Source organism: Streptomyces sp. NPDC005962 (assembly GCF_040629205.1).
Classification (GTDB): domain Bacteria; phylum Actinomycetota; class Actinomycetes; order Streptomycetales; family Streptomycetaceae; genus Streptomyces.
On record NZ_JBEXVE010000008.1, the window covers coordinates 1 to 228,528 of the forward strand.

General features: G+C 71.1%; 195 protein-coding genes and 6 pseudogenes (1 of these 201 only partly in view). 81 read left to right on the top strand and 120 right to left on the bottom strand.

Translation table 11 applies throughout. The features are described 5' to 3' along the window. The 4 genes from ABZ370_RS15390 to ABZ370_RS15405 form a co-directional block, all read left to right on the top strand. Positions 1-3,126, top strand: a 3,126-nt coding sequence (locus ABZ370_RS15390) for a thiopeptide-type bacteriocin biosynthesis protein (RefSeq protein ID WP_358620396.1), incomplete at its 5' end; no start/stop codon positions are given. Next, on the top strand, positions 3,123-4,274 hold the full coding sequence (locus ABZ370_RS15395) for a lanthionine synthetase C family protein (RefSeq protein ID WP_358620398.1): 1,152 nt from the start codon (positions 3,123-3,125) through the stop codon (positions 4,272-4,274). The genes ABZ370_RS15390 and ABZ370_RS15395, both read left to right, overlap by 4 nt. Positions 4,275-4,287: 13 nt before the next feature. Continuing rightward, on the top strand, positions 4,288-5,487 hold the full coding sequence (fxlM, locus tag ABZ370_RS15400) for a methyltransferase, FxLD system (protein ID WP_358620399.1): 1,200 nt from the start codon (positions 4,288-4,290) through the stop codon (positions 5,485-5,487). Between the two features lie 165 nt (positions 5,488-5,652). Beyond that, on the top strand, positions 5,653-6,753 hold the full coding sequence (locus tag ABZ370_RS15405) for a lytic polysaccharide monooxygenase (protein ID WP_358620401.1): 1,101 nt from the start codon (positions 5,653-5,655) through the stop codon (positions 6,751-6,753). Between the two features lie 113 nt (positions 6,754-6,866). Here the strand turns inward: ABZ370_RS15405 and ABZ370_RS15410 are convergent, their stop codons facing one another. Beyond that, a complete protein-coding gene (locus ABZ370_RS15410) occupies positions 6,867-7,976 on the bottom strand; it encodes an FAD-dependent monooxygenase (protein WP_358620403.1) in 1,110 nt (369 codons plus the stop codon). Positions 7,977-8,135: 159 nt separating this feature from the next. Between ABZ370_RS15410 and ABZ370_RS15415 the strand changes: the two genes are divergently transcribed. Beyond that, entirely contained in the window at positions 8,136-9,155 is a 1,020-nt protein-coding gene (locus ABZ370_RS15415) for a TetR/AcrR family transcriptional regulator C-terminal domain-containing protein (RefSeq protein WP_358620404.1), read from the top strand. Between the two features lie 40 nt (positions 9,156-9,195). On the opposite strand, the gene ABZ370_RS15420 is transcribed toward ABZ370_RS15415, so the two are convergent. Continuing rightward, a complete protein-coding gene (locus ABZ370_RS15420) occupies positions 9,196-10,092 on the bottom strand; it encodes a LysR family transcriptional regulator (RefSeq protein ID WP_358620405.1) in 897 nt (298 codons plus the stop codon). An 87-nt stretch (positions 10,093-10,179) separates the two neighbouring features. Between ABZ370_RS15420 and ABZ370_RS15425 the strand changes: the two genes are divergently transcribed. The 3 genes from ABZ370_RS15425 (at position 10,180) to treZ (ending at position 14,649) form a co-directional block, all read left to right on the top strand. Continuing rightward, positions 10,180-11,670, top strand: coding sequence for a dihydrolipoyl dehydrogenase (locus ABZ370_RS15425; protein WP_358620406.1), 1,491 nt, complete (start codon positions 10,180-10,182; stop codon positions 11,668-11,670). 186 nt (positions 11,671-11,856) lie between these two features. Further along, positions 11,857-12,765, top strand: a complete 909-nt coding sequence (locus tag ABZ370_RS15430; protein WP_358620407.1) for a GNAT family N-acetyltransferase — start codon at positions 11,857-11,859, stop codon at positions 12,763-12,765. 90 nt (positions 12,766-12,855) lie between these two features. Beyond that, positions 12,856-14,649, top strand: a complete 1,794-nt coding sequence (gene treZ / locus ABZ370_RS15435; RefSeq protein ID WP_358620408.1) for a malto-oligosyltrehalose trehalohydrolase — start codon at positions 12,856-12,858, stop codon at positions 14,647-14,649. On the opposite strand, the gene msrB is transcribed toward treZ, so the two are convergent. The 4 genes from msrB to ABZ370_RS15455 all read right to left on the bottom strand — a co-directional run bounded on the left by msrB (position 14,630) and on the right by ABZ370_RS15455 (position 18,069). Continuing rightward, a complete protein-coding gene (gene msrB, locus ABZ370_RS15440; protein ID WP_358620410.1) occupies positions 14,630-15,037 on the bottom strand; it encodes a peptide-methionine (R)-S-oxide reductase MsrB in 408 nt (135 codons plus the stop codon). The genes treZ and msrB overlap by 20 nt on opposite strands. A gap of 13 nt (positions 15,038-15,050) precedes the next feature. Then, positions 15,051-16,523 carry a UDP-N-acetylmuramate--L-alanine ligase gene (murC, locus tag ABZ370_RS15445; RefSeq protein WP_358620411.1) on the bottom strand — a complete coding sequence of 491 codons (1,473 nt, stop codon included), beginning with the start codon at positions 16,521-16,523 and terminating at the stop codon, positions 15,051-15,053. A 156-nt stretch (positions 16,524-16,679) separates the two neighbouring features. Next, the gene (locus ABZ370_RS15450) at positions 16,680-17,198 is read right to left on the bottom strand and encodes an indole-3-glycerol phosphate synthase (RefSeq protein WP_358620412.1); all 519 of its coding nucleotides are present in this window, start codon (positions 17,196-17,198) and stop codon (positions 16,680-16,682) included. Between the two features lie 70 nt (positions 17,199-17,268). Continuing rightward, positions 17,269-18,069: a pyrimidine reductase family protein gene (locus ABZ370_RS15455; RefSeq protein ID WP_358620414.1), complete on the bottom strand. Its 801-nt coding sequence runs from the start codon at positions 18,067-18,069 to the stop codon at positions 17,269-17,271. A gap of 66 nt (positions 18,070-18,135) precedes the next feature. Between ABZ370_RS15455 and zapE the strand changes: the two genes are divergently transcribed. Beyond that, the gene (zapE, locus tag ABZ370_RS15460) at positions 18,136-19,239 is read left to right on the top strand and encodes a cell division protein ZapE (RefSeq protein ID WP_358620415.1); all 1,104 of its coding nucleotides are present in this window, start codon (positions 18,136-18,138) and stop codon (positions 19,237-19,239) included. Positions 19,240-19,345: 106 nt separating this feature from the next. Further along, a complete protein-coding gene (locus ABZ370_RS15465; RefSeq protein WP_358620417.1) occupies positions 19,346-20,770 on the top strand; it encodes an alkaline phosphatase PhoX in 1,425 nt (474 codons plus the stop codon). Positions 20,771-20,816: 46 nt separating this feature from the next. Here the strand turns inward: ABZ370_RS15465 and ABZ370_RS15470 are convergent, their stop codons facing one another. Both ABZ370_RS15470 and ABZ370_RS15475 read right to left on the bottom strand, forming a co-directional pair. Then, positions 20,817-21,485, bottom strand: coding sequence for an ABC transporter (locus ABZ370_RS15470; protein ID WP_358620418.1), 669 nt, complete (start codon positions 21,483-21,485; stop codon positions 20,817-20,819). Continuing rightward, a complete protein-coding gene (locus ABZ370_RS15475) occupies positions 21,482-22,606 on the bottom strand; it encodes an ATP-binding cassette domain-containing protein (RefSeq protein ID WP_358620419.1) in 1,125 nt (374 codons plus the stop codon). The genes ABZ370_RS15470 and ABZ370_RS15475 overlap by 4 nt, the downstream gene beginning before the upstream one ends. 70 nt (positions 22,607-22,676) lie before the next feature. Here ABZ370_RS15475 and ABZ370_RS15480 point away from each other — a divergent pair, with 70 nt between their 5' ends. Then, positions 22,677-23,465, top strand: coding sequence for a peptidyl-tRNA hydrolase (locus tag ABZ370_RS15480; RefSeq protein WP_358620421.1), 789 nt, complete (start codon positions 22,677-22,679; stop codon positions 23,463-23,465). On the opposite strand, the gene ABZ370_RS15485 is transcribed toward ABZ370_RS15480, so the two are convergent. Continuing rightward, positions 23,458-23,622 (bottom strand): hypothetical protein, encoded by a 165-nt coding sequence (locus tag ABZ370_RS15485; protein WP_358620423.1) that lies wholly within the window; start codon positions 23,620-23,622, stop codon positions 23,458-23,460. The two genes, ABZ370_RS15480 and ABZ370_RS15485, sit on opposite strands and share 8 nt — an antisense overlap. 19 nt (positions 23,623-23,641) lie before the next feature. Between ABZ370_RS15485 and ABZ370_RS15490 the strand changes: the two genes are divergently transcribed. Next, entirely contained in the window at positions 23,642-24,793 is a 1,152-nt protein-coding gene (locus tag ABZ370_RS15490; RefSeq protein WP_358620424.1) for a serine hydrolase domain-containing protein, read from the top strand. A gap of 535 nt (positions 24,794-25,328) precedes the next feature. On the opposite strand, the gene ABZ370_RS15495 is transcribed toward ABZ370_RS15490, so the two are convergent. Further along, positions 25,329-26,246 (bottom strand): class I SAM-dependent methyltransferase, encoded by a 918-nt coding sequence (locus tag ABZ370_RS15495; protein ID WP_358620426.1) that lies wholly within the window; start codon positions 26,244-26,246, stop codon positions 25,329-25,331. A 236-nt stretch (positions 26,247-26,482) separates the two neighbouring features. Between ABZ370_RS15495 and ABZ370_RS15500 the strand changes: the two genes are divergently transcribed. Next, a complete protein-coding gene (locus tag ABZ370_RS15500) occupies positions 26,483-27,565 on the top strand; it encodes an NAD-dependent epimerase/dehydratase family protein (protein ID WP_358620428.1) in 1,083 nt (360 codons plus the stop codon). Between the two features lie 7 nt (positions 27,566-27,572). Here ABZ370_RS15500 and ABZ370_RS15505 read toward each other — a convergent pair whose 3' ends face one another. Both ABZ370_RS15505 and ABZ370_RS15510 read right to left on the bottom strand, forming a co-directional pair. Further along, the gene (locus ABZ370_RS15505) at positions 27,573-28,685 is read right to left on the bottom strand and encodes a HAMP domain-containing sensor histidine kinase (protein WP_358620429.1); all 1,113 of its coding nucleotides are present in this window, start codon (positions 28,683-28,685) and stop codon (positions 27,573-27,575) included. Beyond that, complete coding sequence (locus tag ABZ370_RS15510) at positions 28,678-29,451, bottom strand: response regulator transcription factor (RefSeq protein ID WP_358620431.1); 774 nt, start codon at positions 29,449-29,451, stop codon at positions 28,678-28,680. Before ABZ370_RS15510 ends, ABZ370_RS15505 begins: the two co-directional genes overlap by 8 nt. Before the next feature lie 115 nt (positions 29,452-29,566). On the opposite strand from ABZ370_RS15510, the gene ABZ370_RS15515 reads away from it, so the two are divergent. From ABZ370_RS15515 to ABZ370_RS15525, 3 genes are all read left to right on the top strand, one after another. Further along, a complete protein-coding gene (locus tag ABZ370_RS15515; protein WP_358620433.1) occupies positions 29,567-30,298 on the top strand; it encodes a glycosyltransferase family 2 protein in 732 nt (243 codons plus the stop codon). A 161-nt stretch (positions 30,299-30,459) separates the two neighbouring features. Continuing rightward, on the top strand, positions 30,460-31,116 hold the full coding sequence (locus ABZ370_RS15520; protein WP_358620918.1) for a DUF2064 domain-containing protein: 657 nt from the start codon (positions 30,460-30,462) through the stop codon (positions 31,114-31,116). Further along, on the top strand, positions 31,113-31,877 hold the full coding sequence (locus tag ABZ370_RS15525; RefSeq protein WP_358620434.1) for a methyltransferase domain-containing protein: 765 nt from the start codon (positions 31,113-31,115) through the stop codon (positions 31,875-31,877). Before ABZ370_RS15520 ends, ABZ370_RS15525 begins: the two co-directional genes overlap by 4 nt. Here the strand turns inward: ABZ370_RS15525 and ABZ370_RS15530 are convergent. Both ABZ370_RS15530 and ABZ370_RS15535 read right to left on the bottom strand, forming a co-directional pair. Then, a complete protein-coding gene (locus ABZ370_RS15530) occupies positions 31,792-32,304 on the bottom strand; it encodes a hypothetical protein (protein WP_358620435.1) in 513 nt (170 codons plus the stop codon). The two genes, ABZ370_RS15525 and ABZ370_RS15530, sit on opposite strands and share 86 nt — an antisense overlap. A gap of 14 nt (positions 32,305-32,318) precedes the next feature. Then, a complete protein-coding gene (locus ABZ370_RS15535; protein WP_358620437.1) occupies positions 32,319-33,611 on the bottom strand; it encodes a molybdopterin-dependent oxidoreductase in 1,293 nt (430 codons plus the stop codon). Between the two features lie 163 nt (positions 33,612-33,774). Between ABZ370_RS15535 and ABZ370_RS15540 the strand changes: the two genes are divergently transcribed. After that, entirely contained in the window at positions 33,775-35,202 is a 1,428-nt protein-coding gene (locus ABZ370_RS15540; protein ID WP_358620439.1) for a hypothetical protein, read from the top strand. Positions 35,203-35,363: 161 nt separating this feature from the next. Continuing rightward, positions 35,364-36,614, top strand: coding sequence for a hypothetical protein (locus tag ABZ370_RS15545; RefSeq protein WP_358620441.1), 1,251 nt, complete (start codon positions 35,364-35,366; stop codon positions 36,612-36,614). 78 nt (positions 36,615-36,692) lie between these two features. Here the strand turns inward: ABZ370_RS15545 and ABZ370_RS15550 are convergent, their stop codons facing one another. After that, entirely contained in the window at positions 36,693-38,666 is a 1,974-nt protein-coding gene (locus ABZ370_RS15550; protein ID WP_358620920.1) for a transglycosylase domain-containing protein, read from the bottom strand. Between the two features lie 425 nt (positions 38,667-39,091). On the opposite strand from ABZ370_RS15550, the gene ABZ370_RS15555 reads away from it, so the two are divergent. The 4 genes from ABZ370_RS15555 (at position 39,092) to ABZ370_RS15570 (ending at position 44,200) form a co-directional block, all read left to right on the top strand. After that, positions 39,092-40,405, top strand: a complete 1,314-nt coding sequence (locus ABZ370_RS15555) for a DUF692 domain-containing protein (protein ID WP_358620443.1) — start codon at positions 39,092-39,094, stop codon at positions 40,403-40,405. Between the two features lie 5 nt (positions 40,406-40,410). Then, the gene (locus ABZ370_RS15560; RefSeq protein ID WP_358620444.1) at positions 40,411-41,430 is read left to right on the top strand and encodes a TIGR04222 domain-containing membrane protein; all 1,020 of its coding nucleotides are present in this window, start codon (positions 40,411-40,413) and stop codon (positions 41,428-41,430) included. An 81-nt stretch (positions 41,431-41,511) separates the two neighbouring features. Then, a complete protein-coding gene (locus ABZ370_RS15565; RefSeq protein WP_358620446.1) occupies positions 41,512-42,324 on the top strand; it encodes a TIGR04222 domain-containing membrane protein in 813 nt (270 codons plus the stop codon). Between the two features lie 85 nt (positions 42,325-42,409). Next, positions 42,410-44,200, top strand: a complete 1,791-nt coding sequence (locus tag ABZ370_RS15570; protein ID WP_358620447.1) for an alpha/beta hydrolase — start codon at positions 42,410-42,412, stop codon at positions 44,198-44,200. Positions 44,201-44,263: 63 nt separating this feature from the next. On the opposite strand, the gene hemQ is transcribed toward ABZ370_RS15570, so the two are convergent. From hemQ to ABZ370_RS15585, 3 genes are read right to left on the bottom strand one after another with little or no spacing between them, the layout of a single operon-like run. After that, the gene (gene hemQ / locus ABZ370_RS15575) at positions 44,264-45,025 is read right to left on the bottom strand and encodes a hydrogen peroxide-dependent heme synthase (RefSeq protein WP_358620448.1); all 762 of its coding nucleotides are present in this window, start codon (positions 45,023-45,025) and stop codon (positions 44,264-44,266) included. 11 nt (positions 45,026-45,036) lie between these two features. After that, positions 45,037-46,488 carry a protoporphyrinogen oxidase gene (hemG, locus tag ABZ370_RS15580; RefSeq protein WP_358620450.1) on the bottom strand — a complete coding sequence of 484 codons (1,452 nt, stop codon included), beginning with the start codon at positions 46,486-46,488 and terminating at the stop codon, positions 45,037-45,039. Beyond that, on the bottom strand, positions 46,485-48,236 hold the full coding sequence (locus tag ABZ370_RS15585; RefSeq protein WP_358620451.1) for an IclR family transcriptional regulator C-terminal domain-containing protein: 1,752 nt from the start codon (positions 48,234-48,236) through the stop codon (positions 46,485-46,487). Before ABZ370_RS15585 ends, hemG begins: the two co-directional genes overlap by 4 nt. A gap of 91 nt (positions 48,237-48,327) precedes the next feature. On the opposite strand from ABZ370_RS15585, the gene ABZ370_RS15590 reads away from it, so the two are divergent. From ABZ370_RS15590 to ABZ370_RS15605, 4 genes are all read left to right on the top strand, one after another. Then, positions 48,328-49,515, top strand: a complete 1,188-nt coding sequence (locus ABZ370_RS15590; RefSeq protein ID WP_358620452.1) for a 4-hydroxybenzoate 3-monooxygenase — start codon at positions 48,328-48,330, stop codon at positions 49,513-49,515. Continuing rightward, positions 49,512-50,369, top strand: coding sequence for an IclR family transcriptional regulator (locus tag ABZ370_RS15595; RefSeq protein WP_358620454.1), 858 nt, complete (start codon positions 49,512-49,514; stop codon positions 50,367-50,369). The genes ABZ370_RS15590 and ABZ370_RS15595 overlap by 4 nt, the downstream gene beginning before the upstream one ends. A 144-nt stretch (positions 50,370-50,513) precedes the next feature. Next, positions 50,514-51,959, top strand: a complete 1,446-nt coding sequence (locus ABZ370_RS15600) for an MFS transporter (RefSeq protein WP_358620456.1) — start codon at positions 50,514-50,516, stop codon at positions 51,957-51,959. Between the two features lie 48 nt (positions 51,960-52,007). Further along, positions 52,008-53,399, top strand: a complete 1,392-nt coding sequence (locus ABZ370_RS15605) for an FAD-dependent oxidoreductase (protein WP_358620457.1) — start codon at positions 52,008-52,010, stop codon at positions 53,397-53,399. Positions 53,400-53,659: 260 nt separating this feature from the next. Here ABZ370_RS15605 and hemE read toward each other — a convergent pair whose 3' ends face one another. Continuing rightward, positions 53,660-54,745, bottom strand: coding sequence for a uroporphyrinogen decarboxylase (hemE, locus tag ABZ370_RS15610; protein WP_358620458.1), 1,086 nt, complete (start codon positions 54,743-54,745; stop codon positions 53,660-53,662). A 91-nt stretch (positions 54,746-54,836) separates the two neighbouring features. On the opposite strand from hemE, the gene ABZ370_RS15615 reads away from it, so the two are divergent. The 5 genes from ABZ370_RS15615 to ABZ370_RS15635 all read left to right on the top strand — a co-directional run bounded on the left by ABZ370_RS15615 (position 54,837) and on the right by ABZ370_RS15635 (position 61,355). Beyond that, a complete protein-coding gene (locus ABZ370_RS15615; RefSeq protein ID WP_358620460.1) occupies positions 54,837-55,550 on the top strand; it encodes a DUF3000 domain-containing protein in 714 nt (237 codons plus the stop codon). 200 nt (positions 55,551-55,750) lie between these two features. Then, entirely contained in the window at positions 55,751-56,413 is a 663-nt protein-coding gene (locus ABZ370_RS15620; RefSeq protein ID WP_358620461.1) for a response regulator transcription factor, read from the top strand. Positions 56,414-56,518: 105 nt separating this feature from the next. Next, entirely contained in the window at positions 56,519-57,796 is a 1,278-nt protein-coding gene (locus ABZ370_RS15625; RefSeq protein WP_358620462.1) for a ribonuclease D, read from the top strand. A 215-nt stretch (positions 57,797-58,011) separates the two neighbouring features. Beyond that, a complete protein-coding gene (locus ABZ370_RS15630) occupies positions 58,012-59,229 on the top strand; it encodes an acetyl-CoA C-acyltransferase (protein ID WP_358620463.1) in 1,218 nt (405 codons plus the stop codon). Further along, positions 59,226-61,355: a 3-hydroxyacyl-CoA dehydrogenase NAD-binding domain-containing protein gene (locus tag ABZ370_RS15635; protein WP_358620464.1), complete on the top strand. Its 2,130-nt coding sequence runs from the start codon at positions 59,226-59,228 to the stop codon at positions 61,353-61,355. Before ABZ370_RS15630 ends, ABZ370_RS15635 begins: the two co-directional genes overlap by 4 nt. A 118-nt stretch (positions 61,356-61,473) precedes the next feature. Here ABZ370_RS15635 and ABZ370_RS15640 read toward each other — a convergent pair whose 3' ends face one another. Continuing rightward, positions 61,474-62,520: a hypothetical protein gene (locus ABZ370_RS15640; RefSeq protein ID WP_358620465.1), complete on the bottom strand. Its 1,047-nt coding sequence runs from the start codon at positions 62,518-62,520 to the stop codon at positions 61,474-61,476. A gap of 67 nt (positions 62,521-62,587) precedes the next feature. Here ABZ370_RS15640 and ABZ370_RS15645 point away from each other — a divergent pair, with 67 nt between their 5' ends. After that, a complete protein-coding gene (locus ABZ370_RS15645; protein WP_358620466.1) occupies positions 62,588-62,992 on the top strand; it encodes an NTP pyrophosphohydrolase in 405 nt (134 codons plus the stop codon). A 41-nt stretch (positions 62,993-63,033) separates the two neighbouring features. On the opposite strand, the gene ABZ370_RS15650 is transcribed toward ABZ370_RS15645, so the two are convergent. The 9 genes from ABZ370_RS15650 to ngcE form a co-directional block, all read right to left on the bottom strand. Next, on the bottom strand, positions 63,034-64,503 hold the full coding sequence (locus tag ABZ370_RS15650) for an amino acid permease (RefSeq protein WP_358620922.1): 1,470 nt from the start codon (positions 64,501-64,503) through the stop codon (positions 63,034-63,036). 269 nt (positions 64,504-64,772) lie between these two features. Beyond that, positions 64,773-66,746, bottom strand: coding sequence for a 1-deoxy-D-xylulose-5-phosphate synthase (gene dxs / locus ABZ370_RS15655; RefSeq protein WP_358620467.1), 1,974 nt, complete (start codon positions 66,744-66,746; stop codon positions 64,773-64,775). 127 nt (positions 66,747-66,873) lie between these two features. Then, positions 66,874-68,223, bottom strand: coding sequence for a sugar ABC transporter permease (locus tag ABZ370_RS15660; RefSeq protein WP_358620468.1), 1,350 nt, complete (start codon positions 68,221-68,223; stop codon positions 66,874-66,876). Further along, positions 68,220-69,008: an ATP-binding cassette domain-containing protein gene (locus ABZ370_RS15665; RefSeq protein ID WP_358620469.1), complete on the bottom strand. Its 789-nt coding sequence runs from the start codon at positions 69,006-69,008 to the stop codon at positions 68,220-68,222. The genes ABZ370_RS15660 and ABZ370_RS15665 overlap by 4 nt, the downstream gene beginning before the upstream one ends. Before the next feature lie 161 nt (positions 69,009-69,169). Then, positions 69,170-70,267: a substrate-binding domain-containing protein gene (locus ABZ370_RS15670; RefSeq protein WP_358620470.1), complete on the bottom strand. Its 1,098-nt coding sequence runs from the start codon at positions 70,265-70,267 to the stop codon at positions 69,170-69,172. Between the two features lie 292 nt (positions 70,268-70,559). After that, positions 70,560-71,759, bottom strand: a complete 1,200-nt coding sequence (locus tag ABZ370_RS15675; protein ID WP_358620471.1) for an ROK family transcriptional regulator — start codon at positions 71,757-71,759, stop codon at positions 70,560-70,562. A gap of 121 nt (positions 71,760-71,880) precedes the next feature. Further along, the gene (locus ABZ370_RS15680; RefSeq protein ID WP_358620472.1) at positions 71,881-72,825 is read right to left on the bottom strand and encodes a carbohydrate ABC transporter permease; all 945 of its coding nucleotides are present in this window, start codon (positions 72,823-72,825) and stop codon (positions 71,881-71,883) included. A 61-nt stretch (positions 72,826-72,886) separates the two neighbouring features. Further along, positions 72,887-73,804 (bottom strand): sugar ABC transporter permease, encoded by a 918-nt coding sequence (locus ABZ370_RS15685; RefSeq protein WP_358620473.1) that lies wholly within the window; start codon positions 73,802-73,804, stop codon positions 72,887-72,889. 73 nt (positions 73,805-73,877) lie between these two features. Further along, a complete protein-coding gene (gene ngcE / locus ABZ370_RS15690) occupies positions 73,878-75,314 on the bottom strand; it encodes an N-acetylglucosamine/diacetylchitobiose ABC transporter substrate-binding protein (RefSeq protein WP_358620474.1) in 1,437 nt (478 codons plus the stop codon). Between the two features lie 341 nt (positions 75,315-75,655). Between ngcE and ABZ370_RS15695 the strand changes: the two genes are divergently transcribed. Further along, a complete protein-coding gene (locus tag ABZ370_RS15695; protein ID WP_358620476.1) occupies positions 75,656-76,177 on the top strand; it encodes a PT domain-containing protein in 522 nt (173 codons plus the stop codon). Positions 76,178-76,418: 241 nt separating this feature from the next. Further along, positions 76,419-80,285, top strand: coding sequence for a GH92 family glycosyl hydrolase (locus tag ABZ370_RS15700; protein ID WP_358620477.1), 3,867 nt, complete (start codon positions 76,419-76,421; stop codon positions 80,283-80,285). A gap of 46 nt (positions 80,286-80,331) precedes the next feature. On the opposite strand, the gene ABZ370_RS15705 is transcribed toward ABZ370_RS15700, so the two are convergent. Both ABZ370_RS15705 and ABZ370_RS15710 read right to left on the bottom strand, forming a co-directional pair. Then, a complete protein-coding gene (locus ABZ370_RS15705; RefSeq protein ID WP_358620479.1) occupies positions 80,332-80,595 on the bottom strand; it encodes a hypothetical protein in 264 nt (87 codons plus the stop codon). Between the two features lie 346 nt (positions 80,596-80,941). After that, a complete protein-coding gene (locus tag ABZ370_RS15710; RefSeq protein WP_358620481.1) occupies positions 80,942-81,247 on the bottom strand; it encodes a hypothetical protein in 306 nt (101 codons plus the stop codon). Between the two features lie 143 nt (positions 81,248-81,390). Between ABZ370_RS15710 and ABZ370_RS15715 the strand changes: the two genes are divergently transcribed. Together ABZ370_RS15715 and ABZ370_RS15720 are read left to right on the top strand one after the other, a co-directional pair. Next, positions 81,391-82,242: a helix-turn-helix transcriptional regulator gene (locus tag ABZ370_RS15715; RefSeq protein WP_358620482.1), complete on the top strand. Its 852-nt coding sequence runs from the start codon at positions 81,391-81,393 to the stop codon at positions 82,240-82,242. A 72-nt stretch (positions 82,243-82,314) separates the two neighbouring features. After that, on the top strand, positions 82,315-82,524 hold the full coding sequence (locus tag ABZ370_RS15720; RefSeq protein ID WP_358620484.1) for a DUF397 domain-containing protein: 210 nt from the start codon (positions 82,315-82,317) through the stop codon (positions 82,522-82,524). Between the two features lie 9 nt (positions 82,525-82,533). Here ABZ370_RS15720 and ABZ370_RS15725 read toward each other — a convergent pair whose 3' ends face one another. Beyond that, a complete protein-coding gene (locus ABZ370_RS15725; protein WP_358620486.1) occupies positions 82,534-84,072 on the bottom strand; it encodes an FAD-dependent monooxygenase in 1,539 nt (512 codons plus the stop codon). Positions 84,073-84,442: 370 nt separating this feature from the next. Between ABZ370_RS15725 and ABZ370_RS15730 the strand changes: the two genes are divergently transcribed. Both ABZ370_RS15730 and ABZ370_RS15735 read left to right on the top strand, forming a co-directional pair. Then, the gene (locus tag ABZ370_RS15730) at positions 84,443-85,213 is read left to right on the top strand and encodes a PIG-L family deacetylase (protein ID WP_358620487.1); all 771 of its coding nucleotides are present in this window, start codon (positions 84,443-84,445) and stop codon (positions 85,211-85,213) included. A gap of 217 nt (positions 85,214-85,430) precedes the next feature. After that, the gene (locus ABZ370_RS15735; RefSeq protein WP_358620924.1) at positions 85,431-86,048 is read left to right on the top strand and encodes an SUKH-4 family immunity protein; all 618 of its coding nucleotides are present in this window, start codon (positions 85,431-85,433) and stop codon (positions 86,046-86,048) included. 129 nt (positions 86,049-86,177) lie between these two features. Here ABZ370_RS15735 and ABZ370_RS15740 read toward each other — a convergent pair. The 4 genes and pseudogenes from ABZ370_RS15740 to ABZ370_RS15755 form a co-directional block, all read right to left on the bottom strand. Continuing rightward, a pseudogene (locus ABZ370_RS15740) lies at positions 86,178-86,456 on the bottom strand (transposase); the annotation flags it as partial. A gap of 24 nt (positions 86,457-86,480) precedes the next feature. Beyond that, positions 86,481-86,702 carry a hypothetical protein gene (locus ABZ370_RS15745; RefSeq protein ID WP_358620489.1) on the bottom strand — a complete coding sequence of 74 codons (222 nt, stop codon included), beginning with the start codon at positions 86,700-86,702 and terminating at the stop codon, positions 86,481-86,483. Continuing rightward, positions 86,702-87,574, bottom strand: coding sequence for a hypothetical protein (locus ABZ370_RS15750; protein WP_358620490.1), 873 nt, complete (start codon positions 87,572-87,574; stop codon positions 86,702-86,704). The genes ABZ370_RS15745 and ABZ370_RS15750 overlap by 1 nt, the downstream gene beginning before the upstream one ends. An 88-nt stretch (positions 87,575-87,662) precedes the next feature. Continuing rightward, the gene (locus ABZ370_RS15755) at positions 87,663-88,655 is read right to left on the bottom strand and encodes an NAD-dependent epimerase/dehydratase family protein (RefSeq protein ID WP_358620491.1); all 993 of its coding nucleotides are present in this window, start codon (positions 88,653-88,655) and stop codon (positions 87,663-87,665) included. Between the two features lie 78 nt (positions 88,656-88,733). On the opposite strand from ABZ370_RS15755, the gene ABZ370_RS15760 reads away from it, so the two are divergent. Next, positions 88,734-89,621, top strand: a complete 888-nt coding sequence (locus ABZ370_RS15760; RefSeq protein ID WP_358620493.1) for a GNAT family N-acetyltransferase — start codon at positions 88,734-88,736, stop codon at positions 89,619-89,621. A 646-nt stretch (positions 89,622-90,267) separates the two neighbouring features. Here the strand turns inward: ABZ370_RS15760 and ABZ370_RS15765 are convergent. Together ABZ370_RS15765 and ABZ370_RS15770 are read right to left on the bottom strand one after the other, a co-directional pair. After that, positions 90,268-90,456, bottom strand: coding sequence for a hypothetical protein (locus tag ABZ370_RS15765; protein WP_358620495.1), 189 nt, complete (start codon positions 90,454-90,456; stop codon positions 90,268-90,270). 74 nt (positions 90,457-90,530) lie between these two features. Continuing rightward, positions 90,531-90,866, bottom strand: coding sequence for a helix-turn-helix domain-containing protein (locus ABZ370_RS15770; RefSeq protein ID WP_358620496.1), 336 nt, complete (start codon positions 90,864-90,866; stop codon positions 90,531-90,533). A gap of 63 nt (positions 90,867-90,929) precedes the next feature. Between ABZ370_RS15770 and ABZ370_RS15775 the strand changes: the two genes are divergently transcribed. Then, positions 90,930-91,448: an ester cyclase gene (locus tag ABZ370_RS15775; RefSeq protein WP_358620498.1), complete on the top strand. Its 519-nt coding sequence runs from the start codon at positions 90,930-90,932 to the stop codon at positions 91,446-91,448. 100 nt (positions 91,449-91,548) lie between these two features. Here the strand turns inward: ABZ370_RS15775 and ABZ370_RS15780 are convergent. From ABZ370_RS15780 to ABZ370_RS15795, 4 genes and pseudogenes are all read right to left on the bottom strand, one after another. Then, positions 91,549-91,800, bottom strand: a pseudogene (locus ABZ370_RS15780) (transcriptional regulator); the annotation flags it as partial. 246 nt (positions 91,801-92,046) lie between these two features. Next, positions 92,047-92,769, bottom strand: a complete 723-nt coding sequence (locus tag ABZ370_RS15785) for a response regulator transcription factor (RefSeq protein WP_358620499.1) — start codon at positions 92,767-92,769, stop codon at positions 92,047-92,049. Then, complete coding sequence (locus tag ABZ370_RS15790; RefSeq protein ID WP_358620500.1) at positions 92,766-93,893, bottom strand: histidine kinase; 1,128 nt, start codon at positions 93,891-93,893, stop codon at positions 92,766-92,768. Before ABZ370_RS15790 ends, ABZ370_RS15785 begins: the two co-directional genes overlap by 4 nt. Before the next feature lie 213 nt (positions 93,894-94,106). Beyond that, on the bottom strand, positions 94,107-94,622 hold the full coding sequence (locus ABZ370_RS15795) for a hypothetical protein (RefSeq protein ID WP_358620501.1): 516 nt from the start codon (positions 94,620-94,622) through the stop codon (positions 94,107-94,109). Between the two features lie 335 nt (positions 94,623-94,957). Between ABZ370_RS15795 and ABZ370_RS15800 the strand changes: the two genes are divergently transcribed. After that, positions 94,958-95,458 carry an NAD(P)H-dependent oxidoreductase gene (locus tag ABZ370_RS15800; protein ID WP_358620926.1) on the top strand — a complete coding sequence of 167 codons (501 nt, stop codon included), beginning with the start codon at positions 94,958-94,960 and terminating at the stop codon, positions 95,456-95,458. Positions 95,459-95,523: 65 nt separating this feature from the next. On the opposite strand, the gene ABZ370_RS15805 is transcribed toward ABZ370_RS15800, so the two are convergent. Next, positions 95,524-96,141 (bottom strand): helix-turn-helix domain-containing protein, encoded by a 618-nt coding sequence (locus ABZ370_RS15805; RefSeq protein ID WP_358620502.1) that lies wholly within the window; start codon positions 96,139-96,141, stop codon positions 95,524-95,526. Positions 96,142-96,214: 73 nt separating this feature from the next. Between ABZ370_RS15805 and ABZ370_RS15810 the strand changes: the two genes are divergently transcribed. After that, positions 96,215-97,171: an NADP-dependent oxidoreductase gene (locus tag ABZ370_RS15810; protein WP_358620504.1), complete on the top strand. Its 957-nt coding sequence runs from the start codon at positions 96,215-96,217 to the stop codon at positions 97,169-97,171. Positions 97,172-97,185: 14 nt separating this feature from the next. On the opposite strand, the pseudogene ABZ370_RS15815 reads toward ABZ370_RS15810, so the two are convergent. After that, positions 97,186-97,737, bottom strand: a pseudogene (locus ABZ370_RS15815) (ISAzo13 family transposase); the annotation flags it as partial. A gap of 100 nt (positions 97,738-97,837) precedes the next feature. Between ABZ370_RS15815 and ABZ370_RS15820 the strand changes: the two are divergent. From ABZ370_RS15820 to ABZ370_RS15830, 3 genes are read left to right on the top strand one after another with little or no spacing between them, the layout of a single operon-like run. Further along, the gene (locus tag ABZ370_RS15820; RefSeq protein WP_358620505.1) at positions 97,838-98,248 is read left to right on the top strand and encodes a cation:proton antiporter; all 411 of its coding nucleotides are present in this window, start codon (positions 97,838-97,840) and stop codon (positions 98,246-98,248) included. Beyond that, the gene (locus tag ABZ370_RS15825; protein ID WP_358620506.1) at positions 98,212-98,421 is read left to right on the top strand and encodes a cation:proton antiporter; all 210 of its coding nucleotides are present in this window, start codon (positions 98,212-98,214) and stop codon (positions 98,419-98,421) included. The genes ABZ370_RS15820 and ABZ370_RS15825 overlap by 37 nt, the downstream gene beginning before the upstream one ends. Next, positions 98,418-99,017, top strand: a complete 600-nt coding sequence (locus ABZ370_RS15830; RefSeq protein ID WP_358620507.1) for a cation:proton antiporter — start codon at positions 98,418-98,420, stop codon at positions 99,015-99,017. Before ABZ370_RS15825 ends, ABZ370_RS15830 begins: the two co-directional genes overlap by 4 nt. 215 nt (positions 99,018-99,232) lie before the next feature. On the opposite strand, the pseudogene ABZ370_RS15835 reads toward ABZ370_RS15830, so the two are convergent. The 3 genes and pseudogenes from ABZ370_RS15835 to ABZ370_RS15845 all read right to left on the bottom strand — a co-directional run. Continuing rightward, a pseudogene (locus ABZ370_RS15835) lies at positions 99,233-99,778 on the bottom strand (PQQ-dependent sugar dehydrogenase); the annotation flags it as partial. Between the two features lie 3 nt (positions 99,779-99,781). Beyond that, positions 99,782-100,669 (bottom strand): SDR family NAD(P)-dependent oxidoreductase, encoded by an 888-nt coding sequence (locus ABZ370_RS15840; protein WP_358620509.1) that lies wholly within the window; start codon positions 100,667-100,669, stop codon positions 99,782-99,784. Between the two features lie 10 nt (positions 100,670-100,679). Next, positions 100,680-101,417, bottom strand: coding sequence for an SDR family oxidoreductase (locus tag ABZ370_RS15845; protein ID WP_358620510.1), 738 nt, complete (start codon positions 101,415-101,417; stop codon positions 100,680-100,682). A gap of 90 nt (positions 101,418-101,507) precedes the next feature. On the opposite strand from ABZ370_RS15845, the gene ABZ370_RS15850 reads away from it, so the two are divergent. Both ABZ370_RS15850 and ABZ370_RS15855 read left to right on the top strand, forming a co-directional pair. Further along, positions 101,508-102,113, top strand: coding sequence for a TetR/AcrR family transcriptional regulator C-terminal ligand-binding domain-containing protein (locus ABZ370_RS15850; protein WP_358620511.1), 606 nt, complete (start codon positions 101,508-101,510; stop codon positions 102,111-102,113). A gap of 235 nt (positions 102,114-102,348) precedes the next feature. Then, positions 102,349-102,822, top strand: a pseudogene (locus tag ABZ370_RS15855) (IS5 family transposase); the annotation flags it as partial. A gap of 85 nt (positions 102,823-102,907) precedes the next feature. Here ABZ370_RS15855 and ABZ370_RS15860 read toward each other — a convergent pair. Beyond that, positions 102,908-104,842, bottom strand: a complete 1,935-nt coding sequence (locus ABZ370_RS15860) for an FHA domain-containing protein (RefSeq protein WP_358620512.1) — start codon at positions 104,840-104,842, stop codon at positions 102,908-102,910. Positions 104,843-105,018: 176 nt separating this feature from the next. Then, on the bottom strand, positions 105,019-106,893 hold the full coding sequence (locus ABZ370_RS15865) for a protein kinase (RefSeq protein ID WP_358620513.1): 1,875 nt from the start codon (positions 106,891-106,893) through the stop codon (positions 105,019-105,021). Positions 106,894-107,223: 330 nt separating this feature from the next. Here ABZ370_RS15865 and ABZ370_RS15870 point away from each other — a divergent pair, with 330 nt between their 5' ends. Next, a complete protein-coding gene (locus ABZ370_RS15870; RefSeq protein ID WP_358620515.1) occupies positions 107,224-107,808 on the top strand; it encodes a hypothetical protein in 585 nt (194 codons plus the stop codon). Between the two features lie 1,033 nt (positions 107,809-108,841). On the opposite strand, the gene acnA is transcribed toward ABZ370_RS15870, so the two are convergent. After that, entirely contained in the window at positions 108,842-111,559 is a 2,718-nt protein-coding gene (acnA, locus tag ABZ370_RS15875; RefSeq protein ID WP_358620516.1) for an aconitate hydratase AcnA, read from the bottom strand. Between the two features lie 260 nt (positions 111,560-111,819). On the opposite strand from acnA, the gene ABZ370_RS15880 reads away from it, so the two are divergent. Continuing rightward, positions 111,820-112,746: a LysR family transcriptional regulator gene (locus tag ABZ370_RS15880; protein ID WP_358620518.1), complete on the top strand. Its 927-nt coding sequence runs from the start codon at positions 111,820-111,822 to the stop codon at positions 112,744-112,746. Positions 112,747-112,786: 40 nt separating this feature from the next. On the opposite strand, the gene ABZ370_RS15885 is transcribed toward ABZ370_RS15880, so the two are convergent. Then, positions 112,787-113,146 carry a GntR family transcriptional regulator gene (locus ABZ370_RS15885; RefSeq protein WP_358620519.1) on the bottom strand — a complete coding sequence of 120 codons (360 nt, stop codon included), beginning with the start codon at positions 113,144-113,146 and terminating at the stop codon, positions 112,787-112,789. 2 nt (positions 113,147-113,148) lie between these two features. After that, positions 113,149-114,117 (bottom strand): DUF1648 domain-containing protein, encoded by a 969-nt coding sequence (locus ABZ370_RS15890; RefSeq protein ID WP_358620520.1) that lies wholly within the window; start codon positions 114,115-114,117, stop codon positions 113,149-113,151. A 111-nt stretch (positions 114,118-114,228) separates the two neighbouring features. Between ABZ370_RS15890 and ABZ370_RS15895 the strand changes: the two genes are divergently transcribed. After that, complete coding sequence (locus ABZ370_RS15895; protein ID WP_358620521.1) at positions 114,229-115,758, top strand: UDP-N-acetylglucosamine 1-carboxyvinyltransferase; 1,530 nt, start codon at positions 114,229-114,231, stop codon at positions 115,756-115,758. 67 nt (positions 115,759-115,825) lie between these two features. Here the strand turns inward: ABZ370_RS15895 and ABZ370_RS15900 are convergent, their stop codons facing one another. Beyond that, on the bottom strand, positions 115,826-116,185 hold the full coding sequence (locus tag ABZ370_RS15900) for a nuclear transport factor 2 family protein (RefSeq protein ID WP_358620522.1): 360 nt from the start codon (positions 116,183-116,185) through the stop codon (positions 115,826-115,828). Positions 116,186-116,210: 25 nt separating this feature from the next. Beyond that, positions 116,211-116,996: an SDR family oxidoreductase gene (locus tag ABZ370_RS15905; RefSeq protein ID WP_358620523.1), complete on the bottom strand. Its 786-nt coding sequence runs from the start codon at positions 116,994-116,996 to the stop codon at positions 116,211-116,213. Between the two features lie 99 nt (positions 116,997-117,095). Here ABZ370_RS15905 and ABZ370_RS15910 point away from each other — a divergent pair, with 99 nt between their 5' ends. Further along, positions 117,096-117,614 (top strand): helix-turn-helix domain-containing protein, encoded by a 519-nt coding sequence (locus ABZ370_RS15910; RefSeq protein ID WP_358620525.1) that lies wholly within the window; start codon positions 117,096-117,098, stop codon positions 117,612-117,614. Between the two features lie 31 nt (positions 117,615-117,645). Here ABZ370_RS15910 and ABZ370_RS15915 read toward each other — a convergent pair whose 3' ends face one another. Further along, complete coding sequence (locus ABZ370_RS15915) at positions 117,646-120,222, bottom strand: FtsX-like permease family protein (RefSeq protein ID WP_358620526.1); 2,577 nt, start codon at positions 120,220-120,222, stop codon at positions 117,646-117,648. Positions 120,223-120,264: 42 nt separating this feature from the next. Continuing rightward, positions 120,265-120,480, bottom strand: coding sequence for a hypothetical protein (locus ABZ370_RS15920; protein WP_358620527.1), 216 nt, complete (start codon positions 120,478-120,480; stop codon positions 120,265-120,267). 194 nt (positions 120,481-120,674) lie between these two features. Between ABZ370_RS15920 and ABZ370_RS15925 the strand changes: the two genes are divergently transcribed. Then, positions 120,675-121,349, top strand: coding sequence for a response regulator transcription factor (locus ABZ370_RS15925; protein ID WP_358620528.1), 675 nt, complete (start codon positions 120,675-120,677; stop codon positions 121,347-121,349). Next, on the top strand, positions 121,346-122,596 hold the full coding sequence (locus tag ABZ370_RS15930) for a HAMP domain-containing sensor histidine kinase (RefSeq protein ID WP_358620530.1): 1,251 nt from the start codon (positions 121,346-121,348) through the stop codon (positions 122,594-122,596). Before ABZ370_RS15925 ends, ABZ370_RS15930 begins: the two co-directional genes overlap by 4 nt. A gap of 306 nt (positions 122,597-122,902) precedes the next feature. On the opposite strand, the gene ABZ370_RS15935 is transcribed toward ABZ370_RS15930, so the two are convergent. Further along, positions 122,903-124,399, bottom strand: a complete 1,497-nt coding sequence (locus ABZ370_RS15935; RefSeq protein ID WP_358620531.1) for an ATP-binding protein — start codon at positions 124,397-124,399, stop codon at positions 122,903-122,905. Then, positions 124,400-125,077, bottom strand: coding sequence for a response regulator transcription factor (locus tag ABZ370_RS15940; protein ID WP_358620533.1), 678 nt, complete (start codon positions 125,075-125,077; stop codon positions 124,400-124,402). Between the two features lie 237 nt (positions 125,078-125,314). On the opposite strand from ABZ370_RS15940, the gene ABZ370_RS15945 reads away from it, so the two are divergent. Both ABZ370_RS15945 and ABZ370_RS15950 read left to right on the top strand, forming a co-directional pair. Next, positions 125,315-126,529 carry an AbrB family transcriptional regulator gene (locus ABZ370_RS15945; RefSeq protein ID WP_358620534.1) on the top strand — a complete coding sequence of 405 codons (1,215 nt, stop codon included), beginning with the start codon at positions 125,315-125,317 and terminating at the stop codon, positions 126,527-126,529. Positions 126,530-126,682: 153 nt separating this feature from the next. Beyond that, complete coding sequence (locus ABZ370_RS15950) at positions 126,683-127,048, top strand: hypothetical protein (protein ID WP_358620536.1); 366 nt, start codon at positions 126,683-126,685, stop codon at positions 127,046-127,048. Positions 127,049-127,315: 267 nt separating this feature from the next. Here ABZ370_RS15950 and ABZ370_RS15955 read toward each other — a convergent pair whose 3' ends face one another. The 4 genes from ABZ370_RS15955 to ABZ370_RS15970 are packed head-to-tail and all read right to left on the bottom strand — an operon-like array spanning position 127,316 to position 136,034. Next, positions 127,316-130,087, bottom strand: a complete 2,772-nt coding sequence (locus ABZ370_RS15955) for a DUF3962 domain-containing protein (protein ID WP_358620538.1) — start codon at positions 130,085-130,087, stop codon at positions 127,316-127,318. 10 nt (positions 130,088-130,097) lie between these two features. Further along, the gene (locus ABZ370_RS15960) at positions 130,098-133,625 is read right to left on the bottom strand and encodes a hypothetical protein (protein WP_358620541.1); all 3,528 of its coding nucleotides are present in this window, start codon (positions 133,623-133,625) and stop codon (positions 130,098-130,100) included. Next, on the bottom strand, positions 133,618-134,850 hold the full coding sequence (locus tag ABZ370_RS15965; RefSeq protein WP_358620544.1) for a hypothetical protein: 1,233 nt from the start codon (positions 134,848-134,850) through the stop codon (positions 133,618-133,620). Before ABZ370_RS15965 ends, ABZ370_RS15960 begins: the two co-directional genes overlap by 8 nt. Beyond that, a complete protein-coding gene (locus ABZ370_RS15970) occupies positions 134,814-136,034 on the bottom strand; it encodes a PD-(D/E)XK nuclease family protein (protein ID WP_358620547.1) in 1,221 nt (406 codons plus the stop codon). The genes ABZ370_RS15965 and ABZ370_RS15970 overlap by 37 nt, the downstream gene beginning before the upstream one ends. 416 nt (positions 136,035-136,450) lie before the next feature. Between ABZ370_RS15970 and ABZ370_RS15975 the strand changes: the two genes are divergently transcribed. Continuing rightward, positions 136,451-137,353, top strand: a complete 903-nt coding sequence (locus tag ABZ370_RS15975; protein WP_358620550.1) for a serine/threonine-protein kinase — start codon at positions 136,451-136,453, stop codon at positions 137,351-137,353. A gap of 25 nt (positions 137,354-137,378) precedes the next feature. Here ABZ370_RS15975 and ABZ370_RS15980 read toward each other — a convergent pair whose 3' ends face one another. Further along, on the bottom strand, positions 137,379-140,123 hold the full coding sequence (locus ABZ370_RS15980; protein ID WP_358620552.1) for a tetratricopeptide repeat protein: 2,745 nt from the start codon (positions 140,121-140,123) through the stop codon (positions 137,379-137,381). A gap of 238 nt (positions 140,124-140,361) precedes the next feature. Between ABZ370_RS15980 and ABZ370_RS15985 the strand changes: the two genes are divergently transcribed. From ABZ370_RS15985 to ABZ370_RS15995, 3 genes are all read left to right on the top strand, one after another. Beyond that, a complete protein-coding gene (locus ABZ370_RS15985) occupies positions 140,362-140,520 on the top strand; it encodes a hypothetical protein (RefSeq protein WP_358620554.1) in 159 nt (52 codons plus the stop codon). A gap of 311 nt (positions 140,521-140,831) precedes the next feature. After that, positions 140,832-141,599, top strand: a complete 768-nt coding sequence (locus ABZ370_RS15990; RefSeq protein WP_358620556.1) for a hypothetical protein — start codon at positions 140,832-140,834, stop codon at positions 141,597-141,599. Positions 141,600-141,634: 35 nt separating this feature from the next. Beyond that, positions 141,635-141,871, top strand: coding sequence for a helix-turn-helix domain-containing protein (locus ABZ370_RS15995; RefSeq protein WP_358620559.1), 237 nt, complete (start codon positions 141,635-141,637; stop codon positions 141,869-141,871). Positions 141,872-142,043: 172 nt separating this feature from the next. Here ABZ370_RS15995 and ABZ370_RS16000 read toward each other — a convergent pair whose 3' ends face one another. Genes ABZ370_RS16000 through ABZ370_RS16020 form a run of 5 tightly spaced genes read right to left on the bottom strand, consistent with a single transcriptional unit; the run spans position 142,044 to position 146,124 of the window. Next, positions 142,044-142,859, bottom strand: a complete 816-nt coding sequence (locus ABZ370_RS16000) for an SDR family oxidoreductase (RefSeq protein WP_358620561.1) — start codon at positions 142,857-142,859, stop codon at positions 142,044-142,046. Between the two features lie 45 nt (positions 142,860-142,904). Further along, entirely contained in the window at positions 142,905-143,999 is a 1,095-nt protein-coding gene (locus ABZ370_RS16005) for a serine hydrolase domain-containing protein (protein WP_358620564.1), read from the bottom strand. Positions 144,000-144,035: 36 nt separating this feature from the next. Then, positions 144,036-144,551 (bottom strand): winged helix-turn-helix domain-containing protein, encoded by a 516-nt coding sequence (locus ABZ370_RS16010; RefSeq protein WP_358620567.1) that lies wholly within the window; start codon positions 144,549-144,551, stop codon positions 144,036-144,038. Positions 144,552-144,598: 47 nt separating this feature from the next. Further along, entirely contained in the window at positions 144,599-145,003 is a 405-nt protein-coding gene (locus ABZ370_RS16015; RefSeq protein WP_358620570.1) for a RidA family protein, read from the bottom strand. Beyond that, a complete protein-coding gene (locus ABZ370_RS16020) occupies positions 145,000-146,124 on the bottom strand; it encodes an acyl-CoA dehydrogenase (RefSeq protein WP_358620573.1) in 1,125 nt (374 codons plus the stop codon). The genes ABZ370_RS16015 and ABZ370_RS16020 overlap by 4 nt, the downstream gene beginning before the upstream one ends. 135 nt (positions 146,125-146,259) lie before the next feature. On the opposite strand from ABZ370_RS16020, the gene ABZ370_RS16025 reads away from it, so the two are divergent. The 5 genes from ABZ370_RS16025 (at position 146,260) to ABZ370_RS16045 (ending at position 151,038) form a co-directional block, all read left to right on the top strand. Next, positions 146,260-147,921, top strand: a complete 1,662-nt coding sequence (locus ABZ370_RS16025; RefSeq protein ID WP_358620575.1) for an AMP-binding protein — start codon at positions 146,260-146,262, stop codon at positions 147,919-147,921. Between the two features lie 18 nt (positions 147,922-147,939). After that, positions 147,940-148,779, top strand: a complete 840-nt coding sequence (locus ABZ370_RS16030) for a PaaX family transcriptional regulator C-terminal domain-containing protein (protein WP_358620578.1) — start codon at positions 147,940-147,942, stop codon at positions 148,777-148,779. 85 nt (positions 148,780-148,864) lie between these two features. Then, a complete protein-coding gene (locus ABZ370_RS16035; protein WP_358620580.1) occupies positions 148,865-150,079 on the top strand; it encodes a cytochrome P450 in 1,215 nt (404 codons plus the stop codon). Between the two features lie 20 nt (positions 150,080-150,099). Then, positions 150,100-150,294, top strand: a complete 195-nt coding sequence (locus ABZ370_RS16040; RefSeq protein WP_358620583.1) for a ferredoxin — start codon at positions 150,100-150,102, stop codon at positions 150,292-150,294. 135 nt (positions 150,295-150,429) lie between these two features. Continuing rightward, the gene (locus ABZ370_RS16045; protein WP_358620586.1) at positions 150,430-151,038 is read left to right on the top strand and encodes a helix-turn-helix domain-containing protein; all 609 of its coding nucleotides are present in this window, start codon (positions 150,430-150,432) and stop codon (positions 151,036-151,038) included. 13 nt (positions 151,039-151,051) lie between these two features. Here ABZ370_RS16045 and ABZ370_RS16050 read toward each other — a convergent pair whose 3' ends face one another. Together ABZ370_RS16050 and ABZ370_RS16055 are read right to left on the bottom strand one after the other, a co-directional pair. After that, positions 151,052-153,502 (bottom strand): bifunctional salicylyl-CoA 5-hydroxylase/oxidoreductase, encoded by a 2,451-nt coding sequence (locus ABZ370_RS16050; RefSeq protein ID WP_358620589.1) that lies wholly within the window; start codon positions 153,500-153,502, stop codon positions 151,052-151,054. Continuing rightward, positions 153,499-154,326, bottom strand: a complete 828-nt coding sequence (locus ABZ370_RS16055; protein WP_358620591.1) for an enoyl-CoA hydratase family protein — start codon at positions 154,324-154,326, stop codon at positions 153,499-153,501. The genes ABZ370_RS16050 and ABZ370_RS16055 overlap by 4 nt, the downstream gene beginning before the upstream one ends. 269 nt (positions 154,327-154,595) lie before the next feature. Between ABZ370_RS16055 and ABZ370_RS16060 the strand changes: the two genes are divergently transcribed. Continuing rightward, positions 154,596-155,168 carry an ATP-binding protein gene (locus ABZ370_RS16060; RefSeq protein ID WP_358620594.1) on the top strand — a complete coding sequence of 191 codons (573 nt, stop codon included), beginning with the start codon at positions 154,596-154,598 and terminating at the stop codon, positions 155,166-155,168. Between the two features lie 3 nt (positions 155,169-155,171). Here the strand turns inward: ABZ370_RS16060 and argF are convergent, their stop codons facing one another. The 12 genes from argF to ABZ370_RS16120 form a co-directional block, all read right to left on the bottom strand. Continuing rightward, the gene (argF, locus tag ABZ370_RS16065) at positions 155,172-156,176 is read right to left on the bottom strand and encodes an ornithine carbamoyltransferase (protein WP_358620597.1); all 1,005 of its coding nucleotides are present in this window, start codon (positions 156,174-156,176) and stop codon (positions 155,172-155,174) included. Positions 156,177-156,311: 135 nt separating this feature from the next. Next, positions 156,312-157,538 carry an arginine deiminase gene (locus tag ABZ370_RS16070; protein ID WP_358620600.1) on the bottom strand — a complete coding sequence of 409 codons (1,227 nt, stop codon included), beginning with the start codon at positions 157,536-157,538 and terminating at the stop codon, positions 156,312-156,314. 111 nt (positions 157,539-157,649) lie between these two features. Further along, positions 157,650-158,420, bottom strand: coding sequence for a hypothetical protein (locus ABZ370_RS16075; protein WP_358620603.1), 771 nt, complete (start codon positions 158,418-158,420; stop codon positions 157,650-157,652). A 14-nt stretch (positions 158,421-158,434) separates the two neighbouring features. Further along, on the bottom strand, positions 158,435-161,188 hold the full coding sequence (locus tag ABZ370_RS16080) for a hypothetical protein (RefSeq protein WP_358620605.1): 2,754 nt from the start codon (positions 161,186-161,188) through the stop codon (positions 158,435-158,437). Between the two features lie 263 nt (positions 161,189-161,451). After that, positions 161,452-162,171 (bottom strand): Crp/Fnr family transcriptional regulator, encoded by a 720-nt coding sequence (locus ABZ370_RS16085; protein WP_358620607.1) that lies wholly within the window; start codon positions 162,169-162,171, stop codon positions 161,452-161,454. Between the two features lie 416 nt (positions 162,172-162,587). Further along, on the bottom strand, positions 162,588-165,191 hold the full coding sequence (locus ABZ370_RS16090; protein ID WP_358620928.1) for a polynucleotide kinase-phosphatase: 2,604 nt from the start codon (positions 165,189-165,191) through the stop codon (positions 162,588-162,590). An 8-nt stretch (positions 165,192-165,199) separates the two neighbouring features. Next, positions 165,200-166,816, bottom strand: coding sequence for a 3' terminal RNA ribose 2'-O-methyltransferase Hen1 (locus ABZ370_RS16095; protein WP_358620610.1), 1,617 nt, complete (start codon positions 166,814-166,816; stop codon positions 165,200-165,202). Between the two features lie 54 nt (positions 166,817-166,870). Beyond that, a complete protein-coding gene (gene mmuM, locus ABZ370_RS16100) occupies positions 166,871-167,788 on the bottom strand; it encodes a homocysteine S-methyltransferase (RefSeq protein ID WP_358620613.1) in 918 nt (305 codons plus the stop codon). 40 nt (positions 167,789-167,828) lie between these two features. Continuing rightward, the gene (locus ABZ370_RS16105; RefSeq protein WP_358620616.1) at positions 167,829-168,752 is read right to left on the bottom strand and encodes an LLM class F420-dependent oxidoreductase; all 924 of its coding nucleotides are present in this window, start codon (positions 168,750-168,752) and stop codon (positions 167,829-167,831) included. A gap of 18 nt (positions 168,753-168,770) precedes the next feature. After that, the gene (locus ABZ370_RS16110; protein WP_358620618.1) at positions 168,771-169,256 is read right to left on the bottom strand and encodes a DUF6099 family protein; all 486 of its coding nucleotides are present in this window, start codon (positions 169,254-169,256) and stop codon (positions 168,771-168,773) included. A 132-nt stretch (positions 169,257-169,388) separates the two neighbouring features. Next, positions 169,389-169,763, bottom strand: coding sequence for a nucleotide pyrophosphohydrolase (locus ABZ370_RS16115; protein ID WP_358620621.1), 375 nt, complete (start codon positions 169,761-169,763; stop codon positions 169,389-169,391). Positions 169,764-169,860: 97 nt separating this feature from the next. After that, positions 169,861-170,997, bottom strand: a complete 1,137-nt coding sequence (locus ABZ370_RS16120) for an ATP-binding protein (protein ID WP_358620624.1) — start codon at positions 170,995-170,997, stop codon at positions 169,861-169,863. 145 nt (positions 170,998-171,142) lie between these two features. Between ABZ370_RS16120 and ABZ370_RS16125 the strand changes: the two genes are divergently transcribed. Further along, positions 171,143-171,667: a hypothetical protein gene (locus tag ABZ370_RS16125; protein WP_358620626.1), complete on the top strand. Its 525-nt coding sequence runs from the start codon at positions 171,143-171,145 to the stop codon at positions 171,665-171,667. A 512-nt stretch (positions 171,668-172,179) separates the two neighbouring features. Here ABZ370_RS16125 and ABZ370_RS16130 read toward each other — a convergent pair. Next, the gene (locus ABZ370_RS16130; RefSeq protein WP_238577488.1) at positions 172,180-172,440 is read right to left on the bottom strand and encodes a hypothetical protein; all 261 of its coding nucleotides are present in this window, start codon (positions 172,438-172,440) and stop codon (positions 172,180-172,182) included. Between the two features lie 319 nt (positions 172,441-172,759). Here ABZ370_RS16130 and ABZ370_RS16135 point away from each other — a divergent pair, with 319 nt between their 5' ends. Beyond that, positions 172,760-173,062, top strand: coding sequence for a hypothetical protein (locus ABZ370_RS16135; RefSeq protein WP_358620628.1), 303 nt, complete (start codon positions 172,760-172,762; stop codon positions 173,060-173,062). Between the two features lie 5 nt (positions 173,063-173,067). Further along, positions 173,068-173,205 (top strand): hypothetical protein, encoded by a 138-nt coding sequence (locus ABZ370_RS16140; protein ID WP_358620630.1) that lies wholly within the window; start codon positions 173,068-173,070, stop codon positions 173,203-173,205. Between the two features lie 159 nt (positions 173,206-173,364). Here ABZ370_RS16140 and ABZ370_RS16145 read toward each other — a convergent pair whose 3' ends face one another. The 3 genes and pseudogenes from ABZ370_RS16145 to ABZ370_RS16155 all read right to left on the bottom strand — a co-directional run bounded on the left by ABZ370_RS16145 (position 173,365) and on the right by ABZ370_RS16155 (position 177,131). Then, the gene (locus ABZ370_RS16145) at positions 173,365-173,550 is read right to left on the bottom strand and encodes a DUF397 domain-containing protein (RefSeq protein ID WP_358620633.1); all 186 of its coding nucleotides are present in this window, start codon (positions 173,548-173,550) and stop codon (positions 173,365-173,367) included. After that, positions 173,547-174,272: pseudogene (locus ABZ370_RS16150) on the bottom strand (DUF5753 domain-containing protein); the annotation flags it as partial. The gene ABZ370_RS16145 and the pseudogene ABZ370_RS16150, both read right to left, overlap by 4 nt. 57 nt (positions 174,273-174,329) lie before the next feature. Further along, positions 174,330-177,131 carry a BTAD domain-containing putative transcriptional regulator gene (locus tag ABZ370_RS16155; RefSeq protein ID WP_358620636.1) on the bottom strand — a complete coding sequence of 934 codons (2,802 nt, stop codon included), beginning with the start codon at positions 177,129-177,131 and terminating at the stop codon, positions 174,330-174,332. Positions 177,132-177,314: 183 nt separating this feature from the next. Between ABZ370_RS16155 and ABZ370_RS16160 the strand changes: the two genes are divergently transcribed. From ABZ370_RS16160 to ABZ370_RS16170, 3 genes are all read left to right on the top strand, one after another. Beyond that, complete coding sequence (locus ABZ370_RS16160) at positions 177,315-177,872, top strand: hypothetical protein (RefSeq protein ID WP_358620638.1); 558 nt, start codon at positions 177,315-177,317, stop codon at positions 177,870-177,872. A gap of 260 nt (positions 177,873-178,132) precedes the next feature. Further along, complete coding sequence (locus tag ABZ370_RS16165) at positions 178,133-178,297, top strand: hypothetical protein (protein ID WP_358620641.1); 165 nt, start codon at positions 178,133-178,135, stop codon at positions 178,295-178,297. A 262-nt stretch (positions 178,298-178,559) separates the two neighbouring features. Continuing rightward, positions 178,560-178,967: a hypothetical protein gene (locus tag ABZ370_RS16170; RefSeq protein WP_358620644.1), complete on the top strand. Its 408-nt coding sequence runs from the start codon at positions 178,560-178,562 to the stop codon at positions 178,965-178,967. Positions 178,968-178,978: 11 nt separating this feature from the next. On the opposite strand, the gene ABZ370_RS16175 is transcribed toward ABZ370_RS16170, so the two are convergent. Then, a complete protein-coding gene (locus ABZ370_RS16175; RefSeq protein WP_358620646.1) occupies positions 178,979-180,454 on the bottom strand; it encodes an ATP-binding protein in 1,476 nt (491 codons plus the stop codon). Positions 180,455-180,601: 147 nt separating this feature from the next. Between ABZ370_RS16175 and ABZ370_RS16180 the strand changes: the two genes are divergently transcribed. Further along, positions 180,602-183,892, top strand: a complete 3,291-nt coding sequence (locus tag ABZ370_RS16180; protein WP_358620648.1) for an AAA domain-containing protein — start codon at positions 180,602-180,604, stop codon at positions 183,890-183,892. A 39-nt stretch (positions 183,893-183,931) separates the two neighbouring features. Here ABZ370_RS16180 and ABZ370_RS16185 read toward each other — a convergent pair whose 3' ends face one another. The 8 genes from ABZ370_RS16185 to ABZ370_RS16220 all read right to left on the bottom strand — a co-directional run bounded on the left by ABZ370_RS16185 (position 183,932) and on the right by ABZ370_RS16220 (position 193,071). Then, the gene (locus tag ABZ370_RS16185; RefSeq protein WP_358620650.1) at positions 183,932-185,272 is read right to left on the bottom strand and encodes a TRAM domain-containing protein; all 1,341 of its coding nucleotides are present in this window, start codon (positions 185,270-185,272) and stop codon (positions 183,932-183,934) included. A 94-nt stretch (positions 185,273-185,366) separates the two neighbouring features. Next, positions 185,367-187,448, bottom strand: a complete 2,082-nt coding sequence (locus ABZ370_RS16190) for an APC family permease (protein ID WP_358620652.1) — start codon at positions 187,446-187,448, stop codon at positions 185,367-185,369. A gap of 88 nt (positions 187,449-187,536) precedes the next feature. Continuing rightward, a complete protein-coding gene (locus ABZ370_RS16195) occupies positions 187,537-188,652 on the bottom strand; it encodes a cytochrome P450 (RefSeq protein ID WP_358620655.1) in 1,116 nt (371 codons plus the stop codon). Beyond that, positions 188,634-190,016 (bottom strand): cytochrome P450, encoded by a 1,383-nt coding sequence (locus ABZ370_RS16200; protein WP_358620931.1) that lies wholly within the window; start codon positions 190,014-190,016, stop codon positions 188,634-188,636. Before ABZ370_RS16200 ends, ABZ370_RS16195 begins: the two co-directional genes overlap by 19 nt. A 110-nt stretch (positions 190,017-190,126) precedes the next feature. Continuing rightward, on the bottom strand, positions 190,127-190,744 hold the full coding sequence (locus ABZ370_RS16205) for an ATP/GTP-binding protein (protein ID WP_358620657.1): 618 nt from the start codon (positions 190,742-190,744) through the stop codon (positions 190,127-190,129). Beyond that, positions 190,722-191,078 carry a DUF742 domain-containing protein gene (locus ABZ370_RS16210; protein WP_358620659.1) on the bottom strand — a complete coding sequence of 119 codons (357 nt, stop codon included), beginning with the start codon at positions 191,076-191,078 and terminating at the stop codon, positions 190,722-190,724. The genes ABZ370_RS16205 and ABZ370_RS16210 overlap by 23 nt, the downstream gene beginning before the upstream one ends. After that, a complete protein-coding gene (locus ABZ370_RS16215) occupies positions 191,075-191,503 on the bottom strand; it encodes a roadblock/LC7 domain-containing protein (RefSeq protein ID WP_358620662.1) in 429 nt (142 codons plus the stop codon). The genes ABZ370_RS16210 and ABZ370_RS16215 overlap by 4 nt, the downstream gene beginning before the upstream one ends. Then, positions 191,500-193,071 (bottom strand): ATP-binding protein, encoded by a 1,572-nt coding sequence (locus ABZ370_RS16220; RefSeq protein WP_358620665.1) that lies wholly within the window; start codon positions 193,069-193,071, stop codon positions 191,500-191,502. The genes ABZ370_RS16215 and ABZ370_RS16220 overlap by 4 nt, the downstream gene beginning before the upstream one ends. A gap of 481 nt (positions 193,072-193,552) precedes the next feature. Here ABZ370_RS16220 and ABZ370_RS16225 point away from each other — a divergent pair, with 481 nt between their 5' ends. Beyond that, positions 193,553-194,224 (top strand): TrkA family potassium uptake protein, encoded by a 672-nt coding sequence (locus tag ABZ370_RS16225; protein ID WP_358620667.1) that lies wholly within the window; start codon positions 193,553-193,555, stop codon positions 194,222-194,224. Continuing rightward, positions 194,221-194,898 carry a TrkA family potassium uptake protein gene (locus tag ABZ370_RS16230; RefSeq protein WP_358620669.1) on the top strand — a complete coding sequence of 226 codons (678 nt, stop codon included), beginning with the start codon at positions 194,221-194,223 and terminating at the stop codon, positions 194,896-194,898. Before ABZ370_RS16225 ends, ABZ370_RS16230 begins: the two co-directional genes overlap by 4 nt. A 117-nt stretch (positions 194,899-195,015) precedes the next feature. Here ABZ370_RS16230 and ABZ370_RS16235 read toward each other — a convergent pair whose 3' ends face one another. The 12 genes from ABZ370_RS16235 to ABZ370_RS16290 all read right to left on the bottom strand — a co-directional run bounded on the left by ABZ370_RS16235 (position 195,016) and on the right by ABZ370_RS16290 (position 207,603). Further along, complete coding sequence (locus ABZ370_RS16235; protein ID WP_358620672.1) at positions 195,016-195,870, bottom strand: DUF3159 domain-containing protein; 855 nt, start codon at positions 195,868-195,870, stop codon at positions 195,016-195,018. A gap of 3 nt (positions 195,871-195,873) precedes the next feature. Next, on the bottom strand, positions 195,874-196,284 hold the full coding sequence (locus tag ABZ370_RS16240; protein WP_358620675.1) for an OB-fold nucleic acid binding domain-containing protein: 411 nt from the start codon (positions 196,282-196,284) through the stop codon (positions 195,874-195,876). Positions 196,285-196,399: 115 nt separating this feature from the next. Next, positions 196,400-197,083, bottom strand: coding sequence for a response regulator (locus ABZ370_RS16245; RefSeq protein WP_358620677.1), 684 nt, complete (start codon positions 197,081-197,083; stop codon positions 196,400-196,402). Continuing rightward, on the bottom strand, positions 197,080-199,686 hold the full coding sequence (locus ABZ370_RS16250; RefSeq protein WP_358620679.1) for a sensor histidine kinase KdpD: 2,607 nt from the start codon (positions 199,684-199,686) through the stop codon (positions 197,080-197,082). Before ABZ370_RS16250 ends, ABZ370_RS16245 begins: the two co-directional genes overlap by 4 nt. A gap of 103 nt (positions 199,687-199,789) precedes the next feature. Beyond that, positions 199,790-200,446 (bottom strand): potassium-transporting ATPase subunit KdpC, encoded by a 657-nt coding sequence (gene kdpC / locus ABZ370_RS16255; protein WP_358620681.1) that lies wholly within the window; start codon positions 200,444-200,446, stop codon positions 199,790-199,792. Between the two features lie 10 nt (positions 200,447-200,456). Further along, positions 200,457-202,565 (bottom strand): potassium-transporting ATPase subunit KdpB, encoded by a 2,109-nt coding sequence (gene kdpB, locus ABZ370_RS16260; protein WP_358620683.1) that lies wholly within the window; start codon positions 202,563-202,565, stop codon positions 200,457-200,459. After that, positions 202,562-204,247 (bottom strand): potassium-transporting ATPase subunit KdpA, encoded by a 1,686-nt coding sequence (gene kdpA / locus ABZ370_RS16265; protein ID WP_358620685.1) that lies wholly within the window; start codon positions 204,245-204,247, stop codon positions 202,562-202,564. Before kdpA ends, kdpB begins: the two co-directional genes overlap by 4 nt. A 7-nt stretch (positions 204,248-204,254) precedes the next feature. Then, positions 204,255-204,344 (bottom strand): K(+)-transporting ATPase subunit F, encoded by a 90-nt coding sequence (gene kdpF, locus ABZ370_RS16270; protein ID WP_037817630.1) that lies wholly within the window; start codon positions 204,342-204,344, stop codon positions 204,255-204,257. A gap of 320 nt (positions 204,345-204,664) precedes the next feature. Then, entirely contained in the window at positions 204,665-205,546 is an 882-nt protein-coding gene (locus ABZ370_RS16275; protein WP_358620688.1) for a hypothetical protein, read from the bottom strand. Between the two features lie 170 nt (positions 205,547-205,716). Then, complete coding sequence (locus tag ABZ370_RS16280) at positions 205,717-206,508, bottom strand: DUF3710 domain-containing protein (RefSeq protein ID WP_358620690.1); 792 nt, start codon at positions 206,506-206,508, stop codon at positions 205,717-205,719. A gap of 1 nt (position 206,509) precedes the next feature. Next, positions 206,510-207,025 carry a dUTP diphosphatase gene (dut, locus tag ABZ370_RS16285; RefSeq protein ID WP_009714533.1) on the bottom strand — a complete coding sequence of 172 codons (516 nt, stop codon included), beginning with the start codon at positions 207,023-207,025 and terminating at the stop codon, positions 206,510-206,512. Next, a complete protein-coding gene (locus tag ABZ370_RS16290) occupies positions 207,022-207,603 on the bottom strand; it encodes a PaaI family thioesterase (RefSeq protein WP_358620692.1) in 582 nt (193 codons plus the stop codon). The genes dut and ABZ370_RS16290 overlap by 4 nt, the downstream gene beginning before the upstream one ends. A gap of 59 nt (positions 207,604-207,662) precedes the next feature. Between ABZ370_RS16290 and ABZ370_RS16295 the strand changes: the two genes are divergently transcribed. Beyond that, positions 207,663-208,106, top strand: coding sequence for a DUF3093 domain-containing protein (locus ABZ370_RS16295; RefSeq protein ID WP_358620694.1), 444 nt, complete (start codon positions 207,663-207,665; stop codon positions 208,104-208,106). Here ABZ370_RS16295 and ABZ370_RS16300 read toward each other — a convergent pair. From ABZ370_RS16300 to ABZ370_RS16315, 4 genes are all read right to left on the bottom strand, one after another. Then, the gene (locus ABZ370_RS16300; protein WP_358620934.1) at positions 208,103-208,741 is read right to left on the bottom strand and encodes a hypothetical protein; all 639 of its coding nucleotides are present in this window, start codon (positions 208,739-208,741) and stop codon (positions 208,103-208,105) included. The two genes, ABZ370_RS16295 and ABZ370_RS16300, sit on opposite strands and share 4 nt — an antisense overlap. 170 nt (positions 208,742-208,911) lie before the next feature. Further along, positions 208,912-209,214: a DUF4193 domain-containing protein gene (locus ABZ370_RS16305; protein WP_123101731.1), complete on the bottom strand. Its 303-nt coding sequence runs from the start codon at positions 209,212-209,214 to the stop codon at positions 208,912-208,914. Positions 209,215-209,619: 405 nt separating this feature from the next. Beyond that, positions 209,620-210,855: a HAMP domain-containing sensor histidine kinase gene (locus ABZ370_RS16310; RefSeq protein WP_358620696.1), complete on the bottom strand. Its 1,236-nt coding sequence runs from the start codon at positions 210,853-210,855 to the stop codon at positions 209,620-209,622. 6 nt (positions 210,856-210,861) lie between these two features. Beyond that, a complete protein-coding gene (locus ABZ370_RS16315) occupies positions 210,862-211,515 on the bottom strand; it encodes a response regulator transcription factor (RefSeq protein WP_358620699.1) in 654 nt (217 codons plus the stop codon). Between the two features lie 414 nt (positions 211,516-211,929). On the opposite strand from ABZ370_RS16315, the gene ABZ370_RS16320 reads away from it, so the two are divergent. Continuing rightward, on the top strand, positions 211,930-212,097 hold the full coding sequence (locus ABZ370_RS16320; RefSeq protein ID WP_358620701.1) for a hypothetical protein: 168 nt from the start codon (positions 211,930-211,932) through the stop codon (positions 212,095-212,097). 192 nt (positions 212,098-212,289) lie between these two features. Here the strand turns inward: ABZ370_RS16320 and ABZ370_RS16325 are convergent, their stop codons facing one another. Together ABZ370_RS16325 and ABZ370_RS16330 are read right to left on the bottom strand one after the other, a co-directional pair. Next, complete coding sequence (locus ABZ370_RS16325; protein ID WP_358620703.1) at positions 212,290-213,090, bottom strand: inositol monophosphatase family protein; 801 nt, start codon at positions 213,088-213,090, stop codon at positions 212,290-212,292. Positions 213,091-213,196: 106 nt separating this feature from the next. Beyond that, positions 213,197-214,339 carry a ferrochelatase gene (locus ABZ370_RS16330; RefSeq protein ID WP_358620705.1) on the bottom strand — a complete coding sequence of 381 codons (1,143 nt, stop codon included), beginning with the start codon at positions 214,337-214,339 and terminating at the stop codon, positions 213,197-213,199. A gap of 183 nt (positions 214,340-214,522) precedes the next feature. Here ABZ370_RS16330 and ABZ370_RS16335 point away from each other — a divergent pair, with 183 nt between their 5' ends. From ABZ370_RS16335 to sepH, 3 genes are all read left to right on the top strand, one after another. Next, positions 214,523-215,779, top strand: coding sequence for an MFS transporter (locus tag ABZ370_RS16335; RefSeq protein WP_358620707.1), 1,257 nt, complete (start codon positions 214,523-214,525; stop codon positions 215,777-215,779). After that, positions 215,733-217,058, top strand: a complete 1,326-nt coding sequence (locus ABZ370_RS16340; protein ID WP_358620710.1) for a D-arabinono-1,4-lactone oxidase — start codon at positions 215,733-215,735, stop codon at positions 217,056-217,058. The genes ABZ370_RS16335 and ABZ370_RS16340 overlap by 47 nt, the downstream gene beginning before the upstream one ends. A gap of 429 nt (positions 217,059-217,487) precedes the next feature. Beyond that, positions 217,488-218,558, top strand: coding sequence for a septation protein SepH (sepH, locus tag ABZ370_RS16345; RefSeq protein ID WP_358620711.1), 1,071 nt, complete (start codon positions 217,488-217,490; stop codon positions 218,556-218,558). 87 nt (positions 218,559-218,645) lie between these two features. Here sepH and ABZ370_RS16350 read toward each other — a convergent pair whose 3' ends face one another. Then, positions 218,646-219,482, bottom strand: coding sequence for a sulfurtransferase (locus ABZ370_RS16350; protein WP_358620713.1), 837 nt, complete (start codon positions 219,480-219,482; stop codon positions 218,646-218,648). 287 nt (positions 219,483-219,769) lie between these two features. Between ABZ370_RS16350 and ABZ370_RS16355 the strand changes: the two genes are divergently transcribed. Next, positions 219,770-220,555 (top strand): VOC family protein, encoded by a 786-nt coding sequence (locus ABZ370_RS16355; protein WP_358620715.1) that lies wholly within the window; start codon positions 219,770-219,772, stop codon positions 220,553-220,555. A 12-nt stretch (positions 220,556-220,567) separates the two neighbouring features. On the opposite strand, the gene ABZ370_RS16360 is transcribed toward ABZ370_RS16355, so the two are convergent. The 4 genes from ABZ370_RS16360 to ABZ370_RS16375 form a co-directional block, all read right to left on the bottom strand. Beyond that, on the bottom strand, positions 220,568-221,242 hold the full coding sequence (locus tag ABZ370_RS16360) for a thymidine kinase (RefSeq protein WP_358620717.1): 675 nt from the start codon (positions 221,240-221,242) through the stop codon (positions 220,568-220,570). 67 nt (positions 221,243-221,309) lie between these two features. Next, positions 221,310-222,539: a nucleotide pyrophosphatase/phosphodiesterase family protein gene (locus ABZ370_RS16365; protein WP_358620720.1), complete on the bottom strand. Its 1,230-nt coding sequence runs from the start codon at positions 222,537-222,539 to the stop codon at positions 221,310-221,312. Next, positions 222,539-223,135, bottom strand: a complete 597-nt coding sequence (locus ABZ370_RS16370) for a DUF5998 family protein (protein ID WP_063735875.1) — start codon at positions 223,133-223,135, stop codon at positions 222,539-222,541. Before ABZ370_RS16370 ends, ABZ370_RS16365 begins: the two co-directional genes overlap by 1 nt. Before the next feature lie 61 nt (positions 223,136-223,196). Further along, positions 223,197-226,214 (bottom strand): GNAT family N-acetyltransferase, encoded by a 3,018-nt coding sequence (locus tag ABZ370_RS16375; RefSeq protein WP_358620723.1) that lies wholly within the window; start codon positions 226,212-226,214, stop codon positions 223,197-223,199. Between the two features lie 199 nt (positions 226,215-226,413). On the opposite strand from ABZ370_RS16375, the gene ABZ370_RS16380 reads away from it, so the two are divergent. Beyond that, complete coding sequence (locus ABZ370_RS16380) at positions 226,414-226,695, top strand: HPr family phosphocarrier protein (protein ID WP_358620725.1); 282 nt, start codon at positions 226,414-226,416, stop codon at positions 226,693-226,695. 113 nt (positions 226,696-226,808) lie between these two features. Here the strand turns inward: ABZ370_RS16380 and ABZ370_RS16385 are convergent, their stop codons facing one another. Beyond that, a complete protein-coding gene (locus tag ABZ370_RS16385; RefSeq protein ID WP_358620728.1) occupies positions 226,809-227,624 on the bottom strand; it encodes a GntR family transcriptional regulator in 816 nt (271 codons plus the stop codon). Positions 227,625-227,825: 201 nt separating this feature from the next. Beyond that, positions 227,826-228,528, bottom strand: the 3' portion of a protein-coding gene (locus ABZ370_RS16390) for a M23 family metallopeptidase (protein ID WP_358620730.1). Its footprint extends 92 nt past the window's final position; 703 of the gene's 795 nt are visible here — the last part of the coding sequence; the start codon falls outside the window, past its right edge; the stop codon is at positions 227,826-227,828.

A 228,528-nucleotide genomic window follows, 5' to 3' on the forward strand; every position in this document is an offset into this window, starting at 1 on the left:
GGGCTGTCCCGCAGCAGCCGCAACAACAACGTCGGCATCGCGGTCCTGCTGATCCCACTGATCAGCGCCGTGGTGTACGCGATCAGCTTTCTGCTACCCCCAGCCAAGACGGGACGAATGATGACGCGGACCAGAGCTCTCCAGCGCGGCAACGTGCTCCTCCTGCGCGCCGCCGTCGCTCCTTTCCATGTGCAGCACACGCGGTGGCCCTCGCCAGACGACCCGGCCGAATGCCGACGGTGGCTGGCCGAGGTGTGGGCCGACCCGGGCTTCGCCACGGCGGTGCGGGCCGCGACGCCGCGCCTTGTCGGCGCAGTGGAGCAGGCCGTGAACGATCCGACGGTGTCAGCGAGGAAGGTCCGCAGGGCGGCCACCGCCACAGCCCGCTATCTGCTGCGCGCCACCGGACGCCCGACTCCGTTCGGGCTCTTCGCCGGGGTGGCCACCGCCTACTGTGGCCCCGCCATGGTCCGCTTCGGCGTGGAGCACCGTCCGGTGGCCCGCCCGGACACCCTCTGGCTCGACCATGTCCGTCGCGACATCCAAGGCCGTCCCGATGTCCTGCCCCACCTGATCGTGGCAGCGGATGACCTGACGGTACGACGGGGAGACACGCTCGAACGGCCACTGCCCGGCGGCCGTACCGCGACCGTCCGCCTCACCCGGCCGCTGGCAACCATCCTGGAGATGACCGCCGAGCCGATGCCATACCAGCACGTCATGGAACGGCTCATCGCGATGGGCGGCTCCACCGCGCAGGCGTCCCGTCTCCTGACCGCAGCAGTCCGCACGGGATTGCTCACCACTCAGCTCCACGCCCCGATTACGGATACAGACCCACTCGGCCACCTCCTTCGCGAGCTGGAGCCGGTAACAGCGCACCTGGAGCCCGAGACTGCTGACGTTCTACAGGAACTGAACGACGTACACCGACTGCTGGACAGCCACCACACGACCTCGGACCAGTCAACGGCGCAGGAGATCCGGGACACGGCTGAGCGCAGGATGACCGCGATCAACGACGCCGGTCGCGTACGGCTGAGCGTGGACCTTCGCCTCGATGCCACCGTGCAGATCCCCGCTCCCGTCTTGAACGAGGCCGAAGCCGCGGCCCATGCCATGCTCCGACTCACCCGCCACCAGGGCGAGCGGCCCGCCTGGGCCTCGTACCACAGCGTGTTCTGGGACCGGTACGGCGCAGGCACTCTCGTTCCCGTACGCGAGGCCGCCGACCTCGCCGCCGGAGTGGGACTTCCCGCCGGATTCCCCACATCGCTCTGGCCCGAGCCACCGACCAAGGCGCTGCCGCGGGACGAGCTGCTGATGCGCCGGGCGTGGCAGGCGGCAGTGACCGGAGAGCGGGAGATCCGCCTCACGGACGCCGACATCGAGGAACTGAGCCCCGCGTCGAAGAGCAGCTCTGAGGAAGCGGCGGTCGCCCCGCACGTCGAAATGGGGGTACGGGTGTACGCCAAGAGCCAGCAGGCCCTCGATCGCGGAGACTTCACTGTGTCCGTCCGTCCTGCGTGGAGCACCGGTAACCTCACCGGCCGTTTCGCGTCCACCCTGCCCGACAGCGGATTGCGCGAGGCGTACGGGAAGCTGCCCACCCTCGTGGACGGGGCTCTCGCCGCCCAGCTGTCCTTCACTCCGGTCTACCCGCACGCCGAGAATGTCGCGCGCACTCCGGCGTTCCTCCCGTACGTGATCCCGCTGGGCGAGCACCGCTCGCCCGCCGCCGACCTCATCCCGCTGGACGATCTCGCCGTGCTGTCCACCGGCAAGCGACTGCACCTGGTCAGCCTCTCCCGCCGCCGAGTCGTCGAACCGGTCGTACTTCACCCGCTGGCTCTGGAGAAACAGGCACCACCGCTCGCCCGGTTCCTCGCCCAGCTCGGGCGGGGCTTCGCCACCGCGTGGACCCAGTTCGACTGGGGCCCGCTCGCCACCGGGATGCCGTTCCTGCCCCGCGTCCGCTACCGCAAGGCCCTGCTCACCCCGGCCCACTGGAAGCTCACCGCGAGCGGCCTTCCGGCCAGGCCCTTCGACCGCACCTGGCACGAGGCCCTGACCGACTGGGCACGGACCTGGAAATGCCCCAACTCTGTGGAACTGCGGGAAAACGACCGCACCCTGCGCCTGAACCTGCGCGAGTCCTTGCACGCGCGGCTGCTGTTCGACCACCTACGGCGGCACGACACCGCAGACCTGCACGAAGCTGCCAAAGAGGAGGACCTGGGCTGGATCGGGCACGCGCACGAGATCGTCCTGCCGCTCACATCCACCCGGGCCCCACTGCCCGCCCCGGACATCCAGGACGCGCCCGTGGTCACGAACCGGACGCTGTCCGACCCTGGCGGCGACCAGCCGTGGGTGCAAGCGAAGCTGTTCACCGCCCCCGCCGCCATGGACCAGATCCTCGCCCGCACGCTCCCCGGAGCTCTGGAAAGGCTCGACGTCTGGTTCGTCCGCTACCGCTCACTGCTGGAGGAGAACCACCTGCGGCTCCGTTTCGCCGCGCCCGACCCCGCTGCCCACACCACGATCACCCAGACCATCGTGAGGTGGGCCCGACAGCTCCAAGACGACGCTCTTGCCTCGCGTCTCGCCTTCGACGGCTACCGGCCCGAAACAGGCCGGTACGGCATCGGCGCCGCGATGTCGGCCGCCGAGGAGGTCTTCATCGCCGACAGCAGTACCGTCCGCTACGCCCTGGCCGATCTGCCGAGCACAGACCGGCGCATGCTGTGCGCCCTCGGGATGATCGACATAGCCCTCTGCCTCCTCGGCGAGGACGACGGCACCCACTGGATGGCCACGAACCCCGCCCCCGGAATTGGCCTGCCAGCCGTCTCCCGGGCCGTCGCACAGCAGACGAGCACCGGCCTCCGGACACGACCGTCCGGCTGGACGCCACGGCTCGACACGGCGAGCGCCATCCGGCGCAGCGCCTTACACCACTACCGCAAGCACCTAGCCGACGGGCAGGTCACCACCGTGCTGGAGTCCCTTCTGCACATGCACCACAACCGGTTCATCGGACCGGATCGCGCGTCCGAGGCCGCCTGCCGTCACGCCGCCCGTCAGGCGTGCCGCACTGTGTGGGTACGGAGGGCCGATCAATGAACGATCACGCCCATGAACTGGGCGCAGGGCTGGCCGGGACGCTCCTTCGCCGAGCCGTGCTGGCCCACAGCGACAGCGCGTGGGAGGCAGTACACCGCATCGCCCGCGACATCTCCGCCCAGCCCGCCACCGTCCGCCCCGACCACGCGAGCCTGTACCGAGGAGCACCCGCCCTCGCCTACGCCCTGCACACCGCCGGACACCCGGCCTACCACTCCGCGCTGGATACCCTGGACGAGACAGTCGCCGGGCTCGTCCGCGCGAAGCTCGCGACGGCACGCGAGCGGATGGCAGCCGGTCAGCCGCCGCGGATGCGGGAGTACGACCTGATCAGCGGCCTCACCGGGCTCGGTGCCTGGCTCCTGCACCGGCGGACGCGCCTGGAGTTGCTGGAGTACGTGCTGCGCTACGTGGTCCGGCTGCTCCTCCAGCCCGTCACGGTTGACGGCCGCGCGACCCCGGGCTGGTGGACCTCGGACTGCCCCAATGGGACGCCCGATCCGGCATGGCCGTACGGCCACGGAAACTTCGGTCTCGCGCACGGCGTCGCGGGCCCCGTCGCCCTCCTCGCGCTGTGCGCCCGCGCCGGGTTCTCGGTGCCCCGCCAGCAGCAAGCATTGGTGCACTCCTGCCGACTGCTGGAGCAGTGGTCGATAGGCGTCCCGACCGGCGGTACGGCCTGGCCCGAGACCGTCACCGCTGACCGGTGGCGACAGGGGCCGCCCTCCTCCGCTGCTCCAGGCAGGCCCTCGTGGTGCTACGGCACCCCAGGCATCGCCCGCGCCCTGCAACTGGCCGCCCTCGCCTGCAACCGCGCCTCCAGCCAACGCCACGCCGAACACACTCTGGCCGCCTGCCTCACTGACCCAGCACAACTCGATTCGCTCACCGACGCGACGGTCTGCCACGGCTGGGCAGGGCTCGCTCTGAGCACCGCCGCGGCGGCGGCCGACACCGCTCCCGGCAGCCCACTCCCAGGACAAGCGCCCCTCCTGCGCGACCGGCTGGCCGCACACCTCGACCAGCATCCGAGGCCGGACACACCCGGTCTACTCACCGGCTCGGACGGCATCCTCCTCACCCTGCACACCCTCACCCCAACCCGGCGCGTTGCCCCGGCGTGGGAGACCTGCCTCCTCCTCAACTGATAAGGATTCCAGCGTGAACAACACCCCGACCGTCGATGACCTCCGCAACGAACTCGTTGACCAGATCGTGGCCAAGAGGCCCCTGCCTCCCCGCGTCGAGCGTGCCCTGCGCACCGTTCACCGGGAGGTTCACCTTCCCGGACTCGACCCGGCCGTGGCCTACAGCAACAAGGCCGTCACCATCAAGGACAACCCCGAAGGCCCGCTCGCCCTCTCCTGCGCCTCCGTGCCCTCCACCGTGGCGATGATGCTCGGCCAGCTCGACGCGCAGCCCGGCGACCACGTCCTGGAAATCGGCGCGGGCACCGGCTACAACGCCGCCCTCCTCTCCGAGATCGTCGGCGTCGACGGCGAGGTCACCACCATCGACATCGACGCCGACGTCACACTGCACGCCCGCGACGCCCTCAACAAGGCCGGATACCAGCACGTACGGGTCATGGAACGCGACGGGCTGAAGGGCGCACCCGAGTACGGCCCCTACACCCGCATGATCGGCACCGTGGGCTTCTGGGACATCCCCGCCGCACTGAGCGCCCAGCTCGCCGACGGCGGCCGGTTCGTCCTCCCCCTGCGGTGGCGTGGGCAGACCCGCTCCGTCGTCCTCACCCGCCAGGGCGAGGCGCTGGTCAGCAGCAACATGGAGCTGTGCGGCTTCGTCCCCATCGTCGGCCAGGACGGCGAGCACACCGTCGAGCTGGCCAACGGCACCGTCCGCATCCACCACGACCAGGACCAGGACGTGGACCCCGCCGCGCTGATCGATGCCCTCACTCAGTCCGCCGCTGAGACATGGTCGGACGTCCGGATCGGCGGCGAGGAGTCCTTTGACGGGATCTGGCTGCGGACGACCGCGTTCGAGGACACCATCTGCCGACTCGAAGCCACCCGCGCCGCCGTGGAAAACGGCCTGCGCCGCCCCGTAATCGTCGGCCGGAGCCCTGTGCTGGTTTCCGGGGGCTCGCTGGCGTACCTCATCTCCAAGCGCGACGACGCGGACCCCGAACGGCCTTCACTCCTCGGAGCCGCCCACCTCGGCCCCGATGGCGCCAACCTGGCCAAGCGCCTCGTCACGCACATCACGGCCTGGGGAGCCGACCGCGCCGCCGCGCCCAACCTGGCCATCTTCCCGTCGGGCACACCGGACAACGACCTCCCCGCAGGCCACGTCATCGAAAAGGCCGACTCCCGCGTCGTCCTCTCGTTCGCGTAGAGCCGCCAGCAAGGCAGCCTGCAGTGGCCCCGCTCTCGGGGCCACGCAAGGAGCTGCTGAAGCATTTACAGTCACACCCCCGCGCGCTACGTTCACAAAGCAACTTGGGAGCGCTCCCATAACGACGGTTCCTGACCCGATCACGTCGAAGGGAAGACCAGCGCGATGGCTCGACGATTACTGGCCCCCGCACGCCCCCCACGCCCGCCGGGCAGTTCCCGTGCCCGTAGATACGCCTTGCTGGTACTGCTCTCCGTACTACCCGCCCTCGGCTTGGTGTTCACCAGCGGAGGCAGCGCCTCCGCGCATGGCGCGCCGATGGCGCCGGGGAGCCGTACCTATCTGTGCTGGAAGTACAGCCTGTCCAGCACCGGTGAGGTCAAGCCGACCAACCCGGCCTGCAAGGCCGCGTTCGACAAGAGTGGCGCGACCCCGTTCTACAACTGGTTCGCGGTGCTCCGCTCGGACGGCGCGGGCCGGACCAAGGGGTTCATCCCGGACGGCAAGCTGTGCAGCGGCGCGGCCACCGTCTATGACTTCTCCGGCTTCGACCTGGGCAGCAAGGACTGGCCGGTGACCCATCTGACCTCCGGCAAGTCGATGCAGTTCTCGTACAACACCTGGGCCGCGCACCCGGGTTCGTTCCGCAGCTACGTCACCAAGAACCCGATCGACCCGACGAAGCCGCTCACCTGGAACGACCTGGAGGACCAGCCGTTCGACACGGTCACCAACCCGCCCCAGTCGGGCCCGGTCGGCACGGTCGACGGCAAGTACACGTGGAACGCCACCCTGCCCTCGGGCAAGAGCGGGCGCCACATCATCTACACCGTGTGGACCCGTTCGGACAGCCAGGAGACCTTCTACAGCTGCTCCGACGTGGTCTTCGACGGCGGCAACGGCGAGGTGACGGTCCCGGGCGCCAGCTCCGGCGGCGGCAGCGACCCCACCGACCCGCCGACCTCCAAGTGCACCGCGACCCAGAAGACCACCAGCACCTGGAACGGCGGCTACCAGGCCGAGGTGACGGTGGCCAACACCGGCGCCACGCCCATCTCCTCATGGATGGTCGACTGGACCGTGCCGTCCGGCCAGCGGGTGGACAGCGCCTGGAACGGCAAGCTGACCACCAGCGGTACGGCGGCCTCGGTCACCAACGCCGACTGGAACGGCTCCCTGTCCGCCGGGGCGTCGACCACCTTCGGCTACGTCGCCAGCGGCGGCTCCCCGGACACGGCGGCCGCACCGATCTGCATGGTGCACTGATCCGCTCACCGAACTGTCAGCGCACCTCACCCCGCCGGTCTGCCGCCCCGTCCCCTCCGGACGGCAGACCGGCCCCGTGGGTCCGTCGACCTCGGCATCCCCGCGCTCAGGGTTCAGGCGTCCAGCGAGAACGCGTTCTTGGCATGCGTGAGGGATGCCTCGGAGGCGGGTCCGCCGGGATTCTCGGTGGCCAGGGCCTGGTTGAGGGTGACGAAGGGACGCATCCGCCGCTCATAGCGAGCGTACGCGGCACGGTGATCGCCGTGCGCCCGGGCGAGACAGTCGGCCAGCACATGGGCGCCCACCAGGGCCAGGCTGGTGCCTTGCCCCGAGAGTGGGGAAGGGCAGTAGCCGGCGTCTCCGAGCAGGGCCACCCTGCCGCGTGACCAGCAGTCCATCTGAATCCGGGCCATGGCATCGCAGTAGAAATCGGGCGCCTCCCGGGCGGCCTTCGCCAGACGGGACCCTTCCCATCTCAGGGAAGCGAGCTTGTCGACGACGAGTTGCCGAAGGGCGCCGCCGCCCCGGAGACCGCTGGCAAGGGGCGCGGACTGGAAGCCGAAGGCAACCCTGAGTTCGGTGTTGTCGCTCACGGACATGATGCCGAAGCCCGCGTCGCCATCCCGAAGCCACACCTGCCAGTCGTCCAACGCGAGAAAGTTCTCCGCGCTGAACACGGAGAGGTAGCTGCCCAGGTGATGGGCGAATCGGCCCTCGGGACCGAAGGCCAGGCGCCGTACGGTCGAATGCAGGCCGTCCGCCCCGATCACGAGGTCGAAGCTGCGGGAGGCCCCGTGGGCGAAGTCGACGCGCACGCCAGTCTCGTTCTCGTCAAGCGCGGTGACGCTGTCGCCGAAGAGGTACTCGACTTCCGTGCGCGTGTGTTCGTACACCATCCGCACCAGGTCCTCACGCAGCAGCTCGATGTCGTCGCTGTCGAGGCGGCCGCTGCTGAAGGCCACCTCGGTGGAGCGATCGATCTCGCGACCTTCGGGGTCGAGGATCGACATGCCACGCATCCGGGTGCGCACGCGTCGCGCCTGCTCCAGCAGGTTCATCCGCTCGACGACATCGAGCGCGACACCGCGGACGTCCACGGCCTGGCCGCCAGGGCGCGGATGCGGGGCGCGTTCGACGACGGTGACCTTGAAGCCGTGTCGGTGAAGCCAGTAGGCGAGCACGGGCCCGGCGATTCCGCCGCCGGAGATGAGAACAGTCTGCATGGGAATCTCCTCCAGTACGCTGTACGCGCACTGAACGTACGACGTACGCATACCCCCTTCAACTGGCCAAACGATCTTTCTGTACTAGGGCAGTCGACCTCCGTTCGGCGTCGCCGCTGCTACCCTCTGCACTAGTACAGACCGGGAAGGCGGCAGGACGTGACGAAGCCCACAGGCGCATCCGTGCCGCCCTATCTGCGCATCGTCGCCGGGATCCGTCGGCGCATCGTCGACGGTGAACTAGGCCCCGGGGACGCGGTTCCCTCAACCCGTCAGATCGCCAGGGAATGGGGCGTCGCGCTCGCCACCGCCACCAAGGCCCTGACCACCCTGCGTCTTGAGGGCCTGGTCGAGACCCGCCCCCGGGCGGGCACCGTCGTCGCCGGAGCCGTTCCCGTCACACCGCCGCGCAGGCACTCGCCACCCGCCCCGCCCTCCGAGCAGGAGCTGACCCTCGACCGGGTCGTCCGCACAGCCATCGACATCGCCGATACCGAAGGGCTGTCAGCGCTCTCCATGCGCGGCGTCGCGGCCCGGCTCGGTGTCGCCGCCATGTCTCCCTACCGGTACGTCCCCAGCAAGGACGATCTCGTCCTGCTCATGGCCGACGCCGCATTCGGCGAGGAGACCTACCCCGCCGACGCGCCCGAAGGCTGGCGCTCCCGCATCGAGCTGGGCGCCCGGACCCTCTGGACCCTGTACCGCAGGCACCCGTGGCTGGCTCAGCTCGGATCTCTCACCCGCCCGTTGCTCGTGCCCAATCTGATGGCCCACGGCGAATGGATGCTGAGCGCCCTCGACGGCCACGGCCTCGATCCCACCACCCTGTTCGACCTCCACGTACTGATCTACAGCCACGTCCAGGGCCTGGCAGTGCACCTGGAATGGGAAGCGCACGCCGAAGCCTCCACGGGCCAATCGGAAGACCAGTGGATGGACAGCCGGACTCCCGCCCTCCGGGCACTGGTGGAATCCGGGCGCTTCCCCACCTTCACCAAGGTGGTCGGAGCCTTCGACGATGGCTATGACCTGCGTCTCGACGCGCTCTTCGAATCCGGCTTCAAGGCACTCCTCGACGGCCTGGCTCCCATCGTCGAAGGCCAGGCGACCGGATGCGTCGGCGGTCGCCACCGGGCCAGCGGCGAGCACGCTCACGATCAGTGCCGGCCGCCAAGTTGAGCCGTTGGCCTGGCCCTCGGGCCAGGGTCGCGACAGGGCCCTACGCCCCCGTCTCGGCATTTACGGACGGCAGACCGGCCTCGGCGAGCAGGTCCGCGAAGGCGGCGGTCGCGCCGGTGAGGCGGACGCGGGAGAAGGCCGTCACCTCGCGGCGCCACGGTGGGTCCAGGGGGAGGGTCACGCAGTTCTGACGGGCCGCCACGTGGGCGGGGGTGACGAGGATGCCCAGACCGGCGGCGGCCATGGCCACGGCGGTCGAGCTGTGTTCGGTGTCCACGGCGGTGCGGGGCGTGAACCCGGCCCGTTCGCAGGCCAGGTCCAGGAAGCGGCGTCCGTCGACCACCGGTTCCAGCGCGCAGCGCACCCAGTCGCGGTCCGCCAGGCCCGTGAGGCGTACGGCCGCCCGCGAGGCCAGCGGGTCGTCCGGGGGTACGACGACCACCACCTCCTCCTCGCCCAGGGACACCACGGGCCCGTCCCATCCCTTCGGCCGGTGGCCGACCGCGAGGTCCGCCACGCCGTGCTCCATGGCGTCGCGCAGTTCCTCGCCGGTGGCGTACTCGTGCACCACCAGGCGCATGCCCGGACGTTCGCGCCGCCAGCGGGCGAAGAGCCCGGGCAGGACGCCGACGGCGAGGGCGTGGAGGGTCGCGAGGTGGAGTTCGCCGCCCTCCGCCCCGGCGGCGGCGTGCGCGGCGCGCCAGGCGCGTCCGGCGCTGCGCACCGCCAGTTCGGCGTGCGGGAGGAAGGCGCGGCCCATGGGGGTGAGCCGTACGCCGCGCGGCAGCCGCTCCAGCAGCGGGCCGCCCGCTTCCCGTTCCAGGGCCTTGATCTGGTGGGAGAGCGCGGACTGGGTGACGCCCAGCAGATCGGCGGCGCGAGTGAAGGACGCCTCCTCGACGACGGTCACCAGGTATTCCATCTGACGCAGGCTCATACGTCCCTCTTGGTATGAAGGTTGTTCATGGATCTGAGAGAGACAATGCCTTGGACTCATGAGGGGCTCAAGGCGGAGTCTTGCGGCATGCATGAGCAAGAGACGGACGTCATCGTCATCGGGGGCGGCACCGGCGGTTACAGCACCGCGCTGCGCGCCGCCGCGCTGGGCCTCCGGGTCGTCCTCGCCGAGCGGGATCTGATCGGCGGGACCTGTCTGCACCGCGGCTGCGTCCCCAGCAAGGCGATGCTGCACGCGGCCGAGCTGGTGGACGGAATCGCGGAGGCACGGGAGCGCTGGGGGGTGAAGGCGACCCTGGACGCGGTGGACTGGCCCGCGCTGACCGCGACCCGCGACGACATCGTGGCCCGCAACCACCGTGGGGTGGAGGGGCATCTCGCCCACGCGGGCGTCGAAGTGGTCCGGGGAAGCGCCGCCTTCACCGGCCCCCGTACGGTGCGGATCGCGCCGGACGAGAAGCCGCACGGGGAGCCTTACGGGAAGCCGTACGGGGAGTGGACCGCGCGCCGGGGCGTCGTCGTGGCCACCGGCTCCCGGCCCCGTACGCTGCCGGGCCTCGCGCCGGACGGGCGGCGGGTCGTCACCAGCGACGACGCGCTGTTCGCGCCCGGCCTCCCGGCCTCCGTCCTGGTACTGGGCGGGGGCGCCATCGGCGTCGAGTACGCCTCGCTGCACCGCTCCATGGGCGCGCGAGTGGTCCTGGTCGAGGCGGCGGACCGGCTGCTGCCGCTGGAGGACGCCGATGTCAGCCGTCATCTGACGCGCGGGCTGAAGAAACGCGGCGTGGAGGTGCTGACCGGGGCCCGGCTGGAGGTGCTGACCGGGGCCCGGCTGGAGGGGGCCGAGCCTCACGAGGACGGGGTGCGCGCCACCGTCCGTACGGGGCGCGGAGACGTACACGAGCTGGACGTGGAGCGGCTGCTGGTCGCCGTCGGGCGCGCCCCGGTGACGGACGGGCTGGAGCTGGCCGCCGCCGGACTCGCCACCGACGCGCGCGGGTTCCTCGCGCCCGCCGACTGGGCACGGCTGGAGACGGCGGTGCCGGGCATCCACGCCGTGGGGGACGTACTGCCGCCGCCGTCCCTCGGGCTGGCGCACGCGTCGTTCGCGGAGGGGCTGTTGGTGGCCGAGACGCTGGCGGGCGGCTCGCCCCGGCCGGTGGACTACAACGCGGTGCCGCGCGTCACCTATGCGAGCCCGCAGACGGCCTCGGTGGGGCTCTCGGAGGCCGAGGCGCGGGACCGCGCGGGTGGTGATGTCACGGTCGGCACGATGCCGCTGACGGCCGTCGCCAAGGGCATGGTGCACGGGCAGGGCGGGATGGTGAAGGTGGTCGCCGAGAGGGGCGACGGCGGGAAAGGGGCCGGTCGTGTCCTCGGGGTCCATCTGGTGGGGCCGCACGTGTCGGAGATGATCGCCGAGAGCCAGCTCGTCGTCGGCTGGGACGCCGAACCGGCCGATGTGGCCCAGCACATCCATCCGCATCCCACCCTCTCGGAGGCGGTCGGCGAGGTGTATCTGACGCTGGCCGGGCGGGGGCTGCATCAGCAGTCATGAAAAAGGCTTGGACGGGGGGCCGTTGACCCCCATAGGGTGCGCGTCAACGCCCGTACAGACGAGGAAGGAGGCGCCGAGCCATGAACACCATCGCCATTCCGCGCTCCCGCCCCCTCTCCCTCGGGCGTACCCCCGTCTGATCACGCGATCCGACCGGGAGCGCACCGCGTACCCGGAAGGAAACCCATGACCGGACTGGTCATCCGCGTGCTCACCGAGAGCGACGCGCATCTGTTTCACACCCTGCCCGACCCCGCACTCGTCGGCCGGGGCCGCTTCGGCCACACCTACGCCACCGTCGGCCGGGGCGGCGAGTACCGCCCCGAGTGGACCTGGGTGGCGCTGCGCGGGGAGCGGGTGGTGGCCCGCGCCGCGTGGTGGGGCGGGCCGGACGACACCGCGCCCGTCGCCCTCGACTGGTTCGACTTCGCCGAGGGCGAGGACGGTGCCGCCGCGGAGCTGCTGCGCACCGCGTCCCCGCACACCGAGTACGCCCTGCTCGCGCCGCCCGGCTGGCGCGACCGGCCGGACGAGAGCGCTGCGGTGCGGGCCCGGGTCGACGCGGCCGTGGCGAGCGGGCTCACCCCCCTGGTCGAGCGCTACCGGTACGAGTGGACCCCCGCCGCCGGGCTGCCCGAGCGGCCGGGGCGGCTGGAGTTCCGGCCGGAGCCCGACGACGCGGTGATCGCCGACGTCATGCGCCGCGTCCACCAGGGCACGCTGGACGCCCACGACCGGCGGACCATCGCCGAGAGCGGTATCGAGGCCGCGGTCGAGGAGAACTTGCGGCTGTTCCACTGGTTCCCGTCGCCCCGCGACTGGTGGCGGCTGGCGTGGACGCCGGGCGGGGAGATCGTCGGCATCCAGGTGCCCGCGCACAACCCGGCCGGGCCGTGCGTCGGCTTCATCGGGGTCGTGGCCGGGCAGCGCGGCCACGGCTACGCGTACGACCTGCTGGTGGAGTGCACCCACGACCTGGTGGAGCGGGGCGCGACGAAGATCGCCGCCGCGACCGACCAGGGCAACCGGCCGATGGCCGCGCACTTCGCGAAGGCGGGCTACCCCATCACGCAGGAGCGCATCGACCTCGTGTGAGCGTGGCCGGTGTCGTCCTGCTGCGCGCCCGGTGCTCCGTCCCACAGCATGGTTCCGGACCCGTCCGCGCGACGATGTGAGGAGACGTCAGTGCTGTTCGAGGTGTGGGCGCCGCATGCCGGACAGGTGGGGCTTCATGTGGCGGACCGTACGCATCGCATGGAGCGCGATCCCGTCCGGGACGGCTGGTGGTGGGCCGAGGCCGAGGCGGGGCACGGGACGGCTTACGGCTTCGCGCTCGACGGCGGCCCCCCGCTGCCCGATCCGCGCTCCCGGCGCCAGCCGGACGGCCCTGAGGGGCTGAGCGCGGTCGTGGACCACTCCCGCTTCCCCCGGGAACGGGAGTGGTTCGGGCGGCCGCTGCCGGGCGCGGTGCTGTACGAACTGCACATCGGGACGTTCACCCCGGAGGGCACCTTCGACGCGGCCGCGATGCGGCTTCCGCATCTGGCCGGGCTGGGCGTCACCCACGTCGAGCTGATGCCGGTGTGCCCGTTCCCGGGGAGGCACGGCTGGGGTTACGACGGGGTCGCGCCGTGGGCCGTGCACGAGCCGTACGGCGGTCCCGAGGGGCTGACCCGGTTCGTGGACGCCGCACACCGGCACGGCCTCGGCGTCGTCCTGGACGTGGTGCACAACCACCTCGGACCGTCCGGCAACCGTCTGCCGGAGTTCGGGCCGTACTTCACCGACACCCACCACACCCCGTGGGGCGCGGCGGTCAACCTGGACGCGCCCGGCTCCGACGAGGTCCGCGCGTACTTCATCGGCAGCGCGCTCGCCTGGCTGCGCGACTACCGGCTGGACGGGCTGCGGCTGGACGCCGTGCACGCGCTGCACGACACCCGGGCCCGGCACTTCCTCGCCGAGCTGTCCGCCGCGGTGGACGCGCTGGCGGCCCAGCTGGGCCGTCCGCTGTTCCTGATCGGCGAGTCGGACCTGAACGACCCGCGCACCACCACCCCGCGCGAAGCGGGCGGCCATGGGCTGCACGCCCAGTGGAACGACGACTTCCACCACGCCCTGCACACGTTCCTCACCGGCGAACGGCAGGGCTACTACGCCGACTTCGCCGCCGAGGGGCCCGCCGCCCTGGCCAAGACACTCCAACAGGGCTTCTTCCACGACGGCGGCTATTCGGCCTTCCGGGGCCGCCGCCACGGCAGCCCGCTGCGCCCGCTCACCACCCCGGCGCACCGGCTCCTCGGCTACGCCCAGACGCACGACCAGATCGGCAACCGGGCCACCGGCGACCGGCTGTCGGCCCGGCTCTCCCCCGGGCTGCTGGCCTGCGCGGCGGCCGTCGTTCTGTGCGCGCCGTTCACCCCGATGCTCTTCATGGGCGAGGAGTGGGGCGCGGGGACGCCCTGGCAGTACTTCACCGATCACCAGGACCCGGAGCTGGCGGAGGCGGTACGGCGCGGCCGCCGCCGGGAGTTCGCCGCCCACGGCTGGGCGGAGGCGGACATCCCGGACCCGCAGGACCCGGCCACCCGGCTGCGGTCCTGCCTGGACTGGACCGAGCCGGGCCGGGAGCCGCACCGCGCGCTGCTGGACTGGCACCGGCGGCTGATCGCGCTGCGCCGCGCCGAACCCGCCCTGACGGACCCCGGCTGGTCCCGCACAGAGATGACAACCGGTCCGGACGGCCTGAACGGCTGCTTCGGCTTCCGACGCGGCCCGCTGCGTATCGTCGTCAACCCGCACGACCACCCGGCGGACGCCCGGCTGGAGCCACGCTCCGCCGGGGCCGCCGAGGCCACCGCCGGGGTCGCCGAGGTGGTCGCCGCCTGGCGGCCGGTCGAGCCGCCGGGCCCGGACGGCACGCTGCGGCTGCCGCCGGAGACGGCCGTCGTGCTGCGGGTCAGCCCTCCTCGGGGGTGAGCCGCAGCGAGATGGAGTTGATGCAGTACCGCTGGTCGGTCGGGGTCGGATAGCCCTCGCCCGCGAAGACATGGCCGAGGTGCGAGCCGCAGCGGGCGCACCGCACCTCGGTGCGGACCATGCCGAGCGTGCGGTCCTCGATCAGCTCGACGGCGGACGAGTCCGCCGGGTCGTAGAAGGACGGCCAGCCGCAGTGGCTCTCGAACTTCGTATCGGAGCGGAACAGCTCCGCCTCGCACGCCCGGCAGGAGTAGACGCCGGTCGTCTTGGTGTCGGTGTATTCACCGATGAAAGGTCGCTCGGTGCCCGCCTCCCGCAGGACCTGGTACTCCTGCGGGGTCAGCTCCGCGCGCCACTCTTCCTCCGGCTTGTCGATCTCGTACGCCATGGACGGACCCTCCTCAGCTCTCCCGGTTGCCCGGGCTCCTCAGGGCGCTCCGGGCCCGCCGCGTCTGCAGACGGGCGAGGATCTCCGGACCGAGGTCGGTGACGTCGCCCGCGCCCATGGTGAGAACAAGGTCACCGGGCTTGGCCATTCCGGCGATCAGTCCGGGAATCGCGGACCGGTCATGCTCGGCGGTCACATCCGCGCCGTGGCGGCGCGCGGCGTCGATCACCAGGTCGCTGGTGATGCCCGGGACCGGGTCCTCGCGGGCCGGGTAGATGTCGAGGACGACGGAGGCGTCGGCCAGGCCCAGGGCCTCGCCCATCTCGGCGCCCAGCTCCTGGGTACGGCTGAACAGATGCGGCTGGAAGACCACCAGGACCCGGCCGTCCCCGGCGCCGCCGCGGATGGCCTCCAGGTCGGCGGCGATCTCGGTGGGGTGGTGGGCGTAGGAGTCGATGACCTGCACCCCGGCCGCGGTGCCCTTGAGCTGGAGGCGCCGCTTGACGCCGGTGTACGAGGCGATCGCGGGAGCCAGATCGCGGGCGGGCACGTCCAGGGCAGCGCCCGCGGCGAGCGCGGCGACGGCGTTGTGCGCGTAGTGGCGGCCGGGCACGGAGACGGTGAAGGTGATCTCGCCACTCTCCGGGCCGCCGCCACCCAGCGCCTCCGCGATCCGGACGGTGACCTCGCTGGTCAGCCCGTGCGGGACGACGTCCAGGACCCGTACGTCCGCGTCGGCGGCCTCGCCGTAGGTGAGCACCCGCAAGCCCTCGCGGCCCGCCATCCGGGCGGTCAGTTCGCGGGCCCCGGGGTGGTCGGCGGAGATCACCAGGGTGCCGCCGGGCCGGACCCGCTCCACGAAGGTCCGGAACGAGTCGTAGATCTCGTCCATGGAGGCGTAGTTGGCGTGGTGGTCCAGCTCCACGTTGAGGATGATCGCGACCTCGGGCGTGTACTTGTGGAAGCTGCGGTCGCTTTCATCCGCCTCCGCCACGAAGATCTCGCCGCCGCCGTGCTCGGCGCTGGAGCCGGGCACGTCCAGGTCGCCGCCGATCACGTACGACGGGGCGAGGCCGAGGGTGCTCAGCGAGACGGCCAGCATCGAGGTGGTGGTCGTCTTGCCGTGGGTACCGGCGACCGCGATCGCGCGGTGGCCGTCCATCAGGGCGGCCAGCGCGTCGGAACGGTGCACGACGGGGATGCCGCGCTCGCGCGCCGTGACCAGTTCGAGGTTGTCGGCGCGGATGGCGCTGGAGATGACGACGCTGGTGGCGTCGGGCGCGACGTTCCCGGCGGCGTGCCCGATGTGCACGGTCGCGCCCAGCTCGCGCAGCGCGGCCACGATCGGGGAGTCCTTGGAGTCACTGCCCGCGACCCGTGCGCCGCGCTGGACGAGGACCTTCGCGACGCCGGACATACCGGCGCCGCCGATGCCGATGAAATGCGGACGGTCCAGCGCGTCGGGGGCAATGCCGGCCGGTGCCATGTACGGGTCTCCCCTGGGTGAGCGGATTCTCGGTCTGTCGGCCCGATTCTCGCACCCCGCCGGACTCCTCCGTACGCCGTCCGTACGGTCTCGCGCACACCGCCCGCACGGTGCTCAGCCGCTTCCCCGCGGTGCTCAGCCGCTTCCCCGCGGTGCTCAGCCGCCCGTGGTCGTCCGCCCCTCGTACCCCTCGTCGACCTCGTCGTCGCCATCGGTGTGCGCGAAGAGCTTCAGCACCGGGACGCCGACCTTGTGGCGCGCCCGGGAGGCCCAGTCGCGGTGGAAGAACTCCTCCACGAAGTGCGGCGCGGTGAGGACGATCACCTCGTCGGCGCCGGTCTCCTCCACCACCCCGCGCAGGATGTCCAGGGGGCGCCGCTGCACGACGTGGCCGCGGGCCTCGCTGCCCGCCGCGCGCAGGGCCGCCACCGAGTGGTTCAGGGCGCGCTCGGCGGGCTCCAGCGCCTCGCTGCCCTCCGGCTCCTCGCCTTCCTGGGTGGCCTGCTCCAGCTCGCCGAGGGCGATGTCGTCGATGGCGCGGAGCAGCCGGTCCTTGCTGCCGCGGGGCTGCATCATCACGACGAAGGAGACCGGGTCATCGCCGTGCAGGGTGGTGACGAACTCCACGTCGGCAGCGGTAAGCGGCTTTTCGATCATCAAAATGCTCGTGAACACGACGTGCGCCCTTCTCGTTCTTCGAGGAAGCGGTAGGAATGCGGTCTGTCGCAGTCTGTTTAGCGCAAAACTATGGGTAAATCCGACGGTAGCGGGTGAAAAGGAAACCGGCGTCCTCCAGTACGGAAGCGAGAGCGAACCGTTCCGGTTCGGCGGCCAGGGGACCGTTCGCGATCCGTGCCGCGTCGCCCGCGACCAGCACCGGGGCCACCGCGAGGCACAGCTCGTCCAGCACCCCGGCGGTCACGAACTGCGCCAGCAGCCGGGGGCCGCCCTCGGTCAGCAGCCGGGTGTAGCCCAGCTCGGCCAGGACCGCCGGGACCGTCCCCAGGTCGACCCGCCCCGAGGGGCCGGACCCCGCGCGCACCACCCGGGCCCCGGCCGCGTTCGCCGCCTCGACCCGGTCCTCCGCGGCCTGCCCGCCGGTGATCACCACGGTCGGCACCAGCGGCTCGGTGAACAGCGGCCGCGAGAAGTCCAGCTCCAGGCTCGCGCTGACCACGGCGATCGCGGGCGCCGGGGGCTGGCCGAGCGCCGCCCGGCGCTCGGCGAACGCCTCCCGGGCGCGGGCGGGCCGGTAGCCCTCCTGGCGTACGGTCTCGGCGCCCACCACGACCGCGTCGGCCAGCCCGCGCAGCACCCCGAAGATCCGCATGTCGGTGTCGGACGACAGCGGCCGCGACCGGCCGTCGTGGTGCGCGGCGCCGTCCAGCGAGGACACCATGTTGGCCCGCAGATACGCCCCCGAGGCGCTCTGCGGACGCTCCGGATAGGCGTATGCGTCGGCCAGCTCGTCGAGCCCCCACGGCTCGGTGGACGAACCGGTGGACGGATCGGACGGTTCGGTGGGCACGGGGAACAGGCGTCGCATGGCCGCAGTGTGACATGGCTCCCTCCGGGACGGTCCTCTCGGGAAAAGGGACTACCGTGGACACCCGTGTCCGCACCAATCACCACGTCCGGCTCGGCAGGCTCCATAGCCGCCGAAGCCCCAGTAGCCCTCACCGCCCGCGCTCCGCAGGTGCCTGCCGAACGCCTGGTGGCCGAGATGGTGCCGCCTCCCCGGTTCGCCACGGTGAGCTTCGACAACTACATCCCGGACCGCGGCCAGCCCAGCCAGGCCGAGGCCGTCACGGTGCTGCGCGGCTTCGCCGAGCGGCTCGGCGGCGGCGCGGACAAGGACCGGGGCGGCCGCAGACACTGGTTCCGCCGGGCGGCCAGGCCCGCCGCCCCCAGCGGCCCGCGCGGGGTGTACCTCGACGGCGGCTACGGCGTCGGCAAGACCCATCTGCTGGCCTCCCTGTGGCACGCCACCCCGGCCCCGCCCGAGAAGAAGGCGTTCGGCACCTTCGTCGAGCTGACGAACCTGGTCGGCGCGCTCGGCTTCCAGCAGACCGTGAAGACCCTGAGCGGGCACCGGCTGCTGTGCATCGACGAATTCGAGCTGGACGACCCGGGCGACACCGTCCTGGTGTCGACCCTGCTGGGCAAGCTGGTCGAGGCGGGCGTGGCGCTCGCCGCGACGTCCAACACCCTCCCCGGCAAGCTCGGCGAGGGCCGGTTCGCCTCCGCCGACTTCCTGCGCGAGATCCAGGGACTGTCCGCCCACTTCCAGCCGGTGCGCATCGACGGCCAGGACTACCGCCACCGCGGGCTGCCGGAAGCCCCTGCCCCGCACTCCGACGACCTCGTAACCCGCGCGGCCGGGCGCGCCCCCGGCGTCTCCCTGGACACCTTCCCCGCCCTGCTGGAGCATCTGTCCAAGGTGCATCCGAGCCGTTACGGCGCGATGTGCGACGGCCTCCAGGCGGTGTGCCTGACCGGAGTCGGCCCCGTGCCCGACCAGTCGACCGCGCTGCGGCTGGTGGTCCTGGCGGACCGGCTCTACGACCGCGAGGTGCCGGTGCTGGCCTCCGGGGTGCCGTTCGACCAGCTGTTCAGCGAGGAGATGCTGAACGGCGGCTACCGCAAGAAGTACTTCCGGGCGATCTCCCGGCTGACCGCGCTCGCCCGCGACGCGCGAGAGCTGGCCGAGGCGTAGGGCGGGTTCCGGCGCGCGCCGTATCGATCAGGTGGTTCCGGCGTACCCGGGGCGCGTGATACACACGTGCGGTCATCTTTCCTGTCCGCCAGCAGGGAGTTACCGCATGTCAGCGACACGACGTCAGATCCTGGGCCGTACCGGTGCGCTGGGCGCCTCCATCGCCTTCACCGGCAGCGTCCAGGAACTCTTCGCCGGTACGGCCGCGGCCGACACACCGGACGCACCGGACCCGGCCGCCCCGGACGCCGCCGCCGGGCACGGCGGGCGCGGCGGGTACGGGCCGCTCGTGCCCGATCCGGACGGCCTGCTCGACCTCCCCGAGGGCTTCCGCTACCGCGTACTCTCCCGCGAGGGCGACGCGCTGCGCTCCGGCGAGGGCAAGGTCCCCAGCCACTGCGACGGCATGGCCGCCTTCCCGGGCCGGGCGAGCGGCAGAGAGGGCGTTACGCATCTGGTCCGCAACCATGAGAACCGCAAGGACGCCGCGATCCGCGTCCCCGCCGTCAAGGGCCTCACCTACGACCCGATGGGCATGGGCGGCTGCACCGCCCTCGCGCTCGACTCCGCCGGCCGGGTGCTGTCGGAACGGGTCGCCATCGCCGGTACGGCCGTCAACTGCGCGGGCGGACCCACGCCCTGGCACACGTGGCTGACCTGCGAGGAGACCGAGGACAAGGCCGGTACGAACGGCTACACCAAGGACCACGGGTTCATCTTCGAGGTCGACCCGTACGATCCGCGCCGCACCGGCGCCGTACCGCTCACGGCCATGGGCCGCTTCCAGCACGAGGCGATCGCCGTCGACCCGCGCAGCGGGGTCGTCTACGAGACCGAGGACGCCTTCGATCGGCCCTTCGGCCTCTTCTACCGCTTTCTGCCCCGTAAACCCCTCGGCGGGACCGGGTCGCTGCGCGCGGGCGGCAAGCTCCAGGCCCTGCGGGTGCCGGGGGTGGCCGACCTGTCGACCATCCAGGAGCCGGGGACGTCATTCGGCAACATCGAGTGGGTGACCGTCCCCGATCCGCTCGCACGGGAAACCCCCATCCGCTTCCAGGACTTCGGCGCGGGCGGCATCACCCACGCCCAGAAGCTGGAGGGCTGCTACTGGGGCGGGACCTCGGTCTACTTCGTCTCCAGCTTCGCCAAGAGCGCGGACGGCTCGGCCGCCGACCACTACGGGCAGATCTGGCGCTACGAACCGCAGCGGCACCGGCTCACCCTGGTGATCGTCTTCGGGCCGGACACGGACGTGCAGCTGCCCGGCGAGTCACCCGACAACATCACGCTCGCGCCCAGCGGCGGGCTGATGGTCTGCGAGGACGGCGAGGGCGCGCAGCACGTCTACGGGCTGACCCGGCGCGGAGAGGTCTATCCGATGGCGCGGGGGCGCCAGAACATCGGCACCGAGGACAAGCCCGAGTGGGGTGAGTTCGCGGGCGTCACCTTCGCGCCGGACCGCCGCACGATGTACGTGAACTGCTACACCCCGGGCACCACCTTCGCCATCACCGGCCCCTGGCGGCACTGACCGGCTCCGTGTGCCTCCTGCCCCGCGCGGACGGGGCAGGAGGCGTTCACTCTCGGCGCGAACTGAGCGCACAGGCGATCGCGGTCGCCCCGGCGGCGAGCACGGCGGTCAGGGCGAGCGGCAGCAGCGGCATGGTCACGGTGCCGCTGCGCGAGCCGTTGACCAGGCCCGCTACGGCCGCGTTCGCGGGCGAGGCGCCGACCACGGACACCAGCAGCGCGGCGAGCACGGTCGACAGGACGGCCCAGCCGGGGCGGCGCAGCAGCGGCCGGTTGCACAGCGCGCCGACAGCCGCGCCCAGCAGCGCGCAGGCGAGCGCGGCCAGCAGCCCGGCGACGGCCGCCGCGGCCACGGGAACCCCGACCCGGCCGTCCGCGCTGCGCGGATCGCCGACCAGCGCGACGTACAGCGTCCCGGCGACCCCGAGGACGACCGCCGCGCCCAGCCCGGTCAGCACCCCGGCCAGATGCACCCGGCCGGGCCCCCGCGCGGCGGCCGCGCAGGAACGCGCCGCGGCGGGCTCGTTGGTGACGCACACCCGCACCATCCAGGCGGCGACGGGCAGCACCGCGGCGGCGGCGAACCCGAAGGAGTCGAGGATCGGCTGCCCGGCCTGCACCCCGATGCCCATGAAGGCGGCGTAGAGGATGAACGGCGGCAACCAGCGCTGCGAACGGGCCAGCAGCGCCGCCTGGTAGCGCAACAGGGCGATCATGCGGCCTCCGGATCGGCGGGAATCTCGGTCACCGCGCGGATGTGCCAGGGCGGGCTGGCGGTGAGCAGAACCCGAAGCAACGCATCGGAGTCCCCGCCCCCGACGATCAGCCGCACGGGCCCCGGGTCGCCGCCGGGGGCACCCCACCCACCCGACCCGGCCTCGTCACGGGCCCCCGACGCGCCCTGCACGGCACGGTCGTGCTCTACCGCAGGCCGGACCGTGTCGCCGGGACCCGGCGCGGCCTGCCCGACCCGCGCGGCCTCGCCGCCGGGGTTCGGCGGGGGCGGGATGGGCTCGTGCAGGGGCGTGCCGGGGAGGTTTGGGGGGAGGGTGGCGCCCGGTGAGGGCTCGGCCTCGATGCGGACCCGCCGTCCGGCGGTGACCGGGGGCTCGCCGGGGTCCGGCAGCGGCCCGGTCGCCGGGACCGGCGCGGGTACCGGGGCCGAGGCAGAGGCAGGGGTTGGAGCCGAGGCAGAGGCCGAGGCAGAGGCCGGGACCGGCACCGAAACCGGCGTCGGCTCCAGGCGGGTTTCCGTGACGCGGAACACGGCGTCCGGTGATCCGGCCAGGCGGCGTGGGTCGTGGTCGACGAAGACGACCGCGGCGCCGTCGGCGATGCGCTCGGCGACCGCCTCGTCCAGGACGCCGCGGGCAGCGCGGTCGAGGCCGGTCCAGGCCTCGTCGAGGACGAGCAGGGCGGGCGCGGCCAGCAGCGCCTGGGCCACGGCGACCTTCTGGCTGGTGCCCTTGGACAGCTCGGCGAGCGGGGTGGCCGCGTACTCGGCGGCCCCGAACCGCTCCAGCCACTCCCCCGCCCCGCGCACCGCCTCGGCCCGGCCCAGGCCGTGAATCCGGCCCAGGTGAGTGAGGTAGCCGAGGACGGAGAAGGGCAGCTCGGCCGGGAACCGCTCGGGGACGTACGCGGTGCGCGGGCGGTCGGTGATCCGGCCCGAGGTGGGGGCGTCGATCCCGGCGAGCAGCCGCAGCAGGGTGGATTTGCCGCTGCCGTTCGTCCCCTCGACCCGGGTCAGCGAGCCCGGCGGCACGTCGAGATCGACGCCACGCAGCACCCACGGTCCGGCCAGACCATAGCGGCGGCCGACTCCTCGCAGTCTCATGCCGGTTGAGCATAGGCACTCGGGCGACGGCCCGCCCCCGCTGTCGGCAGGTGCTGGCAGACTGGAGCGCGTGACCAGCTCAGACGCCATCCCCGCCGACCCGCCCGCCACGCCCCTCGGCAGTCCGTTCCGGCATGCGGAGACGGACCGGGACGCGGCGCCGCAGTTCGTGCTGCCGCTGGTGGTGCGGATCGAGAAGGCCGCGCCCCCGACCCGTACGGACGCCCTGGAGACGGCGGCGCGGGCGGTGCTGGTGCTGCTGTCGGACGAGCGGTCGACGGCGGAGGACGGCGAGTGGGCCGAGGCCGTGCGGGACTGGCAGGACGCCCGCATCCGCAAGGTCGTGCGGCGGGCGCGGGGCGCCGAGTGGCGGCGGGCCCAGACGCTGCCGGGCATCACGCTCACGGGCCGGGCGGCGGCGGCGAGCGGCGACGACGACCCGGCGGCCGAGGTGCGGGTGTTCCCGCCGGTGCCGCTGGACGGCTGGCCCAAGGAGCTGGCCAAGCTCCAGGTCTCCGGCACCGAGCTGGACGACCCCGCGCCACCGCCCGCACCGGACCCGGCCGGGCCGGTGCTGTGGCTGAACCCGGACGTCACGATGTCGGCGGGCAAGACGATGGCACAGGCCGGGCACGGTGCGCAGCTTGCGTGGTGGGAGCTGGACGACGCGCGGCGGGCGGCGTGGCGCGAGGCCGGTTTCCCGCTGGCGGTGCGGACGGCGTCGGCCGAGCGGTGGAGCGCGCTCACCGGAAGCGGTCTGCCGGTCGTACGGGACGCGGGCTTCACCGAGATCGCCCCCGGGGAAACCGTCGCCGTCGAGGGCGGCAGCCGCTTCTGCCCGCTCCCCCGCGTCAGGTGACGACGGTGGCGACGGGGTCGAGGCCGTAGGTACGGGCGTAGCCGTTCTCGGTGCCGACGGAGCCCACCACTGGCTGCGCGACGCCGTCCGCCGGACTCTGCGGCGCTAATTCGTTCGTGCGGAGGCCGCACACCGCCGTACCGTGACGCGCGGTCACACGACGGAGGGTGGGAGCGGTGGAGCAGCACGACGGACACGGATGGGCCGACGAAGGGTTCGGGGCCGTAGCCGACACGTTCGCGCGGAACTTCGCCGAGTTTCCCGAACTCGGCTCGGCCGTCACGGTGTTCGTCGGCGGACGCAAGGTCGTGGAGCTGTGGGGCGGGATCGCGGACGAGCGCACCGGCCGGGCGTGGCAGCGGGACACGGCCGTACCGGTCTTCTCGTGCGCCAAGGGCATGGTGAGCCTGTGCGCCCATCTCCTCGCCCAGGAGGGGCGGCTCGACCTCGACGCCCCGGTGAGCCGGTACTGGCCCGCGTTCGCGCGGCACGGCAAGGACGCCGTCACCTGCCGCATGGTCCTCGGTCACCGGGCGGGCGTTCCCGCCCTCGACGCGGTGCTCGGCTTCGAGGAGATCGCCGCCTGGACACCGGTCATCCGCGCCATCGAGGAGCAGCCGCCGCTGTGGGAGCCGGACACGGCGTACGAGTACCACGGCCATGTCTTCGGCTTCCTCATCGGTGAGGTCATCCGGCAGATCACCGGGCTCACCCCGGGCGCGTACTTCCGCGAGGCCATGGGCGACCCGCTGGGGCTGCGCGCCTGGATCGGCCTGCCCGCCCGGGAGATGGACGCCCGCGCCCGCCTCGTCGAGGCCGAGGGGCGGCCCGCGATGCCGGGGCCCGAGCATCTGCTGACCCGCATCGTGACGATGAACGGCGCGCTGGTCTTCCCCGGCGTCGACGAGCCGCACGGCTGGAACGACCCGGCACTCCTCGGCATGGAGCTGCCCGGCGCGGGCGCCACCGCGTCGGCGAGCGGCCTCGCCGGGATGTACGCGGCGGCCGTGAGCGGCATCGGGGGCCACGAGCGGCTGCTCACCCCAAAGACGGTGACGGACGCGGTCCGCGAGGTGTCGTCCGGCAAGGGCTGGCTGGGCTTCGACGCCGGGGCGCGCTGGGGCTCGGGCTTCCTGCTCGACTCGGCGGCCTTCCGTCCGATGCTGGGCGAACGCAGCTTCGGCAACGACGGGGCGGGCGGCCAGTTCGGCTTCGGCGACGACGAGTACGGCGTGGGCTTCGCGTACGTCGCCAACCGCATGATCGGCCACGGCGACGCCCGCGCCACCCGCCTGATCGAGGCGGTACGCGACTGCCTGACCGGCTGACGCCGGTCCACCGACGCCCCACGGCCGCGCCCGTCACGACGGGCCCAGGCGCGACCAGCCCCCGGCGCGACCGCCGCCGGGAGCGGCGCCGAGCCGCACACGCGGCCGGGCAAGGCGCGGCGGCGCTCGCGGATCGCGCGCGTCACCACCGGCGGCAGCACATCGGCAGCCAGCCGCCGGAGCGACGGCCGCCCGGACGCGGGGCCGGGCAAGGCCCGGGCCCGATCAGGCCTGGAGCCCACAGGCCCGGGGCGCGGTCGGACGCGGCGGCTTGCGGATCGCGCGCGTCACCACTGGCGGTCAGCCGCCCGACCACGCCAGCGTGGCGCCGTGAGCACGCCGACGCCCGGAGCGACGGCCAGCCGAGCGCGCGGCCGGACCGAGGCAGGCCCAGGGGCCGCCGGGTCAGGCCCGGAGCCCGGCCAAGCGCAGGGTCCGGCCCGGGGCCCGATCAGGCCGGGGGCCGGGGCCCGGGCAGGGCCCAGCCAGGCCAGGGGCCGGGTCAGGCCCGGGGCCCCACGCCCGGGGAGGCCAGTCAGGCGCGGCGGCGCTTGCGGATCGCGCGCGTCACCACCGGCGGCAGCACATCGGCGGCCAGGCGCCGGACCTGGCTGGGGCGGCGGGGGGCGGAGGCCGAGGCCGGGGCGGCGGGGGTCCGGCCCGGGGCGGGGGCGGCGGCGGGCGCCTCGTCGGCGTAGCGGGACCGCGGCGCCGCCGGGTTCTTCGGCTTCCCCGAGAACCGCAGCACGCGGCTGCCCGCGATCTCCTGGCGGCTGGTGTGCATCCCGCGGCGCCACTCCTCGTCCGCGAGCATCTCCTCCTGGATGGGGCCGGGGTCGCCCCACATGCCGTAGAGCTTCTGGGTGGTCAGGCAGATGGGCCGCAGTCCGCGGTTGAAGACGGCCTCCCACGCGGCGGCGGCCACGCCGGGGGTGTGCTCGGAGCGGAAGTCGTCGAGGACGACGATGCCGCCGGGCAGCAGAACGTCACGCGCGGCGCCGATGTCGCCCTCGACGTGCTCGTACAGGTGCGAGGCATCGACGTGGACGAAACGGCAGGTGTCGTCGTCCACCAGGCTGGGCACGACGGAGGTCGTGCCCTGGATGACGTCGGGCAGCTCGTCGTGGAACGCCAGGTAGTTCTGCTCGAAGGCGGTGCGGGTGAGGGTGGAGTACGACTTCCGGGCCTCCGCCGCGTTGTTCTCGTCCGGCGCGTCCTCCGCGTCGAAGAGGTCGCAGACCGTGTAGCGCTCACCGGCCCGCAGGTACGCGGCGGTGAAGATGGCGCTCTTGCCCATGTAGGCGCCCATCTCCATAAGGTCCCCGTGCTCCCCGAGGCGCTCTTGGCGCCTCAGGAAGAAGTCGAACAGCACTTGGTCAAGGCTGGGGAACCACCCCTTGACGTCATTGAGGCTGCGGGGGCGCTGCGCTGCATCGGCGGTGGTGGCCGTCATGGGGCTCTCTGTTCCTCGGAGGCGGTCGGGAGAGACGTGAATCGCGGGCCACGCTCGCAGTGACAGGCAACGCCGGGACGTCACGGTTGTGTGTTTTATGTGACCGGAACCCCGGGCAACCGGACCGGCACAGGGGGTCAGTGATCGGAAAGGCGTACGGAATGCGGTCTTACAGACCGATGACGGCACGGCGCGGACGCGGGCCCGGCGGCCGGTGAACGCCTAGCGTCGGGGCCATGCGCGTACTCGTCACCGGAGGCGCGGGCTTCATCGGCTCGCATATCGTCACCGCTCTCGCCGACCGCGGCCATGAGCCGGTGGTCCTCGACGCCCTGCTGCCCGCCGCCCATCCGTCCCCGCCGCGGCGGTCCGGCGCGGAGTGGATTCACGCCGATGTGCGGGACCGGGCGGCGGTGGAGTCGGCGCTGCGCGGGGTGGACGCCGTCTGCCATCAGGCGGCGATGGTCGGCCTCGGCAAGGACTTCGCCGACGCCCCGGGCTACGTCGGCTGCAACGACCTGGGCACGGCGGTGCTGCTGGCCGCGATGGCCGGGCGCGGGGTGCGCTCGCTCGTGCTGGCCGGGTCGATGGTGGTGTACGGGGAGGGGCGCTACGACTGCCCCCGGCACGGCCGGGTGCGCCCCGGCCCGCGCGCCGGGGCCGACCTGGCCGCCGGGCGGTTCGAACCCGGCTGCCCGGACTGCGGCACCCCGCTGCGGCCCGGTCTGGTCGACGAGGACGCACCGGCCGACCCGCGCAACGTCTACGCGACGACGAAGCTGGCACAGGAGCATCTGGCGGCGGCGTGGGCGCGGGCGGTGGACGGGCGCGCGGTCTCGCTGCGCTACCACAACGTCTACGGGCCGGGCATGCCGCGCGACACCCCCTACGCGGGCGTCGCCTCCTTCTTCCGCTCGGCCCTCGCGCGCGGCGAGGCGCCGACGGTCTACGAGGACGGCGGGCAGCGCCGCGACTTCATCCACGTACGGGACGTGGCCTCGGCCAACGCCGCCGCCCTGGAGGCGATCGCGGACCCGGCGGCCGCGGGCGGCCTCACCGCGTACAACACCGGAAGCGACGACCCCCATACGGTGGGCGAGATGGCCGAGGCGCTGGCGGCGGCCTTCGGCGGGCCCGCGCCGGTGGTCACGGGCGCCTACCGGCTGGGCGACGTACGGCACATCACGGCCTCGTCCCGGCGACTGCGCGAAGAGCTGGGCTGGCGGCCCGCGATCCCGTTCGGCCAGGGCATGACGGAGTTCGCGCACGCGCCCCAGCGGCCGGGAGCCGATACAGAGCCGCTACGCCCCGTCCGCTGACACCGGTTTACGCCCGGGCGGCGGGCAGGCGCACCTCGAAGCGGCAGCCACCGGCCACGTTCGTCACGGCCGCGTGGCCGTCGTGGGCCTCGACGATGCCGCGGACGATGGCGAGGCCAAGACCGGCGCCCGCCGGGGGTGTGCGGGCGTGGGTGCCGCGCCAGCCGGTGTCGAAGACGCGCGGCAGATCCTCCTCCGGGATGCCGCCGCAGCCGTCGGTGACGGACAGCACGACGGTGTCCGCCTCGCGCCGCGCGGCGACGGCGACCGTGCCGTCCGCCGGGGTGCGGCGGATGGCGTTGACGAGGAGGTTGCCCAGGACGCGGGTCATCTCCTTGCCGTCGACCTCGACGGGGATGGGGTCCACGGAGTCGCCGGTCAGCTGGACGCCCAGCTGGCGGGCGAGCGGGTCGGCGCCCGCGAGGGCGTCGCCGATCAGGTCGTAGACGGAGATCCGGGTGGGAGCGAGGGACAGTGCCCCGGCGTGGATGCGGGAGAGTTCGAAGAGGTCGCCGACCATGGTGTTGAGCCGCTCCACCTCGGTGCGGATCTGGCGGTGGTAGCGGTCCGGGTCCTCCGCCATGCCGTCCTCCAGCGCCTCGGACATCGCCCGCAGCCCGGCCAGCGGGGTGCGCAGATCGTGCGAGATCCAGGCGACCAGTTCGCGGCGGGAGGACTCCAGGGCCCGTTCCCGCTCCCGGGACCGGGCCAGTCTGTCGCTGGTGGCGGCCAGTTCGCGGCCGAGTTCGGCGAGTTCGGCGGTGGCCGCGCCGCCGGGGGCGGCGAAGCTGCCGCCGTCCCCGAAGGAGCGGGCCGCGAGGGTCAGCTCATGGCTGCGGGCCACCACCCAGCGGCCCAGCAGCAATGCGGTCACCAGGGACACCACCGCGGCCATGGCGCAGACGGTGGTGACGACCGTCAGATCGTGCGGGGACAGGAACATCGCCCAGGCGACCGCGAGCGTCCCGGTGAGCATGGCCATCACCCCGACGGCGGCCACGACCGCGAGGGACACGGCGACGGAACGGCCGCGCAGCAGCCGCAGTGCGAACGCGCCGAACAGCCCGGCCGCGGCGGCGCCGAGGAACGCGAACAGGGCCATCAGCAGCACATCACGCATGACGGTCCGACCCCTCCGCCCCTTCCGCCCCGGCGTCCGGCACGTCGAAGCGGTAGCCCACGCCCCAGACGGTCTGGATGAGGCGCGGCGCGGCGGGGTCGTCCTCGATCTTCCCGCGCAGCCGCCGCACATGGACGGTGACGGTGGACAGATCGCCGAAGTCCCAGCCCCAGACCTCCCGCATCAGCTCCTCGCGGGTGCAGGCGAGCCCGGGGTGGCGCAGCAGAAAGGCCAGCAGGTCGAACTCGCGGAGGGTCAGGGCGAGTTCCCGGCCGCCCCTGGTGGCGCGGCGGGCCATCGGGTCGAGGGTGATCCCGGCGCGGCGCAGCACGGTGTCCGGCCGCTCGGGACCAGGGTTCCGCACCCCGGCGGAGGCGCGCGGTCCGGTACGGCCGCGGCGCAGTACGGACTCCACCCGCAGCACCAGCTCGCGCGGGCTGAACGGCTTGGTGACGTAGTCGTCCGCGCCGATCTCCAGTCCGAGGATGCGGTCGTCCTCGTCGCCGCGGGCGGTCAGCATGATCACGGGCACCGGCCCCTTGCCGCGCAGCGTGCGGCACACCTCCAGGCCGTCCATGCCGGGCAACATGAGGTCCAGGACGACGAGGTCGGGCCACTGGGCGTCGGCGCGGGCGAGCGCGCCGGGGCCGTCGGCGGCCCGGTCGACGGCGTAACCGGCGCGGGTGAGATATCCGGCGACGACCTCGGCGACGGTCGGATCGTCGTCCACGACGAGAACGCGGCCGGGAGGCGGTGTCTGCTCCATGCGCCCCAGCCTGGCACCCGGCCCGGCCGCCGTCCCGCCCAGGAGCGCGGGACGGCGGCGACGTCCGTGTTTCGTAAGGTCCTGAAGTCCGGAATGTGGCTTTCTCCTTCGTAGGGTGGGCCGGGTGACAAACTTGACCGCTCCTCGTGCGGATGTCGTCCTCCCCTGTCTGAACGAGGCCGCCGCCCTGCCCTGGGTGCTGGAACGCATCCCCGCCGGCTGGCGCGCCATCGTCGTCGACAACGGCTCGACGGACGGCTCGGCCGCGATCGCCCGCGCCCTCGGCGCCACCGTCGTCCACGAGTCCCGCCGGGGCTTCGGGGCCGCCTGCCACGCCGGACTGCTCGCCGCCGACGCCGACTTCGTCTGCTTCTGCGACTGCGACGCCTCGCTCGACCCCGGGCTGCTGCCCGGCTTCGTACGGAGCGTCGCCGACGGAGACGCCGACCTCGTGCTGGGGCGCCGTCGTCCACGGGGGCGCGGCGCGTGGCCGGTGCACGCCCGGCTCGGCAACCTCGCCCTGGCCCGCATGATGCGACGGCGCACCGGAGCCGCACTGCACGACCTCGGCCCGCTGCGGGCCGCCCGGCGCGCACCGCTGCTGGCCCTGGGCCTCACCGACCGGCGCAGCGGCTACCCGCTGGAGATGGTCGTGCGGGCCGCCGACGCGGGCTGGCGGATCGCGGAGCGCGACGTGCCGTACCGGCCGCGCACGGGCGTCTCGAAGGTCACCGGCACCTGGCGGGGCACCTGGCACGCGGTACGCGACATGCGGGCGGTGCTGCGGCAGCCGCCCCGGGCCCCGGCCGCCCCCGGCGACGGCGACCGGGCGGGGGCCACCCGGTGAACGCGCCGCCGAGGCGCACGCCCCTTCCTCCGCTCGCTGCCCACGGTCCGGCCGGGTCGCGCCGGACCGCCGACGAGCGCCCGGCGCCCGGCAATGGCTCCGGCGCCGGACGCGGCACCGTACCCGACGCCGATACCGACGCCGACGCCGACGCCGTTACCGTGGCCGACGCTCTTCGGCGCCCGGAGAGCACCGTCCTCGTCATCGCCAAGGAGCCCGTGGCGGGGCGGGTGAAGACCCGGCTCACTCCCCCGTACAGCCCGGCGGAGGCCGCGGCGCTGGCCGAGGCCGCGCTCGCGGACACCCTGCACGCCGTGCTCGGGATGCCCGCCCGGCGCAGGGTGCTGGCGCTCGACGGGGCCCCGGGGCCCTGGCTGCCGCCGGGTATCGAGGTCGTGGCACAGAGCGGCGGCACTCTCGACGAGCGGCTGGCCGCGGCCTTCGCCGGGTGCCAGGGGCCCACGCTGCTCATCGGCATGGACACCCCGCAGGTCACCCCCGCCCTGCTGGCGCCCGCGCTGCGCGGGGACGGCTGGCGGGACCGCGACGCCTGGTTCGGGCCCGCCGCCGACGGCGGCTTCTGGGCCCTGGGCCTGGCGGAACCGGACCCGGAGCTGCTGCGCGGAGTGCCGATGTCCACCCCGGCCACCGGTGCCGCACAGCGGCGACGGCTCACGGACGCGGGGCTGCGGGTGGGCGAGCTGCCCGTACTGCGCGATGTGGACACGGCGGACGACGCCGCGTGGGTGGCGGCCCTCGCACCGGGCGGCCGGTTCGCCCGTACCCTCGCCGGGCTGTCCCGGGCCGCCACCCGATGAGCACGGCGACACACGGCGGCGCGGGCGGGGGCGCGGGCGGGGGCGCGGGCGGGGGCGCCCAGGCCGCGCACTGGCGCGCCGACCCCTATACGCGGGCGCTCAGCGCGGGCCGGGGGCCGCTGTTCCTGCGCCGCGCGGACGGCTGGCTGCTGCCACTGGAGGTCGAGCGCTGGTGCGCGGACGCCGACGCGGCGGACCGTACCGTGCTGCGCCGGTGCCGGGGCGCCGTACTCGACATCGGCTGCGGCCCCGGGCGGCTGGTGGCCGCGCTCGCCCCGCACGGCCGCCGCTGTCTGGGCATCGACGTGAGCCGGGCCGCGGTCGCCCGCACCGTGCGCGCCGGTGGCCCGGCGCTGTGCCGCTCGGTCTTCGAACCGCTGCCGGACGAGGGACGTTGGGGCACGGCGCTGCTGCTCGACGGCAACATCGGCATCGGCGGCGACCCCCGGGCCCTGCTGGCACGCGTCCGCCAACTCCTCACCCCCGAGGGGCTGCTGATCGCCGAGACGGCCGCGGCCGATGTCGACGAACGGGTCCGGGTGCGGGTGGACGACGGGCGCGGCGAGCCCGGCGAGGCGTTCCCCTGGGCCCGGGTGGGCGCCCCCGCGCTGCTGCGCCACGCCGGGTCTGCGGGCTGGACCGCCGTCGAGCACTGGACGGCGCGGGGCCGCGCCTTCACCGCCCTGCGCCGCGCCGCCGTCCCCGGACCCGCCACAGCCGGACCCGCCGCACCCGGGCCCGCCGCGCCGCCGACGTCCTGACCCACAGCCACAGCGCGGAGACGGCGAACAGCGCCGCCGTGATGAGCAGCCAGCGCGGCAGGAAGACCTCGGCGGACAGGCCGGTCGAGCGCTCATAGCGGCTCCGCTGCGTCCCCGCGATCAGCGGGAACCACACCAGCAGCAACAGCCCCGAGACGAAGGCGGGCAGCCGTACGAAGTTGACGTACGAGGCGGGCGCCGGGACCACCCGCTGGAGCGCCCGGTCGGCGGCCCCGTACAGCGGCAGCAGCACCAGGTCGTGCAGGACGGCGGCGCCGACGAACCAGAGCACGATCCCGAGCCAGTCGCCGCGCAGCAGCCGTACCCCCGCGTAGCCGGTCAGCGCGAACGAGCCGAGCAGCAGAAGCAGTTGCAGCGGCGAGTCGCCGTAGCGCCGCCGGAAGCCGGAGCCCTTCACACCGTTCACACCGTCTTCCCCGTTCACACCGACTGCCCGAAGCTCAGCCGGGCGACCCACTTGGTGTTGTGCACGCCCGGGGCGCCCGGGACGATGACACGCGCCGGGTAGCCGTGGTCCGGCGACAGGTCGGCGCCGTTGACGCGCAGGGCGAGCAGCGAGCGCGGATCGCGGACCTGGTTGTCGCGCAGCGCGGCCGAGCGGAACGAGCCGTGCCGCTGGAGCGACTCGACGAGGACGCCCGGCGGCCGCTCACCCAGGCCGACAAGCCCGGCGAGATCGGACAGCCGCACCCCCTCCCAGCGCTGGTCGGAGGTGGACCACCCCTCCACGCAGGCGATCGGCAGCGCCGACTCGTGCCGCGGCAGCCGCAGCACCTGCGCACGGGTGAGGACGACCTCACGGCCCGGGCCACGGACCACCAGCCGCCAGCCGGGGCCGATATCGCGGGCGCTGACGCCGACGGCCGCGGCGGTCTTGTTGATCTGGAAGCCGTTCGGCCCCCGGCCCGGACTCCGGCCGTGCGGGGCGAGCAGCGCGGTGTTCCGCAGCGGCCCGTCGACGCTCTGCCCGGCGGTCACCACCAGCAGGGCGGCCGAGCCGGTGCCCACCATCGCGAGCGCGCCGCGCCGCGACATGGTCGGCGGGGCCGGGTCCGGGCTGACCAGACCGGTCTCGTCGGGCGGTTCCGGCCGGGTACGGGAGACGGGGGTGCGCAGCTCCGCCCGCAGATCGCGGCCGCGCAGCGCGCGCACCATACGGGGGAACCGGAGCGCCACATGGACGGCGAACGCGCCCATGAAGATCCACGCCCCGTAGAAGTGCAGCGGGTAGAAGGACCCGGGAAAGACGTACTCCAGCTGGACGTTGAGCACCCCGGTCACGAACTCGAACAGCCCGCCGCCGACCAGCGCGAGCAGCGACAGCCGCTCCAGCCCATGCGCCGGGGACCGCACCGGCGGCCGCTCGAACAGCTTGGGGACGACCGACCACAGCTTGGCCAGCAGCACCGGCACCAGCACGATGCCGAGCGTGACGTGTACGCCCTGGGTGACGCGGTAGAGCCAGACGGGGTGGGTCGGCCAGGAGAAGAGATAGACGCCGAGCAGCCCCTTGTCCGGCGTCGTGTCGTTGACCGGGGACAGATCCGGGTTGTACGCGGCGTACGACAGCAGCCCGGTGACGAACAGCAGCGGAATCCCGAACAGCAGGACCAGGCCGAAGACGGACGTCAGCCAGGGGCCGCGCAAGGGGCTCCGCCACGGTGTACGGGCTTTGTGCGCACCGTCGGACCGGCCGGGTGGACTGTGGCTCATGGCACGACCGTAGGGCCGACGGGCCGGTCGGAAGCGGCTCCGACGCATGACGAAACGCTGACGTCGGCCCATCCGGACGCACCCGCCCGGACGGATCTGACGGTTCGGTGACGGAGCGCGCCGCAGCGGCCGATCCGGCAGGTCACCGGCTTAGCGTGAAGCCGTGAAGCTCCCCCTCCGCACCGATGACCGAACCCTTCGTACGACGGACGGGGACGGGCGGACCGGCCGCCGCCGGGATGTGCTCGCCGCCGCTGCCGCCGCCCTCCTCTTCGCCGTCGCGGCCGCCGTCGGCACCCTGATCCAGCGGACCGACCACACCCTCTACGTCGACTGGGCGCCGCTGTTCGCCTCCTGGCTGCCCCACGCGGGCCCCGGCACGCCCGCCGCCGTGGCCCTCGCCGTGGCCGTCGTCGCCCACGGCCCGCGGTACGCGGCGACGCTGCCGTGGCACCGGCTGCTGTGGGCGGCCTGGGCGGCGGCGCTGGCCTGGACCTGGGCGCTGGCGCTCGTCGACGGCTGGGGACGGGGCGTGGCCGGGCGGCTGACGCAGCGGAACGAGTATCTGCGCGGCGTCGACCGCTTCCATGACATCGGCGCCGCGCTGCGCGGCTTCACCGGCCACATCCTGCTCACCCAGCCCGACCACTGGCCCGCGCACATCGCCGGGCATCCGCCGGGCGCCGTGCTCACCTTCGTCGGGCTCGACCGGCTGGGGCTCGGCGGCGGCGGATGGGCGGGGGCGTTCTGCGTCACCGTCGGCAGCTCGGCGGTGGCGGCCGTGCTGGTCACGCTGCGCGCGCTGGGGCAGGAGGGCGCGGCGCGCACCGCCGCGCCCTTCCTCGTCCTGGCCCCGGCCGCGGTGTGGGTGGGGGCGTCGGCGGACGGCTACTTCGCGGCGGTCGCGGCGTGGGGGCTCGCGCTGCTCGCGCTGGCGGCGAGCCGTACGGTCCGGGCACCGCGCGCCGTCGCGCTGGCCGCCGGGCCGCTGCTCGGCCTCACCGGGTATCTGTCGTACGGGCTCACGCTGTTGGCGCTGCCCGCCGCGGCCGTGCTCCTGCTCGCCCGTACGGTGCGGCCGCTGCCGTACGCGGCGGCCGGGGCGGCGGTGGTGGCGGGCGCGTTCACCCTGGCCGGTTTCGCCTGGTGGGAGGGGTACGACCTGCTGGTCGAGCGCTACTACCAAGGGGTCGCGGCGGAGCGCCCGTACGGCTACTGGGTGTGGGCCAACCTCGCCTGCACGGTGGTCACGGCCGGCCTCGCCTCCGTCGCCGGCGCCCGCCGGGCCGTGGAGGCCGCGCCCGGGGCGGTACGGCGGCTGCGCCACGGCGTCCACGATGACCAGGGTGACCAGGGTGAACACGGCGGGGCGGACGGGCTCGTGGTGCTCGTGGTGGCGGTTCTGCTCGCGCTGGCCACCGCCGATCTGTCCGGGATGAGCAAGGCCGAGACGGAGCGCATCTGGCTGCCGTTCGTGCTCTGGCTGCTGCCCGCCGCCGCGCTGCTGCCCGCCCGCGACCACCGCCGCTGGCTGACGGTGCAGGCCGGGCTGGCGCTGCTGGTGAACCATCTGCTGCTGACCGGTTGGTGAGTGGCCGATGTGAAGAGCAGGTGATACTTCTGTGATACTGAGCGGGGGCACACAACTGAACCGTTGCCAGGGGGCGGGACCCGTTGAAGGCGTTGAAGACCTTGAAGGCATCGCAGTCCTTGAAGGCATTGAAGGAATTATCCGCGCGGAACGCCTATGGCGTGGCCGCGCCCCTGGGCGCGCTGACGGCCGTGGCCGTGGTCGTGGCGCTGCTCATCGTCCTGACCTCGCCGGGGGATACGGGCGGCACGGTGGACGGCAGCGTCCAGGCCGCCGCACCCGTGCCGCGGGCGGACAAGATCCCCAAGGGCGCCAAGAAGAAGAACAAGTACGCCAACTGGGACGGCAAGGTGAAGGTGATCGGGGACGGCTCCACGTCCTACACCGGTCCCCAGCCGGGCCAGCCGAAGATCAAGAAACTGAAGCCGGGCGAGAAGCCCCCGCAGTTCGTGGTCTTCTCCTGGGACGGCGCGCTGGAGAACGGCGACCACCTCTTCTCCCGCTTCCGCCAGGTCGCCAGGGAAACCAACGCCAAAATGACGTTCTTCCTGAGCGGCATGTATCTGCTGCCCAAGTACAAGAGCGATCTCTACAAGCCGCCGATGCACAAGCCGGGCTCGGCCGCCATATCCTTCCCCACCGATGAGCACATACGCGAGACGCTGGATCAGCTGCGCGGGGCGTGGCAGGAAGGCAACGAGATCGGCTCGCACTTCAACGGGCATTTCTGCGGCTCCAAGGGCGGCGGCGAGTGGAGCACCCAGCAGTGGAAGAGCGAGGCCGAGCAGGCGTACTCCTTCGTGGAGCACTGGAAGACCAATACGGGTTTCACCGACATCGAGCCGCTGCCCTTCGACTACGACGAGGAACTGGCGGGCGGCCGCGCTCCCTGTCTTGAGGGACAGAAGAATCTGATCCCGGCCATCAAATCTCTGGGCTGGCGCTACGACGCGAGTTCTCCGGGCGACTTCCAGATCTGGCCGTCCAAAATCAGCGGCATCTGGAACTTCCCGCTCCAGCTAGTGCCGTACCCGGAGAGCGAGAAGCAGGTCCTCTCCATGGACTTCAACTTCCTCTACAACCAGTCCGGTGACAGCACCGAGGGCGATCCGGGGAAGTACGCCGAATGGGAGCGGCTGACCCGCGAAGGCTATCTGAACGGCTTCGAGCGCGTCTACAACGGCAGCCGGGCACCGCTGTTCATCGGCAACCACTTCGAGACCTGGAACGGTGGCATCTATATGCAGGCCATCGAAGACGTGATGCGCAGCGTGTGCAAGCGCCAGGGTGTGCAGTGCGTATCGTTCAAACAGCTCGCCGACTGGCTGGACGCCCAGGACCCGAAGGTCCTGGACAAGCTGCGGATGCTCGACCCGGCGGAATCGCCGGACTGGTCGGCGTACACCAAGTAGCAAGTAGCAAGTAGCTATAGAGAAGCCCGGCCGGTGCGTCACATTCGACGCACCGGCCGGGCTTTCGCGTATCTCCGGCTACTTGTTCCCGGCACCCGCCATATAGCGCGTCCAGATGTCCAGCGGATAGGTGTCGCTCGCCTTTCCGGTGACGTCTCCGCCCATTCCCTTCAGCGGCAGCAATTCCTGCGTCTTGGGGTCCACCCGCGACAGCGAAACGGCCGTGGACACCTCGTCGGTGTAGCCGACGAACCAGGACGAGGTGCCGTCCTGCGCGGTGCCCGTCTTCCCCGCCGCGCCGGGGCCCACCACGGCCGCCGCCTGCCCGGTGCCGCCCTGGACCGCGCCGTGCAGCGCCTCGTCCACCTGCGCCGCCACCTCGGTGCTGAACGCCCGCTTGGCGCGGTCCTTGCGCAGGGCGAACTTCTCGCCGTTACGGGTCAGTCCGCTCACCGAGAACGGCGGCACATGGGCACCCTTGGCGGTGAACGTCGCATACGCGCTGGCCATCCGGATGGAGCTGGGCGTCGCGGTGCCGAGCGAGGACATGGGCACCCGCGCGCCGAAACTGCTGGGCAGCAGCCCCGCGTCGATGGAGGCCTGGCGGACCCGGTCGAGGCCGACGTCCATGCCGAGCTGCAGCATCGGGGTGTTGATGGACTGGACGATCGCCTGGCGCAGGCTGACCTGCCCGTAGGACTGGTCGCCGTCGTTCTCGCCGCGCACGATCTTCCCGCCGCGGTCCCAGTAGGGCCCCTCGGGGGTCTTCACCGCGACCTTGTTGTTGCCGTCGTAGAGCGTGGTGGGGGCGACAGGCGTGCGCGGGCTGTTCCGCTCCTTGAGCACGCCGTCGCGCAGCGCCGCCGCGTAGACGAAGGGTGTGAAGGCGGTACCGGCCGGGACGACGGAGGCGTTCGCGTCGTTGAAGCCCTGTTCCAGGTAGCCGGGGCCGCCGTACAGCGCCTCGATGCGCCCGCCCGGTGTCACGGAGGCGGCGCCGATGCGCACGTACCGGTCCTCCCGGCGGCTCTTGGGGTCGAGGCCGTCGCGGGTCTCCTTCACCGACGCGGCGAGCGCCTTCACCTTCGACTTCTCGAAGGTGGTGTGAATCTGATAGCCACCCAGGTCGAAGGCGGCGTCGGAGATGACGGTATGGGAACTCACATACGCCTTCGCGGTCTCCACCAGATAGCCGACCTGGCCGGTGAGCCCGGCGGGCCGGGGCGCCGGATGGGGGTCGGGGAACGTGGTGTACTTCGCCCGCTCCTCTTTGGAGAGCTTTCCGATGTCGACCATCCGGTCCAGAACCCATTTCCAGCGGTCGACCGCCCGCTTGTGGTTCTTGGCGCTGAGCGTCGGATCGAAGGTTCCGGCGCCCTTGAGAAGCGAGGCGAGCATCGCGCCCTCGCTCGCGTTGAGCCGGGAGACATCCTTGCCGTAGTACGCGTAGGAGGCCCGCTGAATGCCGTAGGTGCCGCGCCCGAACCAGCTGGTGTTCAGATAGCGCTGAAGAATCTCCTGCTTGGTCATCCGGTCGTCGAGCTTGATGGCCATGAACATCTCGGTGAGCTTGCGGGAGAACGTCTGGCGCTGATTCAGATAGGCGTTCTTCACATACTGCTGGGTGATGGTCGAGCCGCCCTGGGTCTCACCGCCCGTCACCATCCGGGTCACGGCGCGCATCAGACCGCTCGGGGAGATGCCGCTGTCCGAGTAGAAACTGGAGTTCTCGGCGGCGAGGATGGCCCACTGCACCTTTTCCGGCACCTTGGACAACGGCACCTCCTGACGGTTGACCGGACCCGTACGGGCCATCTCGGAGCCGTCGGCCCAGTAGTAGACGTTGTCCTGCTGGGTGGCGAAGTCGTTCAGGTTCTTGGGTATGTCGGTCTGCATGTAGAGATAGCTCAGGACACCGGTCAGACTCCCGACGCAGAACACGAGGAGCAGGCCCACCTGGCGCCACGACGGCAGCCAGCGCCGTACGCCCTCTCTCCCGGCCCGTGGGTAGTCGAGCCGGATATGGCGGGCCGCCCAGCGACGCAGCTGCATCCCCCGGCCGCCCGACGACGGCGCCGGCTTACGGTGTGCGTTACGGCGGCGCTTCCCCTTGGCATTGTTGCTGCCCAGCACGTGTGTTCCCCCACGCTCGCTCCGCGCGCGGGCGCGGCACAAAGGTGTGATCTTCCATCCCCCCGGACCACACGACCTTATTCTCCCTTCCGAACATCTGTCGCCACAGGGCCCCAAAATTTTGTAACAGTGCCGATATTCCGCAACTGGGCGCCCTGCCAGGGCCGTCGGGAGTCACAGACCGGGAGCCCGGCGGCGCGTGGAGGGGCGTAGCGTGACACCCCGAAGCTCAAATGAACCTCTGAACCGCGAGCGCCGTGGATTCATCCTCTCCCCCGGGGGTCATTACCCCGGCAGGGGAGAACGTCCGGCACGGAATCAGGACCGCACGAGAAGGGGGAGCCATGACGCGCCTCGGTACCGGAATCGGCTGGCGACCGGAAATCGCCGAGGACATCGCGCGCCTGCCCGGCATCGACTGGGTGGAGGTGGTGGCCGAGAACATCTGCCCCGGCCATGTGCCCGAGGAGCTGCTGCGGCTGCGCGAACGCGGTACGACGGTGGTTCCGCACGGCGTCTCCCTCGGCATCGGCGGCGCCGGGCGGCCGGACCCCGAGCGGCTCGCGGCCCTCGCGGAGCGGGCCGAGGCGCTGGGATCGCCCCTGGTCACCGAGCACATCGCGTTCGTACGGGCCGGGGGCCCGCCGACCGGGTCGCCCGTCATCGAGGCCGGGCATCTGCTGCCGGTGCCGCGCACCCGGGACGTGCTGGACGTGCTGTGCGAGAACGTGGCGATCGCCCAGGAGGCGCTGCCGGTGCCGCTCGCGCTGGAGAACATCGCGGCGCTGATCTCCTGGCCCGGCGAGGAGATGACCGAGGGGCAGTTCCTGGCCGAGCTGGTCGAGCGGACCGGCGTACGGCTGCTCATCGACGTCGCCAATCTGCACACCAACCACGTCAACCGGGGCGAGGACCCGGCCACGGCACTGGACGAGCTGCCGACCTCGGCCATCGCGTACGTCCATGTGGCGGGCGGCGTCGAACGGGACGGGGTGTGGCACGACAGCCACGCCCATCCGGTGACGCAGCCGGTGCTCGACGTGCTCGCCGAGCTGTGCGCCCGTACGACGCCGCCCGGGGTGCTGCTGGAGCGGGACGAGGACTTCCCGGCGGCCGGGGAGCTGGCGGGCGAGCTGGAGGCGATCCGCGCGGTGACGGCGGCGGGGGTGACGACGGCCGACGCCGCCGTACCGAAGGCCCGGCGCGGCCCGGACGCACGAGACACACCGGACACCGCCGCCGCGCGGGAGCGACTGGCGGCCGCCCAGACCGCGCTGCTGTCGGCGCTCGTCGCGGGCGCCCCGGCGCCGGAGGGCTTCGACCGGCAGCGGCTGGGGGTCCAGAGCCGGGCGCTGACGGCCAAGCGGGCCGGGGTGGTCGCCAAGGTCGCCCCGGAGCTGCCGGAGATCCTGGGCGACGGCTACCGCCCGGCGTTCGGGCGGTACGCCGACGGCCGCCCGATGACCGGCGGCTACCGCCGCGACGCGATGGCGTTCGTCGAGCATCTGCTGACGGCGGCTTCCGGTGACGCCCCCGACGCGGCGACGCGGCGTCGGCTCACCCTGTGGTGGCAGGAGCGGTCCGGCCCCGCCCCGCTGTCCGCGAACCCGCTGGCCCGCTTCGCCCGCCGGGCCCGGCTCGTACTGAGCGGGGGGTAACGGGCATGGACGCGATCGTGATCCTCGTGTACGTGGTGGTGACCGTGTCGTCGGCCGTGGTCATCACGGGCGTCGTACGGGCCCGGCGGGCCGCCGCGGGGGCGCCGGAAACCGGCGTTGACGACCTCATGGAGGCCGCGTTCCTGGCGAGCGGGCCCGGCCGGGTGGCCGACACCGTGATCAGCGAGATGCACACCGACGGCCGGCTGACGGTGGGCAGGCCCGGGGTGGTCTCGATACGGCAGCCGGTCGCCCGCACCCCGATCGAGAACGCGCTTCTCAACGTTCTCACCAGCTCCCCGAACGGTGCCCTCGACCGGCTGCGCCGGGAGCTGATGCGCGCCCCGGAGGTGCAGGCCATCGGGGACGACCTGGCACGGCGCGGGCTGCTGATGCGCCCCGCCGCCCTCCGGCCGTGGCGGAACGCGGCGCGGGCGCAGGTGGTGGCCTGCTGGCTGGGCGTGCCCCTGGGCGTCTGGCTGTCCGTCCGGCAGAACATGGACGGGAACGGCGGGTTCCCGGTGATCTTCCTGATCCTTCCGGCGCTGTTCCTCGGCTTCGGGGTCGGCGGCGTCTGCGCGAACCTGACCAAGGGCCGGCTGACGTCGGCCGGGAGGCGGGCCCTGGACGCCTTCCGGAGGGACACCGAGATGGGCACCGCCGAGCGGCCCGGAAGGCTGCCCAGCGGGCACTGGTCGTCGGCGCCCGCCGCATCCTCCGCGAACTCCGCGGCGAGTGCGGCGCCCGCCATCGCGGTCGCCGTGGCGCTGGGCGGCGCTGCCACCATCGCCGCCGACACGGTGCTGCGGGACCAACTGCTGCAGGCGCATCGGGTGACGGGCGCGTCCTCGGGCAACGGTTCGGGCTCGTCGGGCATCTCCGACTTCTCCGGCGGCTCGTGGTGCGGCGGGGGCTCCGGCTGCGGCGGCTCGTCGTGCGGAGGCGGCTCCTCATGCGGGGGCGGCGGCTCCGGCTGCGGCGGGGGCGGTTCGGGCGGCGGTGGCGGCTGCGGCGGAGGCAGCTGACCGCTCACGAATCGTGGCACCGAATCGCGCATTTCGCGAAATCTCTGGCGCGGAAACGGTCGGGTCCAGTAAAACTCGGCCATGCTGTGGGTCTTGTTCCTGCTCGTCGCATGGGGCTCGGCGGTGGTCAGCTGCACCCGTCTGTGCCTCGCCGCGGTCGCGGCCGCCCAGCCGATGGAAGCCGCCGCCGGTCCGGAGCCGGAGGGGCGGGCCCTGAGCCTGTACGAGGCGGCCTTCCTGGCGGGCGGGGAGCGGCGGGTCGCCGATCTCGCCCTGGTGTCGATGTCCCGCGAGCGCCGCCTGCTGCTCGCCCACACCGGCTGGGTCACCGTCGTCGACCCGGACGGCCGGGACGCTCTCGAACGCTCGGTCATCGCCGCGATAGGCCCGCGGGGCCAGTCCCCCGTACCGCCGGTCCGCGCCGCGCTGGCCGCCGCCGACCCGGTGCGGGCGCTGGCCGACCGGCTGGTGGCGGCGGGGCTCGCGGTGCCCGCGGGAGCGCGGGCGAACGTGGCGGACGCGGTGCGGCAGGTGCGGCTGGCGTGCGTCGTGGTCCTGGCGACGGGGGTGACCGCGCTGCTCATGGTGCCGCCCGCGTCCGGCCCGGGGGCGGCGCTGGCCTGGTTCGCGCTTCCGCTGCTCCTCACCGCGAGCTGTCTGGTGATCGCCCGGGTCGAGGTGCATCCGTACTCGCACTGGGCCTCCCCCGCCGGGCAGCAGCTGCTGGGCCGGATCGACGCACCGCCCCGGCGACCCGTCGCCCAGCGCGCCGGGGGCGGCGCCGACGCGGAGCACGACGACGGCGAGTTGCTCACCGCCCTCGCGGTCCACGGCCCGGCCGCGCTGCCCGATCCGGCGCTGCGCGCCGCGCTGAGGGCGCATTGGGGTCATTGACCCCGACACCGCCGCCCGGTGCTTTACATGGCCAATCGCCGCACCAAGTATCCCTTTTGTCGCGCGATGTGCGGAGGGACGGCTTGTGAGAGCAGCAGCGCTGTACGGCATCCTCGGACCGCTGTCCCTGTCCCTGGCGATGACCGCACTGCTCGCCACCCCCGCCACCGGCAGACCGCTCGCCGCGCCGCCCGCGCGCCCCGCCGCGGCGGTCGCCGCCGGGCCCCCGGCGGCGGCCGCCGTCACGGCGGCGGCCCCCGCCTGGTCCGCCTCGTTCGGCTCTCCCGCCTCCGCCGTGCTGGCCTCGCCCGCGCTGGCCGTCCCCCGGGGCGGCGCCGCCGAGGCCCGCGGGGTGGTGACGGCGGCCCGGCGGGCGGCCGCCCGGGGCATCTCCTTCGGCCACTGCCCGGGCTCCGAGGAGCTGTCGGCGAGCGTCCGCTGCGGCACCGTCTCCGTACCGCTGGACTACGCGCGGCCGCACGGCAAGCACATCCGTCTCACCGTCAGCCGGGTCCGCGCCTCCGGGCCCAAGGCGCGGCGGCAGGGCGCGCTGGTCTACAACCCGGGCGGACCGGGCGCCTCCGGTATGACGTTCCCCGAGTACGCCGCCGAGGACGCCTTCCACAAGACGGCCGCCGTCTACGACTTCGTCGGATACGCGCCCCGCGGAGTAGGCCGCTCCGCGCCGGTGTCCTGCCGCCGCCCGGCGGCCTTCGCCAAGACGCCGACAAGCTCCCCGCAGCACCCCTCCGCCGCGTATCTGCGGGCGATGCGCGCGCGGGCGCGCACCTACGCCCGGGGCTGTCTGCGCCGTACGGGGAAGGCCCTGCGGCACATCAGCACGCTCAACAACGCCCGCGACCTCGATGTGCTGCGCGCCGCGCTCGGCGAGAAGCGGCTCACCTTCGTGGGCGCCTCGTACGGCACGTACTACGGGGCCGTCTACGCGACGCTCTTCCCCCGCCATGTGCGGCGCATGGTGTTCGACAGCGTGGTCAACCCCGGGCCCTGGCAGATCTGGTACCGCAACAACCTCGACCAGTCCCTGGCCTTCGAGCGGCGCTGGGCGGACTGGCGCCGCTGGGCCGCCCGGCACCACGCCGTCTACCACCTCGGCAAGACCCCCGCCCGGGTGCTCGCCGCGTACCGGAAGGCGGCCCACCGCCTGGCCCGGAAACCGGCGCGCGGCCGCGTCGGCACCGGAGAGCTGCAGGACGCGTTCGTACGGGCCGGATACAACGACGCCTACTGGGACCCCAGCGCCCGGGCCCTCGCCGCCTATCTGCGCGGCGATCCGCGGCCGCTGATCGCGCTGGCCGCGTCCGAATCCGGCGACGCGGAGTCCGAGGAGAACGGCAACGCCGTCTACACCGCCGTGGAGTGCAACGACGCTCCCTGGCCGCGCGCCTGGGCGAGCTGGCACCGGGAGAACGCCGCCCTCGCGCGCCGTGCGCCCTTCGAAACCTGGGACAACGTGGCGATGAACCTGCCCTGCGCCTACTGGCCGCTGGGGCACGACACTCCCATGGACGTGACCGCCCGGCCGGGGCTGCCGCCGGTGCTGCTGCTGGCCGCCGAACGGGACGCGGCCACTCCGTACGCGGGCGCCAAGGCGCTGTGGCGCAGGCTCCCCGGCGCCTCCCTGGTGACCGAGCGGAAGGCCGGTACCCACGGCCTGTGGGGCGGCCCGAACGACTGCGTCAACCGCAAGGTCGACACGTATCTGCTGACCGGGAAGACCCCGGGCCGGACGGCCTTCTGCGCCCCGCGCCCGGCGCCGGAACCGGAACCCGGCCCGGCCGCGGTGCCCGACTCCGGCAAGCAGCCCGCGCTGCCCGGAGTCCCGGGAGGTTCCGGGGCGCCCGGGATGCCGTGACCGTCAGGCCGGACCGGGGATCATCCAGCCTTGTCAGGCCGGACCGGGGATCATCCGGCCGCGTCAGGCCAGACCGGCGACCAGCTCGGCGACCGGCTTGCGCCGCCCGGTGTAGAACGGCACCTCCTCGCGCACATGACGACGCGCCTCGGAGCCGCGCAGATGGCGCATCAGGTCGACGATCCGGTGCAGCTCGTCCGCCTCGAAGGCGAGAATCCACTCGTAGTCGCCGAGGGAGAACGACGGGACGGTGTTGGCGCGCACATCGGGGAAGCCGCGCGCCATCTTGCCGTGGTCCGCGAGCATCGTGCGGCGCTCCTCGTCGGGCAGCAGGTACCACTCGTAGGACCGTACGAAGGGGTAGACGCTGACGTAGTCGCGCGCGTGCTCGTCCGCGATGAACGCGGGGACGTGCGACTTGTTGAACTCCGCCGGGCGGTGCAGCGCCATGTTCGACCACACCGGCTCCAGTGCGCGGCCGAGCCGGGTGCGGCGGAAGAGGTTGTATGCCTCCTGCAGGGCCTCTGAGGTCTCCGAATGCCACCAGATCATGACGTCCGCGTCCGCCCGCAGCCCGGAGACGTCATACGTGCCGCGCACGGTGACGTCCTTGGCGGCGAGCTGCGCGAAGAGCTGCTCGACCTCGTCGGCGTAGCCGGTGCGGTCCTCCGGCAGCACATCGCGCAGCCGGAACACCGACCACAGGGTGTAGCGGATGACCTCGTTGAGGTCCTTGGCCTTCTTCCCGGCGTTGGCGGTCTTGGAAGACGCGGTCGTCTCGGGCGTGCCGGGGGTCTGGGGGGTGTCGGGAGCAGCAGCAGTCATGGTCCCTATTCTCACTCTCCGCCGTCGGCACCCCGCGCCAGGGTGGCCGTCAGCGGTTCCAGCAGCTCATCGGCGGCGGTGCGGGCGCTCGCGACGCACGCGGGGATGCCGACGCCGTCGTAGACCGCGCCGCACACCCGCAGGCCGGGCAGCTTGGCGACCTCCGCGCGGATGCGGGCGACCCGGTCGAGATGGCCGACCGGGTACTGGGGCAGTCCGCCGTCCCAGCGGGTCACCCGGGTCGCCACCGGCCGGGCGGCGAGGCCGGTGGCCGCGCCGAGATCGGCGAGCGACATCCCTACCAGATCGGCATCGTCGCGCTTCAGATGCTCATCGTCCTCAAACCGCCCGATCGAGGTACGCAGCACGAAGAGATCGGGGGCGGAGTCGCGGAGCCAGCCCCATTTGCGGCTGGAGAACGTCGCCGCCTTGATCGTGTGGCCGTCGACCGGCGGGACCAGGAAGCCGCTGCCCTCGGCGAGCGACGCCACGTCGGCGCGGCGGAAGGCCATGGTGATCAGCGCCATGGAGGCGTAGTCGACGGTGCCCAGTTCGGCGGAGGCGGCCGGGGAGTCGGCCGCCAGGAGACGGGCGGCGGCGGGTGCGGGGGCCGCCAGCACGACCGCGTCGGCCCGCAGCACCCCGTCGTCGGTGACGACGGTCCAGCCGTCCTCGGCCCGGCGCAGCTCCCGTACCGGCGCGTCGGTGCGGATCTCGCCGCCCGCGGCCCGTACGGCGTCGGCCACCGCGAGCGGCAGCCGCCCGATGCCGCCGTCGATGCCCATGAACACCGGCCCGGCGCCGCCCTGCCGCTGGGCCGACCGCTCGGCCAGCTCCCGGACGCCCTCGGCCAGCGGCCGGTTCGCCCGGGCCAGTTCGAAGAGGGCGGGCACCGCGGCCCGCATCGAGGTGCGGTACACATCCCCCGCGTAGACCCCGCCGAGCAGCGGTTCGACCAGCCGGTCCACGACCTCGCGGCCGAGCCGGGCCGCGATGAACTCGCCGAGCGCCACGTCCTCGCCGACCGGGGTGGGCGGCAGCTCCGCGTCGCGGGCGATGCGCGCAAGCCCGTCGTCCGAGATCACCCCGGACGCGGCGAGCGGCGCGAGGTCGCCGGGCACGCCCATCACATGACCCTTGGGCATCGGGCGCAGGGCGCCGCGCGTCCACAGGGCGGCGGTCGCGGTGGCGGGCGGCTGGAGCCGCTCGCCGAGGCCGACGGCGCGCGCCAGCTCCACCGCTTCCGGGCGCCGGGCGAGCATCGATTCGGCGCCCAGGTCCACGGCCACGCCCTCGATCTCGCCGCCGCACAGCTTGCCGCCCAGCCGCCCCGACGCCTCCAGCACGGTCACCCGCGCCCCGCCGCTCTGCAGCCGGTGGGCGGCCGCGAGGCCCGAGATCCCGCCGCCGATGACGATGGCATGGCCGGTATTCCCCGGGCCCGGGGAGGTCGCTGCGCTCATGCCCCCACTCTCTCACCCGCCCCCAGGGGGTGGTGGGCCGAGGCCGTGGCGAGGTCGGCCTCGATGCGGGCGGCGGCGGTCCGCAGCGCCGGAAGCAGCTCCTCAAGGGTGGACTCGGCGCTGCCGCGGCCCGCGTGGGTGGCGATGTTGAGCGCGGCCACCACCCGGCGGTCCGCGCCCCGCACGGGCACGGCGAGGGACCGCAGCCCCTCCTCCAACTCCTCGTCCACCAGGGCGTATCCGTCCCTCCCGGTCCGCTCCAGGACGCGGGCCAGCTCGGGCACGGCGGTCACGGTGTGCCGGGTCAGCGGCTCGGGGGCGAGCCCGGCGAGATGCGCGGCGCGCTCGCCCGGGGCAAGACCGGCGAGCAGGACCCGGCCCATGGAGGTCGCGTAGGCGGGGAAGCGGGTGCCGATGGTGATGTTGACGCTCATGATCCGCACGGTGGGGACGCGCGCCACGTACCGGATGTCGCCGCCGTCGAGCACCGCCAGGGACGCCGACTCGTGGACGGCGCGGACGAGTTCGCGCATATGGGGCTGGGCCAGCTCGGTGAACGACAGGTCGCCCAGCGGCGCGTAGCCCAGCTCCAGCACCCGCGGCAGCGGGCGGAAGGCCCGGCCGTCGCCTTCCGCGTATTCGGCGTATCCCAGCTCGACGAGGGTGAGCAGGGAGCGGCGCGCGGTGGCCCGGGGCAGCCCGGTGGCCTCGGCGACGGCGGTGAGCGTGCGCCCGTGCGGTGCGCCGCCGCCCTCCTCCCCCGGTGCGCCCAGCGCCCGCAGCACGGTGAGCCCGCGCGCGAGCGACTGCAGATACCCGGCCCCCAGCTCCCGCTTGGCCGCCCGCGCCGGGTCCTCGGCGCCGGGTCCGGCAGCCGGGCCCGCCGTCGCCCGCCCCGGCGGACCGGGCTCGGCGCGGGCCGCCTCCGCCGGAGCCGCCAACGCCGCCTCCATGGCCGGGATCTCCGCATGCAGCGGGCCCAGCACGGCGGCCCGCAGCGAGGCCGCGTCGTGGCGGCTGGTGTGGCTGACGACGTTCACCGCGCACGCGGTACGGCCCGAGGCGTCCCGGACCGGGACGGACACCGCCACCAGACCGGGCTCGATCATCTGGTCGTCGGCCGCCCAGCCGGTCCGGGCGGCCTCCCGTACGCGCGCCTCGAAGCCGGTGTCGGCGGCGGGCCGGTGGCGCGGCGGAACGGCGGGGTAGGCGGCGTCGAGCGGGTCGGCGGCGCGGCGGGCGCGCCAGGCCGCCCAGGCCCGCTCGTCCCACTCGGCGGCGAAGAGCGCGCCCGGGGCGCAGCGCTCGGCGGGCAGCAGATCGCCGATGCGGAAGGCCAGGGACATGGTGCGGCGGCGGGTGGCCTGGACGACGAAGCGCGCCCCGTCGCCGTCCGGCACGGCGACCGAGACCGACTCGTCGAGGCCGTCGGCGAGCCGCTCGGCGAACGGTCCGAGCGCGTCCGGCAGGCCGCTGGCGGAGAGATAGGCGTTCCCCAGCTCCATGAGCCGCGCCGCGAGGCCGACCTCGCGGCCGTCGAGCCGCACATATCCGAGCTGTTCGAGCGTGCCCACGACGCGGTCGACGACGGACCGGGCGAGCCCGGTGCCGCGCACCAGGTCGCCGGGCCGGACCGCGGCCTCGCCCTGGTGCGCGGCCAGCCGGGTCAGCTCGCAGAGCACGGCGAGGCCGCGCTCAAGAGGGCCGACGGGGCCATTGACAGGTGGGGACACCGGACCGAGACTCATCACAGCTCGATTATGAACGAAGTTTCACTCCGCGAACAAGTGGGGATCCTCACTTTACCGAATTACCGAATCCGGACGAAGGGACGTTTCGATGCGCACGACCGTCGGGATCATCGGCGCGGGACCCGCCGGCCTGCTGCTCGCCCGTCTGCTGCACCGCGCGGGGGTGGACTGCGTGGTGCTGGAGAGCCGGGACCGGGCCTATGTCGAGCAGCGGCAGCGGGCCGGAATCCTGGAGCAGGGCACCGTGGACGTGCTGCGGGAGTGCGGCGCCGCCGAGCGCCTGGACCGCGAGGGGCTGCCGCACCAGGGCATCGAGCTGCGCTTCGAGGGCCGTGGCCACCGCATCGACTTCCCCGCCGCCACGGGCGGCAAGGCGGTGACGGTCTACGCGCAGACGGAGATCGTCAAGGATCTGGTCCGGCTCCAGCTCGCCGACCCCGGCGGACCCCCGCTGCTGTTCGGGGCCGAGGCCCTGGCGATCGAGAAGCCGGATTCCGGGGCCCCGGTGATCCGCTTCCGCCACGAAGGCCGGGAGGCGACGCTGAGCTGCGATTTCGTGGCGGGCTGCGACGGTTTCCACGGCATCGCCCGGCGCGCGGTCCCGGCCGACCGGGTCCGCACCTTCGAGCGCGCCTATCCCTACTCCTGGCTCGGGGTGCTGGCCGATGTGCCGCCGTCCTGCGAGGAGTTGATCTACGCCCGCCATCAGCGCGGCTTCGCCCTGCACAGCATGCGCTCCCCGCAGGTCTCCCGGCTCTACCTCCAGGTGACGAACGGCACCGACCCCGCCGACTGGTCCGACGAGCGGATCTGGGACGAGCTGTCCGCCCGCTTCGCGCTCGACGACGGCGGCCGCTGGGCCCTTGAGCGGGGCCCGATCACCGCCAAGTCCGTGACCCCGATGCGCAGTTCCGTGCAGGAGCCGATGCGCCACGGGCGGCTCTTCCTGGCGGGCGACGCGGCACATATCGTGCCGCCGACCGGGGCCAAGGGCCTCAATCTCGCCGTCGGCGACGTGGTCACTCTGGCCCGCGCGCTCGCCCATCACCACACCACGGGCTCGACCGAGCTGCTCGACGACTACTCCGCGACCTGCCTCGCCCGGGTGTGGCAGGCCGAGCGCTTCTCGTACTTCATGACGGACACCCTGCACCGGCACCCCGAGCAGAGCCCCTTCGAGGACCGGCTGCAGATCGCCCAGCTGGACCGGATCGCCACCTCCCGTACCGCGTCCGCCGAGCTGGCCGAGAACTACGTCGGCCTTCCGCTGTCATGACCGCCCCGACGAGTCCCCCCTTCGGACAGCGCCCGGACGCGGGGCGCCCGGATGCAGGACGGTCGGACACCGGGCGGCCGGACGCCGGGCGGTCGGTGGCGGGCCGGGTGCTGGCCGTGCTGGACGCGTTCGACGCCTCGCACCGTTCGCTGTCGCTCACCGCCCTCGCCCGGCGCGCCGGGCTGCCGCTGGCCACCGCGCACCGGCTGGTCGCCTCGCTCACCCGCTGGGGCGCCCTGGAGCGCGACACCTCGGGGGCGTACCACATCGGGCTGCGGCTGTGGGAGGTGGCGACGCTGTCGCCGCGCGGGGTCGGGGTGCGCGAGGCGGCGCTGCCGTTCATGGAGGACCTGTACGAGGCCACCCATGAGAACGTGCAGCTGGCGGTGCGCGACGGCATGGAAGTGGTCTACGTCGAGCTGATCTCCGGCCGCTCCGCGGTGCAGGTGCGCACCCGGGTCGGCAGCCGCTGGCCGCTGCACGCCACGGGCGTCGGCCTGGTGCTGCTCGCGTACGGGCCGCCGGGGCTGGGCGAGCGGGTGTGCGCCCGGCCGATGCGCCGCTTCACCGAGCGGACCATCCACGACCCGGCGCGGCTGCGGGCCACGCTCGCCGAGGTGCGGCGCACCGGGATCGCGGTCAGTGACCGGCAGATCACCATGGACGGGCTGTCCGTCGCCGCCCCGGTGCGGGGCCCGCGCGGGGAGGTGGTGGCCTCGCTGTCGGTGGTGGTACCGGCCGCGGAGGGGCGGGCGCCGGGGCTGATACCCGCGGTGCGGGTCGCCGCCACCGGCATATCCCGTACTCTCGCCGCCGCCTGGGGACAAGAGTCACTCGCTCAGGCTTCCGGCTGACGGAAGACCTGGAACCGCCTCTTGCCGGGGGTGCGTTCACGCCACATTCTGTGGTCGCCACATCCCGCGCGGCCCACCGCGCTCCGAGCCCGAACACCTCACGCCCAAGGCTGGACCACCCAACGCCCGAGGGGGGCGCCCGAAGTGACCACCGAGGACACCACCGCGCGGGAACCGACCGACCAACGCACCGGCTGGCAGCCGTACCACACGCTGTGGGCCATGCTGCTCGGCGGCTGGCTCTTCTCCTACGCCGACCGCGCCCTCACCGGCCCGGTGGTCACCTGGCTGATCGAGAACGACCACAGCATGCTGGGCTCCGCCAGCCATCCGCATGCCCTCGGCGGTCTGATCGGCAGCCTCTTCTTCGCGGGCTACATGCTCACCCAGTTCCCCGGCGGCTATCTCGGGGACCGCTTCGGGCACCGCACGATGCTCGCCGTCTCGCTGCTGTGGGCGGGGGTGGCGACCCTGGCCAGCGGGCTGGTGAGCGGGCTGATCGCCTTTGTCGTCCTGCGGGTGGTGACCGGGCTGGGCGAGGGCGTCTTCTACTCCAACGACCGCGCGCTGATCGCCCAGCGCACCCCGCCCGCCAAGACCAGCCTCGGCATGGGCGTCGCCATCACCGGGCTGTCCATCGGGCTGACGGTCGCGACCATCAGCACGCCCTATCTGATCGACTGGGGCGCCGAGGCGTTCGGTGAGGAGGACGCCTGGCGGATGCCGTTCCTGGTGCTGGGCGGCGCCACCCTCGCGTTCGGCTGGATCACCACCGTCTATATGCGCCGCATCGGCGGGCCGCTCAAGGCCACCGGTTCCACGCTGCGGCTGCTGGGGATCTCGGCGGTGCTGTGCGCGGCCGTCATGGCGGTCTATCTGATCGCCGACGGGGCGGGGATGCCGAGCTGGGGCGTGGCCGTCCTGGAGTGTGTGCTCGCGTTCGTGCTGATCGGGGCGATCTTCGCCCGGCGCGGGGCGCGGCTCGGCGCCACCTCCCGGAACCGCAATGTGCTGCTGCTCAGCTTCGGCTTCATCGCGGTCATGTGGAACCTGTGGTTCTTCAGTTTCTGGTCGGTCTCGATCGTCGCCGACGCGGCGCACAGCTCCTTCCAGAACGCGGCGCTGGTCGCGACGTTCAACGCGGGCGCGGGCATCCTCGGGTTCCCGGCCGGCGGCCGGCTGTCGGACCTGGCGAAGGACCGGGGGTGGGGGCGGCGGCCGCTGCTGATCGCGTTCACCGTCGTCCAGGGGGTGCTGGTGCTGGTCTTCGCAGCCTATCTCCAGGCCCAGGAGAAGCCGTCCCTGCTCGTGATGTCCGTCCTGCTCTTCGTCACCAGCCTGTTCTTCAACGCCCTCCAGCCGATGGCCCACGCCCTGCTCAACGATGTGGTCGACGCGTCCGAGCGGGGCGCCGCCTTCGGCCTGTTCAACCTGGTCGGGGAGATAGGCGCGGTGGTCAGCCCGGCGCTGAGCGGCACCCTCTTCGACCACTACGGCAGCTGGACGGCCGCCGTCTACATCGACGGCGCGCTGATGCTCGCGAGTGCTGTTCTGTACGTCCTGGTACGCGAGCCCACCGCCCGCTCGTAGCCTGGCCCGTGACGGAGCGGGACATACGGCGGCGAAGGGGCGGAATCGATGGCGTCAGCACGGCGAATGGTGGTCATCGGGGGCGACGCGGCGGGGATGTCCGCCGCGTCCCAGGCGCGCAGGCTCAGCAAGCGGGGCGAGCTGGAGATCCTCGCGTTCGAGCGCGGCCACTTCACGTCGTACTCGGCCTGCGGCATCCCGTACTGGGCCGGAGGCCTGGTCAGCGGCCCCGACGAACTCATCGCCCGGACCCCGGAGGCACACCGCGGGCGCGGCATCGACGTCCGCCTCCGCAGCGAGGTCACCGAGATCGACGCCGCCGGGCAGCGGGTCCGGGTCCGGGAGCTCGACACGACCGGCGGCGCCGAGCGCTGGCACGGCTTCGACGACCTCGTCATCGCCACCGGCGCCCGCCCGCGCCGCCCCGACATGCCCGGCATCGACGCGCCCGGGGTGCACGGGGTGCAGACCCTGGACGACGGGCAGGCGCTGCTCGACACCCTGGAGGGCCGCACGGTCGAGCGGGCCGTCGTGGTCGGCGCCGGATACATCGGGGTCGAGATGGCCGAGGCCCTCACTCGCCGCGGCTGCCGCGTCACCGTCCTGGAGCGCGGCGAACAGCCGATGGCCACGCTCGACCCCGACATGGGGCGGCTGGTGCGCGAGGCGATGACCGGGCTCGGCATCGACACCGTGACCGGCGCGGAGGTCGCCGAGGTGCTGACCGGCGAGGACGGCCGGGTGCGCGGCGTGGCCACCAAGGTCAGCGAATACCCGGCCGAGCTGGTCGTGCTGGGCCTCGGGGTGGCCCCCGAGACCCGGCTCGCCCGGGAGGCGGGGCTGCCGCTGGGCGCGTCGGGCGGGCTCCTCACCGACCTGGCCATGCGGGTGCGCGGCCACACCAACATCTGGGCGGGCGGCGACTGCGTCGAGGTCCTCGACCTGATGTCCGGCCACCCCCGGCACATCCCGCTGGGCACCCACGCCAACAAGCAGGGCCAGGTCATCGGCACCAACATCGGCGGCGGCTACGCCACGTTCCCCGGCGTGGTCGGCACCGCGGTCAGCAAGGTTTGCGATCTGGAGATCGCCCGCACCGGGCTGCTGGAGGCCCAGGCGCAGGAGGTGGGGCTGCGCTTCCACGCCGTCACCATCGAGTCGACCAACCGCGCCGGGTACTACCCCGACGCCCGCCCGATGACGGTGAAGATGCTCGCCGAGCGCCGCACGGGGCGGCTGCTCGGCGTGCAGATCGTCGGCCGGGAGGGCGCGGGCAAGCGCGTGGACATCGCGGCGGTCGCGCTGACCGCCGGGATGACGGTCGAGCAGGTGGCGTCCCTGGACCTGGGATACGCCCCGCCGTTCTCCCCCGTCTGGGACCCGGTACAGGTAGCGGCCCGCAAGGCGGCAGCCGCCGTACGGGAGGCCGCGGCGCGCTAGGGGGGGGCCAAGTCCCGTCGGGCCCGCAGCGCCTGGCACGCTCCCCCGGCTATCGCTGGGAGGTGCCCCCTCTCGCTGCGTTGTCCGGCTCGCCCGAGTAGGCCCGCCCCCAGACTCCGTCCGGGAGGTGTCCCCGCGAGGACGGCCCTCCGCCTTGCGATCGCACGCTCCCCCGGCTCCCGCTGGGAGGTGCCCCCCTGAGCCGCGGGCTGCTCCAACGCGACTTTGCGGACACCCCCTGAGGCGCCGCCGCAGGCGTGTCAGCGGGCGGTGTGGGTGTGGACGTACTCCACGAGCCGGGTCAGGGCTTCCGGGTCGGTGGTCGGCAGCACTCCGTGGCCGAGGTTGAAGATGTGCCCCTCAAGCCCCCGGGCCGCGTCCAGCACCTCGGCCGCCTTGGCCTCCACGGCCTCGCGCGGCGCGAACAGCACGGCGGGGTCGAGGTTGCCCTGCAGCGCCTTGCCGGGGCCCACCCGCCGGGCGGCCTCGTCCAGCGGCACCCGCCAGTCGGCGCCGACGACGTCCGCCCCCGCCTCGCCGAGCAGGCCGAGCAGCTCACCGGTGCCGACGCCGAAGTGGATGCGCGGCACGCCGTACCCGGCGACGGCCTCGAAGACCTTCGTCGAGGCGGGCATCACACTGCGGCGGTAGTCGGCCGGGGCCAGGGCGCCGACCCAGGAGTCGAAGAGCTGCACGGCCGAGGCGCCCGCCTCGATCTGTACCTTCAGGAAGGTCGCCGTGATGTCCGCGAGCCGGTCGAGCAGATCGGCCCACAGCTCCGGGTCGCCGTACATGAGCGCCTTGGTGTGCTCGTGGTTGCGCGACGGACCGCCCTCGACCAGATAGCTGGCGAGCGTGAAGGGCGCGCCCGCGAAGCCGATGAGGGGCGTGGCGCCGAGCTCTCCGACGAGCGACCCGACAGCCTCGGTGACGTACTTCACATCATCGGGATCGAGCGGACGCAGCCGCTCCAGATCTGCGCGGCTGCGGATGGGCTGCTCCACGACGGGGCCGACGCCGGGCTTGATGTCGAGGTCGAGCCCGATCGCCTTGAGCGGTACGACGATGTCGCTGAAGTAGATCGCCGCGTCCACCCCGTGACGGCGCACCGGCTGCAGCGTGATCTCCGTGACCAGGTCGGGCCGCATGCAGGACTCCAGCATGGCGGTGCCCTCGCGGACCTTGCGGTACTCCGGCAGCGAGCGCCCCGCCTGCCGCATGAACCACACCGGGGTATGCGGCACCGGCTCCCGCCGACAGGCCCGGAGGAAGGCCGAATCGGCACACGGATTGGCCGCCGGGCGGCCGGTCTGCTGCTGGCCCGAGGGCCGCTCTGTGGCGCTCATGCACCAAATCTTCGCACGGGCCGAACGAGTGACCCGCCAACCCGGGTGTTCCTCCCCGGTTGGAGCCCTCACTGCGCCTAGTCTTCCGGGCATGGCAGCGGTTCAAGGACACCTCTCGAACGGTGCTGACGGCCCGGACGCGGGCGGGGAAGGTGCCCCGCTCGCCTTCCGGCGCGCGGTCACCGGTCTGTGCGCGGCACGGGTGCGGCCCGAGGTGGAGCTCGACCCGACCCCACCACCGCGCCGACTGGCGCCGTTCTCCTACGCACTCGAAGCGGTGGTCACGGACACCACCGCCGACGACGACGAGGAGGAGCTGGCCGAGGGCCGGCTCATCCTGCTGCACGACCCGGCGGGCCACGACGCCTGGCGCGGCACCTTCCGGCTGGTCACGCTGATCCACGCCGAGCTGGAGCCGGAGATCGCGGCGGACCCCCTGCTGCCGGAGGTGTGCTGGTCGTGGCTCACCGGCGCGCTCGACGCGCGCGGGCTCGGCTGCACGGAGCCCAGCGGCACGGTGACGCGCGCCAGCTCGCACTACTTCGGCGGGATCGGGGAGCGGGAACCCTCGACCCGGATCGAGATCCGCGCCTCCTGGACGCCCTCGGACCACCCGTCCCCCGAAGCGGCCCGCCCGGAGCGGGCGGACGAGGCGGCGGAGCCGCTGGGCGTGCCGGACACCGGGGCGCACCTGGCGGCCTGGTGCGATCTGCTGTGCCAGATCGCCGGTCTGCCCCCGGCCGGGACCACGGAGGCGGGCGTCGTCTCCCTCCCCCAGCGCCGGGGCCCCGGCGGGACGCGCTGATCAGTGCGCGCTGATCGGCACACGCCGATCGGCACACGCCGATCAAACACACGCTGAGCGACCCGCGCTGATCAGCACTGATCGCTCAGCAGTCTGAATTGCCCGAATTGTTACTCACCAAATCGTGATCATTCCCTAAAGCTGGACCGAATCGGTGCCGAAGGAGTGGTGACCCGTCCCACCACTTTCCAGGAGGCCTGGTGTCTGTTCTCCTCGAGCAACCGTCCAGCCTGGTCGCCTATCGCCCGAACAAGCCGACGGCCATGGTCGTCGTCGCCGACCCCCGCGTTCGTTCCACCGTCACCCGTCACCTGTGGGCCCTCGGGGTGCGCGACGTCATCGAGGCGTCGTCCGTCGCGGAGGCCCGCCCCCGTATCGGCAACCCGCGCGACATCTGCGTCGCCGACGTCCACCTCCCCGACGGCTCCGGCCTCACCCTGCTGTCCGAGACCCGCGCCGCGGGCTGGCCGAACGGCCTGGCCCTCTCCGCCGCCGATGACATCGGCGCCGTGCGCAACGCACTGGCCGGCGGCGTCAAGGGCTACGTCGTCACCGGCACCCGCACCAACCTGGGCCTTCCCGGCCGTCCCGGCGCCGCCCCCATCGGCGCCGCCGCCGCCCGGATGCACCGCCGCCCGCCGGGCGCCCCCGGTCACCCGGGTGGTTACCGGGAGTTGTCGGGACGCGAGGTCGAGGTGCTGAGGCTGGTTGCGGAGGGCCAGTCCAACAAGGCCATCGGCGTCTCGATGGGCCTGTCCGCACTCACCGTCAAGAGCCACCTCGCCCGGATCGCCCGCAAGCTCGGTACCGGAGACCGGGCCGGCATGGTCGCGGTCGCCCTGCGTACCGGCATCATCCACTGAGTCCTGGGGCGGGAATTCCCGCCCCGCACCGCCCTCGCGCCCGTCGACGGAACGTTCCGTCGACGGGCGCCCTGTGTACGCGGCGTACACAGCTACCCTTGACAGGTGACCGACGCCCAAGAGACCGCAGCAGAGACGACACTGCGAACCACCGGGGGCGCTCCTCCGGACGACCTCCCCCCGGCGCCGGTCCCCTTGCTGGAGCCGCGTGAGGGCATTCCGCCCGTCACCGCCGACCCGGCCGCGCTCGCCGACGTCGTCGCGGCCTTCGCCGCCGGCCACGGCGCCGTCGCCGTCGACGCCGAGCGCGCCTCCGGCTACCGCTACGGACAGCGGGCCTATCTGGTCCAGCTGCGCCGGGCCGGAGCGGGGACCGCACTGATCGACCCCGTCGGCTGCCCCGACCTGTCGGGTCTGGGAGCCGCCATCGCCGACGCCGAGTGGGTGTTGCACGCCGCGACCCAGGATCTGCCGTGTCTGCGTGACATAGGCATGGTCCCGGACCGGCTCTTCGACACCGAACTCGCGGGCCGGCTTGCCGGGTTCGCCCGGGTGGGGCTCGGCGCCATGGTCGAGAACATCCTCGGCTACGCGCTGGAGAAGGGACATTCGGCCGTCGACTGGTCGACCCGCCCGCTGCCCGAGCCGTGGCTGCACTACGCCGCGCTCGATGTGGAGCTGCTGGTCGACCTGCGGGACGCGCTGGAGGAGGAGCTGACCAGGCAGGGGAAGCTGGAGTGGGCGCATCAGGAGTTCGCGGCCATCGCCGCGGCCCCGCCCGCCCCGCCGCGCAAGGACCCCTGGCGCCGTACATCGGGGATGCACAAGGTCCGGCGCAGACGGCAGATGGCCGTGGTGCGCGAGATGTGGACGGCCCGGGACCGGATCGCCCAGCGCCGTGACGTATCGCCCGGCAAGGTGCTGGGGGACTCGTCGATCGTGGAGGCCGCGCTGGCGCTGCCCGCGAACGCCCGGGCGCTGTCCGCGCTCAGCGGCTTCGGCCACCGGATGAGCCGCCGCCAGCTGGAGCAGTGGCAGGCCGCGGTGGACCGGGCCCGGGACCTGCCGGAGGCCGAACTTCCGCAGCCCGGCCAGCAGGTGGCCGGTCCGCCCCCGCCGCGCGCCTGGGCCGACAAGGACCCCGCCGCGGCGGCCCGGCTCACGGCGGCCCGCACGGCGGTGACGGCGCTGGCCGAACGGCTGAACCTGCCGCAGGAGAACCTGATCGCCCCGGACACCGTCCGGCGGCTGTGCTGGGAGCCCCCGGCGGAGCCGACGACGGACGCGGTGGCGGACGTTCTCGCCGCTCATGGCGCCCGCCCCTGGCAGATCGACCAGGTCTCGACGGTCCTGACCGGCGCCCTGCGGGCGGAGTCGACGTAATCTCTGCCCCGATGTGACGCGCGTGGACCGGCGGCCTCGGCCGCCGGTCCGCTCCCGGTCCGCTCCCGGCCCGGCGCACCGCTCCGACCTGTGACCTTCGACGCTACGGCGGTGAAGACTGGGCAGCGTGGTTACTCATAAGTAGCATGAGGGTGTGGAGGCGCGCCGATGGCGTGCCCGCAGCAGTGCCATCCCGCACCTGGAGGAGAGCCAACGTGCCTCGTACCGCTAGGGACGTCGTCTTCGTCGACGGCGTCCGTACCCCGTTCGGCAAGGCGGGCCCGAAGGGCATCTACCACGAGACCCGCGCCGACGACCTGGTCGTCAAGTGCATCCGGGAGCTGCTGCGCCGCAACCCGGATCTGCCGCCGGAGCGCATCGACGAGGTGGCCGTCGCCGCGACCACCCAGATCGGGGACCAGGGCCTGACCATCGGCCGCACCGCGGGCATCCTGGCCGGGCTGCCGCAGTCCGTCCCCGGCTACTCGATCGACCGGATGTGCGCCGGTGCGATGACCGCCGTCACCGCCACCGCGGGCTCCATCGCCTTCGGCGCGTACGACGCCGTCGTCGCGGGCGGCGTGGAGCACATGGGCCGTCACCCGATGGGCGAGGGCGTCGACCCGAACCCGCGGTTCGTCTCCGAGAAGCTGGTCGACGAGTCGGCCCTCTTCATGGGCATGACGGCGGAGAACCTGCACGACCGGCTGCCGCACCTGACCAAGCGGCGCGCCGACGAGTACGCGGTGCGCAGCCAGGAGAAGGCCGCCAAGGCGTACGCCAACGGCAAGATCCAGCAGGACCTGGTGCCGGTCTCGGTGCGCCGCACCACCCCCGAGGGCGGGGAGACCGGCTGGGGGCTCGCGACCGCGGACGAGCCGATGCGCCCGGGCACCACGCTGGAGAACCTGGCCACGCTGAAGACCCCGTTCCGGCCGCACGGCCGGATCACCGCGGGCAACTCCGCGGGGCTCAACGACGGCGCCACCGCCTCGCTGATCGCCTCCGAGGACTTCGCCCGGGAGCTGGACCTGCCGGTCAGGATGCGCCTGGTGTCGTTCGCCTTCGCGGGCGTCGAGCCCGAGGTGATGGGCTACGGCCCGGTCCCGGCGACGGTCAAGGCGCTGGCCAAGGCCGGTCTGACGATCGATGACATCGGCCTCTTCGAAATCAACGAGGCGTTCGCCGTCCAGGTGCTGTCGTTCCTGGACCACTACGGCATCGCGGACGACGACGCGCGCGTAAACCAGTACGGCGGCGCGATCGCCTACGGCCACCCGCTCGCCTCCTCCGGCGTCCGTCTGATGACGCAGCTGGCGCGGCAGTTCGAGGAGCAGCCGGAAGTCCGCTACGGCATCACCACCATGTGCGTCGGCTTCGGCATGGGTGGCACCGTGATCTGGGAGAACCCGCACTTCGAGGGGAACAAGTGACTACCACCGCAGAGCTTCTCAAGGGAGCGGCCGAGCTGTTCCCGGACGAGGTCGTGACGCAGGCGCACGTCCGCCACCTCGACCTCCCCCAGGACGCGGGCCGCTTCGCGCTCATCACCCTGGACAACGGTCTTGACCACACCAAGCCCACCACCTTCGGCCCGGCCTCGCTCGCCCTCCTGAACGCGGCGATCGACCAGGTGGAGAAGGAGGCCGCGGACGGCGAGATCACCGGCGTCGGGGTCACCGGCAAGCCGTTCATCTTCGCCGTCGGCGCCGACCTCAAGGGCGTGGAGCTGCTGAAGCGCCACGAGGACGCGCTCGCCATCGGCAAGGGCGGCCATGAGGTCTTCAAGCGGCTGGCCGACCTTGCCGTGCCCACCTTCGCGTACTACAACGGTGCGGCGATGGGCGGCGGTGTCGAGGTCGGTCTGCACTGCTCCTACCGCACCGTCTCGGCCGCGCTGCCCGCCTTCTCGCTGCCCGAGGTCTTCCTCGGTCTGGTCCCCGGCTGGGGCGGCTGCACCCTGCTGCCGAACCTGATCGGCGCGGACCGCGCGGTCTCCGTCATCATCGAGAACTCGCTCAACCAGAACAAGCAGCTGGGCGGCAAGCAGGTCTACGAACTCGGGATCGCGGACGCCCTCTTCGAGGGCGCCGACTTCCTGGAGCAGTCGCTGATCTGGACCGCGGCCGTCCTCCGGGGCGAGATCGAGATCGCCCGGCCCGAGATCGACCGCGGCGACGCCTGGCACGAGGCCGTGGTGCGCGGCCGCGCCTTCGCCGACAGCAAGGTGCACGGGGCGGCCCCGGCCGCGTACCGCGCGCTGGAGATCATCGACGCGGCCCGCAACGGCGACCTCGCCCGCGGCTACGAGGCCGAGGAGACGGCGCTCGCCGACCTCATCATGGGCGCCGAGCTGCGCAGCGGCATCTACGCCTTCAACCTGGTGCAGAAGCGCGCCAAGCGGCCGGCCGGTGCCCCGGACAAGTCGCTCGCCCGCCCGGTCGGAAAGGTCGGCGTGGTGGGCGCGGGGCTGATGGCCTCGCAGCTCGCGCTGCTCTTCGCGCGCCGTCTGGAGGTGCCGGTCGTGCTGACCGACATCGACCAGGCGCGCGTCGACAAGGGCGTCGGCTACGTCCACGGCGAGATCGACAAGCTGCTGCTCAAGGGCCGGATCAACCAGGACAAGGCCAACCGGCTCAAGGCCGCGGTGACCGGCTCGCTGGACAAGGCCGCCGCCTTCGGGGACGCCGACTTCGTCATCGAGGCCGTCTTCGAGGAGATGGGCGTCAAGCAGCAGGTGTTCGCCGAGGTCGAGGCGGTCGTGCCGGAGCACGCCATCCTCGCCACCAACACCTCCTCGCTGTCGGTCAGCGAGATGGCCTCGAAGCTCAAGCACCCCGAGCGGGTCGTCGGCTTCCACTTCTTCAACCCGGTGGCGATCCTGCCGCTGCTGGAGATCGTCCGCGGTGAGAAGACCGATGACGCGTCGCTGGCCACGGCGTTCGGGGTGGCCAAGAAGCTGAAGAAGACCGCCGTCCTGGTCAAGGACGCCCCGGCGTTCGTCGTCAACCGCATCCTGACCCGCTTCATGGGCGAGATCCAGAACGTCATCGACGAGGGCACCCCGGTCGACGTCGCGGAGCGCGCGGTCGAGCCGCTCGGGCTGCCGATGTCCCCGCTGGTGCTGCTGGAGCTGGTCGGCCCGGCCATCGGTCTGCACGTCTCCGAGACGCTGCACGGCGCGTTCCCGGACCGTTTCACGGTCTCGGAGAACCTCAAGCGCGTCGTCGAGGCGGGCAAGCGCGGCTTCTACGTCTACGACTCCGGAAAGCCGGAGCTGGACCCGGAGGTCGCCGCGCTGCTCCAGCAGGGCGACACGGTCCTGCCGGAGGAGCAGGTGCGCGCCCGGGTGCTGGACGCCGTCGCGCAGGAGATCGGCCTGATGCTGGACGAGGGCGTCGTCGCCGAGGCGCAGGACATCGACCTGTGCCTGATCACCGGCGCCGGATGGCCCTTCCACCTGGGCGGTCTGACGCCGTACCTGGACCGTGAGGGCGTCGCGGAGCGGGTGAACGGCAAGCGGTTCCTGGCCCCGGGGATCGCGAGCGTCCCGGCGTAACACCGCACGCCGCGCCGTCATCGGGCGCCGGGTGGGTCAGCGGACCCGCCCGGCGCCCGTGTCGTCAAGCCCGTGCCCTCAAGCCCGTGTTCATCAAGCCCGCGTCGTCAAGCCCGTGTCATTCCCCGGCCCGGGACCAGGCGCGCAGGGCCAGGCCCCGTTCGTCCGTCTTCTGACGGGCCACCAGCAGACCGCCGTCCGGCGCGAGCGCGGCCAGGACCACCAGCCCGCGCCCGTCGACGGCCAGCGCCGGGTGCTCGGCGCCGGAGTCGCCGGACGGCGTCCACCACACACCCGCCGCCTCGTCCTCCGCCGGATGCGCGGCGACGGCCAGCCGTCCGCTGGAGGCGTCGCGGTGCGCCAGGACGGTGCAGTCGTGGCCGTCCACCGGGGCGCGCAGCACCGCGACCGGGCCGGTGCCCGTCGCCCCGCCCAGCGACGCGGGGGCCGGGGCGTTCGGCCGCCAGGCCAGGACCTCGCCGCTGTGGGCGTCGCGCCAGTAGTGGGTCAGGGTGCTGGGGCTGCTCTCCACCGCGGACGCCGAATCCGGCCGGACGTCGGCGGGTATGTCCTCGCCGCGCTTCGGGGCGACCCCGGGCTCCGGCTGGTACCAGCGCAGCGCGACGCCCTTCCCGGCCGGGGCGAGCAGTTCGAGACGGCCGTCGGCGGTCACGGCCGCCGACAGCCCGCCCAGCACGTCCGTGCCCTTCCAGTCCGTCCACCGTTCCCACGTCCCCTTCTTGGGGTCCTGCCGCCGCGCGCTGACCCCTCCCCCGGCGTTGCGGACGAAGACGCGCAGCGCCCCGGTGGAGTCCACCGCCGCGGCCGGTGCGCCGGTCCGCCGCGCCTTGGCGCGGTCCTTGGGGTGCGGGGTGCCCAGGGAGTGCCACGCGGTCAGCGCGCGGCCGGTCTGGAACTGGGTCGCGTGGACGAGGTCGGTCTGTGGCCCGTCCTTGCCCTCCGTGTGCCGGAGCCCCACGAGATGGGCGTAGCCGTCGGCACCCTGAGCCACCGTCACCCCGGAGAGTCCGGGGACCTCGATCAGCCACGGGCCCGTCCAGTCCGGCCCGCCGGGGCGTTCTTCGGTCCAGCGGGCGACACCCCCCGCCACCGGTGCGTAGGCCGTGAGCCTGCCGTCCTTGCCGCGGAGCAACCCCAACGCCATGGCCCGCCGCCAACCTTCCCGCGTCGATCTTCCTGATCCCCGTCGCCCATAGTATTTTGCCTGGTCTATGAGTGGTCTTGTCGGGCTCGTCGTCGTGGACGCAGCGAACGTGGTCGGATCGGTGCCGGACGGCTGGTGGCGCGACCGGCACGGGGCGGCCGAGCGGCTGCGCGACCGCCTCGGCGCGGTCGCGGTGAGCGGCGTCCCGGAGCGCGCGGGCGTCCCCGACTGGGCCCGTCAACCGCCGCTGGACATCGTCCTGGTGGTGGAGGGCGCGGCGCGCGCGGTGGAGCCGGTGGAGGGCGTACGGGTGGCGGCCGCGCCGGGCAGCGCGGACGACCTGATCGTGGATCTGGTGGCCGCGCGCGAGCCGGGGCGGCCCTGTCTGGTGGTCACGGCCGACCGGGAGCTGCGGGACCGGGTGACGGCGCTGGGCGCGGAGGTCGTGGGCCCCCGCAGCGTCAGGGGATAGACGTACCGTCAGGAGCGCCTCGTCAGCTGACGGACGCGGCGTCAGTCGCGGGTGCCATCCGCGGTCACCCGGCTGTGCCTGCGCCCGTACAGGACGTAGAGGACGACGCCCAGCACCATCCACCCCGCGAACCGCAGCCAGGTCTCCGCGGGCAGATTCAGCATCAGCCACAGCGACGCCGCCACCGACACCATCGGCAGCACCGGCACCCACGGCGTGCGGAAGGCGCGGGGCAGGTCGGGGCGGGTGCGGCGGAGGACGACGACACCGAGGGCGACGACGACGAACGCGAAGAGGGTGCCGATGTTCACCAGGGCCGCCAGCGCCTTGATGCTGGTGAACCCGGCGACCACGGCGATGATGAAGCCCAGCAGAATCGTCGAGCGGTACGGGGTGCCGAACCGCGGATGCACCTTGGCGAACACCCGGGGCAGCAGCCCGTCGCGGCTCATCGCGAAGAAGACCCTGGTCTGCCCCAGCAGCAGGATCATGCACACGGTGGTGAGCCCGACCGCGGCGCCGAAGCTGATGAGGCCCGCGTAGGCGGGGTGTCCGGTCGCCTTGAAGGCGTCGGCGAGCGGGGCGTCGACCGTCAGCCGGGTGTACTTCTGCATGCCGGTGACCACGATGGACACCGCGACGTAGAGCGTGGTGCAGATGAAGAGCGAGCCGAGGATGCCGCGCGCCATGTCGTGCTGCGGATTCCTGGTCTCCTCCGCCGCGGTGGCCACCACGTCGAAGCCGATGAACGCGAAGAAGACCACGGCGGCGGCGGTGAAGATCCCGGCGACGCCGAAGGACGTCGGCTGGTATCCGGCCATCAGCTGGATCAGCGGCGCCCGCAGCCCGGCGGCAGCGGGCGTGGCCTGGGCCTCGGGGATGAAGGGGTGGTAGTTGTCCGCGTCGATGAAGAAGGAGCCCGCGATGATGACGAGCAGGACGACGGACACCTTCACCGCCACCACGACGGAGGTGACGCGCGCGGACAGCTTCATGCCGAGGACCAGGATCGCGGTCAGCACCAGCACCAGGAGGGCGGCGAGGATGTCGAAGGTGAAGCCGCTCGCCGCGTCGGGGCCGGAGAGCACGGCGGGCAGCCGCCACCCCGCGTTGTCCAGGAGCGAACGTACGTAACCGGACCAGCCGACCGCGACCACGGCGGTGCCGAGCGCGAACTCCAGGACCAGGTCCCAGCCGATGATCCAGGCGGGCAGCTCGCCGAGCGAGGCGTACGAGAAGGTGTACGCGGACCCGGCCACCGGCAGGGTCGAGGCGAACTCGGCGTAGCACAGCGCGGCCAGCGCGCACACCACGCCCGCGACCACGAAGGCCAGCGCGGTCGCGGGGCCCGCCTCCTGCTTGGCGACGGCCCCGGTGAGCACGAAGATGCCGGTGCCGATGATGACACCGACGCCGAAGACCGTGAGGTCCAGGGCGGACAGCGACCGGGTGAGGGCGTACTCGGGCTCCTCGGTGTCCTGGATGGACTGCTCGATCGACTTCGTCCGCAGATAATCCGGCCGGGCCTTCCTCCGGGGGCCGCTCCGGCCTCCGTCGCCGCCTGGTTCCTCATCGCTCACCGGTGACACCTCCCGCGCCTGCCCCCGCGCGTCATGGTTCTGCCAACCGCCCGGGAGCGAAGCGCCCACACTGGGCGGCCGCGCCGATTCACCCGATGGGGGCGGCAGGCGGGAGGGGCGCTGGGCCGGTCGGAGCACGACAGGGCCCCGGCCCGGACCGCGCGGGTCCGGGCCGGGGCCCTGTCAGGCGAAAGCGGTCGCTAGGGCCTGTCGGCGGAGGTCGTCACGCCCTGCTCCTCCGTGGCGGCCGAATCCTCGTAGCCGCCGCCGAGCCGCGACACCAGGCCGGTGACCTGGCGGGCGATGTCCGGAGCGGTCAGCCCGATCTCGGACATGACCTCCTTGCGGGAGGCGTGCTCAAGGAAGCGCGGCGGGATGCCGAAGTCGCGCACCGGCATGTCGACGCCGGAGTCGCGCAGCGCCTGGGCGATGGCGGAGCCCACACCGCCGACCCGGCTGTTGTCCTCGACCGTGACGACGACGCGGTGGCGCTCGGCGAGCGCAGGCAGCTCCCCGTCCACCGGCTTGACCCAGCGCGGGTCGATCACCGTGGCCGAAATGCCCTGCTTGTCCAGGAGGTCCGCGATCTCCAGGCACATCGGGGCCAGCGCGCCGACCGAGACGAGCAGCACATCGGGGCTGTCCGCCGCGCTCGCCGCGGGCTCGCGCAGCACGTCCATACCGCCGATCCGGCCGACGGCGGCGACCTCCGGGCCGACCGCGCCCTTCGAGTACCGCACCACTGTCGGCGCGTCGTCCACCTGGACGGCCTCCCGCAGCTGGGCACGGACCTGACCGGCGTCGCGCGGGGCGGCGATCCGCAGCCCGGGGATGACCTGGAGGAGAGACATGTCCCACATGCCGTTGTGCGACGCCCCGTCCGAACCGGTGATCCCGGCGCGGTCGAGGACGAAGGTGACCCCGCACTTGTGCAGCGCCACATCCATCAGCACCTGGTCGAAGGCGCGGTTGAGGAACGTGGCGTAGACCGCGAAGACCGGATGCAGACCGCCGGTGGCCAGGCCCGCCGCCGAGACGGCGCCGTGCTGCTCGGCGATGCCCACGTCGAAGACCCGCTCGGGGAACCGTTTCGCGAACTCGGTGAGGCCCACCGGGTGCAGCATCGCCGCCGTGATCGCGACGATGTCCTCCCGCTCCTCGCCGAGCTTGACCATCTCCTCGCCGAAGACCGAGGTCCAGTCGGCACCGCCCGCCGAGATCGGCAGCCCGGTGTCGGGGTGGATCGGGCCGATGCCGTGGAAACGGTCGGTCTCGTCCTGCTCGGCCGGGGTATAGCCGCGGCCCTTCTCGGTGAGGCAGTGCACGATGACCGGGCCGCCGAAACGCTTCGCCCGCTGGAGTGCGGACTCCAGCGCCTCGATGTCGTGGCCGTCGATCGGGCCGACGTACTTCAGCCCCAGGTCCTCGAACATGCCCTGCGGGGCGATGAAGTCCTTCAGCCCCTTCTTCGCGCCGTGCAGCGTCTCGTACAGCGGGCGGCCGACGACCGGGGTGCGCTCCAGCAGGTCCTTGCCGCGGGCCAGGAACCGCTCGTAGCCGTCGGTGGTGCGCAGCGTGGCGAGGTGGTTCGCGAGACCGCCGATGGTCGGCGAGTACGACCACTCGTTGTCGTTCACGACGATGACCAGCGGACGGTTCTTCGCGGCGGCGATGTTGTTCAGCGCCTCCCAGGCCATGCCGCCGGTCAGCGCGCCGTCCCCGATGACCGCGACCACATGGTCCCCGTTGCCCCGCAGCTCGTTCGCCTTGGCGATGCCCTCGGCCCAGCCGAGGACGGCCGAGGCGTGGCTGTTCTCGATGACGTCGTGCTCCGACTCGGCGCGCGACGGGTAACCCGACAGCCCGCCCTTCTTCTTGAGCCGCGAGAAGTCCTGGCGCCCGGTGAGCAGCTTGTGGACGTAGGACTGGTGGCCGGTGTCCAGCAGCACCTTGTCCTTCGGCGACTCGAAGACCCGGTGCAGGGCGATGGTCAGCTCGACCACCCCCAGGTTGGGCCCGAGATGCCCGCCGGTCTTGGACACGGCGTCGACGAGAAAGGTGCGGATCTCCGCGGCCAGCTGGTTCAGCTGCTCCGGGGCGAGCCGGTCCAGATCGCGCGGTCCCCTGATGCCGGTCAGCAGCACCCGTGCCTCCTTGCTGTCGAGCGTCTCCATCGAACCTTGCCGGTAGCCCCCGAGAGTCTAATGCTGCCCCATCCGAACCCCCGGTTCGCCTCCGGGGCCGCCCGGCCGGTGTCGACTCTTCCCGCACCAGGAGACGGCCCCGGAGGGCACAAGGTTCCTAACCGCGACCGGCCGATCGCTGTGTTCTCCGCGACACCGAGTCGATGACCACGGCCGCCAGCAGCACCGCGCCGGTGATCATGTACTGCACGGAGTTCGCGACGCCCAGCAGGTTCATGCCCGACGAGATCGACCCGATGACCAGCATGCCGAGCATCGCCGACCACACCGAGCCGCGCCCGCCGAAGAGGCTGGTGCCGCCGATGACCGCGGCCGCGATGGCCTCCATGAGCAGGTTGCCGGTACCGGCCTGCTGGCTCGCGGAGCCGATCCGGGACGCGATCATGAGACCGCCGAACGCGGCCATGAGCCCGGACAGCGCGAACACCGAGACCCGCACGGCGACCACGTTGATGCCCGCGCGGCGGGCCGCCTCGACGCTGCCGCCCAGCGCGATCACCTTGCGTCCGTACGGGGTGCGGCGCACCACGAAGTCGAGGCCGACCAGCACCACCACGAAGATCACCAGGGCGAGCGGCAGGCCCATGTACTCGTTGAGCCGCCAGGCCGCCGCGTAGGCGATCACCGCGAGCACGGCGGTGCGCGCCAGGATCTCGCTCAGCGGCCGGGAGGGTATGCCGACCGCCTTGCGGCGCCGGCTGTCCAGGAACTGGGCGAGGAAGAACCCGGCCACCGCGACCGTCGCCGCGCCATAGGCGGCGATGAGCTGGCTGAAGTAGTGATCGGTGAGCATGCGCACGAAGCTGTCGTCGTCGATGCCGATGGTGCCGGTGGTGCCGAGCACCTGGAGCATCAGCCCGTTCCAGGCCAGCAGACCGGCGAGGGTGACCACGAACGCCGGGACGCCGATCCTGGCGAAGAAGAACCCGTGGAGCGCGCCCAGCGCCGCACCGGCGGCCAGCGCCGCGACCACGGCGAGGCCCTCGGGCACGCCGTGGCGCACGTTGAGCACCGCGAGGGTGGCCGCGGCCAGACCGCTGACGGAGCCGACGGACAGATCGATCTCGCCGAGCAGCAGCACGAAGACGATGCCGACCGAGATCATGCCGGTGCCGCCGATGAGGATCGACAGGTCGGAGAGGTTCTTGGGCGAGAGGAAGGCGCTGTCCTTGTACTGGAAGACCGCCCAGATGATGGCGATGCCGACGATCACCGGGACCGCGCCCAGGTCGCCGCTGCGCATCTTGCGGGCGAACTCGTTGAGGTAGCCCCTGAAGCCCTCCTGACGGACCAGCAGCCGCGGATCGACGACGGTGACCGCGTCCTTGGCGACCGGGCTGGCGTCGGCCGGTCCGGCCGGGACCTTGTTGCCGACGCCGTCCCCGCCGGCGCCGTCCCCGCTGTCCCCGTTGTCCGCGTCATGGGTCTTGTCGAGACGGGTGCTCACTTGGCGGCCTCCCCGCTGCGCGCCTTGCGGCGGGTCACGGCGTTGTCCGTGGCGCCGGTGATGGCGGAAATGATCTCTTCTTGAGAGGTGGTACGGACGTCGAACGTGCCGTTGTTACGGCCCAGCCGCAGCACCGCGACCCGGTCCGCGACCGCCTTGACGTCGGCCATGTTGTGGCTGATGAGGACCACGGCGAGGCCGCGCTCGCGCAGCCGCTCGACCAGGTCGAGGACCTGCGCGGTCTGCTCGACGCCGAGGGCGGCGGTCGGCTCGTCCAGGATGACGAGCTTCGGCTCGCCCAGCATCGAGCGGGCGATGGCGACGGTCTGCCGCTGGCCGCCGGAGAGCGAGGCGATCGGGATGCGCACACTGGGGATGCGGATCGACAGGGTGCTCAGCAGTTCGCGGGCCCGGCGCTCCATCTCGACCTCGTCCAGCACCCCGGCGCGCAGGATCTCGCGGCCGAGGAAGAGGTTGCCGACGACGTCGATGTTGTCGCACAGGGCGAGGTCCTGATACACCGTCGCGATGCCCAGGTCCTGGGCGTCGTGCGGCCGGGCGATCACTACGGGCTTGCCCTGCCATTCGAGGACGCCCTCGTCGGCGGGGCCGACTCCGGCGATCGCCTTGACGAGGGTCGACTTACCGGCGCCGTTGTCGCCCACCAGGGCGATCACTTCACCGGCGCGGACCTCCAGTTCGATGTCGGTGAGCGCCTGGACGGCGCCGAACCGCTTGGAGATCCCGCGCAACGCCAACACGGGTTCGTTCGGCACGATGGCCATCTCCGTTCCGGGCAGGGGCGGCCCCTGCTGTGTGACGGAGGGGAGAGGACTCTCCCCTCGGAAGGATGTGAGAGGGGTCGGGCGGGCGGGCCGCCGGTGTGGTCACGGCGGCCCGCTCCGGTCCGGCAGGGGCTGCTTGAGCCCGCTCCGGTCGTCAGGGGCTACTTGAGCCCGGCCGCGGCGCAGGCGGCCTTCAGCTTCGCCGTGCAGATCTGGGCGACCGAGTACAGACCGTCCTTGACGACGGTGCTCTTGATCTTGTCCTTGGTCAGCGAGACCGGGGGAATGAGCGTGGCCGGGATGTCCTTGGTGGTCGGGCTGTCGACCGTGCTGGTCCCGGCGGCCTTCTCACCGCGACCGAGGGCGACGGCCATCTTCGCGGCCGAGGTCGCCTCCTCCACGTAGGACTTGTAGACGCTCATGTACTGCTCGCCGCTCACCACCCGCTGCACACCGGCGAGTTCGGCGTCCTGGCCGGTGACCGGGGGCAGCGGCTTGACGCCGCCGCTCTTGAGCGCGGTGATCGCGCCGCCCGCCATGCTGTCGTTGGCGGAGTAGACGCCGATGATGTTGTTCTTGCCGACGGACGAAATGGCGCCCGTCATGGCCTTGTTGGCCTCCTCGGCCAGCCAGCGGTCGATGTCGTACGACTTGGCGATGTCCACCTTGCCCTTGAGGACCGAGAGCGCGCCCTTCTTGAACATGGCGGCGTTGGGGTCGGCCTCCCAGCCGTTGAGCATGACGACCTTGCCGTCCTTGGCCTTCTTCCCCAGGGCCTCCAGCAGCGCCTGCCCCTGGACCTTGCCGACGGTCTCGTTGTCGAAGGACGTGTAGGCGGACACCGGACCCTCGGCGAGCCGGTCGTAGGCGACGACCGGGATATGCGCCTCGGCGGCCTTCTTGACCGAACCGGAAATGGACTTGGAGTCCACCGAGTCCAGAATGATGACGTCGACCTTTTTGGTGATCATGGAGTCGACCTGCTGCTGCTGGACCGCGGGGTCCGACTTGGCGTTGGCGTACTGAATCTCGCAGTCGGCACAGTCGGCCAGGATCTTCTTCTTGATCAGAGGCCGGTCGAAGTTCTCGTATCTCGCCGTCTGGTCCTCGGGCAGCAGAAGTCCGATGGTCAGCGGACCCGACTTCTTCTTCTTGTCGCCCTTGTCATCGGCTTCCTTCGCCGAACCGCATGCGGCGAGCGAGGCTGCCATCGATACGACGGCGGTGGCAATGGCGACGCGACGCATCGTTGCGTTCATAACGGGGGTGCCTCCCTGACGAGGCCGCGTCATTGCGGCCGAGGTGGCGTGAAGTCAACTCCGGCCCCGTGATGGCGTCAAGAAGTAAATCCTTAACGAGATGGCAACGGTGCCATTCGTTATCTGAGTGAACGCAGCCGGACATGCCCGAAGAGACACGGTGCGGCCGGACAAAAGCCACTAAAGCAGGTGCACTCGGCTGCCCGAGCGGGCACACGAAATGCCCCCGGGGACGCAGGCGAAGTCCTCGGGGGTACGAAGGGTTACGGAGACGGCTCGGCCGCTCGGCCGCTCAGGCGAGTGCCGGGGTTCCCGCCGACAGCGCGCCCTCCAGCAGCGTCGAGTCGCCCATCTCGCTCAGCACCAGCGCGAGGGCGCCCAGCACCTCGGCCCGGCCGCCGAGCGCCCCGGGCATCACGGCCAGCTGACGGGCGGCGCTGGGAATGGCGTACCGCGCGACCGACTCGCGGATCGGACCGAGCACCAGCTCCCCCGCCTCGGCGAGGTGACCGCCCAGCACCATGCGGCTGGGGTTGATCAGGTTGCACAGGTTCGCCACGCCGCTGCCGATGTGCCGCCCGACGTCCGCGATCACCCGGCGGCAGCCGGGGTCGCCGTCCCGGGCGAGCTGCACCATGCGCTCGATGGTGAGGTCCGCGCCGTGGGCGGAGTGCAGCAGCGGCAGGATGTAGCGGGCGGCGGCGAACGTTTCCAGACAGCCGCGGTTGCCGCAGCGGCACACCGGGCCCGACTCGTCCAGGGTGATGTGGCCGATCTCGCCCGCCGTGCCGCCCGGGCCGCGGTAGATCTGGCCGCTGATCACCAGCCCGGCGCCGACGCCGTCGGCGACCTTGATGTACGCGAGGTCGGCGACCCCGCGCCCGGAGCCCCAGACCAGCTCGCCGAGCGCGCCCAGGTTGGCGTCGTTGTCCACGTGCACCGGCACCCCGAGCCGCTGGGCCAGGTCGTCACGCGGATTGGTGCCCGCCCAGCCCGGCAGGATCGCGGTCGAGCCGAGCGTGCCGGTCTCCACGTCTATCGGGGCCGGGACGCCGAGACCGACGCCGACGACCTTGTCCCGGCTCAGGCCTGTGCTCGTGATCAGCCTGCTGACCAGCTGTTCCGCCCGGTCCAGACCCTGCGCGGAGGAGGCGTCCACATCCAGTGGCTCCGCCTCCTCGGCCAGCACCTGGTGGGCGAGGTTGCCGACCGCGACCCTGAGGTGGGTATGGCCGAAGTCCACGCCCACGACGATGCCCGCGTCCCCGCTGAGCGAGACGCTGCGGGCCCGGCGGCCACCCGCCGAGGTGGGCGTGACCTCGACCGTTCCGCCGTCCTTCAGCTCGCGCACGATGTTGGAGACGGTGGCCGCGGACAGCCCGGTGGACCGGGCGATCTCCGCCTGGGTCAGCGAGCCCGCCATACGCACCGCGCGGACCACCCGTTCGAGGTTGGCCCGGTGCAGCGACGACTGCGATCCCGGAGTCTCCACGCCCATCCACTCCCGCCTTGTCTCCAACATGTGAACTCTAAGCTGAGCCGCCTCGCGTATGCCACGTCAAGACCTTGACATGACATTCGTTTCGTTCACATAAAAGACAGTATGCGGAATTTTATTTGAGCGCCCCCGCGGTCAGTCCGCTCTGGACCTGGCGCTGGAAGACGATGTAGGCCGCGAGCACCGGAAGCATCGCCAGCACCAGCCCGGCGAACAGCGCCGACCAGTCGCCCTTGTATTGCTGGCTGGCCGCGAGCTGCACCAGCCCCTGGGTGAGCACCCGCTTGTCCTCGTCCGTGTTGAGCACCGTGGGCAGCATGTACTGGTTCCACTGGCCGAGGAAATTGAAGATGCCGACGCTGATCAGCCCGGGCTTCGCCATCGGCAGCATGACCTGGAAGAACGTCCGGGTGTGGGACGCGCCGTCGATCAGTGCCGCTTCCGCCACCGAGGTGGGCAGGGTCTTGAAGAAGGAGGTGAGGAAGAAGACGGTGAACGGCAGCGAATAGCCGATATAGACCAGAATCAGCCCCTGGAAGGTGTTCAGCAGGCTCATGTTCTTCATGACGAAGAACAGCGGCACCAGCGCCAGGATGATGGGGAAGCTCATCCCGCCGACGAACATGAAGTAGATGACGCGCTTGCCCGGAAATTCGAAGCGGGCCAGCACATACGCCGCCATCGACCCCAGCAGCATCGTGCCGATCAGCGAACAGCCCACCACCAGAACGGTGTTGAGGAAGAAGTCGCCGATGTTGGACTTGCTCCAGGCGCGCGACCAGTTGTCGAAGTGCAGCGCGGAGGGCAGCCCCCAGGGCGAGGTGAAGATCTCCTTGTCGGTCTTGAGGGAGCTCATCACCGCCCACAGCAGCGGCATGGTGACGAGCAGCCCCCAGATCACCAGCATGCCGTGCGAGAAGACGTTGAGGACCTTGCCCTCACCGTCGGCCCGTCCCCCGGGGGTACGGCGCGGCGGCTGCTTGCCGACGGGGGCGGCGAGCGGCGGCTCGTCCTCCTTGGTGACGCCGGGGAGTTCCGAGGGCTCTGCTTGCGAGGTCACTGTGATCCCCCCAGGTCGGCGGTCGAGCGGTGGTTCGCGGGTGCGGTCATGGGCCCCGGCATCAGTACTCCAGCCGATCGCGCCGGCCGAGCCTGCCCACGACGACCGCGAAGATCAGGGTGACGATCAGCATCGCGACGCCGATCGTGGTCGCGCGTCCGGCCTGCCCGTCGTGGAACGTCTTGGTGTACACGTAGTAGCCCATGACCTGGGTGGAGTCGGCGGGTCCGCCCGGACCCACCGTCATGATCTGTACGACGGCGAACGCGTCGAGGGCGATGATGCCCATGTAGATCCAGCCGGTCTGGACGGTGTCCCACAGCAGGGGCAGGGTGATCCGGAAGAAGGTGTTGAAGCGGTTGGCGCCGTCGAGCACCGCGGCCTCGTAGAAGTCCTTCGGGATGGAACTCATCCCGGCGGAGAAGAGGACGACGTAGAAGCCGACGTTGCTCCAGACCATCACGGCCATGAGGCACCACAGCGCAAGCTTCGGATCGGCCAGCCAATCCTGCTGCAGCGCGTCCAGGCCGACTCCGCCGAGGAAGGCGTTGATCGCGCCGTTGCGCGGGTTGTAGGTGAACTGGAACAGCAGGGCGACGATCGCGATCGACAGCACCTGCGGGAAGAAATAGATCACCTTGTAAACACTGGACCCGCGCACCCCCGCGACGGCCGCGTCCTTCCGGCTGCGGCCGCCGACGTTGAGCATGAAGGCGAAGAAGAGTCCGAGACCGAGCGTCACCAGCGGCACGACCAGCAGCAGCAGAACATTGTGACCGACCGCTTTCCAGAAGAGGTCGTCATGCAGCAGCCAGTTGTAGTTCCTGAACCCGACCATCTTGAAGTCGGAACTCAGGCCCGTCCAGTCCGTGAACGAATAGTAAATGGCCTGGACGAACGGCGAGATCACGAAGACCGCGTAAAGGATCACCGGCAGGGCCAGGAACCCCGCGATGAACCGGTATTTACCATGCTGCATTTCTACCGACCTCGGACTTCCTTCGCGGGTAATGCCGCCGGTGACGCATCGAACTCCATCAGATGTGCCTCGGTCAGACGTGCTTGTACTTCTTGACGGCGTCGTCCTTCGCCGTTGCGTCGGCGAACTGCTGGCACTTCTTGATCGTCTCGGCCGGGGTCATCCGGCCCGCCATCATCTCGCCCAGCGCGCTCACGCCGATCTGCTGCTTCTGCAGCGTCACGTACCAGTCCTGGAGGCGCGGGTTGACGACGTTCTTGCCCGCCTTCTCCAGCACCTGCTGCGCGGACGACAGGCCCGGCGGCAGGGTCAGGCCCTCGGTGCCGCCGTTGAGCGAGGAGAGCGAGGAGACCTGGTGGACGAAGTTCTTGGTCGACTTCTCGCCGAGCATGATCCGCAGCAGCTCCATGCCGCCCTCGGGGTTCTTGGCCGACTTCGGCACGATGAAGGGCTCACCGCCGGAGGCCCAGAGGGTGCCGAACGGCATCTTGTCGCTCTTGTCGAGGCTGGAGGGCGCGCCCACCGACATCTGGAAGTCCTTCGGCGTGGTCTTCTTCGCCTCGTTCTCCACCCAGGAGCCGTTGGGGATGAACAGCGCCTTCCCCTCGTTCCAGGCGGTCTGCGACTCGATGTGGCTCAGCCCCGGGGTGCCCTTGAGGATGTAGCCCTTCTTGTACAGCTCGTAGTACGCCTCGAAGGCGGCCTTCACGGCCGGGTGCTTCCAGGCGTTCGGCTCCAGGTTGTCGATCGAGTCCAGGACGTCCCGGCCGCCGATCTTGGCGATGAACGGGTAGAGGCTGAACGGCAGGTAGTACGGGAACTTGCCCGGGTAGGTCCAGCCCGCGACGCCCTTCTTCTTCGCCTTCTCGCAGACCTTGAGCATGTCGTCCCAGGTCTCGGGGTACTCCGCGTCGAGCTTGGCCAGGTTGGTCTTGGAGTACCAGACGCCGTAGACGGTGTAGGCGTAGTAGAGAATCCACACCGGCTTGCCGTCGAACTGGCCCATCTCGACGACGCCGGGGCGCAGCGTCTCGCGCACCGTCTTGTTCGGGTCGTCGAGGGAGGGCGAGTCGAGCAGCGGGGTGAGGTCGGTCAGCTGGTTCTTGGCGACCAGGGTGCCGAAGTCCATCTGCTCGGCGCCGGAGTTGTCGACCAGGTCCGGCGGGGTGCCGCCGTTGAACCGCGGCTGGAGCACCGTCTGGATCTTCTGGGTCGCACCGTGCTTGATCTTGCCCTTGGTCTTCGGGTACGCCTTGGCGTACTCCGCCTCGGCGTCCTTCGCGTACTGCTGGCCGAAGCCGCCGTCGAAGATGACGACGTCGAGCGGGGCGCTCGCGTTGACTGCGAGCGGGTTCTTGGCGCTCTTCTCGCCCTTGTCGACCTTCTTCTCGTTGTCGTCGCCGCCGCTGGCACAAGCGGAGAGCACGCTCATCGCGGGCACGGTGATCAGACCGAGGGCCGCCGACCTCTTGATCAGGTCACGCCGTCCGAAATCAGGGATGTATCCCATGCTCAAGTCCTCGCCTTCGTCAGGACTCAGGCGGTGTAACGGTTTCCCGTACATGCTCGCCTCCGGGCGAGGGGCCCGACACCGCGGGTCAGTTGAAGCGTGAAGCGGGGTGGTGCTGGGTGTGCGCCGGGAGGGCTCAGAACCGCCGAGGCCTGCTCGACACGGCCGCGGCACGGCCTCCCCCCTAAGGCGAAAGGTATAGTCCACTGGGCATCGAGAGGGCAAGATCGAATGGTCATCGGGTGGGCATCTTTCCCGAGTTGAGACCTGTCCGACATACCGTGGGGGGCCCAGCCCGTACGGCATTCAGCCGTGCGCGCGATCCTTGAGAGGCGGCCCTCGTGTCCCGCAAGCACCTTCCCCTCGCCACCAGTGTTGTCGTGGCCGCGACACTCGCGCTCTCCGCGGGCTGCGGCGCGGACAGAGGCGGCTCACCGGCCGGGGACACCAAGGGCGGCGCCGCGATCGGCAAGGGCATGGCCCGGCTACCGGTGGAACCGACCGAGGAGCCGACCGAAGAACCGACCGAGGACCCCACGGACGAGCCCTCGGACGAGCCCACCGGCGGCTCCGGGCTGATATCGCCGGACGCCAAGATGGGCACGTGCGGCTGGAGCTCGGACGGCACGCCGTACGCCAACGTGAAGATCAGCAACTCCAGTTCCTCCACGGCCTACTACTTCCTCCTCGTCGGGTTCGTGGACAGCTCCGACGAGGTCGTGACCACGGGCACGGAGTCCGACGCCTCGGTGCCGGGGAACTCGGACAAGACCGTCAAGGTCTCCGGCCTCCAGGCGGACTCCTCCAAAAAGGCGAAGAAGTGCCGTCTGTCGATGGCCAACAAGTCCGACTCTCCCGGCTGATCGCGGCTGATCCGGGCGGGTCCCGGCTGATGGATTATTGACCGGTCGCCATGGACAGGGCCGCATCCCGGCGCGGGTGCGGCCCGCGTCGCGCGGTCGCCACCCCAAGATCACCCGCATGGAGTGCTCACCCGCACGGGTTGTGAGCGGTCGTCACCTTGACACCACCCGCCCCTCGACGCCCTACTTATGCTTGCCCCACCCCATCGACAACGTTGTCAGACTTGTTGAGAGGCTGAGTATGCGACAGAGACGGCTCAGACGCAGGCGTACGTCCGGTCGAGCGGCCGCCCTGGTGGCGGCCGCTCTTCTGGTGGTGACGGCCCAGGGCGCGGCGACTGCGCAGGGTGCGACGACCGCTCAGGGCTCGGCGGCCGCGGGCCGCGCCGACGCCGCGTTCGCCTCGTCCTTCGAAACCGGCGATCCGCAGCCCGACTGGCGCAACACCGTCGAGACCGCCCCGGGCGGCGGGAAGAAGGCCGACGGGGTCGACGGCGGCTACTCCTCCGGCATCCCGGGGAACGTGACCGACAAGGTCACCGAGGTCCGGGCGAGCGGCGAGTACGCCGACTCGGGCGAGACCAAGGAGAACCTGGTCGACGGCGAGGACACCACCAAGTGGCTCACGTTCGAGCGGACCCCCTGGCTCGAATTCGACCTGTCCGAGCCCGTCGACGTCATCCGCTACGCCCTCACCTCCGCCAACGACGCCCCGGAGCGCGACCCGGCCGACTGGACGCTCAAGGGGTCCGCCGACGGCTCCGACTGGACGACGCTGGACACCCGTAAGGACCAGGTCTTCGAGAAGCGCCACCAGACGAGGGAGTTCTCCGTCGAGGGCGCCGCCGCCTACCGCCACTTACGGCTGGAGATCACCCGTAACAAGGGGGCGGACGCCACCCAGCTCGCCGAGACGCAGTTCGCCAACGGCGACACCACCCCGCCCGCGCCCGCCGATATGCGCAGCCTGGTCGACCGGGGCCCCTCCGGTTCCCCCACCGCCAAGGGGAACGCGGGCTTCACCGGCACCCACGCCCTGCGCTACGCGGGCACCCACAAGCCGGACGGCCGGGCGTACTCGTACAACAAGGTCTTCGACGTGAACACGGCCGTCACCCGCGACACCCTGCTCTCGTACCGGATCTTCCCGTCGATGGCGGAAACCGATCTGAGCTATCCCGCCACCCATGTCTCCGTCGACCTCGCCTTCACCGACGGCACCTACTTGAGTGAACTGCCCCGCGCGGTGGACCAGCACGGAGCCCGGATGAGCCCCCAGGGGCAGGCGGACTCCAAGACGCTGTACGTCAACCAGTGGAACCACAAGGAGTCCCGGCTCGGGGCCGTCGCGGCGGGCAAGACGGTCGACCGGATTCTCGTCGCGTACGACTCCCCCGAGGGCCCGGCGAAGTTCCGCGGCTGGGTGGACGACATCTCCCTCGCCCCCAAAGCGCCCGAGAAGCCCCTGAAGCACCTCTCCGACTACGCGGTGACCACCCGCGGCACCCAGTCCAGCGGCAGCTTCTCGCGCGGCAACAACTTCCCCGCGACCGCCGTCCCGGGCGGCTTCAACTTCTGGACGCCGATGACCAACGCGGGGTCCACCAGCTGGCTCTACGAGTACGCCCGCGCCAACAACGCCGACAACCTCCCCACCATCCAGGCGTTCGGCGCCAGCCATGAGCCGAGCCCGTGGATGGGCGACCGGCAGACGTTCCAGGTGATGCCGTCCGTCGCGTCCGGCACCCCGGACGCCTCCCGCACCGCCCGCGCGCTCCCCTTCCGGCACGACAAGGAGACCGCCCGGCCGTACGGCTACGGCGTGACGTTCGAGAACGGCCTCAAGGCCGAGATCGCGCCCACCGACCACGCGGCCGTCATGCGCTTCACCTATCCGGGTGAGGACGCGAGCGTCGTCTTCGACAACGTCAACAACAACGGCGGGCTCACCCTCGACCCCGAGCACGGCGTCGTCAGCGGCTACTCCGACGTCAAGAGCGGACTGTCCACCGGCGCCACCCGGATGTTCGTCTACGGCGTCTTCGACGCGCCCGTCAGCGCGAGCGGCAAGCTGCCCGGAGGCGGTGGCAAGGACGTCACCGGCTACTTCCGCTTCGCCCCCGGCAAGGACCGTACCGTCACCCTCAGGCTCGCCACCTCGCTCATCGGCGTCGACCAGGCGAAGACCAACCTGGAGCGCGAAGCCCCCGCCTCGACCTCGTTCGAGCAGGTCGAGCGGCGTGCGCAGAGCGCCTGGGACGACATCCTGGGCCGTATCGAGGTCGAGGGCGCCAGCCGCGACCAGCTCACCACGCTCTACTCCAGCCTCTACCGGCTGTACCTGTATCCCAATTCCGCTTACGAGAACACCGGGACCACGCGGAAGCCGCGCTACCAGTACGCGAGCGCCTTCTCGCCCGCCGCCGGGGAGAACACCCCGACCCACACCGGCGCGAAGATCGTCGACGGCGAGGTGTACGTCAACAACGGCTTCTGGGACACCTACCGCACCACCTGGCCCGCCTACTCGCTGCTCACCCCGAAGCGCGCGGGGAAGATGGTCGACGGCTTCGTCCAGCAGTACAAGGACGGCGGCTGGATCTCCCGCTGGTCCTCCCCCGGCTACGCCGACCTGATGACCGGCACCAGCTCCGACGTGGCCTTCGCCGACGCGTACCTCAAGGGCGTCTCCTTCGACGCCGAGGCCGCGTACGAGGCGGCGCTCAAGAACGCCACCGCCGTGCCGCCCTCGTCGGGCGTCGGCCGCAAGGGCATGTCCACCTCCCCCTTCCTCGGCTACACCAGCACCGAGACCCACGAGGGCCTGTCCTGGGCGCTGGAGGGCTACCTCAACGACTTCGGCCTGGCGAAGATGGGCAAGGCCCTCTACGCGAAGACCAAGAAGGCCCGCTACAAGGAAGAATCCGACTACTTCCTCCACCGCGCCCAGAACTACGTCACGCTCTTCGACGACAAGGCGGGCTTCTTCCAGGGCAAGGACGCGGCCGGGAAGTGGCGGGTGCCGTCCGAGAAGTACGACCCGCGGATCTGGGGCTACGACTACACCGAGACCAACGGCTGGGGCTACGCCTTCACCGCCCCGCAGGACAGCCGGGGCCTGGCCAACCTCTACGGCGGCCGCTCCGGCCTCGCCGAGAAGCTCGACACCTACTTCTCCACCCCGGAGACCGCCTCCCCCGAGTTCGCCGGTTCGTACAACGGCGTCATCCATGAGATGACCGAGGCACGCGACGTCCGGATGGGCATGTACGGGCACAGCAACCAGGTCGCCCACCATGTGGCGTACATGTACGACGCGGCCGGGCAGCCCTGGAAGACCCAGGAGAAGGTCCGCGAGGTGCTCTCCCGCCTCTACACCGGCAGCGAGATCGGCCAGGGCTACCACGGCGACGAGGACAACGGCGAGCAGTCCGCGTGGTACATCTTCAGCGCGCTCGGCTTCTACCCGCTGGTCATGGGCGGCTCCGAGTACGCGATCGGATCGCCCCTGTTCACCAAGGCCACGGTGCACCTGGAGAACGGCCGCGACCTGGTCATCAAGGCCCCGCGCAACAGCCGGTCCAACGTCTACGTCCAGTCCCTGAAGGTCAACGGCAAGCCGTGGAACTCCACCGCCCTGCCGCACTCGGTCCTCGCCAAGGGCGGCACGCTGGAGTTCACGATGGGCGCCAAGCCGTCGAAGTGGGGCACGGGCGCCGGCACCGCCCCGTCCTCCATCACCCAGGACGACAAGGTGCCCACCCCGCGCCGCGATCTGACGGTGCCGGGCGGTGGCACGGCGCTCCTCGACGACACGTCCGGCACGGACGCGACGTTCGAGTCGGCGACCCTGCCGGTCAGCGAGGCGGGCCGCGCGCTCCAATACACCCTCACCTCCGCCGACCGCTCCAAGGCCCCCACCGGATGGGTCCTCGAAGGCTCACAGGACGGCGAGAAGTGGCAGCCCCTGGACCGGCGCTCGGATGAGTCCTGGTCCTGGGACAAACAGACCCGCGTCTTCACGGTCCACGCCCCCCGCTCCTACGCCCACTACCGCCTGGTGCCGGACGGCAAGTCCACCCTGGCCGAGGTCGAACTCCTCGGCTGAGCCGGTGGGGCAGGCCGGGTCCGGCGTCCGGACCCGGCCTGCGTGCTCACGACGCGTCGTCCACCCAGAGCTGCCACTTGCCGCTGCTGCTCTGCTTGCAGTCCCAGTCGGCGTAGGCGGAGTTCTGCCCGTCGCGGTAGCACGCCTCGTGGGTGGCATAGGTGCCGACGTAGATCCACTTGGTGGCGCCGGGTACGACAGCTGTCGTCGTCGCGGAGGACGCGGGTGCCGCCTGCACGGTGGCGATGGTGCCTCCGGTCAGGAGGGCGGCCCCCATCGCGGCACCGGCGAGGACAAGTCGAGTACGCATGATTCCCCTTTTCGTCGGAGTCTTGCTGTCGGCGTGATCCTGGGGCAGGGCGGGACGCGAGGACAACGGGGATCGGGTGTCCTGGACTGTCCCGGACACCCCACTTGGCGTCCACGCTGGTCAGCGGCCTGTCCGCGACCTTCTCGCGTACGCCGTCCCGCCCGTCGCGGCCGACGTCTGACGGCGGTGAAGGCGCCACTCACCGGGTGAGAGGCCCGGCCCCAGGGCCCGCCTCGGCTGCGCCACGACGGCCCGCCGGACGGCGACGGCGGGGGCCCGTGCCGGGGCCCCGCCGCTGCTCCATCGCCGAAGGCGCGAGCCGATGCCCACAGGCCGACAGCCGGTCTCAGGCCGCCTCGGCCCGCTCGAAGGCGGGGGTGGTGGGCGCGGCGAACCACACGATCCGCGCGGTGATCCCCTTCTCCCGCCCGAACCACCACGTCGCTCGTTCGGGTGAGGTGAGGCTCAGCCGGTGCTGCCCGTTGGCGGTGACGACGTGCGCGCTCCCGTCGTCGTACGCCAGCCCCCACGCGGCGATCTCGCCGTCCAGGCCGCCGGGTTCCACCTCGTACTGCACGGTGACGGCGAAGACGCGGGGCGCCTGGTCGAGGGCGAGATCGCGGAGTTCCTGGTCGAAGTCGAAGGCAGCCATGGAAGTCTCCCGTCAGGAAGGGGAATTGGGCCATCACGTACGGTGACGTGATGCACACTGTATCCAGCCACATCTAAACCTTTACTTGATTCGACGGAAATCCTTTATAGATACCCTCTTGTGGGGGACAGGGAGGGAACGTCATGCCAGCAAGCAACCCACCAACCGCGCGCCGACAACGCCTGGGAGCCGAACTCCGCAAGCTCCGTGAGCACGCAGGGATGTCGGCCGCGACCGCGGCGGGTCTGCTCGGCGGCAACCAGACCCAGATCAGCAACATCGAGGCGGGCCGCCACGGAGTGAGCGCTGATCGCGTCCGGACCCTGGCTCGCCTGTACTCGTGCGGGGACCAGGAATGCATCGACGCACTCGCCGCCATGACCGGCACGCGCACGCGAGGGTGGTGGGAGGAGTACCGCGAGTTGCTGCCGGTCGGGCTGCTCGATCTGGCCGAGGTGGAACATCACGCCACGTACGTACGCGTCGCCACCATGGTCCACATCCCAGGGTTGCTCCAGACCACCGAACACGCCCGCGTGGTCTTCAACGCGGGAATCCCACAGCTCGCGCCGTACGAGGTGGAACACCGCGTCTCACACCGCATCAAGAGGCAGGCGATTCTCTACGGGGACGCTCCGACCCCGATGACGGCGATCATTCACGAAGCGGCTCTCCACATGGGGTACGGCGGCTCCACGGTGGCCCGTGGGCAGCTTCAGCACCTCATCGAGATGAGCGAGCGGGAAAGCATCACCATCGTGGTGATCCCGTTCGGCGCTGGCCCTCTTCCCGGCTCCGGCCAGTCCGTCGACTACCTCGGCGGCGCAGTACCGCAACTCGATACCGTCCAGCTCGACACGGACCACGGCAACGAGTTGCTCAACGCGGAGGCCCAACTCGTAAACTACCGGAGCGTGCTGGACCGCATGGAGAGCCATGCCCTCAAGCCGACCGCGTCCCGCGACCTCATCCATCGGATCGCGCAGAGCACCTGAAGGGAAACGCGAGTGTCCACGCTAGTCTGGCGCAAATCCTCATACAGCCACGAAGGCTCCAACTGTGTCTACATGACCAGAGTGTCCGCCGACTGGCAAAAGTCTTCCTTCAGCGCCCAAGGGTCCAACTGCCTCTACGTCGCCGCCCCCGCGCCCCACACCATCGCGCTCCGGGAGAGCGACGAGCCGGACGTCATCCTCACCACCACCCCCGCCACCCTCGACGCCTTCATACGCGCCGCGAAGGCTGGCGCGTTCGACGGGCTCGCCCAGGACCGGTAGGAATCGGAGTCAGCTGGGCGATGTGGGGCGGGTGATCGCGGTCAGGGCGTGGTGGAGGGTGGCGTCGCTCAGTGGGCGGTCGCGCCAGCGGGCGGCGATGTGGCCGTCAGGCCGGATGAGCAACGCTCCATCCGGGCGGAGACCGCAAGGATCGGTGTGTTCGCCGGGAAGGGTCTCGATCCGCAGCGGCCATGGTGCGGGGGTCTGTGGTGCCCAGTGGGTGGGGTCCGGGGCGAGCAAGGTGAACCATTCGCCCAAGGCGTCGAGTGTCGATCGGTTGTGTGTGAGCCACAGGTGTGGCATGCGACGGCCTGGTTCTGCGGTGGGGACATAATCCGTGGTCGTGTCGGATGGCTCGGGTGGGGCGTCGGTGAGGACGGCGTCGGAGCGGTAGGTGACGCCGAGCACGAGACCGAGCTGGGCGAAGTACCGGTCCGACCAGGGGGGTTCGACGTGTGCCGGTGTCGTGTCGCCGAGTTGGCGCTGCTCGCGGCGTCGGTTCTGTACCTGGAGCATGAGCCGGGTGTTGGCCACTGCTTGGCGGAGCGTCTGATGGGCGACGGGTAGTCGCTCCGCCTCGTAGGTCTCCAACAGGCTCGGTTCGGCCCACCCGTGGAGAACGCCCGCCAGTTTCCAGCACAGGTTGTGAGCATCGGCGATGCCGGTGTTCATGCCCAGGCCGCCGATGATGGGGATCGCGTGGGCGGCATCGCCGGCCAGCAGTATCCGGCCGTGACGGAAGCGTTCGGCGACGAACGCATTCATCACCCAGTGCTCGACCCGCAACGCGTCGGCTCGTACGTCGGCGCTTGGGCCGAGGGCGCGCGAGAGGAGTTCGGGCCAGTCGGCGTGCGCGGCGTCTTCGGGTGTGGGAAGGGACCAGGCCCAGCCTCGTTCGGGGTACAGCGGGGCGAATAATCCGTGCGCGGTGAAGTAGACCCCGGCGGGCTGGCGGGCGCACCAGCGATTGAGATCGGCGTCGAAGAGGACGGTGGTGAAGCCCCCCATCGCTCCGGGACCAGTGGTGCTGATTCCGAGCAGTTGTCGGACGGTGGAGTTCGCGCCGTCGGCGGCGAGTACATAACGGGCACGTACGGAGGTCTTGCCACCGCGTTGGTGGTCGACGAGCGAGGCCACGACGCTGTCGGTTTCCTCGGTCAGGCCGATGAGCTCGACCCCGAACCGCACGTGCGCGTCTGCTGCGGCAAGCAGAGTGGGTTCCAAGCGATCCTGCGAGGTGACCACACCGATCACGGGGCTCTCGGGTACCGGCGCGTTGACGCCGACCATCGCCGCCGTGGCGAAGTCGCGGTCGTGCAGGGTGTCACGGAAGCGGATGCGGCCATACGCCGGTGCGAACGCGTTGCCCGTGATCTTGGCGGCGAGTCCGAGCTGACGATAGATCTCCATCGAGCGCATGTTGACCAGCCGGGCCCGGGGAAAGGGTGACAGCCCGCCGTGTTTCTCGACCAGCAATACCCTCACGCCCCACCGCTCCAGTAGCGCTCGGGCGGTGAGGCCGACTGGCCCAGCGCCGACGATCAACACAGCTACCTCGGTGTTTGCTACGGGCATGTCGAGCTCCTGCTGCTCACCTCGGATCTATCGGGACACTCGGTGAGGTCAATCTGCCGCACCTGGTGACCGGCCGCAATGCCAGCGCCTCGGCGTACGCCCGAACGTGCTGCGCGACCACTGCGCACCCTGCGGGTTCCACCACCGGGGCCCGGTCCGCCCCGGGCCGGGAACGCTGCCGGGAGGTGTGCGTCCTCAACACCATCCCGCTGCGAGAACCCGCCCGTCAGCCGCTCCCTGGAATCGGGCGACAGAGTCCGGTCAGGCACGCCGCGCCCATCGCCGACCGGACATCCGCGATACCGCGACGCTCTGACGCCCGACGAATGCCAGGATGGACCGCATGGCTACCGTCTTGGCATTCCACGCCCACCCCGATGACGAGGCGCTGCTGACCGGCGGCACGCTCGCCCGGCTCTCGCACGAGGGGCACCGGGTGGTGGTCGTCGTCGCCACGGACGGCCTGATGGACGCCGCGCCAACGGAGGTCGAATCACCCCGCCTGCACGAACTGCGCACCAGCGCCGCTTTGTTGGGCGTCGACCGCGTCGTCCACCTCGGCTACGCGGACAGCGGCCACGGCCCGATCCTCTACCCCGACCCGCCGGACCGCGCACGCTTCGTCCGCGCCGACACGGAGGAGGCCGCCGAGCGCCTGGCCACGATCCTCCGCGACGAGGACGCGTCGATGCTGCTCCACTACGACCCCCACGGCGGCTACGGCCACCGCGACCACATCAAGGTCCACCAGGTCGGCCGCCGGGCCGCCGAACTGGCCAAGACGCCGAGGGTGCTGGAGGCCACGCTGCCCCGCGACACCGCCGAACGCCTGGTCCGGCTGGCCCACCGCCTGAGGGTGCCCCTCCGCTTCTCCCCCGACGAGCTGAGCACCCGCTTCAGCCCCCGGTCGGACATCACCCACCGCATCGACGTAAGCCGCTACGCCCGCCAGAAGCAGGCGGCTCTGGCGGCCCACCAGTCCCAATTCAACGGCACGAGCCAGCTGAGCCCCGTCATGCAAAAGCTGCTCCGGCTCCCGCCCCCGCTCTTCGGCCTGCTACTCGGCCGAGAGTGGTTCATCGACGTCTCCCCCATCGGACCGTCGCAGCCTTGACGCCGTTTCTGTTGGCGGTACACCGCACTGGACCGACTGGTTCGTTCAGGGGGGCATGCTGCTCGCCGGTCGGAGATGTGGAACTCCTCGCCCTCGGACAACAAGTTCGTTCCGTAAGAGGGAGGTGAGCAGGCGGGGCGGCATTGGCGTCGCCGGAAGCGCCTCGATCCGCAAGTCCCACAGCGCACGTGCCGCCGCCGAGTTCGGAGTTCCGACAGTGCTTTTCGACGTCGCCCGCAGCGAACTCGCCGACATTTTCGGCGAGGACCGGCTCGCGACCCTGCCCGCCACCGCCTTCCCGCCCGCCGCCGCGGACACCGAGGGCGCCCGCCTCCTGCAGAACGTCGGCGTCCCAACTGGGACGCTCCTGCTGCGTCAGCCCGACGAGGACGACGGCCTGCTGCCCCTCGTCCAGGACGTCGTCTACATCGAGGACTTCGAGGACGCCGCGGAGGGCGCGCGTGACTGGCCCATCATCGGCTGGCTGCTCAACGCGCACCTCGCTCTCGACCCGGTATCGGGCAAGGTGCACGCCTTCGACCCCGACGAGGAGACCGTGGTCGAACTCCACACGGACGTCTCCTCCCTCGTCCAGGTCACCTTCCGGCTCCAGCGTCTGCTCGAGGAGTTCACCTTCAGCGGCGACGAGGACGAGGAGGAAGCCGACTTCGAGCACCTGGACGGCGAGGTCGATCGCATCCGTGAGGAGACGAGCAGCATCGACCCGCTTCCCTTCCAGGACGACGAGACCGTCTGGTCGGTAGTGGGCGATGAGATCGCCATGGGCCAGCGCTTCAAGGGCAACAGTCCGGGAGCCCGCTCGCTCTACGGGTGACCCCCTTCCGATGTCGCACACGCACCGCGCGGTCTGCGCGGTGCGCAGGCCGCCTTCGCGCGGACCGTTATCCTCCTCGACCTGCACGACAGACTCCACACTCTGCCTGGCCCCGGCCTAGTAGGCGCGTCATGCACGAGACACTGCTCCATTGATCAGATGCCGGTGGCAGATCAGGGCTGCCGCGATCCCGACGAAGGCGAGGAAGTGCTCAGCCTTTCGCTCGTAGCGGCGGTGGAGCCGACGGCAGCCCACCAGCCAGGACACCGTCCTCTCGACGACCCGACGGTGCCGGCCGAGATGGTGTGAAGACTCGATGCCCTTGCGGGCGACGCGGTGGCGAATGCCGCGCCGAAGGAGCCATCGACGCAGATGAGCGTAGTCGTAGCCCTGGTCAGCGTGCAGTTTGGTCTCGCCATCAGAATCGGCGTCTTAGGCGTCGGCGAACAGCTCCTCCGAGCGAGAGGCGGTCGCAGCTCGGTCCAGCCAGGTACCAAGGACATCCATGTCCTTGCACGACTCGATGCGCTCACGCGTCTCAGCAGTGACCTCAAGCCCCCGACCCTTGAGGACTCGTAGCAGATCGCCGGCGCGCACCTCCGCGAAGGCATGCTGGGCTTGCTGGGAACGGAAGAAGTTCATCAGCGCGGGCATCAGTCGAACAATTCCTCGACGCGAGAGGCGGTCACGGCCCGATCCAGCCAGGTGTCGAGGAGGTCCAGATCCCTGCACGACTGGATGCGCTCACGGGCCTCGGCGGTGACCTCAAGCCCTCGACGGCTGAGCACCCGCAGAACATCCTTCGCACCCTTTTCAGCCCGAACCACAGCGAAGGCCCGCTGTGCGTGGTCAGAACGGAAGAAATCCAGCAGCGCGGACATCAGATCGCTCCAAATCTGTCTTGCCGGGGTGTTGCCGAGTCCCGCTGCGACGAGCTCGGCGTACATGGTCGCCTCTTCGATGGGCAGCGTCTTGGTGAGTGCGGTCGCCAGCACCTTCAGTATGCCATCGACGTTTTCATCCCTACTATGCGTCATCGCAGCGAAGGCAGCGATCGGGATATCCCGGGCCACCTCTTTCGCATCCGTGATGACCGGAACGTTGCCGGGACCGAGAACGAGTGGGTGGACCGTCAGAGACGGATAGTCGGGGATGCCGAGTGTGATCGGGCGGGCGGCCCAGCGGGCCGTGGACTCATCCGGACAGAGCACGATCAGCACCGGCTGGTGACCGAACTTCGCGTGCATGTACGAGAGATAGTAGGCCCAGGCCGCGGGCTTCTTCGGATCTCTCCTGCTCTGCGACTCGATGGCGAATAAGTACGTGCCGTCGTTCTTGGTCTCGACCTGGAGCAATGTGTCCACGCGTCTTTCGACCGGTGCGATCTCGGTGAGATCCGGACTGATGAGAAATGCCCTGTCCGGTTCCGGGAACGGGACGCCGAGTAGCTGTCTGAGCGCTCGGACTACGGCCCCGGTGTCCTCCTGGAAAATCCGGTGGAGGGCTTCGTGTGAGGAACTGACCATGCGCTGAACGCTAAAGACGTAACGGCAAGTGTCGATGGCATTTGCCGTCGCTTCACTCGAACGTATGCAGCAGCTTTTCACGTTGACCTCAGGCGGCCCCTCTCAGCACCTCCGCCTCCCGCTGCGGATCGAGCCCCACCCGAGGTCGGTCCGCACGCTGCGGTGCCTGGCCGTCCAGGGTGCGTAGCCAGGCCCAGGTGGCGGTCACCGTGTCGGCGATGGGACGGCAGCGCAGACCGGCCGTGAGTGCCTTCGAGACATCGGCGGCGTGCAGCGTGTCGTGCAGTTCGCCCGGGGGGAGCCAGATCGGGAGGTCGGTCCAGGGGGCGATGTCGGCGGCCAGGATGCGGTCAGGGGCGGTCCAGCGCAGTTCGGCGGATGAGCCGGTGACGCGTACGCAGGTGTCCAGGAGTTCGCCCATCGTCGTGTGGCCCGGCGGGCTGACCAGGTTGTACGGGCCGCCGAGGCCGCGTTCGGCGGCGTCCAGGAGCCAGGCGGCCAGGTCGCGGGCGTCGATGTACTGCAGCGGGAGGTCGCGGGGGCCGGGGGCGAGGACCGGGCCGCCTCGGGCGATGCGGGTCAGCCACCAGGGCAGGCGGCCGATGTTCTCGTACGGGCCGAGGATCAGCCCGGCCCGGGCCAGCAGCGCGTGGTCGCCGAAGGCGGCGAGCGCGGCGAGTTCGCCGCCCCGCTTGGCGCGGGCGTAGTCGGTGTCACCGCCGTCGTCCGGGGACGCCTCCACCAGCGGGCCGTCCTCGGCCAGTCCGGCCGGGGCCGGGAAGGGGTGGACGGAGCGGCTGGAGACGTACGCGTATGTACGGACGCGCCCGGCGAGGAGCCGGGCGGTGTCGCGTACGGCCGAGGGGGCGCCGGACCAGGTGTCCACGACGGCGTCCCACGTGCCGTGTTCGAGGGCGGTGAGCCCGCCGGGCGCGGTGCGGTCGCCGCGCAGCGCGGTGGCGCCCGGTGGTGGGGCGTGGCGGCCGCGGTGGAAGACCGTGACCTGCCAGCCGCGGGCCAGGGCCGCCTCGGTGACCGTATGCCCCACGAATTCCGTTCCGCCCAGCATCAGAAGCCTCATGACGGCGAGTCTGCCCGGCCGGGACCGGTTGGGCCCGGCGGGTCGGCTCTCAGCAGATTCCGCGCCATGATGGTGCGCATGATCCTCCGCCAGCTACGTGACACCGAGGCGGACGCCGAAGCGGTCTGGGAAGTGGCCGCTGCCGCCTTCGGCGACTCCGATGCCCTCGCGGGTGAGGCCGACAGCGGGTGGCCTCCGCAGTACGTGACCACCGTGCGCAGCCGTTACCGCCATCTGGCCGCCACCGACCCCGGCGGCTGCTGGATCGCCATGGACGACGGGGGCATGCCGGTCGGGGCGGTGCTGTCCTCGCGCCGCGAGGGGACCTGGGGGCTGTCGATGTTCGCGGTGCTGCCCCGGGCGCAGGGGCGGGGGGTGGGCAAGGAGCTGCTGGCGGCGGCGCTCGGCTATGGGCGGGCGTGTCTGCGCGGGATCATCGTCGGGTCGGAGAACACGCGCGCGGCGGCCACCTACCGGCAGGCCGGGTTCACCCTGCATCCGGCGATGCGGTTGCGCGGGACCATCGACGGCGACACCAAGGCGCGCCTCTCGCCGCCCGACGGCGCCGTGCACGAAGGGCTGGCCCGGCACCGGGACCTGCTGGACTCCGTGGACCGCCGCCTCAGGGGCGGGGCGCACGGGCCGGACCACGAGCTGCTCTGCCGTCAGCGGCACCTCCTGGTCGTGGACGACCTGGCGGGCAGCGGGTACTGCTACGTGGCCGAGGACGGCAAGGTCGAGCTGGTGGCGGCCACCTCGCGGCGGCTGGCGAAACGGCTGCTGACCGCCGCGCTGCTGTGCCTGCCGGAGGGCACCGACGCGCGCGTGGCGAGCCTGACGGCCGAGCAGCAGTGGGCGGTGGACGTCGGCCTCGAGGCGGGTCTCGAAGTGTCCACCGGGGGCTATGTGTGCTTGCGCGGGATGCGGCCTCCGGAGCCGTACGTCCCCTCCAGCTCGTTCCTGTAGAGCGCGGGACGGGCCGCACCCCAGTGCGGGGTGCGGCCCGTCCGTACGGCCGGAGCGGCGCTGCTTACTCGCTGATCAGCGAGCGCAGCACGTACTGAGACATGCTTCGATTGCCGTTCTTAACCCTATTCACCGCCGCCGTTTGACCTCACTCTCGACCAACCACACAAAACGCCTGGCCAGAGGCGTGCCGAGGGATACAAATAGGCACTAACTCGCAGTTGGTGAAGCACCTCAGTTCACATGCTTCGGTTGCGGTACTTGAGATCGCCACCTCCCCTGAAATCCGACGTTGCGATCGACCCGGGGTCCGAGCCGAGCTTCCGCTTGGCACCGGCTTCGTCGGTCATGGGTGGGCATGGCAGCGCTGCTGCGGGCAGGCGAAGACCAATCGTCCTGAGCGAAACCGACGCGTTCGGCTGACGAGTCGAGAGCGGCTCGTACTTGAGGAAGGAGGCTGTCGGTGTGAGGTCTCAGGAGATGCTTAACCGTTTGTGCTCTGGACATGGTTGACACGTTCGGCTGAACGTCCGCTATCCCCCTGTCGACGGTCATGCAATTCCCCACCTCAGGTGGGTTCGGCGTCACCCAATTCCCCATCTTCGCGATCATGTTTCCCCATGGGGGCGGCGGTCGCGGAAGAGGGCTATGGAATGGCGGCTGCTGTCTTGGGGGTGGCAGCCAGCCGCAGGCCGATTTCCACGAGGGTCCAGCCGAGACGGGTACGGAGGTCCCGGGGGTGTCTGGCCGCTGCGGCGAGGCGGTACGCGGCGGCTTCGGCGCGGAGTTCGGCGGCGCGGACATGGTGCAGTGCGAGGTGAGTCTCGGGGTGCATCGGACTGTGGCCTTTTAAGCCCTGACTGATGATGCGGCGACGCTGAGTAACCGCCTGTCAGTCGACTTCTACGGTCACTCGGTGGTTGCTGGCTCGCCGTCGGGGACTGTCAGGGCCCAGGTGGCCATGGTGTCGAGGACAGCGCGCAGTCCTTCACCGAGGGGAGTGAGCCGGTACTCGACCCGTGGGGGAATCTCCGAATAGGCGGTGCGCAGGACGATGCCGTGTCGCTCGAACCGGCGCAGCCGGCCGGTCAGGGTGTGCGGGCTGATGCCGGGCAGGGCGTCGCGCAACTCTGTGAAGCGGTGGGGTCCGCGCAGGAGTTCGCGCACGATAAGGGTGGCCCACGGCCCGTCGAGCAGGGTGATGAACCGGGGGACGCCGCACTCCGGAAGACGGTCAGCAGTCATGGTTCGAGTTTATGCCATTAGTGCAGTTGATGTAACCGGTGCGGTGTGTGCACTAATAGGTCCATGACCTACGCGTTTCGTGGTCAGCCCGCACCACACAACATGGAGGACGACATGCCCGCGATCACTACGGCCAACACCGCAAGCGAGATGGTGCGCTCGGCCACGACCACCGCGTTGCGGGTCGCCGCGCGCGAGCTGGAGCTGTACGTCGCCGGGGACGTCGCCGGGGCGGATGAGGTGTTCGCCCCTGATCTGATCGATCACAACCCCGCTTTCGATGCCGTCTCGGGCGTCGACGGCATACGTGCGCTGATCGCCGCGACCCGTGACGGATTCACCAACAGGCAGATCCGGATCCTGTTCCAGGAGGAGCTGCCTGGCGGCTGGGTCGTCCTCCAGTGGCAGCTGACCGCGACCCACACCGGAGACGCGTTCGGGTTCGCCGCCAGCGGCAACCCGGTCGATTTCCAGGGCCAGAACATCGTGCGCATTGTCGACGGCAAGATCAGCGAGATGTACCACATCGAAGAAATGCTCAAGCTCACCCAGCAGATCAGCACGGGCACGCAGCCTGCGTGATGGTCGAGATCTTCTCGGGCGACGGCCGCCCGTGAGGCCGTTGCTGTTCAGGCGGCCTGGGCGAGCTGGTCCGGCCGGGGGGTGCCCCTATCTCTTTGGGTCACTCCGTGGTGAGGGGAAACGCGTGGGTGTGGATGTGCACCTGGGCGGTGTTGACGTCGTCCTCGTCGGCGGCCCGGTCGCGGTAGGTGTCGACGAGGGCGTGCATCTTCTCGACGAGCTCTTGGGTGAGCTCGGGTGTCAGCCGTAGTGTCGCGCTGCTCATGTCCCAGGTGCGGTTCCATTCCTCCGGCCATGCCTGGCGGTTGCCGAGCCAGGTCGACAGGTCCCGGGTCTGGGTGGTGGCGACCTCTTGGAGATCGCGCCCAACAACGTCATGTGCTCTCGGTGCCTCCCGCAGCGAGCAAGCCCGCAAGGTGTCGTTGCACTTGGACGAGCGCGGTCATGCGCGGTCATAGTGGCCGAATCGAGTTTTCCGGCGGGGGCGCTCTCCAGGGTCAGGCCGGCTCCGCAGGCATGTGCGGGATGCTCGGCGACCGACATTCGCCGAACTGGGACGGCGGCGGGCCATTGCCCGCCGCCGTCCGTCGTGGCGTCTTTAGTCCCAGGGCTCGACCAGGTTGTTGCGATAGGCGTAGCCGACGGCCTGGGCACGGTCGGCTACGCCTATCTTGGTGAAGATGCGGTTGATGTGCGTCTTCACCGTGGCCGGGCTGACGACGAGCCGGGCACAGATCTCCGCGTTGGACAGGCCCCGGGCGATGAGGATGAGTACCTGGGTCTCGCGCGGGGTCAGAACGTCGGAAGGTGCGGGAGTTTGCGGCGTGTGGGCCTGTTTTCGCTGCGCGGCGGGCGGTGCAACCTCGCTGGTCTGCACGGCCGCGACCAGGCGGGCCTGTACCTCAGGATCGAGCCAGATACGGCCATCGTGGACGCTGCGGATGGCGTCCTCGATCGCGTCGTCGTCGGTGTCCTTGGTGAGATAGCCCCGCGCTCCCGCCTGCAGTGCCGGGAAGACGGAGTCGTCGTCGGCGTAGGTGGTCAGCACGAGTATCTTGCAGCCGGGTACCTGCTCACGCAGTGTCGCAGTGGCAGCGACACCGTTGAGGACCGGCATGTTCAGGTCCATCAGTACTACGTCCGGGGCCAGTTGTCCGGCGAGCAGCACCGCTTCCGCACCGTCACGGGCTGCGCCGACCACCTCGATGCCGTCCAGCATGTCGATCAGCAAGACCAGGCCCTTGCGTACGATCTGCTGATCGTCCGCGACCAGTACTTTGATCTTCTCGCCGTCAGATGCCGTCTCGCCGGGATCCGTCACGCGGGTATCTCCATCCGTACTTCCCATCCATGCGCTGTCGGCCCCGCGTGCAGGGTGCCGCCGACCCCGGTCACGCGTTCGCGCATGCCGGTCAGCCCCAGGCCGGAGCCTTCGACCAGTGCCGCCCGGACCGGTCCCGGCCCGGTGCGGCGGTCTTCGACGGTCAGGATTGTGGCACTGGGCTCATAGACGAGTGTCACCGTGGCCTGCGCGTCGCGTGCGTAGCGGACCGTATTGGTCAACGCCTCCTGCACACCGCGGTACAGGGCTTCACCAACGTCGGGCTGCAGCTCCCGGTGCGGCCCGATCACGGACAGCGTCACGTCGAGCTCCAGGTCAACCCGATAGCGTACGACCAGTTCGGGCAGCCGCTCGAGAGAGGGCACGCGCTCGCCGCGCAGCGCCCGCACAGCCCGGCGTGCATCGGCCACACCCTCCTTGACCAGCCCACCGGCCCGGTCCAGCAGCCCCCGCAGATCCCCGCTCACCTGGTCGCGCCGGGCCATCCGCCGGGCGGCCTGTATCTGTACGGCCAGTCCGGACAGGGTATGGGCGAGAACGTCGTGCAGATCCTGGGCGATACGGGTGCGTTCGGCCAGCGCCGCCGCCTCGGTCTCCGCCTCCCGGGCGTCCTCGAGCTGGGCCAGCAGCACGGTGACGGCCACCTCGTTGATGATCGACTGCCGCACCACGATGCCCACGACGGCCAGGAGGACGCCGAACAGGACCTGATGCAGGAAGTTGTCGGTACCGCCGTCCAACCCGGCGGCCGCCGCGCCGGTCAGACAGCCCATGACGACGACCGCGAGCACAGTGGCCGCCCGTCGCTCCAGGATGAGGAAGGCCATCAGGACCACGACGGACGGTGGCAGGGTGGACATCGAGCCGGGCTGCAGGATACCCAGAGCAAACCCGAAGCCGTCCACCAGCACGCAGAACACCAGGCAGCGGGCAGGGCGACCGGTGAGGGGCCACAGGTTCGACGCGACCGCGGCCATGGGCAGCAGACAGCCGACGAGCACCAGGGAGACTGCCAGGTGCCCGCCTCTGACGCCGGGGGCGGGGGAAGCGTGCAGGGACTGGACGGCGATGGCGGCCATGACTCCCCACAACACGGGCTGCATACGCCGGCCCCTGCCTTCGCGTCGCTCCCGGGCACTGGCAAGAGCCACGGCCAGCCGTGGACTGACCGGGCCCGTCGGCTGAAGTGTGTCCGTCACTTCTGAAGAATAGATGCACGCTGCGCCGCTGATCGCAAAGCCCGGCCCGGGCCCGCGAACGCGGAACCGGGCCAGGGCGGCGTGTGTTGCGAGCGGCGGTCTGCTGGGTGCCACGCTTCAGGCCACGGCGGGGGTGACAAGGGGGGAGGTAAGCCGGTAGGCCCGGACGCGCACCACCACCAGGCGGCACACCACCTGAGTGACGGCCATCAGCAGCAGCGCGGCGGTCCAGGCGGCGGTGCCGGTGATCAGGTTGTCGCGGCTGAACTGCGCAATGCTGTGAGCGCCGCTGTGCTCGGCCCAGTACACGAAGGCCGAGCGCGCGCCCATGCCCAGCACCCACAGAAGGGCGGCCAGCCACCCGGCTTTGGAGTACGCGGCGCCGTCCTCGGTCAGGCTGACGCGGGTGGCCAGTCCACTGGCCAGCCCGAGCACTATGCCCAGCGTGACGCCGAAGAGGTCCAGCTGGACGTCGTGGCCCTCGGTCGGGAAGGAATGAAGGTAGTGCGCGGCCGCGGCGCTGACGGACACCAGCGGCAGCAGGAGCGTGCGGGGCGTCAGACGGCCGCCGCGCATCTGCGGAATCACCAGAAGGATCAGGGCGGCGGAGATGAGGTAGTCAGTCGTCGTCATGGGGGAGAGCTTGCCGCCCGCGGCGCCGCACGGCCTCGGCCCGCGGGTTGACTCCTGGTTTGATACCAGGCGTCAACCCACGGGTTGACGCACGAGACCGCCCGGGTTACGTCAGCCCGTGGCCGAGCGGGTAGAGCTCGCGGGCCGGGGCGTCCGCCCCGGCCCGGTCGGAGTCATCTCCGCCGGGCTTCGGCCACACTCGTTCATCCAGCAGCGTCCATCGGGTCGAGGGTGACGCGGTAGCCGAGTTCGTTCAACCGGGAAACGGCCCGGCGTGCGGCCCGTTCGCATCGCGGTCGTCATCGGCAGCACCCGACCGACCCGCATCTCCCGAGATCGCCGGGCGGGTACTCAAGACAGCCCAGCAGAACAGCCGTCTCACCTACGAGCCCGCGGACCTCGCCGAGGTCGCGCTGCCGTTCCTGGACGAGCCGCGCAAGCCCGCCCTCGGTCAGTACGAGCACACGCGCCGCTGGAGCCGGACGGCCAGCGGCTACGACGGGTTTCTCTTCGTCTTCCCGCAGTACAACTGGGGCTACCCCGCGGTTCTGAAGAACGCCCTCGACTTCCTCTACGCGGAGTGGCGCGACAAGCCCGCCGCCGTCGCCAGTTACGGCACCCGCGGCGGCAACCGGGCCGCCGCCCAGCTGCGCGGTGTGCTCCAAGGGCTGCACATGCGCATCATCGACCAGAACCTCGAGCTGGTCGTCACCGACGCCGACGTCGACGAGGACGAGCAACTCACGGACGTCGCCGCCACCTTGCAGCCGTTCACCGAGCAGGTACGACTGGTGGACGCCCAGCCGACCGAGCTCCTCACCGACGACCAGCAGTAATCGGCGGTCAGCAGCCGCCTGGCGCCAGTCGGGCAGAGCCCAGATGCGTCGGCCTCGATCCGGGCTCAGGCTGGCCGGTCCGTGGCCCGGAGGCCGTCCATCAGGAGGTTCAGCAGGCGGCCGGCCTGAGCTTCGCGCTCGGGTCGGGGGGCCACGGTGAAGATGCCGATGAGGGCGGCGGCGATGTCTTCGGCGGTGACGTCGGAGCGGAGGTCGCCCGCCGCGCGGCCGGCGTCGAGCATCCTGGTGATGGCCGCCAGGAGCTCGGTCCGAGTCTGCGCATGGGCGATCTCACCCGACTCGATCATCGCGAGCAGCGTGTCGAGCATGCCGTTCTTGGTCGCGATCCAGTCCCCGAACAAGTCCATCCAGCGCCGCATTGCCGCAGCCGGGGCCAGCCGACCGAGCAGCTCGTGGGCGCCGTTTGTCAGCCGCACGACCTGGTCCCGGTAGACCGCGTCGACCAGTGATTCGCGGGTCGGGAAGTGCCGGTAGAGCGTGGCGATGCCGACCCCGGCCTCGCGGGCGATCAGGCGCATCGACGGCTCGGCGTCCGCCGAGGCGAACACGCGAGTCGCCACCGCGAGCAGCTGGTCACGATTGCGGGCCGCGTCCGCCCGTGGCGCGCGTATCTCCGCGTCAGTCGAAACGGAGCGCGCTCCGTTTGTGTTACGGTCATCCATATAAACGGAGCATAGTCCGCTTCAGTGCGTCCGCGCGTCCACTGCGTACGCAGGTCCAAGGAGACAGAGGAACATGCAGGAACAGAGCAATCAGACGCCGACGGGTCGCAGCAGGGCGGTCCAGCTCGATGCATTCGGCGGCCCCGACGTCCTGGACGTCCGCGAGGTTCCCGCACCGCAGGCCGGCCCGGGACAGGTCCGTGTGCGGGTCACCGCGGCCGGTCTGAATCCGATGGACTGGTTCATGACCGCCGACGCGGACACCGCCGCCCGGTTCGGCCTGACCCTGCCGGTCGGCTTCGGGACCGACTACGCGGGAGTGGTCGACCAGGTCGGCGACGGGGTGAGCGGCTTCACGTCCGGCGACCGGGCGTTCGGGAGCGCCCTGTCCCGCGCGGTCGCCGACTTCGTGGTGGTCGACTCATCCGGGGACACCGCGGCGAACGAGGCCCACCACACGCCCGACGGCGTCGACGACCGCATCGCCGCCACCCTCACGATCGCGGGCCGCACGGCATCCGCCGCCCTCGCCGCGATCAACCCCGGTCCGGACGACACCGTGCTGATCGGCGGCGCCGGAGGTGGGGTCGGAGTGTTCGCCGTCCAGCTCGCCCGGATCGCCGGAGCGCGCGTGATCGGGACGGGATCGCCGTCCTCGGCCGACTACCTGCGCGAAATCGGAGCCGAACCGGTCGTCTACGGCGACGGCCTGGCCAACCGGGTCCGTGCCCTCGCTCCCGACGGCGTCACCGCCGCCATGGACCTGCACGGAGAGGAGACCGTGCACGTCGCACGGGAACTCGGCGTCCCGGACAAGCGGATCTGTACCATCGCAGCACAGATCGACGGCGTGACGGCGGCCAACGGCGCGAACGCGGCTCCCGGCACCCTGGAAGAGATCGCGCGCCTGGTTGCGGCGGGTCGACTCCGCGTGCCTATCGAGGCGAGTTTCGCGATCGAGGAGATCCGCCGCGCGGTCGAGCTCCAGGCCGGCCGGCGCGTGAAGGGCAAGGTCGTCATCGACCTCTAAGGGCTCGTAAAGAATCAACACGGTGGTTTGGTCTCTGTCGTGAGGGCGATGCCGTGTGCGGTTGCGTAGACGTGGAGGCCGGTGAGGGTGGTCAGGTGTGCCGCCGCGGGGCCGGGGGTGTGCCCGTGCTGGTCCATGAGCTGTCTGATCTCGCCGATGGCCTCGCGGATGGTGTTCTTGCTGACCGTGAACAGGCGGGCGAGCACAGTGGGCGACAGGCCAAGGCGCTGGTGCAGCACGGTGGCCAGGACGCGGTCGGCCAGGTCGAGTTTGGCTTTGCGGCCGCCGCCCGGGGCTCGGCGTCGGATGCCGCCTTCGCGTCGGGTAGTGCGGTCCGGAGCGTGCAGCGCCTGCCAGGGCGAGGCCAGGGCTGTGGTCAGTGCGGTCAGTTCGGTGCTGGTCATACCGGTCAAGGCGGGGTGTGCCAGGGACTCGCGGTCGAGGCGGGCGGTTGGTTTGCCAGGGTCCGTCGGCTCGGTGGGCCGGGGATGCACGGTGTAGTTCCATTCCCCGTGGAAGGCATGGCCGGTCAGCGGCACCGCGTTCAGTTCAGCGTCGCTGACCCTTCGATGGCCGGGTCCGCCGGGACGGCGGCGGTCGCAAGACTCCCTTGCGCACCGTCGCCTCGCTCACCCCCGCGGCACGGGCGACGGCCCTCACCCCGCCGTGCCCCAACAGCCGGGCCTCGGCGGCCAGCGCCAGCCGCTGCTGTACTCGGCCGCCGTGAACATGCCCGCGACGGACTTCCGCCGCGACCTGCGTACCATCGGCGGGCTCGCCGTCCTGCTCGTCGTGGTCACGACGCTGGGCGCGGGCTGGCTCGCCCATCTGCTGGTGCCCGACCTGGGCTGGCCTACCGCGTTCGCGATCGGCGCGGTGATCAGCCCGACCGACGCGGTCGCGGCGACGTCCGTGGGCCGCAAACTTGGCCTTCCCGCACGGCTGTTGACCCTCCTGGAGGGCGAGGGCCTGGTCAATGACGCCTCGGCCCTGGTGCTGCCGCGTTCGGCGATCGCCGCGCTGGCCGCCTCGGTGTCGGTGTGGAGCGTGGCGGGAAGTTCCTGCTCTCCGTGGTGATCGCGGTGGCGATCGGCATGGTCGTCGGTGTGGTGAACGTCAAGGTCCGGGCCCTGCTCGACGACACCGTCCTGAACACGGCGATCTCGTTCGTGGTGCCCTTCGTGGCGTATGTGCCCACGGAGGAGCTCGACACGTCGGGGGTCCTCGCCGTGGTGGTGACGGGCCTGTGACCGGCCATCTCGCGCCCCGGCTGCTGCGCGCGCAGGACCGCCTCAGCGAGGAGATGAACTGGCGCACGCTCGCCTTCCTGCTGGGAAGCGCGATCTTCCTGCTGATGGGGCTGAGCCTGAAAACCCTGACCGACGAGGCCTACACGCACGCCAACGGCATCGGTGCCTGGCGGGCCTTCCTCTACGGGCTCGCCCTGACCGGATTCGTGATCGTGGTCCGCATGCTCTTCGTAGCCCCGCCAGTGGCGATGGTGCGGCGCGACGAACGGCGTGCCGCCGCGACCAAGCCGTTCATCGAGGGCTGGCAGGAACGCCTGGCGACCTTCGACCTCACCGAGCGGTTCGGCCCGTGCAAGAAGCAGCGGATCGAGCGCCGGGCCACCCGGGCCGGGGCCGACATCGCGTTCCGGCTCAACGAGACACTGGGCTGGCGCGGCGGTGTCGTGCTCGCCTGGTCCGGTACGCGCGGCGCGATCACCGTGGCCGCGGCACAGACTCTGCCCGAAGACACCCCGTACCGGCCGCAGTTGATCCTGATGGCATTCGTGGTGGCCGCGACGACCCTGCTGCTGCAGGGTCGTCGCGGCCGGCCGTGATCCGCACCGTGAAGGTCCCCGGCGACGACCCCGCACCGTATTCGCCTTGGTAGTAGGCGATGGGCTCGGCGGTGGCGGCCTGGCCGTCGACGGGGAGTTGCCACAGCCGCTGGCCGCCGAGGGCGCCGATCCACAGGGATCCTTCGGCGTAGGCGGAGCACGTTGACCTCGTCCCAGGTGCGGTGGCCGAGTTCGGAGGCGTAAGCAGTGTCGTCCGGCCCGAAGGTGATGCCCTGACAGTTGCGGTGCCCGCTGGAGTAGACCGGTGAGTCTTTAGGGTTGTCTCGCGGTACGGAGCCGTCGGTAGCGATGCGCGGGATCTTGCCGTTGAGGGAGTTGTCGTCCGCGCCGTTTTCGGGTTCGAAGGCGTCGCCGGTGCCGATCCACAGGTGGCCGTCGGGACCGATGACAAACCGGCCACCGTGGTGGCGGTCGGCAGTCTGGATGCCTTCGAGCAGAACCCGTTTGAGGGCGAGGGCGTCGTAGTCCGCGACGATCGTGAGCGCGACGACACGGTTCTCGCTTGCGCCGGAGACCGAGGCGTAGATCGTGCGATCGTCGGCGAAGTCGGGCGAGGCGACGATGCCGAGGAGTCCTCCCTCTGATGTGGCGCTCACATCAGGGACGGCCCCCACCGTGCGGGCGTCACCGCCGTCGGCAGGTACGCGCAGGATCTCACCGGTGATCCGTTCGGAGACCAGCGCCGAGCCGTCGGGCAAGAAGGTCAGCCCCACGGCTCCCGCTCCACCCACGTGACACACTATTCATGACTTCACCGTCAGTGTTTCGGCGAACCCGAGCCGCCGTACGAAGGCCTCGCGTGTCAGGTCGCTGAACGCCATGACGTGGTCGACGCCGGCCTCAGCCGCGTCCACCACCGAACGGAAGGGCTTGCTCCCGACCGGCAGGGCGAGGATGCGCTCGATCTCGTCCGCGACGCTCTGCGGATCGGCTGTCGTGCCCGGCGCGAAAAGCTGCTCGTGCGCCTCGTGCGTACGCTCGACCAGTGGGTCCAACTCGGCGTATTGCACCGCCACTCTCAGGTCGCTGGCGTGGCTGGCCCCAGGAAAGTGATGAGTCCCCTGGGTGATCGCGCCGGGCATCACGATCGACGTCTCGATGCCGAACTGCGACACCTCGTAGGAGGTGACCACAGCTAGTGCGTCGAAGGCGGCCTTGGAGGCCACGTAGGGGCCGAGGAACGGTGGAGTGGTCACCTGGATGGTGCTGCCGACGTACAGCAGCGTGCCGGAACGGCGGGAGCGCATGTGCGGCAGTGCAGCGCGGTTCACCCGGTGAGCGCCGATGGTGTTGACATCCAGCAGGTGGCTCACGTCGTTGTCGGTGAACGCCTCGACGTACCCGATGTACAGGTGTCCCGCGTTGTGCACGACGGCATCGAGACCGTCGGTCTCGTCGAGAACGTGCCCGACGGCGGCGTCTGCAGACGCCTGGGATGTCACGTCGAGCTCGACGACCCGCAGCTTCCAACCCCGGGAGCGTGCGAGAGCCTTGAGATCGGACACAGCGCCGGCGTCGCGGTTGCCGGGGTCCCGCATCGTCGCGTACACGGTGTGGCCGGCGACGGCCAGCGTTTTCGCAGTTCGGCGTCCGATACCGGTGGATGATCCTGTGATCAGTACGGTTGACATGCCTGTCCCCTCAGGCCATGGCGCCGTTGGTGTGGAGAACCTGGCCGTTGACCCAGCGGGCGGGGCCGGCGAGGAAGGACACTGTTTCGGCGATGTCGTCGGGTGTGCCCAGGCGCTGCATGGGGTTGGCGTTGGCGATCTGGTCGACGACTTCCTGGCTCTTGCCCTTGAAGAACAGAGGGCTGGCGGTGGGTCCGGGAGCGACGGCGTTGACGGTGATGTCCCGGCCCCGCAGTTCGCGGGCGAGGATGAGCGTGAGTGCCTCGACTGCGCCCTTGGAGGCCGCGTAGGCGCCGTAGGTGGGGATGTGTAGCCGGGTTACCGACGTGGAGAAATTGATGATCGATCCGCCTTTGCGGACACGCTGTGCGGCGAGCTGGTCGACGACGAAGGTGCCGCGCACGTTGGTGCGCTGGATGCGGTCGAAGGTTTCCAGATCCATCTGCGCGATGGGGGCGAGCGGCATGATGCCCGCCGTGTGGACGACGACGTCGACGCCGCCGAGTTCCCTGTCCGCGATGTCGAAGACCGCGGTCATGGCTGCTTCGTCCGCTACGTCGCCGCCCACGGCGACGGCCGGGACTCCGGCACGGGTCAGCGCGCTCGCGGTCTCCTCAGCTCGGTCCTCGGCGCCCGCGAAGTGGATCAGGACCGACAAGCCGTCGGCGGCCAGGCGCTCCACGCACGCCCTGCCGATGCTGCCGGATCCGCCGGTGACGACCGCAACGCGGCCAGTGTTGGTCACCATGGCCCAAACCTCCGTATGATGGATATGGACGAACTGTCCACTAGCCACGATACACAGAAATGTACAAGCAGTCCACAAAGGAGATTGCCCATGTCCCAGAACACTGCCGCCCGCCGGGGACGAGGCCGCAGGCCGGCCGCGGAAGTCCGCGCCGGCGTACTCGCGGCAACGGGACACATCCTGCTCACCGAGGGCCTGCGAGCCGTCACCTTCGACCGCGTCGCCACCGAAGCCGGATCAAGCAAGATGACCCTCTATAAATGGTGGCCCTCACCGGGCGCCCTCGCCGCCGAGGCATACTTCACCCAGAGCGACCGCACCCTGCAGTTTCCCGACACCGGCGACCTCCGCACCGACCTGATCACCCAGCTCAGTTCCTTCATCCGCTGGCTCACCGACGAAGGCGCAGCAAAACCCGTCTCCGAACTCGTCGGCGCCTCCCAGACGGACCCCGACCTCGCACACGCCTGGTCAAACAGCTATGCCCTGCCCCGCCGCGAACTCGCCCGCGTACGCCTGCGCACCGCCCAGGAGCAAGGCCAGCTACGCCAGGACGCCGACCTCGACATCATCGTCGACCAACTCTGGGGCGCCTGCTACCACCGACTCCTCGTACTCAAAGTCCCCTTCGACGACACCCTCGCCGAACGCCTCGTCGACCAAGCACTCCACGGCGCAACACCCCACACAACATGACCGCCTGCAGCAGGGGGGAGTGTCATGAATCAGGCTCTGCCGAGATTTTCGTAGATGTTGATCGCTCGCTGGGATGGATCAGTTGAGCAGGATGCGGTGGCGGAGGAGGCGGAAGCCGGCCCTGCCGTACATCTGACGCTTGATCAGTTACCCATCCGACTCATCGACCCGGGGGCCTCCCCCTGAGTAGCGCGAGTCGCCCGGCGGGATCGACACCGAGCCGGACGACCACGGCCTCGGACGCTCCCGAGGCGGCCTGACCGCGAAGATCCACCTCGCGACCGAGCAGGGGCAGAAGCCGCTGTCGCTGCTGATCACTGCCGGGCACCAGCACGACAGCCCGCAGTTCCAGCCTGTCCTCGAACGCATCCGCGTCCCCCGCGCCGGTCCCGGACGACCGCGCACCAAACCGGCCAGGGTGCGTGCCGACAAAGCCTACGGCTCTCGCGCGAACCGCTCCTACCTGCGCAGACGCAGGATCGGATGCACCATTCCGGAGAAGGCCGACCAGGTCCGCAACCGCAAGAAGCTCGGCTCCCGAGGCGGCCGGCCGCCGGCCTTCGGCAAGGAGGACTACAAGGAGCGCCACGCGGTGGAGCGCGGGATCAACCGGCTGAAAAGGCATCGCGCGGTGGCCACCAGGTACGACAAGTCGGCTGTGCGCTACGAGGCGACAGTGTTGGTCGCAGCCATCAACGAGTGTCTTTGACCAGCACTTCCGCAACAGGCCCTAGGCCTCGGGTGATCACGAACCGGACATCAAGCGACTACGCCGAAGCCCTGCGCACCCACCCTCAGGCCGGATTCACGGATGCGGCTTCCTGCGGTGCGAGACCCGACGACATGTTTCGCGGGTCGGCGGGGCGAGGAACGTAGACGGGGGCATCCGACTGGTAGAAGAGATCGACGTCGGCCTCCTCGCCGCCGACGATCAAGGTGTCCCACGCGCCGCCTTCCTGGAGCGTGCGCAGCGTGGCGGGATCCAACGCCGAGAGGTGGCTGCGCAGTTCCTCGTCGGTGGGCATGCCGGGGAGGCGCGGCGCGAGCCGCGCGCGTATCGCACTCATTCTCTCCAACAGGGCGTCGAGGTGCGCCTGCTGAGACTCGGAGCCGTCGGCGGGAGCCGATTCCATACTGCGGGCGATGATGTCCTTGATGGCGTGGGTGGCGCCCTGTTCGTCGGTGGTGACCATGGCGTTCCAGGCCCGGCTCTTGTGCCGGTACTGAAGCATGGACATCGCCGCCTCGTGCCGGATGAAGTCGGCGTCACGCAGCGGCTTTCCCTGCCACGCTCGGCTGAGGGAGCGAGCGAGCGAAGTGGCGGACGCGAGACCGCTGTTGAGGCCGCGGCCCGGCCAGAAGTGGATGGCGTTGGCCGCGTCGCCCAGCAGGAAGCCGTACGTGCCGGGGCTCGTCGGGCTCGGGCGGGTCAGCTGCGCCGTGAACCGTGGGCGCTGCACCATGTCCAGTCGGAACGACGTGACCGCGGTGAGAGCGTCCTCGGTCATGCCGTACAGCTTCAGGCCCTCCCTGATCCGCTTCCACAGGGGCGAGCTGCGCAGCAGGGCGGGCAGGAAGAGGGTTCCGTGCGAGGGGCAGCGGAACTCGTTGTCCTCCTCACGGCTCATGACACAGGGACGAGCGGCGATGCACTCCTCGAAGACCTGGCGGACCGGGTCGATGCCGACGACATTCTTGGCCTCCTCGCGGGTGAGGCGCATGTTCAAGAAGCCTTCGCCGCGAAGCGAGTTGAGAAGGAACCTGTTCTGCGACACGGTCAGCAGAACGCTCATCGGGTCGGACAGCGGGGACTTCACCCGTAGCCCCAGCACCACGTCCTGCAGATGGTCGCCTTCGAGGGAGTAGATCGAGGCGTCGGCCGCGCCGAAGCGGTCGCTGTAGTGCTCCCGCGTACGGGACCGTCCGCCCTCGCAGACCACCAGGACGTGTTCCTGTGAGAGCCGGCCCTGGTGCTCCGACGGGTCGAACCGTTGCGGCACGAGCCGGATCGCGGTGCTCTTGTTCGCCAGCTCCAGCAGGCGGTCCTCGATGTAGGCGATCCGGATGTTGCGGGGAGGCCGGCCCTCCACGGAGTCCGGTCCGACGGGCCACATCTCCGCGAAGTCACCTGAGTCGAACAGCGCCGACTGCATCTCCTCGGGCAGAGCGAGGTACTGCCGGCTCTGGATGGTCACGACCTGTTGACGACGGGTGTTTCCGTGGGTCTCGTCCTTCCAGACCACAGAGGAGCCGTTCTTGATCCACCGGCTTTCGTAGATCTTGATGGCGACCCGCCCGCGCAGCATGTTCTCCAGCATCAGCGCGAAGGCGAGGCCGACCGGACCCCCGCCCGTGATCGTGACGCGGAGCAGGCCGGGATCCGCGGATGCCTCGGCCCGGGGCATGTCGAGGAGGGAGAGGTCCATGACCGTCTCCATGGCGTCCTGCGACTCGAAGAGGAAGGTCTCCTCACCGATCCGGATGCGGTCGTTGGCACGCAGTACATGCCGTGTGACGCGCTGATCGTTGACGAAGGTGCCGTTGCGGCTGCGGTCGTACAGGACGAAGCCGGCGTCCTCCGCCGCGATTTCGGCGTGCAGACGGGAGGCACTGACACTGACGATCACGACATCGTTGTCGCTCTTGCGGCCGAACGTCAGAGGAGCGGCGCTCAGCACCACACTCTGACCAGTGAAGGGACCCGTTTGCCCCACGATGACCGATGGCACGGCTACTCCTAGCGGACGACACTCAACAGGGAAACAGAGGCCGCGTGAGGCGGCTGACTCGGCATGAGGACGAAGCTGTCACTCACGCGTGGGCGTACCCGGTCCGGTTCGACTCTTCCGAGACCCAACCGGCCGGAGGGCAGCGTGCCTGGACTCGGTCACGCGTTCACGAGCCGTCATTGACCATGCGATGCGCCTCCGGTCGTTCCCGCCTCGCACGTCAACGACAGAGGCAGCATGTTGGACTTGCCCTTCAGAGGGGCATTGAGCTCCACGCCGATTTCGCTCTCTAACGTTCCGGCCTTCGCCCACGTGGTCAGACTGACGCTGACCTGCTTGGTGAGGCTTCCGCCGTTCGGGAACGACAGCGTCCTCCACGCCTCATCGGTGACCGTGCCGTCCGTGGACACCCACCGGTAGGAGAACTGCGCCGGGAGCCGGTCCACCGTGAACGACGCCGTGAAGATGGGCGCCTCCCCGCTCGGGGGCGGGCACGGTCCCGAGTACGTTGTCTGCGAACCCGTCACCTGCATCTGCACCCCCTCGGAAGTGGAGGTGTCCTGCCCGCCAGCCCCTGTGCTGGGAGCGGCGGTTTCCTCGGCGTTCTGTGAGGCGTCCTTCGTATCCGGAGAGGCCGCACCGGCGCCTGCGGTGGCAGAGCTCTGCTGCTTTCCGTCGTCGTCCCCGGCGTTCACGACGGCATAGCCCGTCCCGGCCAGCGCCAGAGCGCACAGGGCCACGCCCGCCGCCACGAGGGCAGTGCTGCGCCGGTTGCGGCGTGAGGGAGCCGGGGGGAGGGGGGACGTGGGCGTTCCCACAGCGGTGGAATCCTGCGGCGAGGGATACGCGGGCGTCGGCTGCGCCGAGAGTTGCGTGACGGTTGGCTGCGCTGTGGGCTGTGTGGCGGTCGGCTCTGCCGGGGGATGAGCGACGGTTGGCTGCGCCGGGGGATGAGCGACAGTTGGCTGCGCCGCGGAACTCGTGGCGGTGAGCTGCGCCGAGGGATGCGTGGCCGCAGGCTGGGTCTCCGCCTGGGCGGGGGGTTCCTGTGTGGTGTGCTGAGCCTCCGCCTGGGCGGGGGGTTCCTGTGTGGTGTGCTGAGTCTCCGCCTGGGCCGGAGACACCTGCGTCGTGAACTCGGTCTCGGGCTCTGCCACGACGGCCGGTGAGTGGGGAGCCTGCCGCACGGTTCCCGTGTCGGGCGTGCCGCTCTCACTGACCAACCCCAGTTCCCGCGCCGCCGGTTCGGCGCCGAGGCGTTCGTCCGGATCCTTGAGCAGCAGTCCTTCGATGACCGGGGTGAGGGCGCCGGCCCGGCGAGGTGGCGGTAACTCCGCGTCCACGATGGCCCGCAGGGTACTGAGAGCTGTGTTCTGGCGGAAGGGCGAGATCCCCTCGACCGCCGCGTACAGCAGCACGCCGAGCGACCACAGGTCCGACGCGAGCCTGGGCTGCTTGCCCAACGCACGCTCCGGGGACAGGAATTCGGGCGACCCGACGACTTCACCGGTCATGGTGAGCGCTGTGCTGCCCTCGACCACGGCGATACCGAAATCGGTGAGTACCACCCGGCCGTCCTTGGCTATCAGCACGTTGGCCGGCTTGACGTCGCGGTGCAGCACGCCGGCCTCGTGGGCGGCGCGGAGCGCGGCGAGCACCTCACCACCGATGGACGCGGCGCGCCGCGGGGTGAGCGGGCCCTCGGCCTTGAGCAGGCCAGCCAGCGACTGACCTCGTACCAGTTCCATGACGATCCACGGGCGGCCCTCTTCCATGGCCACGTCGTAGACGGTCACCACGTTCCGGTGCGACACCCGGGCCGCAGCCCACGCCTCACGCTCCAGCCGCGTGTACATCCGCTCGATGGCGGCCGTGGCCAGCCCGGCAGGCGCCCGGACCTCCTTGATGGCGACCTCGCGGTGTAACACCTTGTCGTGGGCGCGCCACACGGTGCCCATTCCGCCCTCACCGAGGGGCGACGCCAGAGTGTAGCGGTCGGCGATCACACGCGTGCGGCCCAACTCTTCGGACACGGTGTCCTCACTGGTCATCGGGGCGATTCTTCCTCTCGTCATGCAAGCGGCTCGTCGGAGCGCGGATGTCGCCCTTGGACTATCGATTCCTGTGCACGACCGCCGTCGGCGGAACCGCTGTTCATCCGCCGGATCGCAACACTGTGTCTCTGCCCCAAGGGGGTGTGCGGGAGGCCGAGCACGCACGGGTCTGTCCGGGGAGCAGGGCACGGACGAGTGAGCCCACGGCGGACGGATCCGACGCGCACCCATGGGCACATCCCGTGGTGATCGTACTGCCGTACGAGGGCGGCGGGTGCCGAGGTGCCGCACTGTGCTTCGCGCCGCGCCGGCATACCTGTCGTCTCCGTGCACCAACTGCGCCACCGCGCCGTCTGCCAGGTGCTGGCTGACGGCGGAACTCTCGGCGAGGTCGCCCAACTGCTGGGTCACCACGGCGCAGACACCATGGCGATCTATGCGGACCCTCGACATGGCGGCGCCGGCACCGGTGGTGCGCCCCTGGCCGACTGCGGGCGAGCGGTGAACGGGATCCGGGACGGCACCGAACGCTATCTGACGATCCGCCGGAGCCTGGGCTGCAAACTCAAGGTCGAGGGCCGGATGCTCGGCCAGTCCGTCGGCTTCCTGGAAGAGCGCGGGGACTCGCGCCTGACGGTCCAGGCCGCACTGGAGTGGTCCGTGCTGCCGCACAGCGCCGATCCGGCCTGGTGGGCGGCCAGACTGACGGTGATCCGCGAGTTCGCCCGCTTCCTGGCGGCCTTCGATGAGCTCACCGAGATCCCGCCGCCGGGCCTGCTGCTTCGCAGCACAGGGCGAACAACACCGCCGTATCCGTATTCGCAGGCGGAGATCACCGCGCTGATCCAGGCGGCCCGGCATCTGGCCCACCCTCTTCGCGCGGCGACACCAACTTGGCGAGGCGCCCCCTAGGGCACAAGCGGCAATTCGCCCCCGCTAAACACCCTCTCGGTTCAGGGCTTTGGCCGTGCCAAGCACTTGAGTTGAGCGCGGCAGCCGACTGGCGCCCCCGAACCCCACCCCCTTGTGGACCACCTGTACATTTCCATGTATCGTAATAAGTAGACGAGGCGTCCATATCGTGCGGAGGTTCAAGCCATGGTGACACCTTAGAGCGGGCGTCGCGGGCCCGGCGCAGGCATCATCGGCGTATCCCGCGTCACCTGTGGATAGATGTCGGGGCCCCAGCTGCTCTCGCAGAGTCCTAGCAGCGCCTGCCTCAGTCTTCTCGCCGATCGTGAAAGGCAGACATGGCCCGACGGTTCCTTCCTGTCATAGCCGCCTGCGCGGCCGCCCTCCTCGCCGTCGGCTGTAGCAGCCGTGCCCCGCAGCCCTCTGCGGCAGCCCCCACGGTCACGGTCACCCAGACCGTCACGGCCACCCTCACATCGACATCCAGGCCTGTATCCGGCCACACTTCGGCCATCTCCGCGTCGGCCGCCTCCTAGGCGCCCACGCCAGCCCCGGCCCGCACCCCGCTCAGGACGCGGGCATCGCCCCATACGGGACCCGCACCCTGTACTGGCAGGTGTGCGCGCCCGAGCTGGCCTCCAAGCAGAACCCAGTTCCGACGGACGGCACCGACTCATTCATGTCCGAGATCGGCGCCCAGCCTCGCGCTACCGCCTGGGACTGGGACCAGAACTGGAACCCAGGACGTGGGGCAGGTCAAGATGTCACCCGATCGTGCAGCAGACCCTCAAACGCTCCGTGGGAGTCAGTCAACTTCTAGCCCCTCGTGTGACGGTGAGCCCTGCCCCAGGCAGCTCAGGGCAAAGGGCGGATCAGCGTCGGCGGGACACGTTACCGGCCACTACTCGATCAGCATGAAACAGCAAGCGCCCCGCCAGGCCGAAGCCTGACGGGGCGCTTGTACGAGACTCTGGTGTGACCGCCGGTAGCAGCGAGTCAGCGACCAGATCCTCTGGTATCCGAGCCGATCAGCTCAAGAACCGACAAGTTGGCGAAGCACGTACTGCAGGATGCCGCCGTTGCGGTAGTAGTCCGCCTCGCCGGGGGTGTCGATGCGCAGCTTGGCGTCGAACTCGACGTCGCCGGCCTTGACCTTCACCGTCTCCGGGATGCCGCCCTCGTTGAGCGCGGTGACGCCGGTGATGTCGAAGGTCTCCTCGCCGGTCAGGCCCAGCGACTGCGCCGAGGCGCCCTCGGGGAACTGGAGCGGCAGGACGCCCATGCCGATGAGGTTCGAGCGGTGGATGCGCTCGTACGACTCGGCGATGACGGCCTTGACGCCGAGCAGCGCGGTGCCCTTGGCTGCCCAGTCGCGGGACGAGCCGGAGCCGTACTCCTTGCCCGCCAGGATGACCAGCGGGGTGCCCGCCGCCTGGTAGTTCTGCGAGGCGTCGTAGATGAACGAGACCGGGCCGTCCGCCTGCGTGAAGTCGCGGGTGAAGCCGCCCTCGGTGCCGGGCGCGATCTGGTTGCGCAGCCGGATGTTGGCGAAGGTGCCGCGGATCATGACCTCGTGGTTGCCTCGGCGGGAGCCGTAGGAGTTGAAGTCGCGACGCTCGACACCGTACTCGGTGAGGTACTGCCCGGCCGGGGTGTCGGCCTTGATCGCACCGGCCGGGGAGATGTGGTCGGTGGTGACCGAGTCGCCCAGCTTGGCCAGGACGCGGGCGCCGGTGACGTTCTCGACCGGGCGCGTCTCCATGGTCATGCCCTCGAAGTACGGGGGCTTGCGCACGTAGGTGGACTGGGCGTCCCACTCGAACGTGTTGCCGGTCGGGATCGACAGCGCCTGCCACTGGGCGTCACCGGCGAAGACGTCCTGGTAGGACTTGTTGAACATGTCCTCGCCGATGGCGTTGGCCACGACGTCGTTGACCTCGGCCTCGGTCGGCCAGATGTCCTCGAGGAAGACCGGCTTGCCGTCCTGGTCGGTGCCCAGCGCGTCCGTGGTGATGTTCACCTTCATCGAACCGGCGATGGCGTACGCGACGACCAGCGGCGGGGATGCCAGGTAGTTCATCTTGACGTCGGGGTTGATCCGGCCCTCGAAGTTCCGGTTGCCGGAGAGGACGGAGGTGACGGCGAGGTCGGCCTCGTTGACGGCCTTGGAGACCTCGTCCGGCAGCGGGCCGGAGTTGCCGATGCAGGTGGTGCAGCCGTAGCCGACGAGGTTGAAGCCGACCTTGTCGAGGTAGGGGGTCAGGCCCGCCTTGTCGAAGTAGTCGGTGACGACCTTCGAGCCCGGGGCCAGGGTGGTCTTGACCCACGGCTTGCGGGTCAGGCCCTTCTCGACCGCCTTCTTGGCCACCAGCGCGGCGGCGACCATGACGTACGGGTTCGAGGTGTTGGTGCAGGAGGTGATCGCGGCGACGGTGACGGCGCCGTGGTCGATCTCGTACGTCGACCCGTCGGGGGCGGTGACCAGGGTCGGCTTCGTCGGCACGCCGTTGGAGACGGCCGGGGCGTCGGAGGCCGGGAAGGACTCCTTGCCCGCCTCGTCCTCCTCCGCGTCGGGGACGTAGTTACGGACGTCCTGCGCGAACTGCTGCGCCGCCTCGGCGAGCACGATGCGGTCCTGCGGGCGCTTCGGACCGGCGATCGACGGGACGACCGTGGAGAGGTCGAGCTCCAGCTTCTCGGAGAAGTCAGGCTCGGCGGCCGGGTCGAGCCAGAGGCCCTGCGCCTTGGCGTACGCCTCGACGAGCGCGAGCTGCTGCTCGCTGCGGCCGGTGAGCTTCAGGTACTTGATCGTCTCGTCGTCGATCGGGAAGATCGCGGCGGTGGAGCCGAACTCCGGCGACATGTTGCCGATGGTGGCGCGGTTGGCGAGGCTCGTGGCCGCCACACCCTCGCCGTAGAACTCGACGAACTTACCGACGACACCGTGCTTGCGCAGCATCTCGGTGATGGTCAGCACGAGGTCGGTGGCGGTGGTGCCGGGCTTCAGCTCGCCGGTCAGCTTGAAGCCGACGACGCGCGGGATGAGCATCGAGACCGGCTGGCCGAGCATCGCGGCCTCGGCCTCGATGCCGCCGACGCCCCAGCCGAGCACGCCGAGGCCGTTGACCATGGTGGTGTGCGAGTCGGTGCCGACGAGGGTGTCCGGGTAGGCCTGACCGTTACGGATCATGACCGTGCGGGCCAGGTGCTCGATGTTCACCTGGTGGACGATGCCGGTGCCGGGCGGGACGACCTTGAACTCGTCGAACGCGGTCTGGCCCCAGCGCAGGAACTGGTAGCGCTCCTTGTTGCGCCCGTACTCCAGCTCCACGTTCTGGCCGAAGGCGTCCTTGGTGCCGAACTTGTCGGCGATCACGGAGTGGTCGATGACCAGCTCGGCGGGGGCCAGCGGGTTGATCTTCGCCGGGTCGCCGCCCAGCTCCTTGACGGCCTCGCGCATCGTGGCGAGGTCGACGACGCAAGGCACACCGGTGAAGTCCTGCATGATCACGCGGGCCGGCGTGAACTGGATCTCCTGGCTGGGCTGGGCCTGCGAGTCCCAGCCGCCGAGCGCTCGGATGTGGTCGGCGGTGATGTTCGCGCCGTCCTCCGTGCGGAGCAGGTTCTCCAGCAGGATCTTGAGGCTGTAGGGGAGGCGGGCGGCCCCCTCCACCTTGTCCAGCCTGAAGATCTCGTACGACTCGTCGCCCACCTGCAGGGTGCTGCGGGCATCGAAGCTGTTCGCCGACACGACAGTCTCCTTCATGCATGAATTACGCGCGTACCACCGCAATGCTGCCGCGACATGCCTGCGCCGATCCGCCAAGGTAGGGCTAAGTTAGGTAACCCTTACCGGTGCGGCGCGACGGAGTGCGCCCGTCGACAGATATCTCGATGTCGAGATAACTCTAATACATGGCCCTCGCGGTGGTCAGCTCAGCCCTGCCACCCGGGGAGCGTCATGCCGTGAAGACTCCTGAACGCCCCTGCCGAGCCGCGATACTTGCCCCCATGCATCCGCATCTGCTCCGTACCTTCGTCTCCGTGGCCCACTGCGGCTCCTTCTCCGACGCCGCCCACCGGCTCGGTTCCACGCAGTCGGCCGTCGAGCAGCAGATCGCGACCCTCGAAGCCGATCTGCGCACCCCGCTGCTGACCCGGCGGCCGGTGACGCTCACCACAGCCGGGGCGCGGCTGCTGGAGCACGCGGGTCCGCTGCTGCGGCGGCTGGACGCGGCCCGGGCGGATGTGGAGCGGCTGACCGGGCCCGCCGCCGCACGGCTGGTCCTCGGCGCCTCGCCGCTGGCCATGACGCCCGACGTCGCGACGGCCCTGGACGAGACGCGCCGCTCCTGCCCCGATGCGGGCGCCGCCGTACGCGTCCTCGGCCGCCGGGAGATCCCGGCGGCCGTCGCGACCGGCGCGCTGGACCTGGGACTGCTGGACGGCGCGGCCGCCCCCGGCGACCCGCTGCCGCTGCCCGGCGCCGGGCAGCATGGTGAACGACCCGGCGCCGGGCCGCTCACCACGGTCGCGGTCGCGGAAACGCCGCTGGTCGTGGCCCTGCCGCTCGGCCACCCGCTGGCCCGCCGGCTCGGCCTGCGGCTGGCCGACCTCGCCGACGCCCCCTGGCTGGACGCCCCGGACGCCGCGATGCCGCTCGACTCGCTGCGCACCGCGAGCGGCACCGGCGGCTTCCGCGCCTCGCTGACGTACGAGGGCACCGACGTCCGCGCCCTCCTCGCCCTGGCCGCGGCCGGCCACGGTCTGGCCCTGCTCCCCCACACCGCCGCCGAGGCCGCCCCCGGCATCGCCCCGATCCCCCTCACCGCCCCCCGCCTGATCCACCGCACCGAACTCCTCCACGGCCCCGCCGTGGACGGCCCGGCCCGCACCCTGGCGGCGGTACTGACGGGAGACGGTCACCGGTACGGGTAGGACACCGCCGCACATCCTTGACGCGCCCGCCGCCACCGGCTCAGCCGCCCGCCAGCCGGGTGCGGACCAGGGACAGGACCTCCTCGTCCGAGAGGCCCAGCGCGCGGGCCTCGTCCACCAGGTTCTGGACGCCCGCCAGGAGCCGGGCGCGGGCGGGGGGTTGTTCGCCGGTGACCACGGCGCCGCGGCCGCGGCGCAGGTCGATCAGGTCCTCCTCGCGGAGGCGCTGGTAGCCGCGGAGCACCGTGTGGACGTTGACTCCGAGGGAGTCGGCAAGGGTGCGGGCCGCGGGGAGGCGTTCGCCGGGGCGGAGGGTGCCGTCGGCGATCGCCCCGCGGACGGTGGCGGCGATCTGGTCCCCCAGCGGGACCGGGGAACCGAGGTCGACACGGAAGAGCATGGTCAGCCTCGCGCTCCGGTCGCGGTCCGGTCGCGCTCGACCAGGGTGTTGAGCAGGGCGGCCGCGGTGGCGGCGTCGTCCACCGTCACCACGAACTCCTTGCCGGTGACCAGCCGCAGGAAGAGCGCGTCGCCCGACCGCAGCACCAGGGCGCTGCGCCCCGGCTGGATGCGGTAGCCCCAGCCGCCGAGGCTGAGGGCGCGGGCCTCGCGGCTCGTGGCCTCCTTGATCCGGCCCAGCGATATCCGCAGCCGCGGGCGCGGGGCGAACCACGGCGCGACGGAGAGGCCGCGGCGGTCGACGGTGACCCGGCAGCGGGACAGCGCGGCCGAGATCAGCCCGATGACGATCAGGGCCGTTTCCGCCCCCGTGTCCGCGGCCACGGCGAGCACCACACCCAGCAGGGTGGTGCCCACCCCCAGGACGGCCAGCACCGGCGATCCGACGGTGTGCGTCCAGACGGCGGCCTCGCCCTTGGCGAGCGGGAGCCGGGGCCCGGCCTCCTCGCCGGGCTCGTCGGCGGGGGCGTCGCCCCGGCCCGCCAGCAGCCATCCCACCCACCCGACGGCACCGGCGGCGGCGAAGGACAGCGCCAGGTGCCACAGAGGGAGGGTCACGTCGGCGGCACGGGCGGCACTGGCGTTGACCCACAGCGTCACGATGTGGAGGTAGCCGAGCAGCACGGCCGTCCCGTACGCCATGGCGACCAGCATCCGCTGCGCGCCGGGCGCACTGAGCGAGCGGTAGGCGAGCGCCGCCGCGATGAGGCCGGAAAGCAGCAGAAGAGTGGTGGCCACCGGGAGGAAGGCACCCAGACCGGTGAATCCGTCGGCCTGCCCGCCGGGGCCGAAATGCGTGGCGATCCGATCCGGCAGCCGGTCGCGCAGCGCGGCGTAGACGGCCAGCACAGCGGCCCAGGCCAGCACAGAGGGCAGAGCGACGACGGCCGCACGCCGCCAGGCTCGGGTCACGAGAACCTCTATTGTTCGCGTCCAAATAGAATAATTCCCGACTGGACAGCCCTCACACCTCCACTCGCCCGGTTCGCATGCGCATCTCATATCTGAGATAGCCTCTTCCGTATGACTGACGACTACCTCTCCCGCATCGGCAAGCTCATCCGTGACGCCCGACAGCACCGTGGCTGGACCCAGTCACAGCTAGCGGAGGCGCTCGGCACCAGCCAGAGCGCGGTCAACCGCATTGAGCGCGGGAATCAAAACATCAGCCTTGAGATGATCGCCCGTATCGGTGAGGCGCTGGACAGCGAAATCGTCTCCCTCGGCTACGCGGGCCCGATGCATCTGCGCGTGGTCGGCGGCCGCCGGCTCTCCGGCGCCATCGATGTGAAGACGAGCAAGAACGCGTGCGTGGCGCTGCTGTGCGCCACCCTCCTCAACGCGGGCCGCACCACGCTGCGGAGGGTCGCCAGGATCGAGGAGGTCTACCGCATCCTCGAGGTGCTGGGCAGCGTCGGCGTCCGCACCCGCTGGATCAACGACGGCAACGACCTGGAGATCGTGCCGCCCGCCGAGCTGGACCTCGGCTCCATGGACACCGAGGCCGCGCGCCGCACCCGCAGCGTCATCATGTTCCTCGGCCCCCTCCTCCACCGGATGGACCGTTTCCGCATCCCCTACGCGGGCGGCTGCGACCTCGGCACCCGCACCGTGCAGCCGCATATGACCGCGCTGCGCCCCTTCGGCCTCGAAGTGACCGCCACCGACGGCATGTACCACGCCCGGGTCGACCGCTCCGTCTCCCCCGGCCGCGCCATCGTGCTGACCGAACGCGGCGACACGGTCACCGAGAACGCCCTGCTCGCGGCCGCCCGCCACGACGGCGTCACGGTGATCCGCAACGCCTCCTCCAACTACATGGTTCAGGACCTGTGCTTCTTCCTGGAGGAGTTGGGCGTCAAGGTCGAGGGCGTGGGCACCACGACGCTGACCGTCCACGGCGTCACCCACATCGACCGCGACGTCGACTACGCGCCCTCCGAGGACCCGGTGGAGGCGATGAGCCTGCTCGCCGCCGCCGTCGTCACCGAGTCGGAGCTGACGATCCGCCGGGTGCCGGTCGAGTTCCTGGAGATCGAGCTGGCCGTCCTTGAGGAGATGGGACTCGACCACGAGCGCAGCCCGGAGTACGCGGCGGACAACGGCCGTACCCGGCTGATCGACCTCACGGTCCGGCCGTCGAAGCTCCAGGCGCCCATCGACAAGATCCACCCGATGCCGTTCCCCGGCGTCAACATCGACAACGTGCCGTTCTTCGCCGCCATCGCGGCCGCCGCCCAGGGCTCGACGCTGATCCACGACTGGGTCTACGACAACCGCGCCATCTATCTGACGGAGCTGAACCGCCTGGGCGCCCACGTCAAACTCCTCGACCCGCACCGCGTCCTGGTCGAGGGCCCCACCCGCTGGCGCTCCGCCGAGATGATGTGCCCGCCCGCCCTCCGCCCCGCCGTGGTCGTCCTGCTGGCCATGATGGCCGCCCCCGGCACCTCCGTCCTGCGCAACGTGTACGTGATCAACCGGGGTTACGAGGACCTCGCCGAGCGGCTGAACTCGATCGGCGCGCAGATCGAGACCTTCCGCGACATCTGAGGAGCGGATGCCGCCGCACCCCGTCCGACCCGCGAGGCAGCGGGTCATGAGGGGGTGCGACGGCAGCTCAGGGTTCGATGACGAGGTGTTCGATGAGGTCGTCGCGGAGCGTGAACTGATAGCGCAGATCGATGGTGCCGCCGGGGAAGTTGCCTTCGAGGTGGTGTGTGGCGATGTAGTGGGCCGTGTCGGTCTGCTGGGTGCCGGTGAGCTGGGTGGTGTAGGTGAATTCGGTGGCGGATCTACCCAGCCACCGTTCGATCGCGGCGGTGCCCTGGTAGGTGTTGCCGTTGTCGATCACTGTGGCGTCGTCGGTGAACGCCGTGACCGCGGTGGCCGTCTCGTGGGCGCGGTGCGCGGTGAGGTAGCGGGTGATCACCTCGGGCAGGGCGTCCGGGGTGATGGTCCGGGGCTGGTTGTCGTCCATGACGCTCCTGGTGGTGGTGGCGGGTTCAGACGGTGGGCGTGGTGCCGCCGTCGATGACGTGTTCGGCTCCGACGATGGCCGAGGCGCGGTCGGAGACGAGGAAGGCGACGAGTTCGGCGACTTCCTCGGGCTGGTTGGGGCGGCCGAGCGGGATGCCTCCCAGGGAGTCCATGAGCCGGCCCAGCGCCGCTTCCTGGGTGATGCCGGCTTCGCGGGCGATCCGGGAGACGAGGTCGTCGGCGGCCGAGGTCTGGATGAAGCCGGGTGAGACGGTGTTGACGCGAACGCCGTGGGGGGCGACCTCGTTGGCCAGTCCCTTGCTGTACGTCGTCAGGGCGGCTTTGGCGGCGGCGTAGGCCAGGGTTCCGTTCCACAGCGGCATGCGGCGCTGGATCGAGGTGACGTGGACGATCGCGCCCCCGCCCTTGGCGATCATGGACGGGAGGAGGGCGCGGTCCAGGCGGACGGCGGCCAGCAGATTCGCGTTCAGCTCCCTGGCCCAGTCGTCCTCGCCCAGCGCCGCGAACCCTCCGGCCGGCGCCTCGGAACCGCCGAGGGTGTTGACCAGGATGTCGACGCCTCCCGCGCGGGCGTCCACCTCGGCGGCCACGCGGGCGGCGCCTTCGACCAAGGACAGGTCGGCGGCGATGAAGGTCTCCTCCTCGACGTCGTCGGGGCGGCTGCGGGCTGTGACGAGCACGGTCGCACCGGCCTGGGCCAGGCGTCGGGCGATGGCGGCTCCGGTGCCCTTGGTGCCGCCGGTGACCAGAGCGCGCCGCCCTGCAAGGGATTCGCTGACGGATGCGGTCACGGTGTGTTCCGTTTCCGGGCGCGGGCACACAAGGCGCCGCCCCCATCTCAACTGCTAAAATAGAAGCTACTAACTTCGACTTTAGCAGTAACTGAGGGGATGGTCGCCGTGGCAAGCCGGATCAGGCTGGAGGACCGGGAGTGCCCGCTGTCCACGACGGTGCAACACGTCGGCGAGTGGTGGACACTGCTGATCCTCCACGACGCCTTCGACGGCTACACCCGCTTCGACCAGTTCCAGGAGAGCCTGGGCATCTCCTCCAGCATGCTCACCACCCGGCTCAAGACCCTGGTCGCGGACGGCCTGCTGGAGCGCCGGCCCTACCAGACCAGCCCCGTCCGGCACGAGTACGTCCTGACCGAACTCGGGCACTCCCTGCGCCCGGTGATCGTCGCCCTGGCCGCCTGGGGCAACTCCCGCCTCACCCAGACAGAGCGCAGCATGATCCTCGTCGACGCGCACAGCGGCGAGGAAGTCGAACCCGTCGTCGTCGACGCCAAAACCGGCCGCCGACTCGACGACAGCGCCGCCTACGTCTTCACCGCAGGCCCCGCAGCCAGCGACACGATGCGCATCCGCTACGCGACACGGCCGGCCATCCCCGCGGAAGAGGCGTAGGGCTACCCGGAAGAACCTCGTACGAGCCCGGTCACTGGGTGGTGATGGACTTCAGTATGTTCAGCCGGGAGGCGCGGCGGGCCGGCCAGAGTGCGGCGAGCACTCCGACTGCGAGGGTGATCAGGAAGAACAGCCCGAGCCGGCCCCAGGGCAGTGCCATTTCGTAGGCCGGCAGCGCCTGTTCCGCCAACCCGCTGCCCATCCAGGCGACGAAGACGCCCACGCCGATACCGAAGACCGCGCCGATCAGCGAGATCACCACGGACTCCAGCCGGACCATCTGCCGGATGCCGGAGCGGGACAGGCCGATGGCGCGCAGCATTCCGATCTCGCGGGTGCGCTCGAATACCGACATGGCCAGGGTGTTGATGACAGCGAGGACCGCGATGACCATGGCCATGCCCAGCAGCCCGTACGTCATGTTGAGCACGGTGTCGGCTTGGCCGGCCTTCTCGCGGCGCAGATCGTCTTTGTCCTGGACCTTGAGCAGCGGGCTGTTGCCGAGTGCGTCGCGGATTTCCCTTTCGAGCCCGTCCGCCTTGCCGCTCGCGGCCTTCACCAGGATCTTGCTGTCCGTGACGGGCTTGAGGAGGTACGGGTCGACCAGGGCGGTGTCGGCGAGCATGTCACCGGCGATGTGGTTGTCCTGGTATATGGCAGCGACCTTCAGCTTCCGTAGGGAGCTCTTGTCCAGGAAGAAGTCGGCCTTGACGGTGTCGCCGGTCTTCCAGCCCTTGGCCTTGGCCTTGGACTGCGACACCGCGACGTCTTCGCCGTGCACCGAGCCGGACGAACCGCTGACGAAGTGGAGGCCGGTGACCTTCTGGAGCTGGCCGAAGTCCGTGGCGGTCATCTGGCCGTACTCGCCGTCGTTCCCGTAGTCGGCGGACCGGATGCCGGCGGCGCCCACCACGCCCGGGAGCTGGGCGACCTGCCGGGACATCTTGGGATCGAGGCCCTCGAAGAGGCGGGTGGTGATCTGGTAGTCGCCCTTGAAGTCCTTGGCGACGGCCTTGTCCAGGGTCTGCTGTACCGATGTGCCGATCACCGTCATGCCGGTGATCAGGACGAGACCGATCACGAGTGCTGAGGCGGTGGCGGCCGTGCGGCGGGGGTTGCGCACCGCGTTCTGCTCCGCCAGCTTGCCCGTGATGCCGAACAGGCGGCTGGAGACATTCCCGGCCAGGGCGATCACGGGGCGGGACAGCAGCGGGGCCAGGATGACCGTACCGGCCATGGTCAGCACCGCCCCGGTCATGGCGGGAGTCAGGCCGGTGAGGTCTCGCAGAGTGGACGCGTACAGCATGATCGCTACGCCGATGGCGGTGACGGCCGCGCCGATGGAGTTGCGCAGCACCAGGCTGCGCGGGGCGGGCGGCTCCTCGGCGGTGCTCAGCGCCTCGACGGGGGCGATCTTGGCGGCCTTGCGAGCCGGCAGCCAGGCGGCCAGGACGGTCACCAGCACACCGACGGCGAGCGAGGAGAGCACCGGTGCGGCGCCGATGACCGGCGGGCCGTCGGGCAGGCCGGAACCGGAGGCGTTCAGCAGGGGGCGCAGGCCGAGGGCGATACCGAGGCCGAGGGCGAAGCCGATGGCGGAGGAGACCAGGCCCAGCAGCCCCGCCTCAGCCAGTACCGAGCGCACCACTTGGCGGCGGGAGGCGCCGATAGCGCGCAGCAGCGCGATCTCACGGCTGCGCTGGGCGATGAGCATCGTAAAGGTGTTGACGATGATGAACACACCGATGAACAGTGCGATCCCGGCGAAGGACAGCAGGGTCTTGGGCATCGCGTCGCTTTCGGCGGCGATCATCTTGGCTTCGGCGGCGGCCAGTTCGGCGCCGCTGGTGGCCTTGGCACGGTCCTTGGGCAGGGCCTGCCGCACCTTCGCGGTCAGCGCACGGTCGTCGGTGCCGGGCGTGGCCGCCAGCACCAACTCGCCGTACTGACCGGGGCCCGTGAAGAGTTTCTGGGCGGTGGCGGTGTCGAACAGTGCGAGGCCGGCGCCTGCCGTCACCTTCGGATCGTCGGTGCCGACGAGACCGACCAGCTTCTTGTGCAGGGTCGGGCCGTCGATGGCGAAGCGGACCGTGTCGCCGATCTTGTAGCCGCCGGACGCCGCGGTCTTGGCGTCCAGCGCGATCTCGGCGGCGGCGGCCGGAGCGCGGCCTTCCTTCAGCGGGTACGTGCCGTCCTTGCCATCCTTGCCGGGGACGTAGTTGGTGCCCTTGTTGCCCCGCTCGTCGCCCAGCAGCTGGTCGTCCTTGCCCACGAGGAAGACAGCTCCGTCGGCGGTGGAGCGTACGGAGGCCACACCGGGCAGTGCGCGGAGTTTTCGGGCCAACTGGTCGTTGAGCACGGAGGTGGGTTCACCGTCCGCGGGCTCCTCCTCGGAGCGGGCGGCGGCGTCGGATGGCGGCCTGCTGTTGGTTACGGAGACGGCCACGTCCTTCAGGCTCGTGGTCATGGCGTTCTGGTACGCGGTGCTGACGGTGTCGCTGAAGATGAGCGTGCCGGAGACGAACGCGGTGCCGAGGACGACTGCGAGCGCGGTCATCATCAAACGGGCTTTGTGTGCGAAGAGGTTGCGCAGGGCGGTACGGAGCATGGTGGTGTCAGTCCTGGGGCTGGGAGGTCCGGGGCTCGGTCGTCAGCTCGTTTGACCCTTGGAGTCGAACAGGCGCATCCGGCCCAGGACTGCGTCGCCCATGTCGATGACCCGGGTCAGCCACTGCCGGTCGGGGTTACGGCCGGCGATGTCCATGGGCAGGGTGATGGCCGTGGTGGCGCGGAGGGTGGTGGGGAAGGCAGCCGCTGTACCGGTGTGGGTACGGGCCGAAGCTTCCTGGTCCGGCATCGCGTGCATCGTGGGCTCCTGGTATCGCATTCACGGCGTATGCGGATGGGTGATACCAGCAGTGAAGAGCGGGCCACGTTGCCTCAGCGTCTCAAGTTCTCGATACGTTCCCGATATACGCTTTCACGTTCAATGGAGCTGCGCGGCGGACACCGCCGCAGACGCAGAGGGATCGACGCGGGGCGATTAGCAGGAGAGGCCGTATGCGGGTGCTGGTTGTCGAGGACGAGCTCTACCTCGCCGAGGCGGTGCAGGCAGGGCTACGGCTCGAAGCCATCGCCTCCGACATCGTCGGGGACGGCGACTCGGCCCTGGAGCGGCTGAGCGTCAACGAATACGACGTGGTCGTACTCGACCGGGACATCCCCGGCACCCACGGTGACGACGTATGCCGCATCATCGTTGAACGGCAGCTGGGATGCCGGGTGCTCATGCTCACCGCCGCAAGTCACCTCCAGGAGAAGGTCACCGGATTCGAGGTCGGTGCCGACGACTACCTGACCAAGCCGTTCGACTTGCTGGAACTCGTGGTACGACTGCGCTCACTCGCCCGTCGCCCGCGTCAGAGCACGCCCCCCGTTCTCGAATACGCGGGAATCCGGCTCGACCCATTCCGACGGGAAGTTTTCCGCTCCGGCCGCTACATATCACTCACCAGGAAACAATTCGCCATCCTGGAAATTCTGATGACCGCACGAGGCGGCGTCGTCAGCGCCGAAACTCTGCTGGAACGGGCCTGGGACGAGAACGCGGACCCCTTCACCAACGCCGTCCGCATCACGATCTCCACACTGCGCAAACGACTCGGCGGACCGTCGCCCGTCCACACGGTGCCCGGAGTCGGATACCGCCTTGACGAAGCGAGTCAGGACCAGTGAACAGCACGACAACGGGCCACCGGACCGCAGCAGCGCCGATCGCACAGACCCCGGTGCTGGCCTGGGGCCCGCGGCGCCTGACCGCGCGCGTGAGGCTCACCCTCAGCTATGCGCTGTGCCTCGTCGTCGCCGGCGCCGTCACGCTGGGGATCATTTACGTGGTCATGCGCTACGTCCCCAACTATCCGCTGACCGCCGCGGACCCACGGGACAAGACCGGCCGTGTCGCCTCCCGGAGCCGGATTCTGCAAACGCTGGTGTGGGTCTCGGCGCTCGCACTCCTGCTCTTGGCGGCCATCGGTGTGGGCGGTGGCTGGCTGCTCGCGGGCAGGGTGCTGCGACCGCTGCACGAGATCACCCAGGCAGCGCACCGAGCCGCCAACGGCTCCTTGGACCACCGCATCGGTCTGAGCGGCCGACGCGACGAATTCACGGACCTGTCCGACGCCTTCGACCACATGCTCGGCCGCCTACAGCACTCCTTCGAGTCCCAGCAACGCTTCGCCGCGAACGCCTCACACGAGCTGCGCACGCCGCTCTCCGTCACCCGCACCATGCTCGACGTCGCGACAGCCGATCCCACCAGCCAGAACTACCCTCAACTCGTTGCCCGGCTGCGCGACACCAACCAGCGCGGCGTCGAGATCATCGACGCTTTGCTGCAGCTCTCGACCCTCGGGCACACCCCGCTCAGCACGCACCCGGTCGACCTGGCCGACCCGGCCGCCGAGGCCATCGCGATCACACGCGAAGAGGCCGAGGCCCGCTCCATCACGATCTCCACCGGCTGCCGCCCGGCCCTTGTCACCGGAAACAGCGTGCTGCTGCGCCAACTCGCGGTCAACCTTCTGCAGAACGCCCTGCGGCACAACCTCGCCACAGGCGGCTCCGTCTCGCTGACCACCGGGCCCGACCCTCTCCGTCAGGGCCGCGCACGGCTGACCGTCACCAATACCGGGCCGCAGCTGCCCGACACGGTCGACACCTTCACCGAGCCCTTCCTACGTGGCAGAGGGCGCATAGCCGACGCCCAGTCCGGGCACCGCGGACACGGTCTGGGACTCTCCATCGTCGCAAGCATCGTCGACGTCCACGGAGGCGACCTCCGACTGACCCCCAACCCCGACGGCGGGCTCACCACTCGGGTCTCACTGCCAACCGCCCCCGAGAGGGAAACACGTGGGACGACACGTGATCAGAGGCAGGACCAGCCGAGACATACCGAGCTGAGCGGCAACATCACCTGACACGACCGGAGCCGGCTTCGGATGGGGACCGACGCTGGCATTCCTCATCGCGAGACCCGAGGTGCGTGCCCTGTGCGGCGGCCCCCGCACCGGCTGCCGCGCCCGGACCGCTGGCCGCTCCCTGCCTTCCGGCCGACCGCAGTCCTGGCCCGCCCGGCACACCGTGAACCCGGCGGAGGACAGCGGGCGTGCCGCCTCGCGCACCCGGGGCCCGCCTCGCCCGGCCCCGCCGACACCACCACGTCGTTGCCCGGCGAGCGGCAGTCCTGCCCCGTACGGGCTCACCGGAACGACAGCAGCAGAGTGTCAGACCGGTCCGGGGCCGTCCGGGGCGGGGGGCGGGTCGGCGGACGCATCCGGCGAAGGCGCGGCGGGCAGGTGAACCACCAGGCGGGCTCCGCCGAGGCCGCCGTCGGCGGGGGGCGGGTCCTGGTCGGCGTAGGCGATGCCACCGTGGGCTGTAACGACCTTGCCGACGATGGCGAGGCCGAGGCCAGAGCCGCCGGCCTCGCGGGAGCGCGCCTCGTCGAGACGGGTGAAACGCTGGAAGACCCGGGTCCGGTCCGCGGCCGGGATACCCGATCCGTCATCGCTGACGGTGAGTTCCACGGTGCCGCCGCTCTCGCCCAGGGCCACGCGTACGTGCCGTTCGGCATGGCGACGGGCGTTGTCCAGGAGATTGCGCACGACAGAGCGCAGCGCCTCGGCGTCGCCCCGCACGCGGCCGCCCGAGACCCGCCGGGCGTCGATCTCCGCCCGGGCCAGGGAGCGCTGCCGACGGACCTCGGCCAGCACCACCTCGTCCAGGTCGATGACGCGTGCGGCCTGCGATCGCGGCCGGGTGGGGTCCTCGCTGCGGGCCAGCGCGAGGAGGCCTTCGACGAGGTCGTGCAGCCGCTCCGCGTCTTCCAGCAGGGCGGCGGCCACCTGCGGGTCGCGCTCCGGGTCGGGGTAGCTGGACATGACCTCCAGCTGGGCGCGCAGCGCGGTCAGCGGGCTCCGCAGTTCATGCGCGGCGTCGGCGACGAAGCGGCGTTGTGCGACGGAGGCCTCGTCGAGGCGGCCGAGCATGTCGTTGAGGGTGACGCCCAATGCCTGGATCTCGTCCTGACAATCGGGCAGGTCGAGGCGGCGGTGCAGATCGGTCGCGGTGATGTCCGCGGCCTGACCGCGCAGCGTTTCCACCGGGCGCAGAGTGCGGCCGGCCGTGAGCGAGATCGTCCACGCCACCAGCGCCGTCAGCGCCGGGACGCCGATCACCAGGCCGGTGGTCAGGCTGGACAGGGTGTGCTCGGCCTGGGCCAGGGACACCGCCACGACGATGGTGGCGGGCCGGTCCCCGATACGGGTCGGCCGGGCCAGTACGCGGAAGTCCCCTCCGTCGCCGATCTTGAGGTCGTGGAGGGTCGTGGCACGGCCCTCCACGACCTGCGGGGGAAGGGGGTTCGGAAACCCGCTGGGACTGCCCGGGCCCGTGTCGTAATCCGAACTGGCCCGTACCTTCCCCGAGGCGTCGAGCACCTCGACCACATCGGCGTCCCCTCCGTTGGACGGTATGAGGGAACGCAACTGGTCGTGCCTGATGAGGGCCGAGACGTCGGACAGCCGCTGGCGCCCGGTGGTGTCCAGGTCGCGCCACATCGAATATTTGAGGCCGAGCAGCAGCCCGAGACCGGCCGCGACCATCGCGATGGCGACGACCGTCGTGGCCCACATGGTGACCCGCGTGCGCAGGCTGAGCTTTCTCGTCAGCCGTCGTACCCGGGCGAAGGCCAGGCGGTCGGCCAGACGGCGCCGGGACACTCAGCCGCCCTTCCCGTCCAGCCGGTAGCCGACGCCCCGCACGGTCTCGACGGCGGACCGGCCGTACGGGGTGTCGATCTTGCGCCGGAGGTAGCCGACGTAGACCTCGACGATGTTCGGGTCGCCTTCGAACCACGCGTCCCAGACCTGAGCGAGCAGGTCGGTCTTGCTCACCACCGTGTCGGGGTGGCGCAACAGGAACTCCAGCAGTCCGAACTCGCGCGGCGTCAGGTCGAGGGTCTCCTCACCACGACCGCACCGGTGGGCGGCCGGGTCCAGCCAGAGATCACCCGCGCGGAGCACCGGCGGCCGCTGCGGGGCGCTGCGGCGCAGCAGCGCGCGGATTCGGGCCAGCAGCACCACGAAGGAGAAGGGCTTGGTCAGATAGTCGTCGGCACCCAGATCGAGCGCGTCCGCCTCGTCGTACTCCCCGTCCTTGGCCGTCAGGATCAGAACGGGGGTGGCGATCTCCGCGGCACGCAGCGTGCGGCAGACGTCGTAGCCGTTGCGCCCCGGAAGCATCAGGTCGAGCACGATCACGGCGTAGTCGTGGTGCCTGACCAGACGGAGGGCCTTCTCACCGTCCTCGGCGATGTCGACGCCGAACCCCTCGGCGCGCAGCCCTCGATCCACCGCGGCGGCGATGTTCTGCTCGTCCTCGACCACCAGCACCCGCACGCGCATCACCTCGTGGCCGATCGGTCGGACCCGCCGGAAGACTGATCCTCTCTTGCGAGTCTAGGGGCCGACGCGCTGGTCGGCCGCGCGCTCTCAGCGGGCTCTCAGGGTCTCCTCAGCGCTCACTCAGCGTTCTCAGTGCCCGCACAGGCTGTACACGGCACAGTGGGAAGTGCCTGCTCACCACGCAGGCGTCGAGTGCAACGGACATGCCGTCAACCGACGAAAGGCGTCAACGTGGCTCCGACTTCCGCGCCGCGGCGAACGCATGAGCGCTCGCCCGGCACCGCGCCGAAGCCCGCCCCGCGAGTCTCCGAACTCCGCGTCTCCCGCCCGGTTCCCGCCGGACGCTGGGCCCTGATCATCGCCGGGGGTTACGCGGCGGGTCTCGCGGCCTCCGCCTTCGGCGTTCCCGCCCCCTACCTCCTGGCCTCGCTGCTGACCGGCGCCGTCCTGGCGCTGTGCGGGGTGGTCCGCGACCGGCTCCCGGCGCCGGCGGGCCGCGCCTCACAGGCGCTGGTCGGCGCTCTCATGGGCAGCTACCTCACCCCGGCCGCCCTCGTCTCCGCCGCCCCCGTCGCGCTGCCCATGACCGTGGTCACGGCGGCCACCATCGCGCTGAGCGTCGGGGTCGCCTGGCTTCTGGCCCGCCGTGGCCACATCAGCCGGCCCAGCGCCGTCCTCGGCATGGTGCCCGGCGGTTCCGCCGCGATCGTCACCTGCGCCGACGAGCTGAACGCCGACGTACGGCTCGTCGCGTTCACGCAGTACCTGCGCGTCGGCCTGGTCGCCACCACCGCCCCGCTGGCCGCCCACTGGATGACCTCCGGGCCGTCGGCGGCACCGGGTCACCCGGCCGGGGGCGGGATCGCCGGAACCGGCCTCTTCCACGTCGTGGCGGGGTCGGACCAGCTCAGCGGCCTGTTCGCCCTCGCGGCCGTCTGCGCCGCCGGCTCCTGGGCCGGCCGACGGCTGGGACTGCCCACACCCATGCTGATCGGCCCCATGCTGGTCGCCCTCGCCGCCACGCTCAGCGGCGCCGTGCCCGGCTTCGCGCCCGTGGGGATGCTGCAGAACCTCGTCTTCGTCCTCGTCGGCCTGGATGTCGGCGTACGTTTCACCCGCCGCACGCTGATCAGCGTGCGGCGCCTCCTGCCGCCGATCCTGCTCTGCATGACGGTCGTCTGCCTCGGATGCGCCGGGATGGCGTGGGTCTTCGCCGACCTGACCAGCACACCGTTCACCGACGCCTATCTCGCCACGACGCCCGGAGGGATCAACGCGGTCCTCGCCACGGCCGTCTCCTCGCACGCGGACGTGGCCCTGGTATCCACCGTCCAGAGTCTGCGCCTGCTGGTCGTCGTCCTGGTGACCCCGCTGATCATCCGCCAGTTGGCCGCGAACCGGCCGCAACCGCCGTCCCGCGCGGGCGGGGACGTGGCGCGGACCTGACCGGCTGACGGACTGCCCCCACACCGACCGTCCGACTGACCGACCGCCCAGCCGTCGAAAGGAGTTCCCGTGGAAACCTCGTGTCCCGCCTCAGGCCAGCGATGGGTCGCACTCGTCGATCGCGGAAACGGATGCGTCGAGACATGCGACATCGTGGAATGGCGACGCGAGGACGCGGAACTCGTCGGCTACATATGCGGCACGGGCGGCGCGGCCCAAGGGGACAAGGGCCGCGTCGTCCGTGCTGACCGCCACCCCGGTTTCCTGACGTACGAACGACGGCCGCAGGTGGTCGGCGCTCTGCCCGGGATGGGGTGGACGGTCTGCTACCGCCTCGACGCACCGCCCGATGGCGCCCCTGGCGCCGATGGCTTCGAACGCCGTCCGGTGCTCGCCTGGCTCGTGTACGACGACGGAACGGTCACGCCGTGCGACGTGGACCACGACGGCCTCGTCTACTGCAGCACGGACACCCCGGAACTCGTTCACATCGAGCCACCGGACCCGGCGCTCGGCTGAGCGCCTGCCGTCGTCGGGTCAGCCGAGCGCCTTCCCCAGCGGGGCGGCTGTCGCGGCGATCAGCCGTGATTCGATGAGCATTGCCGCTTGGCACAACGAAACTCTCGGCGACGCTGATTGACCGGACTACGCATCAGATCAGCTGAGCAACGGCGCAGCGCGCCTGATTCCCCATCAGGTAATGCACACCGACAGAACCACAGGTCAGGCGACTCAAAGGGGTGCGGCAGCCCCATGCTGGTGACTGGCGGCAGCCGATCCGCAGCATCAATCTCGTTTGCCGGGGCCGGATGCCGCACTCCGTGCTTCCTTCATTCCAACCACGGGAAGCACGTACTGGCCGGCGAGGCGCGCCAGGTGCAGCGGGAGAGGGCGGGCGAGTGGAGGGTAGTCGTCGTGATAGCGCAGCTGATGCACCAGCGTCGCCCACTCCGCCGGCCGGTCGGGCATGTCATCTTCGCGCCCCGAGTCCGCCAGAACCTTTTCCGACAGACAACCGAGCACGGTGACCTCGAGTTGCCCAGGATTCCAGGCGGTCTTTCCGGGAGCCGTCCTGCCTTCCGCAGTCGGCACCAGCTTCATCAGACCCTTCGGGAGCTTCGCCGCTGTGTGCGGGGTAGCGGCCGTACTGGCGAAGACTCGGCCCTCTGCCTCTGACGTCCCCCACACACCTTCGGCAAAGCCGACTTTGCCCTGGGTGTCGTGCGCATACCACTCCGCGACCTCTTGCCGCCCATTCGCATCCCGCACACACACCATACGCAAGTCGTTCCCATAGGCCGTGAGGCGCTGGTCGGGTTCGGTGCCGAATCCGAGCATGTCGCGGGCCAGCGAACCATTGCGCAGCCGTGGCCAGCACTGGCGAAGATTGCCCGCGTCCACCAGCAGGAGCGTCGGACGGTCGCGGAACTGGAAGAGCAGGGTTCGGATCTGCCTCTCGGTCTCCCGCTGCCTTAGCTGCTCCGCACCCTTGCGATCGGCGGGCCGACGCTCTCCTCGAGAGACTGTGTCGTCACCGCGACTGTCGATCCCCACGGCTCCCGCAGCCGGTTCGTCGACCTCGGAGAGTAGCAACAGCAGCTTCGGGTACGGCACCCACTCGGCACGCTCGGAGTCCCATCCTTCGATGGCACCGGGGCCGTCTCCGGGGCGGATCCTCACCGCGACGAGGCGGTGGGCAGGGCAACGTGTGGGGCCCTTCCTGGTGTAGCGGACGAGCCACAGCGCCGCGTACTGGAGGTCGCCGGGGATTCCGGCTCCCACCCTGTGAGCCGGTGGGCTGATCGCGCCGAGCTGCCGGAACGAGTCAAGCCAAGTCCACCGGGCACGGTGCTCCAAGGCACTATCGGTGTCGTCGGACAGGTTGACGAACTGGCTGAGCCACCCCTGCCTCGCCCAGGCGATGCGCAGAGCGTGTTTGGGGTCGGAGTCCGGGATATCGGCAAAACGGTCTTTGCCAGCGATCTCCGCGATCACGATACCGACATCACTGCGCGGCGGGGCCATCCGGTCCGCCACCAGTTCGCAGCGCCCTTCGACGGCCTCGGCGAACCGGACGGCCCTCGGGCGCCTGCGGTCCCGGGAGACCGGCAGAGCGTCGGCCAGAGGTCCGGCAGGCCGAGCGCGAACGCGGATCTCGATGCCGTCACCTCGCCACTGCCAGGTATCGTCGGCCTCCGGCCCCACCCTCTCCCCAGGGGCGAAGCCAACGAGTTTCGGCAGTTCCGAGAGGAGCGCGGCCCTTGTTTCCGGGGACTGCCAGAGGACTTCGACCTCCAGAGGGCGGCCGTTCAGAGCGCGCGCCAGCGCCGCACGGCGCAGCAGAGCCAACTGCGCCTCCCGGACACCCGGCTCAGCCATGGCGCCCGACCGAGGGATCAGCGAGGGGGCATTACGCCGGGTGACCCTGGTGAGGTCGGCGACCCGGCGCAGCACCGGGCTGAGTCCTTCCTCGGCCCAGGCGTCCAAGTCCGCCCGTTCCCGGGGCATCAGACCGGCGCCGACCGGGTGCGGGCCGACCGATGGGTGGTAGACGATCCCCGCGGCCACGTCTCCGCATCCATTGATCCAGCGTTCCGGATGGGTGAAGAGTTCCGCGGGTTGCGGGTAGCGGCGCACGATGTCCAGTTCGGGCAGCAGCAGTGCGGAGCTGTGACGGCGCCAGGCAAGTCCCTTCAGGCGCCGATCGTAGCCGAGAGTGTTCGCCGTCAGCCGGTGGCCCCGGTCCGGTCCCTCGGGCCACGGCAGTGGAGCGTCCAGGAGGACTGTCGCACCGCCGAGCAGGTGGGGGCGTACGTCCAACCGTGTGGCCCACCGGCGAACCTGGGTGGATACGTGGACACGGAAGCGGGAGGCGAACGGCACCGTGTGGACGGTGATGTTCAGACATGCCGAGTAATACCAGGTCTGCTTGCGGTGCTCGTACCGCTGTGGCGGCCAGGAGATGAGACGCGCCCCATCCCCCGAGCTCTCGACACGGAAATGGAGTGTGGCTCCGCGCGTGCGGAACGGGCGGGCTGCCAGCCGGAAGGCGACCCACTCCGGGAGCAGGCTGTAGAGCCTTGTGGCGGGTTCGGCGGTGCCGCCTGTCGATGTCACTGTTTCAGTGAGGTCGACCTTCTCGGCCTCCCAGCGCGGGAGCCGTACCGGAACGGTCGGGTCTTCCGTCAGAAGCCGCTCCTCCAAATCGGGACCGTCGCCGTCGTCGTCCTCCCGGAGCAGGCCCGCCGACCACGTGCCGATCAGCGGGGCAAGCACGTCCGGCGGCACGGTCTCCCGCGCGTAGAGCCACGGCAGGCGGCCATCCGTTCCCGCGTAGCGGCCGGTCGCGATGACGCCCGGCGCCATCGCCCGGAGGAGGGAGTTGAGCTGGCGCACGGGAAGCCGGTCGGGACTGCCTGCGTTCCCATTGGCCTCGGTGTGCATCCGGGTGAGCTCCTTGTGCAGGTCCTCGCCGAGCCGCAGCACGTGCAGCTCCTCCCGCAACGGCCCGTGGAACGGGTCGGGTTCGTAGGCCGTGGAGCGAATGGTGTGGTACATGGGTTGCCTCCTAGCGTGTGGGGTGTGACTCCTGGGTGTGGACCGGGGCATAAGGCTCGGCCAGCAGGCGGGCGAGCATGCGCCTCAGCGGCTCGTACAATGCCCGGGCGATGAACTGCTCCTCGGCCGTCTTCGTGTCGCCTGCGAAGTACGGGTTCAGCACCTCGAGCACGCTGTGCAGCAGGCTGGACGTGGGGGTGTCAGGCCGGGATGGTGTTGCCCCTCGGTTCGGGGCGAAGGCGACGTCGACGAAGACCACCCGGGCGGGCACCCCTCCGCGCACCAGCCGCCCGATCACCTGCCACATCAGGACCAACATGTCCCACGTGACGCGCTCCCGCTCGTCACCGAGGCGGCTCCACGCCATCGAACGTTCGAGTACCTGGTACCAGCGCGAGCGAGCCCGGCGGCGGACTTCGTCGGCGCCCTCCTCGATGGTGCGGGCCCCTCGTACCCAAGAGTCGAACTCGCCACCAGCTGTCGCGCGGACGATCCAGTCGTTGACTGCGTGAACGGCCAGGGACAGGTCGTCTGGATGTGGATTGGGCCGGGCCAGAAAGTAGACCGTACCGATGGCGGCCTCAGCGTCGTCGTTGAGAATGTTGTGGCCTCGTTCCACGGCCAGCAGGGGCGCCACGAGGATGTTCGCATCAAGATCCTTCAGATGCTCGACATCGCCCCGGCGCAGCGAGCGGGCACGATGGGCGGAGGGGGCTTCGTCCTCCGGGGCAATCTCCTCGTCGTCCGAAACGAGACAGAGCACGCTGTCGCGCCAGCGGGAGTTGAGATTGTGCAGGGTGTCGGCGACCACGCGGGCCTCGGCATAACTGCCGACCAGCAGCAGAATCTGCTCCCGCCCCAGTGGCAGGTTCAGCAACTCTCGCTCCAGCGGCCCACCGTCGAGGATGTCGTACTCTCCCTCGCCCAAATACCGTGCGATACGCCGCAGTTTGTCGGGGCGGTCCTCGGGGGCGGTTCCGGACAGGCGCAATTTCTCGTCGCCATCGTCGATGAATTCGAAGCGCATCTCGCTCTCGGCGGCGATGCGCTCGGTCACCTCGGACGGCGGCTCGATGATCACACCGACCGGGACGCAGACGTGGTAGCGACTGGACGCGCCGGCCCAACTGCTCCCGGACATGAGCAGCAGATGAGCACCGGGGCGGCCGTCCACGGAGGCGAGATGGGGCATGGCACGCAGCAGCTCACGACCAACACCGCTGCAGCGGAAGAAAGTCAGCTCCCCGCTGCGGACGCCGCCCTCGTCTTCGCCGGGGACACGAAACTGAAATCCCAGCACATTGCCCATGGGCGCCTCGGGCACCATCGGGCCGTAGTCGAGCGGGCGACGGTACATCTCGTTGTAGCCCAGGCTGAGAGCGGCCTCGACCCGGGGCCACATGGCGTTGATCAAGGCGAGACGTGGTTCGAGGGCGCTCAACAGCAGGGTGAACTCGAAGCGTGTGGCGAGCTCTTTCCGCCACTCGTCGGGAGTCTTCGGTGGCTTGGCCTGCCTGCGCTTCCGGCCGCCGCGCGTGCCCTTCTTCCGCCGCTCCTCCTCTCGGCGCTCCCACTCGGCGAGTTCTTCCTTGTATACCTGTCGTCGAGAAGCCATGTACTCCGAATCGAGGCGGAGGACGTCTTCCATGACCTGAGTCAGATGGCGTCGGGTGTTTTCCGGATTGCCTGTGTGGAGCAGTTCGTTGAGCAGCACGGTCAACTGGCTGAAATTCTCCTCCGTCCGTCTGGTCCGGTCGCCGAAGGGGTTGTCGCGGAACGCGTCGAGGAGCTTGGTCAATGCCTCCCTCGGCTCGTGGTTCTCGTGGTCCGGCCCACTGTCCTCCGGAAGCGGATAGCGTTCGTCGAGCAGACCGAGTTGCAGGGTCCAGGCGCTGAAGTACCCCGTACGAACCCAGCAGCGCAGGTCGTAGTCGGTGACGAGCATCGCGTACAATCGGTCCGTCGCGGAGGTCGCCGTGTTGAGCGCGGCGGAGAAGATCTCCACGTCCCGTTCGGAGAGCTGGGTGCGCCCGCTCTCCGCGAGTTCCCGGATCTTGTGCCGGGTGAGTTCGTCGATGAGGCCCTTGTCCTCGTCGCTGGCGAGAACCGCTGCGGGCGCGAAGATCTGGTCCAGTTGCATCTGTACGCGGTCGGCCTCGTCGATGATCACGAGGTCACTGCGGCGACAGGCGAGTTCGAGGTAGCGGATACGCTCCCCGTTCTGCGGACGGGGAGGCGAGGCATCGATCAAACCGGCCGGCGTGGCGACCCAGATGTGCGCGTCGACCAGGGCCCGGGCTCCGTGGTGCCGGGGGCATACGGACCAGTACGGACAGCCCGTCAGACGCTTCTGCCACGGGGATGTCCCCCTGCCTTGTGTGCCGCGTCCCGGGACGGACGGCGGCCTCAGCCGGGCGCAGGGGGCTTCGCTGAAGGCGAGGGGCTCGGCGGACGGCATGGCCTCCTGTCTCCGAACGTTCAGGACACAGGACGTTCCGAGGTAGGCGAAGGCGGGGTCGTCATGGGCGAGCAGTCGGTGCTCACCCCGCCCGGCAAGCCGGCGATGCAGCCGCTGGGTGTGCCGCTCCCGGCCGGAGGAACCGAGCACCGGCGCGGCCGCGCCGCCGGTGTAGAGGTTGTACAGCTCGACCAGCTTCAGCACCTCTGCGACGTCGGAGACCACGACAGTGGTGCGCTTGCCGAGCTTCGCCAAGTGAACGGCGATGATGTCGCGCAGCGTGCTCTTGCCCGCGCCCACGATGCCGAGAAGGTGCTGGATCTTGTCGATCGTGAACTCGAAGTCTTGAGCCTTACGGAATGTACCTTCCTCTTTGATGGACAGCTCGAAGGCCCCGAGCCGCTCCGCCCATCGCGGCGGCCTTCCTTTTCCGTCACGGGCATGTGTGGCGTCCATGTCCGCCGCCGTGCGTTCCAGATCCGTTCGGGTGAAGACCAGCGGCCTGCCCTCGCCGACGGGGACCATCTCCATGTCGTGGGCGACTACGGGGGTGTGAGGGACAACCGGCAGGTCGACTACCGCCAAAGAGCGGCTGACGGGGAAGGCGTGCGGCCCTGGGCCCGCGACCGGCAGCCGCTTGCCCGCCAGCGGCGGGGCCACTTGCAGCAGTTGTTCATAGACCTGGAAACGGTCGCTGGCGACGGAGATCTCACGCCGAGCGGCCAGCACTTCGGTGTCCGGCACGTCGTAACCGCGCGCCCTCGCGTCGAACCGCTGATAGCGTTCGAGAGCATCGCGCCAGGCCCGTCCCCTGCGCAGGGTCCACAGCGAGTACCGGGCGACCCTCAGCGTCTTCGCCGCGTCCGGTGGCAGCCGCACTCCGTACGCCTCCGCGAACCCGTACCCGCTGAACAGCACCCAGGCACTGCCCGCGGGCGTACCGGGCATCAGCTTCTGCTGGAGGTACAGGCCGAGTTCTACCTGGCAGAACGCTTCCAGTGCGGGCTTGCGGAAGGATGGCCCCAGAAACGCCTGGAGCGCGCGCAGTACGTCGTTCAAGGGTGGTGTGATGCTACGCATCGTCTTTCCCCTCTTCTTGAGTCGGTTCCGGGTTTCCCCGGTCCGCCGTTCCGGCGTCGTCCCCCTCAGCGATCGGCTCCTCGATGCGGTGTACGAGGTCCGCGGGCGTGGTCAGCACCAGCCGTTCCCTCAGGAGAGCGGGCAGGGCGGCGGTGAAGTTCTCGCGGTAGCGGTCACGCTCGGCAAGCCGCTGGGGCACCACGATGAAGGTGTGGTCGGCAAGCGGTGCGCCGTTGGTCAGATGGGCGGCGAGAAGCCCCGGCTGAAGCCGGTCGTACACCTGCACGTCCAGGGTTTCGGACCCGGTATCCCGCAGGCGATAGGCGCTCAGACGTCCCGATACGGCCTCGTAGTCGATTCCGGCCCCATCGAGTTCGTTCAGGGCTGCTTCCTCGACCCGGTGTGGCAGGACGAGGAACGCGCGCAATGAACGCCGCAGTACCAAGGCGAGTTCCGGATCGCGGATCAGTTCGAAACCGTCGCCGCGCGGGCGATCCTCCGCCTCGCACCACATCTGGTCGTCGGCTACAGGCTGCCCCGGGACGGGCACGGTCCGGCCACTTGGCAGGGCAGGGAGTCCGCATGACAGACAGCGCAGGGAGACGCCGTCGACGAGCAGGGATTCGGGCAGAGGCCGGTAGAGCTCCTTGACCCTGCTCCACACGGCCTTGCTCCATCCGGGCGCCCGTCGGTCCTCCTGGTGCACCACGGGGTGGCACGCCAGGAACCGTCGGCATCGTCGGTAGCGCTCGGTCGATCCACAGCGCGCCTCCAGATCGTCTAGAAGCGTGCGGGCCTCCGTAGCCACGCCTCCGTTGGGCCTGTGGGAGGCCAATTCGAGACAGGTCCGGGTGGGCATCAGGCCGACGGGGTGCACCAGCGTCGCGTCCGGGGTGACGAAGGAGGCCGGGACCTGGAAGAGCCGATCGTCTGCCGTTCTGCTTCGGCACCACTCCCAGAGCTCTGGGAGACTTCTCGGCGGGGCCTCCCCGATGTCGAGGCAGCGCGTCACTGTGCGGTCCAGCGCACGCTGGGCGAAGCCGGGGTAAGGCAAGGTGAACGAGCGGAGGCTCTGGCTCTCGGCCAGAGCCGCCACCATGCGGGCAAGCTCACAGAACAGCTCGGTACCCGCGCTTCGTGCCTCACCAGTGTCTGCCTGAGCGCTCTTGTGCCCGGCCTTACCCGCCCTCACGCGGGAACCTCGGCAACGAGCGACGCCGAACACCAGCGGGCCACTTCACACCGGCCGCAGGCGCGTCCGGGGACGGGTGTGTAGTAGTCGTCCCCGTGCCACTCGGACACCATTGCCCCCAGGACCTGTTCCGCCGCAGTCCGGTTGGCGGGGATGAAAGGGTCGATGAGTTCCAGGTCCGCGCCGCCGGGGCGCAGTACCTCCAGCTCGACCCGAGCGCGGGTCGACTTACCGCCGAGGTCCCCGCGTGCGACGAGCGTGACCGCCAGGGCCAGTTGTGGATAAAGCTCTAGCAGCGGGCGGCTCGACCTCCGGTTGGTGGCCGAGGTCTTGGTCTCGCGCCACACCCACGAGTCCGCGTCGCGGTAGAGCAGATCGGGTGCCGCTATCACCACGACGTCGGCGGCGGTGTCGTGCCGGACCACCCGGGGTTCGGTCCGTACGTCCGTGCTGTCCTTGACGCACCGCAGCGGACAGACCGCGGCGTGTCGGCGCAGCAAGCGTGCGCCGAGCGCGCGTTCGTGTTCGGGCAGTTCGAACCCGTTCGGCACCCACTGCTCGGGGACCTCGGCTGTGCATGGCCGAGGAATGCCGTGGCCGTGGCGGTCGGCGAGGTAGGCGTGTAGTGCTCGGCCCCGCTCAGCCGTCACCTCTCGCTCGATGGAGTCCGCTGCGGGCAGGCGCAAACGACGCATGTGGTCTCGGGCCGGGCAGACACGGTAGTTGCGCCCGTTGGTCACTGACCAGGTACGCCGTGGCCGGCCCGTCGCCTCGATTCCCAGCAGCCCGGGTGCGGCGCGCAGGGCCGGACAGACGCGTACGTATGGACATTCACCGCACGAGGAGCCCGGGCGGTACTCCTGGCCGTTCAGAATGTCGGCCAGCGCATCAGGCCCGTGTTCACGGTAGAGGGCGAGTGCCTGCGTCCGGCTTCCCGCGAAAAGCTCCCGCGTACGGCCGTCGAGCAGCGCGAACTCCACGATCCGTACGTGCTCCGGCGGCGGCCCCGGAGCCCCCTCGGCCAGCACCAGGGCCGCGGCGGCGACAAACCCCTCCGGCGGGAGGCTCTGGCCGAGTCGGTGTACGGGCAGGCGGAGTTCGCGGAGCATCCCGTCGGCGGAGGTCAGACAGCGGCCCCACACGGTGAACCGGTACTCCTCCGCACTCCGTGCTTCCGGTCCTGACGGCCGGTAGCGATAGGTCCACCGCTCTGCCACCTCGCTCAGCGGACATGACGGGTCGGCGGGGAAAGCCGCGTCGTACATTGCCATCCCGTGTTCAGCCCAGGCCTGGAGCCCGTCGTGGAGTGGGGCGGTACGCGACCGGCTCGAGGCGGCCGTGAGGACGGAGGGCCGGTTACGCGCGTCACAGGCGGCCATGAAGGGGCCGAGGGTGAAGTGCTCCAACCGCTCGCGGCGGCGCGGCGCCGGTTCCACGGGAAGGTAGCCACGTGCCTTAAGCCCATCGGCGGCCGGGCAGCGAAACTCTCCCCTCTTGAACATGCCGACGGATACCGTGATGTCCTGGGACGTACGGCACACCCCATCAGGGGGCAACCAGGGCTGTGACATTACTTGCTCCTTTTTTCCGGGCACGGCGATCCGCCTTTCAGGGTAGGGAAACTAAGGTGGCCATGAGCGAGGTCAAAGAAATCGGCAATATCGAACACCGTTACGAAATTCTGGGCTTAATTGGCGACGGAGGTTACGGCGATCTTTACGCCGGCCGCGGACGCGAGCACGGGGAGAAGGTGGCGGTAAAGACACAGAAGCCTTGGAGGATGGGACCTCGAGTCCACCACCAAAGCGATGGAGAGAAGTTGATCGATGAAGGCCACCTCATGCGAAATCTGAGTGGGATCGAAGCGATTCCAGAACTCATCGCGGCCGGCACATACAAGGACGACAGATGCCTTGTCATGGAGTTCATCGAGGGGCGGCAGCTTCGGGACGTCCTAGCGGCGAAGCGACCGGTCAGAGATCCGGGCACTGTGGCCTCGATCATCGGGCAGCTCTGCGAAACTCTCTGGGAAGTACACAGAAAGGAACTGGTGCACTGCGACCTGAAGCCCGAGAACGTCATGGTGGAGCCGGACGGCCGTCTACGCCTGATCGACATGGGGCGAGCTGTCCAGATCGGGAGAGAGACGCTCGATGTACACGGTACGACCGGATACGCCGCACCCGAGCAACTCGAAGAAAACCGCGATGGCCTGACTGAACAGGCGGACATCTTCGGATTGGGCTGCATACTACTGGAGATGACCGTGTTGCGCCCGCCCTACGGTGGGCCGGAAAGACGCGTTTGTCGAGGCTACCCCGTACTGCCGCCTGACCGGATCGCTTCGATCCCCCAGCAATTCCGCGACCTCGCGTTGCAGATGGTCCAATGGGACGCTGCGGACCGCCCAGCCGACGTTCGCGAGGTATTCGAACACATCCGCCCGTACCTGCCCACGCTGGGCTCACGACGACCGCAGAAGCCGCTGAGCCCTGATCCGACGGAGTACTACCGCACCCACCCAGCGCGGCTGTGAAGCGACGTTCCCCGACGGGTGAACGTCACCTCAGCCCCTCCAGTAACTCCCGGATCTCCTGCGCGTTCGTGCCTTCCATTCGTTCTCGCAGCACGAGGACCCTCTCCAGCTCCTCCACCGCCTCCTGGGTACGCCCGGCGGACACCAGGACATCCGCGAAAAGCCGTCGCGCCTTGTCCTCGTCGGGCCAGTACTCCTGCTCGCGGTAGATATCGCACGCTTGTCGGTACAGAGAGACAGCCTCGTCCCGCTCGGAACGGGCGAGGTGCACCTTCGCCAGGGTGAACAGCACGTCTGCCCGGCCGCTGCGTTCCACCGTCCGCTCGACCACGCTGAGAGCGTCCGCGCACCAGCGCAGCGCCTCGTCGTACTCGCCACGGTCGTAGTGGAGCGCGCCGATGCCGTTCAGCGCCTCTGCTTCTCCCACCCGGTCGGGCGCTTCCCCATACAGTTCCAGGGCTTGTCGGAGGTGTTCCTCCGCTGCCGTACCCTGGCCCTGCTTGCGCAAGGTGATCCCGAGCGTGTACAGCGAGCGGGCGAGGCTCAGCCGACCGCTCTTACTGTCGTCCTGCCGACTGAGGAGTACGGCACGCCGCAGCTGGGCAGCGGCCAGGTCGAATTCCTCCAGGCGCCACTGCGTTCCCGCCAGCATCCGGTAAACCATCGCGCAGTCGACCGGAGAGGCATCTGTCTCTGCGATCTCGGCTGCACAGCGGAGGTCCGTCAGCGCTTCGGTAAGGCGACGGCGACGCCATCGATAGGTGACCAGGGACATTGGCAGCAGCCACATGTATCGCTCGATCCGTTGGCTGACGGCCAGTTCCATGCCGCGCCGAACAGTGTCGTACTCCTTGTCCAGCAACTCCATCGCCTGCTCCGGGTCCGCGGGTTCGGTCACCGTGACCCCGTCCGGTTCACCGATGGGCAACATGCGCTGGTGGTCGAGTACCCGGTCGCAGGCTCGGACGTTTTGCAATTGGTGTTCCAGTACCTGGCGCACGGTCTTCCGTCTGATAGCTGCTTCGTCTCCGAGGGGCGCCGGGTGTACGTGGTGGCGGGCGAATGCGCGCACCAGGTCGTGCAGGCGATAGCGGTCGGACTGGAGTTCCACCAGGTTCGCCGCCACAAGTTCCCCCAGAACCCGATCCGCGCGCATCCCCTCACTCACAGCGCCGATATCCATCACGGCATCCCAAGAGACACTGGGGCCAGGATGAATGGCCAACTGCCAGAGGAGCAATCTGCCTTCCTCACTGAGCGCGCGTACGGAGCAATTCAGTGCCACTCGCACCGACATCTCGTGTTCCGGAAGGTGCAGGGCATCCAGTCTGGCTCGCTCCTTCTTCATTTCCCCCACCAGGGCCGGGATGGTGTGCAGTGGGCGGTCTCTCAAGCGTCGCGCCACGACGCTGAGCGCGAGCGGCAAGTTGCCGCAGAGACGGATGAGGTCGGCGAACCCCTGGGCGTACTTTGATCGGTCCTTCTCAGCCACCTTCTCCGTGAGAACTTTCAGGGCAGCCTCGTCCCGCAACAGCTCCACCTTGCGCGAGTGCACCTCTTTCCGGGAACACAGACCGCCTAGCTCATCGCGGCTTGTGATGATCACAGCGCAGGTGCCGACTCCCGGGAGTAGCGGCAGCACCTGCTTGGCGTTGAACGCATCATCGAGAACAAGGAGAGCCGAACGGTGGGCGAGGGCCGAGCGCAGCGCCGCGCTCTTGCCTTGCTGCCCTGTCACCGTGGAATAGGGCGGCAGGGCAGCCAGGAATCCGTCCAGCACCTGCTCCGGTTCGGCAGGCCGTAACTCGCCCTCGGCGAACCCGTTCAGCTCGGCGTAGAGGACTCCGTCCGGAAATCGCTCCCTCAACCGCCGCGCGAGGTGGTGGGCTACGGTGCTTTTCCCTACGCCCGCCATACCGCTGAGCAAGATCAGCGGCATCCGGCCCGCGTCCTGCTCCTCACATACGACGTCGACGAGTGCGCGGACCAAGCACTCCTGCCCAATAGGGCGGCGCTCGTCGGCGGGCAGCTGATCCGGGATCGGAAGGAGCACTGTGCCTCCCGATCGGGGGGCGTCCCCACGCAATTGGTCGATGACGCTCTGGAGATCGGCGTCCGGCCTCCCTGAGTGACGCTTCCACTGGTCGATGAGGCGCTCACGCTTCCGATCGGGCAATTCCCGGCCATGCGCGATCAGGTAGTACTGAAAAACCCGCGCATTCCTCGGTGATCGCGCGTACCACTTCTCCGACTCCTCTCGAAGCCACTTCTCTTCCCCGGACCTCCACGCGGCTTCCAGCAGGTCGCACACTGCGGTGATCCGCTCCGCTCGCATCTGCTCCCTGCGCACCTGGAAGCTGCTCTCGAGCAGCCCCCGCAGCGGTTCGTCATCTACCCATTCCGCCAAAGCGGCGCGGAGTTGCTCGAACCGCTCGGGAAGGGGTAACAGGGCAGCTCGCCGCCACCCTTCACGAAAGCGGAGATAGTCAACGCTCCCGGCCGGCACGCGGAGCGTGCAGAAGCCCGACTTACCTCCGTGAGGCACTAACTCCTTACCCAGCCGCTTCCGAAGTTCCCTGACGGCCCAATCCACCCGGTCGCTGATCCCCCTCTCCCCCTCCCAAAGGACATGGGCGATCTCCTCCCTGCTGCACCGGCATCCCGGCGATGTGATCAACAGGGCGAACAGGGCAGCCACCTTCGTCGTCCCTAAGACCCCCTTCCTGCCTGCCATTTCGACGCTGACCGGGCCCAGCACACGCCCGTCCATGCCTCTTCCTTTCCACGCACGACAGCAAAGGGCCGCCCCAACGGCCTGAGTGACACCCCTTCATCTGTGCACAGGCGCAGGACGCTTCACACGTGCGTGCTCCTTCACGCCCTCGGGACTCAGTTTTCGCTCAGTTTTCGCTCTGCGGGGCTCCTGGCCGCCCGGGCACGATGGCACCAGCCGCTCGCCGAAAGGTGAGACGTCGACGCAGTTCCCGATCAGGAAGGATCTTCAGTCCATGAACAACCGTCAGCGCAACCGTCGGGTGAACCGCCTCAGGCAGTCGCCCGGCTTCCCCCCGCGCCGTCGTCGGCGGACGACCGACCCGGCCGCGGGCACGACTCCGGCGACCCAGCAGACCGAGACCACGGACACCTCGTCCTCCGAAACCGCCTAAGCCCCACGGCACTGGAGGGTGTCTGCCCGGAGGTGGGCACCCTCCCCACCCACCGCCTCACGCCGCACAAGTTGGCGGCGACCCCGTTGCTTGCTGGGCGAGTTCTTGGCCTCTCGGCGCTCATCACACGCTCAGGGTCAGCGGTATCGGTTTTCGAGCAACACGTTCGAGACCGTACAGGTAAGTAGAAAAGTGGGACGCCTGGGGCTGCTTTCCATTTTGCCCGGCTCGCAGGCACAGAGCGCCGTTCCACACCACGTCTCCATTCGCCCATCGCCCGAGACTGCTCTCGAGCTGAGAGAGGATATTTCATGATTCATCCACCTCCCACAAGTGTGTTCGCCTCGGTGAGGCAGCACTTCGACGACCCGCGAGTCAACGAGGCGACGCTGGTGACCGTCGGCACGGATGGGAACGAGGCAGGGCCGATCCAACTGACCGCCGCCGAAGCGCACGAGGCCCTGTATGGGCCGGGCGCCGACCCGCAGTTCTCCGCCGCGATCTGGGAAGCGGTACTCAGCGCCGCACGGGCCGATCTCACCTCGCACGGAAGCGGGAGGCTCCTGGTGATCTGGCTGGCCCTGCCCAGGCTCACCGGGACGGCCCATCGCGTCTGCAGGCGCCTGCGCGCCGACCGGTCGGACGTGGAGGCCGAGATGACCCTGGCCCTGCTCGAAGAACTGACAGCCCCGGACACCACGACCCCCCTCTCCATCGCCCCGCTGGTCAAGGCGGCGCGCACCAGGGCGTGGCACTTCGCCCGTGCCGGCCTGCGGGAGGTCCCCTCCACTCAAGTGGAGCACATCACGCAGGACCGCGCCCTTACCTCGGCGGGCGAGACGGCGGACACCTCTGCGGCCCGGCAAGGGCTGGACGTACAGGTCGACCGTCCGGACGGGCCGGACGGTCTGCGTGCTCCCCTGCGCTTCCGGGTGCATCGGGAGCACCTGCGGGAAGGCACCTTCGCCAATGTCGAGGAGGGGACAAGGGTCCGCACGACGAATCACCGCACCCGGCAGCGGCGATCCAGGCATCGCGTTGGAACCCTGCCGATTCGTCCTGGCACGAGGCAGCGGTGAAGCGCCAGGCCTGCGGTCAGCTCAGTTTCACCGAGATGTTCGACCTACCAGTCGCAGTCGACCTACGGACGGCGGCCCGTGCGTTCGGCATCTGCCCGGCAACCGGTTATCGGCTGATCCATAGGGGCGAGTTCCCCTGCCTCGTCCTCCGTGTCGGCGGCAGATATCGGGTTCCGACCAACGAGTTGATGCGCGTCCTGGGGATCGACGAACGGCCTCTGTACACCGTGGACCTGGAGTCGGACGAGTACGGCCTGGGGGCCACCCTGTAGGCCCGAACCGACGGCGCCATATTCGATCGCCATACGGCCTCGGGGCGTAAGCCCCGGGGCCGTACCCGTCGGCTCCGTCCTCAGGGCGCCTAGCAAACCTCGGCGGTGGAAGTTTCCTGGGACTTTTCTTGGCCTTCCGTCTGCATCAACAATGCCAAGTGCCACCGGCTCGTCAGAGGCTGTCGCTGCGGCGCGTGAGGCGGAAGTCGAACGGCACCGTGCCCGCGTCGAGGGCCGTGACGCCGCCGTCCACCGTGAGGGCCGCGCCGTTGACGAAGGACGCGGCGGGCGACAGCAGCCAGGCGATCGCCTCGGCGACCTCGGACGGGTCGCCCGGGCGCCCCGCGGGTATCAGGGTGGTCGCCTCTTCGTACGCCTCCTCGACACCGCCCTCCAGTTCCGTCTCCTCGGCGAAGCGGGCCATCCGGCGGTCGGCCATCTCGGTGCGCACCCAGCTGGGGCAGACGGTGTTGGCCCGCAGGCCCTGGCGGCCGTAGTCGACGGACAACGAGCGGCACAGCTGGAGGAGCGCGGCCTTGGAGGTGGCGTACGCGGCGTTGCCCGTTCCGTTGCGCAGTGCCGAGACGGAGGCGACGGCGACGACCGCACCGCGGGCCTTCAGCAGGTGCGGGAGAGCCGCTCGCATGAGGAGGAAGGGGCTGGTCAGGTTGGTGCGCAGCACCAACTCCCAGGTCTCGTCCGAGAGGTCGCCCACTGCTCCGCCGCGCCCGGCGCCCGCGTTGAGGACGAGTCCGTCGAGCCTGCCGTGGCGGGAGACCGTGGTGTCGACCAGTTCGCGGACGGCGGCCGCGTCCGTGAGATCGGCGGGGTGGGCCAGCGCCCCCGTTTCGTCGGCGATCCGCTGGAGGGGGTCGGGCCGCCGTCCGGCGATGACGACGTGGTGTCCCTCGGCGCGCAGCAACCGGGCGGTCGCGGCGCCGATGCCGGTGCCTCCGCCGGTGACAACGACAACTCGCTCGTCGGCCATGGTCGTCAGGACTCCTCACCGGCGGGGGCAACAGGCGGTGTGATCCTACGCAGGGGCCGCCGCGTCGAGTTCGCGGAGCAGGTCGATGGTGAGCGCGTCGACCGGGCGGGGCTTCGTCTCGGTCTCCTGGCTCCAGGTGTTCACCATCATCACCACGGCCGTCCCGCGCTCCCGGTCGAACGCCGTGCAGGTGCTGAAGCCGCCGGTGCCGCCGTTGTGCCAGGTCATGGTGCGGCCGCCGGACAGCGGGCTGAGGTTCCAGGCGAGCCCGATCCGCAGGCCTTCCGCGGCGTCGAGGCGCGGCCGCTGGGTCAGTTCGATGGCGTCGCGCAACGGGGAGCGTTCGGGGCGGAGTTGGGCGGCCAGGAAGCGCAGCATGTCGTTGGCCGTGCTGTAGAGGGAGGTGCCCGCCGCGCTGAGCACGGAGTCGCGCCAGTCCGGGACCAGTTGACCCTGCATGTGGCCCAGGGACTTGCGGAGCAGCATGTCCGGCCGCAGGGTCGTCGTGGTGTCGGTCATCCCCAGCGGCGCGGCGACCCGGTGCCGCAGCATCTCGTCCACGCGGTCGAAGGCCAGTGCCTGGCCGAGGAGTCCGAAGCCGAGGTTCGAGTACGCGTACTTCTCGCCCGGCGCGTGGGCCAGGGTGGTCTCGCCGAGGTCCGCGGCCAGGCCGTCCAGCGTGTAGTGCGCGTACGGGTCGTACGGGTTCGTGGCGTCGAGGACGCCCCGCGGCAGCCGGGGCAGGCCGGAGGAGTGGGTCGCCAGGTCGGCCAGGGTGATCCGGCGGGGGCCCTTGCGGGGTATGGGGAAACGCGCGGGCAGGGTGAGCGGTGCGTCGAGGCGCGTCTCGCCCGCGCCGACGGCCAGCGCGAGGGCGGTGGCGGTGAGCGTCTTGCCGATCGAGCCGAGCTGGAACACGGTCCGGCCGTCCGGCGTCCGCTTCCCCTTTCCGGCCGCGCCCGCCACGTACGTCCGTCCGCCCCGGATGACGCCGCACACCGCGCTCGGACTCCCGGCGGCCAGCGCCTGGTCCAGGGTGTACCGCACCTGTGCGGGCAGGGTGTCGGCGGCGGCGTCGGTGCTATCGGCCGCGACGGCGGGGCCGGACAGGAGCGAAGCACCCGTCGCCGCGGACGCCATGGTGATGAATTTACGTCGGTTCAGTCGTTTCACGCGTCATTCCCCCGTGGTCGGATTGCCTGGTGGCACCACCGCCGACAGCAGCACGAGCAGCGGGACGACCCGGCCCGCGGGCACCTGGTAGTGGCCGCGGCCCTCGGCCTGGAGCCAGCCGGTCGCCGTGAGCTGTTTGAGGTGGTGGTAGAGCTGGCCGGTGGTGTTCAGCCCGGCGGTTTCCTGCAGTTCGGCCGCGGAGCCGACGCCGCCCAGCACGGCGCGCAGCAGGGTGAGCCGCACCGGGTGACCCAACGCGGCGTAGGGCGCGGCGTGTGGGGACCAGTCCGCGTCCAGCAGGCCGTCGGTCGTGGCGCCCTGCTGCCATTCGTATTTCTTGCCTGTGGGCAGCTCGACCGCACCGGTGAACAGCACCTGGCCGTTTCCCGTGATCCGCCGGCGCAGCCCCTCCAGAGCCCAGAACACTTCGTTCCAGGAGGTGTCCGGTGCTTCGGACTCCAGCCGCGACACCCGTTCTTCGAGTGCGGCGACCCGCTCGTGCAGGGACTCGTCGGCCATGCACCGGACACTACGTTATTCCGGAATAACAGAGCAACAGCGTTGCGCTACGGCAGCACCGCGATGCCGTCCAGTTCGACCAACGCCTCCTCGTCCCACAGCCGGACGACCCCGATGACCGCCATCGCCGGATAGTCGCGACCGGCCATCTCGCGCCAGATCCGGCCGAGTTCGGAAGCGCGGTCGCGGTAATCGGCCACATCGGTGGCGTAGACAGTCAGCCGGGCGAGGTCGGCGGGGCTGCCTCCGGCGGCTTCCAGCGCGGTGAGCAGATTGGTGAGCGCCCGGCGGAACTGGGCGGGGAGGGTGTCGCCGACGACCTTGCCGTCCTGGTCCAGCGCGGTCTGACCGGCCAGGAAGACCAGTTGACCGCCGGTCGCGGAGACGGCGTGGCTGAATCCGGCGGGCGGGGACAGCTCGGCGGGGTTGATCCGGTGCAGGGGTTCGGTCATCGGTACAGCTCCTTCGCGATGATCGTGCGCTGGACCTCGGTGGCGCCCTCGTAGATCCGGGGCGCGCGTACTTCACGGTAGAGGTGTTCCAGCACATGGCCACGGCGAAGCGCGCGGGCGCCGTGGATCTGTACGGCCGCGTCCACGACGTACTGCGCGGTCTCGGTGGCCAGCAGCTTGGCCATGGCCGAGCGCCGGGCGATACCGGGTTCGCCGTCGTCGTACGCGGCGGCCGCCGCGTACACCAGCAGCCGGGCGGCCTCGGTGCGGGTGGCCATCTCGGCGAGCTGATGCGCGACGGACTGCAGATCCTTCAGCGGCCCGCCGAAGGCGGTGCGGCTTCCGGCGTGCGCCAGCGAGGCGTCCAGCGCCGCCTGCGCCATGCCGACGGCGAACGCACCCACGCTCGGCCGCAGCAGGTTGAGGGTGCGCATAGCGACGCGGAAGCCCGCGTCGGGCACCCCCAGCACGTCATCGCTGGTGACCGGGACGCCGTCGAGGACGAGACGGCCGATGGGGTGCGGGCTGAGCATCTCCAGGGGTTCGCCGCCGAGTCCGGGGCGGTCGGCGGGAACGAGGAAGGCGGTGACGCCGCGTGAGCCCGCGCCGGGGGTGGTGCGGGCGAAGACGGTGGTGACGTCGGCCTCGGGCGCGTTGGAGATCCAGCACTTCTCGCCGGTCAGCCGCCAGCCCCCGGCCCCGTCCCGCTCGGCCTTCAGGGTGAGCGCGGCCGCGTCCGACCCGGCGTCCGGCTCGCTCAGCGCGAACGCGGTGACGACGCGGCCCGCCCGGACGCCGGGCATCCAGCGCTCGTACAGCTTCTCGCCGCCGGACAGCACGATCGGGTACGCGCCGAGCCCTTGAAGGGCGAGCGCGGTCTCGGCCTCGGTGCACTCCATGGCCAGCGACTCGCGCAGCAGGCACAGGTCGAGCGCCCGGACCGGACCGTCCTGCGGGAACAGCCGCTCCAGTAGGCCCAGTTCGCCCAGCGCCGCAGTCAACGGCCGGTTGACCCGGCCCGGCGTACCGGCGTCCGCGAGCGGGCGCAGGCGGTCGCGGGCCAGCGCGCGCAGCTGTGCGCACCAGCGCCGCTGTTCCGGATCGAGTGCGAATGACGGCATCGGGCCCTCCCTCGGCGCATCCCCGATTCGCGGCTATCGCGGGATATTGACTGTCGTCACCATCACGTTACGCTGACAAGGCGGCTTCAGACAGCCATCCGGCAGGCACATCGGGCAGGCAGGGGGCGCACCTCGATGGAGCTCAGGCCTTCGGCACACGTCGACACTTTCGCCCGTGACCACCTCCCGCCCACCGACCAGTGGCCCGGGCTCCTCCTCGGCCCGCCGGGGCTCGGCCTGCCGGAGCTCAGCTTGCCGGGGCCCCGCCGCCCCGACCGGCTCAACTGCGGGGCGGAGTTACTGGATCGCACCGTGGAGCGCTACGGCCCGGAGCGCCCCGCCGTGCGCGACGGCTCCGGCGCCGTGTGGACGTACGGGCAGCTGCGCGCGCACGTCGACCGCATCGCGCACACCCTCACCACCACGCTCGGCGTCGTCCCCGGCAACCGCGTGATGCTGCGCGGCCCCACCTCCCCCTGGCTGGCCGCCTGCTGGCTCGCCGTCATGAAGGCGGGCGCGGTCGCGGTGACCGTCCTGGCCGCCCAGCGGCCCCGCGAGCTGGCCACGATCTGCGGCATCGCCCGGGTCGGGCACGCCCTGTGCGACGCGCGCTGCGCGGACGACCTGGTCACGGCGGAGGTGCCGGGGCTGCGCACCGTCACGTACGGCGGCGACGCGCCCGACGACCTGCTGCGGCTCGCGGCCGCCGCGCCCGCGTCGTACGAGGCCGTGCCGACCTCCGCCGACGACGTCGCCCTCATCGCCTTCACCTCGGGAACCACCGGGCGGCCCAAGGGCTGTATGCACTTCCACCGCGACGTCCTCGCCATCGCCGACACCTTCTCGGCCCAGATACTGCGGCCCACCCCCGACGACGTGTTCGCCGGCAGCCCGCCGCTCGGCTTCACCTTCGGCCTCGGCGGCCTCGTCGTCTTCCCGCTGCGCGCCGGGGCGTCGGCGCTGCTGACCGACCGGGGCGGGCCGGAGCGGCTGCTCGCCGACATCGCACGGCACCGCGTGTCCGTGCTGTTCACCGCGCCGACCGCCTACCGGGCGATGCTGAACCGGCTGCGCACCGACCCCGGCGCGTACGACATCTCCTCGCTGCGCCGCTGCGTCTCCGCCGGAGAGAACCTGCCCGCCGCCACCTGGCACGACTGGCACGAGACCACCGGGCTGCGCCTCATCAACGGCATCGGCGCCACCGAACTGCTCCACATCTTCCTGTCCGCCGCCGACGACGCGATCCGCCCGGGCACCACGGGTGTTCCGGTGCCCGGCTTCGAGGCGCGGGTCGTGGATATCGACTTGCGCCCCGTCCCCGACGGCGAACCGGGCCTGCTCGCCGTGCGCGGCCCGACCGGCTGCCGCTACCTGGCGGACGAGCGCCAGCGCACGTACGTACGCGACGGCTGGAACCTCACCGGCGACACCTACATCCGCGACCCGGACGGCTACTTCCGCTATGTGGCACGCGCCGACGACATGATCATCTCGTCCGGGTACAACATCGCGGGCCCCGAGGTCGAGGACGCCCTGCTGCGCCACCCCGACGTGGTCGAGGCCGCCGTCACCGGACAGCCGGACGCCGAGCGCGGCACGATCGTCGTCGCCCATGTCGTACTGCGGACGGGCATCCCCCGCACCGAGGAGACCGTCGCCGCCCTCAAGGCCCACACCACCGCCGAGCTCGCCCCCTACAAATGCCCGCGCCGCTTCGTCTTCCTCGACGAACTCCCCCGCACCGCCACCGGCAAGCTCCAGCGCTACCGCCTCCGCGACAGCGCTCCGCACTGACCGCCTTAAAGTGACCTCGTGAACGGCCAGCACACCCCGCGCTCCCTCATCGTCACCCACTACGGCGCCTACGGGCGCGGCACCCCCGGCCGCCCGGCCGGGCCGGTGCCCGTCGCCGCGCTCATCCGGCTGCTGGGCGCCGTCGGCGTCGACCCTCCCTCGGTGCGCTCCGCCGTCTCCCGCCTCAAGCGGCGCGGTCTGCTGGTCGCCGACCGCACCGCGACCGGCGCCGCCGGGTACGCCCTCTCCGCCGACGCCCGCCAGCTCCTCGACGACGGCGACCACCGCATCTACCCCCGCGCGGCCCCCGGGCCCGACCGCTGGCTCCTCGCCGTCTTCTCCGTCCCCGAACAGGAGCGCAGCAAGCGCCACCTGCTCCGTTCCCGCCTCTCCCGCCTCGGCTTCGGCACCGCCGCCCCCGGCGTCTGGATCGCCCCGGACCGCCTCTACGACGAGACCCGCCACACCCTGGAACGCCTCGGCCTCGCCTCCTACGTCGACCTCTTCCGGGGCGACCACGCGGGCTTCACCCCCACCGCCGAGGCGGTCCGCCGCTGGTGGGACCTGGACGAACTCGCCGCCCTCCACCACGCCTTCCTGACCGCCCACGAACCCGTCCTGGCCCACTGGAGCCACCACACCCCCACCCCCGAGGCCGCCTACCGCGACTACCTCCTGGCCCTCGACTCCTGGCGCCACCTCCCCTACGCCGACCCCGGCCTGCCCCCGGCCCTGCTCCCCGCCAACTGGCCCGGCGCCCCGGCCGCCACGGTGTTCACGGCCCTCCACACCCGCCTGTACGACACGGCCGCGCAGTACGCGGAGGCCGCGCTGCGCGGGAGCGAATGTCGGCCATGACATCTAAGCCCGTTGATTTAATAAGACGATCGACTTACGGTGCTCAGAGGTGCTCAGAGGTCCCCGACACCGGAGGAGTCCCCCCATGACCGAAGCCGTTCCTGACTACCCGTTCGAGCAGCCCGATGTGCTGGAGCCCCCGCGGGAGTGGGCCGAGACGCGGGCCGCGTGTCCTGTGGCGCATGTGCGGATGCCCAGTGGGGATGTGGTCGGTCTGCTGACCGGGTACGACGACGTGCGCGGGCTGCTGACCGATCCGCGCTTCAGCCGCAACCTCGACCGGAAGGGCGCGGCGCGGATGTCGACCACCGAGGACGGCGGGATGTTCAGCCGACCCTCCCTGGGGCAGGTGGACAACAAGGAGGGGCCGGGGCACCGGCGGTGGCGGCGGCTGATCAGCCGTGCGTTCACGGTGAAGAAGATGGAGGCGTGGCGGCCGCGGGTGCGGGAGATGGCCGACGCGCTGGTGGACGACATGGTGGCCAAGGGGTCGCCCGCCGATCTGCGCGCGGCGCTGGCGCTTCCGCTGCCGGTGCAGGTCATCTGCGCGCTGCTGGGCGCGCCGAGCGAGGACCAGGACAAGTTCGCGCGCTGGTCGGAGACCCTGCTGACGCTGACGCGTTATACGCAGGCCGAAGTGGACGACGCGCAGCGGGAGTTCCACGCCTACGCGTCGGATCTGGTCGAGCGCAAGCGGGCGGAGCCGGGCGATGACCTGCTCAGTGAGCTGACGCAGATCTCCGACAGCGAGGACGGGCGGCTCAGCCACGACGAGCTGATCTCCACCGCGGTCGGGCTGCTGCTGGCGGGGCACGAGACCACGTCCAACATGATCCTGAAGATGACGGCGATGCTGCTGTCGGAGCGGGAGCGCTACGAGGCGGTGCTCGCCGATCCCGGGCTGGTGTCGGGCGTGGTGGAGGAAGCGCTGCGGATGGACGCGAACGGCGGGGCGGGCATCCCCCGGTTCATCACCGAGGACACGGAGGTCGGCGGGGTGCCGGTGGGCGCCGGGAGCACGCTGTTCGTCAACCTGCCCGCCGCCAACCGGGACGGGCGCAAGTTCCCCGAGCCCGACCGGTTCGATCCGCGCCGCGAGAACAACGCCCAGCACCTCAGCTTCGGCGCGGGACCGCACTTCTGCGTCGGTCAGACGCTGGCGCGGGTGGAACTCCAGGTGGTGCTGGGGACGTTCGTCAGGCGGCTGCCCGAGCTGCGGCTGCGGGACGCTCCGGACGCGCTGCGCATCCGCGAGGGCGTCGCCGCGGGCGGTTTCGAGGACATGTGGGTCACCTGGTGACGGGCGGCGAGGACGGTACGATGAAGATCACTGTTGACGAGGGTCTCTGCTGCGGCAGCGGGCTGTGCGTGGTCAGGGCCGATCAGGTCTTCGACCAGCGGGAGGAGGACGGGATCGTGGTCGTGCTGGACGACACTCCGCCGACGCGGCACCACGAAGCCGTCCGTGAGGCCGCCACGGTGTGCCCGACCGGGGCCATCAGCCTGACGGAATGACCTCTCCGGCCTCTTCGGCTTCTTCAACGTCTTCAGCCTCCTCGACCTCTTCGGCGGAATGACTCCAGCGGAATGACGCTTCCCGGCCCGGCTGCCCCGCCATCCGCACGCTCGGTGCCCGCGCGGGACAAACTCATGCGCACCGCCGAGCGGCTCTACGCCGAGCGCGGCTTCGCGAACGTCTCGGTCAGGCAGATCAGCGAGGCGGCCGGGCAGCGGAACAACTCGGCGGTGCAGTACCACTTCGACAGCCGTGACGGGCTGATCCGGACGATCCTGTCGCACCACACCGCGCTCGTCGAGAAGCACCGCATCGCCATGGTGGAGGCGCTGCGCGGGCAGGACACGGTGTCCCTGGAGGACCACTACCGCTGCCTGATCCTGCCCAACGTCGAGACGTACGTCGAGGCGGGCACCCCCGCCTGGTGCGCGCGCTTCTTCGCCCAGGCCCTCGTCGAGCCCGCGCTCCGCGACTACGTCGTACGGGATCATCTGGACACGCCGTCGCTCCGCCTCCTGGAGGAGATCGGCGCGGTGCGCCGGGACGACATCCGCCCCGACCTCCTGGCCCGGCACGGCTCCATGGTGCGCCAGCTCTCGGTGCATGCCTTCGCCGAGCTGGAGTACGACCTGGTCAACGGCCGGGTCGACCCCGCCGGGGCGGAGGACGCCTGGCGCGCGCTGGGCCAGGACCTGATCACGGCGCTGTGCGGGCTCACCACCGCCCTGCTCGGAAAGCGCTAGAGCGCCAGAGCGGCTAGAGCGCGAGCCGGGGCCGAGGGGCGTCGGTGCGGCCCGTCGGGGGTGTGCGGCTGCCCGCCCGGTACGGGAGGGGCCAGGGGGCGGCCGGGCCGGTGTAGTTCTGGTCGGCGGCGGCGTGCAGGGTCCAGTGGGGGTCGTAGAGGTGGGGCCGGGCGAGGGCGCAGAGGTCGGCGCGGCCCGCCAGGATCAGTGAGTTGACGTCGTCCCAGGAGGAGATGGCGCCGACCGCGATGACGGGGACGCCGAGTTCGTTGCGGACGCGGTCGGCGTAGGGGGTCTGGTAGGAGCGGCCGTACGCGGGGACCTCGTCGGGGACGACCTGGCCGGTGGAGACGTCGATGGCGTCGGCGCCGTGGGCGGTGAAGGCGGCGGCGATGGCGACGGCGTCGTCGGCCGTGGTGCCGCCGTCGGCCCAGTCGGTGGCGGAGATGCGGACCGTCATGGGGCGGTCGTCGGGCCAGACGGCGCGGACGGCGTCGAAGACCTCCAGGGGGTAGCGGAGGCGGGCGTCGAGGGTGCCGCCGTAGGCGTCGGTGCGGTGGTTGGTGAGCGGGGAGAGGAAGCCGGACAGCAAGTAGCCGTGGGCGCAGTGGAGTTCGAGGAGGTCGAACCCGGCGCGGGCGGCGCGTTCGGCGGCGCGGACGAACTGGTCGCGGACGGCGGCGAGACCGGTGGCGTCGAGGGCGTGCGGGGTCTGGTTGACGCCGGGGCGGTACGGGAGGGGCGAGGGCGCGACGAGGGGCCAGTTGCCGTGCGGGAGGGGGGTGTCGATGCCCTCCCACATGAGCCGGGTGGAGCCCTTGCGCCCGCTGTGGCCGAGCTGCACGCCGACGGCCACGCCCGGGGACTGGGCGTGCGCGAAGTCGGTGACGCGGCGCCAGGCGGTTTCGTGCGCGTCGGCGTAGAGGCCGGTGCAGCCGGGGGTGATACGGCCCTCCGGGCTCACACAGACCATTTCCGTCATCACCAGCCCGGCCCCGCCGAGCGCCCGGCCACCGAGGTGGACGAGGTGGAAGTCGCCGGGGGTGCCGTCGTGGGCGGCGGAGTACATGTCCATGGGGGACACGACGACGCGGTTGCGGAGGGTGAGGCCGCGCAGCCGGAAGGGGGTGAACATGGGCGGGGTGGCGGCCGGGACGGCGGCCTCGCGCTCCACCGCCTCGACGAACTCCGCATCCCGCAGCCGCAGGTTGTCGTGGGTGACCCGGCGGCTGCGGGTGAGGAGGTTGAAGGCGAACTGCCCGGGCGGCTGGTCGAGATACAGCTCCAGGTTCTCGAACCACTCCAGGCTGGCGCGGGCCGCCCGCTGGGTGGATTCGACGACCGGGCGGCGCTCGGCCTCGTACGCGGCGAGCGCGTCGGGGAGGGCGGGGTGCTCTTCGAGACACGCGGCGAGGGCGAGGGCGTCCTCGACGGCGAGTTTGGTGCCGGAGCCGATGGAGAAGTGGGCGGTGTGCGCGGCGTCGCCGATGAGGACCGTATTGCCGTGTGACCAGCGCTCGTTGACGACCGTGCGGAACGCGGTCCACTGGGAGTGGTTGCCGCGCAGGGCGTGGCCGCCGAGGGCGTCGGTGAAGAGCTTGGCGCAGCGCTCGGTGGACTCGCGTTCGGTGCACTGGTCGAGTCCGGCCCCCCGCCACACCTCTTCGCGCGTCTCGATGATGACGGTGCTGGCGCCGAGTGAGTGGGGCAGCCCGGAGGGCTTCGATGAGGGGTGGTGGCCGGGAGACGGGCGGGCGTAGGGGTAGCCGTGGAGCTGCATGACGCCGTGCTCGGTCTCGGCGATCTCGAAGCGGAAGGCGTCGAACGCGATGTCGGCGGCGAGCCAGATATAGCGGCAGCGGTGGGTGGTGACGCGGGGGCGGAAGGCGTCGGCGTAGGCCTGACGGATGGCGCTGCCCGCCCCGTCGGCCGCGATGACCAGGTCGTACGTACGTGAGAGCTGCTCGGCGGGCGGCGCCTGGGCGCGGAACCGGAGCCGTACGCCGAGGGCCTGGCAGCGTTCGTGGAGGATGCGCAGCAGGCGTCGGCGGCCGAGGGCGGCGAAGCCGTGGCCGCCGGAGGTGAGCACATGGCCGCGGTGGGTCACGTCGATGTCGTCCCAGCGGACGAACTCCTCGCGGAGGGCCGCGTAGACGGCCGGGTCGGCGTGTTCGATGCCGCCGAGGGTCTCGTCGGAGAGGACGACGCCGAAGCCGAAGGTCTCGTCGGGGCTGCCCCGCTCCCAGACGGTGATCTCGCGCCGCGGGTCGAGGCGGGCGAGCAGGGCCGCCGCGTAGAGGCCGCCGGGCCCGCCGCCGACGACGGCGATGCGGAGCGGACGGCCGGGGGCGGAGCGGTCGGAGGCGGGGCGGCCGAGGGCTGGACGGTCGGGGACTGGACGGCCCGGGGCGGGGCGGCCCTGGTCGACGTGGCCCTGGTCGGCGTGGCCCGGTGCGGTGGTCATCGCCCCTGCCACAGGGGGGCGCGGCGGGCGGTGAACGCGGCGTGGAACTCGGCGTAGTCCGCGCCGGTCATCAGCAGCGCCTGCGTCGACGCGTCCATCTCGATCGCGGCGGACAGCGGCATGTCCAGCTCGGCGGTGAGCAGCGCCTTGGTCTGGGCGAGGGCGAGGGAGGGCCCGTCGGCCAGCCGCCGGGCGAGCGCCGCCGCCTCGGTCCCGGCCTGTCCCTCGTCGGCCAGCACGCTGATCAGGCCGATGCGCTCGGCCTCGGGGGCGCGGACCGGTTCGCCGAGCATCAGCAGCCGGGTGGCGTGGCCGAGCCCCACCACGCGGGGCAGCAGATAGGCGGCGCCCATGTCGCCACCGGAGAGCCCGACCTTGGTGAAGAGGAACGAGAAGCGGGCCGACGGATCGGCGACCCGGAAATCGGCGGCGAGAGCGAGAACGGCGCCCGCGCCCGCGGCGGCGCCGTGCACGGCGGCCACCACCGGGAAGGGGCACTCCCGCAGCGCGCGGACCACCTGCCCGGTCATCCGGTTGAAGTCGAGCAGCTGGCGGGTGTCCATGGCGAGGGTGGCGCCGATGATCTCGTCGACGTCACCGCCGGAGCAGAAGCCGCGGCCCTCGCCGCCGAGCACGAGGGCGTGGACGGAGCCGTCGCGGGCCAGCTCGGCGAGGAGGTCGCGCAGGTCGGCGTAGGCGCCGAAGGTGAGCGCGTTGAGCTTCTCGGGGCGGGCGAGGGTGACGGTGGCGACGCCCGTGTCGAGGGTGAGGCGCAGATGCCGCCAGTCCTCGGTGCGGGGCGCGGAACCGGTGAACGGACTCATGGGGGCCATGGCCTCCTTCAGCCGGACGACGTTCAGCCGGACGACGGCGGGGTGTGCCGGGTGCCTGACGGGGTGCCTGCCCCTCGAAGTTATCACCGTCACGTGACTGTCGTCACGAGTGCGCGATAGAGCGAGGACGGGGAGCCGTGATCGGTGAGGTCTTTAGTCCTCCCAAGAGTGGTCCATGGTCCCTTCCGGCACTATCGTCCGCTTCATACCGTCAAGGGCTGCGGTATTTCCGCTCCACGCCGACCGACTGGAACCCGTACGTGCCCGAACCTCTCCACGCCGCAACCTGGCGCTTCGCACTGCCGCACACGACGGCCGCGGTGCCGCTGGCCCGCGCCCTGATCCGCAACACGCTCGCGGACATCGGCGCGCCCGTGAACGGCGACACGGCGGAGCTGCTCACGGCCGAGCTGGTCGCCAACGCGGTGCAGCACACGGCCGGGGACGAGCCGATAGAGCTGGTGGTGGAGCTGGTGCCGACCGGCGGCTGGCAGGTCGAGGTGCACGACCAGGACCCGACGCCGCCCGGCGGATTCAGCGACCCGGACGACACCGCCGGGCCCAAGAGGGACACCGCCGGACCCGAAGGGGACACCGCCGGGCCCGAAGGGGACACTCCCGCCCCCGAGGGGGCTTCCCCCGCCCCCGAAGGGGATTCCCCTGTACCCGAGGGGGACGTTCCGGGCCGCCCCAAGGGCCCCAAAAGACCCGAAACCCTCGCCGAACAGGGACGCGGGCTGCTGCTCATCCGGGCCCTCAGCGCGGACACCGGCTACCGCCCGACCCCCTACGGCAAGGCCGTCTGGTTCACCCTCCCCCTGGCGGAGAGCTGATCATTACGGCGCGCCGAGCGTCGCGACGAGCACCGCCTTGATGGTGTGCATACGGTTCTCCGCCTCGTCGAAGACGACCGAGTGCTCCGACTCGAAGACCTCCTCGGTGACCTCCAGCTCGGTCAGCCCGTGCCGGTCGTAGATCTCCCGGCCCACGTCGGTGCCGAGGTCGTGGAAGGCCGGGAGGCAGTGGAGGAACTTCACGGCGTCGTTGCCGGTGGCGCGCAGCACGTCCATCGTCACCGCGTACGGCCCCAGCAGAGCTATGCGCTCGTCCCACACCTCCTTGGGCTCGCCCATGGACACCCACACGTCGGTGGCGATGAAGTCCGCGCCCTGCACGCCCTCGGAGACGTCCTCGGTGAGCATGATCCGGGCGCCGGAGGCCGCGGCCATCTGACGTGCCAGCTCCACGATGGTGTTGTCCGGCCACAGCAGCTTGGGCGCGACGATCCGGACGTCCATGCCCAGCAGGGCGCCGGTGACCAGGTAGGAGTTGCCCATGTTGTACCGGGCGTCGCCGAGGTAGGCGTAGGCGATCCGGTCCAGCGGCTTCTCGCTGTGCTCGGCCATGGTGAGGACGTCGGCGAGCATCTGGGTGGGGTGCCACTCGTCGGTGAGGCCGTTGTAGACCGGCACTCCGGCGTGGATGGCCAGCTCCTCGACGACGCCCTGGCCGTGTCCGCGGTACTCGATCGCGTCGTACATCCGGCCGAGCACCCGCGCCGTGTCCTTGACGGACTCCTTGTGGCCGATCTGCGAGCCGGTCGGGTCGAGGTACGTGGTCGAGCCGCCCTGGTCGGCGACGGCGACCTCGAAGGCGCATCGGGTTCGGGTGGAGGTCTTCTCGAAGATCAGGGCGATGTTCCTGCCCTGGAGCCGACGCGTCTCCGTGCCCGCGCGCTTGGCCGCCTTCAGCTCGGCCGACAGGTCGACCAGGTGCCGGAACTCCTCCGCGGTGAAGTCCAGCTCCTTGAGGAAGTGGCGGCCGCTGAGGTCAATCGCCATGGGGGTGGGCTCCTAGGTCGGTGCGGTCGAGCGGGTTCGAGGTGGCCGCGGCACACATTGCCACAGCCGGAAACCACGGAAGCATATACGAGAGACTGTATATATGCGGAGGCCCGTGCGGTAACCCCACCGTCGTCACTCCACGGCGTCCCGCTCGACCGGGCAGCTCATACAGCGCGGCCCGCCCCGCCCGCGGCCCAACTCGCTGCCCGGGATGTCGATGACCTCGATACCGCGCTTGCGCAGGAAGGTGTTGGTCGTCGCGTTCCGCTCGTAGGCGACCACCACCCCCGGCTCGACCGCGAGCACATTGCAGCCGTCGTCCCACTGCTCGCGCTCCGCCGCGTGCACGTCCTGGGTGGCGGTGAGCACCCGGATCGCGTCCAGGCCGAGGGCCGCCGCTATGGCCCGGTGCATATGCTCCGGCGGATGGTCGGTGACCTTCAGCTCCCGGCCGCCCGTGCCCGGCTCGATGGTGTACGAGCGGAGCATCCCGAGCCCCGCGTACTGGGTGAAGGTGTCCCCGTCGACCATCGTCATCACCGTGTCGAGGTGCATGAAGGCGCGCCCCTTGGGCATCTCGAGCGCCACGATCGTACGGGCGGAACCGGCTTCGAAGAGCCGGTGCGCCAGCATCTCCACCGCCTGCGGGGTGGTCCGCTCGCTCATGCCGATCAGCACCGCGCCCTTGCCGAGCACGAGTACGTCGCCGCCCTCGATCGTCGAGGGGTACGCGGCCTGGCCCTCCGACCAGACGTGGAAGTCCTCGTCCGCGAACAGGGGGTGGTGGCGGTAGACGGCCTCGTAGTGCACCGTCTCGTGCCAGCGGGCGGGCCAGCGCATCGCGTTGATGGCCACCCCGTCGTACACCCAGGCGGAGGCGTCCCGGGTGAAGAGGTGGTTGGGAAGCGGGTTCACCAGGAAGTCGTCGGGCTCCATGGCGTGGAAGCGGATGGAGACCGGCTCCGGGAACCGCGCCAGATACTCGCGCTTCGTCATGCCGCCGATCAGCGCCTCGGTCAGCTCCGGGGCGGTCAGCTCGTCGAAGGCCGCGCGCAGCGGGTCGGTGGCCAGCGGGCCGTACTCCTTCTCGTCGAAGACCCGGTCCAGCACCAGGGACCGCGCCGGGGGAAGGGCCAGGCTCTCGGCCAGCAGGTCACCGAAGAGATGGACCTCGACGCCCCGGTCGCGCAGCACGTCCGCGAATCCGTCGTGCTCCTGGCGGGCCCGGCGCACCCACAGGACGTCGTCGAAGAGGAGCGCGTCCCGGTTGGTGGGGGTGAGCCGCTTCAGCTCCAGGTCGGGACGGTGCAGAATGACGCGGCGCAGCCGCCCGGCCTCCGAGTCCACGTGGAATCCCATGATTCCATCTTCGCCGCTCGGGGCCCGGTGCGGATGACCCGCGACACAAGTCGTGCCCCGTCGTGACCCGTCGTGGCCAAGGCCGTGGCTCCGGCCGGGCCGCGGTCTTCGCTAGACGGCGGCCAGGATGACGATCAGGACCAGGGCCACGGCCAGGAAGCCCAGCAGGGCCGAGACCCAGAGCTGACCGGGCTGAAGGTCGATACGGGCGCTGCGGGAACGGGCGCCACGGCGGACAGCCTGTGCACGACGCTCCCGGGACTCCTCGTGCTCCCGGCGCTCCTCGGCCAGGCCGCCGAACAGCGCCCTCCAGCCCTTCTCCCCGAAGCCCGTGGCCTGCCGGGTGGCGACGATACGACGCACCACCTCGCGCCCCGCGCCGTCGCCCGCCGCCCAGAGCCCGGGCAGGACGCACGCCATCAGCTCGGGGACGGCGCCCCGGTCGGCGTACGGGCGCACCAGGCCCTCGTAGAGCATCAGCGCGTTGCGCACCCGCAGGCGGCCGGTCCCGCCCGGCTGATCGAGGTAGAGATGGGCGATCAGCACCTTCTCGCAGACCGCGTCGGCGAGCCGCGGCCCGCGCTCGGGGGCGCGGCGCACCAGCTCGACGACGACGCGGGTGGCCCGGTCGGCGGGCAGCCCCGCGTCGAGCGCGCTCAGCAGCAGCCCGTCGTCGGCCTCGCGCAGCGCCGCGGGGAGGGCGTCGCCGCCGTGGCGCAGCGCCTCGTGCAGCGTGCGCCGGGTGCGTACGGCGCTCAGCGGCACCCGGTGCGGGAGGTGGTCCGGGCCGCCGTCCGGGGCGTGGCCCCGCCCGGTGTCGTGCTCCTGCTCCATGTCCCGCGTGTACTCGGCGCCCTGCGTGTACTCCGTGTCCTTCACCATCGACGTCCTTCTCCTCACAGCGCTTCCAGCACCTCCCGAATCCGGGTGGCCGCCCGTACGTCGAGCGGTTCGTCGCCTTCGTGCGCCAGCCGGGGCAGGAAGCCGTACAACACCGCCAACTGGCGGTCGTCGCGGGCGGCCCGCCGAACCCAGCCGACCATCGCGTCCTCGGCAGCGGCCGCCGAGCGGGCCCAGGTCAGGGCGGCCCGCAGCAGTTCGGCGAGGAGCGGTGCGCTGCCCGGGCGGGCCGCCAGCAGCGCGGTGGCCAGCGGCCAGGCGGCGTACGGCTCCAGCTCCGGCACCTCGCACAGCCCCCACAGATGGGAGGTGCGGGTGGTGACGGCGCGCAGCACCGTCAGCAGCGCGAGGTCCCGGCGCGGCCGCCGGGTGTCGTGCAGCCAGTGGGTGAGCACGGCGAGCACGGCCTCGGGGTCCGTCCCGGCCAGCAGCCGCAGCACGCTGTACGAGGTGATCCGGCCGTCGTCCTCGTACGCCAGCCGGGCCAGCTCCTCCAGGGACGCCTGGACCGAGCCCGCGGCGAGGCCGTAGCCGTGGGCGAGGGCCGCCGTCTCGCGCTCACGTTCGTCGTCGCCGAGCGCCCAGCCGCGCAACAGGCCGTCCACGGCGGGCCGTACGTCCTCGTCGCGGGACGCCTCGGCGAGGGCGGTGGCGGCCGCCATCCGCTGCACCGGGCTGTCGGCGCGGGCCAGCGGCAGCAGCAGTTCGACGAAGCCGTACAGGTAGTCGCGGGCGCAGAGCACGCCCGCGGCGACCGCCGCGCGCACCCACACCTGGGGGCGCGGGTCGTCGCACAGTGCGCGCAGCCAGCGGGCCATCGGGCCGCGGACGTTGTGGTGGCCGTCCCACGCCTCGTACAGCACCGCGGACGCCAGCCGCCGCCCCTGGAACCGGACGGCGCGGACTGGGACCGACGCGTCGCCCAGGTCCTCCACGCCGTCGCCGCACACCGCGCGCGCCGCGGCGAGCCCGGCCCCGGGGCGGGCGGCGAACAGCGGGCGCCCGGGCGCGTACTGGGGGTCGAGCGTGACGGCCAGCTCCCAGGTCAGCAGCTCGGCCGCCTCGGCGGTGAGACTGTGCGCGGAGCCGTTGAAGACGGCGAGCGCGATCCGCAGCGCCGCCGTACGCAGGGCGGGCAGCGCGGCGGGCAGGGTTCCGGAGCGGCCCGCGCCGTCGAACCACGCGCGGGCCTGATCCGGGGCGAAGGCCCGGCAGCGCTCCAGCAGCCCTTCGTCCGACAGCAGCCCCTCGGCGTGAGCGGCGAGGTGCCGGGCGAGCCGGGCGGCCTCGCCGGGACGCGGCTCGTCCAGGCCCAGGGCATCGGCCACGTCCGGGCGAGCGGCGGTGGCACGGGCGAGGTTCAGCAGCTCGCCGGGCTTGTCCCCGAGCAGGTCGGCCAACTGACGTTCCAGCACCTCGGCGGCGGCCGGGGGCTCGTACGGTACGGCGTGACGACGGTCGCTCAGCAACCGTTCGGCACCCGGCCCACCCGCAACCAGGACGACACCGAACGCCCCGCACTCGGCGAAGCGAGCACGCAGCCGGTCCAATAGGGGCCCGGGGTCGGTGACGTCGCCGGGAAGCGCGAGGAGGTAGCCGTGCCCGCGCTCGATCTGGTGCGCGGCGGGGAGGGCCCCGAGCCCGAACCGAAAGACGAGCCCGCTTGCCGGTACGGCGGTCTCAGCCGAGGCGGCAGGTCCGGCCGAGGCAGCGTGTGCGGCGGGCCCGGCCGAGGCGATGGATGCGGCCGAGCCAGGCCGCCCAGCGGGGCCAGCCGAGGCGACGGACGCGACCGAGCCAGACCGCCCGGCCGATCCGACCGAGTCAGCCGGTTCGGCGAGTCCGACCAAGTCGGTGGGCACGGTCGAGTCGGTCAGCCCAGCGGGTCCGGCCGAACCGATGGACGCGACCGAGCCAGTCAGCCCAACGGGGCCAGCTGAGGCAGCGGGTCCGGCCGAGCCAGCCGGTTCGTCGGGTCCGGCCGAGGCAGCAGATGCGGTCGAGCCAGACGGCCCAGCGGGTCCAACCGAGACGGCGAGTCCGGCGAGCCCGGCCGAGACGATGGGTCCGGCCGAGCCAGCCGGTTCGGCGGGCCCGGCCACGTCGGCAGAGGCAGCCGGGCCAGACGGCCGAGTGCGTCCAGCCGAGGCGACGGACGCAGCCGAGCCAGGCAGCCCGGCCGGTCCGACCGAGGCCGCGGGCCCGGCCGAGCCAGACGGCCCAGCGAGCCCTGCCGAGGCGACGGACGCGGCCGAGCAAGTCGACCCGGCGGGGGCGGCCGAGTGGGCCGGTCCGGCCGAGTCGGCCACCTCGGCACGCTCGGGCGCGTCCGACGGACCGGGTCGTTCGGGCCGTTCGGCCAGGTGCGCCGGTGCTCCGTGGCCCGTCGTCTCGGCGAGGAGGGCGAGGCCGGTCCAGGTGCGGCCGGTGCCGGGTTCGCCGCATAGGGCGAGGAGGTGGGTGCGGCTCAGCCGCTCCCGCATCCCGGCGTAGCCGGGGGCGGGCCGGTAGACCCGGCGCAGCAGGGCCAGCTCCTCGCGGGGGACCGGCCCTTCGGGGAGCGGACGGTGCTCGTCCCCGCCGGGCGGGCGCGGCGGGCAGTCGGCGGTGACGCGCAGATGCGCGCGCGCCTCGCGCGCCGTGCGGGCGCCGCCCGCCTCACCGGCGCCGTCCAGCGGGCCGCCCCTCGGGATGTCCAGCCGCCGCGGGCCCGGGTCCGCCGGGATGTCGATGCCGTCCGGTCCGTTCATCGCCCGCCCTCCTTCATGCCGTGGTCCCCGTATGTCCCCGGGGGTGGCGTTCTTGGAGGTGCGTGGGAGATCCGAAGCGGGCGGCGAGACCTCTCCCCCGATCCGTCCCGCCGCCCTTCTCCGGTGCCAGGCGCTGGGCCATGTGCACCCCCGTCGCACACGGTCCCGTTCGCCTGCGCCTCCTCCAGGGTGGGCCGGGGGCGGGGCGGGCGCTGTAGCCGTTTACACAGTCGCGCGCATTCGCGGGGCGTGCGCGCCCGCGCTCATTCGCAGGGGCGCGCCGGTATGTGCTCCCCGGCCGCGCGCCCCTCGGCCAGCAGCCGCAGCAGCCCCATGTCCCGCACCTCGAAGCGGCGCGAGGCGGTCCGTACCACGCCCTGGTCGCGCAGCAGCCGCAGCGCCTTGGCGACGGCCTCCCGGGTCGAGCCCACGGCGGCCGCGATGTCGTGCTGCGGCAACTGCAGATCGACGGCGATGGCCCCGCCGGGACCGGTGTGGCCGGTGCGTTCGGCGATCTCGACCAGCCGGGCGGCCAGCCGCTGGAGCACCTTCTCGGAGGCGAGGGAGCGCCGTTCACCGTCGGAGCTGCGCAGCCGCGAGCTGAACTGACGCATGATCAGTACAGTCGCGACCGGACGCGCGGCCAGATAGGCGCGGAACCGGTCGCCGGAGACCACGACCGCCTCCATCCGGCCGAGCGCGGTGACGGTGGCGCTGCGCGAGCCGTGATCCACCGCGGCCTGATCCCCCACCACCTCGCCCGCACCGCGCAGCGCCAGGATCAGCCGCACCCCGCGCTCGGTCTCCACGGAGACGGCGGCCCAGCCGGAGACGATCGCGACGACGAAGGTGGTGCGGTCGTGCTCGCGCAGGACGACCTCGGAGGGGCCGTACGTCCGCGGCCTGCCGAGCGCGAGGAGGGCGCGCCGGTCGTCGGCGGGGAGAGCGTGGAGAAAGGGCCGTCCGTCCTCGAAGAGACTCATCCGCCCTCCCGCTTCGCTGGTGGCTCGTCAAGGCTCGTCAAAAACGCGTCAAGTTACGGAGAACCGATGGGTATGGCGAGCACGCTAGGCAGATGGCACGGGCACGTCAACGGGCCGGGACAGAACCGGTGTCCCCGGGCGGACCTGCGGCGGAATCCGTTCGAACACCTCTGCAATCCCCCGTCCACCCGCCGGAGTCGGCGCCCCGGCGAAGGCCCGTCGCCGCGAGCGCGGCGAGCCCGGCGGTGACCGCGGCGAAGACCCAGCCCCCGCGCAGCGCCCCCGGGTCCGGCCGGGCGGCGCCGCCCGTGATGACGACCAGCGCGGCCACCCCCAGGGCCGAACCGCCCTGCCGGCATCAGCACGCCCGAGCCGAGGGACAGCTGACGAGCCGGGAGCAGTCCGGCAACCGCGGGCTACAGCCGTGGGTCCACCGGCTCCGATTCCAGGGCCAGCACCGCGAACACCGCCTCGTGCACCCGCCACAGCGGCTCACCGTCCGCCAGCCGGTCCAGCGCCTCCAGACCCAGCGCGTACTCCCGCAGGGCGAGGGAGCGCTTGTGGCCGAGGTGGCGCTGACGCAGTCGGTCCAGGTTCTCCGGGCGGGTGTACTCCGGGCCGTAGACGATCCGCAGATACTCCCGGCCCCGGCATTTGACGCCCGGCTGGACCAGTCGGCCGTCGCCCTTGCGGACGAAGCCCTGGAGCGGTTTGACGACCATGCCCTCGCCGCCCGCCTCCGTCAGCTCCAGCCACCACGCGACGCCCTCGGCCACCGACGCGTCGTCCTCGGTGTCGACGACCAGGCGGCGGGTGGGGGCGAGCAGCGGACCGCCCTCCGGTGAGGGCTTCTCCGCCTCGATCATGCGGTCGATCAGGGCGAGTTGCCGGTCGTGCGGGAGCGCGGCGAGGCTGCGGCCCTGGGCGGCCAGGATCTGGAACGGAGCCATCCGTATGCCGTCCAGTCCGTCCACCGGCCAGCAGTAGCGCCGGTACGCCTCGGTGAACGCGGCCGCGTCCACCGCCCGCCCGCGCTGCTTGTCGAGCAGCGCGGACACCTCGACGCCGCGCGCCGCCGCGCCCTCCAGCGCCGAGAGCACCCCCGGGAAGACGGCGCCCGAGGCCGCGCCCACCGCCGCGTACTGGTTGCGCAGCAGCCCTGCGGCCTTGAGCGACCACGGCATCAACTCGGCGTCCAGCAGCAGCCAGTCGGTCTCCAGCTCCTGCCACAGACCGGCGCCCTCGATGCCGCCGCGCACCCCGTCGAGAACGGACTCGGCCAGCCGCGGGTCGTCGAAGAACGGCCGCCCGGTGCGGGTGTACACCATGCCGGATACGCCCTCGGGCGCCCCGAAACGCTCCTTCGCCACTTCCGGGTCGCGGCAGACCAGCGCCACCGCCCGGGAGCCCATGTGCTTCTCCTCGCAGATCACCTGACGCACCCCGTCCGCGCGGTAGGCGGCGAACGCCTCCGCCGGGTGCTCCAAGTAGCCATCCTCGGTGGAGGTGGCGGCGGGGGCCATGGTGGGCGGCAGGTAGGCGAGCAGCCGGGGGTCGACGGCGAAGCGGCTCATGACCTCCAGGGCCGCCGCCGCGTTCTCCTCCTTGACCGCGATCCGGCCCATGTGCCGGGTCTCGACGACGCGGCGGCCGCGTACATCGGCGAGGTCGAGCGGACGGCCTTCGGTGCCGCCCGGGGCCTCGTTGCCCAGCGGTCTGACCGGCTCGTACCAGACCTGCTCGGCCGGTACGTCCACGATCGCGCGCTCCGGCCAGCGCAGCGCGGTCATGCGGCCGCCGAAGACGCAACCGGTGTCCAGACAGAGGGTGTTGTTGAGCCACGATGCCCGAGGGGTGGGCGTGTGGCCGTAGACGACCGCGGCGCGGCCCCGGTAGTCCTCCGCCCATGGGTAGCGCACCGGCAGACCGAACTCATCGGTCTCACCCGTCGTCTCCCCGTACAGCGCGTGCGAACGCACCCGGCCCGAGGTGCGGCCGTGGTACTTCTCGGGCAGCCCGGCGTGACAGACCACCAGCGCTCCGCCGTCCAGCACATAGTGGCTGACCAGCGACTCGATGAAGTCCCGCGCCCGGTCGGCGAACTCCGGGTCCGTGGTGTGCTCGCGGTCCAGCTGCTCGACCGTCTCGGCGAGGCCGTGGGCGATCTTGACCTTGCGGCCCTTGAGGTAGCGGGCGAGCTTGTTCTCGTGGTTGCCGGGCACGCACAGCGCCGATCCGGAGGCGACCATGCCCATCACCAGGCGCAGCACCCCGGGGCTGTCCGGCCCGCGGTCGACGAGGTCGCCGACGAAGACGGCGGTGCGCCCTTCGGGGTGGACGGCGTCGACCGGGCGGCCCCGCTCGTCGCGGCGCAGGGCGTAGCCGAGCTTGCCCAGCAGGGTCTCCAGCTCGGAGCGGCAGCCGTGGATGTCGCCGACGATGTCGAACGGTCCGGTGAGATGGCGCAGATCGTTGTAGCGGCGCTCGGTGGCGATCTCCGCGGCCTCGACCTGCTCGGCCCCGCGCAGGATGTGCACCTTGCGGAACCCCTCGCGCTCCAGGGACTTCAGGGAGCGGCGCAGCTCACGGCGCTGACGCGGGACAACGTGGGAGGGCAGCCCCGCGCGGTCGGGGCGGGTCGCGTTCCGCCGGACGCACTCCGCCTCGGGGATGTCGAGGACGATCGCGACCGGGAGGACGTCATGCTCCCGCGCCAGCTGGATCAGACCGCGGCGGGCCTCGGGCTGGACGTTGGTCGCGTCGACCACGGTCAGCCGCCCGGCCGCCAGCCGCTTGCCCGCGATGTAGTGGAGCAGGTCGAAGGCGTCGGAGGTGGCGCTCTGGTCGTTCTCGTCGTCGGAGACCAGACCCCGGCAGACGTCGGAGGAGACGATCTGGGTGGGCAGGAAGTGGCGCCGGGCGAAGGTGGACTTGCCGGAGCCGGTGGTGCCGACGAGGACCACGAGCGACAGGTCGGGCACGCCGAGGCTGCGCCGGTCGAGCTGCTCGGCGTCGGTCATGGCGTCGGTCATGCGGCGGCCTCCTTCGGTGTCGTGGTCGTGTTCGTGGTCGTGGTCGTGGTCGTGTTCGTGCTGCTGTCCCCCGCCTCCTGCCGGAAGAGCGCGAGCTGCGTCGGCGGGCCGACCTCGGGGTCGTTGGGGCCGACGGGACGGAACTCCACCGCATAGCCATGGCGTTCGGCGACGCCCCGCGCCCAGTCGCGGAACTCCTCGCGCGTCCACTCGAAGCGGTGGTCGGGGTGGCGGACCTCCCCGGCGGGCAGGGACTCCCAGCGCACGTTGTACTCGACGTTGGGCGTGGTCACCACGACGGCCTTCGGCCGGGCGGCGCCGAACACCGCGTATTCCAGGGCGGACAGCCGGGGCGGATCGACATGCTCGATCACCTCGCTGAGCACCGCCGCGTCATAGCCGGTCAGCCGGGAGTCGGTGTACGCGAGCGAGCCCTGCGTCAGCTTGAGCCGCGCCGACTGCCGCTCGGGCATCCGGTCCAGGCGCAGCCGCCGCGCCGCCTGGTTCAGCGCGCGTATCGACACATCGACACCGACGATCTCGGTGAACCGCGCGTCCCGCAGCAGCTCGCCCAGCAACTGGCCCTGGCCGCAGCCGAGATCGAGCACCCGGGACGCCCCGGCTTCCCGCAGAGCACCGAGGATCGCCTCGCGCCGCCGCACGGCCAGCGGCACCGGCTGCGGCGCACTCTCCCCATCCGGCTCCACTCCCCCACGCTCCCCCTTCTCCCCCTTCTCTCCCTGCTCGGCCTGCTCCGCCTGTCCTTCCCGCCCGGCGAACTCCCCGGCGGGCTCCTCGGCAAGCTCCTCCACCGCGTTGTCGATCTCCTCCACCTCGGCGTCGTCCGTCTCCGCGAGCCGCGCCAGCTCCAGCCGCTCCATCGCGCTGCGGGTCAGCGACCAGCGGCGGGCCAGATAGCGGTTGCTGATCAGCCGCTGCTCGGGGTGGTGCCCCAGCCAGCCCTCGCCGGAACGCAGCAGCTTGTCCACCTCGTCCGGGGCGACCCAGTAGTGCTTCGCGTCGTCCAGCACCGGCAGCAGCACATACAGATGGCGCAGCACGTCGGCGAGCCGCGACTCGCCCTCCAGCACCAGCCGTACGTACCGCGAGTCGCCCCACTGCGGGAACCGCTCGTCCAGCGGCACCGGCTCGGCCGTCACCGCCCAGCCCAGCGGTGCGAAGAGCCGCTCGACCAGGGCGGCGCCGCCGCGGGCGGGCAGGGCGGGCACCTCGATCCGCAGGGGCAGCGGCCGCTCCGGCAGCTCGGGCCGCGCCTTGCACTGTCCCCTCAGGGCGCTGGAGAAGACGGTGCTCAGCGCGACGGCCAACAGCGAGGAGGCCGCGTACGGACGGTCGTTGACGTACTGGGCGAGCGCGGAGTCGGGCGCGCCGCCCCGCCCCTTGCCCCGGCTCCGCCGCACCAGCGCGACGGGATCGACCTCCAGCAGCAGCGCCGCCGTGCAGCGCTCGGTGTCCGCCTCGGGGTAGAGGACGTGCGCGGTGCCGTGGGAGGTCGAGAACCGCTGCGCCTTGTCGGGGTGCTTGTGCAGCAGAAAGCCCAAGTCGGTCGCGGGGCGCTCGATGGTGCCGGTGGTGGATATCGTCAAGAACACCCGTCCGAGTATCGCCGGGTGAATCCCCCCTCACCTAATGGTTTCTCACCACGCCTAGTGGTTTCTCACCACGCCCGCCAGCTCCGCGATCCGGTCCGGCCCCACCCGGCAGCAGCCGCCGATGAGCCGCGCCCCGGCATCGCGCCAGGCCTTCACCCGCGCCGGGTCGAAGGTCGGCCGCCCGCGCCAGCTCCGGGCCGCCGCGTCCCACTCCTCTCCGCTGTTCGGATACACCGCCACCGGCTTTCCGGTGGCCTCGGCCGCGATCTCCACGGCCCGGTCCGCGTCGCCCGGCTCGCAGCAGTTGACGCCGACCGCGATCACCTGCTCGTTCCCGGCGGCGAGGGCGAACGCGTCCCGGAGCGGCTGCCCGGCCCGAGTGGTCTCCCCCGCGATGCTGTACGTTAGCCAGACGGGCACCCCGCAGCCCTCGACGGCCCGCAGCATGGCCGCCGCCTCGTCGGCGTCCGGCACCGTCTCCAGGGCGAGGACATCGGGCCCGGCCGCGACCAGCGCCTCGATCCTCGGCCGGTGGAACCGCTCCAGCTCGGCCACGCTCAGCCCGTACCGCCCGCGGTACTCGCTGCCGTCGGCCAGCATCGCCCCGTAGGGCCCGACGGAGGCCGCCACCCACACCGGGGCGGCCGGGTCGGCCGCGCCCTCGGCCGCTCCGCGCGCCAGCTCGACGCTGCGCCCCAGCAGCGCCGTGGCGTCCTCGCGGGCCACGCCCCGGTGGGCGAAGCCCTCGTAGGTGGCCTGGTAGCTGCTGGTGATGAGCACCCGTGCGCCCGCCCGCACATACGCGGCGTGCGCCGCCTCGATCTGCCCCGGGTCATCGGCGAGCAGCCGGGCCGACCACAGCTCGTCGGACAGGTCACAGCCCTGTGCCTCCAGCTGGTTGGACAGCCCGCCGTCGAGGACGAGCGGCCCGCCTTCCAGAGCGGTGGCCAGTGGCGTGGGCGGGACAGACATCACGGGTACTCCTGGTGGTTCGGTGAGCCACGAGGCTCGGTCAGCCCAGCTGGTTCTGGACCTGGGATGAGATCAGCTCAAGGTGATCGAGGTCGTCGAGGTCCATGATCTGGAGGTAGATCCGGGACGCCCCGGCCTCCGCATAGCGGCCGATCTTGTCGACGACCTCGGCCGGGGAGCCCGTCAGCCCGTTCTCCTTCAGCTCCGGGACCTCGCGGCCGATCGCCGCGGCCCGCCGGGCGACCTCGGCGTCGTCCTTGCCGACGCAGGCGATCAGCGCGTTCGAGTACACCAGGTCGTCGCCCTTGCGCCCGGCCTCCTCGGCGGCCGCCCGCACCCGGCCGAACTGCCGCTCACTGTCCTCCGCCGACGCGAACGGCATGTTGAACTCGTCCGCGAACCGCGCGGCCAGCCGCGGGGTGCGGGTCGGCCCATGGCCGCCGATCAGCACCGGCACCCGGTCCTGGGCGGGCTTGGGCAGCGCGGGCGAGTCGGTGAGCTGGTAGTGCGCGCCGTCATGGCTGAAGGTCTCGCCGACCGGCGTCTTCCACAGACCGGTGACGATGGCCAGCTGCTCCTCCAGCCGCGCGAACTTCTCCTTCGGGAAGGGGATGCCGTACGCGGTGTGCTCCTCCCCGTACCAGCCCGCGCCCAGGCCCAGCTCGACCCGTCCACCCGACATCTGGTCGACCTGCGCGACCTGGATCGCGAGGACGCCCGGCAGCCGGAAGGTGGCGGCGGTCATCAGGGTGCCCAGCCTGATCCGCTTGGTCTCGCGGGCCAGCCCGGCCAGGGTGAGCCACGCGTCGGTCGGGCCCGGCAGCCCGTCGACATCCCCCATGCTGAGGTAATGGTCGGAACGGAAGAAGGCGTCGAAGCCGAGGTCTTCGGTGGCCTTCGCGACGGACAGCAGGGTGTCGTAGGTCGCACCCTGCTGGGGCTCGGTGAAAATGCGGAGATCCATGCCCCCCATCCTGCCTTCTCATGCCGCACCACCCCACTCCCCACCCCACTCCAGCCCCGTGAGATGCCTCAGCATCCCGTGCACCCGGTCCCTCGCCTCGTCCGCCGCGTCGATCGCCTCGACACACTGCCAGTACAGCGCCTCCTCCTCCGTGCTGGAGGCGACGCCCACCAGCGCGAATCCCGCCTCCGCGAGCAGATCCCCCAGCGCCAGCAGCACCGCTCTGGGGTCCCGCACCTCCGACAGCTGAGCCGCCCGTAACCCCGCGCCGCGCAGCGCGGGATGGTGCAGCGCCGGGTGGAACAGGGCCCCTCGCGCCCTGCCGCCCGCCTCGCACAGGCCGCGCGCCTCCGCCCGCGCCGCCGCCGGGCCGCTCACCGTGAAGTATCCGCCGACCGCTTCCGCCAGCGCCTGGACCTGCCAGGCCTCGGCCACGATGTCATGCACGCCCCCGGCCTTCGCCAGGGCGTGCCGGGTGACACCGATCAGCCGCATCGCGTCCATGCCCCGAACCCCTCTCAACGGACTTTCCGCACCCGTCACTCCTCCACTACCCAGAGTGATGACTAACAGGCCGAAAAGCTAGGGGAATTCAGGAATCTGTTGACAACAGTTGCGTTGTGGATAACCTCATCACTACCGAGAGTGACGAACGGGCCCTCCGGGTGCCGCGACCGGGAACCGGCCCTCATTGCGGTCGATCTTCGCGGCCAGCGCGGCGAGTGCGTCGATCCCGAGCACTTCGCAGAACTGGAGCAGATACGCCAGGACATCGGCGACCTCGTCCTCGACCCGGGCCGCCTCCCCCGGCTCCGCCATCACCCGCGCCGACTCCTCCGGCGTCAGCCACTGGAAGATCTCCACCAGCTCCGACGCCTCGACGCTCAGCGCCGCCGCCAGGTTCTTCGGGGTGTGGTACTGCTTCCAGTCGCGCACCGCCGCGAAAGCCGCCAGCCTGCGCTGCAGGCCCGCCACATCAAGGTCATCGGATCGCCCGCGCTCGGCGGCCACGCGCCCAGGGGAGACGCGCCCAGCGGACTCAGAGGACTCAAGGTGCTCGGGAGACTCAAGGGACTCAAGGTGCTCGGGGGACTCAGGGGACTCACGCTCAGAGGACTCGCCCCCGCCCCCGGTTTCCCCCGGTGCGGGGGGGGCCCCCGCCCCCCCCCGTCACGTCCCCCACCGTCCCCACCAGCCGGATGTGCCCCCGTGCGCACATCCGGACCGCCACCCCCAGCAGCTCCCGCGCCTGCCGCCGGTCCAGGCACCGGTCGAAACCGTCCGCCAGCACCGTCAGCACCTGCCGCGCGGGAAGCACATCCGCCGCCGGGTCCATCGCCAGCACTCCCGGCCCGGTCAGCAGCACCAGCGCGAGCGCCAGATAGCGCAACTCCCCGTCGCCCAGCCGCTCCACCGGCATCGCGCCCAGCTCGCCCTGCTCCACCAGGGCCCGCACCACCCCACCCCCGGCCCCCTCGGTCACCAGGCCCTCCACCGGCCCCGCGCACCCCGCCCGCACCGCCGCGACCAGCGCCGCGTGCCGGGAGCCGCACTCCCGGCTGGTGCGCCGCAGCACCGCCGCCAGGTTCTCGCAGCCCCCGCGCAGCCGCCCGTCGCGCGGCGCCGCCGGTGCCCGCATCCGATCCGGCCGCGGATCGCAGGGGAAGACCGAGCGCAGCGCGATCACCACCTGCTCGGCGGCGGCCAGCGCCAGCCGCTGCCCCTCGGTGATGCCCGCCACCCGCAACGGCAGCACCGAGGTCGCCAGCCGGTCGTCGGGCAGCGGAGCCCGGGTGACCGCGACGGCCCCCGCCGTGTGCCAGGCGGCCTGGACGCAGCGCCGCTCCGGATCGCGCAGCGCCGTCTCCAGCAGCGTCTCCCCCGCCCCCGTCAACCGCTCGCCCACGATGCGCAGTTCGGGCTCGGCCTGCACGGCGACATCGAGCCGCACCGGCCCGACCGGGCCGTCCACGGTGCACCCGATCCGGAACCCGCGCCGCCCCTGCCGGTCCGGCCGTGCCCGGCGCGGGATGTACGACACCGGCTCGCGGAACACCTCCGCGAGCCGAGCGCCGCCCGCCAGGCGCGCGAGCGCCCCGTACGCCTCCAGCACGCCCGACTTACCACTTCCGCTCGGCCCGGCGAAGAGCGTCAGCGGTCCCAGGGAAAAGACCGCACGTCGATGGGACTTGAAGGCGGACAGCCTCAACTCGGTCACGGCGGGCCGCAGCCCGGATGCGCTCATGCCCGGAACATATCTGTGAGGAATACCGCCGAACCGTTACTCCTTCCGTATCTTCCTACCATCGGGGGATGGTGACGGTGGCCGAAGATGACCGAGGGGAACGTGAGGACGCATATGAACGGGGCGGCGGCGAGCGGCGGCCACGATGCCTGACAGCACCTTCTGGATCGCGGCCCTCACCGGCGGCACCGCCGTCCTGGCCAGTTGGGTCACCAGCCGCGGCAACACCCGGGCCGCCCAGATCCAGGCCGACACCGCGGCCCGCGCCCAGCAGACGGAGCGGCTGCGCGACAGCAGGCGGACCGCGTACCTCGAATTGATCGAGCAGATTCACCGCATGGGCGACTTCTACTGGGAGATCTCCGCGGCCCAGCGCGCCGGAGACTTCCAGCGCCGCCCCGCCCTGCTGGACGAAACGCTGGAGCGCGAACGCGACCACTACGGGAAGCTGCGGCACTGTGCGCGGGTGGTCGAACTGGAGGGCCCCGCCGCCGCGGGCGAGGCGGCCCACAAGCTCCAGAAGTCGACCAGCCGGTTCCACCGCTCGCTGGAGGCCATGGCCGCCGCCGACCCGGAGGGGATACGACGCTTCAACGACGCCTACAGCCCGTTCTGGGCCGCCCTCGGCGACTTCGTCGACACCGCGAAGGCGTCCCTGCAGGGGCCTTGACCGACGCCACACGTCAACCCGAAGCCGTCACTGCAAGGACACACGGCGGCACACAGACTGTCTCGCTCACTCTTGCCGTCGATGGCACGATGGTGTCCCGCGTGATGGTGTAGCCGATCAATCTTGAGTAGTGCGCCGGTGTACTCCGGCTGGTGGTGCCCGCTCCCTGCGCATGGAGCGGGCCACCGTGTAACTCTCCCTGATAAACGCCCAGTTCATCGAGGGAAGGAGATAAACGATGGCCCCCCATGGAGCGCCGGAACCCGCCCCCCCGTCCGCGGATGCCTGCACGCCGAACTGCCTGCCCCAGACCGAAAGCAGGGGCGCTGAAACACCGGCACGATCGCGCAGCCAGGACGCGGGCAGCGTGGTGGACGCATGGGCCTCAGCCAGCACAGACCTGGCCTGACGACCAATCAGAACTGGGAAGGCCGAGCGAGTAGTCAGAACGGCGAAAATGAAGGAGGTCCTCGTCAGCGAGGCTGACGAGGACCGTCAGCCAGGTTCGAGGGCTAGTTGCCGATCTCGGCATATCCCCAAGAGAGCGAGGAGTTCACCTGGGTGCAGTACGCCCAGGACCAGTTGCCGCTGCCCACCCTCTTCCACTGCTGGCCACGGACTTCCTGGCCGTTCTTGCACACCGCGACGGCCCGGAAGTAGCGCCCTTCCGCGGAGCTGCAGTAGGTGCCGAAGGTGTTGGAGTCCTGCGACTTCCGACAGCTGGCCGCTGCCGAAGCCGAGGACGGGTCTGCCACCGCTGAGCTGCCGCTCATCACGACCGTGCCAGCAGTCAGCGCCAGTCCAGCCGCTGCGACAGAGACTGTCCGAAGAAGTTTCACGATGAGATCTCCCAAGCGTAGTCGGTCGGTTCTCGAGCAGGCCAGGCCCCTGTCCCGCAAGCGAGAACCAGGGGTATCCGGGCCGTAAGCTCCGGTTCTCGTGCCAGATCCACGGTGCCGGTACCGCTTTGCATAAACCTTGCGGAAACCCTGAAACAGCAGGTCAACACACCTCTCCCACAGAGAGACCGATCGCTGCGGCAACCTGGGTCGGGAACTGCTGGAGTTCTCCACGCCGCGTGATCCTGCGGAGGTGGCACAGTTCGTCGCGCTGCGGGTGCTACACCCGGAGACCGACTTCTGGCGCTGCGGGCTCGCGGTCGCCGCCCGGTACGTCAAGGAGGTGGCCGAGAGTGGTGAACTGCGGGTGCCGTACGACTACGTGACCCCGATGGGCCATTCCGTGGAAGGCGGGGACGTGATCGTCGAGGTGGTAGAAGCGGGGGCCAGGGCGATCTCAGGTGCCCGAACGCGACCCGGGCCTGGAATGATTGGTTCATTCGCGCGGCCAGGCTTCTCTCCCTTGTCCTCCTGCTGCAGAACCGGGGCAGGCTGACCGCCGTGCTCTTCGAGATGCACGACGAGTGGATCGCCTTCCCCCGTCGTTACCTCCCCGAAGGCAGCATGGACGAGCTTTACCCCGAACTCCCCGAAAGTGCCCCGGCGCTACCCAATGCCACGAACAAGCAGACCAGTTGATCCCCTACACCATCACGAGGGACACGACCATGGCACGGTGCCCACTTCGCCGCAGACTTCACCCGGCCACGACTCGCGCATTTCGAAGCCCGGCTCAAGAACGCGAAGTGAGTGCCCGCCCCGTACCGGATTGATTCGGCACGGGGCGAGCCGCGAAGGTCAACGCTGGGCGGTGTACGCCACGAAGCTGGCCCACTCAGTGGAGGAGAAGGCGAGCTGCGCGCGCTGCTTGTCCTTGGAGTCCCGCACATGGACCGTGTCGGGGCGGGTGGCGACCTCGACGCAGTCGCCTTCGCTGCCGCTGCTGTAGCTGGACTTGTGCCAGATCAGTTCGGACGTGCTCATAGGTCTCCTCGCATCCGCTCCAGAAGGCTCCTGGAGTCCTCTGGGGTGAGGGCTTGCGAGCGCAGTTTTGCATACCGGTGCTGCAGGACGCTGATCTCCTTTGGATCAGAGATCAGGCGACCGTCTTTCTGACCTTCGGAGTACCCGAACCATCGGTGATCGGGTGTCTCCAGCAGCTGCACGGGGCCGTCCAGTCCGGCATGGACCGGCTTCCGCAATGGCATGACCTGCAACTCCACATTCCAGTGCCGCTCGTCTACGTCCAGCAGATGATCAAGCAGCTCCCGCGTGACCTCTTCGCCGCCCGTGTACCGTTCCAGCACCGCCTGTTCAATGATGATGAAGCTGAACGCCGTCGGCGGCTTGCGGCTGGTGGACAGCAGTTCCTGTCGTGCAAGCCGGGCGGCGATGCGCTCGGCCAGCTCCACCTCGTCCGGTACGGGCGGGACGCTCAGCGACACCGCCTGCGCGTACGCCTCCGTCTGCAACAGGCCCGGCGCTACCCGGCACTCGTACGTGTACAGGCTGATCGCCACCCGCTCCAACCGGGCCCACTGCCGGAACCAGGCCGCCAGCCCCGGCTGTCGGCACAGGAACTGTGCCGCCTTCCGTAGGGCACCGGTGTTGCCCAGCGCCTCCTCCGCCCGCTCCACGAGAGACGGCTCCGGCATGCGCCGACCCTGCTCGACTGACGCGACCGTGTGCTTGGAGAATTGCACCAGGTCGGCGAAATGCCCCAGCGCACGGCGGGGGCGGACAGATGTCCGGCCACGCCTGGTTCAGTCAGGCAGGGTGTCCAACTTGTTCTGGAGCTGTTCGGCATCCTCGTCGCGGTGCTGTGCCTGGTAGAGGCCAACGGCCTGCTGCCAGCTCTCGCGGGCCTGGTCGCGTTGGCCGAGGGCGGCGTGCACGCGCCCCAGCCATTCCAGGGCGTCGGCCTCGCCGTAGGCATGGTCGATGTCCCGCAGCAGCGCCAGTGCCTGCTGGAAGCGGGTCAGGGCCAGTGTGTGCCGGCCGTTCTGGTGGGCCAGGCGGCCCAGCGTGCCAAGGACGTCTGCCTCGCCGTCCCGGTCCCGATGACTGCGGAACAGGGCGAGCGCGGCCTCGCCATGGGCGCGGGCCTCCTCGTACCGACCGAGCCGGGCGCAGTACACGCACACCTGGTTGTGCGCCTGGGCCTCCCAGACCGGCGTTTTCAATGTCTGGAAGAGAGCGAGGGCGTGGCGGGCGTGTTCAAGCGCCTGCTGATGGTTCTCCCGGCGCTCCCAGGCATAGGCCAGTACCAGGGAGGTGTGGGCCATCTGGACGGCGTCTTCGGATGTCTTGCCCAGGGACATGGCCTGGTGAAGGTGGTCCAGTGCCTCATCGTGAAGGTTGGATCGGATGCAGGCGATGCCCAGGTTGCGACGGGCGAGTATCTCCGCCTCGGAGTCGCCGAGTTGCTGGATCGCCTCCAGCCCCCTTCTCCAGGCGTCGAGTTGGGCGTGCAGGTGGCCGTTGCGGCGGTGAAAAGTGTCCAGTACCCATGCCATCCGCCACACCACTTCGCACCAGCCCGAGTCGGCAGCCAGCCGCTGGGTCGCCAGCAACACGGCATGCTGGGTCTCCAGCCAGGCCAGCGCCTCCGTCTCATCCGCCAGTGCCAGCGGGCGGCAGCCGGCGGACGGCTCCGGGAATTCGATCTTCATGCGGTGCGGGTGCAAGAGCTGTTCGGCTGCGCGGGCCGTGTGGAGGTAGAAGTCGGCCAGGCGCCGCAGCGCGGCATCGCGCTCTTCCTGCCGGTCGGTCCGGTGGGCCTGCTCCGCCGCGTACAGGCGCAGCAGGTCGTGCTGGCGATAGCGGCCGGGTGCGATCTGCTGGACGAGGTGGAAGTTCTCCAGTTCCCGCAGTGCCGCACGTACGGCGGTGACCGGCCGGGCGACGAGGCTGGCGACGGAGGAGAGCCCGATCTCCGGCCCGGGGGCCAGTGCCACGAGCCGGAACACGTCGGCTGCCGCGACGGTCAGGGCGCGGTACGACACGGTGAAGGTCGCGCGCACGTTGGCCGACAGCTCACCTGCGTCCAGTGCGTCCAGCCGGGCCGACTCGTCCTGGATCTCCTCTGCCAGCGCTGCGAGTGGGAAGTCGGGGTGGGCCGCCGCGCGGGCCGCGACCACGCTGATCGCCAGCGGCAGTCCCGCGCAGTGCACCAACAAGGCGGCGAGGGCTTCCGGTTCGGCCGCTATCCGCTCCTGGCCCAGGTGGCGGCCCATCAGCTCCAGCGCTTCGGTGTCGGTCAGTACGTCGAGCGTCACGATCCGGGCTCCGTGGGCGCTGGCCAGTCCGGCCACCCGCCGGCGGCTGGTGACCAGCACCGTGCAGGTGGCGCTGCCCGGCAGCAGCGCGGCCGCCTGCTCGGTATCGGCGGCGTTGTCCAGCACGATCAGCATCCGCCTGCCCTCGACCAGGCTCCGGTACAGCCCGATCTGAGCCTGCACATCCACCGGCACGGACCCGGAATCCACCCCCAGGGCATCGAGGAACCCGCGTATCGCCGCGGCAGGCGCGACGGGCTCACCCGAAGGATCGAAACCGCGCAGATCGACGTAGAGCTGCCCGTCCGGGAACCGGTCGATGTTCTGGTGCGCCCAGTGCAGGGCCAGCCAGGTCTTGCCGATCCCACCGCTACCGCCGATCGCGGAGATCACCACCGTGCCACCCGGCTCACCCGCCGAATCCAACGCCTTGGTGAGCTCCGCGAGCTGGCGGTCCCTGCCGGTGAACCCGTAAGGGCGGGCGGGAAGCTGACGAGGCACCGGGGAGACGACTTCGGCGCTCGCGGGCTCCGGCTCCGGGGGAGCCAGGGCCGGGTCGGCGGTGAGGATCTGCTGGTGCAGATGTTTCAGCGCGGGGCCGGGGTCGGTGCCCGTCTCCCCCGCCAATCGCTTGCGAATCTGCTGGTAGTGAGCCAAGGCATCGGTGGCCCGTCCACTGCGGTACAGGGCCAGCATGAGCTGAGCGGCCAGCCGCTCATCCAGCGGGTGCTGCCCGACGCGGACGGTGAGCGTGGGCAGCAGCTCGCCGTGCAGCCCGCTCCGTAACCGGACGTCAGCATTGTCCAGCTCGGCCGACAGCCGTTCCCGCTCCAGGGTCTGGCGCAGATCGCAGAACCACGGGGTGTCCACGGTGGCGAACGGCTCCCCCCGCCACAGCCCGAGCGCCTGCTCGAACAGGGCCGCGGCACTGCTGTCGTCCTCGGCCGTGCGGGCCTGCGCGAAGAGAGCGCGGAAGCGGTGCAGGTCGACATCGGAGGCATCGACGGTCAGGACGTAGCCGCCGGACCGCCGCGAGAGACGTACCTCCTCCGCGGCGGGAGCCAGGGCCTGCCGCAGGCGGGAGATATAGCTGTAGAGCGTCCCCTTGGCCCGCTGCGGAGGACGTTCCCCCCACACCCGGTCGACCAGCTGGTCGACCGACACCACCTGGTTCGCATCGACCAGCAATGCCGCCAGCACCCACCGCTGCCGGGCAGGACCCAAGTCGACCGGCTCAGCGCCCACACACGCCTCGACGCCGCCGAGTAAGCCGAACTCCACCGCCATACAGGCCTCCCCCTCGGCTGAAACCCTGACCCGGGGACATCCGCTCCCACCAGCCGGTTCAAGGTCTTGCGAGTTTTGTCCATGACTGGCCAAGCAGAGTCATTCCCGGCAGAAGGCCACCGGAAAACTTCTTTCCGCGCCGGTGGCACTGGCTCAAGGCCAACAGCCTCACAAGGAGAAGTGATGACTCAGTATGTGAAGCGGTCCGCAGTGGTGGTAAGTACGCTGGCGCTCGCCCTCGGCATCGCGGCGCAGGGTAGCGCGCACGCTGCCACCGGCACCGGCACCGGCACCGGGCACACCAACCCCAGCAGCTACGGGAAGGCCACGTTCAGCGCCTCTTCGGGACTGCCCGCCACCGGCACGACCGCTCAGCACGAGCAGGCGGCCGGTCAGGCGAACCTCCAGCGCGCGAGCTGGCGCTGGGTCTGGGGCCCGTCGGGTATCACCAGGACGTACTTCGCCGAGCACAACAGCAAGTGGAATTCACGCCCCTACACCACCAACGTCAAGAACCACGGCGTCTGGTACACCTGCATGAAGAACAGGTACGTCCGGGTCACGATCAAGAACGTGGACAGGAACAAGACCATCCTCGACACCGGGTGGAAGAAGTGCACGGGAAATCGGCAGGCCAAGAAGGCCACCGGTACCTACAAGCCGGGCGAGACGCTGCGTGTGTACGCGTACGCCGGGAACCCGATTTCGTGGGTGAAGGTCGGGGCGGTGGAAAAGCGCTAGCCCAGACAACAGGCGCTAACCCTGCGTGGTCCTGCAGTGCGCTCACCGCGGTGCGGTGCAGGACCACGCGACCGCACACCCTGCGGATCGCTGCGGCCCGCACGCCTCGCGGCGTCGGCCGGGACGAAGCGGTTCGAGTCCGGGGCGGCTGACCGGATGTCACGGCAGCAACGGAACGGCATTGGGGAGACATAGCGGGGCTAGAGGTAGCGGCAGCGGGCGGGCGTGAGCGGGACCGGGGTTATCAGCGGTATCCGCCGGTGGACGAACCCGACGAGCTGCTGCTGTCCCGGCTGAGGGAAAAGATGATCGACCTCGCGCCGGACTTCCAGCGCCGGGCCGGTATCTGGAGCGACGTCCAGCAGAGCCGTCTGATCGAGTCACTGCTTCTTTCGCGGGCGCGGTCGGCACCTCGGGAACCGTGACAGCCGGAACGCGGTCGGAGAACCCGCGTTGGGCTTGGGCGGCAGTCAACCCACGGTCGGCCATGACGTCGACGAGTTGTTCGGTGACCTGTGCGAGGGTCGGCCAGGCCGTGGGGTCCAGGGCGAGTACCGCAGAAACCGGCGGCGGATGGAGTTCGGGCGGCAAACCAGCGAGGTCGGGCGGGTGACCGGGTCGCTTGACTTTACTGTCTATTTACGGTGAGCTCCGGCGTCTGATTTCTGAGATCCGGAGGGATCCCGCATGAAGCGCACGATACGTGCTGCCGTTTTATCCGTCGCCCTCACCGGCCTCGCGCTGAGCGTCTCCGCCTGTTCGGAGGAGGAGGCCGTCGACGCCGTCGACAAGGCGGTGGACCAGACATACGAGGTCACCTATGAGGTGACGGGAAAGGACGTCGCCTCGATCGAGTTCAACGGGGGTGGCGGCAAGGCCATGGAGCCCGAGACCGCGACGGTGAACAAGCCCGCGCTGCCCTGGAAGAAGACGGTGACGCTGCGGGGCATCATGCCGTCGGCGGTGATGCCGGTCTCCAGCGACCCCACGGTGAGCTGCAAGATCGTACACAAGGGCAAGGTCATCGCGGAGGGGAAGGGCGAAAAGCTGATGAAGGCCGGTGGCTGCGTCGCGGAGTCTCCGATCGGCGGCTGACGCCGGGCGGTTCACTCACCGTGGTACATCCGGTGCAGGTCGACCAGCTCGACGTCGGCGCGTCGACCGGCCTCGCGCCGGAGATCGTCGGTGAAGCCGGAACGTGCGAAGAGCAGGAGTCTGGGCAGGGCCCCCACACGGGCGCTGGGCAGCAGCCCCCGGAGGTGTTCGAGCCGTTCCAGCTGTGGCAGGCCGACGGGGGTGAGGGTCCCCTTCGCCTCGCCGATCGCGGTGATCCGCTCGGGGCCGAACGCCGGTGACTCCGCCGCCACAAGGTCCAGTTCATGCCCGCGACGATGCTCCCGGCAGGCGATCTCGGTCGGGCGCACCCGGTTCGCACGACCGCCGAGGGTCTCCGGCGCGGCGTGCTCGAAGCACCACTGGCGGGCGAGATCTTCGAAGTGCGGGCCGTAGATCTTCCCGGCGACGGTGTCGGCGTTGTCCGCCCAGACGCGGTCGGCACGGCCCACGACCAGCTCCGGCTCGTGCCGCTGGCTCAGCAACTGGTGCAGCCGCACGACCGGTTCGGCGATCCGGAAGACGCTGCGCTTGTCCCTGAGGGCGTCCTCGACCTGCTCCACCAGGCCGATGTCCTGGAGACCGGAGAGCAAATGCGCCAGCGCGCTGCTCGGCCGCCCCAGGGCTCCGGCGATCTCCGACCGCCGGTGATGCCCGGCGCTGACCGCCGCCAGGACCGCCGCATACGAGGTCGGGTCCGAGATCGAGGGCTCCTCACGCAACAGCAGCCCGCCTTCGCGAAACATCGCGGAGGCGGGGTTGAGGAGTCGGCGGGCCACCCACCGGTCGAAGTCGGCCAGGTCCTCCGGCCCCGCTCCCCCGCACATCTCGCGGTACGCCGGGGTCCCGCCCACCAGCGCGTGCAGCCGGAACGCCAGCTCGGGGTCCTGGGCCACACCCCAGAACGCGGCCGCCTCCCGGAACCGGAAGGGCCGCACCACGAGCTCCATCCCCGCCCGGCCACGCAGCGGGGCGCCTCCGCCCAGCAGCTGCGCCATCGTGGTCAGCGCGCTGCCGCACAGGATCATCCGGGTCCGGGTGTGCTCCTTGGCATGGCTCAGCGGGCTGAGTGCCTGCTGGAGGTAGGAGGGCAGCGCCGGGGTCGCCGACACCAGGTAGGGGAACTCGTCGATCACCACAGGCACCGCGGCGTCCTCACCGATCCGCAGCAGCTCGTCCAGCGCGTCCCGCCAGTCGGTGAACAGCACCGGCCGCCGCAGCCCCCGGAACGCCGCGTACGCCGCGCCCAGGTCCGCGAGGTTCTGCGCCTCGCTCTGCTGGGTCGCCGCGAACAGGAAACCGCCCGCCTGGCGTGCCAGCAGTTCGAGCATCAGCGTCTTCCCCTGCCGCCGCCGCCCGTACACCAGGCCGAGCGAAGCCCCCTGCTGCCCGGACGCGGCGAACTCGCTCAGTTCCCGCCACTCCCCGTCCCGCGCGAACAGCCGCTCCGGCTTCGTCACTATAATCACCCCTGAAGTTATGATAGCTGCAACTATCATAACTCGCGAGATGGAAGGGTTCCTCACCGCATGGTGCTCACGGGATCACCACCGGTGCCCGCTGGGTAGGGTCCGGCACGGGATCTGCCGTTACAGACGAAAGCGGGGGCGACGGCGGTGGGGTGGCGCGAGGAGATCGCTACGGCTCTGGGCGAACTGGTCGCGATCATGGGCGGCACGGGCAGACAGCCGCGCTGGCAGCGGGTGGGGCGCGCGATCCGTACCAAGGAGGCGGGCTGGTACGCGGTGGATCTGCGCGGGTCCGACATCGGACCGGACCAGTTGGACGCACTGCGCCTCGCGGGTCCGGAGCCGGACGGCGTCGAGGCCAAGGGCTTCACCGTTTCGGAGACGGTGCAGAACGGCTCACTGCTCACCCTGAAGGTCGCGGAATTCGCCGACCTCACGGACGCGTATCTGTGGCTGCTCAAGCAGCCGCCGACCTTCCTCGTCGAGGCGCTGCGCGACGGCATCGCCGGGCTGGGCGAGACCCCACTGGCGAGCGCCCTGGCCGGAGGTTCGGTCGGCGGGACGTCTTCACCCGACCCCGACCCTCCCGGGTTCCACCCCGCGCAGGGGGATGCCTACCGCGCATGCCTCGGCCAGGGCGTACATCTGGTGTGGGGCCCGCCGGGCACCGGCAAGACGACGGTACTGAAGCGTGCCATCGGCGACCTGATCGCCCGCGGCGACCGTGTGCTGCTGGTGTCCGCCACGAACATCGCCGTGGACAACGCCCTGCTGGGCGTGGTGAAGGAGAACCGGCACGGCCCGGGTGACATCGTCCGCGTAGGCCCGCCGCAGCTGCGAGAGGTCGCCGACAACCCCGAGGTGTCGCTGCCGCTCATGGTGCGAGAGCGGCTGGCCGAGACGGCCGAGCGGCGCCGTGTGGCCGAGGCCGCGCTGGTGGACGTCCGGACCCGCGCGGCGGAACTGTCCGCGCTGGACACCTCCCTCAGCCGCTTCGACCCGGCCGCCTACTTCGACGCTCTGAAGCTGCTGCGCACGCCCCATCAAGACCCGGTGTCGGTGCGGGAGCGGGCGGAGGCGGCGGCGGTCCGGCTGGAGGAGGCCGTGACGGCCCGGGACGCGGCGGAGAGGGCCGCGGCGGCGGCCCGGCGGCGCCGGGACGGGACCGGGGAGTCGCGCCGGCAGTGGGCCGAGGCCGACCGGCTGCGCGAGGAACAGTCCCGCGTCCTCAAAGCCGCGGAGCGGAAGCAGGCCGAGTGCCTGATGGCCGAGAGCCGCCTCGGCGACCTGCGAGAGGAGGTGCGGGAACTCGACACCCAGCGGTCCGTGGCCCGCTGGCGCGCCCGGGAGAAGCGGCAGACGCTCCGTGGGCAGCTGGCCGTCGCCGAGGAGGACGCCGACCGTGCGCGCCAGTCGGCGCAGGCCGCGCGCGCCACGGCAGACGCGCACGTCGTCACGCTGGAGACGGACGTGGCAGAGCTGACCAACGGCATCACCCACACCCGCGAGCAGATCACCGCCCTGGAGCGGGCACTCGCCTCGGCCCTGGCCGCCCAGGAGTCGGCCGTGGACCTCGTGGCCACCCGCCGCGAGGAGACCACCCGGCTGGAGCGGGCCGTCGTACGCGCTCTGGACGCCGCTGAACTCACCGCCCGCGCCGAGCAGCAGGACTGGCCGTCCCGCCACGCCCGTGCCGAGCGGCTGCGTCCCCAGGTGACGGCCGACACCGCCCGCCGCTCTGCCCTGGAGGACGAGTACCAGCAGGTACAGCAGGAGTACGAACGCCTCGCGCGCAACGCCCAGGGCGAAATCATCAAGAGCGCGAAACTGGTGGCCACCACCCTCGCCCGGTTCCGCACCAACAAGGCCGTCTTCGAGGGTCCGTACGACGTGGTCCTGATCGACGAGGCGGGCGCGGCGACGCTGCCCGAGGTGCTTCTCGCGACGGCGAAGGCGACTCGGACAGCCGTCCTGCTCGGTGATTTCATGCAGCTCGGCCCGGTCATCGAGAATCAGCTGAAGGACCTCGACCGCCCAGACGTCAAACGCTGGCTGCTCCCGGACGTCTTCCAGCACTGCGGCATCCGGGACCCGGCCGAGGCTCAGCGGCACCCGGCCTGCGTCACCCTGACCGAGCAGCACCGCTTCGGTCCGGCGGTGATGCGCCTGGCCAACACCCTCGCGTACGGAGGAATGCTGCGGGGTGGCAAGCAGGTCGCCGCCCCGCGACCGTCCGACGACCCCGAGATCGTCGTCGTCGACACCGACGGACTGCACGAACTGGCCAGGCCCCATCTGACGGGCAGCCGCAGCGGCTGGTGGCCGGCCGGGTCACTGATCGCCAGAGCCCTGGTGGAGTACCACCGCGGGAAAGGCGAGGAACCGGGCATCGTCACGCCCTACGGCGCCCAGGCGGACGCGACCCTTGAGGCCCTGCGGGACGTGGAAGGCGGTGGCGTCCCGCTCGCCGAGGTGGGCACGGCGCACCGTTTCCAGGGCCGGGAGTTCCCCGTCGTCATCTTCGACACGGTCGAAGGCGCGGACGGCCGCGACCTGTGGATGTCGCTGGCGCACCGGGAACCGGGCGCGTCGGACTGGGCACGCGACCGTGTGCGTCTGTTCAACGTGGCGGCCACCCGCGTCCAGACCCGCCTCTACGTCATCGGGAGCTGGGAACGCATCCAGGCCGCGAAGGACGGCAGGGTCCTGACGCATCTGGGCGCCCTGGTCGGCACCCGGGGCGTACGACGGCTGCGGGCCAGCCACCTGATCACTCCGCCACACGAGAACGGACGTGCTCTCGGCGAATTCGGGGGCGCACTCGCCGATGTCCTGGCCCGGCACGTCGAGGTGACGGGCATCGATGACGAACGGACGTTCTTCAGCACCTTCGAGGACGAGATCCGCGAGGCCCGCACCTCGATCTGGCTGTGGGCGCCATGGGTGGCGAACCGCGTACGCGGCATCCTGCCGCTCCTTCGCGAGGCGGTCGCCCGCGGCGTGCGCGTGACCGTGTTCATCCGCGACGACACGGATCAGCTCCAGGCCCGTCCGGCCGGCCAGAGCCTCATCGCCGATCTCCGGTCCACCGTGCACACCGTCATCCCCGTCAACGTGATGCACCAGAAGATCGCGGTGATCGACGAACGGACGGTGATGATCGGCAGTCTCAACACACTGTCCCAGTCGTGGACCCGCGAGGTCATGGTGACGATGCGCGGCGGCCACTTCGCCCGCAAGCTCCTCGAACACGAGCACGCCGAGCTGTTCACCCGCCCCCCGAAGTGCGCCCGCTGCGGCGGCACCAGCATCGAACTGCGCCGCCGCACGAATGGCACCTGGTTCTGGCGCTGCTACGACACGGTCTGCAAGACGGGGCCGAACGGCCGGAGCAACGCGTGGAACCAGGACATCAGGCCGGGGGCTGCCAAGCGCTGAGGGCAGCGCACAGCAGCGGCGGCGGGGTTCGCAGGGGAATCAGCCCTTCGCGGCCGGCTCCAGAATCGCCACGCACTCCACATGGTGCGTCACCGGGAACAGGTCGAACGCGCGCAGGCGGCGCGGGGCGTAGCCCGCTTCGCGGAAGTAGGCGAGGTCGCGGGCGAGGGCGGCCGGGTCGCAGGCTACGTAGGCGATGCGGCGGGCGCCCAGGGCGGCGAGGCGGGCGACCGTCTCCTTGCCCGCGCCCGCACGGGGCGGGTCGAGGACGATGAGGTCGGCCTCGGTGATGCCGGTGCGGGGCAGCACCTGTTCGACCTTGCCGTGTTCGACTCGGACGCGGTCCAGGTCCTGGAGGTTGTGGCGGGCGTCCTCGGCGGCGCGCTTGCTCGACTCGATGCCCAGCACCGCGCCGCGGTCGCCGACCCGGTCGCCGAGGGCGCCCGCGAAGAGGCCGACGCCGCAGTAGAGGTCGAGCGCGGTGTCGCCCTTGCGCGGCATGAGGCCCTGCATGACGGCCTCGACCAGCAGGTCGGCGGCCTTGGGGTGGACCTGCCAGAAGCCGCCCTCGCCGACGCGCCAGGTGCGCTCGGCGGCGCGTTCGCGGACGAACGGGCGGCCGTGGACGCGGTGCACCAGGCGCTGGCGCTCGCGGCCGCGGGACTCGCCGATGCGCAGGACGGAGACCGGGCGGTCGAGTTCGACGATCGGCAGCCGGCCGCCGGGGCGGGGGGTGAGGACGACCTGGCGGTCGGAGGAGCCGGTGGCGGCGATGGCCTCGATGGTCTCGATCTGCGGCCACTCCCGCTTCTCGATGCCGAGTTCGGTGACGCCGGGTGCGGCGATCAGGCAGTGGTCGACGGGCTCCACCTCGTGCGAGCGGTGGCGGCGCAGCCCGGGGCGGCCCTGTGCGTCCACCGCGTACTGGAGCCGGGTGCGCCAGGCGGGGACCTCGCCGCGGGCCACCTTGTCGCCGGGGGCGGGTTCGACGGTGCCGTCCCAGCGGGCGTCCTCGGGGGTGAGTCCGGCCAGCCGCTCCAGCTGCTCGGTGATCACCTCGGCCTTGAGCCTGCGCTGGGCGCCGGGGGCGGCGTGCTGCCAGTCGCAGCCGCCGCACCGGCCGGGGCCGGAGAACGGGCAGGGGGCCTCCACCCGGTCCTTGGAGGCGTCCAGCACCTGGACCGCGTCGGCGCGCAGGAAGCGCGCGCCCTCCTCGCCCTCGGTGATCCTGGCGACGACCCGCTCACCGGGCAGGGTGTGGCGTACGAACAGCACCTGGCCCTCGGCGGTCCGGGCGATGCAGTGGCCGCCGTGGGCCACCGGACCGACCTCGACCTCGTACTCCTCGCCGACCAGCGACGCCTTGGGTTCACTTTGCATGGCGGGCTCGGCTCCGTAAGGGGGTGTGAGGGTGGTGGGAACAGCAGCCCACCAGTCTACGGCCCCGGACCGCCTGCCCTCACCCGGGCGGCGGCTACCGCCCCGGGGCCTTGACGGCCGCCTTCTCGGCCTTGCGCTCGCCCTTCGGCCGCTGCGGCACCACGGGGCCGCGCCGCACCGCGCCCGGGGCGTTCCAGTCGGCGCGCTTGCGGGCGCGCTTGCGGGCCAGCTCCGAGGAGTCCAGCTGCCAGGGTACGGAGGTCACCATCACGCCGGGGGTGAACAGCAGGCGGCCCTTGAGCCGCAGCGCGCTCTGGTTGTGCAGCAGGTGCTCGTACCAGTGGCCGACCACGTACTCGGGGATGTAGACGGAGACCACGTCCCGCGGGCTCTCCCGGCGCAGGCTCTTGACGTAGTCGATGACCGGCCGGGTGATCTCGCGGTACGGCGAGTCGAGGATCTTGAGCGGGACGTCGATGCCGCGTTCGGTCCACTCGGACTGCAGCGCCTTGGTCTCGGTGGGGTCGACGTTGATGCTCAGCGCCTCCAGCCGGTGGGAGCGCATCAGCTTGGCGTAGGCCAGGGCGCGCAGCGTCGGCTTGTGGATCTTGGAGACGAGGACGATGGAGTGCACCCGGGAGGGGCGGACCTCCTCCTCGTCCTGCTGCTCCATGGCCGCGGCCAGCTCCTCGGAGACACCGTCGTAGTGGCGCCGGATCGCGGACATGGTGATGTAGAAGACGGCCATGCCGAGCAGCGCCACCCAGGCGCCGTGGGTGAACTTGGTCAGCAGCACGACGACCAGGACCAGCCCGGTGAAGAAGGCGCCGAAGGTGTTGATCGCGCGGGCGCGGATCATGCGGCGGCGGGCGGCCTGGTCGCGCTCGGTGGCCAGGTGGCGGTTCCAGTGCCGCACCATGCCGGTCTGGCTGAGGGTGAAGGAGACGAAGACGCCGACGATGTAGAGCTGGATCAGCCGGGTCGAGTCCGCGCCGTAGATGTACACCAGGACCGCGGCGGCCCCGGCGAGCAGCAGGATGCCGTTGGAGAAGGCGAGCCGGTCGCCGCGGGTGTGCAGCTGGCGCGGCAGGTAGCGGTCCTGGGCGAGGATCGAGCCGAGCAGCGGGAAGCCGTTGTACGCGGTGTTGGCGGCCAGGAAGAGGACCAGCGCGGTCGCCGCGGCGAGCACCACGAACAGGAACGATCCGTTGCCGAAGACGGCGGCCGCGACCTGCGAGATCACGGGGTTCTGGGTGTATCCGGAGCCGAGTGCGGCACCGTTCTTGAACAGGTCGTGCGCCGGGTCCTCGGCCATCTTGACGTTGGTGACCAGGGCGAGGGTGATGATGCCGACGAACATGGCGACGGCGAGGCCGCCCATCAGCGCCAGCGTGCTCGCCGCGTTCCGGCTCTTGGGCTTGCGGAAGGCGGGTACGCCGTTGCTGATGGCCTCGACGCCGGTGAGCGCGGCGCAGCCGTCGGAGAAGGCCCGCAGCAGCAGGAAGACCAGCGCGAACCCGGCCAGCCCGGTCTGCTCGGCGTGGACCTCGAAACCGGCGGTGGGGGCCTTCATGTCGTCGCCGAGGACGAGCGCGCGGTAGGCGCCCCAGAGGATCATCACGAAGACGCCGCCGACGAAGACGTACGTGGGGATCGCGAAGAGCTTGCCCGACTCGCGGACCCCGCGCAGGTTCATCAGGGTCAGCAGCAGGATGATCGCGATCGCGACGAACGTCTTGTGCTCGACGATGAACGGGACGGCCGAGCCGAGGTTCTCCACACCGGAGGAGATCGACACCGCCACCGTCAGGACGTAGTCCACCAGCAGGGCGCTGGCGACCGTGAGACCCGCCTTGGGGCCGAGGTTGGTGTTCGCGACCTCGTAGTCACCGCCCCCGCTGGGGTACGCGTGCACGTTCTGGCGGTACGAGGCGACCACCGTGAACATGAGCACGACGATGGCGATCGTGATCCACGGAGAGTAGTGATAGGCCGACGCACCCGCCACGGAAAGGACGATCATCACCTGCCCGGGCGCGTACGCGACGGAGGACAGGGGGTCGGAGGCGAAGACGGGGAGCGCGATGCGTTTCGGGAGAAGGGTCTCCCCCAGCTTGTCGCTGCGCAGCGCGCGCCCGATCAGAATCCGTTTCGGGACGTCGGTCAGTTTGGACACGCTGAGGATCGTAAAGGGTGGGCGGGGCGCCCGCCCAGCCGCCTGCCCACCTGGAGGCGGGAGGGCAGGCGGGCGGCCCGTACGACGGTCAGGACAGCCGGACCGGCAGGGCTCGGTGGCCGTTGGAAATGAAGGATTCCACCGGCTCCAGCGGACCCTGCCCGGACGCTAGCGAGAGTCGAGGGAAGCGGTCGAACAGAGCCGGGAGCGCGATCGAGGCCTCCAGCCGGGCCAGCGGCGCGCCGACGCACAGATGGACGCCGTGGCCGAAGGCGAGGTGGCTCTTGAGCTGCCGGGTGACGTCGAAGGCGGCGGCGTCCTCGCCGTGGACCCCGGGGTCGCGTCCGGCGGCCGCGTAGGCGGCGAGGATCGCGTCGCCCTTGCGCAGCACCACCCCGTCCGCCAGCTCGATGTCCTCGACGGCGTAGCGCAGCGGCAGGTTGGCGACCGGGGCGGAGTGCCGCAGTGTCTCCTCGATCACGTCGTCCCACGAGGCCCGCCCCTCGCGCACATGGGCGAGCTGCTCGGGGTGGGTGAGGAGGGCGTGGACGGCGTTGTCCAGGAGGTTGACCGTGGTCTCGTGACCGGCGGTGAGCATCAGCGCGAGGGTGTCGCACAGCTCACGCTCGCTCAGCGCCGCGTCCTCCTCGCTGCGCACGGCGATCAGTCCGCTGGTCAGGTCGTCGCCGGGCCGTTCGCGCTTGGACGCCACGAGCGCCGACATGATCGCGTCCATCTCGGCGGAGGCGGCCGCGACCTCCTCCGGCGTGGTGGTGGTGCGGAAGGAGCTGTCGGCGAACCGGCTCATCCGCGTCCGCAGCCCCTCGTCGGTGAGCCCGAACAGCTCGTAGATCACCTGGAGCGGCAGGGGGTACGCGTACCCCTCGCGCAGATCGGCAGGCTCCCCGGGCGGGGTGGCGGCCAGCCGGTCCAGCAGATCGGCGGCGATCGCCTCGATGCGCGGCCGCAGGGCGGCGGTGCGCCGCGCGGTGAACGCCTTGGAGACCAGGGTGCGCAGCCTGCGGTGGTCGGCGCCGTAGGCCGTGAACATGTTCTGCACGGCCACCCAGTTGATCAGCGGCCAGTCGGACGAGACCTCACCCTCGTGCCAGGCCCGCCAGTGCAGGCGCGGGTTCTTGGACACCCGGGGGTCGGTCAGGAGCTGCTTGAGCAGGCTCTGGCGGCTTATTGCCCACGCCACCAAGCCCCCAGGAAGCCCCACAGGCGTCGCGGGCCCTTGGGATCGGACGCGGTCGGCTTCGGCGTTGATATCGCTGCCGGTGGGGTCGAGGACGAGGGGACGGGGCTCGTGGACCACTGGTTGTCTCCCTGGGGCTCGGGCTGTCGTGGAGCGGGCACGGCCGCGGCGGGCGGCATGGAGGCGGGTCCGGGAGTCGGCTTGGTGAGGACGGGGAACCGCACGGGCAACGACGCCAGGGCGCGGTTGAAGGGGCCGGGGCGCCAGGTCAGCTGGTCCGCCGACACGGCGAGTCGCATGTCGGGGAGGCGGTCGAGGAGCCGTTCGATGGCGACGGAGGCGATGACCCGGGCGGGACCCTCGGCGGGGCAGCGGTGGGCGCCCACGCTCCAGGCGAGGTGGGCCCGGTTGCCCGCGCGGCCCTGGGAGGTCATCTCGGGGTCGGTGTTGGCCGCGGCGTAGCTGGTGAGCACCGCGTCGCCCTTGCGCAGCCGTACGCCGCCCATCTCGACGTCGTAGCGGGCGAACCGGGTGCCGAAGTTGGCCAGCGGCGGATCGGCCCACAGGACCTCGTCCAGGGCGTCCTGGACGGGCAGGCTGCCGCCGGAGAGCTCACCGGCGAACCGGTCGTCCGACAGCAGCAGCCGCAGCGCGTTGCCGATCAGGTTCACCTGGGGTTCGGTACCGGCCGCCATCAGCAGGGCGATCTGCTGCATCAGCTCGTCGTCGGCCAGCCGCGAGGGGTGGGCGATCATCCAGGAGGTGACGTCGGCGCCGGGCTTCTGGCGCTTGGCGTCGACGAGGTCCCCCATATAGCGCGAGAGGTCCTCGTTGGCCTGTCCCGCGTCCGCGGTGCTCGCGTCGAACATGACCGTGAGAATCCGGATCAGTTCGCTGCTCTGCTCCGGAGGGGCGCCGAAGAGCCGGTTGAACACCATCAGCGGGATGATCCCCGCGTACTCGCTCAGCAGCTCGGCCTCGCCCCGCTCCACGAAGGAGTCGATGAGGGTGTCCGCGCTGCGCTCCACGTAGTCGCTCAGCGCGTGGGAGTCCACCCGGCTGAGGCTGTCGGTGATCGCCCCGCGGTAGCGGGCGTGCTGCTCGCCGTCGGTGAACAGGGCGTTGGGCCGGAACTCCATCATCGGGAGCACGGGGCTGTCCTGCGGGAGCCGGCCCTCGGTGAGGTCGGCCCAGTTACGGGGGTCCTTGGCGAACCGCTCGGTGTCGCGCAGGACTTCCAGCGCCGTGGAGTAACTGGTGACCAGATACGCGGGAACGCCCGGGGCCAGCTCCACCGGGGTGATGGGCCCCTCGGCGCGCATCCGCGCGTAGAACCCGTGCGGATCGGCGGCGAAGCCGGCGCCGTACATCGGCACCCGGGCACCCCGCCCGAGGGAGCCGGGGGCCGCACCGCCTTGGTGGGCGGGACAGCCCGGCGGTGGCGCGGTTCCGGTGACTGCCTCGAGGTCTGGACGATGGATCACACATTCTCCTGGGACGTAACGCGAGCGTGCCGGGCCTGCAGATACTGGACGAGGGCGATCAGCGCGTGGGTGGAGGAGATCCGGTCCCTGGCGTCACAGGTGACCAGCGGGGTCTCCGGCAGCAGATCGAGCGCCTCCCGGACCTCCGTCTCGGCGAAGCGGGGCGCTCCCTCGAAGTGGTTGACGGCCACCGCGTACGGCAGCCCCTGCTCCTCCAGGACGGCCATCACCGGGAAGGACTGCTCCAGCCGACGGGTGTCGGCGAGCACCAGCGCGCCCAGCGCGCCGCGCGTCATGTCCTTCCAGATCCGGGTGAAGCGCTGCTGTCCGGGCGCGCCGAAGAGGTACAGGACCAGGGACTCGCTCAGGGTGAGCCGGCCGAAGTCCATGGCGACCGTGGTGGTGGTCTTCTCCTCGATGCCCGCGAGGTCGTCGATGAGCGCGCCGGCCTGAGTCATCGTCTCTTCGGTGCGCAGCGGGCGGATTTCGGACAGCGAGCCCACGAAGGTCGTCTTGCCGACCGCGAAGTGCCCGACGACCAGCAGCTTGGCCGCCGTCCGTACGGTCTGGGGCAGATAGACCGCGCCCCGGTCAGAGGCGAGCGCGGAGTCCATCGAGCACCTCCTGGAGCAGCTGGGTCTCGGGGAGTTCGGCGGGCGGGACGGGGGCGCGGGTGCTGATGTGGCCGCTGTCGACAAGATCGCCCAGCAGGACCTTGGTGACGCTCACCGGAAGCTCCAGGTATCCGGCGACCTCGGCGACGGACAGCGCGCCGCCGAGGCAGAGTTCCATGACCGCCCGCTTCTCCGGGCTGAGACCGGCCAGCGGCCGGTCGGGGTGGGCCATGACCAGGGTCACCAGGTCGAAGGTGTTGCGGCTCGGATAGGCACGGCCGTCGGTCACGACATACGGCCGTACCAGTCCTCGTTCGCGCCTGCCCGGACTCATGTGTGGCTGCCGATCCCCTGCCGGGTCGCGCCCTGCCGCGGCGGGCTGGTCAGCTCCTTGCCCAGCCGGTCGACCAGCTTCTGCATCCGGTAGGTGACCCCCTCCATGTCCACGTGCTCGGTGGTGGAGACGGCCAGATACGCGCCGGGGCCGGCGGCGATGAGGAAGACGTAGCCGCCGACGAACTCGACCAGCGTCTGCTGCCAGGGCGTCTCGTCGCGGTCGCAGAACTCGGAGGTGCTGCGGCTGATCGACTGCAGCCCGGAGAGCGCCGCGGCCTGGCGCTCGGCCTCGTCGCGCGCGATGGCCGCGGAGTGCGCCCGCAGCATGCCGTCGGCGGAGAGCAGGATCGCGTGCCGTGCCTCCGGCATCTTGACCACCTCGTCGAGCATCCAGCCGAGCTCGTTGTTCATGTGGTCGTTCATGCCTGGCGGTTCCCTTCTTCGTTGTGAGGGGCGGCATCCTGGGTGACGCCACGGCCGGAGCGCGTACCGCGCGCGAACGCGCCCATGCGCTTGGCGGTCTCCTCGGCCGAGCGGACGCGGTGCGACCCCGTGTCGGTTCCGGTGGCGCCGGACGGCTGTCCGGGCGCGGTGGGCCAGTCGTCCACCGGTGGGGCGGCGGTGGGCCGGCGGCGGCGGCGCTTGGGCAGACCGCCCGCGGTCTCTCCGTACACGCGCGTCGCCTCGTCGTCCGCGGACGGCTGCCCGGCCGCCGCGGAGGGCTGCCCGGCCGCCGCGGAAGGCGCGTAGTCCGGAGCCGCGGCCTGGGCGGGGGCGAACGGCGAGGCCTCGGCGGGGGACGGAGCGGGCGCCTGGGCGAACGCCTCGGGCCCGGCGAACGCCTCGGCTCCGGCGAACGCCTCGGCCCCGGCGGGGGCCTGGGGCTCGGCCCTGCGGCGGCGGGTCGGGCGCGACGGGAGGGTACGCAGCGGGGCGGCGACCTCGGCCTCGTACGGGTCGTGGGCCGCCGGAGCGGCGGCGGGCGCGTCCGCGTCGATGTGGGTGAGCAGCGCGCTGGGGAGGAACAGGACGGCGCGCACGCCGCCGTACGGGGACCGGGTGTCCACCGAGACGCTGAAGCCGTACCGGGCCGCGAGCAGGCCCACCACGGCGAAGCCGAACTGCGGCGGGTCGCCGAGCCGGGAGACGTCCACGGCGCGCTGGCCGGACAGCAGCCCGGCGGCCCGCTGGACCTCCAGGCCGTCCATGCCGACCCCGGCGTCGTCGATCACGATGCAGGCGCCGTTGTGCACCGGCTGCAGGCTGACCTCGACGCTGGTGTTGGGCTGCGAGTGCCGGGCGGCGTTGTCCAGCAGCTCGGCGACCGCGAGCACCACGGGCTCCACCGCGCGGCTCACCACGCCGATGTCGATCAGGGCGTGCACCTGCACCCGCCGGTAGTCGCGGATGCGCGACTTGGCGCCCCGGACGACGTCGGTCATCGGCGAGGCGGTGCGCTGACGGCCGGGCCAGGAGCCGCACAGCACGGCGATGGCCTGGGCGCGGCGGCCGAACTGCGCGTTGGCGTGGTCGATCTCCAGGAGGTCGCGCAGCACGTCGGGGTTGTCGTGCCGGTCCTGCATCTCCGAGATCGAGACCTGCTGTTCGCTGGCGAGGCCCTGGAGTGCGCGCATCGACGCCTTGAGCGCGGCCTTGGCGGAGGCGTCGGCCCGCGACTGCGCCTTGTCCATCGCGCGGGCGAAGTGCTCCACGATCGCGTGCAGGCTCTGCGCGTAGGCGGTCCCGGCCAGCTTCTCGTCCCGCAGCCCGGGCAGCGGGGTGGGCTGACTCATCGCGTCCGCGATCGCCGGGAGACGTACCTCGACCAGATGCTGCACTTCCTCGTCACGGACGCGCAGGTTGTCCTCGAGCGTGGCGTTACGCCTGCGCACTCCGGCGGTGATCCGCCGCTGGCGCATCAGAAGCACCCATACGACGAGGAGGACGACGGCCAGACACCAGCTCACCGTCTCCGTCATGTGATCTGTCATCAGGAACCTCGTGCAGAGAACGCGGGCGCGGAAGGAACGATTCAGAGCCCTGATGTCCCGTCCGGAAACGGAATACGACGATCATCTTAGTCACGCCGTGACCGAGTGTCCGACGGCCGTAACAAAGTTCGAACTGACGGGACTCTATTGCCATTTCCCGTAAGAGTTCAGTGAAGATCCTGGATATCGGGCAAAGATGAGGGAGCGCACCCCGGCGCCGGCCATCGGCGCCCGCCCCCTCACGGTAGCCGCCGGTCGTTCCGCGCGCCGGGTTCCCTCCCGGCCGCGGGTACTCGGGCGGGGAATCGCCCCATGGGTACGGATACGGTGGGAACAGACGCCGTCGCGGACGACCTCCGTCGCCGTGCGGCACCGGCATCGGGGTCTTCGCCCCGCTGTCGCCCCGTAGGTCCTGGAAGGAAGATGTGAGCAGGGTGTTTGCGCAGGTCAGCACGGTCATCAGGAGTGCGGGGTAAGACGCATGCATATCGTGATCATGGGCTGTGGCCGGGTGGGCGCGGCGCTCGCCCAGACCCTGGAGCAACAGGGACACACCGTCGCGGTCGTCGACCAGGACCCCACCGCCTTCCGCCGCCTCGGCGCGGGATTCGGCGGCCGCCGGGTGACCGGCGTCGGATTCGACCAGGACACGCTCCGCGAGGCGGGTATCGAGGAGGCCGGGGCCTTCGCCGCGGTCAGCAGCGGCGACAACTCCAACATCATCGCGGCCCGGGTGGCGCGCGAGATGTTCGGCGTGGAGAACGTGGCGGCCCGGATCTACGACCCGCGCCGCGCCGAGGTCTACCAGCGCCTGGGCATCCCGACCGTGGCCACCGTGCGGTGGACCGCGGACCAGATGCTGCGGCGGCTGCTGCCGTCCGGCGCCGAGCCGCTGTGGCGGGACCCGAGCGGCGGCGTACAGCTCGCCGAGGTGCACACCTCCCCCGCGTGGGTGGGGCACAAGGTCAGCAACCTCCAGGAGGAGACCGGGGTGCGGGTCGCGTTCCTGACCCGGCTCGGCGAGGCGATGCTGCCCACCTCGCAGACGGTGCTGCAGGAAGGCGACCTGGTGCATGTGATGATGCGCACCGACGAGGTCGAGAAGGTCGAGGCGTCGTTCGACGAGGGTCCTGAGGAGGGTGGTGCCCGATGAGGGTTGCCATTGCCGGAGCGGGCGCCGTGGGGCGCTCCATCGCGGGCGAGCTTTTGGAGAACGGGCACGAGGTCCTCCTCATCGACAAGGCGCCGACCGCCATCTCCGTGGAGCGGGTACCGCAGGCCGAATGGCTGCTGGCCGACGCGTGCGAGATCACCTCACTGGACGAGGCGGCGCTGCAGCGCTGCAACGTGGTCATCGCGGCCACCGGGGACGACAAGGTCAACCTGGTCGTGTCCCTGCTCGCGAAGACCGAGTACGCGGTGCCGCGGGTGGTCGCCCGGGTCAACAACCCCAAGAACGAGTGGCTGTTCAACGAGGCGTGGGGCGTCGATGTCGCCGTCTCGACGCCGCGGCTGATGTCGGCGCTGGTCGAGGAGGCGGTGAGCGTCGGCGATCTGGTGCGGCTGCTGCGCTTCAGCCACGGCGACGCGAACCTGGTGGAGCTGACGCTGCCGCCGGACGCGGCCCTGGTCGGCACCCGGGTCGGCGACGTGGAGTGGCCGGAGGACACCACGCTGGTCACGATTATCCGGGGCACCCGGGTGCTGACGCCGAACAAGGACGACGTCCTGGAGGCGGGCGACGAACTGCTGTTCGTCGCGGCCCAGGCGCGCGAGGAGCAGCTGGAGCAGCTGCTGTCCGTCCAGCGCCAGGACACCGCGGGCTAGAGCCGCCGCGGGCCGGACACGTTGCGGACCGGACACGCCGCGGACCGGAACCACCGGGCCCCGGGCTTCCCTGCACGGGAGCCCGGGGCTCGGTGGTTCGGCCTGGTGGTGCGGTGCTCAGTGCCGGGGCGGGCGCCGGTCGGCCGACTCGGTACGGGCCTCGTTCACGATCTGGTCGGTCCACTCCGAGAGCAGCGGCTCGGCGATCCGCTCGGCCTGCCCGGCCTCCCGCTTCGCGCGCTCTCGCTCCCGCTCCGCCTTCTCCTCGGCCTCCATCTCGGCGATCACGTCGATCGGCGGCGGGGCCTTGGCGAGGAAGATCCACGTCAGATAGACGCACAGCAGGAACGGCGGAATGCCGAGCGCCACCTTCACCCAGCCGAGCTGGGTCACGTCCCCCCACCAGTAGAGCGGGAAGAGGATCGCCGACTTGGCGAGCAGGATCAGCCCCCACGCCCAGGTGGCCCGGGTGTACGCGCGGAACCGGCCGGGGTTGCGGGTGCGCCAGGAGAGGTTCTCCTTGAGCATCGGCCCGAGCAGCACGCCGATCAGCGGATAGCGGAAGATCGCCGAGAGGACGTACGCGATCGCCAGGCCGAGCGTGTAGAGCATGCCCGGCAGGTAGAAGTTCTTGGCGTCGCCGGACATCATCGCGAAGATCGCGCCGAACGCGACCCCGAACACCCCGCTGAAGGCGTGCTTCAGCGTCTCCTTGCGCGCCAGCCGGGTCAGCCCCAGCAGCACGGTCAGACCGAGCGCGGCGATCGCGGCCAGGTGGATGTCGCGCTTGATGGTGTACAGCAGGACGAAGACCAGCCCGGGGACGGTGGTGTCCACCATGCCCTTCACCCCGCCGAACGCCTCCAGGAGCGCGGTGTCCGCCGCCGCCCTGCTCTGCGCGTCGGCGTCGTCGTCGGCGGCGGCGGCGGCGTCCTGATGGTCGGTCGGGGTCGTCTTGTCGTCAGACGTCACCGGCTACTCCTGTCCGAGCGGTCGGAGTTCGTACTTCGGATTGAATATCACCCGGCGCCCGTGACTCATGGAGATCCGGCCGATGGCGATCAGCTTGCGGCCGGGTTCTATACCGATGATGGAGCGGCGGCCCAGCCACACCACGTCGAGGGCGGCGGTGCCGTCGAAGAGTTCTGCCTCCAGCGCGGGCACTCCGGCCCGCGGCCGCAGCGTGACCGTGCGGAGTGTACCCGTCACCTTGACGATCTGCCGGTCGCCACATTCGCCGATCTTGGTGCAGCCCGCGTTCTCCGCGTCCTGCTGCAGCTCGGCGGAGTGCAGCTCCTCCTGGGAACTCGACAGCCGGTCGATCATCCGCCGGAAGCGGCCGACCGGCTTGTCACGCTTCCCGGGGGGCTGGGGTACGGAACTCATACGGCCAGCGTACCGGTGAGACCCCGCCGAATCGCCGCGCCGCCGCATCCCCGCCCGCCGCCGGGCCGTTCGCCTCCCGTGTGCCTCCCGTACGACTCCCGTACGAACAGGCGCCTCACCGTTCGAAGCGGTACCCCATCCCCGGCTCGGTGACGAAGTGCCGCGGATGCGAGGGGTCGTTCTCCAGCTTGCGGCGCAACTGCGCCATATAGACGCGCAGGTAGTTGGTCTCGGTGCCGTAGCTGGGCCCCCACACCTCCTGGAGCAGCTGCTTCTGGCTGACGAGGCGGCCCTCGTTGCGCACCAGCACCTCCAGCAGATGCCATTCGGTGGGCGTCAGCCGGACGTCTCGGCCGTCGCGGTGGGCCTTCTTGGCGGCCAGGTCGACGCTGAACCCCTCGGTCACGACGACCACCGCGGCGTCCGACGGCCCGGAGGGCTCGGCGCGGCGGACCGCGGCACGCAGCCGGGCCAGCAGCTCGTCCATGCCGAAGGGCTTGGTGACGTAGTCGTCGGCCCCCGCGTCCAGGGCCTCGACCTTCTCGTCGGACGTCTGACGGGCGGAGAGCACCAGGATCGGGACCCGGGTCCAGCCCCGCAGCCCCTTGATCACGTCCACTCCGTCCATATCGGGCAGGCCCAGGTCGAGCACGATCACATCGGGGTGGCGGGCGGCGGCGAGCTTCAGGGCGGTCGCGCCGTCCCCGGCGGCGTCGACCTCGTACTTGCGGGCCTTCAGGTTGATCACGAGGGCGCGTACGATCTGCGGCTCATCGTCCACCACGAGCACCCGGTTCATCTGGCGGCCTGCCTTTCCGTTGTGCCGTGTGTGGCGTGTGTGCCCTGCGGGGCGTGCGTGTCGTGCCCCGGGCGGCCGGGGGCGGCGCGCAGGGTCAGCACCATGGTCATCCCACCTCCCGGGGTGTCCTCGGCGGCCAGCGATCCGCCCATCGCCTCCACGAAGCCGCGGGCGACGGCGAGCCCGAGGCCGACCCCGGCGCCGCGCGGGGCGTCCCCGTACCGCTGGAAGGGCTCGAAGATACGGTCCTTCGCCGCGTCCGGGACACCGGGGCCCCGGTCGGCGACGCGCAGTTCGACCCGTTCGCCCAGCGCGCTCGCGGAGACCAGCACGGGCCGGTCCGGCGGGCTGTACTTCACCGCGTTCTCCACGATGTTGGCGACGCCGCGCTCCAGCAGCCCGGGGTCGACCTCGACCATCGGCAGGTCCTCGGGGATCTCCAGGGTGACGGCGGACTCCGGGACGCCGACGAGCGCCATCGGCACCACCTCGTCCAGGTCGATCTCCCGGAAGAGGGGGGCGACGGTGCCGGTCTGGAGCCGGGACATGTCGAGCAGATTGCCGACCAGGTGGTCCAGGCGGTCCGCGCCGTCCTCGATGGCCTCCAGCAGCTCGGCCTCGTCCTCCGCGGACCAGGCCACATCGTCCGCGCGCAGGGACGTCACGGCCGCCTTGATGGCCGCCAGCGGGGTGCGCAGATCATGGCTGACGGCGGCCAGCAGGGCGGTGCGGATGCGGTTGCCCTCGGCCAGCTCGCGGGCCCGCTCCGCCTCCCCCACCAGCCGCTGCCGGTCCAGCACGACGGCGGCCTGGGCGGCGAAGGCGGCCAGCACCCGGCGGTCCTCGGCGGGCAGCACCCGGCCGGAGAGCGCGAGCGCCATATGGTCTCCGACCGGCATGTCCACGTCCGCGTCCTCGGGCCGCTCCGGCGGCGGTACGCCCGCGGTGCCCCCGGCGCTGCCCGCGCAGGTCCAGGGCGCGACGTCGCTCTCCCGCTCCAGCAGGGCCACCGTGTCCATGCCGAAGGTCTCGCGGACCCGCTCCAGCAGCGCGTCCAGGCTGGTCTCCCCGCGCAGCACGCTGCCCGCGAGGAAGGACAGCACCTCGGACTCGGCGCGCAGCCGGGCGGCCTGATGGGTGCGGCGCGCGGCCAGGTCGACGACGGAGGCGACGCTGACCGCCACCGCCACGAAGATCACTATCGCGACGATGTTCTCGGGGTCGGCGATGGTCCAGGTGTGGGTGGGCGGCGTGAAGTAGTAGTTGAGCATCAGCGATCCGACGGCCGCCGAGGCGAGGGCGGGCAGCATCCCGCCCAGCAGGGCCGCCAGCACGTTGAGGAACAGGAACAGCAGCACTTCGTTGGCGAAGCCCGGACCGGCGTCCGCGGTGAGCGTGGCGCCCGTGGCAGTGAGCCCCAGGGTGAGCAGGACGGGCCCGGCGACCCCCACCAGCCAGCCCGCGATCAGCCGGGAGCGCCCCAGCCGGGCGCCGCGCGCGACCGGCAGCCCGCGCCCCTTGGCGACCTCGTCGTGGGTGACGATGTGCACGTCCAGATCGGGCCCGGAGTCCCGGGCGACGGTCGCGCCGACGCCCGGCCCGAACACGTACTGCCAGGCCTTGCGGCGGCTGGAGCCGAGCACGATCTGGGTGGCGTTGACGCCCCGTGCGAACTCCAGCAGCGCGCCCGGGATGTCCTCCCCGATGACGTGGTGGAAGGTGCCGCCCAGGTCCTCGACCAGGGTGCGCTGGACCGCCAGCTCCTTCGGGGAGGCCGAGGTGAGGCCGTCGCTGCGGGCGATGTAGACGGCGAGGATCTCGCTGCCGGAGCCCTTGGCCGCCATCCGGGAGGCGCGCCGGATGAGCGTGCGCCCCTCGGGGCCGCCGGTGAGCCCGACGACGATGCGCTCGCGCGCCTGCCAGGTGGAGCGGATGCTGTGCTCGTCGCGGTACTGCTGGAGGTATTCGTCGACCCGGTCGGCGGTCCACAGCAGGGCCAGCTCGCGCAGCGCGGTGAGGTTCCCGGGCCGGAAGTAGTTGGACAGCGCGGCGTCGACCTTGTCGGGCGCGTAGATGTTGCCGTGCGCCATGCGGCGGCGCAGCGCCTGGGGCGACATGTCGACCAGCTCGATCTGGTCGGCGCGGCGCACCACCTCGTCGGGTACGGTCTCCCGCTGCCGTACGCCCGTTATCGACTCGACGACGTCCCCCAGCGACTCCAGGTGCTGGATGTTGACGGTGGAGACGACGTCGATCCCGGCCTTCAGCAGCTCCTCGATGTCCTGCCAGCGCTTGGCGTTGCGGGAGCCGGGGACGTTGGTGTGGGCCAGTTCGTCGACGAGGGCGACGCCGGGGCGGCGGGCGAGCACCGCGTCCACGTCCATCTCGGTGAAGGCGGCGCCCCGGTACTCCAGCTCCCGGCGCGGCACCTCCTCCAGTCCGTGCATCATCACCTCGGTGCGGCGGCGGCCGTGGTGCTCCACGAAGCCGACCACGAGGTCCGTGCCGCGCTCGGCCCGCCGGTGCCCCTCGGACAGCATCGCGTAGGTCTTGCCGACGCCCGGCGCCGCGCCGAGGTAGATCCGAAGCTTGCCGCGTCCCATGCCCCTATTTTCCCCGTTCGCTCATTTTTCCCGGTCGCCGCTTTCCGGTCGCCGCTTTCCGGTCGCCGCTTGCCTCGTCGCCGCCTACCTCGTCGCCCCGGTGTCACTGCCGGGCGAGCTTCTGGAGGGCGATGTTCAGCTCCAGCACGTTGACATGCGGCTCGCCGAGGAAGCCGAGCTGACGGCCGTCGGTGTGGTCCGCGACCAGCCGGGCGACCTCGGCGCGGGGCAGGCCGACCGCCCGGGCCACCCGGGTCACCTGGAGGCCGGCGTACGCGGGCGAGATGTCCGGGTCGACGCCGGAGGCGGAGGCGGTGACCGCGTCCGGGGGTACGGCGGCGGGCTGGACCCCGTTGAAGGCGGCGATCTGCGCGCGGCGGTCCGTGATCTCCCGGCGCAGCACCGTGCTGTCGGCGGCGAGGTTGGACCCGCCCGAAACGGTGATCTTGTACTGGGTGTTGACGGTGTTGGTGCCCGCCGCCGAGGGGCGGGGCTGGAAGTACTTCGGGTCCGGCAGCGGGTTTCCGGCCTTGTCCTTCCGGGCCAGGGTGTACGTCTGGCCGATGAGCGCGGAGCCCGCGGTCCTGCCGTCCGCCCGGACCTCGGAGCCGTTCGCCCGGTGCGGGAAGGCGGCCTGGGCGATGCCGGTGACGGCGAGCGGATAGAGCACCCCGCAGAGCACCGTGAGGGCGATCAGGGCGCGCAGTGCGGCGCCCGCCAGCCGGGCGGTGGAGCGTGCTGTGCCATTGAAGATCGTCATGGTCTTTTCGTCACCCGATGCCCGGTATGAGGGAGATCAGCAGGTCGATGAGTTTGATGCCGAGGAACGGGGCGATGAGCCCGCCCAGGCCGTAGAGCGCGAGGTTGCGGCGGAGCATCCGGTCGGCGCTCATCGGGCGGTAGCGCACGCCCCTGAGGGCGAGCGGCACCAGCGCGACGATGATCAGCGCGTTGAAGACGACCGCGGAGAGGATCGCCGACTGGGCCGAGGCCAGGTGCATGATGTTGAGCGCGTCCAGGCCCTGGTAGCCCGCCACGCCCGCGAACATCGCCGGGATGATCGCGAAGTACTTCGCGACATCGTTGGCGATCGAGAAGGTGGTCAGCGCTCCGCGGGTGATCAGCAGCTGTTTGCCGATCTCCACGATCTCGATGAGCTTGGTCGGGTTGGAGTCGAGATCGACCATGTTCCCGGCCTCCTTGGCGGCCGAGGTGCCGGTGTTCATGGCCACGCCGACATCGGCCTGGGCGAGCGCCGGGGCGTCGTTCGTGCCGTCGCCGGTCATCGCCACCAGCTTGCCGCCCGCCTGCTCGCGCTTGATGAGCGCCATCTTGTCCTCGGGCGTGGCCTCCGCCAGGAAGTCGTCCACCCCCGCCTCGTCCGCGATGGCCCGGGCGGTCAGCGGGTTGTCGCCGGTGATCATGACCGTCTTGATGCCCATCCGGCGCAGTTCGTCGAACCGCTCCCGCATGCCCTCCTTGACGACGTCCTTGAGGTGGATCACCCCGAGCACACGCGCGCCCCTGGCGTCCTCGACCGCCACGAGCAGCGGAGTGCCGCCCGCCGCCGAGATCGCGTCGGCCCGCTCCCGGGCGTCCTCCGAGGCCTGTCCGCCACGCTCGGCGACCCAGCCGGTGACCGCGGCGGCCGCGCCCTTGCGGACCCTGGTGCCGTCCAGGTCGACGCCGGACATCCGGGTCTGCGCGGTGAACGGTACGAAATCAGCCTCGTTCAGCTCGCCCTCGTGGCGGGCCCGCAGGCCGTACGTCTCCTTGGCGAGGACCACGATCGAGCGGCCCTCGGGCGTCTCGTCGGCGAGCGAGGAGAGCTGGGCCGCGTCCGCGAGCTCCCCCTCGGTCACGCCGCTGACCGGGACGAACTCGGCGGCCTGCCGGTTGCCGAGCGTGATCGTCCCGGTCTTGTCGAGCAGCAGCGTGGACACATCGCCCGCCGCCTCGACCGCGCGGCCGGACATGGCGAGAACGTTGCGCTGGACGAGGCGGTCCATGCCCGCGATGCCGATGGCGGAGAGCAGGGCGCCGATGGTGGTGGGGATGAGGCAGACCAGCAGCGCGGTGAGCACGACCATGGTCTGCTCGGCGCCCGCGAAGATCGCGAACGGCTGGAGGGTGATGACCGCCAGCAGGAAGACGATGGTGAGCGAGGCCAGCAGGATGTTGAGCGCGATCTCGTTCGGGGTCTTCTGCCGGGCGGCGCCCTCGACCAGGCTGATCATCCGGTCGATGAAGGTCTCCCCGGGCCTCGTCGTGATCTTGATGACGACGCGGTCGGAGAGCACCTTCGTACCCCCGGTGACCGCGGACCGGTCGCCGCCGGACTCGCGGATGACCGGCGCGGACTCGCCGGTGATGGCCGACTCGTCGACGGACGCCACGCCCTCGACCACGTCGCCGTCGCCCGGGATGACGTCGCCCGCCTCGCAGACCACGAGGTCGCCGACGCGCAGCGCGGTGCCCGGGACCCGCTCCTCGCCGCCGTCCGCGAGCCGCCGGGCCTCGGTGTCGGTCTTGGCCCTGCGCAGGGTGTCGGCCTGGGCCTTGCCCCGGCCCTCGGCGACGGCCTCGGCGAGGTTGGCGAAGAGCACGGTCAGCCAGAGCCAGACCGTGATCGCCCAGCCGAACCAGTCGCCCGGGTCCAGGGCGGCCAGCACGGTGGTGAGCACCGAGCCGATCTCCACCACGAACATCACCGGGGACTTCGCCATCACCCGCGGATCGAGCTTGCGGAAGGCGTCCGGCAGCGAGGTGAGGAGCCGGTGGGGGTCGAAGAAGCCGCCGGAGACCCTGCCTCCGCCCGCGTCGTGCTGGGGCGGGCGCTCGCCGCCGGGGGCGGGGCGTACGGGGGTGGTCGTGCTCATGAGAGTCCCTCCGCCATCGGGCCAAGGGCCAGGGCCGGGAAGTAGGTGAGACCGGTGATGATCAGGATGGCGCCGACGAGCAGCCCCGCGAAGAGCGGCTTCTCGGTGCGCAGGGTGCCCGCCGTCTCGGGGACGGGCCTCTGCTCGGCGAGCGAACCGGCCAGCGCCAGGACGAAGACCATCGGCAGGAAGCGGCCGAGCAGCATCGCCAGCCCGAGCGTGGTGTTGTACCAGTCGGTGTTGGCGTTCAGGCCCGCGAAGGCGGAGCCGTTGTTGTTGGCGCCGGAGGTGAAGGCGTACAGCACCTCGGAGAAGCCGTGCGCCCCGCTGTGGCCCGCCGCGTTCCCCGCCGTGTTGAGGATCGAGTGCGGCGGGGTGGACAGCACCACGGACAGGGCGGTGAAGCCGAGCGCCAGCGCCGGGGTGATCAGGATGTAGCAGGCGGCGAGCTTGATCTCGCGGGAGCCGATCTTCTTGCCCAGGTACTCGGGCGTACGGCCGACCATGAGCCCCGCGATGAAGACCGCGATCACGGCCATGACGAGCATCCCGTAGAGGCCGGAACCCACCCCGCCGGGGGCGATCTCGCCGAGCATCATGCCCAGCAGCGCGATGCCGCCGCCGAAGCCGGTGAGCGAGGAGTGCATGGCGTCCACCGCGCCGGTGGAGGTCAGCGTCGTACTCGTCGCGAAGATCGAGGACGCGCCGACCCCGAACCGCTGCTCCTTGCCCTCCATCGCGCCGCCCGCGGCCTGGAGCGCCGGGCCGCCGTGGTGGAACTCGCTCCACATCATCAGCGCCGTGAAGCCGAGCCAGATCAGGCCCATGGCGGCGAGGATCGCGTACCCCTGCCGGACGTTCCCGACGAGCACGCCGAAGGTGCGGGTCAGCGCGAACGGGATGACCAGGATCAGGAAGATCTCGAAGAGGTTGGTGAAGGCGCTCGGATTCTCGAACGGGTGGGCGGAGTTGGCGTTGAAGAAGCCGCCGCCGTTGGTGCCGATCTCCTTGATGGCCTCCTGCGAGGCGACCGCGCCGCCGTTCATCTGCTGGCTGCCGCCGGTGAGCTGCCCGACCTCGTGGATGCCCGCGAAGTTCTGGATCGCGCCGCACGCCACCAGCACGACCGCGGCGATCACCGCCATCGGGATCAGGACGCGGACGGTCGTGCGCACCAGGTCGGCCCAGAAGTTGCCCAGTTCGCCGGTGCGGGAGCGGGCGAAGCCCCGGACGAGCGCGATGGCCACGGCGATGCCGACGGCGGCGGACAGGAAGTTCTGCACCGCGAGCCCGGCCGTCTGCACGACATGGCCCATGGACTGCTCGCCCGCGTAGGACTGCCAGTTGGTGTTGGAGACGAAGGACGCGGCGGTGTTGAACGCCTGCGCCGGGCCGATCGAGGAGAAGCCGAGCGAGAGCGGCAGAGCGCCCTGGAGGCGCTGCAGCAGATACAGGAAGAGGACGCTGACGCCGGAGAAGGCGAGCACCCCGCGCAGATACGCGGGCCAGCGCATCCGGGTGTCCGGATCGGCGCCGATACAGCGGTAGATCCACCGCTCGGCGCGCAGATGGTTCCCGGAGCGGTAGACGGCGGCCAGGTAGTCGCCGAGCGGCCGGTACACCAGGGCGAGCGCGCCGATGAGCGCGGCGAGCTGGAGCACCGCGGCGAGTTCGGGACTCATGACGCCCTCAGAACCTCTCGGGGAAGAGGAGGGCGAGGACCAGATAGCCCAGCAGTGCGACGGCCACGACCAGTCCGACGACGTTCTCGGCGGTCACAGCTTCGTCACCCCTTTGGCGACGAAGGCCACCAGTGCGAAGACCGCGAGCGTGGTGACGACGAAGGCCAGGTCGGCCATCGTGGGCTCCTAGAGGATCGGTGGAGTACTGACCTCTTGAGGAAACCCCTGTTCGGAGCGTGTGCGCCCGCCGTTGACGGCTCCCTGACGGCGGGGAGCCCGCTCTTGACGCCTCCCTGACGTCGGGGGCGTCGCATGCGAAACAGCGCGCACGTGACATAGCCGGTGGGCCGTACTCCGCAGAGAAAAGTACGGCCCACCGGTAGAACGCTCACATCAGCCGAGCCTTACGCCGGGGACTCAGCCGGATGCGAGCGAGCAGCCCGCCAGAGCGTCAAGACCGGAGGGGGCGGTCGAGCCCTGGCGGGAGAATGAGATCTTGATGCGGTCGATCGTGGACTTCCGCTTGTCCGCCAACGGGCCCAGGATCGCGTTCTGGACGAAGTTCGGGCCGCCCTGGCCCGCGGAGGTCGCGAGTCTCTTGTTGGCCTCGCCGAGCTGCGTGTCCAGCAGCGTGAGGTTGCGGTCCACCTCCGCCTGGGCGGCGGCCGGCACATCGCCGATCTCACCGGCGACGTCGGGGCAGCTGATCGTCTGGCCGGACCCGGCGCCCGCGTCGGCGCCCGTGTCCGCACCGGCGCCGGTGTCCGCGCCCGTGTCCGCGCCGGTCTCCGCCGCGGGGTCGGCCGAGGCCGCGGCGCTCGCGGCGGCCGTCGGGCTCGCCGCGCCGCCCGCCCCGGCGCCGCCGCCGGACAGCGTGCACTCGGCGAGGGTGTCCAGGCCTGTCGGCTTCTCGGCCCGGCGCCCGATGGAGATGGCGATGCGGTCGAGGGTGGACTTCCGCTTGTCCGCCAGCGGACCGAGGATCGCGTTCTGCACGAAGTTCGGGCCGCCTTCGCCCTGGCTCGTGCTCAGCCGCTTGTTCGCCTCGGCGAGCTGGGTGTCCAGAAGGGCGAGGTTTCGGTCAACCTCCGCCTTGGCCTCCGCGGGGATCTCCGGCAGCTCGCCCTCGACGGCGGGGCAGGTGATCGTGGACGCGGCCTTGAGCTCGCCGGTCCCGTCTCCGCCGTCGTTGCCACCGGCCATGGCGGCACCGACGGCTACCGCCGCTACGAGCGTGCCGCCCAGGGTCCCGGCGACAATGATCCGGCGCCGGTGAAATAACGGAAGGCCACGGGACATCTGACCACTCACTTCCTTGAGATCGAATGGGCGCGGTAAGCGCTTCCACCCGTCCATACGTCCCGTGTGGCAGGAGTGTTCAACGCGGTACGAAAAAAAGCCGAAGGGGCCCGGGGAGACTCCCCGGACCCCTTCCGACCTCGCTCTGCGTCCTCGGCGCGGGCCGCCGGTCAGCGCACCTCGCTGATCTCCGGACCGCGCTGGAGCCGGTCGGCACCGCCCGCGAACCGCGAGCCCTGCGCCTCCTCCTGCTGCACCCCGTCGGGCACCATCTGCGCGTCGTTCGGCAGCTTGAGCACGATCGGGTCGCGCGGGGCCATCGGGCCCTCACCGCGCACCACGACCGTGTCCTGGAAGATCGCTTCCAGCAGGCTGCCGGTCTCGGGCTGCACGGCGCCCTGCCCGGAGATCACTCCGCGCAGGAACCAGCGAGGCCCGTCGACGCCGATGAAGCGCACCACCTGGACGCCGTTCTTGCCGTCCGGCAGCTGCACCGGCACCTGGGCCCGCAGCTCCCAGCCGAGCGGGCCCTCGACCTCGTCCACCACACCGCCCTGCTGGGTGATGCCGGTGGCGATCTCGTCCCGCACCTCGCCCCAGATGCCTTCCTTCTTGGGCGCGGCGAACGCCTGCAGCTGCACGGCGCTGTCCCGCAGCACCACGGTCGCGGCCACGATCGCGTCCCCCGCGACCTCCACCCGCAGCTCCATGCCCTCGACACCGGGCACGAACATGCCACCGAGGTCCACCCGGCCCTCGCCGGGCTCCCGCACCTCGGACACGTCCCACGGTCCATCGGGGCGCGGCGCGGGGGGCAGGCTCACCCTGGTGGCCTCCGCGTCGCCCTCGTCGACGAGGTCCGCCGCGTCCTCCGCGTCTTCCGCGTCCTCGGTCAACTCATCGGAGGTCACGTCGAGCGACTCGACGTCCTCCTCGCTGCGCTTGCGGCGACGTCCGAACACGTCATCGTCCTTCCCGGTCGGAACCGACCGAAGCGTATCCATTCCCACCCGTTGTGCCGTCCACGGCGGCATGACCGCCGGTGGACCCGAAGCCCCCTTCGGCCCGCGCCGACCCGGGAAGCTCCGCCACCTCCTGGAAGCGCACCTTCTCGACCTGCTGGACGACCATCTGGGCGACCCGGTCGTAGCGTTCGAACCGCACGCTCTCGCGCGGGTCGAGGTTGACCACGATCACCTTGATCTCTCCACGGTACCCGGCATCGATGGTCCCCGGGGCATTCACCATGGCGACCCCGCAGCGGGCGGCGAGTCCGGACCTCGGATGCACGAAGGCGGCATACCCCTCCGGGAGCGCGATAGACACTCCGGTGGGCAGAACCGCGCGCTCGCCCGGGGCCAGCTCCGCGGCCTCGGTGGTGACGAGGTCGGCACCGGCGTCCCCCGGGTGGGCATACCCCGGGATCGGCACCTGGGGGTCCACCCTGCGGATCAGCACGTCCACCGGTACGGGAGTCACGGATTCACCTCGACTGCGCGCGCGGCCTTCGCCTGATCCGGACCGGCGAGCGCCGCGTTGTTCTCCTCCGGCCGGTCGTCCTTGGTGAAGTGGTCGGCCCGCAGCTCTATGAAGAGGGCCTCCGCGCGCACCGCGACGGGCCCCTCGGGGTCCCCGATACGGCCCGTGGCCGCGCAGTAGAGCTTGCGGCCGTGCACGGCGGTCGCCCGTGCCTCCAGGTGCAGGACGGTGCCGACGGGCACCGGCCGGGCGAAGTCCGTCTCCAGCCGCCCGGTCACCGCGTTCACGCGCTGCATCCAGTTGAGCGCGCCCAGCATCTCGTCCAGCGCCGCGCTCAGCATCCCTCCGTGGGCCAGGCCCGGCGCCCCCTGGTGGGCGGGGTGCACCTCGAACTCGGCGGTGACGCCGACGCCCTCTCCGGCGCGGGCCCGCATGCGCAGGCCGTTCGCCTGGTCACCGCAGCCGAAACAGTGCTCGTTGTGGGCGTCGAGAGGCTCCCCGGGCGCGGGCGCGCCGGGGTGGCGCACGGGTGCCGTGGCGCCGTCCGGCGGCTTCAGCACTGTCGTTGTTCCACTCACAACGGCTGACCTTACCCGCGAGAACAGCCCCGGCAGGCGGCCATGCCAAGCTGATACGCATGCAGCCTTACGACGAACGTCTGACCGCGCCCCGTTCATGGTGGTTCATCGCGTTTCTGATCGGGCTCGCGACGGCGTTGATCATGCTGCCGTTCGGAACGCTGCCGATGCTCGGCGGGCTGATCGGAGGCGGGGCACTGGCCTGTGTCGCGGTGAGTTCGTACGGCTCGGCCCGGGTGCGGGTGGTGGCGGGCTCCCTGGTGGCGGGAGAGGCCAGGATTCCGGTGTCGGCGCTCGGGGCCGCCGAGGTGCTGGACGCCGCCGAGGCGGCCGCCTGGCGGTCGTACAAGGCCGATCCGCGGGCCTTCATGCTGCTGCGGAGCTACATCCCGACCGCGCTGCGGGTCGAGGTCACCGATCCGCAGGACCCGACGCCGTACGTGTACGTCTCCACCCGGGACCCGGAGGGCCTGGCGGCGGCACTGACGGCCGTACGCGCCTAGGAGGCGTCCTGGGTGCTCGGGGACGGGGGGAGGGCGTCCCAGGGCACCTGACGGTCGCGCAGATCCTTGCGGATCTTGCGCGCGAGTCTCTTGGTGTCGCGCCGGTTCATCGAGGCGCCGATGGCCGCGCCGACCATGAAGGGCGCGAGGACGGGCAGATTCCGGAAGCTCCGTCTCAGTACCTGCTGGCGCAGCTCCCGCTTCATCCGGACGTTCAGCGCGGCGTTGACGCTGGCGGGGATGGTGGGGTCGACGCCACGCTCCTCGGCCCACGCCGCGAGGTAGACGGTGGCCCGCTGCCGTACGGTCCCGGGCGCGCGCACCCCGTAGACCTCGTGCAGCTCGGCGATGAGCTTGAACTCTATGGACGCCACGCCGACGATCTCGGCGGCCAGCTCGGTGGGCATGGCGGGCGGGGTTGGCAGCATCGCCGCGGCACCGACGCCCGCGCCCACGGTGGAGGTGCCGTTCGCCGCACCCGCCACCAGTTTGTCCGCGATCTCCTCCGGGCCGAGCCCGGGGAACTGTTTGCGGAGTGCGGCGAGGTCGCGGACCGGAATGCGCGGTGCGTTCGCCACGATCCGGTCGGCGACCGCGTATACCCCCGCCCGCGCACGGTCACCGCCCTGCCGCACGCCACGGCCGAGGGCGGCCGCGAGCGAGGCCGCCCGGCCTCGCTCGACATGCGCCTCGTCCGCCTCTTTCCCGCCGCCGTGCCCTTGGTTCACGTCGCCGCGCCCTTGGTTCACGTCGCCGCGCCCCTCGTTCACGCCGTCGTGCTCCGCGTCCACGCCTGGCCTGCGGCTCAGGCCGCGCAGTCGCGGCAGATCGGCTGGCCGTTCTTGGTCTCGGCGGCCAGCTGGCTGCGGTGGTGCACGAGGAAGCAGGTCATGCAGGTGAACTCGTCTGCCTGGCGGGGCAGCACCCGGACGGACAACTCCTCATTGGAGAGATCCGCACCGGGTAGTTCCAGGCCCTCGGCCTGCTCGAACTCGTCGACGTCGACGGTGGACGCGGACTTGTCGTTCCGCCGGGCCTTGAGTTCCTCGATGCTGTCCTCGTTGACGTCATCGTCGGTCTTGCGTGGGGTGTCGTAATCCGTTGCCATGTCGCTCTCCCCCTCTGGGTGTCTGCGGTGTCTCAGCGCTCGTAACGCGTGAGAGGCCGGACTTGTGCCCGACCTGAGGCGGAGATTTTGCCTCACATCAAGGTCTGTTACTCAATCGACACCCAACCGCACCCCTGAAGAGGTGATCGGGTTGGATGGCCATCGGGACCGTACACGGTCCGAATGTCGCACTCTCATGCGCCATGACGTGTACTTCCCGTGATCAGGGTGCCTGAAAACCCGGATTTTTACGGCTTTCCGGCAACCGGCACGATCACGCAGAGTGTATGGCTTGAATATCGCCCATGTGATCGATCACACACGATACTGGCGGTGGGCGGATCACGAAAATTCCGCCCAAAGCGAACACCCCACGAGGGTACTCCCGCTTTCGCCGTTCCGCGCTCAGACCGGGAGCATCACCCGCATCACCAGGCCACCACCCTCCCGCGGCTCGGCCGCGATGCGCCCGCCGTGGGCGCGCGCCACCGAGCGGGCGATCGAAAGACCGAGGCCCACGCCCTTGTCGCTGCCCGTGCGCTCGGTACGGAGCCTGCGGAAGGGTTCGAAGATGTTGTCCATCTCGTACGCCGGGATCACCGGTCCGGTGTTCGCGACCACCAGCAGCGCCTGCCCCTGCCGTACCTCGGTGGTCACCTCCACCCAGCCGTGGTCCGGGACGTTGTAGCGCACCGCGTTCTGCACCAGGTTCAGCGCGATCCGCTCCAGCAGCACCCCGTTGCCCTGGACCACCGCGGCCGCCCGGTCGCCCCGGATCTCCACCCCCTTGGCCTGGGCCTCGGCCCGGACCTGTTCCAGGGCCTGGGAGGCGACCTCGGCGAGGTCCACCGGCTTGCGGTCGACGATCTCGTTGTCGCTGCGGGCCAGCAGCAGCAGACCCTCCACCAGCTGCTCGCTGCGCTCGTTGGTGGCCAGCAGGGTCTTGCCGAGCTGGACCAGCTCCGGGGAGGCCTGCGGATCGGACAACTGCACCTCCAGCAGGGTGCGGTTGATCGCCAGCGGGGTGCGCAGCTCGTGCGAGGCATTGGCGACGAAGCGCTGCTGGGCGGTGAACGCCCGGTCCAGCCGCTCCAGCATCTCGTCGAAGGTGTCCGCGAGCTCCTTCAGCTCGTCGTCCGGCCCGTCGAGCTCGATCCGGCGGGAGAGGTCCGAGCCCGCCACCTGACGCGCCGTACGGGTGATGCGGCCCAGCGGCGAGAGCACCCGCCCGGCCATCGCGTAGCCGAACGCGAACGCGACCACGGCCAGCCCCAGCAGCGCCAGCAGCGAGCGGCGCAGCAGCCCGTCCAGGGCGTAGTCGCGCTGCTGGGACATGCACTGGGCCACCGCCCGGTTGAACGCGTCGTTGTTGCCCTGGCTGGGCAGATGGCAGGTGCCGGAGGGCTTGTAGTCGATCCGCACGATCTGCAGCGGGAACTCGCTGCCCCGGCGGATGGCGTCGGCCGCCAGCAGGTAGATGATCGTCAGCAGCACCACACCGGCGATCAGGAACATCCCGCCGTACAGCAGGGTGAGCCGTATCCGGATGGTGGGGCGCAGCCAGGGGTTGGGCGGCGAGGAGTGCTGCGGGTCCCAGCTGGGCTTGGGCGGGGCCGCCGGCGGCAGCGGAGTCGTGGCCATGCCCGGTCAGATCCGGTAGCCCGAGCCGGGGACCGTGACGATCACCGCGGGCTCGCCGAGCTTGCGGCGCAGCGTCATGACGGTCACCCGGACAACGTTGGTGAACGGGTCGGTGTTCTCGTCCCAGGCCTTCTCCAGCAGCTGCTCGGCGGAGACCACCGCGCCCTCGCTGCGCATGAGCACCTCCAGCACCGCGAACTCCTTCGGCGCCAGCTGGATCTCCTTGCCGTCCCGGAACACCTCGCGGCGGTTGGGGTCCAGCTTGATCCCGGACCGCTCCAGGACCGGCGGCAGGGCGACGGTGGTACGGCGGCCGAGCGCCCGCACCCGGGCGATCAGCTCGCTGAAGGCGAACGGCTTGGGGAGGTAGTCGTCGGCGCCGATCTCCAGCCCCTCGACGCGATCACTGACGTCGCCGGAGGCGGTGAGCATCAGGACGCGGGTGGGCATGCCGAGTTCGACGATCTTGCGGCACACGTCGTCACCGTGGACGAGCGGCAGGTCACGGTCGAGGACCACGACGTCGTAGTCGTTGACGGCGATGCGCTCCAGGGCGGCGGCACCGTCATACACGACGTCGACAGCCATGGCCTCCCGGCGCAGTCCGGTGGCCACCGCGTCGGCGAGCAGCTGCTCGTCCTCGACGACGAGTACACGCACGTCGTTCGTCCTTCCGTCATGGCCGCGGCGGGTTCGTGGCCGCGGCGGACTCTCCTGCGCCACAGCGGGCGTGATCTGGCCGGACGCGATGAGCGTTCGGCGCCTCCATCCTGCCTCGAAGTCTCATAAACCGGCGGTAAGAGGTTCCGGGGCCTCGGCTGCGGTCTCGGCGGCAGCACTCGGTGGCGGCCCCGATGGCAGCACCGATGGCGGGCTTTTTCAAGATCGTTGAGAAACTTTTGGTGCCGGAGGTTTCCGCTCCGAGTGGGGCGGGGAGGACGACTGCACACCCCGCGATCACGCCCTGTATGTGGCTATCCCATGAGCCGCTGCCACCCTCAGGGATTCACGTACGTGATCGCTCCCGCCGTCGGCACACCCCCGTGCCACCGACCCACGACGAGGGGGCGCACCATGGACGCGTTCACCACCGGTATTCTGCAGCGTATAGAGACCACCCAGTCCGATCTGACCCGCGCCCGCGAGACGGGCGACGAGTTCCTCGCCGATGTGGAGCTGGCGGAGCTGGAAGACCTCCGCCGACTGGCTGCCGAACACGGCGTCGAAGTAAGCGCCGCCTGATCCAGGCTGCTTGATCCAGTGCGCCGCCCGATGTTGTTCCCGGCGGCTTGATAACCCGGTGTGACGGAGACGATCCAGCTCCGGTGCGCCTACATATGACGCACAACCAGCACAATCCACGCCGAAGCGCCCCGGTGCCCTCATGGCACCGGGGCGCTTCGCGTGCGCGGAGTCGTGCCCCGGGGAATCTGCTCAGTCGTGCCAGGCGCCCAGGTCCTCCAGCAGCGCCCGCAGCGGCTCGAAGAGGCCGGGGGCAGCGGCGACGGTCAGCTCCGTCGAGGCGGGTATGCCCGGCCGTCCGCCGGTGAGCGCGCCCGCCTCGCGGGCTATGAGGTCACCGGCCGCGTAGTCCCAGGGGTTGAGCCCGCGCTCGTAGTACGCGTTGAGCCTGCCGCAGGCCACGTCGCACAGGTCGATGGCGGCCGATCCGCCGCGCCGGATATCGCGCACCTGGGGCAGCAGCTCATGAAGGACCCTGGCCTGCCCGATGCGGCGCTCGCGCACATAGCCGAAGCCGGTGCCGATCAGCGCCTGCTCGAAGGGGGGCGCGGGGCGTACCTGCACGCGCTCCCCGTCCAGGTACGCGCCCTGGCCGAGCACCGCGTGGTACGTCTCGCCGCGCATCGGCGCCGCCACCACACCGGCGACCGTCTCGCCGTCCCGTTCGACGGCGATGCTGACCGCCCAGGACGGGAGGCCGTAGAGGTAGTTCACGGTGCCGTCGATCGGGTCGATCACCCAGCGGACACCGCTGCTGCCCTCGCTGTTCGCGCCCTCCTCGCCCAGCACCCCGTCCTGCGGGCGGTGCCGGGCGATGAAGTCGGTGATCAGCTTCTCGGAGGCGACGTCCATCTCGGTGACGACGTCGATCGGACTGGACTTGGTGGCGGCCACGCCGAGATCGGCCGGACGGCCGTCGCGCAGCAGGTCCCCGGCCCTGCGGGCGACCTCCAGGGCGAGATCGAGCAGTTCGGCGTTGAGCGAGTCGGTCATTGTGCTCCTTAGCGGATTACCCGTTGCGTACTGCGTGTGCGCGTGCGGCGGCCCTGGAGACCCGCCGGACCGTCGTCGAGATCCGCCGGACCGGCGCCCCGGTCGGCTAGTCGGCTCCGGCGGCGGCCGGACGCGGCGAGCGGGCCGGACAGCAGCCCACCGGGCAGAGGTCGTGGCCGGGGCCCAGCGCGCCCAGCGCACAGCGCTCGGGGGCCGCCGGGGCCTCCCCGGCGGCGAACCGCTCGGTGGCCGCGCGCTCCAGCAGCAGATCGCGCACCGCCGCCGCGAACCGCGGATCGGCGCCCACCGTCGAGGCCCGGGCGACCGGCAGGCCCAGGTCGGCCGCCTTGGCCGCCGCCTCGGTGTCCAGGTCGTACTTGACCTCCATGTGGTCCGAGACGAAGCCGATCGGAACCATCACGGCGGCGGGCACCCCCTCGCCGTGCAGCTCCTCCAGGTGGTCGCAGATGTCCGGCTCCAGCCAGGGGATGTGCGGGGCGCCGCTGCGGGACTGGTAGACCAGCCGCCAGGGGTGGTCGGCGCCGGTCTCCTCGCGCACCGCCTCGGCGATCAGCCGGGCGACGTCGAGGTGCTGGGCGACGTACGCACCGCCCTCGCCGTGCTGCTCTACGGGTCCGGAGGTGTCCGCGGCGGCGGTCGGGATGGAGTGGGTGGTGAAGGCGAGGCGGGCGCCCGCCCGCAGCCCCTCGGGCAGCTCGGCGAGCGCGGCGAGCGTCGCGTCCACCATGGGCCGGACGAAGCCGGGGTGGTTGAAGTAGTGCCGCAGCTTGTCCACGCGCGGCAGCGGCAGCCCCTCGCCCTCCAGGGCGGCGAGCGCGTCCGCGAGGTTCTCGCGGTACTGGCGGCAGCCCGAGTACGAGGCGTACGCGCTGGTGGCGAGCACCGCGATGCGGCGGTGGCCGTCGGCGACCATCTCGCGCAGGGTGTCGGTCAGATACGGGGCCCAGTTGCGGTTGCCCCAGTAGACCGGCAGGTCCAGCCCGTGCTCGGCGAAGTCCTTGCGCAGCGCGTGCAGCAGCTCGCGGTTCTGCGCGTTGATCGGGCTGACGCCGCCGAACAGGAAGTAGTGCTGCCCGACTTCCCTGAGCCGCTCCCGGGGGATGCCCCGCCCCCGCGTGACGTTCTCCAGGAACGGCACGACGTCCTCCGGGCCCTCCGGCCCGCCGAAGGAGAGCAACAGCAGGGCGTCGTACGGAGCGGGGGATGTCTGCGCTGACTGTTCGGGCATGGTCCCGATCCTGCCACCAGCCCCGGACCGGCGGGAAATGCCCCTGTGCGGGCCCCTGGGCGACCGTAAGCTGTATCAGCTTCGACGTTCCTTACCCCGGCTCCGCCGACCTGCTTTCCCCCTCTTCAGCACTCCTCCCACCATCCCGTCCCGCCGCTCTGCCAGCCCGCGGAGGCCCCTGCCATGCCCGGACCCGGTCCGTACCGTGTGATCTTCGCCGCCCCCGGCGCCAAGGCGTTCTCCGTGGCCGGGTTCATCGCGCGGATGCCCGTGGCCATGACGAGCATCGGCGTGGTCACGATGGTCTCCCAACTCACCGGCCGGTACGGGCTGGCCGGTGCGCTGGCGGCGACCCTCGCGCTCTCCGTCGCCGTCATCGGCCCGCAGATCTCCCGGCTGGTCGACCGGTACGGGCAGCGCCGGGTGCTGCGCCCCGCGGCCCTCATCACCCTCGCCTCGCTGGCCGGGCTGCTGCTGGCGGCCCACCGGGGCTGGCCGGACTGGACGCTGTTCGCGTTCGCCGCCACGGCCGGATGTGTGCCGAGCGTCGGGTCCATGGTGCGGGCCCGCTGGGCGGCGATCCACCGGGACGCCCCGCGCGAACTGCACGCCGCGTACTCCTGGGAGGCCATCGTCGACGAGGTCTGCTTCATCCTCGGCCCGGTGATCTCGATCGGGCTCTCCACCTCCTGGTTCCCGGAGGCGGGTCCGCTCGTCGCCGCGGGCTTCCTGGCCGTCGGCGTCTTCTGGCTCACCTCGCAGCGGGCCACCGAGCCCGCCCCGCATCCGCGCGGGACACACACCGGCGGCTCCGCGCTGCGCTCGCGCGCGCTCCAAGTGCTGGTCCTGACCTTCATAGCGGTCGGCACGATCTTCGGGGCGGTCGACGTGGCGACCGTGGCCTACGCCGAGGACCAGGGTCACAAGGGGGCGGCGAGCCTGGTCCTGGCGGTGTACGCGCTGGGCTCGTGCGGGGCGGGAGCCGTCTTCGGACTGCTGTCGCTCAAAAGATCACTCTCTTTCCGCTGGTTGCTGGGTATTTGTGCGATGACCGTGAGTATGATCCCCCTCCAACTGGTCGGGAACCTCTCGTTTCTGGCCGTGGCGCTCTTTGTCGCGGGCCTGGCCGTCGCACCGACGATGGTCACGACCATGGCCCTCGTCGAACAGCACGTACCACGCGCGCACCTGACCGAGGGCATGACCTGGGTGAGCACCGGGCTCATGGTCGGGGTGGCGCTCGGCTCGTCGGCCACCGGAGGGGTGGTGGACGCCGCCGGGGCCCGCGCGGGGTACGCGGTGCCGGCCGTGGCCGGGGCGCTCGCGGCGGCGGTGGCGTTCCTCGGGTACCGCCGGCTCCGGCCGGCGCCACAGCGGGAGGGGTCAGGTCCGGATGGCCGTCAAGACCGTAAGAACCGAGCGGAACAGCGTGTGGCGTAACTGGGCGGGGAACGTCATCGCCCGTCCGGTACGGAGCGTGGCCCCCTCCTCCACCCAGGAGCTGGCCGAGGCGGTGCGCCAGGCCGTGGCGGACGGGCTGCGGGTCAAGGCGGTGGGCACCGGCCACTCGTTCACCACCACGGCCGCCACCGACGGCGTGCTGATACGCCCGGACCGCCTGGTCGGCGTGCGGGAGGTGGACCGGGAGGCGGGCACGGTGACCGTCGCGGCGGGCACCTCGCTGCGTCAGCTGAACGAGACCCTGTCGGCCGCCGGTCTGTCGCTGGCCAACATGGGCGACATCATGGAGCAGACGGTGGCCGGGGCCATCTCCACCGGCACCCACGGGACGGGACGCGACAGCGCCTCGATCGCCGCCCAGATCAAGGCCCTGGAGCTGGTCACGGCGGACGGCTCGGTGCTCCACTGCTCGGCGACCGAGCACCCGGAGATCTTCGCGGCCGCCCGGGTCGGCCTCGGCGCGCTGGGCGTGGTCACCGCGATCACCTTCGGAGTGGAGCGGGAGTTCCTGCTCACTGCGCGCGAGGAGCCGATGCCCTTCGAGCAGGTGATGACCGACTTCGAACAACTCGTCGCCGAGAACGAGCACTTCGAGTTCTACTGGTTCCCGCACACCGGCAACTGCAACACCAAGCGCAACAACCGCAGCACCGGCCCCGCCTCCCCCGTCGGCCGGGTCAGCGGCTGGGTGGACGACGAACTGCTGTCCAACGGCATCTTCCAGGTGGCCTGCACGGTGGGCCGGGCGGTCCCCGCCACCATTCCCGGGATCGCGAAGATCTCCAGCCGCGCCCTGTCCGCCCGTACGTACACGGACATCCCTTACAAAGTCTTCACCAGCCCGCGCCGGGTCCGCTTCCTGGAGATGGAGTACGCGGTGCCGCGCGAGGCCGCCGTCCCGGCGCTGCGCGAACTCAAGGCGACCGTCGAGCGGTCGGGGCTGCGGGTCAGCTTCCCGGTGGAGGTGCGGACCGCGCCCGCCGACGACATCCCGCTGTCCACCGCCTCCGGCCGGGACACCGCGTACATCGCCGTCCACCTCTACCGGGGCACCCCGCACCGGGCGTACTTCACGGCCGCCGAGCAGATCATGACCGCGCACGGCGGACGCCCCCACTGGGGCAAGCTGCACAGCCGTGAGGCCGCGTATCTGTCCGGGGTCTATCCGCGGTTCGGGGAGTTCACCGCGCTGCGCGACCGGCTCGACCCGGACCGGGTGTTCGGCAACGACTACCTGCGGCGGGTGCTCGGCGGCTGAGGGGGCCGGACGGACGCGCGGCCCCTCCCGCCGTCGCGTGTCCCGCCCTCGCGTGGACATTCGTTCCCGCCCACAGGGGGAAGCGGACTATAAGCGAAGCGGATCGTTCCGATTCTGACGTTTCTGTGAAAGTTGCCATCCATATTGCGCTCCGCTTCGGAGGATTCGGCGCCGGATCACCACGCCACGCCCGAACTCCGCTGGCGCGCCGCTCCACCCGGGCGGCCCGAATGGAGTACTGTGGCGAGCCCTGGCCCCGCTTTCCCGTCCGGCCGCCCGGACCCAACGGGAGGGGGCAGAGGGCGGCAACGAACGGGCCCGGGCAACTCGGCAAAGTTGTGGCAGGCTGCACCCGGGCAGGCCACACTCGTCTAGCGGGAGAGCAGCGACGCAACCGTGACGTCGGCAGGCACCACCCGGGAGGTCCCCATGCCCGAACTGCGTGTCGTGGCCGTCAGCAACGACGGCACACGGCTGGTGCTCAAGGCTGCGGACAGCACGGAGTACACACTTCCCATCGACGAGCGCCTCCGCGCCGCGGTGCGCAACGACCGTGCTCGGCTCGGCCAGATCGAGATCGAGGTCGAGAGCCATCTCCGGCCCCGTGACATCCAGGCCCGTATACGCGCCGGCGCCACGGCCGAAGAGGTCGCGCAGATGGCCGGCATCCCCGTCGACCGTGTGCGCCGCTTCGAGGGCCCGGTGCTGGCGGAGCGCGCGTTCATGGCCGAGCGCGCCCGTAAGACACCCGTGCGCCGCCCCGGCGAGAACACCGGACCGCAGCTCGGCGAGGCCGTGGCGGAGCGGCTGCTGCTGCGCGGCGCCGAGAAGGACACCGCGCAGTGGGACTCGTGGCGGCGTGACGACGGCACCTGGGAGGTGCTGCTGGTCTACCGGGTCGCCGGTGAGCCGCACTCGGCGAGCTGGACCTACGACCCGCCCCGGCGGCTGGTCCAGGCCGTGGACGACGAGGCGCGGACGCTCATCGGTGAGGCCGACGACACCCCGGAGCCCAGCTTCCCCTTCGTGCCGCGCATCGCCCGGCTGCCCCGCGACCGGGACAGAGACCGGGACCGGGACCGGGGGACGTACTCCGAGTACGGCGACGACGAGGGCGAATCCGCCCTGCCGACACCGGCGTCCGCCTCGATGGACGACGGCCTCGGCGGCGAGCGCGACTCGCTGACCAGCCTGCTAGAGGCCGTGCCCAACTTCCGCGGTGACATGGTCGTGCCCGAGGCACCGGTCGTGGCGCCACCACCGCCGCCGGACGACCCGGTGGAGGAGGCCGAGACCGTCGAGCCGCCCGCCCCGGCGGCGAGCGCGGGTTCGGCGTACGCGGATGTACTGATGCCCCGTGCGGTCGCGGGCCACCGCGACCGGCTGACCGGTACGACGGACCGCCAGGCCGAGGCGGACGGTGTCCGTCCGGGCCGCCGGGCCGCGGTGCCGAGCTGGGACGAGATCGTCTTCGGCACGCGCCGCAAGAAGCAGGAGTAGCCGACCCGTTCGGTGCACGCTCCGGGCCCCGCCACCGCAGGTCGGTGACGGGGCCCGGAGCTTTTCGCTCGGCGGTTCCGCGGCGGTTCAGCCGGGCTGAGGGCCGGTGGCCACCGGACGGCCGCCGTCGGCGGACCACTCGCTCCACGACCCCACGTACAGAGCCGCCGGAATGCCCGCCTCCGCCAGCGCCAGGACCTGGTGCGCGGCCGAGACGCCCGAACCGCAGTACACCCCGACCTCGGTGTCCCCGGTGGCGCCGAAGTCCGCGAAGCGCTCGGCCAGCCGCTCGGCGGGCAGGAGATGGCCGTCGGCGGTGACGTTCTCGGCGGTGGGAGCGGAGACCGCGCCCGGGATATGGCCGCCGACCCGGTCGATCGGCTCGACCTCGCCGCGGTAGCGCTCGCCCGCCCGCGCGTCCAGCAGCACCCCGCGCCGCGCGAGCGCGGCCGCGTCGTCCGCCGTGAGCAGCGGCAGGGCGCCGGGCTCCGGGACGAAGTCGCCCTCGGGCTCGTCCGGGAGGTCGGTGGTCAGCCCGCCACCGGCCGCGGTCCAGGCGGGCAGACCGCCGTCGAGTACGCGTACGTCGGGATGGCCCGCCCAGCGGAGAAGCCACCAGGCGCGCGCCGCCGCCCACCCCTGTCCGCCGTCGTACGCCACCACGCGCCGGTCCCGGCCGACCCCGGCCCGGCGCATCGCGGCCGCGAACGCGGAAAGATCGGGCAGCGGATGGCGTCCGGCCGACCCTGCCGGGCTCGCCAGCTCGGTGTCGAGATCGACGTACACGGCGCCGGGCAGATGTCCGGCCTCGTACGCGGGGCGGCCGGGAGGGCCGCCGAGCTGCCAGCGCACGTCCAGCAGAAGCGGGGGGCGCTCCCCCGCCAGCGCGTTCATGAGATCAGGTGCGGTGATGATGGCATTCATGGGAACCATCCTTGCGTAGATGCCCCTGCGATGTTTGGACCCCCCGATCACCCACCGCACAGCCGATGGACACTCAACGGCAAGCAAAGCGAAACGGATGTGCGGCAATAAATGGGTCATTCTTCCTCCGGGGCGCGCATCGTGCGGCGCGGCCGGGGCGCTTGCTGCGGCAGGTGGTGCAAATATCGTTCGGGCCCCCCACATCAGCACCTCCGCACCACTGCCCCGCGCCGCCGACCGGCCCGGGGCCGCACGGCCACGACGATGGTCCGAGGAGAGAGTGACGTATGACCGAGGCAGCGACTCGGCACACACCGGGCACGCCCTGCTGGACGAGTTTGATGGTGCACAGCCTTTCCGCGACACAGGACTTCTACCACGCCCTGTTCGACTGGGAGTTCGCCCCGGGGCCACAGCAGCTCGGCGCGTACGTCCGCGCCCTGCGGGATGGGCGGCCGGTCGCCGGGCTGGGCGAACTCCCTCCGGAACGACAGCTTCCGGTCTCCTGGTTGACCTATCTGTCCTCGAACGACGCCGACGAGACGGCGGAGATGATCCGCGCCTGCGGCGGCACCGTCGCCGTGGGCCCGCTGGACGCGGATGAGGCGGGCCGGATGCTGATCGCCGCCGATCCGGAGGGCGCCGTGTTCGGCGTATGGCAGGAGGACGAACACGCCGCCCAGCGACAGACGGGAGCACCGGGCACCCCGGTCTGGCACGAGCTGACGGCCCGCGAGTCCGGGGCGGTCGCGAAGTTCTACCAGATGGTCTTCGGCTACGAACCGGGTGCCGCGGAGAGCACGCCGTCGCCCGACCCCGGCCGCCGGACCCTGCATCTGGCCGGGCGGCCGGTATGCGCGATCCGGAGCGTGGGCCGGGCGTTGCCCCGCGACCGGGGCGCGCACTGGATGACCCACTTCGCGGTGGCGGACGTGGACGAAGCGGTGCGCCGGGTGGCCGAGTTGGGCGGCCGGGTGGTCGAGCCGCCGTCGGACGGTCCGACCGGGCGCGCGGCCCTGGTCATGGACCGGGAGGGGGCGGCCTTCACGGTCGTGCGGGCCGCCGGGACCTAAGAGCTCGGGAGTTCAGAGAATCTTCGGCGCGGCGACGGCTCGGGCGTCGACCGGCAGCACATCGGGTGACAGGCTGGCGGCCCGCGCGCCGGCGGCCGTCATCCGGCGCCGGTGGTGGCGGCGGCACAGCACCTCGTAACCCACCTCGCTCTCCGGCCGGTTGACGTCCCCTACGACGACCTGGGCGCCCTCGACGACCATCTCGCCGCCGACCGTACGGGCGTTGTGCGTCGCCCGGGCGCCGCACCAGCACAACGCCTCGACCTGGAGCACCTCCACCCGGTCCGCGAGTTCGACCAGCCGCTGGGAGCCGGGGAAGAGCTTGCTGCGGAAGTCGGTGGTGATGCCGAAGGCGAAGACGTCCAGTTCCAGGTCGTCGACGATGCGGGCGAGTTGGTCGATCTGGAGCGGGGTGAGGAACTGCGCCTCGTCCACGATGACGTAGTCGGCGCGGCCCCCGGCCGTCAGTACGCCGACCACATGGGCGTAGAAGTCCAGGTCCTCGACGGCCTCGACGGCCTCGGTGACCAGTCCGAGCCGTGAGGAGAGCTTGCCGTGGCCCGCCCGGTCGTCCCGGGCGTAGATCATCCCCTGGAGCCCGCGGGCCGAGCGGTTGTGCTCGATCTGCAGAGCCAGCGTGCTCTTTCCGCAGTCCATGGTTCCGGAGAAGAACACCAGCTCGGGCATGGGGGTGGTGGAGCCTTTCGTACGGGAGGGGCGATGGTAAGAGGGCCGTGCGGGGCAACGCGGGCGCTCAGGAGCGTACTTCGAGCAGCGGGACGAGCTGCTCCACCGGGGTCATCGAACCGTGCAGCCCGACCATCGCGGACTCCTTCGGCTCGGTCTCCGAGGCGACGATCGCGACATCGTCGCGGGCGGCGGCCACGATGTCGCCGATGCGCCGGTAGACCCGGTCGTCCACGCCGCCGGTGCCTCCGGGCGGCCCGAACCAGCCCGCCTCGATGGCCTCGTCACGCCCGGCCACCCACATCCGCTCCCCCACCACCTCGCGCCAGACGGCGAGCACATCGCCGGCCGCGCCGGGGACCGCGTACAGATGGCGGGCACGGCCCTCGCCGCCCAGCAGCGCGACGCCCGCCCGCAGCTCCCAGTCGGTGTCGAAGTCGAGCCGCGACTCCGGGTCGAAGGGGATGTCGATCATGCCGTGGTCGGCGGTGACGTACAGCGCGGAGCGGGGCGGGAGTTGTTCGGCGAGCCGCCGGGCCAGCCCGTCGACGTAGCGGAGTTGGTCACGCCACTCAGCGGAGTCGACGCCGAAGCGATGACCCTTGCCATCCACTTCGCTGTAGTACGTGTAGACGAGCGAGCGGTCCGCGGCGCCGAGCTGCTCGGCCGCCAGGTCCATCCGCTCCTCGCCGGAGAGCCGCCCGTGGAAGGTGCCGCCACTCAGCGCGATCTTGGTGAGCGGGGTCTCGGCGAAGGTCGGCGCGGAGACCTGGCAGGTGTGCACGCCCGCGGCGTCCGCCAGCTGGAAGACCGTGGGATACGGCTGCCAGGCGTGCGGATCGGTCCAGGGCTGCCAGCGCAGCTGGTTCATCAGCTGGCCGGTGGCGGGGTCGGCCACCGTATAGCCCGGCAGCCCGTGGGCGCCGGGCGGCAGGCCCGTGCCCACGGAGGCGAGCGAGGTCGCGGTGGTGGACGGGAAGCCCGCCGTGAGCGGAGCGCCGGTGCCGTTCATCGAGGAGGACAGCAGCGAGGTCAGAAAGGGCGCCTCGGCAGGGTGGGCGCGCAGCAGCTCCCAGCCCAGGCCGTCGACCAGGAAGACGCAGCCCCGGTCGGCCGGGGCGAGGGCCAGCCCGGACGTCAGCCCGGGAACCTCCTGACCTGCGGCGATCGCGGGCAGCAGATCGGCGAGCGAACCCGTGCCGTAGCGCGGCACGGGAGCGGCGCGGGGGTCGAGCGGCACCGGCTCCGGCCAGGCGGAGTCGGCGGCGGTGGTCGGGCCGGTGACGGAGCCGGGCATCAGCGGCCGGTGTCCGGGGTGGCCGCGGTGGCCTCGGAGAGCGCCTGGGCGAAGGCGAGGGTCTGGCGGACGGTGTCGGGGCCGTCGCCCGCCTCGCTGACCCGCAGGCTCAGGTCGTCGGCGGTGGACGAGCCGGTGTAGCCGTGGTCGGCCTCGCAGTTGGGGTCGCCGCAGGCGGCGGGCTCCAGGTCGAGGCGGTTGACGGCGCCCCAGCCGATGGTCAGCACGACCTCGCGGGGCAGCGTGCCCGGGGTGTACGACTCGGGGTTGGCGACAACCCGGCTGAGCACGACCGAGGAGATCCGCTGGAGCTTCACGGACTCGGTGGAGGTCGTCGCGTACGGCGACGGGGAGGTGCCGTCCGCCGCCTGCTCGTCGGTGTGGCTGACGATGAAGCGGTTTCCGGTGAGGACGAGGACCGTGACATGGCGCCGGACCTCGTTGGCGTCGAACGTGGTCTCCTGATGGACCAGGTATGACACGATCGGCTCGCCGCCCACGGCGGCCTCCACCGCCTCGGCCACGAGTGCCGGGTAATAGCCGCTGCGCTCGATCGCCGCGCGCAGCCCCTGGGTCGTCGTACCGGTCTTCGCCATGGACACCATCCTACGGGGCGGCGCCGACAGCGGCTCCCATGCCTGCCCCGGTCCGGAGCCGTCAGTAGGCGGGCAGATGCCGGGGGCCGAGGTCGGTGCGCACGGGCGGCGGCGCCAGCCGCGCGGACGCGCCGAGCACGGAGAGGCCGCGCTGGGCGACGGCCACCGGCTCCAGATCGACGGCGACCACCTCGGGATGGTCGTCCACCAGCCGCGACACCCTGAGCAGCAGCTCTTCGAGGGCGGCGGTGTCCACCGGCTTGGAACCCCGCCAGCCGAAGAGGAGCGGCGCGGTCCGGATGGACCGGATCAGCTCGGCCGCGTCCCGGTCGGTGGCGGGGACGAGCCGGTGGGCGGTGTCGCCCAGCAGCTCCGAGGGGGCACCGGCAAGTCCGAAGGAGAGCACGGCCCCGGCGCCGGGGTCTATCGCGGCCCGGACGACGGTGTCGACACCGCGCGGCGCCATCCGCTGTACGACCAGGCCCAGCTCGTCGGCGGGGCCGAGATGGGCGGTCAGCTCGGCGTAGGCGCGGCGCAGTTCCGCTTCGCCGCCGAGGTCGAGCCGCACCCCGCCCAGGTCGGTGCGGTGGCGCAGATGCGGCGCGGTGGGCTTCAGCGCGACCGGATAGCCGAGCCGCCCGGCTTCCCGTACGGCGGTGTCGGGGTCGGGCGCGGGCAGCGCGGGCAGCACGCTGACGCCGTACCGGGCCAGCAGGCGCTGGGTGTCGGCGGCGGACAGCTCGATGCCGACGCCGCCGGACCCGTCCGGCACGGGAGCGCCGGGAGCTTCGGGAGCGCCGGGAGCTTCGGGGGCGGCGAAGGCTTCAGGAGCGGCGGAGGCTTCGGGGGGCGGGATGTCCCGGCGCGGGGCTCCCTCGGGCGGGGCCAGCAGCACCTGGATGTCGGCGGCGGCCCCGGTCTCGTCGATGTCGTCGTACTCGGGCACCCGGCCGGGCTCCCCGGACTCCCGCCGCCAGCGCGCGTACCGCACGGCCTCGGCGAGCGCCCGCACCGCGCGCTCGGCGGCCGGGTAGGCCGGGACGCGGCGGGCTTCGGCCGGTGGTTCGGCGCCGGGCGCCGCGACCGGGTCGCCGACGCCCGCGAGGGCCTCCGCGAGGCCGGGGATCTCCAGGTGGACCACCGCCACCGGTTTGGCCGCCCCGCGTCCGGGCGCCTCGGCGGCCGCCGTGCGGACGGCCGCGGCCAGGTCCGCCGCGCGGGCGTCGCCGACCCAGGGGATGGCGGTGACGACGACCGCGTCGCACGTGTCGTCGCCGAGCGCCCCGGTCAGGGCGCGCCGGAAGTCCCCGGGGGCGGCGGCCGTGGTCAGGTCGCGGGGCGGCAGCGGGCTCAGGCCTTCGGTGAGGCAGGCGTCGTAGGTGAGCAGGCCGAGGGATTCGGAGTTGCCGAGGATGGCGACGCGCGGCCCGTCCGGAAGCGGCTGGGAGGCGAGCAGGACCCCGGCGTCGGCGAGCTGGGTGACGGTGTCCACGCGCAGGACGCCCGCCTGGCGCAGCAGGTCGGAGACGGTGGCGTCGGGGATGCGGGTGGTGGGCACGGCGTGCCCGGTGGGGGCGCTGCCGCTGTGCCGGGCGCCCTTGACGACCACGACGGGCTTGACAGCGGCGGTGCGCCGGGCGAGCCGGGTGAACTTGCGGGGGTTGCCGATGGATTCGAGGTACATGAGGGCGACATCGGTCTGCGGGTCCTCGTACCAGTACTGGAGGAGATCGTTACCGGAGACGTCGGCGCGGTTTCCGGTGGAGATGAACGAAGAAAGGCCGGCGAGGCCCGCGAGACCGGCAAGCCCCGCCATGCCCGCGAGATCTGCCATCCCCTCGGTGCCGGTGGGCCGGTCGGCGCCGGTGAGCCGGGTGAGTCCGGCGCCGCGCCGGTGCAGCCCGGAGAGCAGGGCGATGCCGATCGCGCCGGACTGGGTGAAGAGCCCGATGCGGCCGGGGACCGGCAGCCGGGGCGAGAGGGAGGCGTTCAGCCGCGTGCCCTCGGCGGTGTTGATGATGCCGAGGGCGTTGGGGCCGATGACGCGCATGCCGTAGGTGCGGGCCTGGCGGACCAGCTCGCGCTGGCGGTCGCGGCCCTCGGGGCCGCTCTCGGCGTATCCGGCGGAGAGGACGACGAGCCCCTGGACGCCGTGCTCACCGCAGTCGGCGACGACGGCGGGGACCTGGGCGGCGGGCACGGCGACGACGGCCAGGTCGAGCGGTCCGTCGATCTCGCGTACGGAGCGGTGGGCCGGGACGCCGTCGGGGTCCAGGCGCGTCCAGTCCTCGGGGAAGGCGTGGTTGACGGCGTGGACCCGCCCGGTGAAGCCGCCGTCGAGGAGGTTGCGCAGCACGGTGCGGCCGACTCCGCCGGGGGCCCGGCCGGTTCCGATGACGGCGACGGAGCGGGGGGTGAGCAGCCGCTGCACGGAGCGGGCCTCGGCGCGCTGTTCCCGGGCGCGCATGACGGCCAGGGAGCGGTCGGTGGGTTCGAGGCCGAATTCCAGGCGGACGACGCCGTCGTCGAAGCTGCGCTTCTGGGTGTAGCCCGCGTCCGTGAACACCTTGATCATCTTGGTGTTGGCGGGCAGCACCTCGGCGGCGAAGCGGCGGATACCGCGTTCGCGGGCGACGGCGGCGATGTGTTCGAGGAGGGCGGAGGCCACGCCCCGGCCCTGGTGGGCGTCCTGGACGAGGAAGGCGACCTCGGCCTCGTCGGCGGGGGCGCGACCGCCCTCGCCCTCGGCGGGGGGCGGGAGATGGGCGGGCAGCCCGTTCTCGTCGATGCGGTCGTAGCGGACGGTGGCGATGAACTCGCCTCCGACGGTGGCCGCGAGGCCGACGCGGTCGACGTAGTCGTGGTGGGTGAAGCGGTGGACGTCGCGGTCGGAGAGCCGGGGGTAGGGCGCGAAGAAGCGGTAGTACTTCGACTCGTCCGAGACGTGTTCATAGAAGCTGACCAGGCGCTGCGCGTCATCGGGGGTGATGGGGCGGATCTGCGCGGTGCCGCCGTCCCTGAGCACCACGTCCGCCTCCCAGTGGGTGGGATACGCGTGATGATCCGATGGGCTCGGCATGGGGACAGCGTACGGGCTGAAGTCCGGGACGGAGAGGTCCGCATGGCGGACCCCCTTGCGTGAACGGGGGATGTCGAGGGAAAGTCCGTATCGGACCTGTTCGGACATGACCGGACCCACTCGGACCCGACCCGGGCGAGACCGGACACCGTATGATCTGGTCTAGACAACATCACCCGCAGACCTGAAGGGCAACACCATGGCTGAGCGCCGCGTCAACATCGGCTGGACCGAGGGCCTGCACGCCCGCCCGGCGTCGATCTTCGTCCGTGCGGCGACCGCCGCCGGCGTCCCCATCACGATCGCCAAGGCGGACGGCGCCCCGGTCAACGCCGCCTCCATGCTCGCCGTGCTCGGCCTGGGCGCTCAGGGTGGCGACGAGGTCGTGCTCGCCTCCGCGGCCGACGACGCGGAGGCGGCGCTCGACCGCCTGGCGAAGCTGGTGACCGAGGGCCTTGAGGAGCTTCCGGAGACCGTCTGATTCCGTCCGAATAGCATTTCGGCGCGGCAGGGCCGCGGTGAACCATTACGGATCACCGCGGCCCCGTTGTTTTTCTGGATACGGAATTCCTTGAACGGCATATCGGACGGCTGTTAATTCCGGCCGCTCGCCGTGTTTACGGAATGTTTCGAAGTTCTCACCCGGGACGCATTTCGCAATCGGTATTCGGACAGCGAACGCTCGGTGTGCGCGGCGGCGAGCGCCCGCGCCCGGTCGGCGTCACCGCGCGCGACCGCGTCCACGATCGCGCCGTGCTCCGCCCAGGACTCGACGGCGCGCACCGACAGGTCCACGCTCCCGGAGACCCCCGCCGCGCCCGGTGCGCCCGGTGCGCCCGCCACGGCCTGCGCCGTCTGCATGCCCTGCCCGCCCTGTGCCGTCTGCCGGGCCGCATCCGCCGCGTACACCCACGCCGTCTTGCGCCGCAGCTGCACCAGCAGACCCGCCAGGCTCGGGCTGCCGGACGCCTGGGCGAGCGTCTCGTGGAACCAGTCGCCCAGCGAGCGCAGCTCGCCCAGCCTGCCGTGCCGGGCCCGCTCCTGGCCGAGCCGGACCAGACCGCGCAGCACCTTCAGATGCCCCTCGGTGCGGCGCTGGGCGGCCCTGGCGGCGCCCAGCGGCTCCAGCAGGGCCCGGATGTCCAGGAGGTCGGCCGCCTCCTTCTCGGACGGCTGCGCGACGCACGCGCCCGCATGCCGCCGGGTCGTGACGAAGCCCTCGGACTCCAGGGTGCGCAGCGCCTCGCGGACGGGCACCCGGGAGACCCCGTAGCGCCGGGCGAGCAGTTCCTCGGTCAGCCGGCTGCCGGGCGGACAGATACCGGAGATGATGTCGTCACGGATCGCCGTGCACACCGCATGCGCCGAAATCCGGCGACCGCCCTGGAGTGCGGCCGTATCCCCGTTCACTTCCGGTCCCGCATTGTCGAACCTCCGCCTCAACCCCGCGAAACGCATCCGATTGACGCGCGTTCAGCGACTCTATTCGAAGCGGCCGGGATTTCCGATGGGCGAAGGAAATTCAGGGATATTTTTTGGTCACGGCGGCGGACGCACGACGAAGGCCCCGCCCGGAGCGGACGGGGCCTTTCGACAGGGGCGGGCGACGGGTCAGAGGCTGACGCCGTGCGAGCGCATGTACGCGAGCGGGTCCATGTCGGAGCCGTACTCGGCGGTGGTGCGGGCCTCGAAGTGCAGGTGCGGGCCGGTGACGTTGCCGGTGGCGCCGGACAGGCCGATCTGCTGGCCAGGGGTGACCTTCTGGCCGACCGAGACACCGATCGACGAGAGGTGGCCGTACTGGGTGTAGGTGCCGTCGTTCATCTTGATGACGACGTTGTTGCCGTAGGCACCGCCCCAGCCCGCCTCGACGACCTCGCCGGAGCCCACCGACTGCACCTCGGTGCCGGTGGAGGCCTGGAAGTCGATGCCGGTGTGGCTGCCGGAGGACCACAGGCCGCTGGAGGCCTCGTAGCCGGTGGAGACGGAGGAGCCGTCGACGGGCGACACGAACGTGTTGAGGGCCTTGCGCTCGGCCTCACGCGCGGCGCGCTCCTTGGCGTCACGCTCCGCCTTGGCCTTCTTCTCGGCGGCCTCGGCCTTCCGAGCGGCCTGCTGGCGGGCCACGGCCTCGGCCTTCGCCTTGGCGGCGGCGGCCTCGGCGGCGTTCTTCTGGGACTGGGCCTGCGCGTCGATCTGGTCGGAGAGACCGTCGCCCATCACCATCGCCTGGCGGAGACCGGTGTCCTGGGGAGACGGCGTCTCGCCGGTCGCGGCGAGGGCCGGGCCGGCGATGCCGGCGACGACGCCCGAG

What these genes read in the sequence shown, in the direction of transcription:
- ABZ370_RS15500 (WP_358620428.1), top strand. Translation starts at nt 26,483, where the DNA reads ATGCGCGTACTCGTCACCGGAGGCGCGGGCTTCATCGGCTCGCATATC.
- ABZ370_RS16215 (WP_358620662.1), bottom strand. Translation starts at nt 191,503, where the DNA reads ATGAACGACCACATGAACAACGAGCTCGGCTGGATGCTCGACGAGGTG.
- ABZ370_RS15900 (WP_358620522.1), bottom strand. Translation starts at nt 116,185, where the DNA reads ATGGACGACAACCAGCCCCGGACCATCACCCCGGACGCCCTGCCCGAG.
- ABZ370_RS15915 (WP_358620526.1), bottom strand. Translation starts at nt 120,222, where the DNA reads ATGCTCCGTACCGCCCTGCGCAACCTCTTCGCACACAAAGCCCGTTTG.
- ABZ370_RS15430 (WP_358620407.1), top strand. Translation starts at nt 11,857, where the DNA reads ATGACCGGACTGGTCATCCGCGTGCTCACCGAGAGCGACGCGCATCTG.
- ABZ370_RS15455 (WP_358620414.1), bottom strand. Translation starts at nt 18,069, where the DNA reads ATGCGACGCCTGTTCCCCGTGCCCACCGAACCGTCCGATCCGTCCACC.
- ABZ370_RS15920 (WP_358620527.1), bottom strand. Translation starts at nt 120,480, where the DNA reads ATGCACGCGATGCCGGACCAGGAAGCTTCGGCCCGTACCCACACCGGT.
- ABZ370_RS16320 (WP_358620701.1), top strand. Translation starts at nt 211,930, where the DNA reads ATGGACGCGTTCACCACCGGTATTCTGCAGCGTATAGAGACCACCCAG.
- ABZ370_RS16240 (WP_358620675.1), bottom strand. Translation starts at nt 196,284, where the DNA reads ATGAGTTCCGTACCCCAGCCCCCCGGGAAGCGTGACAAGCCGGTCGGC.
- ABZ370_RS16275 (WP_358620688.1), bottom strand. Translation starts at nt 205,546, where the DNA reads ATGTCCCGTGGCCTTCCGTTATTTCACCGGCGCCGGATCATTGTCGCC.
- ABZ370_RS15955 (WP_358620538.1), bottom strand. Translation starts at nt 130,087, where the DNA reads ATGTACCACACCATTCGCTCCACGGCCTACGAACCCGACCCGTTCCAC.
- ABZ370_RS16250 (WP_358620679.1), bottom strand. Translation starts at nt 199,686, where the DNA reads ATGGGACGCGGCAAGCTTCGGATCTACCTCGGCGCGGCGCCGGGCGTC.
- ABZ370_RS16040 (WP_358620583.1), top strand. Translation starts at nt 150,100, where the DNA reads ATGAAGATCACTGTTGACGAGGGTCTCTGCTGCGGCAGCGGGCTGTGC.
- ABZ370_RS15405 (WP_358620401.1), top strand. Translation starts at nt 5,653, where the DNA reads ATGGCTCGACGATTACTGGCCCCCGCACGCCCCCCACGCCCGCCGGGC.
- ABZ370_RS15745 (WP_358620489.1), bottom strand. Translation starts at nt 86,702, where the DNA reads ATGCCCGCGCTGATGAACTTCTTCCGTTCCCAGCAAGCCCAGCATGCC.
- ABZ370_RS15605 (WP_358620457.1), top strand. Translation starts at nt 52,008, where the DNA reads ATGGCGTCAGCACGGCGAATGGTGGTCATCGGGGGCGACGCGGCGGGG.
- ABZ370_RS15565 (WP_358620446.1), top strand. Translation starts at nt 41,512, where the DNA reads ATGCTGTGGGTCTTGTTCCTGCTCGTCGCATGGGGCTCGGCGGTGGTC.
- ABZ370_RS16375 (WP_358620723.1), bottom strand. Translation starts at nt 226,214, where the DNA reads ATGCCGAGCCCATCGGATCATCACGCGTATCCCACCCACTGGGAGGCG.
- ABZ370_RS16305 (WP_123101731.1), bottom strand. Translation starts at nt 209,214, where the DNA reads ATGGCAACGGATTACGACACCCCACGCAAGACCGACGATGACGTCAAC.
- hemG (WP_358620450.1), bottom strand. Translation starts at nt 46,488, where the DNA reads ATGAGCGCAGCGACCTCCCCGGGCCCGGGGAATACCGGCCATGCCATC.
- ABZ370_RS16155 (WP_358620636.1), bottom strand. Translation starts at nt 177,131, where the DNA reads ATGGCGGTGGAGTTCGGCTTACTCGGCGGCGTCGAGGCGTGTGTGGGC.
- ABZ370_RS15895 (WP_358620521.1), top strand. Translation starts at nt 114,229, where the DNA reads ATGACTGACGACTACCTCTCCCGCATCGGCAAGCTCATCCGTGACGCC.
- kdpA (WP_358620685.1), bottom strand. Translation starts at nt 204,247, where the DNA reads ATGAGTCCCGAACTCGCCGCGGTGCTCCAGCTCGCCGCGCTCATCGGC.
- ABZ370_RS16070 (WP_358620600.1), bottom strand. Translation starts at nt 157,538, where the DNA reads ATGGGATTCCACGTGGACTCGGAGGCCGGGCGGCTGCGCCGCGTCATT.
- ABZ370_RS16170 (WP_358620644.1), top strand. Translation starts at nt 178,560, where the DNA reads ATGAAGCGCACGATACGTGCTGCCGTTTTATCCGTCGCCCTCACCGGC.
- sepH (WP_358620711.1), top strand. Translation starts at nt 217,488, where the DNA reads ATGCCCGAACTGCGTGTCGTGGCCGTCAGCAACGACGGCACACGGCTG.
- ABZ370_RS16360 (WP_358620717.1), bottom strand. Translation starts at nt 221,242, where the DNA reads ATGCCCGAGCTGGTGTTCTTCTCCGGAACCATGGACTGCGGAAAGAGC.
- ABZ370_RS15425 (WP_358620406.1), top strand. Translation starts at nt 10,180, where the DNA reads ATGCATGAGCAAGAGACGGACGTCATCGTCATCGGGGGCGGCACCGGC.
- ABZ370_RS16130 (WP_238577488.1), bottom strand. Translation starts at nt 172,440, where the DNA reads ATGAGCGGCAGCTCAGCGGTGGCAGACCCGTCCTCGGCTTCGGCAGCG.
- ABZ370_RS15990 (WP_358620556.1), top strand. Translation starts at nt 140,832, where the DNA reads ATGATTCATCCACCTCCCACAAGTGTGTTCGCCTCGGTGAGGCAGCAC.
- ABZ370_RS15850 (WP_358620511.1), top strand. Translation starts at nt 101,508, where the DNA reads ATGTCCCAGAACACTGCCGCCCGCCGGGGACGAGGCCGCAGGCCGGCC.
- ABZ370_RS15470 (WP_358620418.1), bottom strand. Translation starts at nt 21,485, where the DNA reads ATGATCGCCCTGTTGCGCTACCAGGCGGCGCTGCTGGCCCGTTCGCAG.
- ABZ370_RS15585 (WP_358620451.1), bottom strand. Translation starts at nt 48,236, where the DNA reads ATGAGTCTCGGTCCGGTGTCCCCACCTGTCAATGGCCCCGTCGGCCCT.
- ABZ370_RS15420 (WP_358620405.1), bottom strand. Translation starts at nt 10,092, where the DNA reads ATGAGCCTGCGTCAGATGGAATACCTGGTGACCGTCGTCGAGGAGGCG.
- ABZ370_RS15645 (WP_358620466.1), top strand. Translation starts at nt 62,588, where the DNA reads ATGAGTGGTCTTGTCGGGCTCGTCGTCGTGGACGCAGCGAACGTGGTC.
- ABZ370_RS15975 (WP_358620550.1), top strand. Translation starts at nt 136,451, where the DNA reads ATGAGCGAGGTCAAAGAAATCGGCAATATCGAACACCGTTACGAAATT.
- ABZ370_RS15495 (WP_358620426.1), bottom strand. Translation starts at nt 26,246, where the DNA reads ATGACGGCCACCACCGCCGATGCAGCGCAGCGCCCCCGCAGCCTCAAT.
- ABZ370_RS15805 (WP_358620502.1), bottom strand. Translation starts at nt 96,141, where the DNA reads ATGGATGACCGTAACACAAACGGAGCGCGCTCCGTTTCGACTGACGCG.
- ABZ370_RS15760 (WP_358620493.1), top strand. Translation starts at nt 88,734, where the DNA reads ATGATCCTCCGCCAGCTACGTGACACCGAGGCGGACGCCGAAGCGGTC.
- ABZ370_RS15510 (WP_358620431.1), bottom strand. Translation starts at nt 29,451, where the DNA reads ATGGAGCAGACACCGCCTCCCGGCCGCGTTCTCGTCGTGGACGACGAT.
- ABZ370_RS15705 (WP_358620479.1), bottom strand. Translation starts at nt 80,595, where the DNA reads ATGCGTACTCGACTTGTCCTCGCCGGTGCCGCGATGGGGGCCGCCCTC.
- ABZ370_RS15910 (WP_358620525.1), top strand. Translation starts at nt 117,096, where the DNA reads ATGGTCGCCGTGGCAAGCCGGATCAGGCTGGAGGACCGGGAGTGCCCG.
- ABZ370_RS16045 (WP_358620586.1), top strand. Translation starts at nt 150,430, where the DNA reads ATGCGCACCGCCGAGCGGCTCTACGCCGAGCGCGGCTTCGCGAACGTC.
- ABZ370_RS15880 (WP_358620518.1), top strand. Translation starts at nt 111,820, where the DNA reads ATGCATCCGCATCTGCTCCGTACCTTCGTCTCCGTGGCCCACTGCGGC.
- ABZ370_RS16110 (WP_358620618.1), bottom strand. Translation starts at nt 169,256, where the DNA reads ATGGACGCGATGCGGCTGATCGGTGTCACCCGGCACGCCCTGGCGAAG.
- ABZ370_RS16020 (WP_358620573.1), bottom strand. Translation starts at nt 146,124, where the DNA reads ATGCCGTCATTCGCACTCGATCCGGAACAGCGGCGCTGGTGCGCACAG.
- ABZ370_RS15810 (WP_358620504.1), top strand. Translation starts at nt 96,215, where the DNA reads ATGCAGGAACAGAGCAATCAGACGCCGACGGGTCGCAGCAGGGCGGTC.
- ABZ370_RS16000 (WP_358620561.1), bottom strand. Translation starts at nt 142,859, where the DNA reads ATGGCCGACGAGCGAGTTGTCGTTGTCACCGGCGGAGGCACCGGCATC.
- ABZ370_RS15720 (WP_358620484.1), top strand. Translation starts at nt 82,315, where the DNA reads ATGACCAGAGTGTCCGCCGACTGGCAAAAGTCTTCCTTCAGCGCCCAA.
- ABZ370_RS15685 (WP_358620473.1), bottom strand. Translation starts at nt 73,804, where the DNA reads ATGCAGCATGGTAAATACCGGTTCATCGCGGGGTTCCTGGCCCTGCCG.
- ABZ370_RS15665 (WP_358620469.1), bottom strand. Translation starts at nt 69,008, where the DNA reads ATGGCCATCGTGCCGAACGAACCCGTGTTGGCGTTGCGCGGGATCTCC.
- ABZ370_RS15995 (WP_358620559.1), top strand. Translation starts at nt 141,635, where the DNA reads ATGTTCGACCTACCAGTCGCAGTCGACCTACGGACGGCGGCCCGTGCG.
- ABZ370_RS16035 (WP_358620580.1), top strand. Translation starts at nt 148,865, where the DNA reads ATGACCGAAGCCGTTCCTGACTACCCGTTCGAGCAGCCCGATGTGCTG.
- ABZ370_RS16160 (WP_358620638.1), top strand. Translation starts at nt 177,315, where the DNA reads ATGACTCAGTATGTGAAGCGGTCCGCAGTGGTGGTAAGTACGCTGGCG.
- ABZ370_RS15865 (WP_358620513.1), bottom strand. Translation starts at nt 106,893, where the DNA reads ATGACCAGTGAGGACACCGTGTCCGAAGAGTTGGGCCGCACGCGTGTG.
- msrB (WP_358620410.1), bottom strand. Translation starts at nt 15,037, where the DNA reads ATGGCGTACGAGATCGACAAGCCGGAGGAAGAGTGGCGCGCGGAGCTG.
- ngcE (WP_358620474.1), bottom strand. Translation starts at nt 75,314, where the DNA reads ATGGGATACATCCCTGATTTCGGACGGCGTGACCTGATCAAGAGGTCG.
- ABZ370_RS15560 (WP_358620444.1), top strand. Translation starts at nt 40,411, where the DNA reads ATGGACGCGATCGTGATCCTCGTGTACGTGGTGGTGACCGTGTCGTCG.
- ABZ370_RS16120 (WP_358620624.1), bottom strand. Translation starts at nt 170,997, where the DNA reads ATGAGCGCATCCGGGCTGCGGCCCGCCGTGACCGAGTTGAGGCTGTCC.
- ABZ370_RS15985 (WP_358620554.1), top strand. Translation starts at nt 140,362, where the DNA reads ATGAACAACCGTCAGCGCAACCGTCGGGTGAACCGCCTCAGGCAGTCG.
- ABZ370_RS15730 (WP_358620487.1), top strand. Translation starts at nt 84,443, where the DNA reads ATGGCTACCGTCTTGGCATTCCACGCCCACCCCGATGACGAGGCGCTG.
- ABZ370_RS16355 (WP_358620715.1), top strand. Translation starts at nt 219,770, where the DNA reads ATGACCGAGGCAGCGACTCGGCACACACCGGGCACGCCCTGCTGGACG.
- ABZ370_RS15840 (WP_358620509.1), bottom strand. Translation starts at nt 100,669, where the DNA reads ATGTCAACCGTACTGATCACAGGATCATCCACCGGTATCGGACGCCGA.
- ABZ370_RS16295 (WP_358620694.1), top strand. Translation starts at nt 207,663, where the DNA reads ATGCAGCCTTACGACGAACGTCTGACCGCGCCCCGTTCATGGTGGTTC.
- ABZ370_RS15885 (WP_358620519.1), bottom strand. Translation starts at nt 113,146, where the DNA reads ATGCTCTTCCGTGTCGACCTCGGTTCCCCGGTCCCGCTGGGGGACCAG.
- ABZ370_RS16225 (WP_358620667.1), top strand. Translation starts at nt 193,553, where the DNA reads ATGCATATCGTGATCATGGGCTGTGGCCGGGTGGGCGCGGCGCTCGCC.
- ABZ370_RS16340 (WP_358620710.1), top strand. Translation starts at nt 215,733, where the DNA reads ATGGCCGTCAAGACCGTAAGAACCGAGCGGAACAGCGTGTGGCGTAAC.
- ABZ370_RS16200 (WP_358620931.1), bottom strand. Translation starts at nt 190,016, where the DNA reads ATGTACGGCGCCGGCTTCGCCGCCGATCCGCACGGGTTCTACGCGCGG.
- ABZ370_RS15550 (WP_358620920.1), bottom strand. Translation starts at nt 38,666, where the DNA reads ATGCAGCTGCGTCGCTGGGCGGCCCGCCATATCCGGCTCGACTACCCA.
- ABZ370_RS16010 (WP_358620567.1), bottom strand. Translation starts at nt 144,551, where the DNA reads ATGGCCGACGAGTCCCTGCACGAGCGGGTCGCCGCACTCGAAGAACGG.
- ABZ370_RS16125 (WP_358620626.1), top strand. Translation starts at nt 171,143, where the DNA reads ATGCCTGACAGCACCTTCTGGATCGCGGCCCTCACCGGCGGCACCGCC.
- ABZ370_RS15505 (WP_358620429.1), bottom strand. Translation starts at nt 28,685, where the DNA reads ATGCGTGATGTGCTGCTGATGGCCCTGTTCGCGTTCCTCGGCGCCGCC.
- ABZ370_RS15775 (WP_358620498.1), top strand. Translation starts at nt 90,930, where the DNA reads ATGACCTACGCGTTTCGTGGTCAGCCCGCACCACACAACATGGAGGAC.
- ABZ370_RS16050 (WP_358620589.1), bottom strand. Translation starts at nt 153,502, where the DNA reads ATGACCACCGCACCGGGCCACGCCGACCAGGGCCACGTCGACCAGGGC.
- ABZ370_RS15960 (WP_358620541.1), bottom strand. Translation starts at nt 133,625, where the DNA reads ATGCGTAGCATCACACCACCCTTGAACGACGTACTGCGCGCGCTCCAG.
- ABZ370_RS15640 (WP_358620465.1), bottom strand. Translation starts at nt 62,520, where the DNA reads ATGGCGTTGGGGTTGCTCCGCGGCAAGGACGGCAGGCTCACGGCCTAC.
- ABZ370_RS16080 (WP_358620605.1), bottom strand. Translation starts at nt 161,188, where the DNA reads ATGAACGGACCGGACGGCATCGACATCCCGGCGGACCCGGGCCCGCGG.
- ABZ370_RS16090 (WP_358620928.1), bottom strand. Translation starts at nt 165,191, where the DNA reads ATGACCGACGCCGAGCAGCTCGACCGGCGCAGCCTCGGCGTGCCCGAC.
- dxs (WP_358620467.1), bottom strand. Translation starts at nt 66,746, where the DNA reads ATGGAGACGCTCGACAGCAAGGAGGCACGGGTGCTGCTGACCGGCATC.
- kdpC (WP_358620681.1), bottom strand. Translation starts at nt 200,446, where the DNA reads ATGACGATCTTCAATGGCACAGCACGCTCCACCGCCCGGCTGGCGGGC.
- ABZ370_RS15925 (WP_358620528.1), top strand. Translation starts at nt 120,675, where the DNA reads ATGCGGGTGCTGGTTGTCGAGGACGAGCTCTACCTCGCCGAGGCGGTG.
- ABZ370_RS15410 (WP_358620403.1), bottom strand. Translation starts at nt 7,976, where the DNA reads ATGCAGACTGTTCTCATCTCCGGCGGCGGAATCGCCGGGCCCGTGCTC.
- ABZ370_RS15615 (WP_358620460.1), top strand. Translation starts at nt 54,837, where the DNA reads ATGGCAGCGGTTCAAGGACACCTCTCGAACGGTGCTGACGGCCCGGAC.
- ABZ370_RS15845 (WP_358620510.1), bottom strand. Translation starts at nt 101,417, where the DNA reads ATGGTGACCAACACTGGCCGCGTTGCGGTCGTCACCGGCGGATCCGGC.
- ABZ370_RS16310 (WP_358620696.1), bottom strand. Translation starts at nt 210,855, where the DNA reads ATGGCCACGACTCCGCTGCCGCCGGCGGCCCCGCCCAAGCCCAGCTGG.
- ABZ370_RS16075 (WP_358620603.1), bottom strand. Translation starts at nt 158,420, where the DNA reads ATGGTGAAGGACACGGAGTACACGCAGGGCGCCGAGTACACGCGGGAC.
- ABZ370_RS15795 (WP_358620501.1), bottom strand. Translation starts at nt 94,622, where the DNA reads ATGACGACGACTGACTACCTCATCTCCGCCGCCCTGATCCTTCTGGTG.
- ABZ370_RS15465 (WP_358620417.1), top strand. Translation starts at nt 19,346, where the DNA reads ATGTCAGCGACACGACGTCAGATCCTGGGCCGTACCGGTGCGCTGGGC.
- ABZ370_RS16055 (WP_358620591.1), bottom strand. Translation starts at nt 154,326, where the DNA reads ATGAGTCCGTTCACCGGTTCCGCGCCCCGCACCGAGGACTGGCGGCAT.
- ABZ370_RS16105 (WP_358620616.1), bottom strand. Translation starts at nt 168,752, where the DNA reads ATGGATCTCCGCATTTTCACCGAGCCCCAGCAGGGTGCGACCTACGAC.
- ABZ370_RS16005 (WP_358620564.1), bottom strand. Translation starts at nt 143,999, where the DNA reads ATGGCGTCCGCGGCGACGGGTGCTTCGCTCCTGTCCGGCCCCGCCGTC.
- hemE (WP_358620458.1), bottom strand. Translation starts at nt 54,745, where the DNA reads ATGAGCGCCACAGAGCGGCCCTCGGGCCAGCAGCAGACCGGCCGCCCG.
- ABZ370_RS15765 (WP_358620495.1), bottom strand. Translation starts at nt 90,456, where the DNA reads ATGCACCCCGAGACTCACCTCGCACTGCACCATGTCCGCGCCGCCGAA.
- argF (WP_358620597.1), bottom strand. Translation starts at nt 156,176, where the DNA reads ATGGCGATTGACCTCAGCGGCCGCCACTTCCTCAAGGAGCTGGACTTC.
- ABZ370_RS15700 (WP_358620477.1), top strand. Translation starts at nt 76,419, where the DNA reads ATGCGACAGAGACGGCTCAGACGCAGGCGTACGTCCGGTCGAGCGGCC.
- ABZ370_RS16370 (WP_063735875.1), bottom strand. Translation starts at nt 223,135, where the DNA reads ATGGCGAAGACCGGTACGACGACCCAGGGGCTGCGCGCGGCGATCGAG.
- ABZ370_RS16210 (WP_358620659.1), bottom strand. Translation starts at nt 191,078, where the DNA reads ATGAGTCCGGGCAGGCGCGAACGAGGACTGGTACGGCCGTATGTCGTG.
- ABZ370_RS16325 (WP_358620703.1), bottom strand. Translation starts at nt 213,090, where the DNA reads ATGACCGACTCGCTCAACGCCGAACTGCTCGATCTCGCCCTGGAGGTC.
- ABZ370_RS15535 (WP_358620437.1), bottom strand. Translation starts at nt 33,611, where the DNA reads ATGAGCCACAGTCCACCCGGCCGGTCCGACGGTGCGCACAAAGCCCGT.
- ABZ370_RS16085 (WP_358620607.1), bottom strand. Translation starts at nt 162,171, where the DNA reads ATGAGTCTCTTCGAGGACGGACGGCCCTTTCTCCACGCTCTCCCCGCC.
- ABZ370_RS15395 (WP_358620398.1), top strand. Translation starts at nt 3,123, where the DNA reads ATGAACGATCACGCCCATGAACTGGGCGCAGGGCTGGCCGGGACGCTC.
- ABZ370_RS15670 (WP_358620470.1), bottom strand. Translation starts at nt 70,267, where the DNA reads ATGAACGCAACGATGCGTCGCGTCGCCATTGCCACCGCCGTCGTATCG.
- ABZ370_RS16205 (WP_358620657.1), bottom strand. Translation starts at nt 190,744, where the DNA reads ATGGACTCCGCGCTCGCCTCTGACCGGGGCGCGGTCTATCTGCCCCAG.
- ABZ370_RS16230 (WP_358620669.1), top strand. Translation starts at nt 194,221, where the DNA reads ATGAGGGTTGCCATTGCCGGAGCGGGCGCCGTGGGGCGCTCCATCGCG.
- ABZ370_RS15755 (WP_358620491.1), bottom strand. Translation starts at nt 88,655, where the DNA reads ATGAGGCTTCTGATGCTGGGCGGAACGGAATTCGTGGGGCATACGGTC.
- ABZ370_RS16350 (WP_358620713.1), bottom strand. Translation starts at nt 219,482, where the DNA reads ATGAATGCCATCATCACCGCACCTGATCTCATGAACGCGCTGGCGGGG.
- ABZ370_RS15475 (WP_358620419.1), bottom strand. Translation starts at nt 22,606, where the DNA reads ATGAGACTGCGAGGAGTCGGCCGCCGCTATGGTCTGGCCGGACCGTGG.
- hemQ (WP_358620448.1), bottom strand. Translation starts at nt 45,025, where the DNA reads ATGACTGCTGCTGCTCCCGACACCCCCCAGACCCCCGGCACGCCCGAG.
- ABZ370_RS15770 (WP_358620496.1), bottom strand. Translation starts at nt 90,866, where the DNA reads ATGACTGCTGACCGTCTTCCGGAGTGCGGCGTCCCCCGGTTCATCACC.
- ABZ370_RS16145 (WP_358620633.1), bottom strand. Translation starts at nt 173,550, where the DNA reads ATGAGCACGTCCGAACTGATCTGGCACAAGTCCAGCTACAGCAGCGGC.
- ABZ370_RS15525 (WP_358620434.1), top strand. Translation starts at nt 31,113, where the DNA reads ATGAGCACGGCGACACACGGCGGCGCGGGCGGGGGCGCGGGCGGGGGC.
- ABZ370_RS16185 (WP_358620650.1), bottom strand. Translation starts at nt 185,272, where the DNA reads ATGCAAAGTGAACCCAAGGCGTCGCTGGTCGGCGAGGAGTACGAGGTC.
- ABZ370_RS15980 (WP_358620552.1), bottom strand. Translation starts at nt 140,123, where the DNA reads ATGGACGGGCGTGTGCTGGGCCCGGTCAGCGTCGAAATGGCAGGCAGG.
- ABZ370_RS16365 (WP_358620720.1), bottom strand. Translation starts at nt 222,539, where the DNA reads ATGCCCGGCTCCGTCACCGGCCCGACCACCGCCGCCGACTCCGCCTGG.
- ABZ370_RS16380 (WP_358620725.1), top strand. Translation starts at nt 226,414, where the DNA reads ATGGCTGAGCGCCGCGTCAACATCGGCTGGACCGAGGGCCTGCACGCC.
- ABZ370_RS16335 (WP_358620707.1), top strand. Translation starts at nt 214,523, where the DNA reads ATGCCCGGACCCGGTCCGTACCGTGTGATCTTCGCCGCCCCCGGCGCC.
- ABZ370_RS16015 (WP_358620570.1), bottom strand. Translation starts at nt 145,003, where the DNA reads ATGACCGAACCCCTGCACCGGATCAACCCCGCCGAGCTGTCCCCGCCC.
- ABZ370_RS15715 (WP_358620482.1), top strand. Translation starts at nt 81,391, where the DNA reads ATGCCAGCAAGCAACCCACCAACCGCGCGCCGACAACGCCTGGGAGCC.
- ABZ370_RS16245 (WP_358620677.1), bottom strand. Translation starts at nt 197,083, where the DNA reads ATGAACCGGGTGCTCGTGGTGGACGATGAGCCGCAGATCGTACGCGCC.
- ABZ370_RS16025 (WP_358620575.1), top strand. Translation starts at nt 146,260, where the DNA reads ATGGAGCTCAGGCCTTCGGCACACGTCGACACTTTCGCCCGTGACCAC.
- ABZ370_RS16330 (WP_358620705.1), bottom strand. Translation starts at nt 214,339, where the DNA reads ATGCCCGAACAGTCAGCGCAGACATCCCCCGCTCCGTACGACGCCCTG.
- ABZ370_RS15790 (WP_358620500.1), bottom strand. Translation starts at nt 93,893, where the DNA reads ATGCAGCCCGTGTTGTGGGGAGTCATGGCCGCCATCGCCGTCCAGTCC.
- ABZ370_RS15555 (WP_358620443.1), top strand. Translation starts at nt 39,092, where the DNA reads ATGACGCGCCTCGGTACCGGAATCGGCTGGCGACCGGAAATCGCCGAG.
- mmuM (WP_358620613.1), bottom strand. Translation starts at nt 167,788, where the DNA reads ATGTCTGTCCCGCCCACGCCACTGGCCACCGCTCTGGAAGGCGGGCCG.
- ABZ370_RS15595 (WP_358620454.1), top strand. Translation starts at nt 49,512, where the DNA reads ATGACCGCCCCGACGAGTCCCCCCTTCGGACAGCGCCCGGACGCGGGG.
- ABZ370_RS16220 (WP_358620665.1), bottom strand. Translation starts at nt 193,071, where the DNA reads ATGACAGATCACATGACGGAGACGGTGAGCTGGTGTCTGGCCGTCGTC.
- ABZ370_RS15710 (WP_358620481.1), bottom strand. Translation starts at nt 81,247, where the DNA reads ATGGCTGCCTTCGACTTCGACCAGGAACTCCGCGATCTCGCCCTCGAC.
- murC (WP_358620411.1), bottom strand. Translation starts at nt 16,523, where the DNA reads ATGGCACCGGCCGGCATTGCCCCCGACGCGCTGGACCGTCCGCATTTC.
- ABZ370_RS15590 (WP_358620452.1), top strand. Translation starts at nt 48,328, where the DNA reads ATGCGCACGACCGTCGGGATCATCGGCGCGGGACCCGCCGGCCTGCTG.
- kdpB (WP_358620683.1), bottom strand. Translation starts at nt 202,565, where the DNA reads ATGAGCACGACCACCCCCGTACGCCCCGCCCCCGGCGGCGAGCGCCCG.
- ABZ370_RS15750 (WP_358620490.1), bottom strand. Translation starts at nt 87,574, where the DNA reads ATGGTCAGTTCCTCACACGAAGCCCTCCACCGGATTTTCCAGGAGGAC.